The 230,686-nt window shown below is 60.8% G+C and carries 192 protein-coding genes, 21 pseudogenes and 2 riboswitches (1 of these 215 running past the window's edge); of the genes and pseudogenes, 84 read left to right on the plus strand and 129 right to left on the minus strand.

Going from position 1 to position 230,686, the window contains the following annotated elements; translation table 11 throughout:
* The 4 genes and pseudogenes from OMP38_RS31595 to OMP38_RS31610 all read left to right on the plus strand — a co-directional run.
* A pseudogene (locus OMP38_RS31595) lies at positions 1–12 on the plus strand (ThuA domain-containing protein) (it extends 727 nt beyond the left edge of the window).
* A gap of 6 nt (positions 13–18) precedes the next feature.
* A complete protein-coding gene (locus OMP38_RS31600; RefSeq protein ID WP_277568591.1) occupies positions 19–1,095 on the plus strand; it encodes a Gfo/Idh/MocA family protein in 1,077 nt (358 codons plus the stop codon).
* A gap of 39 nt (positions 1,096–1,134) precedes the next feature.
* The gene (locus tag OMP38_RS31605; RefSeq protein WP_277568592.1) at positions 1,135–2,313 is read left to right on the plus strand and encodes a glycerate kinase family protein; all 1,179 of its coding nucleotides are present in this window, start codon (positions 1,135–1,137) and stop codon (positions 2,311–2,313) included.
* 20 nt (positions 2,314–2,333) lie between these two features.
* Positions 2,334–3,485, plus strand: coding sequence for an NAD(P)-binding domain-containing protein (locus OMP38_RS31610; RefSeq protein WP_277568593.1), 1,152 nt, complete (start codon positions 2,334–2,336; stop codon positions 3,483–3,485).
* A gap of 285 nt (positions 3,486–3,770) precedes the next feature.
* Here the strand turns inward: OMP38_RS31610 and OMP38_RS31615 are convergent, their stop codons facing one another.
* The 4 genes from OMP38_RS31615 to OMP38_RS31630 all read right to left on the minus strand — a co-directional run bounded on the left by OMP38_RS31615 (position 3,771) and on the right by OMP38_RS31630 (position 10,485).
* The gene (locus OMP38_RS31615; RefSeq protein WP_277568594.1) at positions 3,771–5,048 is read right to left on the minus strand and encodes a family 43 glycosylhydrolase; all 1,278 of its coding nucleotides are present in this window, start codon (positions 5,046–5,048) and stop codon (positions 3,771–3,773) included.
* A gap of 172 nt (positions 5,049–5,220) precedes the next feature.
* Positions 5,221–6,483 carry a glycoside hydrolase family 99 protein gene (locus OMP38_RS31620; RefSeq protein ID WP_420869787.1) on the minus strand — a complete coding sequence of 421 codons (1,263 nt, stop codon included), beginning with the start codon at positions 6,481–6,483 and terminating at the stop codon, positions 5,221–5,223.
* A 34-nt stretch (positions 6,484–6,517) separates the two neighbouring features.
* A complete protein-coding gene (locus OMP38_RS31625) occupies positions 6,518–7,312 on the minus strand; it encodes a carbohydrate-binding protein (protein WP_277568595.1) in 795 nt (264 codons plus the stop codon).
* Positions 7,313–8,364: 1,052 nt separating this feature from the next.
* A complete protein-coding gene (locus OMP38_RS31630) occupies positions 8,365–10,485 on the minus strand; it encodes a catalase (protein WP_277568596.1) in 2,121 nt (706 codons plus the stop codon).
* 198 nt (positions 10,486–10,683) lie between these two features.
* Here OMP38_RS31630 and OMP38_RS31635 point away from each other — a divergent pair, with 198 nt between their 5' ends.
* The 4 genes and pseudogenes from OMP38_RS31635 (at position 10,684) to OMP38_RS31650 (ending at position 14,180) form a co-directional block, all read left to right on the plus strand.
* A complete protein-coding gene (locus OMP38_RS31635; protein ID WP_277568597.1) occupies positions 10,684–11,022 on the plus strand; it encodes an ArsR/SmtB family transcription factor in 339 nt (112 codons plus the stop codon).
* A 91-nt stretch (positions 11,023–11,113) separates the two neighbouring features.
* A pseudogene (locus OMP38_RS31640) lies at positions 11,114–12,225 on the plus strand (NADH:flavin oxidoreductase).
* A 179-nt stretch (positions 12,226–12,404) separates the two neighbouring features.
* A complete protein-coding gene (locus tag OMP38_RS31645; protein WP_277568598.1) occupies positions 12,405–13,310 on the plus strand; it encodes a nucleoside hydrolase in 906 nt (301 codons plus the stop codon).
* Positions 13,311–13,511: 201 nt separating this feature from the next.
* Positions 13,512–14,180 (plus strand): SDR family oxidoreductase, encoded by a 669-nt coding sequence (locus OMP38_RS31650; protein ID WP_277569015.1) that lies wholly within the window; start codon positions 13,512–13,514, stop codon positions 14,178–14,180.
* A gap of 19 nt (positions 14,181–14,199) precedes the next feature.
* Here OMP38_RS31650 and OMP38_RS31655 read toward each other — a convergent pair whose 3' ends face one another.
* Both OMP38_RS31655 and OMP38_RS31660 read right to left on the minus strand, forming a co-directional pair.
* Positions 14,200–14,793 (minus strand): HD-GYP domain-containing protein, encoded by a 594-nt coding sequence (locus OMP38_RS31655; protein WP_277568599.1) that lies wholly within the window; start codon positions 14,791–14,793, stop codon positions 14,200–14,202.
* Positions 14,691–15,212: an HD-GYP domain-containing protein gene (locus OMP38_RS31660; RefSeq protein ID WP_277568600.1), complete on the minus strand. Its 522-nt coding sequence runs from the start codon at positions 15,210–15,212 to the stop codon at positions 14,691–14,693. Before OMP38_RS31660 ends, OMP38_RS31655 begins: the two co-directional genes overlap by 103 nt.
* 187 nt (positions 15,213–15,399) lie before the next feature.
* Between OMP38_RS31660 and OMP38_RS31665 the strand changes: the two genes are divergently transcribed.
* Together OMP38_RS31665 and OMP38_RS31670 are read left to right on the plus strand one after the other, a co-directional pair.
* Positions 15,400–15,570: a hypothetical protein gene (locus OMP38_RS31665; protein ID WP_277568601.1), complete on the plus strand. Its 171-nt coding sequence runs from the start codon at positions 15,400–15,402 to the stop codon at positions 15,568–15,570.
* 23 nt (positions 15,571–15,593) lie between these two features.
* Entirely contained in the window at positions 15,594–15,755 is a 162-nt protein-coding gene (locus OMP38_RS31670; protein WP_277568602.1) for a hypothetical protein, read from the plus strand.
* A gap of 97 nt (positions 15,756–15,852) precedes the next feature.
* On the opposite strand, the gene OMP38_RS31675 is transcribed toward OMP38_RS31670, so the two are convergent.
* On the minus strand, positions 15,853–16,143 hold the full coding sequence (locus OMP38_RS31675) for a DUF6509 family protein (protein ID WP_277568603.1): 291 nt from the start codon (positions 16,141–16,143) through the stop codon (positions 15,853–15,855).
* A 131-nt stretch (positions 16,144–16,274) separates the two neighbouring features.
* Here OMP38_RS31675 and OMP38_RS31680 point away from each other — a divergent pair, with 131 nt between their 5' ends.
* Positions 16,275–16,499 (plus strand): hypothetical protein, encoded by a 225-nt coding sequence (locus tag OMP38_RS31680; RefSeq protein WP_277568604.1) that lies wholly within the window; start codon positions 16,275–16,277, stop codon positions 16,497–16,499.
* Here OMP38_RS31680 and OMP38_RS31685 read toward each other — a convergent pair.
* The 5 genes from OMP38_RS31685 to greA form a co-directional block, all read right to left on the minus strand.
* Positions 16,454–17,248, minus strand: a complete 795-nt coding sequence (locus OMP38_RS31685) for a hypothetical protein (protein ID WP_277568605.1) — start codon at positions 17,246–17,248, stop codon at positions 16,454–16,456. The two genes, OMP38_RS31680 and OMP38_RS31685, sit on opposite strands and share 46 nt — an antisense overlap.
* 68 nt (positions 17,249–17,316) lie before the next feature.
* On the minus strand, positions 17,317–17,457 hold the full coding sequence (locus OMP38_RS31690) for a paeninodin family lasso peptide (RefSeq protein ID WP_277568606.1): 141 nt from the start codon (positions 17,455–17,457) through the stop codon (positions 17,317–17,319).
* A gap of 200 nt (positions 17,458–17,657) precedes the next feature.
* Complete coding sequence (locus OMP38_RS31695; protein WP_277568607.1) at positions 17,658–18,200, minus strand: GNAT family N-acetyltransferase; 543 nt, start codon at positions 18,198–18,200, stop codon at positions 17,658–17,660.
* A gap of 87 nt (positions 18,201–18,287) precedes the next feature.
* On the minus strand, positions 18,288–18,545 hold the full coding sequence (locus OMP38_RS31700) for a hypothetical protein (protein WP_277568608.1): 258 nt from the start codon (positions 18,543–18,545) through the stop codon (positions 18,288–18,290).
* A 135-nt stretch (positions 18,546–18,680) separates the two neighbouring features.
* Positions 18,681–19,151, minus strand: coding sequence for a transcription elongation factor GreA (gene greA / locus OMP38_RS31705; RefSeq protein WP_277568609.1), 471 nt, complete (start codon positions 19,149–19,151; stop codon positions 18,681–18,683).
* Positions 19,152–19,296: 145 nt separating this feature from the next.
* Here greA and OMP38_RS31710 point away from each other — a divergent pair, with 145 nt between their 5' ends.
* The 3 genes from OMP38_RS31710 to OMP38_RS31720 all read left to right on the plus strand — a co-directional run bounded on the left by OMP38_RS31710 (position 19,297) and on the right by OMP38_RS31720 (position 21,426).
* On the plus strand, positions 19,297–19,443 hold the full coding sequence (locus OMP38_RS31710) for a hypothetical protein (protein ID WP_277568610.1): 147 nt from the start codon (positions 19,297–19,299) through the stop codon (positions 19,441–19,443).
* Positions 19,444–19,580: 137 nt separating this feature from the next.
* On the plus strand, positions 19,581–20,045 hold the full coding sequence (locus OMP38_RS31715; protein WP_277568611.1) for a MarR family winged helix-turn-helix transcriptional regulator: 465 nt from the start codon (positions 19,581–19,583) through the stop codon (positions 20,043–20,045).
* Entirely contained in the window at positions 20,029–21,426 is a 1,398-nt protein-coding gene (locus OMP38_RS31720) for an MFS transporter (RefSeq protein WP_277568612.1), read from the plus strand. The genes OMP38_RS31715 and OMP38_RS31720 overlap by 17 nt, the downstream gene beginning before the upstream one ends.
* A 329-nt stretch (positions 21,427–21,755) precedes the next feature.
* Here OMP38_RS31720 and OMP38_RS31725 read toward each other — a convergent pair whose 3' ends face one another.
* The 11 genes from OMP38_RS31725 to uxaC form a co-directional block, all read right to left on the minus strand.
* Positions 21,756–22,784: a glycoside hydrolase family 88/105 protein gene (locus OMP38_RS31725; protein ID WP_277568613.1), complete on the minus strand. Its 1,029-nt coding sequence runs from the start codon at positions 22,782–22,784 to the stop codon at positions 21,756–21,758.
* 26 nt (positions 22,785–22,810) lie between these two features.
* Complete coding sequence (locus OMP38_RS31730; RefSeq protein ID WP_420869804.1) at positions 22,811–23,584, minus strand: carbohydrate ABC transporter permease; 774 nt, start codon at positions 23,582–23,584, stop codon at positions 22,811–22,813.
* 124 nt (positions 23,585–23,708) lie between these two features.
* A complete protein-coding gene (locus OMP38_RS31735; protein WP_277568614.1) occupies positions 23,709–24,611 on the minus strand; it encodes a carbohydrate ABC transporter permease in 903 nt (300 codons plus the stop codon).
* Between the two features lie 450 nt (positions 24,612–25,061).
* Positions 25,062–26,408, minus strand: a complete 1,347-nt coding sequence (locus OMP38_RS31740) for an ABC transporter substrate-binding protein (RefSeq protein WP_277568615.1) — start codon at positions 26,406–26,408, stop codon at positions 25,062–25,064.
* A gap of 215 nt (positions 26,409–26,623) precedes the next feature.
* Complete coding sequence (locus tag OMP38_RS36730; RefSeq protein WP_477100088.1) at positions 26,624–28,189, minus strand: response regulator; 1,566 nt, start codon at positions 28,187–28,189, stop codon at positions 26,624–26,626.
* Positions 28,190–28,333: 144 nt separating this feature from the next.
* A complete protein-coding gene (locus tag OMP38_RS31750) occupies positions 28,334–29,983 on the minus strand; it encodes a sensor histidine kinase (protein ID WP_277568616.1) in 1,650 nt (549 codons plus the stop codon).
* Positions 29,984–30,493: 510 nt separating this feature from the next.
* Positions 30,494–30,928 carry a hypothetical protein gene (locus tag OMP38_RS31755; RefSeq protein ID WP_277568617.1) on the minus strand — a complete coding sequence of 145 codons (435 nt, stop codon included), beginning with the start codon at positions 30,926–30,928 and terminating at the stop codon, positions 30,494–30,496.
* A gap of 194 nt (positions 30,929–31,122) precedes the next feature.
* Positions 31,123–32,199: a glycoside hydrolase family 3 protein gene (locus tag OMP38_RS31760; protein ID WP_277568618.1), complete on the minus strand. Its 1,077-nt coding sequence runs from the start codon at positions 32,197–32,199 to the stop codon at positions 31,123–31,125.
* Between the two features lie 290 nt (positions 32,200–32,489).
* Complete coding sequence (locus OMP38_RS31765; protein ID WP_277568619.1) at positions 32,490–34,127, minus strand: UxaA family hydrolase; 1,638 nt, start codon at positions 34,125–34,127, stop codon at positions 32,490–32,492.
* A complete protein-coding gene (locus tag OMP38_RS31770; protein ID WP_277568620.1) occupies positions 34,124–35,677 on the minus strand; it encodes a tagaturonate reductase in 1,554 nt (517 codons plus the stop codon). The genes OMP38_RS31765 and OMP38_RS31770 overlap by 4 nt, the downstream gene beginning before the upstream one ends.
* Positions 35,674–37,128 (minus strand): glucuronate isomerase, encoded by a 1,455-nt coding sequence (uxaC, locus tag OMP38_RS31775; protein WP_277568621.1) that lies wholly within the window; start codon positions 37,126–37,128, stop codon positions 35,674–35,676. Before uxaC ends, OMP38_RS31770 begins: the two co-directional genes overlap by 4 nt.
* A 167-nt stretch (positions 37,129–37,295) precedes the next feature.
* Here uxaC and OMP38_RS31780 point away from each other — a divergent pair, with 167 nt between their 5' ends.
* A complete protein-coding gene (locus OMP38_RS31780) occupies positions 37,296–38,159 on the plus strand; it encodes a helix-turn-helix transcriptional regulator (RefSeq protein WP_277568622.1) in 864 nt (287 codons plus the stop codon).
* Between the two features lie 95 nt (positions 38,160–38,254).
* Here the strand turns inward: OMP38_RS31780 and OMP38_RS31785 are convergent, their stop codons facing one another.
* Complete coding sequence (locus tag OMP38_RS31785; protein ID WP_277568623.1) at positions 38,255–39,544, minus strand: Gfo/Idh/MocA family protein; 1,290 nt, start codon at positions 39,542–39,544, stop codon at positions 38,255–38,257.
* 130 nt (positions 39,545–39,674) lie between these two features.
* Between OMP38_RS31785 and OMP38_RS31790 the strand changes: the two genes are divergently transcribed.
* The 4 genes from OMP38_RS31790 (at position 39,675) to OMP38_RS31805 (ending at position 46,493) form a co-directional block, all read left to right on the plus strand.
* A complete protein-coding gene (locus tag OMP38_RS31790; RefSeq protein ID WP_277568624.1) occupies positions 39,675–40,538 on the plus strand; it encodes an AraC family transcriptional regulator in 864 nt (287 codons plus the stop codon).
* Positions 40,539–40,722: 184 nt separating this feature from the next.
* The gene (locus OMP38_RS31795; RefSeq protein ID WP_277568625.1) at positions 40,723–44,091 is read left to right on the plus strand and encodes a response regulator; all 3,369 of its coding nucleotides are present in this window, start codon (positions 40,723–40,725) and stop codon (positions 44,089–44,091) included.
* A 24-nt stretch (positions 44,092–44,115) separates the two neighbouring features.
* Positions 44,116–45,447, plus strand: a complete 1,332-nt coding sequence (locus OMP38_RS31800) for an ATP-binding protein (RefSeq protein WP_277568626.1) — start codon at positions 44,116–44,118, stop codon at positions 45,445–45,447.
* A 134-nt stretch (positions 45,448–45,581) separates the two neighbouring features.
* Positions 45,582–46,493, plus strand: a complete 912-nt coding sequence (locus OMP38_RS31805) for an Rpn family recombination-promoting nuclease/putative transposase (RefSeq protein ID WP_277568627.1) — start codon at positions 45,582–45,584, stop codon at positions 46,491–46,493.
* Between the two features lie 73 nt (positions 46,494–46,566).
* Here OMP38_RS31805 and OMP38_RS31810 read toward each other — a convergent pair whose 3' ends face one another.
* Positions 46,567–48,657, minus strand: a complete 2,091-nt coding sequence (locus tag OMP38_RS31810) for an S-layer homology domain-containing protein (protein WP_277568628.1) — start codon at positions 48,655–48,657, stop codon at positions 46,567–46,569.
* Positions 48,658–48,848: 191 nt separating this feature from the next.
* Positions 48,849–49,037, minus strand: a riboswitch (cobalamin riboswitch).
* 246 nt (positions 49,038–49,283) lie between these two features.
* On the opposite strand from OMP38_RS31810, the pseudogene OMP38_RS31815 reads away from it, so the two are divergent.
* The 4 genes and pseudogenes from OMP38_RS31815 to OMP38_RS31830 all read left to right on the plus strand — a co-directional run bounded on the left by OMP38_RS31815 (position 49,284) and on the right by OMP38_RS31830 (position 53,114).
* Positions 49,284–50,145 (plus strand): annotated as a pseudogene (locus tag OMP38_RS31815) (SDR family oxidoreductase).
* A gap of 463 nt (positions 50,146–50,608) precedes the next feature.
* Complete coding sequence (locus OMP38_RS31820; RefSeq protein ID WP_277569017.1) at positions 50,609–51,115, plus strand: hypothetical protein; 507 nt, start codon at positions 50,609–50,611, stop codon at positions 51,113–51,115.
* An 89-nt stretch (positions 51,116–51,204) separates the two neighbouring features.
* Positions 51,205–52,074 (plus strand): AraC family transcriptional regulator, encoded by an 870-nt coding sequence (locus OMP38_RS31825; protein ID WP_277568629.1) that lies wholly within the window; start codon positions 51,205–51,207, stop codon positions 52,072–52,074.
* Between the two features lie 176 nt (positions 52,075–52,250).
* Complete coding sequence (locus OMP38_RS31830; protein WP_277568630.1) at positions 52,251–53,114, plus strand: Rpn family recombination-promoting nuclease/putative transposase; 864 nt, start codon at positions 52,251–52,253, stop codon at positions 53,112–53,114.
* A 44-nt stretch (positions 53,115–53,158) separates the two neighbouring features.
* On the opposite strand, the pseudogene rlmN reads toward OMP38_RS31830, so the two are convergent.
* A pseudogene (gene rlmN / locus OMP38_RS31835) lies at positions 53,159–54,227 on the minus strand (dual-specificity RNA methyltransferase RlmN).
* Positions 54,228–54,244: 17 nt separating this feature from the next.
* A complete protein-coding gene (locus OMP38_RS31840) occupies positions 54,245–54,604 on the minus strand; it encodes a winged helix-turn-helix transcriptional regulator (protein WP_217593381.1) in 360 nt (119 codons plus the stop codon).
* Positions 54,605–54,745: 141 nt separating this feature from the next.
* Here OMP38_RS31840 and OMP38_RS31845 point away from each other — a divergent pair.
* Together OMP38_RS31845 and OMP38_RS31850 are read left to right on the plus strand one after the other, a co-directional pair.
* Positions 54,746–55,979: pseudogene (locus OMP38_RS31845) on the plus strand (MFS transporter).
* A gap of 26 nt (positions 55,980–56,005) precedes the next feature.
* Positions 56,006–56,863 (plus strand): aldo/keto reductase, encoded by an 858-nt coding sequence (locus tag OMP38_RS31850; RefSeq protein ID WP_277568631.1) that lies wholly within the window; start codon positions 56,006–56,008, stop codon positions 56,861–56,863.
* Between the two features lie 57 nt (positions 56,864–56,920).
* Here the strand turns inward: OMP38_RS31850 and OMP38_RS31855 are convergent, their stop codons facing one another.
* Positions 56,921–57,910 carry an HD-GYP domain-containing protein gene (locus OMP38_RS31855; protein WP_277568632.1) on the minus strand — a complete coding sequence of 330 codons (990 nt, stop codon included), beginning with the start codon at positions 57,908–57,910 and terminating at the stop codon, positions 56,921–56,923.
* A 68-nt stretch (positions 57,911–57,978) separates the two neighbouring features.
* Between OMP38_RS31855 and OMP38_RS31860 the strand changes: the two genes are divergently transcribed.
* Positions 57,979–58,242 carry a hypothetical protein gene (locus tag OMP38_RS31860; protein ID WP_277568633.1) on the plus strand — a complete coding sequence of 88 codons (264 nt, stop codon included), beginning with the start codon at positions 57,979–57,981 and terminating at the stop codon, positions 58,240–58,242.
* A gap of 221 nt (positions 58,243–58,463) precedes the next feature.
* Here the strand turns inward: OMP38_RS31860 and OMP38_RS35310 are convergent, their stop codons facing one another.
* Positions 58,464–58,877 (minus strand): methyl-accepting chemotaxis protein, encoded by a 414-nt coding sequence (locus OMP38_RS35310; protein WP_338130713.1) that lies wholly within the window; start codon positions 58,875–58,877, stop codon positions 58,464–58,466.
* Positions 58,831–59,319, minus strand: a complete 489-nt coding sequence (locus OMP38_RS35315) for a PAS domain-containing protein (protein WP_338130714.1) — start codon at positions 59,317–59,319, stop codon at positions 58,831–58,833. The genes OMP38_RS35310 and OMP38_RS35315 overlap by 47 nt, the downstream gene beginning before the upstream one ends.
* Before the next feature lie 250 nt (positions 59,320–59,569).
* Between OMP38_RS35315 and OMP38_RS31870 the strand changes: the two genes are divergently transcribed.
* The 3 genes from OMP38_RS31870 to OMP38_RS31880 all read left to right on the plus strand — a co-directional run bounded on the left by OMP38_RS31870 (position 59,570) and on the right by OMP38_RS31880 (position 62,582).
* A complete protein-coding gene (locus tag OMP38_RS31870; protein ID WP_277568634.1) occupies positions 59,570–60,505 on the plus strand; it encodes a MerR family transcriptional regulator in 936 nt (311 codons plus the stop codon).
* Between the two features lie 144 nt (positions 60,506–60,649).
* Positions 60,650–61,939 carry a hypothetical protein gene (locus OMP38_RS31875; protein WP_277568635.1) on the plus strand — a complete coding sequence of 430 codons (1,290 nt, stop codon included), beginning with the start codon at positions 60,650–60,652 and terminating at the stop codon, positions 61,937–61,939.
* Positions 61,827–62,582, plus strand: a complete 756-nt coding sequence (locus tag OMP38_RS31880) for a sensor histidine kinase (protein ID WP_277568636.1) — start codon at positions 61,827–61,829, stop codon at positions 62,580–62,582. The genes OMP38_RS31875 and OMP38_RS31880 overlap by 113 nt, the downstream gene beginning before the upstream one ends.
* A 38-nt stretch (positions 62,583–62,620) precedes the next feature.
* On the opposite strand, the pseudogene OMP38_RS31885 reads toward OMP38_RS31880, so the two are convergent.
* The 3 genes and pseudogenes from OMP38_RS31885 to OMP38_RS31895 form a co-directional block, all read right to left on the minus strand.
* Positions 62,621–62,845 (minus strand): annotated as a pseudogene (locus OMP38_RS31885) (NHLP leader peptide family RiPP precursor); the annotation flags it as partial.
* Between the two features lie 3 nt (positions 62,846–62,848).
* A complete protein-coding gene (locus OMP38_RS31890; RefSeq protein ID WP_277568637.1) occupies positions 62,849–63,838 on the minus strand; it encodes a hypothetical protein in 990 nt (329 codons plus the stop codon).
* 215 nt (positions 63,839–64,053) lie between these two features.
* Positions 64,054–64,824 (minus strand): spermidine synthase, encoded by a 771-nt coding sequence (locus OMP38_RS31895; protein WP_277568638.1) that lies wholly within the window; start codon positions 64,822–64,824, stop codon positions 64,054–64,056.
* A gap of 117 nt (positions 64,825–64,941) precedes the next feature.
* On the opposite strand from OMP38_RS31895, the gene OMP38_RS31900 reads away from it, so the two are divergent.
* Positions 64,942–65,505 (plus strand): GNAT family N-acetyltransferase, encoded by a 564-nt coding sequence (locus OMP38_RS31900; RefSeq protein WP_277568639.1) that lies wholly within the window; start codon positions 64,942–64,944, stop codon positions 65,503–65,505.
* Positions 65,506–65,536: 31 nt separating this feature from the next.
* Here the strand turns inward: OMP38_RS31900 and OMP38_RS31905 are convergent, their stop codons facing one another.
* Together OMP38_RS31905 and OMP38_RS31910 are read right to left on the minus strand one after the other, a co-directional pair.
* Positions 65,537–65,878 carry a YrdB family protein gene (locus tag OMP38_RS31905; protein ID WP_277568640.1) on the minus strand — a complete coding sequence of 114 codons (342 nt, stop codon included), beginning with the start codon at positions 65,876–65,878 and terminating at the stop codon, positions 65,537–65,539.
* 144 nt (positions 65,879–66,022) lie between these two features.
* The gene (locus OMP38_RS31910; protein ID WP_277568641.1) at positions 66,023–66,388 is read right to left on the minus strand and encodes a zinc ribbon domain-containing protein; all 366 of its coding nucleotides are present in this window, start codon (positions 66,386–66,388) and stop codon (positions 66,023–66,025) included.
* A gap of 241 nt (positions 66,389–66,629) precedes the next feature.
* On the opposite strand from OMP38_RS31910, the pseudogene OMP38_RS36485 reads away from it, so the two are divergent.
* Positions 66,630–66,923, plus strand: a pseudogene (locus tag OMP38_RS36485) (PAS domain-containing protein); the annotation flags it as partial.
* A gap of 31 nt (positions 66,924–66,954) precedes the next feature.
* A complete protein-coding gene (locus OMP38_RS31915) occupies positions 66,955–69,213 on the plus strand; it encodes a PAS domain-containing protein (protein WP_277568642.1) in 2,259 nt (752 codons plus the stop codon).
* Here the strand turns inward: OMP38_RS31915 and OMP38_RS31920 are convergent.
* Positions 69,176–70,042, minus strand: coding sequence for an ABC transporter permease (locus tag OMP38_RS31920; RefSeq protein WP_277568643.1), 867 nt, complete (start codon positions 70,040–70,042; stop codon positions 69,176–69,178). The genes OMP38_RS31915 and OMP38_RS31920 overlap by 38 nt on opposite strands.
* The gene (locus OMP38_RS31925) at positions 70,039–70,926 is read right to left on the minus strand and encodes an ABC transporter ATP-binding protein (RefSeq protein ID WP_277568644.1); all 888 of its coding nucleotides are present in this window, start codon (positions 70,924–70,926) and stop codon (positions 70,039–70,041) included. The genes OMP38_RS31920 and OMP38_RS31925 overlap by 4 nt, the downstream gene beginning before the upstream one ends.
* A 159-nt stretch (positions 70,927–71,085) precedes the next feature.
* On the opposite strand from OMP38_RS31925, the gene OMP38_RS31930 reads away from it, so the two are divergent.
* Positions 71,086–71,679 carry a TetR/AcrR family transcriptional regulator gene (locus tag OMP38_RS31930; RefSeq protein WP_277568645.1) on the plus strand — a complete coding sequence of 198 codons (594 nt, stop codon included), beginning with the start codon at positions 71,086–71,088 and terminating at the stop codon, positions 71,677–71,679.
* 43 nt (positions 71,680–71,722) lie between these two features.
* Here the strand turns inward: OMP38_RS31930 and OMP38_RS31935 are convergent, their stop codons facing one another.
* Positions 71,723–71,932 (minus strand): hypothetical protein, encoded by a 210-nt coding sequence (locus tag OMP38_RS31935; protein WP_277568646.1) that lies wholly within the window; start codon positions 71,930–71,932, stop codon positions 71,723–71,725.
* On the opposite strand from OMP38_RS31935, the pseudogene OMP38_RS36490 reads away from it, so the two are divergent.
* The 9 genes and pseudogenes from OMP38_RS36490 to OMP38_RS31975 all read left to right on the plus strand — a co-directional run.
* Positions 71,840–72,052: pseudogene (locus OMP38_RS36490) on the plus strand (response regulator); the annotation flags it as partial. The gene OMP38_RS31935 and the pseudogene OMP38_RS36490 overlap by 93 nt on opposite strands.
* 379 nt (positions 72,053–72,431) lie before the next feature.
* Positions 72,432–73,325 carry a helix-turn-helix transcriptional regulator gene (locus OMP38_RS31940; RefSeq protein WP_277568647.1) on the plus strand — a complete coding sequence of 298 codons (894 nt, stop codon included), beginning with the start codon at positions 72,432–72,434 and terminating at the stop codon, positions 73,323–73,325.
* Positions 73,326–73,332: 7 nt separating this feature from the next.
* Complete coding sequence (locus OMP38_RS31945) at positions 73,333–75,066, plus strand: sensor histidine kinase (protein WP_277568648.1); 1,734 nt, start codon at positions 73,333–73,335, stop codon at positions 75,064–75,066.
* A 791-nt stretch (positions 75,067–75,857) separates the two neighbouring features.
* The gene (locus OMP38_RS31950; protein WP_277564084.1) at positions 75,858–77,060 is read left to right on the plus strand and encodes an IS256 family transposase; all 1,203 of its coding nucleotides are present in this window, start codon (positions 75,858–75,860) and stop codon (positions 77,058–77,060) included.
* A 334-nt stretch (positions 77,061–77,394) separates the two neighbouring features.
* The gene (locus OMP38_RS31955) at positions 77,395–77,679 is read left to right on the plus strand and encodes a hypothetical protein (protein ID WP_277568649.1); all 285 of its coding nucleotides are present in this window, start codon (positions 77,395–77,397) and stop codon (positions 77,677–77,679) included.
* A 1-nt stretch (position 77,680) separates the two neighbouring features.
* A complete protein-coding gene (locus OMP38_RS31960; protein WP_277568650.1) occupies positions 77,681–78,787 on the plus strand; it encodes an ABC transporter substrate-binding protein in 1,107 nt (368 codons plus the stop codon).
* A gap of 22 nt (positions 78,788–78,809) precedes the next feature.
* Positions 78,810–79,772 (plus strand): carbohydrate ABC transporter permease, encoded by a 963-nt coding sequence (locus OMP38_RS31965; RefSeq protein ID WP_277568651.1) that lies wholly within the window; start codon positions 78,810–78,812, stop codon positions 79,770–79,772.
* A complete protein-coding gene (locus tag OMP38_RS31970) occupies positions 79,769–80,590 on the plus strand; it encodes a carbohydrate ABC transporter permease (RefSeq protein ID WP_277568652.1) in 822 nt (273 codons plus the stop codon). Before OMP38_RS31965 ends, OMP38_RS31970 begins: the two co-directional genes overlap by 4 nt.
* A gap of 278 nt (positions 80,591–80,868) precedes the next feature.
* Complete coding sequence (locus OMP38_RS31975) at positions 80,869–83,229, plus strand: glycoside hydrolase family 2 protein (RefSeq protein ID WP_277568653.1); 2,361 nt, start codon at positions 80,869–80,871, stop codon at positions 83,227–83,229.
* Positions 83,230–84,188: 959 nt separating this feature from the next.
* Here OMP38_RS31975 and OMP38_RS31980 read toward each other — a convergent pair.
* From OMP38_RS31980 to OMP38_RS32040, 14 genes and pseudogenes are all read right to left on the minus strand, one after another.
* A complete protein-coding gene (locus OMP38_RS31980) occupies positions 84,189–84,668 on the minus strand; it encodes a helix-turn-helix domain-containing protein (protein WP_277568654.1) in 480 nt (159 codons plus the stop codon).
* Entirely contained in the window at positions 84,568–86,442 is a 1,875-nt protein-coding gene (locus OMP38_RS31985; RefSeq protein WP_277568655.1) for a cache domain-containing protein, read from the minus strand. The genes OMP38_RS31980 and OMP38_RS31985 overlap by 101 nt, the downstream gene beginning before the upstream one ends.
* Before the next feature lie 124 nt (positions 86,443–86,566).
* Complete coding sequence (locus OMP38_RS36495; protein ID WP_420869788.1) at positions 86,567–86,788, minus strand: M20/M25/M40 family metallo-hydrolase; 222 nt, start codon at positions 86,786–86,788, stop codon at positions 86,567–86,569.
* A pseudogene (locus OMP38_RS31990) lies at positions 86,745–87,776 on the minus strand (amidohydrolase); the annotation flags it as partial. The pseudogene OMP38_RS31990 and the gene OMP38_RS36495, both read right to left, overlap by 44 nt.
* Positions 87,773–88,600, minus strand: a complete 828-nt coding sequence (locus OMP38_RS31995; protein ID WP_277568657.1) for a GNAT family N-acetyltransferase — start codon at positions 88,598–88,600, stop codon at positions 87,773–87,775. The gene OMP38_RS31995 and the pseudogene OMP38_RS31990, both read right to left, overlap by 4 nt.
* A gap of 50 nt (positions 88,601–88,650) precedes the next feature.
* Entirely contained in the window at positions 88,651–89,310 is a 660-nt protein-coding gene (locus tag OMP38_RS32000) for a nitrilase-related carbon-nitrogen hydrolase (RefSeq protein ID WP_277568658.1), read from the minus strand.
* A 52-nt stretch (positions 89,311–89,362) separates the two neighbouring features.
* Positions 89,363–89,605: a hypothetical protein gene (locus OMP38_RS32005; protein WP_277568659.1), complete on the minus strand. Its 243-nt coding sequence runs from the start codon at positions 89,603–89,605 to the stop codon at positions 89,363–89,365.
* A gap of 25 nt (positions 89,606–89,630) precedes the next feature.
* Positions 89,631–90,750 (minus strand): annotated as a pseudogene (gene menC, locus OMP38_RS32010) (o-succinylbenzoate synthase).
* A gap of 47 nt (positions 90,751–90,797) precedes the next feature.
* Positions 90,798–91,616: an ABC transporter permease gene (locus OMP38_RS32015; RefSeq protein WP_338130715.1), complete on the minus strand. Its 819-nt coding sequence runs from the start codon at positions 91,614–91,616 to the stop codon at positions 90,798–90,800.
* Positions 91,617–91,795: 179 nt separating this feature from the next.
* Complete coding sequence (locus tag OMP38_RS32020; RefSeq protein ID WP_277568660.1) at positions 91,796–93,388, minus strand: ABC transporter substrate-binding protein; 1,593 nt, start codon at positions 93,386–93,388, stop codon at positions 91,796–91,798.
* Between the two features lie 43 nt (positions 93,389–93,431).
* Positions 93,432–94,427: a carbohydrate ABC transporter permease gene (locus OMP38_RS32025; protein WP_338130716.1), complete on the minus strand. Its 996-nt coding sequence runs from the start codon at positions 94,425–94,427 to the stop codon at positions 93,432–93,434.
* A 131-nt stretch (positions 94,428–94,558) separates the two neighbouring features.
* The gene (locus OMP38_RS32030; protein WP_338130738.1) at positions 94,559–95,758 is read right to left on the minus strand and encodes a stalk domain-containing protein; all 1,200 of its coding nucleotides are present in this window, start codon (positions 95,756–95,758) and stop codon (positions 94,559–94,561) included.
* A 235-nt stretch (positions 95,759–95,993) separates the two neighbouring features.
* Positions 95,994–98,429 carry a heparinase II/III domain-containing protein gene (locus OMP38_RS32035; protein ID WP_277568661.1) on the minus strand — a complete coding sequence of 812 codons (2,436 nt, stop codon included), beginning with the start codon at positions 98,427–98,429 and terminating at the stop codon, positions 95,994–95,996.
* 252 nt (positions 98,430–98,681) lie between these two features.
* Entirely contained in the window at positions 98,682–102,809 is a 4,128-nt protein-coding gene (locus OMP38_RS32040) for a stalk domain-containing protein (protein ID WP_277568662.1), read from the minus strand.
* A gap of 446 nt (positions 102,810–103,255) precedes the next feature.
* Here OMP38_RS32040 and OMP38_RS32045 point away from each other — a divergent pair, with 446 nt between their 5' ends.
* The 3 genes from OMP38_RS32045 (at position 103,256) to OMP38_RS32055 (ending at position 111,041) form a co-directional block, all read left to right on the plus strand.
* On the plus strand, positions 103,256–104,497 hold the full coding sequence (locus tag OMP38_RS32045) for a DUF4962 domain-containing protein (RefSeq protein WP_277569019.1): 1,242 nt from the start codon (positions 103,256–103,258) through the stop codon (positions 104,495–104,497).
* Positions 104,498–104,770: 273 nt separating this feature from the next.
* Positions 104,771–109,945, plus strand: a complete 5,175-nt coding sequence (locus OMP38_RS32050) for a fibronectin type III domain-containing protein (RefSeq protein ID WP_277568663.1) — start codon at positions 104,771–104,773, stop codon at positions 109,943–109,945.
* Positions 109,946–110,123: 178 nt separating this feature from the next.
* Positions 110,124–111,041, plus strand: coding sequence for an aldo/keto reductase (locus OMP38_RS32055; protein ID WP_277568664.1), 918 nt, complete (start codon positions 110,124–110,126; stop codon positions 111,039–111,041).
* A 104-nt stretch (positions 111,042–111,145) separates the two neighbouring features.
* On the opposite strand, the pseudogene OMP38_RS32060 reads toward OMP38_RS32055, so the two are convergent.
* The 4 genes and pseudogenes from OMP38_RS32060 to OMP38_RS32075 form a co-directional block, all read right to left on the minus strand.
* Positions 111,146–111,662, minus strand: a pseudogene (locus OMP38_RS32060) (SRPBCC domain-containing protein).
* 41 nt (positions 111,663–111,703) lie between these two features.
* On the minus strand, positions 111,704–112,060 hold the full coding sequence (locus OMP38_RS32065; RefSeq protein WP_277568665.1) for an ArsR/SmtB family transcription factor: 357 nt from the start codon (positions 112,058–112,060) through the stop codon (positions 111,704–111,706).
* 191 nt (positions 112,061–112,251) lie between these two features.
* A complete protein-coding gene (locus OMP38_RS32070) occupies positions 112,252–112,635 on the minus strand; it encodes a RidA family protein (protein WP_090117270.1) in 384 nt (127 codons plus the stop codon).
* A 177-nt stretch (positions 112,636–112,812) separates the two neighbouring features.
* Positions 112,813–114,438: a copper amine oxidase N-terminal domain-containing protein gene (locus OMP38_RS32075; RefSeq protein ID WP_277568666.1), complete on the minus strand. Its 1,626-nt coding sequence runs from the start codon at positions 114,436–114,438 to the stop codon at positions 112,813–112,815.
* Between the two features lie 178 nt (positions 114,439–114,616).
* On the opposite strand from OMP38_RS32075, the gene OMP38_RS32080 reads away from it, so the two are divergent.
* Together OMP38_RS32080 and OMP38_RS32085 are read left to right on the plus strand one after the other, a co-directional pair.
* On the plus strand, positions 114,617–115,207 hold the full coding sequence (locus tag OMP38_RS32080; protein WP_277568667.1) for an RNA polymerase sigma factor: 591 nt from the start codon (positions 114,617–114,619) through the stop codon (positions 115,205–115,207).
* The gene (locus OMP38_RS32085) at positions 115,191–116,042 is read left to right on the plus strand and encodes an anti-sigma factor domain-containing protein (RefSeq protein WP_277568668.1); all 852 of its coding nucleotides are present in this window, start codon (positions 115,191–115,193) and stop codon (positions 116,040–116,042) included. The genes OMP38_RS32080 and OMP38_RS32085 overlap by 17 nt, the downstream gene beginning before the upstream one ends.
* A gap of 131 nt (positions 116,043–116,173) precedes the next feature.
* Here the strand turns inward: OMP38_RS32085 and OMP38_RS32090 are convergent, their stop codons facing one another.
* The 17 genes and pseudogenes from OMP38_RS32090 to OMP38_RS32170 all read right to left on the minus strand — a co-directional run bounded on the left by OMP38_RS32090 (position 116,174) and on the right by OMP38_RS32170 (position 131,856).
* A complete protein-coding gene (locus OMP38_RS32090) occupies positions 116,174–117,202 on the minus strand; it encodes a M14 family zinc carboxypeptidase (RefSeq protein WP_277568669.1) in 1,029 nt (342 codons plus the stop codon).
* A gap of 252 nt (positions 117,203–117,454) precedes the next feature.
* Positions 117,455–118,429, minus strand: a complete 975-nt coding sequence (locus tag OMP38_RS32095) for an iron-hydroxamate ABC transporter substrate-binding protein (RefSeq protein ID WP_277568670.1) — start codon at positions 118,427–118,429, stop codon at positions 117,455–117,457.
* Positions 118,430–118,535: 106 nt separating this feature from the next.
* On the minus strand, positions 118,536–119,159 hold the full coding sequence (locus OMP38_RS32100; RefSeq protein ID WP_277568671.1) for a GNAT family N-acetyltransferase: 624 nt from the start codon (positions 119,157–119,159) through the stop codon (positions 118,536–118,538).
* Positions 119,147–119,434 carry a hypothetical protein gene (locus OMP38_RS32105; RefSeq protein ID WP_277568672.1) on the minus strand — a complete coding sequence of 96 codons (288 nt, stop codon included), beginning with the start codon at positions 119,432–119,434 and terminating at the stop codon, positions 119,147–119,149. Before OMP38_RS32105 ends, OMP38_RS32100 begins: the two co-directional genes overlap by 13 nt.
* Positions 119,435–119,447: 13 nt before the next feature.
* Positions 119,448–119,978 carry a GNAT family N-acetyltransferase gene (locus OMP38_RS32110; RefSeq protein WP_277568673.1) on the minus strand — a complete coding sequence of 177 codons (531 nt, stop codon included), beginning with the start codon at positions 119,976–119,978 and terminating at the stop codon, positions 119,448–119,450.
* Positions 119,956–120,321 carry a GNAT family N-acetyltransferase gene (locus OMP38_RS32115; protein WP_277568674.1) on the minus strand — a complete coding sequence of 122 codons (366 nt, stop codon included), beginning with the start codon at positions 120,319–120,321 and terminating at the stop codon, positions 119,956–119,958. The genes OMP38_RS32110 and OMP38_RS32115 overlap by 23 nt, the downstream gene beginning before the upstream one ends.
* Positions 120,322–120,981 carry a hypothetical protein gene (locus OMP38_RS32120; RefSeq protein WP_277568675.1) on the minus strand — a complete coding sequence of 220 codons (660 nt, stop codon included), beginning with the start codon at positions 120,979–120,981 and terminating at the stop codon, positions 120,322–120,324.
* A 25-nt stretch (positions 120,982–121,006) separates the two neighbouring features.
* Positions 121,007–121,765, minus strand: a complete 759-nt coding sequence (locus tag OMP38_RS32125; RefSeq protein WP_277568676.1) for a hypothetical protein — start codon at positions 121,763–121,765, stop codon at positions 121,007–121,009.
* A 7-nt stretch (positions 121,766–121,772) separates the two neighbouring features.
* Positions 121,773–122,438, minus strand: coding sequence for an S-layer homology domain-containing protein (locus OMP38_RS32130; RefSeq protein ID WP_277568677.1), 666 nt, complete (start codon positions 122,436–122,438; stop codon positions 121,773–121,775).
* Positions 122,439–122,682: 244 nt separating this feature from the next.
* Positions 122,683–124,371 (minus strand): S-layer homology domain-containing protein, encoded by a 1,689-nt coding sequence (locus tag OMP38_RS32135; protein ID WP_277568678.1) that lies wholly within the window; start codon positions 124,369–124,371, stop codon positions 122,683–122,685.
* Between the two features lie 19 nt (positions 124,372–124,390).
* The gene (locus tag OMP38_RS32140) at positions 124,391–126,844 is read right to left on the minus strand and encodes a hemoblobin-interacting domain-containing protein (RefSeq protein WP_277568679.1); all 2,454 of its coding nucleotides are present in this window, start codon (positions 126,842–126,844) and stop codon (positions 124,391–124,393) included.
* 220 nt (positions 126,845–127,064) lie between these two features.
* Positions 127,065–127,325 (minus strand): bacterial transcriptional activator domain-containing protein, encoded by a 261-nt coding sequence (locus tag OMP38_RS32145; protein ID WP_277568680.1) that lies wholly within the window; start codon positions 127,323–127,325, stop codon positions 127,065–127,067.
* On the minus strand, positions 127,249–128,208 hold the full coding sequence (locus tag OMP38_RS32150) for a response regulator (RefSeq protein ID WP_277568681.1): 960 nt from the start codon (positions 128,206–128,208) through the stop codon (positions 127,249–127,251). Before OMP38_RS32150 ends, OMP38_RS32145 begins: the two co-directional genes overlap by 77 nt.
* Entirely contained in the window at positions 128,205–129,572 is a 1,368-nt protein-coding gene (locus tag OMP38_RS32155) for a sensor histidine kinase (RefSeq protein WP_477100089.1), read from the minus strand. Before OMP38_RS32155 ends, OMP38_RS32150 begins: the two co-directional genes overlap by 4 nt.
* 70 nt (positions 129,573–129,642) lie before the next feature.
* Positions 129,643–130,014: pseudogene (locus OMP38_RS32160) on the minus strand (histidine kinase N-terminal 7TM domain-containing protein); the annotation flags it as partial.
* A 208-nt stretch (positions 130,015–130,222) separates the two neighbouring features.
* Positions 130,223–130,672: an Rrf2 family transcriptional regulator gene (locus OMP38_RS32165; RefSeq protein ID WP_277568682.1), complete on the minus strand. Its 450-nt coding sequence runs from the start codon at positions 130,670–130,672 to the stop codon at positions 130,223–130,225.
* A 155-nt stretch (positions 130,673–130,827) separates the two neighbouring features.
* The gene (locus OMP38_RS32170; protein WP_277569021.1) at positions 130,828–131,856 is read right to left on the minus strand and encodes an SDR family oxidoreductase; all 1,029 of its coding nucleotides are present in this window, start codon (positions 131,854–131,856) and stop codon (positions 130,828–130,830) included.
* Positions 131,857–132,143: 287 nt separating this feature from the next.
* Between OMP38_RS32170 and OMP38_RS32175 the strand changes: the two genes are divergently transcribed.
* Both OMP38_RS32175 and OMP38_RS32180 read left to right on the plus strand, forming a co-directional pair.
* Entirely contained in the window at positions 132,144–132,608 is a 465-nt protein-coding gene (locus tag OMP38_RS32175; RefSeq protein ID WP_277568683.1) for a carboxymuconolactone decarboxylase family protein, read from the plus strand.
* Positions 132,609–132,886: 278 nt separating this feature from the next.
* Positions 132,887–133,786, plus strand: a complete 900-nt coding sequence (locus tag OMP38_RS32180) for a sigma-70 family RNA polymerase sigma factor (protein WP_277568684.1) — start codon at positions 132,887–132,889, stop codon at positions 133,784–133,786.
* A 100-nt stretch (positions 133,787–133,886) separates the two neighbouring features.
* Here OMP38_RS32180 and OMP38_RS32185 read toward each other — a convergent pair whose 3' ends face one another.
* Positions 133,887–134,378, minus strand: a complete 492-nt coding sequence (locus OMP38_RS32185) for a pyridoxamine 5'-phosphate oxidase family protein (protein ID WP_277568685.1) — start codon at positions 134,376–134,378, stop codon at positions 133,887–133,889.
* A gap of 346 nt (positions 134,379–134,724) precedes the next feature.
* Between OMP38_RS32185 and OMP38_RS32190 the strand changes: the two genes are divergently transcribed.
* Positions 134,725–135,033: a hypothetical protein gene (locus OMP38_RS32190; protein ID WP_277568686.1), complete on the plus strand. Its 309-nt coding sequence runs from the start codon at positions 134,725–134,727 to the stop codon at positions 135,031–135,033.
* A gap of 75 nt (positions 135,034–135,108) precedes the next feature.
* The gene (locus OMP38_RS32195) at positions 135,109–135,615 is read left to right on the plus strand and encodes a Crp/Fnr family transcriptional regulator (protein WP_277568687.1); all 507 of its coding nucleotides are present in this window, start codon (positions 135,109–135,111) and stop codon (positions 135,613–135,615) included.
* A gap of 18 nt (positions 135,616–135,633) precedes the next feature.
* Here the strand turns inward: OMP38_RS32195 and hmpA are convergent, their stop codons facing one another.
* The 5 genes from hmpA to OMP38_RS32220 all read right to left on the minus strand — a co-directional run bounded on the left by hmpA (position 135,634) and on the right by OMP38_RS32220 (position 141,534).
* Positions 135,634–136,884 (minus strand): NO-inducible flavohemoprotein, encoded by a 1,251-nt coding sequence (gene hmpA / locus OMP38_RS32200; protein WP_277568688.1) that lies wholly within the window; start codon positions 136,882–136,884, stop codon positions 135,634–135,636.
* A gap of 122 nt (positions 136,885–137,006) precedes the next feature.
* Positions 137,007–138,128: an MFS transporter gene (locus OMP38_RS32205; protein WP_420869789.1), complete on the minus strand. Its 1,122-nt coding sequence runs from the start codon at positions 138,126–138,128 to the stop codon at positions 137,007–137,009.
* 144 nt (positions 138,129–138,272) lie between these two features.
* Positions 138,273–139,301: an ROK family transcriptional regulator gene (locus OMP38_RS32210; RefSeq protein WP_277568689.1), complete on the minus strand. Its 1,029-nt coding sequence runs from the start codon at positions 139,299–139,301 to the stop codon at positions 138,273–138,275.
* 357 nt (positions 139,302–139,658) lie between these two features.
* The gene (locus OMP38_RS32215; RefSeq protein ID WP_477100090.1) at positions 139,659–140,912 is read right to left on the minus strand and encodes a multidrug efflux MFS transporter; all 1,254 of its coding nucleotides are present in this window, start codon (positions 140,910–140,912) and stop codon (positions 139,659–139,661) included.
* A 52-nt stretch (positions 140,913–140,964) separates the two neighbouring features.
* On the minus strand, positions 140,965–141,534 hold the full coding sequence (locus OMP38_RS32220) for a cysteine hydrolase family protein (protein ID WP_277568690.1): 570 nt from the start codon (positions 141,532–141,534) through the stop codon (positions 140,965–140,967).
* 125 nt (positions 141,535–141,659) lie between these two features.
* Between OMP38_RS32220 and OMP38_RS32225 the strand changes: the two genes are divergently transcribed.
* On the plus strand, positions 141,660–142,283 hold the full coding sequence (locus tag OMP38_RS32225; RefSeq protein ID WP_277568691.1) for a TetR/AcrR family transcriptional regulator: 624 nt from the start codon (positions 141,660–141,662) through the stop codon (positions 142,281–142,283).
* Positions 142,284–142,492: 209 nt separating this feature from the next.
* On the opposite strand, the pseudogene OMP38_RS32235 reads toward OMP38_RS32225, so the two are convergent.
* A pseudogene (locus tag OMP38_RS32235) lies at positions 142,493–144,200 on the minus strand (putative bifunctional diguanylate cyclase/phosphodiesterase).
* Positions 144,201–144,895: 695 nt separating this feature from the next.
* A riboswitch (cyclic di-GMP riboswitch) is annotated at positions 144,896–144,976 on the minus strand.
* Positions 144,977–145,134: 158 nt separating this feature from the next.
* Here OMP38_RS32235 and OMP38_RS32240 point away from each other — a divergent pair.
* Positions 145,135–145,836, plus strand: a complete 702-nt coding sequence (locus OMP38_RS32240) for a glycosyltransferase family 2 protein (RefSeq protein WP_277568692.1) — start codon at positions 145,135–145,137, stop codon at positions 145,834–145,836.
* Positions 145,837–145,962: 126 nt separating this feature from the next.
* Here OMP38_RS32240 and OMP38_RS32245 read toward each other — a convergent pair whose 3' ends face one another.
* On the minus strand, positions 145,963–147,135 hold the full coding sequence (locus OMP38_RS32245; RefSeq protein WP_277568693.1) for an MFS transporter: 1,173 nt from the start codon (positions 147,133–147,135) through the stop codon (positions 145,963–145,965).
* Between the two features lie 197 nt (positions 147,136–147,332).
* Here OMP38_RS32245 and OMP38_RS32250 point away from each other — a divergent pair.
* Both OMP38_RS32250 and tlp read left to right on the plus strand, forming a co-directional pair.
* Positions 147,333–148,218 (plus strand): annotated as a pseudogene (locus OMP38_RS32250) (LysR family transcriptional regulator).
* Positions 148,219–148,964: 746 nt separating this feature from the next.
* A complete protein-coding gene (gene tlp, locus OMP38_RS32255) occupies positions 148,965–149,189 on the plus strand; it encodes a small acid-soluble spore protein Tlp (RefSeq protein ID WP_277568694.1) in 225 nt (74 codons plus the stop codon).
* A gap of 99 nt (positions 149,190–149,288) precedes the next feature.
* Here tlp and OMP38_RS32260 read toward each other — a convergent pair whose 3' ends face one another.
* The gene (locus tag OMP38_RS32260) at positions 149,289–152,324 is read right to left on the minus strand and encodes an efflux RND transporter permease subunit (RefSeq protein WP_277568695.1); all 3,036 of its coding nucleotides are present in this window, start codon (positions 152,322–152,324) and stop codon (positions 149,289–149,291) included.
* 314 nt (positions 152,325–152,638) lie between these two features.
* Between OMP38_RS32260 and OMP38_RS32265 the strand changes: the two are divergent.
* Positions 152,639–153,910: pseudogene (locus OMP38_RS32265) on the plus strand (ABC transporter ATP-binding protein); the annotation flags it as partial.
* 532 nt (positions 153,911–154,442) lie between these two features.
* The gene (locus OMP38_RS32270) at positions 154,443–154,703 is read left to right on the plus strand and encodes a cyclic nucleotide-binding domain-containing protein (protein ID WP_277568697.1); all 261 of its coding nucleotides are present in this window, start codon (positions 154,443–154,445) and stop codon (positions 154,701–154,703) included.
* Here OMP38_RS32270 and OMP38_RS32275 read toward each other — a convergent pair.
* The 7 genes and pseudogenes from OMP38_RS32275 to OMP38_RS32300 all read right to left on the minus strand — a co-directional run bounded on the left by OMP38_RS32275 (position 154,667) and on the right by OMP38_RS32300 (position 163,361).
* Positions 154,667–155,275 carry an SET domain-containing protein gene (locus tag OMP38_RS32275; protein ID WP_277568698.1) on the minus strand — a complete coding sequence of 203 codons (609 nt, stop codon included), beginning with the start codon at positions 155,273–155,275 and terminating at the stop codon, positions 154,667–154,669. The genes OMP38_RS32270 and OMP38_RS32275 overlap by 37 nt on opposite strands.
* A gap of 174 nt (positions 155,276–155,449) precedes the next feature.
* Complete coding sequence (locus OMP38_RS32280; protein WP_338130742.1) at positions 155,450–156,547, minus strand: GerAB/ArcD/ProY family transporter; 1,098 nt, start codon at positions 156,545–156,547, stop codon at positions 155,450–155,452.
* A gap of 243 nt (positions 156,548–156,790) precedes the next feature.
* Positions 156,791–157,390 (minus strand): Ger(x)C family spore germination C-terminal domain-containing protein, encoded by a 600-nt coding sequence (locus OMP38_RS36735; protein WP_477100092.1) that lies wholly within the window; start codon positions 157,388–157,390, stop codon positions 156,791–156,793.
* 15 nt (positions 157,391–157,405) lie between these two features.
* A pseudogene (locus tag OMP38_RS36740) lies at positions 157,406–157,762 on the minus strand (Ger(x)C family spore germination protein); the annotation flags it as partial.
* Between the two features lie 253 nt (positions 157,763–158,015).
* Entirely contained in the window at positions 158,016–159,416 is a 1,401-nt protein-coding gene (locus OMP38_RS32290; protein WP_277568700.1) for a spore germination protein, read from the minus strand.
* A 164-nt stretch (positions 159,417–159,580) separates the two neighbouring features.
* A pseudogene (locus OMP38_RS32295) lies at positions 159,581–162,377 on the minus strand (glycoside hydrolase family 3 C-terminal domain-containing protein).
* Positions 162,374–163,361 (minus strand): annotated as a pseudogene (locus OMP38_RS32300) (LacI family DNA-binding transcriptional regulator). The pseudogenes OMP38_RS32295 and OMP38_RS32300 overlap by 4 nt, the downstream one beginning before the upstream one ends.
* A 363-nt stretch (positions 163,362–163,724) precedes the next feature.
* On the opposite strand from OMP38_RS32300, the gene bglX reads away from it, so the two are divergent.
* Complete coding sequence (bglX, locus tag OMP38_RS32305) at positions 163,725–165,860, plus strand: beta-glucosidase BglX (protein WP_277569025.1); 2,136 nt, start codon at positions 163,725–163,727, stop codon at positions 165,858–165,860.
* A gap of 637 nt (positions 165,861–166,497) precedes the next feature.
* Here bglX and OMP38_RS32310 read toward each other — a convergent pair.
* The 3 genes from OMP38_RS32310 to OMP38_RS32320 all read right to left on the minus strand — a co-directional run bounded on the left by OMP38_RS32310 (position 166,498) and on the right by OMP38_RS32320 (position 168,864).
* Positions 166,498–167,370 (minus strand): carbohydrate ABC transporter permease, encoded by an 873-nt coding sequence (locus tag OMP38_RS32310; protein WP_277568701.1) that lies wholly within the window; start codon positions 167,368–167,370, stop codon positions 166,498–166,500.
* A gap of 16 nt (positions 167,371–167,386) precedes the next feature.
* The gene (locus OMP38_RS32315) at positions 167,387–168,328 is read right to left on the minus strand and encodes an ABC transporter permease (RefSeq protein WP_277568702.1); all 942 of its coding nucleotides are present in this window, start codon (positions 168,326–168,328) and stop codon (positions 167,387–167,389) included.
* Positions 168,329–168,654: 326 nt separating this feature from the next.
* A complete protein-coding gene (locus OMP38_RS32320) occupies positions 168,655–168,864 on the minus strand; it encodes a glutathione S-transferase family protein (protein WP_277568703.1) in 210 nt (69 codons plus the stop codon).
* 203 nt (positions 168,865–169,067) lie between these two features.
* Here OMP38_RS32320 and OMP38_RS32325 point away from each other — a divergent pair, with 203 nt between their 5' ends.
* The 5 genes from OMP38_RS32325 (at position 169,068) to OMP38_RS32345 (ending at position 174,393) form a co-directional block, all read left to right on the plus strand.
* Positions 169,068–170,303, plus strand: a complete 1,236-nt coding sequence (locus tag OMP38_RS32325) for a sensor histidine kinase (RefSeq protein WP_277568704.1) — start codon at positions 169,068–169,070, stop codon at positions 170,301–170,303.
* A complete protein-coding gene (locus OMP38_RS32330) occupies positions 170,294–171,901 on the plus strand; it encodes a response regulator transcription factor (RefSeq protein WP_277568705.1) in 1,608 nt (535 codons plus the stop codon). Before OMP38_RS32325 ends, OMP38_RS32330 begins: the two co-directional genes overlap by 10 nt.
* 121 nt (positions 171,902–172,022) lie before the next feature.
* Positions 172,023–173,741 carry a type 2 periplasmic-binding domain-containing protein gene (locus OMP38_RS32335; protein WP_277568706.1) on the plus strand — a complete coding sequence of 573 codons (1,719 nt, stop codon included), beginning with the start codon at positions 172,023–172,025 and terminating at the stop codon, positions 173,739–173,741.
* Positions 173,742–173,897: 156 nt separating this feature from the next.
* Positions 173,898–174,155 (plus strand): hypothetical protein, encoded by a 258-nt coding sequence (locus OMP38_RS32340; RefSeq protein ID WP_277568707.1) that lies wholly within the window; start codon positions 173,898–173,900, stop codon positions 174,153–174,155.
* 1 nt (position 174,156) lies between these two features.
* Positions 174,157–174,393: an acetylxylan esterase gene (locus OMP38_RS32345; RefSeq protein WP_338130717.1), complete on the plus strand. Its 237-nt coding sequence runs from the start codon at positions 174,157–174,159 to the stop codon at positions 174,391–174,393.
* Here OMP38_RS32345 and OMP38_RS32350 read toward each other — a convergent pair whose 3' ends face one another.
* Together OMP38_RS32350 and OMP38_RS32355 are read right to left on the minus strand one after the other, a co-directional pair.
* Positions 174,394–174,969, minus strand: coding sequence for a CBO0543 family protein (locus OMP38_RS32350; RefSeq protein ID WP_277568708.1), 576 nt, complete (start codon positions 174,967–174,969; stop codon positions 174,394–174,396).
* A 365-nt stretch (positions 174,970–175,334) separates the two neighbouring features.
* Positions 175,335–176,180, minus strand: a complete 846-nt coding sequence (locus tag OMP38_RS32355) for an endonuclease/exonuclease/phosphatase family protein (RefSeq protein ID WP_277568709.1) — start codon at positions 176,178–176,180, stop codon at positions 175,335–175,337.
* 202 nt (positions 176,181–176,382) lie between these two features.
* Here OMP38_RS32355 and OMP38_RS32360 point away from each other — a divergent pair, with 202 nt between their 5' ends.
* From OMP38_RS32360 to OMP38_RS35330, 3 genes are all read left to right on the plus strand, one after another.
* Complete coding sequence (locus OMP38_RS32360; protein ID WP_277568710.1) at positions 176,383–176,808, plus strand: LysM peptidoglycan-binding domain-containing protein; 426 nt, start codon at positions 176,383–176,385, stop codon at positions 176,806–176,808.
* 375 nt (positions 176,809–177,183) lie between these two features.
* Entirely contained in the window at positions 177,184–177,561 is a 378-nt protein-coding gene (locus tag OMP38_RS35325; RefSeq protein WP_338130718.1) for a hypothetical protein, read from the plus strand.
* Positions 177,562–177,568: 7 nt separating this feature from the next.
* Positions 177,569–177,916 (plus strand): copper amine oxidase N-terminal domain-containing protein, encoded by a 348-nt coding sequence (locus OMP38_RS35330; RefSeq protein ID WP_338130719.1) that lies wholly within the window; start codon positions 177,569–177,571, stop codon positions 177,914–177,916.
* Between the two features lie 64 nt (positions 177,917–177,980).
* On the opposite strand, the gene OMP38_RS32370 is transcribed toward OMP38_RS35330, so the two are convergent.
* From OMP38_RS32370 to OMP38_RS32400, 7 genes are all read right to left on the minus strand, one after another.
* Positions 177,981–178,691 carry an SDR family oxidoreductase gene (locus OMP38_RS32370; RefSeq protein WP_338130743.1) on the minus strand — a complete coding sequence of 237 codons (711 nt, stop codon included), beginning with the start codon at positions 178,689–178,691 and terminating at the stop codon, positions 177,981–177,983.
* A 110-nt stretch (positions 178,692–178,801) separates the two neighbouring features.
* Positions 178,802–179,362, minus strand: coding sequence for an NAD(P)H-dependent oxidoreductase (locus tag OMP38_RS32375; RefSeq protein ID WP_277568712.1), 561 nt, complete (start codon positions 179,360–179,362; stop codon positions 178,802–178,804).
* Positions 179,363–179,430: 68 nt separating this feature from the next.
* Positions 179,431–180,009, minus strand: coding sequence for a TetR/AcrR family transcriptional regulator (locus tag OMP38_RS32380; RefSeq protein ID WP_277568713.1), 579 nt, complete (start codon positions 180,007–180,009; stop codon positions 179,431–179,433).
* A gap of 89 nt (positions 180,010–180,098) precedes the next feature.
* Positions 180,099–180,515, minus strand: a complete 417-nt coding sequence (locus OMP38_RS32385) for a hypothetical protein (protein WP_277568714.1) — start codon at positions 180,513–180,515, stop codon at positions 180,099–180,101.
* A gap of 444 nt (positions 180,516–180,959) precedes the next feature.
* Positions 180,960–181,460 (minus strand): sensor histidine kinase, encoded by a 501-nt coding sequence (locus OMP38_RS32390; RefSeq protein WP_277568715.1) that lies wholly within the window; start codon positions 181,458–181,460, stop codon positions 180,960–180,962.
* Between the two features lie 20 nt (positions 181,461–181,480).
* Positions 181,481–181,969, minus strand: coding sequence for a HAMP domain-containing protein (locus tag OMP38_RS32395; protein WP_277568716.1), 489 nt, complete (start codon positions 181,967–181,969; stop codon positions 181,481–181,483).
* Positions 181,970–182,026: 57 nt separating this feature from the next.
* Complete coding sequence (locus OMP38_RS32400; protein ID WP_277568717.1) at positions 182,027–182,545, minus strand: polysaccharide deacetylase family protein; 519 nt, start codon at positions 182,543–182,545, stop codon at positions 182,027–182,029.
* A gap of 188 nt (positions 182,546–182,733) precedes the next feature.
* On the opposite strand from OMP38_RS32400, the gene OMP38_RS32405 reads away from it, so the two are divergent.
* Positions 182,734–182,862: a hypothetical protein gene (locus tag OMP38_RS32405; protein WP_277568718.1), complete on the plus strand. Its 129-nt coding sequence runs from the start codon at positions 182,734–182,736 to the stop codon at positions 182,860–182,862.
* Positions 182,863–183,384: 522 nt separating this feature from the next.
* On the opposite strand, the gene OMP38_RS32410 is transcribed toward OMP38_RS32405, so the two are convergent.
* The 3 genes from OMP38_RS32410 to OMP38_RS32420 form a co-directional block, all read right to left on the minus strand.
* Positions 183,385–183,516 (minus strand): hypothetical protein, encoded by a 132-nt coding sequence (locus OMP38_RS32410; RefSeq protein ID WP_277568719.1) that lies wholly within the window; start codon positions 183,514–183,516, stop codon positions 183,385–183,387.
* A gap of 37 nt (positions 183,517–183,553) precedes the next feature.
* Positions 183,554–184,111 (minus strand): hypothetical protein, encoded by a 558-nt coding sequence (locus OMP38_RS32415; RefSeq protein ID WP_277568720.1) that lies wholly within the window; start codon positions 184,109–184,111, stop codon positions 183,554–183,556.
* Positions 184,112–184,738: 627 nt separating this feature from the next.
* Positions 184,739–185,086, minus strand: a complete 348-nt coding sequence (locus OMP38_RS32420) for a GNAT family N-acetyltransferase (RefSeq protein ID WP_277568721.1) — start codon at positions 185,084–185,086, stop codon at positions 184,739–184,741.
* Between the two features lie 187 nt (positions 185,087–185,273).
* On the opposite strand from OMP38_RS32420, the gene OMP38_RS32425 reads away from it, so the two are divergent.
* A complete protein-coding gene (locus tag OMP38_RS32425; protein WP_277568722.1) occupies positions 185,274–185,498 on the plus strand; it encodes a hypothetical protein in 225 nt (74 codons plus the stop codon).
* An 84-nt stretch (positions 185,499–185,582) separates the two neighbouring features.
* Here OMP38_RS32425 and OMP38_RS32430 read toward each other — a convergent pair whose 3' ends face one another.
* The 6 genes and pseudogenes from OMP38_RS32430 to helD form a co-directional block, all read right to left on the minus strand.
* Complete coding sequence (locus OMP38_RS32430) at positions 185,583–186,128, minus strand: DUF5666 domain-containing protein (RefSeq protein WP_277568723.1); 546 nt, start codon at positions 186,126–186,128, stop codon at positions 185,583–185,585.
* Positions 186,129–186,445: 317 nt separating this feature from the next.
* Entirely contained in the window at positions 186,446–186,643 is a 198-nt protein-coding gene (locus tag OMP38_RS32435) for an RNA polymerase sigma factor (protein ID WP_277568724.1), read from the minus strand.
* A 125-nt stretch (positions 186,644–186,768) separates the two neighbouring features.
* A pseudogene (locus OMP38_RS32440) lies at positions 186,769–186,849 on the minus strand (sigma-70 family RNA polymerase sigma factor); the annotation flags it as partial.
* Positions 186,850–187,152: 303 nt separating this feature from the next.
* Positions 187,153–188,838, minus strand: a complete 1,686-nt coding sequence (locus tag OMP38_RS32445; RefSeq protein WP_277568725.1) for a methyl-accepting chemotaxis protein — start codon at positions 188,836–188,838, stop codon at positions 187,153–187,155.
* A gap of 309 nt (positions 188,839–189,147) precedes the next feature.
* Positions 189,148–189,597 (minus strand): hypothetical protein, encoded by a 450-nt coding sequence (locus OMP38_RS32450; RefSeq protein ID WP_277568726.1) that lies wholly within the window; start codon positions 189,595–189,597, stop codon positions 189,148–189,150.
* Positions 189,598–189,798: 201 nt separating this feature from the next.
* The gene (gene helD, locus OMP38_RS32455) at positions 189,799–192,204 is read right to left on the minus strand and encodes an RNA polymerase recycling motor HelD (protein ID WP_338130720.1); all 2,406 of its coding nucleotides are present in this window, start codon (positions 192,202–192,204) and stop codon (positions 189,799–189,801) included.
* Between the two features lie 252 nt (positions 192,205–192,456).
* Here helD and OMP38_RS32460 point away from each other — a divergent pair, with 252 nt between their 5' ends.
* Positions 192,457–193,524, plus strand: a complete 1,068-nt coding sequence (locus OMP38_RS32460) for an NAD(P)H-dependent flavin oxidoreductase (RefSeq protein WP_277568727.1) — start codon at positions 192,457–192,459, stop codon at positions 193,522–193,524.
* Between the two features lie 119 nt (positions 193,525–193,643).
* Positions 193,644–194,063 carry an SRPBCC family protein gene (locus OMP38_RS32465; protein WP_277568728.1) on the plus strand — a complete coding sequence of 140 codons (420 nt, stop codon included), beginning with the start codon at positions 193,644–193,646 and terminating at the stop codon, positions 194,061–194,063.
* A 159-nt stretch (positions 194,064–194,222) separates the two neighbouring features.
* Here the strand turns inward: OMP38_RS32465 and OMP38_RS36500 are convergent, their stop codons facing one another.
* The 13 genes and pseudogenes from OMP38_RS36500 to OMP38_RS32520 form a co-directional block, all read right to left on the minus strand.
* Complete coding sequence (locus OMP38_RS36500) at positions 194,223–194,333, minus strand: AraC family transcriptional regulator (RefSeq protein WP_420869805.1); 111 nt, start codon at positions 194,331–194,333, stop codon at positions 194,223–194,225.
* Between the two features lie 275 nt (positions 194,334–194,608).
* Entirely contained in the window at positions 194,609–195,436 is an 828-nt protein-coding gene (locus OMP38_RS35335) for an ABC transporter substrate-binding protein (protein ID WP_338130744.1), read from the minus strand.
* Entirely contained in the window at positions 195,390–196,208 is an 819-nt protein-coding gene (locus OMP38_RS35340; protein ID WP_338130721.1) for a type 2 periplasmic-binding domain-containing protein, read from the minus strand. Before OMP38_RS35340 ends, OMP38_RS35335 begins: the two co-directional genes overlap by 47 nt.
* Before the next feature lie 74 nt (positions 196,209–196,282).
* Positions 196,283–197,215 carry a carbohydrate ABC transporter permease gene (locus OMP38_RS32475; protein WP_277568729.1) on the minus strand — a complete coding sequence of 311 codons (933 nt, stop codon included), beginning with the start codon at positions 197,213–197,215 and terminating at the stop codon, positions 196,283–196,285.
* 16 nt (positions 197,216–197,231) lie between these two features.
* The gene (locus OMP38_RS32480) at positions 197,232–198,152 is read right to left on the minus strand and encodes an ABC transporter permease (protein ID WP_277568730.1); all 921 of its coding nucleotides are present in this window, start codon (positions 198,150–198,152) and stop codon (positions 197,232–197,234) included.
* A 189-nt stretch (positions 198,153–198,341) separates the two neighbouring features.
* The gene (locus OMP38_RS32485) at positions 198,342–199,925 is read right to left on the minus strand and encodes a response regulator (protein WP_277568731.1); all 1,584 of its coding nucleotides are present in this window, start codon (positions 199,923–199,925) and stop codon (positions 198,342–198,344) included.
* Complete coding sequence (locus tag OMP38_RS32490; protein WP_277568732.1) at positions 199,922–200,545, minus strand: sensor histidine kinase; 624 nt, start codon at positions 200,543–200,545, stop codon at positions 199,922–199,924. The genes OMP38_RS32485 and OMP38_RS32490 overlap by 4 nt, the downstream gene beginning before the upstream one ends.
* A 115-nt stretch (positions 200,546–200,660) precedes the next feature.
* Positions 200,661–201,671, minus strand: a pseudogene (locus OMP38_RS35345) (sensor histidine kinase); the annotation flags it as partial.
* 446 nt (positions 201,672–202,117) lie between these two features.
* Positions 202,118–202,255 carry an S-layer homology domain-containing protein gene (locus tag OMP38_RS32500; protein WP_277568733.1) on the minus strand — a complete coding sequence of 46 codons (138 nt, stop codon included), beginning with the start codon at positions 202,253–202,255 and terminating at the stop codon, positions 202,118–202,120.
* Positions 202,252–203,055, minus strand: a complete 804-nt coding sequence (locus tag OMP38_RS35350) for an S-layer homology domain-containing protein (RefSeq protein WP_338130745.1) — start codon at positions 203,053–203,055, stop codon at positions 202,252–202,254. Before OMP38_RS35350 ends, OMP38_RS32500 begins: the two co-directional genes overlap by 4 nt.
* A 259-nt stretch (positions 203,056–203,314) precedes the next feature.
* Complete coding sequence (locus tag OMP38_RS32510) at positions 203,315–205,930, minus strand: Ig-like domain repeat protein (protein WP_277568734.1); 2,616 nt, start codon at positions 205,928–205,930, stop codon at positions 203,315–203,317.
* 205 nt (positions 205,931–206,135) lie between these two features.
* Complete coding sequence (locus OMP38_RS32515; RefSeq protein ID WP_277568735.1) at positions 206,136–206,285, minus strand: hypothetical protein; 150 nt, start codon at positions 206,283–206,285, stop codon at positions 206,136–206,138.
* Between the two features lie 77 nt (positions 206,286–206,362).
* Complete coding sequence (locus OMP38_RS32520) at positions 206,363–207,343, minus strand: hypothetical protein (protein WP_277568736.1); 981 nt, start codon at positions 207,341–207,343, stop codon at positions 206,363–206,365.
* 709 nt (positions 207,344–208,052) lie between these two features.
* Here OMP38_RS32520 and OMP38_RS32525 point away from each other — a divergent pair.
* The 8 genes from OMP38_RS32525 (at position 208,053) to OMP38_RS32560 (ending at position 220,751) form a co-directional block, all read left to right on the plus strand.
* On the plus strand, positions 208,053–209,558 hold the full coding sequence (locus OMP38_RS32525; RefSeq protein WP_277568737.1) for a sensor histidine kinase: 1,506 nt from the start codon (positions 208,053–208,055) through the stop codon (positions 209,556–209,558).
* Positions 209,555–211,168, plus strand: coding sequence for a helix-turn-helix domain-containing protein (locus OMP38_RS32530; RefSeq protein WP_277568738.1), 1,614 nt, complete (start codon positions 209,555–209,557; stop codon positions 211,166–211,168). Before OMP38_RS32525 ends, OMP38_RS32530 begins: the two co-directional genes overlap by 4 nt.
* Positions 211,169–211,312: 144 nt before the next feature.
* Positions 211,313–212,746 carry an ABC transporter substrate-binding protein gene (locus OMP38_RS32535; RefSeq protein WP_277568739.1) on the plus strand — a complete coding sequence of 478 codons (1,434 nt, stop codon included), beginning with the start codon at positions 211,313–211,315 and terminating at the stop codon, positions 212,744–212,746.
* Positions 212,747–212,823: 77 nt separating this feature from the next.
* The gene (locus OMP38_RS32540; RefSeq protein WP_277568740.1) at positions 212,824–213,717 is read left to right on the plus strand and encodes a carbohydrate ABC transporter permease; all 894 of its coding nucleotides are present in this window, start codon (positions 212,824–212,826) and stop codon (positions 213,715–213,717) included.
* Positions 213,718–213,732: 15 nt separating this feature from the next.
* Positions 213,733–214,578 (plus strand): carbohydrate ABC transporter permease, encoded by an 846-nt coding sequence (locus OMP38_RS32545; RefSeq protein WP_277568741.1) that lies wholly within the window; start codon positions 213,733–213,735, stop codon positions 214,576–214,578.
* Between the two features lie 13 nt (positions 214,579–214,591).
* Positions 214,592–216,691, plus strand: coding sequence for an alginate lyase family protein (locus tag OMP38_RS32550; protein WP_277568742.1), 2,100 nt, complete (start codon positions 214,592–214,594; stop codon positions 216,689–216,691).
* Positions 216,691–220,365, plus strand: a complete 3,675-nt coding sequence (locus OMP38_RS32555) for a 3-keto-alpha-glucoside-1,2-lyase-like domain-containing protein (protein ID WP_277568743.1) — start codon at positions 216,691–216,693, stop codon at positions 220,363–220,365. Before OMP38_RS32550 ends, OMP38_RS32555 begins: the two co-directional genes overlap by 1 nt.
* 50 nt (positions 220,366–220,415) lie before the next feature.
* Positions 220,416–220,751 carry a cupin domain-containing protein gene (locus tag OMP38_RS32560; RefSeq protein ID WP_277568744.1) on the plus strand — a complete coding sequence of 112 codons (336 nt, stop codon included), beginning with the start codon at positions 220,416–220,418 and terminating at the stop codon, positions 220,749–220,751.
* Positions 220,752–220,917: 166 nt separating this feature from the next.
* On the opposite strand, the gene OMP38_RS32565 is transcribed toward OMP38_RS32560, so the two are convergent.
* From OMP38_RS32565 to OMP38_RS32575, 3 genes are all read right to left on the minus strand, one after another.
* Positions 220,918–221,868 (minus strand): SGNH/GDSL hydrolase family protein, encoded by a 951-nt coding sequence (locus OMP38_RS32565; protein WP_277568745.1) that lies wholly within the window; start codon positions 221,866–221,868, stop codon positions 220,918–220,920.
* A 145-nt stretch (positions 221,869–222,013) separates the two neighbouring features.
* Positions 222,014–223,249, minus strand: coding sequence for an RNA polymerase sigma factor (locus OMP38_RS32570; RefSeq protein WP_277568746.1), 1,236 nt, complete (start codon positions 223,247–223,249; stop codon positions 222,014–222,016).
* 7 nt (positions 223,250–223,256) lie between these two features.
* On the minus strand, positions 223,257–223,604 hold the full coding sequence (locus OMP38_RS32575) for a YciI family protein (RefSeq protein ID WP_277568747.1): 348 nt from the start codon (positions 223,602–223,604) through the stop codon (positions 223,257–223,259).
* A gap of 489 nt (positions 223,605–224,093) precedes the next feature.
* Here OMP38_RS32575 and OMP38_RS32580 point away from each other — a divergent pair, with 489 nt between their 5' ends.
* The 6 genes and pseudogenes from OMP38_RS32580 (at position 224,094) to OMP38_RS32605 (ending at position 228,494) form a co-directional block, all read left to right on the plus strand.
* Positions 224,094–224,420, plus strand: a complete 327-nt coding sequence (locus tag OMP38_RS32580) for a MerR family transcriptional regulator (protein ID WP_277568748.1) — start codon at positions 224,094–224,096, stop codon at positions 224,418–224,420.
* A gap of 62 nt (positions 224,421–224,482) precedes the next feature.
* Positions 224,483–225,244 carry an SDR family oxidoreductase gene (locus OMP38_RS32585; protein ID WP_277568749.1) on the plus strand — a complete coding sequence of 254 codons (762 nt, stop codon included), beginning with the start codon at positions 224,483–224,485 and terminating at the stop codon, positions 225,242–225,244.
* Between the two features lie 163 nt (positions 225,245–225,407).
* Positions 225,408–225,882: pseudogene (locus tag OMP38_RS32590) on the plus strand (DUF2975 domain-containing protein).
* A gap of 10 nt (positions 225,883–225,892) precedes the next feature.
* Positions 225,893–226,114: a helix-turn-helix domain-containing protein gene (locus OMP38_RS32595; protein WP_277568750.1), complete on the plus strand. Its 222-nt coding sequence runs from the start codon at positions 225,893–225,895 to the stop codon at positions 226,112–226,114.
* Positions 226,111–226,923, plus strand: coding sequence for a DUF817 domain-containing protein (locus tag OMP38_RS32600; RefSeq protein WP_277568751.1), 813 nt, complete (start codon positions 226,111–226,113; stop codon positions 226,921–226,923). Before OMP38_RS32595 ends, OMP38_RS32600 begins: the two co-directional genes overlap by 4 nt.
* Before the next feature lie 539 nt (positions 226,924–227,462).
* Positions 227,463–228,494, plus strand: coding sequence for an HD-GYP domain-containing protein (locus tag OMP38_RS32605; protein ID WP_277568752.1), 1,032 nt, complete (start codon positions 227,463–227,465; stop codon positions 228,492–228,494).
* A 125-nt stretch (positions 228,495–228,619) separates the two neighbouring features.
* Here the strand turns inward: OMP38_RS32605 and OMP38_RS32610 are convergent, their stop codons facing one another.
* The 3 genes from OMP38_RS32610 to OMP38_RS32620 form a co-directional block, all read right to left on the minus strand.
* Positions 228,620–229,657 (minus strand): GNAT family N-acetyltransferase, encoded by a 1,038-nt coding sequence (locus tag OMP38_RS32610; protein ID WP_277568753.1) that lies wholly within the window; start codon positions 229,655–229,657, stop codon positions 228,620–228,622.
* Positions 229,658–229,689: 32 nt separating this feature from the next.
* On the minus strand, positions 229,690–230,154 hold the full coding sequence (locus tag OMP38_RS32615; protein ID WP_277568754.1) for a GyrI-like domain-containing protein: 465 nt from the start codon (positions 230,152–230,154) through the stop codon (positions 229,690–229,692).
* 73 nt (positions 230,155–230,227) lie between these two features.
* On the minus strand, positions 230,228–230,662 hold the full coding sequence (locus OMP38_RS32620) for an Lrp/AsnC family transcriptional regulator (RefSeq protein WP_277569027.1): 435 nt from the start codon (positions 230,660–230,662) through the stop codon (positions 230,228–230,230).
* Between the last annotated feature and the right edge of the window lie 24 nt (positions 230,663–230,686).

Raw genomic sequence — 230,686 nt, forward strand, 5'->3', positions numbered from 1 at the left:
CAGGAGGCGTAGGCGCGCATGACCGCAAACGGCGCGTTTCTAAACACCGATCGCAAATTCCGCCTCGTTCAGGTCGGCTGCGGCAATATGGCCCGGCGCTGGGTCAAATACGCGACGGGCCGTCCGGACATCGAGCTCGCCGCGCTCGTCGACATCCATCTGCCCGCAGCCGAAGCGCTGGCTCGGGAATTCGGCCTCGACTGTCCCTGCTATACCGACCTCGGGACGGCGATCCGCGAGACCGGCGCCGACCTCGTCTTCGACGTCACGATTCCGCAGGTGCACAAGACCGTCGTGACGACGGCCGTCGAGCTCGGCTGCGACGTCATCGGCGAGAAGCCGATGGCCGTCTCGATGGCGGACGCCTACGAGATCGAAGAGATCGTGCGGCGGCTGGGACGCCGCTACGCCGTCATGCAGAACCGCCGCTTCGCCCGGCAGATCCGCGAAGCGCGCGGCCTCATCGCGCAGGGGACGATCGGCAAGCCGTCGCATGCGACGGCGAACTTTTTCCTCGGCCCGCACTTCGGCGGCTTCCGGGAGACGATGGACCATCCGCTGCTGCTGGACATGGCGATCCACACGTTCGATCAGGCCCGCTTCCTGCTGCAGGCCGATCCCGTGTCGGTGTACTGCCATGAGTTCAACCCTTCCCATTCGTGGTACGCGGGCAACGCCTCCGCGGTATGCATCTTCGAGATGAGCGACGGCTCGGTGTTCACGTACAACGGCTCCTGGTGCGCCGAAGGCGAGCCCACCTCCTGGCAGGGCGACTGGCGCGTCGTCGGCTCCGAAGGCACCTTGATCTGGGACGGGACGAACGATTCGTATTGCAGCGTGGCGGAAGGCCATCTGGGGCCGGGAGCAAGGATGCATGCGTACAAGCGCGTCGAACCGTCCGCGCCGTGGGCCGGGCACGAGGGTCACGACGGCTGCTTCGACGAAATGCTGGCCGCGCTCGCCGAAGGCCGGCCGGCCGAGACGGACTGCTCGGACAATCTCAAGAGCATGGCGATGGTGTTCGCGGCGATCGAGAGCGCGCGGAGCGGAGAAAAGGTTCGCATCGGGCCCGGACAGGCGTATGATAGGGGTTAGCATCTCATATTGGCTGTAAATTTGGGAGGAGAACCTGAAATGCGCTTCGTCATTGCTCCGGATTCATACAAAGGCAGCCTGTCCTCGCGGGAGGTCGGCGCCGTCATGGCGGCTGCCATCCGACGCGAGATTCCGCACGCCGAGATCGACGTTTTCCCGATGGCGGATGGCGGCGAGGGCACCGTCGAGGCGCTCGTCGGCGCCTGCGGCGGCCGCAGCGAGGAAGTCGCCGTGCACGGCCCGCTCGAGCCCGGCGCCTCGGCCCTGATCGGCGTGATCGAGCTGGACGGCGAACCGGTCTACGTCATCGAGACGGCGAATATATGCGGTCTGCCGATGATTCCGGCGGATCGCCGCGACCCTTATGCCGCCACCTCGCGCGGACTCGGCGAAGCGATCGCGCACGCGCTGGACCGCGGCGCGAGGCGCCTGATCGTCGGGCTCGGCGGCAGCGCCGTCAACGACGGCGGCATGGGCATGCTCGCGGCGCTCGGCGCGCGCTTCGCGGATCGGGACGGCCGCCTGCTGGAGGGCAGGGGCGGCGATCTGCTGCGCGTGGCCGCGGTCGACTGGAGCGGCCTGGATGCGCGGCTCGCGGCTTGCGCGATCACGGCGGCCAGCGACGTGACGAGCCCGCTGACGGGGCCGTCTGGCGCCTCGCGCGTGTTCGGGCCGCAGAAGGGCGCGACGCCCGAGCAAGCCGCGGAGCTCGACGAGGCCATGCACGCGTATGCGGCGCTGCTGGAGCGGCCGGGCGGGCCTAGCGCGGGCGGAGCCGAGGCGAACTCAAGCGACGCGAATGGGCTGCGTCTGTCGGAGCAGCCCGGCGCGGGCGCCGCGGGCGGACTGGGCTTCGCGCTGCTGAGACTCGGCGCCCGGATCGAGTCCGGCGCCGAGGTGGCGGCCCGGGCGGCCGGGCTGAAGGCGAAGATCGCGGGCGCCGACTGGGTACTGACCGGCGAGGGGCGAACCGACGCGCAGACGCTGAGCGGCAAGCTGCCCTTCCGCGTCGCGGAATGGGCGGCGGCCGAAGGCGTCCCCGCGATTCTCATATCCGGCGGCCTTGGCCCGGACATCGACCCTCTCTACGAGACGTTCGCCGCCGTCTTCCCGATCGTCGGCCGGCCGTCGACGCTGGACGAGTGCCTGGCCGAGGCCGAGGATAATCTGGCGCGAACCGCGCGCAATGTCGCAAGACTGATCAAGACGAAGACATAACGCCGAGGAGCGTGAACGACTTGAAGAAGATCGGATTCATCGGGTTGGGGAATATGGGTTTGCCGATGACGGAAAACCTCATAAAGGCAGGCTACGAAGTTTATGGCTTGAATCGCAGCAAGCCGGCCGAGGAACGTCTGGCCGCATTAGGCGGCCGGGTAGGCGCAGGCCGCGCGCAGCTGGCGGGGGAGATGGACCTGATCGTCACCTGCCTGCCGATGCCAGCCGACGTGGAGGAGGTCTACCTTGGATCCGACGGACTCGTATCGAGCGGCAGGGAAGGACTTGTGCTAGTCGACTGCAGCACGGTCGGCCCTGCATTGTCGCGTAAAATCGGCGAGGCCGCGGCCGGGCGCGGCCTCCGGTTCCTCGACGCGCCGGTTAGCGGCGGAACGACCGGCGCCGTCGCGGGGACGCTCAGCATCATGGTCGGCGGCGACGAAGAGACGTTTGGCATGGCGCAGCCCGTGTTGGCCGCGATGGGCAAGCAGATCGACCTCGTCGGTCCCGTCGGCAGCGGCTCCGTCGTCAAGCTGGTCAACCAGCTCATGGTCGGCATCCATACGCAGGCCGTCAGCGAAGCGCTGGCCCTGGGCAGAAAAGCAGGCCTGGACGAGGAGCAGCTGGTGAACGTGCTGCTGTCCAGCTTCGCCAGCAGCCGAATCCTTGAACGGCATTACCGCAACCATATCGGACCGGGCCGCTTCGAAGCCGGCTTCGCCATCAAGCTGCTCGCCAAGGATCTGACGCTCGCGGCCGAGCTCGCCGCGCAGTCCGGCGTCGGCCTGTCCGCGGGACGCCGCGTTAAGGGCCTGCTCGACGGCGCCGTTCGCGACGGATTCGCCGAGCAGGACATGGCCGCGATGCTGAACTACCAGCTCCGGCGCGACGAACCAGAGGAGCCAATCAAGCACTTCGCCGTCTTCCTGCCGATGAAGGACCCCGAGCTCAGCGTGAAGTTCCGCGAGCAGCATCTGCAGTTCCTGGCCGATCGCCGCTCCGACGGCAAGCTTCATGCCAACGGCCGGTTCGTCGACGGCGCCGGAGGCCTCGTCATCTACAAGGCGCGTTCCCTGGAGGAAGCCGAATCCTGGGTGAAGCAGGATCCGTACGTCGTCCTGGGCGCCAGGGGCTATGAGATCCACGAGTGGGACATCGTGCTGGCGGAATAGGTTTCGCGCCACCCTTCCAATACGATCCGACGATCGTCAAGCGATGCGTTCCCCTTCGGCGGTTCGAGCACTTCCGCCTGAGGGGGACTCCTCCTTTTTAGCTTCGCCGCTGTCGCTTCCCACCGATGCAGAAGCATACTCGGGGCTATCGCGCAAAAATGCAGGATCAAGAGCCTCAGCCGTTCATCGTTCCGCCTATCGCGCAGAAGTGCAGGATTTTTACCTCAAACACATCCAGGCTCTCGCTTAAAGAGACGAACTACCGTGAACTTTTGCACGATAGCGCTAGTCCAGCCATTCGACGGACAAGCCTTCGATCCGCACGTCTCCATGACCGCCTTCGAGCTTGACTGAATTGACCGCTCCCGGCTCCAATCGTACGGTGAGCGAAGTATATCCGCCCTCCGCCTGCAGCGCGTTCAATAACGAATCGTCGGCGCCATTGACGAACAGCCGCACTTTGGCCAGCCGCTCGCGCGTCGTATAGCGCACCGCAAGGTTAGCCCGGCCTCCGCGGCCGCCGCCGACCTCGCGGAATTCGCAGCCGGACGAAGCCCCCGCCATGCCGACGACGGCAAAAGCGCCCTGTTCCGCAGCGACGATCGCCGCACCCCCGTATGTCCCGCAGCCGTCCGCCGGATAAAAGGCGCGCGCTTTTTCCGCTTTTTCCCCTGCGGCATCCGCCTGAACGGCACGAACGCCTTCCTCCGTCTGCCTTACCGTGCGAATGGCGCCGTCTGCGTCGAAGTGCAGCTCGTCGATGCAGACGCTGCGCAAGTTTCCCATGCCGGAGATCGCCTGATTGTGATAGAACAGATACCATTGTCCCTTATACTCGGCTACCGATCCGTGCGTCGTGGAGCAGCCCGTCGGCTCCAGGAAGATGCCCCGGTAAGTCCACGGACCGAGCGGATGCTCGCTCGTCGCGTAGCGCATCCGGTTGTTGTCGTGCAGATTGTCCGCATAGGTCAAGTAGTAGACGCCGTCGCGCTTGAACGTCCATGCCGCCTCGTGAAAATCTTCCAGGCCGATCATGTCGGCCATCTCGCCCTTGACGGAAATCATGTCGTCGTTCAGCTCGCCCCCGTGGCAAACGCCGCCCCCGCCGTAGTACATGTATGCGCGTCCGTCGTCGTCCATAAAGACGCACGGATCGATCATCGCGAAGCCGCCGAGTCCTTCGATATAGCCGCGGTCGACGAACCCGCTTGCGGGCTTGTCGCTCGTGGCGACGCCGATCTTCCACGTGTCGTTCCAGTCGGAGCCGCTCGGATGCGGATAGTAGAAGTAGTAGGTGCCGTTCCGATAGGCGCAGTCGGGCGCCCACATGAAGCCGCCTTCGGGTCGTCCCCACGGCACGTCGTCCGAACGCAGAATTTCCCCTTCGTCCACCCAGTTCACCATATCGTCCGACGAGAATACGTGATAGCGGTCCATCAGATCGCAGCCCCTCGGCGGGTCCATGTCGTGCGAGGCGTAAATGTAAATTTTGCCGTCCTGCCATACATGAGCCGAAGGGTCGGCCGTGTAAATCGAAGTAATTATCGGATTTTTACCTTTCATGCTGCACGCTCCCTAACCGCTCATCGCGCGTTTTCCTCCTCATTTTAAGGCAAGCGTCCGAGCGCTCCCATGAGGCGATCAAAAACGAAATCCGCCGATCTTGTCTTCTTTTCAGCCGCCCGCACGAAAAAACGGCTCCGGGAGACGTATCTCCCGAAAGCCGCCGCATGCTTTATTGATGGGTGGTCGGATGCGAGGCCGTGACTGGAATCTGCCCCTTGAACATCCGGTTGATATCGCCGGCCAGACGGAGATAGAAGTCGGAGGATACCGCTACGCCGTCCGCATTGAGCGTCAGGAAGTACTGGTTCGTCGGGATCATCGCGCTGTTCTCCGCCGCTTTGGCAATGGCCGTTCCTTCGTCGTACTCGTCGAACATGGCGATATAGCCGGTGTTGATGCCGAGCTGCTTCAGCCGATAGGCTTGCTGCCACATGAAGTCGCCATGGAGCCGGGGAATTTGATTCGTCGGCCCTCCGGTCATGTTGGACCAGGCGAAGCCTGGCCAGATGACGGGCTGATAGGCGATGTTCCGCTGCTGCGTGTACGTGAGATCGGGCCCGTATTGGTTCGTACTGTAGTTGTCGACGTCGGCAGCGCCAAAGCGCCCGACAAACCAAGGCGAGAGCATATCGAGCGATTCGTACACGCTCATAAAGCCGGACTTCGAATCATTGTTGCCCGTCCGCCAATAAGTCGGCACGCCTCCGATGACGTAGACGTTCTGCGCTTTGAACCAGTTGATCAGGCTCTGGTGCTCGGCAGCCGTGCCCGGACGGTCGGTGAATCCGATCCCCCATATACAAACGACGACTTTGCCGTTCTGCTTGGCGTAGGCGCTCGAAGACGTCAGATGCATATTGTTCACGACGTTCGTCGTCCAGTCGTGCTTGACCGCGTTCACCCAGTTGCTCGCGTCCATGCCCGTGATGTCGTACATGACGTAAAATTTGCGGCCGTACGTCTCGGCGGCGTTCTTCACCTTGACCGCCACGCTGTCGCGATTCGTCTTCCAGTTGTTCGGCGTATCGCTCTCGTCCGCCCCGAAGCGCTGAAGCGCCGCGCCGTCGATGTTGTACGTCTGCATCCATTCGAAGTGCTTGTTGACGGTTTCCTGATCGTAGGAGGAAAAAAGCTTTGCCTGCGTGCCGTTGGCGAGGTTCGCCAGACTCGTCTGATACAGCTTCGAATACTCGCGAATGTCCGGGTACAGCTCGAAGTTCACGTTCGAGCCGGCGCCCGGCGCGCTGCTGTTCTTGGACCAGTGAACCCACCCGCCGTTCGGCGAATTGTCGCCCTGCGCGTTGAACCAGCCTTGGTAGCCGGCGAACAGCTTGCCGACGACGTCGCCGCCCGACGTCGGGGTGCCCGTGCCGAACTTGAACCAGTTCAGGTTCATCAGATTGCCCGCCCCGCCCGTGAATTTCACGTACAAATTGTGGACTCCCGACGCGCCGGACGCCTGCCCGCTAGCCGTCGTCCAGCTCTGCCAGCCCCCCCGTGCCGCTCACCGCGACGGTCCCGATCAGCGTTCCCGTCAAGCTGTCCAGCCGGAATTCGATCGAACCGCCTCCGGCCGCGCTTGCGACGCGCGCCTGAACGCTGGAGGCTCCGCTGCCGAAGTCGACGCCGTTAAACAGCAAATAGTCGCCGTTGTCGATAAAGCCCACGTTCGATCCGCCGCCGGCATCGGATGTCGCCTCCGTTTGAATGCCGAATTGCCCGTTGTAGGCTTCCGCCTCGATCTGGTTAAAGGCCGACAGTCCCGACGCAAACTTGAACCACAGCAGGTTGAACAAATTGCCGCTGCCGCCCGTAAACTTCAAATACAGCGCGTGCACGCCGGTCGCGCCAGACGCATTCGCCGTCACCGTCGTCCAATTTTGCCATCCTCCCGTGCCCGGAACCTGCGCCGTGGCGACTAGCGTCCCGTTCACGCCGTCGAGCCGCGCCTCGATCGCGCCGCCGCTCGCATTGCTCGCGACGCGTACCTGGAACGTGCTCGCGCCGCTGCCGAAATCGACGTTCGAAAATGCGATATAGTCGCCATTGTCGATAAACGCGACGTTCTGTCCGCCTTCGCTCGAGCTCTCGAGCTGAATGCCGGACTGGCTGCTGTAGCCCGACGCCGCCGTCTGCACGAACGCGGAAGCGGCGGATGCGACCGACGGAGACCAGGCCCACTGGCCGAGCAGCAGCGCCGCGGTCAGCAGCGCCGCGCAGAAGCGCGGCCATGTCATGCGGAAACGTTGGTTGACGTTCATCAATGCATGCCTCCTCGTTTTTTCGAAATGAACTGGATGTAAACAGCCCTTTGCGCATCATGTCCGTATCGTGAAGCTCGCTTCGCCATCCTGCTGTCGTTTCGCTTGCCTTATACGGCTGCTGCGTCCCACCTCCCTCACGATCGGCATTTCGGGCTTGCAAGGGCTCTCCTGTTCGTTGAAGCCGATCTGACAAGAGCTTACATCCCGGAGAGGTCATTGATAAGGAGGCAATATTGAACTTAAACGGACGATCCGAGCCTTTTTGACGGCCGGCGCGCATGCAAAAATCCGCCAGGGCTCGCCCTGGCGTTATGAAATGTGCTTCGCCTGCTGCGGTGCCCTATTATCGTCCAAGGCGCCCGATCCACGACCCGGCGTTCGGGATGACGAGTTGTTCCTGTCCGAGACTTCCTGCCGCAATCCGCCATTCGAGCGTGCTAGTTTGTTCCTATCCGAGACTTCCTGCCGCAATCCGCCATTCGCGCATACATGTTTGTTCCTGTCCGAGACTTCCTGCCGCAATCTACCATGCGAGCGTGCTAGTTTGTTCCTATCCGAGACTTCCTGCCGCAATCCGCCATTCGAGCGTGCTAGTTTGTTCCTATCCGAGACTTCCTGCCGCAATCCGCCATTCGCGCATACATGTTTGTTCCTGTCCGAGACTCCCTGCCGCAATCCGCCATGCGCGCATACATGTTTGTTCCTGTCCGAGACTTCCTGCCGCAATCCGCCATACGAGCGTGCTAGTTTGTTCCTATCCGAGACTTCCTGCCGCAATCCGCCATACGAGAGTGCGAGTTTGTTCCTATCCGAGACTTCCTGCCGCAATCCGCCATACGAGCGTGCGAGTTTGTTCCTATCCGAGACTTCCTGCCGCAATCCGCCATGCGCGCATACATGTTTGTTCCTATCCGAGACTTCCTACAGCGTCCAAAACTAGTGATGAGGCAGCGGTGGATCGATGAGAACGTGGGAAGTCCGACTGTCTGCCTAAACGCAAAAAAAGAAGCAGCCCCTTCCGAGGCTGCTTCTTCGCGCGATCCGTGCGCCTACTGTACCTTCCGCGTCCAGTGCCGGTGCGCCGCGATCGCTTCGACGAACGACTTGGCGAAGGCCTCGTCCGGCGCAGCCGCGACGACGACGCCGGGCTCGTTCCACGCAGGCTGGTTGACCGAGCCCGTCGCTTTGGCGCCAACGGGAGTCGGCGCGCCAACGCCGGCCGGAGTCAGCAGGTCCGCGCCTTCGCCGATCGCGGCGATCGGCTTGTAGTGGCGGTACGCCTGGCGGACGAAGTCCACCGCCAGCGGCTGCGCCAGCAGCGCGTCGACGCTCTCGCGGCCGCCCGCGACATAGACGGCGTCGAAGAGAACGGAGTCCGCCGACTCCAGGTGGTGCATAACCTCGACCTGTCCGTCTGCATCCGTCGGCAGGAAGCCGAGCTTCGTGCTCACGAGCTCCGCCGTGACGCCCGCCGCGGCGAGCGGCGCGAGCACTTTCTTCAGCTCGGCGTCAGCGAACGTCTTGGCCGTCAGCACGGCGACCTTGCGCGTCTGGGCCGACTTGGCCTTGTTCATGATGCTGAGCGCGGGCGATCTCATCGTCACGGCGGGCGGCGCCGTATCGGCCGGCGGCAGCGCGCCGATCGCGTCGGCGAGCTGCGCCGCGAGCCCCGGGTCGACCTGCGCGAACACGTCGACCGTCCGCTGGCGCACGTCTTTGTTCATCACCTTGCTCAGCTCGAACTGGAACGCCTTGATGATGTGCAGCTGCTCGACCTCGGACAGGCTCTGATAGAACATCGCGGCCTGGCCGAAGTGATCCTTGAAGCTGTCGCTACGGGCGCGAACCTTGCGCCCTTCCACCTTTTCCTCGTAATGCTTGTAGCCGCCCTCCGACTCCGGTGCCGGCGCGGGATCATTTCCAGCGATGCCGTTCTTGTGATAGGCAACCTGCCCCGGATTGATCGTCATGCGCGCCATGCCGTCGCGCTGGTTGTTGTGAACCGGCGCTACGGGACGGTTGATCGGCAGCTCGTGGAAGTTCGGGCCGCCGACGCGCTTCAGCTGGGTGTCGGTGTAGGAGAACAAGCGTCCCTGCAGCAGCGGATCGTTCGAAAAGTCGATGCCGGGCACGACATGTCCCGGGTGGAACGCAACCTGCTCCGTTTCCGCGAAGAAATTGTCCGTGTTGCGGTTCAGCGTCATTTTTCCGATCAGCCGCACCGGCACGAGCTCCTCCGGCCACAGCTTGGTCGGATCGAGGATGTCGAAGTCGAAGTTGAACTCCTCATCCTCCTCGATCAATTGGACGCCGAGTTCCCACTCCGGGAAGTTGCCCTGCTCGATCGCGTCCCATAGGTCGCGGCGGTGGAAGTCAGGGTCCTTGCCCGCGATCTTCTGCGTCTCGTCCCAGACGGTCGAGTGAACGCCGAGCACCGGCTTCCAATGGAACTTCACGAAGCGCGCGACGCCATCCGCGTTGACGAGGCGGAACGTGTTGACGCCGAAGCCCTCCATCATGCGGAAACTCCGCGGCAGCGCGCGGTCGCTCATCGCCCACATGACCATGTGCGCCGCTTCGGTGTTCGTCGTGACGAAGTCCCAGAACGTATCGTGCGCCGATTGCGCCTGCGGCACCTCGTTGTGAGGCTCGGGCTTCACCGCGTGGACGAAGTCGGGGAACTTGATCGCATCCTGGATGAAGAACACCGGGATGTTGTTGCCGACCAGATCGTAGTTGCCTTCCTCGGTATAAAATTTAACGGCGAAGCCCCGCACGTCGCGCACCGTGTCGGCCGACCCGCGGGAGCCGGCGACGGTAGAGAAGCGGACGAACACCGGCGTCTTGACGGAAGGGTCCTGCAAAAAGCCGGCCTTCGTAATTTCCGCCTGCGGTTCGTATACTTGAAAGTAGCCGTGCGCCCCGAAGCCTCTGGCATGCACGACCCGCTCCGGGATGCGCTCATGGTCGAAATGGGTCATTTTTTCGCGGAAATGGAAGTCCTCGAGCAGCGTAGGGCCGCGCTCGCCCGCCTTGAGGGAGAATTCGTCCTCCGCCATCCGCAGGCCCTGGTTCGTCGTCAGCTTTTGCCCGGTCGCGTCCACCGTGAATTGCTTCAGCTGCTCGTCCTTGACTGTTTTCTTCGGCTTGCCGTTCTCCTTCTTGGCCATGCGATCGCTTCCTCCTCGGTTATGGTCGTATTCACCATCATTTCCTATGTAGCAGCAGTTAACCCGAACTCTTACCCGCGATCGGAACGGATTAAGCAGAAGTGCTGAGCGGGACGTGCGTATGGCTCGCAGCGCTTCGTTTTCGTCCAATGCGGACTTTGCTATACTTAAGATCACCCATCCAAAGGAGGTGCCCCCATGGCCCAGGACGACAAGCTCGCGGTGCTGAAGGCGCTGTCCAACGAGACGCGTCTCAATATCCTGTGCTGGCTGCGGGACCCCGAGAAGCAGTTCAGTCCCCAGCCTGCCGACGTGCAAACGGCGTTTCCCGGCGGCGTCTGCGTGGGCAGCATTCAGGAAAAGGCCGGGTTGACGCAGTCTGTCATCTCTTCCTACCTGGCCGCTATGCAAAAAGCCGGACTGCTCGAGTCGCGCCGCTGCGGACAATGGACATACTATAGGCGGAACGAGCAAGGAATCGCGTCGTTTCTGAACGAATTGGCGGCGCAGGTGCAGGCGAAGACGGACTTGCGGTAAAAGCTGCCGCTTGCGTTCGCCTACGCTTATCGATATATTCATATTTATAGATATATAAAAATAAGGGCAACTGCCCCAAGGAGAGAAACGCATGAGCGCATCCCAAACCGCAGCATCGTTGTTCGAACCGTTCGCCCAAGGAAAACTGGCGCTCGACAGCCGGATCGTCATGGCGCCGATGACCCGCAGCTTTTCGCCGAACGGCGTGCCGGGTCCTAACGTAGCCGGCTACTACCGCCGCAGGGCGGAAAATAACGTCGGCCTGATCATCACGGAAGGCACGGTGATCAATCACCCCGCCGCCGCTGCCGACCGCGACGTCCCTCACTTCTACGGCGAGGCGGCGCTCGAAGGCTGGGCGCGCGTCGTACGCGAGGTCCACGAGGCAGGCGGCAAGATCGCCCCGCAGATCTGGCACGTAGGCACCGCTCGTCAGCGCGACAAGTTCCCCGAATCGGACGCAGCGCCGATCGGCCCATCGGGCTTGGCGCTCACGGGCGAGAAGGTGTCCGAGCCGCTGACGAAGGAGGAGATCCGCGGCCTCGTCGCGGGGTACGCGCAGGCGGCGGCCGACGCGAAGCGGCTTGGCTTCGACGCCGTGGAGATCCACGGCGCGCACGGTTATCTGATCGACCAGTTTTTCTGGGAGAACACGAACAAGCGCGAAGACGAATACGGCGGCGACTTGGTCGGCCGCACGCGCTTCGCGGTCGAGGTCATCGAAGCGGTCCGCGCGGCCGTCGGTCCCGACTTCCCGGTTATCTTCCGCTTCTCCCAGTGGAAACCGGTGGACTACAACGCCAAGCTCGCGCCGACGCCGGAAGCGCTGGAGCGGTTCCTCGCCCCGCTGTCCGCGGCGGGCGTCGACATCTTCCACTGCTCCACGCGCCGCTTCTGGGAGCCTGAATTCGAGGGGTCGGACCTGAACCTGGCGGGCTGGACGAAGAAGCTGACCGGCAAGCCGACCATCACGGTCGGATCCGTCGGTCTCGACTCCGAGTTTACGAGCCTTTCGCCGAAGGCAAAGGCGCCGACAACGTGGGCCTGGACGCGCTCGTGGAGCGCCTGGAACGCGGAGAATTCGATCTCGTCGCCGTCGGCCGGGCGCTGCTGAACGATCCGTCGTGGGCGAGCAAGATCCGCGAGGGCCGTACGGAAGAGCTGCGGGCGTTCACGCGGGAAGCGCTTGGCTCGCTCAGCTAATACCGGCAATCGAAGGCGCCCGGAGCGATCCGCGCGCCTCTCGCATGCTTCCCGGACAAACCGCGTGTTATAATTCGAAGACGCGCGGCCATTCCCGCGGAACATCCGATGAACAAAGGAGCCTAACCCCTTGACCCAAGTCCGTAAAGTCATCATCGACGCCGACACCGGCATCGACGATGCGCTCGCCATTTTATACGCGCTCAAGTCCCCCCGCGCTCCGCGTCGAGGGCATCACGACCGTCTTCGGCAACGTGGACGTGCAGCAAGCGACGGAGAACACGCTGCGCATCATTAAGCTGGCTGGGCCCGCTTATGAAGTGCCCGTCGCGATCGGCGCCGACCGTCCGCTAAAGCGGCCGCCGACAGGCTTCTCCGCGCACGTGCACGGGCACAACGGCATCGGCGACGCCGAGCTTCCGCCGGCCGGGCAGCGGGCGCTCGCGGAACGCGCCGATGACTTCATCGTCCGCAAGGCCGACGAGCTGGACGGCGAGCTCGTCCTGATCACCCTCGGACGGCTGACGAACGTCGCGCTCGCCTTAGCCAAGGATCCCGGTCTGGCGCGCAAGATCAAGCAGGTCTACGTGATGGGCGGCGCCGTCCAGGTCGCCGGCAACGTGACGCCGGTGGCGGAGGCGAACATCTGGGGCGACCCCGAGGCCGCCGATATCGTCTTCGCTTCCGGACTCGACATCGTGATGATCGGCCTCGACGTCACGATGAAGACGCACCTCGCGCAGGAGCACCTGGACTTCCTGCAGCGGCGCTGCCGGCCGGAAAACCGCGAGATCGTCGACTTCCTGCGGACCTCGATGGCCTACTACTTCGAGTTCTACCGGCAGGCCAATCACTTCGTCGACGCGGCGCCGATGCACGACCCGCTCACGGTGCTCGCCGCCGAGGAGCCCGGGCTCGTCACCAACCGCACGATGCGCGTCACCGTCGAATGCGAGAGCGCGCTCTGCGCCGGCATGACGGTCGCGGACCTGCGGCCGAGTCCGAGCGTCGGCACGCCGATCCAGGTCAGCGTGGACGTCGACGCCAAGACGGCGGTCGGCAAGCTGCTGTCGGTCTTTATCTGAATAAGCTTGGAGCTCCGAGTCACCGCGTCTGTCAGGCTGTATGATGACAGATTCGGTGACTTGTCTCACTTCTGGGTGAATAAAGATGACAATTAGAATGGAGGGGAGGATAACAAGCCGAAGAGGAGAGCTTCTTCATGATCGACAATCATAAAAAAAATCGCGCTGATCACGGGCGGCAACCAGGGCATCGGGTTCGAGATCTGCCGCCAGCTCGGCCAAGCGGGCGTCCGCGTCCTCGTCGGCGCGCGAAACCCGGATCGCGGAGCCGAAGCGGCCCGCCTGCTGAACGCGGAAGGCGGCGAAGCCGCAAGCGTCCGGATGGACGTCACCGATGCCGCGCAAGTGACGGCCGCGGCGGAGGACGTCGCGCGAAGCTACGGAAGGCTGGACATCCTCGTCAACAACGCCGGCGTGCTCCTGCCCGAGTCGCGCCCGAGCGAATCCGGCGCGGAGCTCGTCCGGCAAGTTTACGAGACCAACGTGTTCGGGGTCGTCCGCGTCACGCAGGCCATGCTTCCCTTGCTCCGCAAGTCGGCCGGCGGCCGGATCGTCAATATGTCGAGCTCGCTCGCCTCGCTCCAACTGCACGGCGATCCGTCGTTCGAGCTGGGAGATTTCCTGATGCTCGGCTACAATTCGTCCAAGACGGCGCTCAACGCGCTGACCGTCATGTGGGCCAAGGATCTGGCCGAGGCCGGCATCAAGGTCAATGCGGCGGATCCCGGCTACTGCGCGACCGCCATGACGGGCTATGCCTCTCCCCGGTTCGCTGCCGAAGGCGCGCGGACGCCCGTCCGCCTCGCGCTGCTCCCGGACGACGGGCCCAGCGGCGGATTGTTCGGGGACAACGGTCCGATCCCTTGGTGAACGGGACGCGTCCCGCTTTTTAAATGATGATCTCCTCGATGTTCAAATGCCGCTCCCGCTTGAGGTCGATGAAGCCGTCGCCGACCTTCACGAGCGGATGCATGTCCTCCTGCGGGTCGAGGTAGACGACCTCTCCCCAGCGCCCGTCGCTCAGCTTGACCTGGCGACCCAGCAAGTGCCGGATGATCTGCTCGAGGAACACGCCGACGATGTGCGGATCCAGCTCCCCGAACGAGCCGTTGCGCATCTCGCTGACGACTCTGTAGAAGGGCATCGGCTCGTGATAGGGACGCCTGGAAGACATCGCGTGGAATATATCCGCGACCGCCACGACCCGGCTCATCGCGTCCATCTCGCTGTTGCGGATGCCATACGGATAGCCGCGTCCGTCGTTGCGTTCGTGGTGCTGCAGCGCGACCTGCGCCACCCGCGGATTGATTTTCGAATTCGCTTTCAAAATCTCGTAGCCGTAGACCGTATGCAGCTTCATCTGGGCGTACTCGTCCGCCGTCAGCCTGCCGGGCTTGAGCAGAATCTCGTCCGGGATCCTGACCTTCCCCACGTCGTGCAGCGACGCGGCGAGCGACAGCAGGGCGACTTCGTCGTCCCCCACCCCAGCCAGCGCCCGATCAGCGTAGAGAGCACGCTGACGCCGATGTTGTGCTGATGCGTATATTCATCCTTCGCTTTGACGGTATGGAACAGGCTGAACATGTCCTTGTTCTCCGAGATCTGCATGACCATCGGCGTCAGCGTGTGCTCGATCTCCTCCGGGTCGAGATGGCCGACCTCCCGGACCCGCTCGAACATCTCCTTCGTGAACTGCACGGCCTGCGACATCAACGCGGCGGACTCCGAGTCCTGCACCCCGTCTCCCTGCTCGGCCATACGAATCTCTTCGGGATCCATCCGGTAGTTCTCCAGCAAGTCGATATGCGCCTTCTCAAGTACGACTCCTGCCGGCACGAGCACCAACCCATTGTGGACGATATCGTGCTTGACCTTTTTGCCTAGGAGCTCCGCGTATCTCATCGGGCTTACCTCCTGTCGCCCATTTGATTTTATGGACGTCCTTTCCAGTTTAATCTTTTCCGCGCCGTACTTAAAGAGAACAAAAATGATACCTGCACGCGGCCGACGCCCCCGGTTGATTGGCCGGAACGGACCGCGGGTAATGGAGGATATCAAGCGGCGCATGAGCCGGAAGGAGGGTGCAGAGATGTCGATGCCCGAGCGATACCTGGGTCAATCGGAGCTGCTGGAGGAGGACTACGAGCGTTCGCGCGACGGCGAGCCCGTCGCCGTCTCGTTCATCGAGTATTCCGCTTACTTCGCCATACTGCTTGGTTTGTTTTATTTCCTCACCCAATACGTGCTCCCGAGTTTTTAATATTAGACTAGGAGGGTTCGATCATGTCCATCGAACAGCGCAACGTCGAGTACGAGCAACACAACGTAGAGAGAAAGTACGATTCGAGTCTCGTCGCCTCGACCTTCATCAAGTATGCCGCGTACGTCCTCATCATCTTCGGCGTTCTGTATTTCCTGGCCCGCTATATCATTCCGAAGTTTTAAGCAGGATTCCTTAGCTTGACGCAAAAAAAGCAGGCAAGGCCGAACGCCCCTTCGCCGTCAGGGACGCTTGGCCTTGCCTGCTTGCCGCGCAAACGGTCTAGTCGTCTTCCGGCAGGTGCGCCGCGCAAAAGGCGGCCAGCTCGGCGAGCTCTTCCGGCTCCGCATCCAGCGGCAGATAGCGGTTCGTCGTCTTTTCCGTCCAGTCGCACATCAAGATGCCCGAGGTCTCGCCCTCGTCCTTGTAGACGACGCGCGCATAAACGCCGTGCTCCGAATAGAGCTCGTCCTCTTCGTCCACCTCGACCTCCAGCTTGAACTCGTATCTCCGTCCGCTCAGGATGCCGAAGGGATCCTTGACTTGCTCGACCGTATATGCCGTTATGTTCATTTCTTGTCCTCCCTCGAATTGGCCGTGTTAACAGTATACAATGCCGGGACGCGAATACAACCGGCCGCAGCGGCGTCTATTCCTGGCAGGATCGGTCCATACTGACGTTAAAAGGGAGGTTGAGCGGCGTCATGGGAGATGCGAATGATCAGCGGCACGAAAACGAGCGGTTTTTCGAGGAAGTCAAACGCAAATACTTGGCCGACATGAAGACGCGGTTCGGCTTCACGGACCTGCAGGCGACGCAGGCCGAGAGTCTGGCGAACTGGGCGTTCGACAGCGGCTTCGGGAGCGGCGTCAGCTATGCCCGCTACGACGAAGCGATGTCCCGGCTTCGGCCCGGACGAATGGCATGACACGGCAAGAGAGTCTGGCGGGCGACCGTCAGACTCTCTTTTTTGACCAGGGAGCGGCCAGCGGGAAAAGCCCGTTCGCCCGGACCCGCTCGTACGCCCTTCGCCTCGTTCAGCAGGCGCGAGACCCTGTCCTCGTCCTGCATGATCCGTTCGATGTCGAACAGGACGGGGATCAGCGCGGACGTCGGCCCCTGCATGACCGGCCCCCGCTGCTCGACGCCGAGCCCGAAGACGATCCGGAGCATGCGGTACAGCCTGCGCTCGATGAGCGCGACATAATAGCGGGGAGCGAATCGCTCCGCGTGATCGTGAAAAATCTCGAAGAACGTGCCGAAGCGTCCCTGTCGTTGGTAAGCTTCCGCGATGCACAGCTTGTCGATCTCCCAAATCCGGTACGGGGATTCCCTAATCTCCGCCTCCTTCGAGAAGGGATGCTTGTACGGCCCTTCGACCGTGCTGCGCGGATTGCCCGGGCGATACGGAATGAACTCGATCGTCCCGATCGTTCGCCGGCGGACGAAGGGCATGCGCCCTCCGCGCAACAGTACGTATCGTATCCCTTCCATGGCGCAAGGATCGTTGCCCCACCCGTATTTGCTGCAGAAAAACGCCCAAGTCCGGCGGAACGACCGGTCCTGGCGCTTGCTTCCGACAAGCGCGTACATCGCGACTCCTCCTTCTGTCGGCACGCCGAGCGCGAAGCCGCTCGGGCTCGCTTCCCGATCCCCGAACGCCTCTTCGGCGATCATTGGACAAGTCCGCGCCGCGGCGCTTGGCTTAGGGCCAGGCTGCTGCGGCGCGGCGCGCTGCCCGGCTCCTAGCTGTCCAGGTCTGGCGGGCAGTCTTCGCCGCCACCTCCGCCAGGGCCGCCGCCCGGAGGATGCACCGGCGGGAAAAACTTCATCGTCATTTTGACATCCAGCACCTCGAGCACCGGATTCGCCCAATCCTTTTTCATAGAGACAACTCCCTTCCAAGCAGAATGTAGGTCTTCCTATTCAGATACATTATGTATCGTAATGGGCAAATTCAGATTAGCACCGCTCTATGAGACTGTCAACAGAAAATACCGACCCTAGCGAATCGGTATTCGGCGCTTTCATTCCTATTTTTCCCGATCCTTTATTCGAGGGTGCCATGCCCGAGTTCCCAGCCGGATTACGTCGATCGAACCAGGTGCTCCCGCGTCAGGCTGTAGATGCGGTGATGCTCCCAAACCCCGTGGATTTTCAAGTAGTATTCGGCCAAGCCCTCATATTTGAATCCGTTTTTCTCGATCACGCGGATCGAGGCCAGATTGCGCGGCATGACCGCCGCCTGGACGCGGTGAAGGCCCGCCTCGCCGAACGCGAAGCTCACCGCCTGCCCTAGCGCCTCCGTCATGCGCCCGCGTCCGTTCTCGTCCTGGTCCATATAGTAGCCCACCGTGCAGCTTTCCCATGCGCCGCGCACGACATTGCTCAGATTTACGCGTCCGACCAGCCGGTCCGCGTCCCGGAGGAAGATGCCGAAGGCGAAGCCGCTCCCTCGCTCCCAGTGCAGTTCGTCTTGATCGAGCATGTCGCGGATACCTGCCGGCGTGAACTCCCGCTCGGCCCGAACCGGCTCGAACGGCTCGAAAAACGAACGGTTGCGCCGTCGCAGCTCCAGCAGCGCCGCCGCGTCTCCCTTCTTCAGCCTGCGTAGATATACGTTAGCCATCGCTTGCCTCTCCCCTCGAGAATGCAAAATAAAAGCTTCGCCTCTCCGAAGAAAAGGCGAAGCCGTTCGGGCATTCCACCCGCCGCGTTAATCCAAAGTCGCTTCGTCGGGGCCCAGCTCGCCGGTCGGCCAGGTCTCCTGAAGACCGTGCACGACGATGTCCAGGCCGTCCGAGCCATGCTCTTGCGCGGACATCCGGATGCCGTCCGGCAGCGGCTCGCCGGTCAGCAGCCGGCAGGCCATCTCGGGATCGTTCAGCGCGAGCAGCCGGAATGCCTCGTCCTCCGCCGCGCGCTCCTTGATTTTATTCACGTAGGCGTACGCTTGCTCCAATGACCAGCTCATCGCCGTCACTCCTCGCTCATCGAATTTCCGGTACTGCTCATTATTTATCCAGAAATCCGCCTCGCATACCACCCGCCGTACCGAAGCGTCCGCGAAAAGCACGAAAAATCGGCGGCATTCGCGGCGGCAGCGCCTTTAAACCTTGATCTCCAGCAGCTCGTACTGGATCATCCCTACGGGCGCCTCGACGCTGACCGCGTCGCCTACGGACTTGCCCATCAGCGCCTTGCCGAGCGGGCTCTCGTAAGAGATCTTGGAGGCTAGGACGTCGGCTTCGGCGGGCCCAACGATCCGGTATTCGATAATCTCGTCGAATTCCTTGTCCTTGAGCACGACGGTCGCGCCGACGGATACCGAATCCGCGCCCGCGCTCTTCACGACGCGCGCCTTCTTCAGCATGCGGTCGATCGTCAAAATCCGCGTCTCCATGAAGGCTTGCTCTTCCTTGGCGGAGTGGTACTCGCTGTTCTCTTTCAAGTCGCCGTAGCTGATCGCCGTCTTGATCCGGGCCGCCAGCTCCCTGCGCTTCACCGTCTTCAATTCCTCCAACTCCTGCTCCAGCTGCGCTAATCCTTCCGCGGTCAAGATGACTTCATCGGATACCATCGGTCTGCCTCCATTATTCTTGATTTTAATTGCATAACGCCGCCCTGATCGGCAAAAAACGTTCGGTTTTGTATGCGCGGTTACAGAAATGACCGGCCCGCATCGCCGATAATGGAGAGCGAAGCCGTTCAAAGGAGAACCCTCTATGTACCGAACCCTCAAAAAAATGCTGCTCATCGGCATCTGCGGCGCGCTCGCGCTCGCCGGCACGTGGCATCTCGTCAACGAAGCCTTCTGGGACGGCCCTGCCGTGCGGCAGGTGTCTTCCTCCTCGCTCAAGGAAAGTCCCTGAGTCGTTCGAACAACTCATTATAGCATAGCCTATTCTTCGTTTCCCCGCTCAAGCGGACGCCGTCGGATCCGGCCATTGACAAACGGACCGACACGCTTTATTTTTGTTGTACATACAAACGAAGGATGGGATGCACGATGAGTGACGCTTCGCCCGACGAAGGCTTTTTGCAGAGCTGCCTGTTTTTCACCGCGAACCGGCTCGGCCGGGCGATCACGCGCATCGCCGAGGAGGAGTTCGCGCCGACCGGCTTGACGCCGATGTACGGCTACGCGATCCGGCTCGTCAACGGGAGGCCCGGCGTCACGCAGAAGGAGCTGGCGGAAAAGCTGAGCATCGCGCCGTCCACGCTGACGCGGTTCATCGACAAGCTCGAGACCAAGCAGCTCGTCCGCCGAAGCGTGCAAGGCAAGACGGTGCTGCTCTACCCTACGCCCAAGGGACAGGCGCTGGAGAGCGAGATCCGGCTTGCCTCGAAGCGACTGAAAGCCAGATACAAGGAGATTCTGGGCGATGCGGCCGCCGATGCGCTGTCCGACGGCATCTTGTCGGCCGGCACCCGGCTGGAGAAGGGAGTTGCCGCCGATGAACGCGACGCCTGACAAGAAGGATACGGCTGAAAAAGAAGGCGTGGCGAACGGAGATTTCGAAAACGGAGGTTTGGCGAACGGAGGTTTGGCGAACGGAGGGAATGCGCAAGACGCAGCGAACGGCGCAGCATCCCCCCGCCGCCGGAGATTTCACTACGGCTGGACCGTGATCGCCGTCACGTTCGCCACGCTGATCGTGTCCGCCGGCGTGCGCTCGATGCCCAGCATCTTCATGCTGCCTTTCGAGCAAGAGTACGGCTGGAGCCGCGGCGGCATCTCGAGCGTCATCTCCGTCGGCATTCTGCTGTACGGGCTGATGGGCCCTTTCTCCGCGGCGCTGCTGCTGCGCTTCGGGATCCGCTGCATGACCGCGCTCTCGCTCGCCGTGCTCGCGGCCGGCTTGCTGGCCACGCCGTACATGACGGCGCTGTGGCAGTTTGAGCTGCTGTGGGGCGTCGTGTCTGGCCTCGCCACCGGCATGATGGCCAACGTGCTCGGCGTCACGGTCGCGGGCCAATGGTTCGCGGAGCGCCGCGGCCTCGTCGTCGGCATCCTGACGGCTAGCGCGGCGACCGGCCAACTGCTGTTCCTGCCGTTGCTCGCCCGCATCACGGAGGAGGCCGGCTGGCGGAACGCCGTCTACGCGGCCGTCGTCGCGACACTCGTCGTGCTGGCCGCCGTCGCGATCTGGATGCGCAATCACCCCTACGACGTGGGCGCCGCGCCTTACGGCGAGACTGAGGTCGCGAAGCCGGCGCCGTTCCGCGGCAACCTGTTCCTCGCGCCGCTCGCAGCGCTGCGGGAAGGGGCGCGCACGAAGACGTTCTGGCTGCTCAGCGGCACGTTTTTCTTTTGCGGCTTCTCGACGAACGGCCTGATCGGCGCCCATCTGATCCCCGCCTGCGGCGACTTCGGCATCCCCGAAGTAACGGCGGCGAGCATGCTCGCCCTGATGGGCCTGTTCGACCTCGTCGGCACGACGCTCTCCGGCTGGCTGTCCGACCGCTTCGACAGCCGCAAGCTGCTGTTCTGGTACTACGGCCTGCGCGGCTTGTCCTTGCTCTTCCTGCCCTACGCCCTGGGCGCTGGTCAGCCGCAGCTCACGCTGTTCACCGTGTTCTACGGGCTCGACTGGATCGCGACCGTCCCGCCGACCGTCAAGCTGTCGCAGGATGCCTTCGGCAAAGAGCGGGCGGGTATGATCTTCGGCTGGGTCGTCGTTACCCATCAGCTCGGCGCCTCCGTCGCCGCCTATGCGGCCGGCACCGTCCGGGAGTGGCTCGGGAGCTACCAGGTGCCGTTTTTCGCGGCGGGCTTCGTCTGCCTGATCGCGGCGCTCATGGCGCTTCGCATCGCGAAGCAGCGCGCGGCCGTGCGCGGAGCGGCGGCCTGAAGGCGCAGGGCGCTTCGCAACCGAAGCAGCGTTTGGGTCGTGCGCCCAAGGGGCGGCCTGACTGCGTTTTGGTACAGGCAAAGGTCTTTGCAGCTCGCACCCCGGATTTCCGGGGACTGCGACTGCAAAGACCTTTTCTCATTTTGACGTGAATCGAATGGAATAACTGCAAACTTTTGCAGTTATTCATGCGATACGGGCCGAAGCAGCTATTCCTCTTCGGTAGCATCCACTCTTAAGAGCTCGCGACATGCGGACAAGCGCGATTCACGGTTCCAGACGCGCAAAATCATTCGCAACGATCCGCCGCACCTAACGCTATTTCCGCCCTACCACTCCTGCCGCGCGAGCAGCGACGACAGAAACACCAGCGCGAGCCCCTGGCCCCAGCCCTGAATGCGCTTCTCCGACGTGTCCTTGTAGCCCTGGACGTCGCGCATGACGGCGGTGCCCGCCGATACGCCCGAGACCATGCCGTCCTCGGTGATCCGGTCCAGAATGCCGCGAACGGAACGGTTGACGTATTTGTTGTAAAGACGCCCGCGCGACAGCAGCGCCGCGGCGATGCCGGCCGAACCCGACGTCTCGAAGTACGACGACGGATCGTCCAGCACGGTGTGCCACAGCCCCGTCTCCTCGTCCTGCAGCCGCACGAGCGCGCTGAGCTGATCGCGCAGCGAGCCCTCGATGATCATGAACGACGCATGGTGCACGTCGACGAGCTCGAGCGCGCGCGCCATCGTCAGCGCCGCCCAGGCGTTGCCCCGCGCCCAGAAGACGCCGGACATATGATTGCCCGCGATGTTGTCCCAGCCGTGGTAATACAGGTTCGTCTTCGGGTCCTGCAGGCAGTTCTCGTGACCGTGGTATTGACGAATGCCGTCCATGATGTAGTCCGGCCGGCCGAGCAAATGGCCGACTCGCAGCAGGAAGTAGCCCGCCATGAACATCGTGTCCACCCATGCCTGCTCCGGAAAATCGTACGTATGCGAATTGACCGTATGCTGGAAGATGCCTTCCCCGAAGCGAACCGCATCGTGCGAGAGGAACTCCGCCATCTCCGTCGCTTTGTCCAAGTAAAGCTGCTCGCCCGTCGCCTTGTGCAGCGTGAGCAGCGAGTGCCCCACCGAGACCGCGTTGACCGTCAGTTTCGGAATGCCGTCCTCCAGCTGTTCGTTGACCCACGCCTTTAACTTTTCCAAATATGCCTTGTTCCCTGTTGCTTCATAGGCTTCGCATACGCCGTAGAAGGCGACGCCCGCCGGCCAGTCCCAGTTGAAGTCCATGCGGAACGTGCGGTCGACCACCCGTTCGATTGCCGCGCGCACTTCCGCCTCGTCGAATTGCAATGCTGGCATATCCGTATCCTCCTTTGCGCGGATCATTATTTGAGACCGCTGGTGCTGATGCCTTCGACGATATAACGCTGGAAGACGAAAAAGATGATGAAGATCGGGACGAGCGACAGCGTGGCCATCGCGAACATGCCGCCCCAGTTGTTGACCGAATCGCCGTCGAGGAACATCTTGAGCGCCAGCGACACCGGATACAGCTTCGGATTGTTCAGGTACAGCAGCGGGTTGATGAAGTCGTCCCATCTCCAGTAGAAAGAGAAAATCGCCGCGGTGACGATCGACGGCACGATGAGCGGCAGAACGATGCGGAAAAAGATGCCGTACTTGCTGCAGCCGTCCATCTTGGCCGCTTCGTCGAGATCGTGAGGGATCGTGCGGATGAACTGCATGATCAGGAAGACGAAGAACGGCACGGCGAAAAACTGCGGCACGATGACCGGCTTGAACGACGACAGCCAGCCGATCTTGGAGAACATGACGTACTGGGGAATCATCGTGACGTCGTGCGGCAGCATCATCGTCATCATCATGCAGGCGAACCAGAAGCCTTTGCCGGCGAACGGGATGCGCGCGAAGCCGTAAGCGACGACCGCAGACGAGGCGACCGCGCCAATCGTCGAGATGACGACGATGAGGAACGAGTTTTTAAAGAACGTCGTGAACGTATTGCCAGCGAAGCCGGCCCAGCCGCTGCGATAGTTCTCCCAGGCGATCCGGCTCGGGATCAGGTTGTACGCCTGCGAGAAAATCTCGCCGTTGGGCTTCAGGGAACTGGAGATCATCCACAGGATCGGATAGATCATAACCAGCGCCAGGAGACCGACGATCAGGTGGAACAGAATCGGTTTCCATCTCTTACTCGGATTCGCCTTCAGCCTCGTTTGCGCGGGACTGGTCGTCAGCATCGCTTTTGCCGGCATCGCCATCTTAGCTCTCTCCCTTCGACTCGTAGTGGACCCAGTACTTGGACGTCTGGAACAGAATCAGCGCGATAATGCCGACCGTTAGCAGCATGACCCAGGCCATAGCGGAGGCGTAACCCATTTGGGTAAATTGGAAAGCGCGTTTGTACAGGTACAGCGAGTAGAGCAGGGTACTGTCGAGCGGGCCGCCTTCGCCGCGGGAGATGACGTAGGCCGGCGTGAAGGTCATGAACGCGGAGATCGTCTGCATGATCAGGTTGAACAGGATGATCGGGCTCAGCATCGGCAGCGTAATCTTGAAGAAGCGGCGCACCGCGCCGGCGCCGTCCACGTTCGCGGCTTCGTGCAGCGAAGCGGGGATGCTCTTGAGGCCGGCCAGAAAGATGAGCATCGAGGAGCCGAACTGCCATACGGACAGGGCGATCAGCGTCCAGATGGCGGTACCCGGCGAGCCGATCCAGGACGTCGTGGCGTGGGCGCCGAACAGGTTCAGGAACGAGTTAAGCAGGCCTTTGTCGCCGAACACTTGCGTCCACATGATCGATACGGCTACGCTGCCGCCGATGAGCGAGGGCAGATAATAGGCGGAGCGGTACAGGCCGATGCCGCCGACCGCCTTGTTGAGCAGCATCGCCACCGCCAGCGCGAACGCCAGCCGCAGCGGCACGCTCGCGACGACGTACGTGAACGTGACACTCACCGATTTCCAGTATTGGTCGTCGCCGGTGAACATCGTCTTGTAGTTGTCGAACCCGACCCAATTCGGCGCTTCGAACAGGTTGTAGTCGGTGAACGAATAGTACAGCGATGCCAGCATCGGGAACATCGTGAAGATCAGGAAGCCGATGATAAACGGCGCGGTGAACAAATATCCGACCAAATGGTTGTTTTCCCGGAACTTCGTCATCTCGATCACTCCAATCTAGGTCGCGTACGCGAATGTAAGCGTATACCTTATACTTCAATTATAAATTTCGGGGCCAAAACCAGAAGGCAAAAAACCGTTGTCTTTGTTCAAAAAACAGGCCTCCGGCTGGGGGGGAGGGTGCACCGGAGGAAGGAGTTTCTTCAACCTGTTGGTCTGCGTGCATACTTGAAATGCCGGAGGTCGGCTAGTCCGCGATCCGTTGATCGACGTGCATACGAAGAACCCCGTACGCCCGCTTTTCCGCAAACTGTTGATTGACGTTCACACTTCGGCTGTCGGCGGCGGTTCGTCCGCGAACTGTTGATCTACGTGCATACTTCAGAGGTCCAAACTTGAACGTTCACGCGCCGCAAAAAAAATGCCGGCCCCCGCGCGATTGCTCGCGCCGGAACCGGCATCTTGCCCGCCCGATGACCGGACGGTATTACGTCACTTGTTTTTCGCCAGGATGGCGTTCGCTTTCTCGCGGAATTCCGCGGCGCCCTTCTCGACGGTAACTTGCTTATACAAAATCTTCTCGACCTCGGCCTTGAGGAGCGCGTCGACTTCGACGGCGCCGACCGGGTTCGGCGGGTTCATCTCGCTGCTGTTCTTCTCCGCCCACGCGACGTAGTCGAATACTTTGGTCTGCTCCGGCGTCAGATTCGGACGGATTGCTTCCTGCACCTTGGACGACACGGGCACGCCGCGCTCGCCCAGGATGACCTTGTTCGCTTCGATGTCGTTGATGAAGTAGTTGATAAAGTCAATGGCCGCGTCCTTCACTTTGGAGGAGTTGGCTACCGTGAAGTACATGCTGGGCTTCAGGAAAAGCGCCTTATTCGTATCCCAGCCCGGAATCGGCAGCAGGTCGAGATCGCGCTTCGCCGCGGCGGAAAGGCCGATGAACTGGTTGGACCATTGGTTTGACGACAACGCGGTGCCAAGCGCCACGAGATCCTCCTCAGGCGTGCCCTTGCTCTGCGACAGCTTGTCGAGCGACAGCGTGTAGCCTTTGTCGTACCATTCCTGATATTTATTGTAGTAATCGATAAAGAGCTTGTCGTCGTCGTAACCGAGCTTCGTGCCGTCCGCCGCGTACATCAGCTTGCCCTGGCCGCGCAGATAGAACGGGAAGAAGACGTCGTGGCGCAGGTCGCTGAACAGCAGCTTTCCCTGTGCCTTGGCCTTGTCGCCGAGCGCGGCGAACTCGTCCCACGTCCAGCCCTTGTCGGCCGCCGGCTCTTCGATGCCCAGCGACTTCAGCATCGCCGGATCGACCATCATCGTGAGCGCGTTGGAGCCCGCGTTCATCGCGTACAGCTTGCCGTCGATCTTGCCGCCGGCGAGCGTCGTCTCGGCCACCGAGCTCACGTCGAGCTTGCCGCTCTCGGTGTAAGGCGTCAGATCGGCCAACTGGTTGCGGCCCGCGTACTGGTTAAGGTAGGAGATATCCATCTGGATGACGTCGGGCAGCTGGTTGGCGGCCGCTTGCGGGGCGAGCTTCTTCCAGTAATCGTCGAACGCCGCGTACTCAGGCTCGATCGTCACGTTCGGGTGCAGCTTTTCATACATGTCGATCACCTTGAGCGTGTAATCGTGGCGCGATTGTCCGCCCCACCAGGCTACGCGCACCGTGACCGGCTTGTCGTCGCTCTTGGCCGTCGCGCTCGCGCTGCTTCCGGCGCTGCCGGATGCGGCTGCGTTGCCCGCGTTGTTATCGTTGTTCCCGGAGCCGCAGGCGGCGAGGCCGATCATCAAGCTCGCGGCCACCAGCGTCGTCGTTAATTTTTTCATATTTCGTTCCTCCCCCAGGATCGATGGATTCCGTAATTGATAGTGCTTACATTTACTATTATTGCGTTTATGCGGGAGGATTTTAACTCAAAAAACAGAGGTGTTTGTATAAAAAAACAGAGTATTGGAAAGCGCTTTATCGGCGCGGCGTAAAGGCTCCACCATGCGCGATTCTTGTGCATGGTCGTGTTACGGCCGCCTCCACACACTCGCGCTCACGCCCGCGTCTTCATCCCAGGCTCTTGATATATTCCGAAGGCGTGCAGCCCGCGTATTTTTTGAATATCTGGCTGAAATACTGCGGATTGTCCCCGAAGCCCAGCCGCTCGGCCAGCTCGAAGATTTTCACGTCGGGCTCGGCGGCGATGTCCGCCATCGCTTGCTTGATGCGCGACTGGGTGACGAAAGCGGAAAATTTCTCTCCCGTTTCCTTTTTTGAAAAGCTTGCCCAGATAGTCCGCGTTCATATACAGCATTTCCTGCGCCACCCAGTTGAGCGACAGCTCCGGATTGCCGAGCTGCGTCTCCACGATCGCGATCACTTTCCGCACGATAGCGCTGTGCTTGTTCACGTTCTGCTCGTAGTTCCACCGTGCGATCTCCTTGGCCGCCTCTTCCAGGAAAGCCTGGATCGCATGAAGCGTCGTCAGCTCGACCAGCGCGGGGATCCGCTGATAGTAGTCGCCCATTCGGCCCGGCTCGCACAGCCGGATCAGCGCGACGAACTGCTGGAGCACGTATGACTTCGCAACGCCGATATCGAGCTGGGCTTCCTTCAAGCCGCCGATGAATTCGGCCAGCGCGGCCTCCGCCTCCTCGAGATGGCCCGAGCGTACGGCCATGCACAGCCGCTCCTCGTCGAACGCGAACGAATCGTCCCGGCTCGGCAGGAGCGTATCCTTGCGGGTGATCAGGCTGCCTTCCTCCACGTAGAAGCCGTAGTTCAGGCAGGACAACGTCTCCCTGTACAGGCCGCGGGCGTTGGTGATGTGATCCGGCTCGCTCAGCGCGACCGTCGCCTTTAGCTTGTAGTAGTCTTGGAAAATGTCGCGGATGCGCCCCAGCTTATGCTGGAGCCCTTCGCCTTCGCCGTCTTCCTCCTCGCGGATGACGAGCAGCACATGGTCGCCGATGGTCGTGCTGAGCAGCGGCTGCGCGAGCACGTCGCCCGCGATGTTGCGGATCGCGAACAGATGCTCGAACTCGAACGGCGCTTGCAGTTGGAACAGGATCAGCCGCACCCGGTAATCGTAGTCGAGCTTGAACAGCTGCCGGTACCGCTCCCAGTCCCGGATGCCGAACGTCTTGTTCGTCACGAATTCCTTCAGGAATTGCTCCTTGACGTGCGGCATGACGGCGTCCATCTCCGTCTTCATCTGCTGCAGAAACGCTTCGCGCCGCTCCTCCTGGCCGAGCTCCGCGATCAGTTCGGCGAGCGCGCCCGCGATCTTGTGCTCGTTGGTCGGCTTGAGCAGGTAATGCTTCACGCCGTACTGCATCGCGCGGCTCGCATACTCGAATTCGCCGAAGCCGGACAGCACGATAAACCGGATATGCGGGTAGGCTTCGCTCGCTTTCTCCACCAACTGCAGGCCGTCCATGACCGGCATCTTGACGTCCGTGATGACGATATCCGGCGCCAGCTCCGCGAGGCGCTCGAACGCCTCCGCGCCGTTGCGCGCCGTGCCGGCGAGCGCGGTGCCCGCCGACGCCCAGTCGACGATGCGCGAGATGCCGTCCAAAATGAGCCGTTCGTCGTCCACTAACAGTACCTTGTACATGATCCGTCCTCCTTCGTTCGGTTCGGCTTAGGTCCGCGCATCTTCGGCGGGCAGCGCCAGCGTCACGCGGGTGCCTCCCCCGGCTCGCTCTCCACGCGGACGCCGTAGGCTTCGCCGAACGCGATCTTGATGCGGTCGTCGATGTTAAGCAATCCGATGCCTCTGCCCTGGCCGCGGGCTTCCCCGCTGCGGAGCCGCTCCAGCATGCGGGGGGTCCATCCCCGGTCCCGAATCCTCGACGGTGAGCAGGAGCAGTCCTTCCGCGGACGATTCCCTGGCGCGTATGACGATCCGGCAAGGCGACATCGAAGGCTCCACCGCGTAGTTGACGGCGTTCTCGAGGAGCGGCTGCAGCGTCAGCTTCGGAATCGTGCGCCCCATGAGCGCTTCCGGAATGTCCGTATCGAAATCCAGGCGTTCCTCGAATCGGTACTTCTGGATCGTGACGTAGCTTTCTACCAGCCCCAGCTCCTCACGCAGCGGGATGAGCGGGTCGCCGAGCGAGATCGAATTGCGCAGCAGGAAGCCGAGCGCCTCGACCATCTGCGAGATCTGCGGCTGACGGTTGATCTTGGCCATCCAGTTGATCGACTCGAGCGTATTGTACAGGAAGTGCGGGTTGATCTGCGCTTGCAGCGCCTTGAATTCCGTTTCCTTCACCAGCAGCCGGCTCTTGAAATTTTCCGTGATCAGCGCGTTGATGCGCTCGATCATGATGCGGAACGAACGGTGCAGCAGGCCGACCTCGTCGCGCGGCACGCTGGCCGTATCGATCGACAGCAGGTTCGCCTCCTCGAAGTTCCCGCGCTCGGCGAGCCGCATGCGCGCGATCAAATCGTCGATCGGACGCGTCATGCTGCGCGAGAACCGGAAGCCCCACGCCATCACGACGATGAGGAGACCGACGAATACGAAAACGACGAGCTCCTTAATGAAGATGATGCGCTCGAAAATCTGGTTGAACGGCGTCAGGTTGAAGTACATCCAGCCCGAATTCCCCGATTCGATATGCGACACGAAGTACCGCTCGCCGCCGAAGTTGCCGACGAAATATCCGCTGCCGTTGCGGCTTTCCTCCTCGTCCAGTCCGACGTCGGCAAACGCGGGATGAACGGGGTAGACGATATCCGAGCCGGAACGGATGAGCAGTTCGCCCTCGGCAGGGGCGTTCTCGCGCACGATCCGCTCAATGTTGATGCGGATGACGAGCATGCCGAGCCGTTTGAGGCTGAAGTCGGTACCCTCGTACGCCCGCACTTTCCTTGCCGTGACCAGCGCGCTGTCGTTCTCGTCCGGATACAGCAGCACCTGCTCGCCCTCCGCCAGGTCGGACCGGCTCAGCAGATCCGCGACCTTCGCGTCGTTCAGCGCCTTGACGTTGCCCGCGGCATTCTCGTGCCCGAGCGCGTCGTACAGCTGGATCGATAGCAGGTACGGTTCCGTGCCGGTATAGTTGAGCAGCCGGTCGACGAGATCGCGACGTAGCAGCAGCCGGTCGTAATCGCTGGTGTCCGGATTGGCGATCTTTTTCAGCAGCGACTGGACCTGCCCGTCCGCCGTCACGTTGTAGGAGATCTGCCGGATGCGTTTCAGCTCCGCCTCGATGGCGGAGGAGGACAGGTTCAGCACCTGCGACGATTTGCTGTAGATCTGGCTGTCGTAAATGGAAAACGCGTACTGCTGCACGAGCAGCGTCGCGGAAAAGGAAAGCGCCACGATGAGCGCGATCAGCAAAGACAGCTTGTTGCGTATCCGCATGTTGCGGTAAAAATCGAATCCGAACCGTTTGCGCATCGGGATACGCTCCTTCGCGGGAGGACCGGCCCGGAAGCGCCGGCAAGCGATCGGACTAGCCGGCGCTGCGCGGCGGCCGGGCCGGCCGTTAGCCTCATTTTACTACAAAGCGGATCGGGCGGCCCGACCCGCAGGGATCGGGATATTGGCCATCCCGCCCCCGCTTACGCCTCTATCGTACCAGAATGGGCGAACGGCCCCATCGCATAATTCCGGGAGAAATGTTCAAAATTCAGAGGAATGCGGTTAAGCGACATACATGGGGATTGACGCAAATGGCGCGAGGTTAGCCGAATGTATTTCTAGCTAGGAACTCTTGGGGGTGCCGGGCGCAAAGTTGGCCGAATGTGTTTCTAGCTAGGAACTCTTGGAGGTGCCGGGCGCGACGCTAGCCGAATGTGTTTCTAACTGGGAACTCTTGGGGTGCTGGGGCGCAACGCTATCGTCCGACATGCAAAATGGGACGAAGCAGGAAAATGAACCCGCTTCATCCCGTCTTTCTAGTTATACTTACAGATTGTCGACCGGCGCGACGCCATTGAACGGAATCTCGCCGAACAAGGCGCGCACGAACGCTTCGTGGGACGCCGGCACGTTGCTGTAGGCATTGATGGCGACCGGAGCCATGTCGAAGTAGTCGGCGATGAGGTATGGCGAGCCGAATGAAGCCACGACCGTCTTATCCCTGCCGGCCGTCAAGGCGCTCCAGCAAGCGGAGGCTTCCTCTGCGCTGAAGGCGAGCGGTCCCATCGGGTGATGGTGGCGCAGGATCGGCGCATAGACGATCAGGTCGACCTCCCGCTCCCGCGCGATCAGATCCTCGTACCAGACGTTGCGAATGAGCTCCGTCTCGATGCCGCGCCGCTCGAATGCTTCCTTGAGCGTGATCAGGTCGTCATAGTCGGCCGTCGACGGGCTGATGCCGACGATGAGCGCCTTGCGCACCGCGCCCGACGCCAGCGGCAGCAGGCCCTCCTCGTCGCGGACGAGCGTCAGCGCACCCTCCGCTACGCTTTGCGCCGTACGTTCCGCGAAGGCGGCGATGCCGGCCTGACCCGCGGGGGATCTCCGTCGCCTTCACCACGTAAGCAGGCTGGCTCGCTGCTGAAGCTTCGCTGATCGCCTTTGCCTCGGGCGCGTTATCGCAGGCCGCCAGCACGCCGAAGCGCCGCTTCATCTGCAGTACGCGCTCCACCGCATCGTCCAGCCGCTCCATCGTCAGCGCCCCCCGTTTCGAGCGCTTTTTCCGCCTCCTCGAAGTACGTAAGCTCCGGCCACAGCAGCATGTCGGTGCCTGCGTTCAGCGTGTGAAGGTAAGCCTCGTTGCGCTCGTACCATTTCAGATAGCCGCCCATGATCAGCGCGTCGCTGACAATGGCGCCCTTGAAGCCCATCTGCCGCTTCAGCAGTCCGTCGCTCAGCTCCGCGGACAGCGTCGCCGGCAGGTACCGGCCGCCAAGGGCCGTCTGCGACTGGAAGGCGGGCAGCGCGATATGGCCCGTCATGATAGACGCGAGACCGTCATCGACGAGCGCCTGGAACACCGCGCCATGCTGAGCGAGCCATTCCTCGCGGGACAGCGAGTTGGTCGTCGTGGTCATATGCTGGTCGCGATAGTCGACGCCGTCGCCGGGGAAGTGCTTCGCGGTCGCGGCCAGTCCGTGATCCTGCATGCCCCGCACGATCGCCTTCAGCAGCGGGATCGCCCAGGAGGGCTTGTCGGAGATCGCCCGGATGGCCGTGATCGGATTAAAACGGTTGACGTTCAGGTCGGCGACCGGCGAGAACGTCCAGTTCACGCCCGCAAGACCCGCCTCAAGCGCCGTCGCCTTGCCGTAATCGTACGCGAGCTGCTCGCTGCGCGTCGCGCCCAGCGCCATCGGGAACGGCAGCTTCGTGAGGCCGGGAATCATGCTGCCGCAGCCGTTTTCCAAGTCCGATGCGAAAATGAGCGGGATGCGCGTCGCCGCCCGGTACTGCTCGGTCGCTTCCTTCACCTGCTCGAAGCCGTTGCTCGTCATGACGTCCTTAATAATCTCCGCGCCGACGAAAAAGCCGCCGACCGGGTAGCGGTCCAAAAAGGCCTCCAGGCTGCCGTGCTTCTCGATCTCCTGCGCCCGGCCGGACAGCAGGACGACGGTCTGGCCGATTTTCTCCCTGACGGTCAAGTCCGCGAGCTTGACGTCGCGAAGCTTATGGTTGTCGTTCGTAAGCATGTAACTCTCCCCTTCCAAGCCTGCATGCCGGTCGAGCCGGCCACCTGCGTTTTGAGTGCGTTCATCGACCAGTATGAGGTCGCGGACGGGGCGCGCCTACTGTAAAATATCCATTTTGTTGCCTTCCCGACTGTCCATATTTAACTTTACTGTACGGAGGCGGACGGGACGAAAAAAAGAGCGCTCAGCGTCATGCATACGACGACAGAAGCGCCCCTTCGGCGGTCGGCACTGCCGACGCCATGAACGATGGGTCCCGATATTCAGCGATACTGGGAACGGTAGTCGTATTAAAGAATGACCCCGTCCTTGAAAATGGCGATCTCGCGGAAGCCGTTCCGCTCGTTGTTGGTCTGCTTCTCGCCCGAGGCGAGCGAGACGATCTGCGCGAGCAGTTCATCCCGCAGCGCGTCCATGCCCATGCCTTCGATCAGCCGGCCCGCGTTGAAGTCGATCCAGTTTTTCTTGCGGTCCGCGAGCTGGGAGTTGGTGGCGATCTTCACGGTCGGCACCGGACCGCCGAACGGCGTGCCGCGCCCGGTCGTGAACAGCACGACGTGCGCGCCCGCGGCGGACAGGGCGGTGACCGAGACGAGATCGTTGCCCGGCGCCTGCACGAGATTGAGTCCCGGCTTGCGCGAAGGCTCGCCGTAGGCCAGCACGTCGGTGACCGTCGCGTGGCCGCCCTTTTGCGTGCAGCCGAGCGACTTCTCCTCGAGCGTCGTGATGCCGCCGTCTTTGTTGCCCGGGGACGGATTCTCGTAGATCTCCTGTCCGTGGCGGATGAAGTAGTCCTTGAAGTCGTTGACCAGCTTCACGATGTCCCCGAACACGCCCTCGTCGGCCGCGCGCTCCATGAGGATCGTCTCCGCGCCGAACATCTCCGGCACCTCGGTCAGCAGCGCCGTGCCGGCGACCGACGTGATGGCGTCGGCTACGCGGCCGACGAGCGGGTTCGCGGTGATGCCTGAGAAGCCGTCGGAGCCGCCGCATTTAAGGCCGATGCGCAGCTTCGACAGCGGTACGTCCGTCCGAACGAAGCGCTCCGCGTAATCGACCAGCTCGCCGATGAGCGACAGCCCTTCCTCCAGCTCGTCTTCGACCTCCTGCGACTTCATGAACTTCACGCGCTCGGGGTTGTAATCGCCGATGACCTTCTTGAACGCGTCGACCTGGTTGTTCTCGCAGCCGAGACCGACGACGAGCACGCCGGCGGCGTTGCCGTGGCGCACGAGCGCGGCCAGCAGCTTCTGCGTCGCGGTCAGGTCGTCGCCGAGCTGGGAGCAGCCGTACGGATGCGGGAAGTGGAACACGCCGTCGATGCCGCGCCCTTCGAACTGCCGCGAGGCCAGGCGAGCGAGCGTCTCGCACGTCTTGTTGATGCAGCCGACGGTATTCACGATCCAGATCTCGTTGCGGATGCCGACCTCGCCGTCGTCGCGCACATAGCCCCTGAAGCTGGTCTGCCCGGCGGGGAAAGACGCCGTCGATGCCGCCTCCGCGCCCGATTCGGCGGATTGCGGCTTGTACGTATAGTCCAGCACCGCGCCGAGGCCGGTCTTGAGATTATGCGTATGCACCCAGTCGCCGACCGCGATGTCTTCCTTCGCGATGCCGATCGAATAGCCGAATTTGTTCACGTGCTGTCCGGCGGCGACCGGCCGGATCAGCAGCTTGTGTCCGCGCGGCACGTCCCGCAGCACGAGCGCTGCGCCTTCGCCGCCCGCGCCGTCCGACCAGTCCACGGTCTCGCCGGCGCGGATGTCGCGCAGCGCGATGGCCACCTGGTCGCGCGGATTCAGCACGACGGTGTCGCTCGCAGCGGCAGCCGCGACTGCAGCAACCGCAGATCCGGACGCCGCCGTGCCGGCTGCCCCGGCACCGTCGACGCCAACCGATGCGTCCTGCGTCTTATCCGTCTCGCTCATGATGCGCTCGCCTCCATTTTCGTCAGCGCGCCGGCCAACGCCGCGCGCAGTCCTTCGATCTCGTCCAGGTCCCGTCCCCACCAGCCGGCGCGGCCGAGGATGTCCGCGACGAGACCTTCAAGCGTCAGCTCTCCCCGGTCCAGCCGCGCCCACAGCCCGGCCAGCTCCGTCAGCGCGGCCGCATCGTCTCGCAGCGCGATCGGCCCACCGTCCAGCCGGCTTCCCGCGAATCCGCCGTTCTCCGTCTCCCGCGCGCGATACAGCCGCAGCAGCGAGGCGAACGCCTCCACGATTCGCGGCGGCAGCTCGCCGGTCCGCTCCGCGTAAGCTTCAAGCGTCGGCAGCAGCCGCACCTTGAACTTGGACAGGCTGTTCAGCGCGATGTCGGCCAGCTTGTGCCGGACGTGCGGGTTCGCGAAGCGCTCCAGTACTTCGCCGGCGTAGCGGCGCATCTCGTCCTCAGGCAGCGGCACCGACGGCACGATCTCGTTCATGATCGCGTCGCGGATAAGCTCGCCGTAGACGGGATGCCCCACCGCTTCGCCGACCGTTTCCAGCCCGTTCAGCAGTCCGACGCTCGCCATCAGCGTGTGCGCGCCGTTCAGGATGCGCACCTTGCGAAGCTGGTACGGCTTCAGGTCGTCCGTCCACAGCACGTTCAGCCCGGCGCGCGCCAGCGGCAGCCGCGCATCCAGCGCGGCCTCTCCCTCGATCGCCCACAGATGATACGGCTCCGCGGCATTTAGCAGCCGGTCTTCGACGCCCTGCGCCGAAAAGACGCCCCCGGCCTCCTCGGCCGGATAGCCGGTCACGATCCGGTCGACGAGATTGTTGAGGAAGCGGTTGTGCTCGCCGATCCAGGACTTGAACGCCTCGGGCAGCCCCCAGTCCTCCGCGTGCCGCAGCACGATTTCCCGCAGCTTGTCGCCGTTGTGCTCGACCAGCTCGCACGGCAGCAGCAGCAATCCCTTCGCCGGATCGCCGCCGAACGTCTCGAATCGCCGGTGCAGCAACGCCGTCAGCTTGCCCGGATACGACAAGATCGGCCGCTCCGGTTCCCATTCGGACGTCTGGTAGACGAGCCCCGCCTCCGTCGTATTCGAAATGACGACTTCAAGCGCCGGCTCCTCCCCCAGCGACAGGAATCGCTCCCACTCCGCATACGGGTCGACCGTCAGCGCGAACGCCGACACCAGGTCCAGCTCGTCGACCGGACGGCCGTCCTGCAAACCGCGAATCCATTGGTAATACAAGCCTTGCTGCTCCCGCAGCTCGGCCAGCTTGGCCGCGCCCGAAGGACGGGGCTGGCAGACGGCCACGCCGCCTTCGAACAGCCCCTGCCGGTTGCACCGGTCGATCATCCAGTCGGCGAAGCCCCGCAGGAAGTTGCCTTCCCCGATCTGCAGCACCTTGACCGGATAGGCCTTCATCCGGTCGTATCGCGCCGCCAATTCTCCCTGGAGCGTCGCCCGGCTCAGCCGGGGCAGCGCCGTCCCGTCCGCAGCCGCTGCGTTAGCGTTAGCGCGCTCCGCGCCCGCGCCCCCGCTCATACGCCGCCCGCCGTCCGCGCGATCTCGATCCGCGCGGAGTCGGCGCCGAAGCGGAAGTAAGCTTCCGCGTTGCGATAGCATACGCCTTCGACGATCTCGCCGAGCAGCGCCGTATCGGCGGGCACGAGGCCCGACTCGACCCAGTCGCCGAGCAGATTGCACAGGATGCGGCGGAAATACTCATGCCGCGGATACGACAAGAAGCTGCGGGAATCCGTCAGCATGCCGACGAACCGGCTCAGGAGCCCCATGTTCGCGAGCGACTTCATCTGCGCGAGCATGCCGTCGATCGTATCGTTGAACCACCAGGCGGAGCCGAGCTGGATTTTGCCCGGAATGCCGTCGCCCTGGAAGCTCCCGATGATCGAGGCCAATACGTCGTTGTCGCCGGCGTTCAGCGAATACAGGATCGTGCGCGGCAGGCCGCCCTGACGCTCGATCCCGTCGAGCAGCTTGACGAGCGGACTCGCAAGCGCGCCCGCGTTGATCGAGTCGAAGCCGGTATCCGGGCCGAGACGTTCGAACATCGCCGTGTTGTTATTGCGGTGCGCATGGATGTGCAGCTGCATCGTCCAGCCGCGCTCGGCGTATAGACGCCCGAGGAACAGCAGCGTAAACGTCTTGTACTGCGCCTCTTCGTGCGGAGACACGGCCTCGCCGCGAAGCGCCTTGGCATAGATCGCCGCGGCCTGCTCTTGCGTCGCCTCCGCATGCATGACGGTATCGATCGCATGGTCGGACAGCAGACAGCCGGTCTCGTGGAAAAATTGCACGCGCTCGCCCAGCGCCTTCAGGAGCAGGCCGTAATCGGACAGCTCGTAGCCGCAAGCCTCGCGAAGGCGCGCCAGCCAAGGGAGGAACGTCGCACGATTGATCTCCAGCGCCTTGTCCGGACGAAACGAAGGACGCACCTGGAAGCCGTGGCGGTCCTCTTCGATCAGCTTGCGGTGGTATTCGAGCGAATCCGCCGGATCGTCCGTCGTGCAGACGACGCGGACGTTCGAGCCGCGCACCAGATCCTGCGGCGTGAAGCCGCCGCCTCTGATCTTGGCGTTCGCTTTTTCCCAAATAACGGGCGCGTTCTTCTCGTTGATCAGCTCGTCGATGCCGAACAGGCGGCGCAGCTCGAGATGCGACCAGTGGTACAGCGGATTGCCGATCGTCATCGGCACCGTCTTCGCGTAGGCCAGAAACCGGTCATAGTCGGAGATGCCTTCGCCGCCGGTGACGTACTGCTCCGGAATGCCGTTGGCGCGCATCGCCCGCCACTTGTAATGATCCCCGTACAGCCACACCTCGGTCAGGTTCGCGAACGGTTTATTGTCGTAGATCGCCTTCGGATCGAGATGGCAATGGTAGTCGATGATCGGCATCGGCGCGGCGAACCGCTCGTAAAGCATCGCGGCCGTGTCGTTATTCAGCAGGAAGCGGTCGTCCATGAACGCTCTCACAGGTAATCAACCTCCGTATCGTAATGTGCAATCGCTTACTGTTTCACAGATTATCGCAAAAAAAGGTTGGAAGTCTCCGCGATTTTTGCTTATATTATAAAAAATCAACTTATTTTGTCCAGAAGTCGACGATCGAACCCAGGTTGGCGCGGAAAGGAGCGGCGGGGATGTACGACGAGACGGACGCTTTGACCTACGGCGACGAAGAAGCGGACTTTTACTACCACCGCATCCGCCGCACCCGCCCCTTCGAGCGGACGAACCACTATCATCGCACGTACGAGATTTATTACCTCGTCTCGGGCGAGCGGCTCTATTTCATTAAAGAAGAGACGCACCATATCGCCGCCGGCTCGCTCGTCTTCATCGACAAGCAGCTGGTGCACAAATCGTCGATGAAGGACTCGCACGCGCACGAGCGCGTCGTAATCAACTTCAGCGACGCCTTTCTCGGCATGGAGCGGCTGCCGCACTACGACGAGCTGTTCCGCGTATTCCGCGGCGGCTCGCGCGTATTCCGCCTGTCGCCTTACGAGCAGGCCGGCGTGCTCGCGCTGCTGAACCGGATGGGCGCCGAGATCGCGGGCCGCCAGCCGGGCTTCGAGACCGGCCTGCGCCTGCTCCTCGCGGAGCTGCTGCTCCTGGCATCCCGGCTGCCGGATTCCGGCGGCGAGGGAGCGCAGGCGGCGGCCCATCCGCTCCACAGCAAGATCGCGGACGTCGTCAGGCATCTGAACGCGCGCTATTCGGACCTTGTGACGCTGCCGGATCTGGCCGCCCGCTTTTACATGAGCCCCTCCCACCTTAGCCGCACCTTCAAGGCTGTGACCGGCTTTACGCTGGTCGGCTATCTGAACCTGATCCGCGTCCGGGAGGCGCAGGCCTTGCTGCGCGAGACGAACCGCAAGATCATCGACGTCGCGGCCGCCTGCGGCTTCGAGAGCGTCACGCATTTCGAGCGTACGTTCAAAAAGACGGCCAAGCTCACGCCGATGCAGTACCGCAAGCTGCACGATCGACCGAATGGCTAGCGGGTCCGATAAGTTCGATCGTCCTGCCGTTCCGGCAAACGGCGAAGGCGCCTCCCCGTTCCGTCCGGAGAAGCGCCCGCCAATTACGGTCCCTATTAATAAAACTTCACGAGCTCGTCGACCTTGACCGCCTGTCCCGTACGGATCGACTTGTTCGCCGCGATGCCCGTCAAAATGGAGCGCGCGCCGTCGACGTGGTTCGCCGCGCGATGGAATTCATCCTCCACCGGCACGCCGAAGATGTCGTTCAGCAGCACCGGGTCGCCGCCGCCGTGTCCGCCTTCGCCGACTTCGAAGTCGGCCTTGTACGGCTCGCCGAACATCGGGAAGACGAGAATCGTGACGCCCTTCACCGCGCCCTCGAGCGCCTTGTCCCCGCCCGAATTCACGTACGATTGCTCGACGATCTTCATCTCGATGCGGCCTTTCGTGCCGTTAAACGCGATCTGGTAGCCCTCCCAGGGCAGGTAGGCATTCAACGAATAAGTGAGCTGCGCCTTGTTCTTGTACTTCACGAGCACGCTCATCGTGTCCTCGATCGAGATGCCGTCGCCGAACACGCTCTGGTCGCGCCGGTAGCCGTCCTCCGGCTCGGCGTCGAGGTACATCGCCTTCAGATGCGGATTGTCGTCGAGCGGCAGGGCGAACGGATCGCCGGCGGCGTTCGGATTGCCCGTCGCGCGCTCGTAGAACTTGGTGACGCCGCGCTTCTCCGCGTTTTCCCGGCCGTAAAAGAGCAGGTCGCCCATCGCGAACACGGTATCCGGCTGCGAGCCGATCCAGAAGTTCACCAGGTCGAAGTGGTGCGTCGACTTGTGCACGAGCAGGCCGCCGCTGTTGCGCTTGTCCCGGTGCCAGCGGCGGAAATAGTCCGCGCCGTGCTGCGTATTCAGCAACCATTCGAAGTGGATCGACGTGACGTCGCCGATGACGCCGCTCGCGATCAGCTCGCGCGCCTTCGTATGATGCGGCGCGTAGCGATAGTTGAACGTCACGCGCACGCTTCGTCCCGTCCGTTCGACCGCGTCCAGAATCTCCTGGCACTTCTCCTCGTCGACCGTCATCGGCTTCTCGGTAATGACGTCGCAGCCGAGCTCAAGCGCCCGGATAATATACGTATGGTGCGTCCGGTCCACGCTCGTCACGATGACGGCATCCGGCTTTTCGGTCTCGATCATCCGGTCGAACTCGTCGCTCTTATAGGTACGTACCGCCGGATAGTCGTACTTTTCCGTCAACAGCTTGTTCGCGTAGTCCATGCGGGTCTGATTGATATCGCAAAAGGCGAGCAACTCGCTCGTCCCGCGGTAAGACGTCGCAATCGCCGAATAAAAAAACTCCGCTCTTCCTCCTGCGCCTATCTGTACGTAAGTCTTTTTTGCCATCTTTGCCATCTCTCCTCTTCTTTAACGATCCAATGAGGAAAATGTACCGCAAAATGTGCTTATTCGCTCCGCAATTTATGTTATTATTTTTGAAAACCCGCTTTTTTTTGTCCTCATGGAGGCGATTGCCTTGAACTTGAACAGCACGCTTCGATATGGAGACCCGCACGATCCTTTTTACGTAGAATACAATCGCAGGAAAGGCCACTATTCGATGGCAGCCGACCATATGCACGGACAGCACGAGCTTTATTATCTGTTCGGCGGCGAGCGGTTTTACTTCATCAAAGACCGCGCGTACCAGGTCCAATCCGGCGATCTCGTGATCGTGCCCGGCGACGAGGTGCACAAGACAAGCGATACCGGCGTGCCCAACCACGAGCGCATCGTGCTCTACTATGACGAGCGATACTTCGCGCAATTCGGCGAGACGGAGGCCGAGCTGCTGCGCTCGCCGTTCCGCGGCACCCGGCGCCTGCTGCGGCTGGACGCCCCCGGGCGCCTGCGGGTCGAACAGCTGCTGTACGGCATGCTTCGCGAGATCCAGGATCGCCCGCCCGGGAGCGAGCTGCCCATCCGGCATGCGGCCGCGGAGATGCTGTTGTTCGCGGCCCGGCACGCGCTCGGCGCGGAGGCCGAAGCCGCCGAAGAGGCGACGTCGCCTACCGCGGCCAAGATGACCGAGGTCGCGCGGCATATCGCCGCAACCTTTCGCGAGCCCATCACGCTGGACAAGCTGAGCGGCCGCTTTTACTTGAGCCCCAGCTATCTGAGCCGCGCATTCAAGCGGTGCACCGGCTTCGGCATTGCCGAGTACGTTGGCATCACGCGGGTCAAGGAGGCGCAGCGGCTGCTTCGGGAAACGGACGCGAGAATCACCGAGGTGTCCGAAGAAGCCGGATTCGAAAACTTTTCGCATTTCGAAAAAGTGTTCAAGGCCTTTACCCGCATGACGCCGCGGAGCTACAGGGCCCAGTTCAGGCGTTCGTTATAAAACGCAAGACAATTGCGCACGCGATCTATATCTATCTCCTTGCAAGAAAGCTATAATTGTATGTGGCATTTATCGTTCGCGTATATCATCCCGATCTAACATCCCGACGCGAAGGCGGTTCTTATGAATATTACCAAAAAAGATTTGGGGCCTCGGCCTTGTTTTTCTTTTGCTGCTCGGAGGCATGACGGCGATCGCTTCCGTCTATACGAGCGGATGGATATTAGCCCTCTCGATCGCGCTCGGCGCCCTCGGCGTTGCCGCCGGCGCCTATCTGATCGCCACCGTGCATCGGAGCATCTTCGCGGGCATGCGCCGCATCTCCCGGATCGTGGACGATATGGCGGCCGGCAGGACGGACGCGGACGCGCACGCGCACGACGATTCGGCCGAAGACGAGTTCGGCCAGCTCGCGCGCCGATTCCGGGAGCTGGCCGTGTCGTTGCATCGCAAGACAGAGCAAGAACGGCAGCTTCGCGAAGACGCCGAAACCGAAATCTGGATCAACGCCAACGTATCCGAGATGGCGATCCTGCTTCAGGGCTCCGTGCAGGTGCAGGAAGCCTCCCGTATCTTCATGGCAAAGCTGGCCGGCGCGCTCGGCGCGAGCTGCGGGGCGCTGTACGTGAAGCGCGGCGACGCGCTGCACTTTGCCGCGGGCTATGCCTACGACGATGCCGGCGAAAACCGAAAGCCCATCCCGCTCGGCGTCGGACTGGTCGGACAGGTCGCGCTGGACAAGCATCCCGTCGTCATGCGCGATCTGCCGGCGGATTATATCAAGATCCGTTCCGGGCTAGGCGAGACGCCGCCCGCCTGCCTCACGCTGGTGCCGATCCGTTACGAGGAAAAGACCGTCGGCGTCGTAGAGCTGGCCTCTCTCCGCGAGTTTCCGCCGCGCGAGCGGCAATTGATCGACCGGGTGTCCGCGAATATGGGCATCCTGTTCAACACGCTGGCCGATATCGCGCGGATCGACGAGCTGCTGCGCCATACCCAGTACCAGAAGGAGGAGCTAGAGGCGCAGACGGAGGAACTGCGGACGCAGACCGAAGAGCTGACCACGCAGACCGAGGAGCTCCGGGCGCAGACCGAAGAACTCGATGCGCAGGCCAGACAGATCAGCGAGGCCAACGAGACGCTTCGCACGGAAGTGCTGCTGACCGCGCGCCAGAAGGAAGAGATCGCGCAGCAAGCCGAGTCGCTCGCGCGGCAAAAGGAAGAGATCGCGCAGCAAGCGAATTCGCTCGCCGATCAGGCGGAGGAGCTGCGGGTGCAAGCGGACGAGCTGCGCGCCTCCAACGAGCAGCTGCAGACGGAGATGGCGCTTACCGCGCGGCAGAAGGACGAGATCCAGCAGCAGGCCGAAGAGATTTTTATGGCCGCCCAATACAAGTCCGAATTTCTCGCCAACGTCTCCCACGAGCTGCGCACGCCCCTCAACAGCCTGCTGATCCTCTCTCAGATTCTCGCGGAGAACCGGACGGGCAACCTGCAGCCCAAGCAGCTCGAATACGTCCATACGATCTTCTCGGCAGGCAGGGACCTGCTTCGTCTGATCGACGAGATTCTCGACCTGGCCAAGCTGGAGGCCGGCAAAATGACGGCCGTCTTCGAGACGGTTCAAGTCCAGGACGTCGTCGACCACGCGTATCGCACATTCGATCAGGTCGCCCGCGGCAAAGGTGTCGAGCTTCGCATCCGAGTGGATTCCAGACTCCCCGCCTCCCTCAAGACCGACGGCCATCGGCTTCAGCAGATTTTGGCGAATCTGCTTTCCAACGCGTTCAAATTCACCGAAAAGGGCGAGGTCTCGCTCACGGTCGGGCGAAGCGATTCGCATCCGGAAGGCATTTTCTTCGAAGTAAAGGATACTGGCATCGGCATCCCCAAAGAGAAGCTCGAAGGCATCTTCGAGGCGTTCCAGCAGGCGGACGGCACGACCAGCCGCAAATACGGCGGCACGGGGCTGGGCCTCAGCATCTGCCGCCAGCTCGCCTCGCTCTTGGGAGGACGAATCGAAGTCGCTTCGGAGCCCGGCAAAGGCAGCGCCTTCACTCTCCTCCTGTCCGAAACGGCAGAGACGGGGACTTTTGCTCCCGAAGCGGAGCAGCCCTTCGAGCCGAAGACGTCTGCGGCCGCTTCCGCCCGAGAGGAACCTGCCGCCCCGACGCCGCGGCCCGAGGCTGCGGCGCCCCCGGAACCTGTACAGGAAACGGCATTCCCGAAAACGGAACCCGTCGCGTTCAAGACTTCTCAGCGACCCGGCGCCGACATGGCCGATTTTTACGAATCGTTCGTGCCCGACATCTCGATCTCCAATCCGAAGCTGCTCCAGCAAGCCGTCATGGACGACGACCGGAACGACCTGCAGCCGGGAGATACGACGCTGCTCATCATCGAAGAGGAAGAATCGTTCGCGGCCATCCTGCTCGAGCTTGCGCGCAAGCGCGGCTTCAAGGCGATCGTCTCGCTGCAGGGCGACCAGGGGCTCGCGCTCGCCCACGCCTACAAGCCGAACGCGATCATCGTCGACGCGGACCTGCCCGTCCTTAACGGCTGGGCGATCATCAGCAGGCTCAAGAGCCGGCCCGAGCTGCGCCACATCCCCGTGCACGTCGTGTCCACGGCCGACGACAGCAAGCAGGGGCTCTCGATGGGCGCGCTGGACTTCTGGAAAAAGCCGACGGACCGCTCGGAGCTCGAGGCCGCGTTTCTCCGGATCGAATCGTACATTCGGCGTCCGGTCAAAAACCTGCTGATCGTCGAAGACAATGACGCGCTGCGTGCCAGCCTCGTCGCTTTTATCGCGCACCCCGACGTAAACGTGACCGCGGCCGCTTCCGGCAAGGAGGCGCTTGACCAGCTTAACGCCCAGCACTACGACTGCATGGTGCTCGATCTCGGCCTCGCCGATATCTCGGGCTTCGAGCTGCTGGAGCAGGTCAAGACGAACCGCAAGCTGCAGACGCTGCCGGTCATCATTTATACGGGCCGCGATCTGAGCAAGGAGGAAGAGCAGCGGCTGCGCCACTACGCGGAGAGCATCGTGCTCAAGAACGTCCAGTCGATGGAGCGTCTGTACGACGAGACCGCGCTTTATTTGCACCGCAAGCATGCCGACCTTCCGCCGGACAAGCAGCTGCTCATCGAGAAGCTGCACAACCCGGAAGCCGCCTTCGAAGGCAAACAGATTCTGCTTGTGGACGACGACATGCGCAACATTTATGCGCTCTCCAGCGTGCTCGAGGGTTACAATATGGAGATCAGCTTCGCGCAAAACGGCAAGGAAGCGCTGCAGCATCTCAGCGTCCATCCCGGCGTCGACCTTGTCTTTATGGATATTATGATGCCCGAGATGGACGGCTACGAAACGATGCGTCACATTCGCCAGATGCCGCAGTTCGAGAATCTGGTCATCATCGCCTTGACGGCCAGAGCGATGGAGGGCGACCGCGTGAAGTGCCTTCGCGCAGGCGCGTCCGATTACATCGCCAAGCCGATCAACACGACCCAGCTCGTCACGCTGCTCAAAGCTTGGCTCATCAAGTAGACCGCCGGGAGGAATGATTGCTGCATGGGACCTGACGTTCATATCCTTCTTGTCGACGACCGGCCGGACGAGTTTTTGTCCGCGCAAGCGATTTTGGCCGACTCGCCCTATACGCTCGTGTCCGCTTCTTCGGGTGCGGAAGCGCTCAAGTGCCTGCTCAAAAACGACTTCGCCCTCATCATCATGGACGTGCTGATGCCGGACATGGACGGCTTCGAGACGGCACGCCGCATCAAAACGCGGAAAAAATCGCAGGATATCCCGATTATTTTCCTCACTTCGCTGACGTCCGAGCTGGACAACTATATGCAGGCCTATTCGTCGGGCGCGATCGACTTCATGACGAAGCCTGTGCATCCCGAGGTGCTGAAGAGAAAGATCGACGGCTTCGTGCGTCTTTACCTGACGCGGCTCGATCTGGAACGCCAGACCAAGGAATTAGCCGCCAAGACCCAGGAGCTCGAAGCGAAAACGAAAGAGCTGGAAGCGAAGACGAGCGAGCTCGAATCCCAGGCGCGCCAGATGGAGGAAGCGAACCGCGAGTTGACGCAGATGAAGGAAACGGCGGAAACCGCCTCCCGGATCAAGTCGGGCTTCCTCGCCACGATGAGCCACGAGCTGCGCACGCCGCTGAACGGCATCATCGCGATGTCGGAACTGCTGATGGAGTCGGAGCTTCCGCCGGAGGACCGCGACATGGTCGATATCATCCGCACGAGCGGCAACGCGCTCCTTTCGATCATCAGCCACATTCTCGATTTTTCCAAGATCGAGTCCGGCAAAATGGATCTGGAGCTCACGCCGTTCAACTTGGCAAACTGCATGAAGGAGACGGCTGACCTGTTCATCGCGCTGCTCCGCGAGAAAGGGCTGGCGCTGACGATGGAGATCGATCCCGATATTCCTTCACTGCTGCTCGGGGATCCCAACCGGCTGCGCCAGGTGCTCAACAACTTGATCGGCAATGCCGTCAAGTTCACCGGCCGCGGCGGCGTCCGCGTTGATGCACGGCTGCTGCGCCGGCAGGGCGAAGAGCTGGAGCTCGAATTCACGGTAAAGGATACCGGCGAGGGGATCCCTGAAGGGCAGTATCACAGGCTGTTCCAGCCTTTTTCCCAGCTCGAAGGAACGCTGGGCGGCAAGACCGGCGGCACGGGCCTCGGCCTGTCGATCTGCAAGACGCTGGTGGAGCTGATGGGCGGCCGGATCTACGCGAAAAAGGAAGTGGACCTCGGGGCGGCATTCGTATTTACGATTAAAACGATCGCCGTCGAGGGGGGAAGCGGCCGATCGGCAGACCGCGCTCCATTGACAAAATCTCCGGCTCGGCGGAAAATGATTTTAAGTAGATTCTAGGCGCGAAGCACGCGCCCTGCGTCGATCCTGTGTTTTCGCACAGGACGGCGAAGGGCGCGTTTTTTGCGTTTCCCCGGCGCGCAGCGCCGTTCGGAAAATCGAGCGATTATGATATACTGGAGGCAAAAAAAGCGTTGAAAAAGCGATTGAATCCGAAGAACGACTACCTGTTCAAGCGTCTGTTCGGCGAGGCCGACAGCAAGCCGCTGCTGATCGGGCTGCTGAACGCGGTTCTGCGCAGAGGCGAACGCGACGCGATCGCGGACCTTGTCGTGCTGGACGGCAAGCTGCTCACCAAGCGCCTCGTCGAAGACAAAGAGGGCGTGCTCGATATCCGCTGCGAGACGGCGAACCGGGAGCAGATCAACGTGGAGATGCAGGTGGGACGCTATCGGCACATGGAAAAGCGAAGCCTGTTTTATATGGGGCGGCTGCTCGCGGATTCGATTCGCGAAGGCGAGGATTACGGCCAGCTCAAAAGAACGATTTGTATCAATATGCTGGATTTTCCCTTTCTTCCCCTGGAAGGCTTCCATCGCTCGTTTCACTTATACGAGGATGCCGAACGGCAATTTAGATTGACCGATCTGATCGAACTGCACTTTATCGAGTTCCCGAAGTTTCGCTCGGCACCATACGCCGTGGCGGATCCGCTGCATCGCTGGCTGAGGTTTTTGGACGAACGCACGACCCAAGAACAATTGGAGGAGCTGATCGCCATGGATCCGACGATTCGGACGGCCGAAGAACGGCTGAGTCATCTCAGCGAAGACGATATGACCCGCATGCTTTACGAGGCCAGGGAAAAGGCTAACCGGGATCGGATTAGCTTTTTGAAGGACGCGCGGGAGCAGGGACTGGAGGAAGGCAGGGAGCTGGGCATTGCGCAAGGCAAGGAGCTGGGCATTGTGCAGGGCAGGGAACTGGGCAGAGTGGCCGTAGCGATCAATCTGCTGAAAGCCGGAAACGATATCGTCGCCGTCAGCCGCTTGTCCGAGCTGCCCGAAGAACAGGTACGACGTCTGGCCGCACAGCTGAAAGAATAAACGAACAACAAATAGACGTCGCAAGCTTTTGGCCTGCGACGTCTATTTTATTGCGTTTGTGCTGCGTTTCCTTTTACTTGGAGATCAATCCCTGCTTCAGCAGGTTCGACGCGATGACCGCCGCCATCTCGCGGGTCACCTTGGCCTTCGGATCGAAAGCGGTGCCGGAGGTGCCCTTCAGCAATCCCTTGTCGTAAACCGCGCGAACCGACGCCAGGGCGTAGCCGGAGATCTGGCCTTGGTCGGAGAACGCGGTCTTCGATCCCGAGCCGTCTAGCTTGAAGGCGCGGGCCAGTACCACCGCCAGATCCTGGCGGGAGATCGCGTCGTTCGGCTTGAACGATGTCGTCGTAACGCCGCCGATCAGTCCTTTGGACTTCGCCGTCATGACCGCATCGAAGTACCAGACGCCCGGCGCGACGTCAGCGAACGTCTGCTTGGCGCCCGAAGCCGGCGTCTCGCCGAGCAGGCGCAGGATCAGCGCAGCGAACTGAACGCGGGTCAGCTGCTGCTTCGGCGCGAACTTCAGCTCCGTCGTGCTTATGCCCTGAAGCCAGCCGGCCGCGTACGCTTCGTTCACGGCCTCGCTCGCCCATGAAGAGATGTCTGCCGCGTCGGCGAACGACTCGCCGTCTGCCTGTCCCGCGCCCACGGCTACCGTGCCCGAATACTTAAGCACGCGCGGCGCGGCGCCGGCGCGATATCCCGTCACCGTGTAGGCAAGCTCGCCTGCGGACAGCCCCTTGAAGGTTGCCGTGCCGCTCGCGTCCGTCGTCGCCGTCTGGCCGCCGATCGCGACCTGCACGCCTGCCGCCGGTCCCGTCACTTCCTTAAAGCTGCTGTCGTAATAGGTGTATTGCACGTTCACTGCCGTAGCGCCGCCCGCCGCAGCCTTCGCCGTGACCGACTTCACGAGTCCGCTATCTGCCCCGGACAGATACAGGTACAGCTCGTCGCCAGCTTGCAGACGGAACTTCTCCAGCGAAGCGTCGATCGGCGCATAGGCGCCGCCGCGCTTGACCGCATACAACCAGTAGACGCTCTGGTCGCCCTTGGCGTCGCCGATCGCGGACAGGAACTTGCCGTACTGCGGATCGTCCGTATAGCCGAGCTTCAGCTTGTTGCGATCGGCGATCTCGACCAGCGCGTCCCACGCGTACACCGCCTGCGTAGCGCTAAGCGCCGCGAGAGGACCGTTCAGCCCTTCGATGGCGACGCCCGTCGCGACCCACTGGCTGGCAGCGTTGACGTACACGGAGCGGTGCGATGTGCCGAACAGCCCGTAAGCGGCCAACGCGCGCAGCGCCTGCTCGGTGGCGAACGCCTTGTCCGACGCGGCGTCGGACAGCTGGTGCTTGAAGCCGCCGTCCGTATTTTTGAACGCCAGCAAGCGCTGGATCAGGTTCGATCCGCCCTTGGCGAACTTCGCGTCCGCCGGATCGATACCGTAAGCGGCGAGGCCGACGATCGTCTGCGCGATCGCCTCGCTGTTGTCGTCGGCGAGATTGGCGGACAGCCAAGCGACGGCTTTATCCGCCGCGGCAGCAACCTCGGGGCGTTCCTTGTACTTGCCCAGCGCGCTGAGCGCCATGCCGTACAAATCCGGGACCGTGGAGCCGTCGATGCCGGAGACGATGGCCGCGACCAAGTCTCCGCGCGTCCACGCGGTGCCGGCTGGCAGCTCGTAATTGCCCGAATCGAGCGCGAGCAGCACGAAAATGTCGGCATACACGTTGGCGAAGGACGGATAGCTCGCCAGCTTCGCGATCAGGTCGCGGCCGCCGATGCTGCGGGCGTCCAAGCCGACCGCGTTCGCGACCAGCGCGAAGCGCGCAAGCGCCGTTGGATCCGGCGACGCCTTGGCCCACTCGGTCTCTACGCCGGCAGCCAGCTTCGTTTTATAATCCGCAGATACCGCTTGTCCCGCGCGCGCGAAGCTGAACGCCAGCCAGTCCGAAGAGACCCCGCCGTTCGCGTTGACGTAGCCGATCGCGGCTTGAATGTCCGCCTGCACGTTGACGGAAGCGGCCGCGGCAACCGTCGCGGCGCTAGCGCCCTCCGCGTAGCTCTTGCCCGCAGGCAGCGCAGCCGACAGCCCGGCGACCGCGAGCGATACCGACAGCGCGAGCGATGCCAGCGATTTGAAACGTTTGAAGCCCAACATGAGTCATACCCCTTTTCCCAAAAAATAATGAGTCCTCTCGACCGCGCCGCGTGTCCGTACCGCATTAAAAAAAACCACTCCGCAGGGGAGTGGTTCAAGATCGCAGCATGACGCCGCGCCACAGGTCGCGTCCGCCGAAGGGCGGCTTAGCTGGCACAGCCGGTCCCGCCGCTCACTCCGCGAAGCGGGCGGGATACAGTCGTATCGAGGCAGGTCTCCTGGCTCTGCTTCATCGCGGCTCCGACGCCTTCCCATTCGGCTGAACAGTGGCATCGCTCGGAGCGCTCGGCATATACAGTGGCGGGACCGCGCCGGACTCTCACCGGACTTCCCTATTAAGCGGCATGGCAGCATGCGCGCGCCTGGTACGAGGATATGCAGTTATGCCCTAATGATAGCGGGTCGTCCGGCCTTTGTCTATGAAAAGGGTCACACATCGTCGGAGAAATCCGCTTCCGTACGCAGCACCCGCCCGGAAAGCCTATAGGCCTGGCTCGGAGCCTTGACTCGCGCCCTCGTTGTAGCTATTATGGTTACAACAGATGCCAGATGCCGACGCATTCCCCCATTTCCCGCGCCCAGGTGTCGAGGTTATCGAATACCAATTCCCAGGAGGTTGATTTTCCATGAAAATACTAGTAACCGGCGCAACGGGCCATCTCGGCTCCCTTGTCGTAAAGGCGCTGCTCGACCGCGTATCCGCGGCGCAGATCGCCGTCAGCGTTCGAGACCCGCAAAAGGCGGCTGCGCTATCCGAGCGCGGCGTAGACGTCCGGCGCGGCGACTTCGACGATCCGGCTTCGCTGGAGCAAGCTTTTGCCGGCGTCGATCGCCTGTTGATCGTGTCGACCGACGGAGACACGGAAACCCGCATTCGCCAGCACGCGAACGCCGTGGAGGCAGCCCGCATCGCCGGCGTCGGCTTCATCGCCTATACCAGCGCCCCGAACGCGCAAGAGAGCGAGCTGTTCCTGGCGGAAGTACACCGCGAGACGGAAAACGCGATTCGCGCGACGGGCATCCCGTATGCCTTTTTGCGCAACAATTGGTACATCGAAAATGAGGCCGGCGCGATCCATGGCATCGTCGCGGGCGCCCCGCTCGTCACGTCCGCCGGCGACGGCAAGGTCGGCTGGGCCGCGCGCGCCGATTATGCCGAGGCTGCCGCGGCTGTCCTCGCGGGGGGACGGACACGAGAATAAGGTGTACGAGCTCGGCGGGCCGCTGCGTACGTACGCGGAGCTGGCCAGCATGGCGGCCGAGGCGCTTGGACGCGACGTTCCGTTGCAGCAGGTCGACGACGATACGTACGCAGGCATTATGAAGAGCGCCGGCGTGCCGGAGTTCGCCCTGCCGATCGTCACCGCGATCCAGCAGGCGATCCGCGCAGGCACGCTCGCCGTGGAGAGCGGCGATCTGGAAAAGCTGCTCGTCCGCCCCGTGACACCGCTTGTTCAAGCCGTGTCCGCGCTGGCGGCGGCAAAATAAAAAGAGCGGCCGACAACGGGATGGATTGTCCGTTATCGGCCGTTTTCGTTTTGTCAAAGCCGCCAGGCATTATGACGAGGGCGCCTCCAAGTATAAATGAGCGAGGGCAACGGCCAGAGCTGGTAGAAGGAAGCCGCCGGTTTTCCGATGCGAGCGCTTCATGAATCACCCGTCGATACTTCGAGACATCACTCATGGCTGCCCCCACTCCCGTATGCGAAATAACGATCCATTTTCGGCATGATACGGACATTTCGAAGCCGTGACGAGCAGCTTTTGCCGCCTGACGCTTTGACTTCGGCAAGCCGCGCGCCCGCTCGCTTCTTTTACCATAACGCCCGGCCCCGCGCCTCCGTCTGCAGTCCGATCTTGCGCTATGCGCGGGTTGGACGACAGCAGCCAGCTCCAAGTGTTAAGCTATAAGCAACCAAGCTTTGCTTATAAGGAGCGATCACTTATGAAAATCCATCGCGGCACGCTGCTCGGTCCTCTCCTGCTTCTCGCCGGCCTTTTTCTGCTGTTCCGCGGCGATCTGCATCTGGGCACGGGCTCGATTTTCGCCTATTTCTGGCCCACGCTGTTCGTGCTCCCGCTAGGTATTTTTTTCCACTGGCTGTACTTTTCGGTGCTCGGCGGCAAAGGCGTCGGCGTGCTCGTCCCCGGCGGCGTGCTGCTCACGGTGTACGGCGTCTGTCAGATCGCCATGCTGCTGGACAACTGGTCGATGATGTGGCCCGGCTTCATTCTGGCTCCTGCAGTCGGCCTGTTCGAGCTTTACTGGTTCGGCGGCCGGAACAAGTGGCTGCTCATCCCGATCAACATTCTGACCTTCCTTTCCCTGATTTTCTTCGCGATCTTCTCGATCGGCTACCTGCTTGGCAAGCTGACGGGCGGCTCTTCCATCGTGGCCATTCTGTTGATCGGGGCTGGCGCATTCGCCCTGATGTCCCGCCGGCGTGAATCGATCTAACCGGCGAAACGGGGCTGTTCGCGAAGAGCACGCCAAGACAGGCGAATCCCGCCCGCGGATGATAGAGTGAAGTCAGAGAGGGGATGCGCATGGAGTGGCTTGAGCGAATGCGGCACGCGCTGGACCGGATGGAACGGATGGTGGAGGAGCCCTTCGATATGGCGGAGATCGCGCATGCGGCGTGCACCTCGCCCTATCATTTCCAACGGATGTTCCACATGCTGACGGGCATGACGGTCGCGGAATACATGCGCAAGCGCAAGCTGACGCTGGCGGCTCAGGAGCTCGCGATGGGCGCGGCCAAAGTGCTGGACGTCTCGCTGAAGTACGGCTACGAATCGCCCGAGTCGTTCGCGAAGGCGTTTCGCAAAGCGCACGGCATTGCGCCCTCGGAGGCCAAGTCCCAAGGCGCCTCGCTCAAGGCTTACCCGCGCATTTCCTTCCATCTGTCGTTGAAGGGAGACAAGGAAATGGATTATCGGATCGTCAAAAAAGAAGCGTTCAAGGTCATCGGCAAAATGATCAAGGTCGGCACCGAAAACGGGGAGAACAACCGGAGGATCCCGGCTTATTGGGGAGAATGCGCGGCCGACGGCACGCTCGCCAGATTAGCGGAGCTCTCCCCTGGCAACCCTTTGCTAGGCATCTGCTCGATGCCGCCCGGCGAAGAACTGCTGACCTACTTGGTCGCGGTGGAATGCGACGCGAAGGCGGAGACGCCTGAAGGCTGCGTCTCGTGGACGGTACCGCAGGCCACCTGGGCGGTGTTCACCTCGGTCGGTCCCGTGACGCCTTCGATTCAGCGGCTATGGGAACGGATCTATAGCGAATGGTTCCCGTCCTGCGGCTATGAGCATGCCCCGGCACCCGAGCTAGAGGTGTACCCGGAGGGAGACACGAACGCGGAGGATTATCGCTGCGAGGTATGGATTCCCGTCGTCGTCGCGAGTCAGTCGTAGTTCCTTCGGATTGACAAACCCTCCCGCTCCGGCGAAGATAGATTCAAGCAAGGCAAACGGACGCGAAGCACGCGCCGCCGTTAACCCCGATTTTGCGGGTTTAACGGACGGCGCGTGCTTTTTTGCGTCCTCCAAGCGCGCACAAGGCTATGGTATACTGAGGGGAGAACGGGAACATGAAGAAGCGATTGAATCCGAAAAACGATTACTTGTTCAAACGGCTGTTCGGGGAAACCGACAGCAAACCGCTGCTGATCGGGCTGCTTAACGCGATCCTGCGAAGGACGGACCGGGCGGCGATCGCCGATCTGACCATCCTGGACGGCAAGCTGCTTACCAAGCGCCTCGTCGAAGACAAAGAAGGCGTGCTGGATATACGCTGCGAGACGGCGGACCGGGAACAAATCAACGTCGAGATGCAGGTCGGACGCTACCGGCATATGGAAAAGCGCAGCTTGTTCTACATGGGACGCTTGCTCGCCGACTCTATCCGCGAAGGCGAAGACTACAGCCAGCTCAAGAAGACGATCTGTATCAATATTTTGGATTTTGCCTTTCTGCCGCTAACCCATTTTCACCATTCGTTTCAGCTATACGAAGATATGGAGAGACAATACAGGCTCACTGACCTGATCGAGCTGCACTTTATCGAGTGCCCGAAGTTTCGGGCCGGGCCGTATCGCCGCGAGGATCCGCTGCATCGCTGGCTGCGGTTTTTGGACGAACGGACGACCCCAGAACAGTTGGAGGAGTTGATCGAGATGGATCCGACGATTCGAAACGCCGAAGAGCGCCTGTCCCACCTGAGCGAGGACGACATGACCAGAATGCTGTACGAAGCGCGGGAAAAGGCGCAGCGGGATCGGATCAGCTTCATCAAAGACGCTCGGGAGGAAGGATGGGAAGAAGGACGCGAAGCCGGAATCGTCGAAGTTGCTCGCCGTATGCTAAATGAGGGCGCCGACGTCGCGCTCGTTAGTCGGCTAACGGGAATGCCGACGGAAAGCGTTCGGACGCTCGCAGAACAGAACGAACGCTAAATAAAGCGAAAGGGGCCGCTCACCGCGGCCCCTTTCGCTTTATTCTAATTCGCCGCCGCGATCTGCTTGCTCCGCAGCTGCCCGCACGCCGCATCGATGTCGGCGCCGTGCTCCAGCCGTACGCTGACGCTCACGCCGCGCTTCTTGAGCGCGTCGTAGAAGCCCCGTACCGCTTCCTGCTCGCTGCGCTGGTATTGGCCGTGCTCGTCTACCGGATTGTACGGGATGAGGTTCACGTTCACCTGGCTCCGCCGCGCCTCGCCGATCAGATCCGCCAGCTCCTCCGCATGTTCCCTGCGGTCGTTCACGTCGCGCAGCAAGATATACTCCAGCGTAAGCCGCCGGTTCGTCCGCTCCAGGTAATAATCGATCGCCGCCATCAGCTTCGCGATCGGAATCGCGCGATTGATCTTCATGATGCGCGTGCGCAGCTCGTCGTTCGGCGCGTGAAGCGACACGGCCAGGTTCGTCTGCAAGTCCGAATCCGCGAATTCCCGCAGCTTGTTCGCCAGCCCGCTCGTGGAGACGGTGATGTGGCGAGGCCCGATGGCCAGCCCCTTGTGATCCTTCATTACGCGGATGAAATCCGCCATGTTGTCGTAGTTGTCGAAGGGCTCTCCGATGCCCATCACGACGATATGGCTGACGCGCTCTCCGCCGCCTGCGGCGTCGAGATGCGCCTGAACCTGCATGATCTGCTCGGCGATCTCGCCCCCGGACAGATCCCGGCTCTTGGCGAGCAGCCCGCTCGCGCAGAAGCTGCAGCCGATATTGCAGCCGACCTGCGTCGTCACGCAGACGGACAGGCCGAACTTGTGGCGCATGAGCACCGTCTCGATGAGATTGCCGTCGGACAGCCGAAAGAGGAACTTCACGGTTCCGTCCGCGGACTGCTGCTTGACGTGCTCCGTCATGGTCCGCAGCGCGAAGTTCTCTTCGAGCAGCGCGGCCGCCGCAGGTTCGAGCGCGGGGGCCATTCCCGCGAAATCCGCGACGCGGCTCCGGTACAACTGCTCCCACACCCGGTCCGCGCGGGACTTTTTTGAAGCCCCGCTCCGCCAGCCAAGCGGCCAGCTTATCGTAAGGCAAGCCGTATATCGATGGCTTGGTCATTTGCAAATACCTCTCTTCTAGCGGTTCAGCACATTGTCTTCGAGCACCGCGTATTTGTCCCCGTATTCCTTGATAATATGCTGCTCGCCCCAGTTGCACAAGGAGTCGAGTATGGACTTCAGGCTCCACCCGTAAGCGCTGAGCTCGTACTCGACGCGGGGCGGCACTTCGTTATATACGATCCGGTTGACGATGCCGTCGTCCTCCAGCTCGCGCAGCTGCTGCGTGAGCATCTTCTGCGTGATGGCGGGCATGAGCCGCTTGAGCTCGCTCGTGCGCTTCTTGCCGTGCGTCAGATGGCACAGAATGACGCACTTCCATTTGCCGCCGATGACTTCGAGCGTCGCTTCCACGGAGATATTGTATTTTTTGGCCAATGCGATCGATCTCCTTCCGCGTGCCGCAACGGGTACTTTTTAGTACCTATATCACAAAAAAGTACGTACTGTCCATTCGGGCGCCATTCATCCATAATAGCATTCACCGGCCGGGATATCTACTACGGGAGTGATGATCCAATGACGTTAGCCGCCAAGAAAAGCACGGCTGCCCTGCTCGCGCTCGCGGTGAGCGCGTTCGCCATCGGCACGACCGAATTCATCAGCGTCGGGCTGCTGCCCCTCATCGCGGATGATCTTCATATATCCGAATCCATGGCGGGCCTTACGGTCACGCTATACGCACTGGGCGTTATGGCGGGCGCGCCGATCCTGACCTCGCTCGCCGCAGGCGTGCCGCGCAAGACGCTGCTCCTCTGGATCATGGTCGTCTTTATCGCGGGCAACGTCCTCGCCGCCGCTTCCGGAAGCGTCGTCCTGCTGCTCGCCGCCCGCGTACTGTCCGCCTTCGCCCACGGCGTCTTCATGTCCGTCGGCTCGACGATCGCGGCGGATCTCGTGCCGCGGGACCGCAGGGCCAGCGCGATTTCCACGATGTTTTCGGGTCTTACGATCGCGACCGTCACCGGCGTTCCCCTAGGCACGCTGCTCGGGCAGCACCTCGGCTGGCGGGCCGCCTTCGCGGCCATCGCTGCCGTCGGCATCTTAGCTTTCGCCGCCAATCTCGCCCTTGTCCCCTCCGGGCTGCGCGGCGCCGCCCGGACCAAACTGCGCCATCAGCTGCCCCTCCTGGGCAACCGCCGGCTGCTGCTCGCCTTTTCCATCACGGCGCTCGGCTATGGAGGCACGTTCGTCGTCTTTACTTATTTGTCTCCGCTTCTGCGGGATATAACCGGATTCGGCGAATCGTCGATCGCGCTGATCCTGCTCTTCTACGGTATCGCCATCGCGATCGGCAACGTCGTCGGCGGCAAGGCCGCCAACAAACGGCCCGTCCCGGCGCTGCTCGTCATGTTCGCTCTTCAGGCGATCGTGCTGCTCGCGCTGAACTTCGCCGCGCCCTACCGCGCGGCCGGGCTGGCAGTCGTCCTGCTCATGGGCCTCCTCGCCTTCATGAACGTGCCCGGGCTCCAGCTCTTCGTCGTGATGCTGGCGGAGCGGTACGCCAAAAACGCCGTCGACTTCGCTTCGTCGCTCAACATCGCGGCTTTTAACGGGGGGGATCGCGATCGGCGCCTTCTTGGGCGGTATCGTCGTCGACCGGCTTGACGTCGCGCATACGCCTTGGGTCGGCGCCGTCATGGTCGCAGCCGCCGTGCTGCTGACGGCAGTAAGCCTGCGCCTCGAAAAGGCGGAAATCCGCGCCAACAACGACCGTCGAACGCCGGCGGCACCAGTCTCAAACCCATTTTAATCCGCATAGGGGGGATCATTCAGATCATGACGACGCATAATGAGATACAAAATCTTCAAAGCGCATTTCCGCTCGCGAACGGCGTCCGCATGCCGTGGCTCGGCCTCGGCGTGTTCAAGGTGCCGGAGGGCGCCGAGGCGGGGAATGCCGTCAAGGAAGCCATTCGCCAGGGCTACCGCAGCATCGATACGGCCGCGATCTACGATAACGAGACGAGCGTCGGCGTCGGCATTCGCGAGGCGCTCGCCGAGACGGGACTCGCCCGCGAAGCGCTGTTCGTGACGTCGAAGGCGTGGAACGCCGACCTCGGATACGAGGAGACGCTGGCCGCTTACGAAACGAGCCTGCGCAAGCTGGGACTGGACTACTTGGATCTCTATCTGATCCATTGGCCGGTCGCGGGGAAATACAAGGACGCTTGGCGCGCCCTCGAAAGGCTGTACGCGGACGGCCGAGTCAGGGCGATCGGCGTGAGCAACTTCCACGTTCATCATCTTGACGACCTGCTGCAAACCGCGACCGTCGTACCGATGGTCGATCAGGTCGAGCTGCATCCGCGGCTGCAGCAGCCGGAGCTGCGGGCCTATGCCGCCGAGCGCGGCATTCGGATCGAGGCCTGGTCCCCGCTCATGCAAGGCGGATTGCTGGACGATCCCACGCTGACCGCGATTGCGGGCCGGCACGGCAAATCCGTCGCCCAGGTGATCCTTCGCTGGGATCTCGAGATCGGCGTGGCGACCATCCCCAAGTCGACCCGCGCGCAGCGGATCGCCGAGAACGCCGACGTCTTCGGCTTCTCGCTGACCAAGGAGGATCATCGCCTGATCGCCGCGATGGATCTCGGCCGGCGGGTCGGCCCAGATCCCGACAACTTCGATTTTTAAGCAAACAAACGGCGCCGCTTCCCTTCCGGGAGCGGCGCCGTCTTCGATTTGCCTCGGTCAGGCGAGCGCCGATCTGCCCAATCCCCGCTCCCACAACGCCGAGCCCTCCCGGGTCATATCCGGTTCGGCCTGGCAGGCCCGTTCCCAGGCTTCGACGCAGGCGGGCTCGAAGTGCGTCCCCTTGCTCGCGTTCAGGATCGCCATCGCGTCCTCATGCGACATCGCAGGCCGGTAAGCCCGGTTGCTCGTCAGCGCGTCGTATACATCCGCGACCGCCACGATTCGCGCCATCCGGGGAATCTCTTCGCCGGCCAGGCGATCGGGATAGCCTTCTCCGTTCCACTTTTCGTGATGCGAACGGATGATGCCCAGCTCCTCTTCCATGAACCCTAGGTTTCTGCACATCTCGTATCCTCTCGCCGGATGCTCCTCGATGATCGCCCGCTCCTCCGGCGTCAGCCTTCCCGGCTTGTTCAGCACCGCATCGGGCGTCTCGATCTTGCCGACGTCGTGCACGATCGTACCGCCTACAAGGGCGCGCAGCTGCTCCGGGCGAAGCTGCATTTGCTCGGCGATCTTGAGCGCGTACAAGGTCACGCGGAAATTGTGGCCCGCCGTATATGGATCCTTGCTCTCCGTGGCGAGCATGAGCGCGCGGACGCTCGGCTGCAGCGCATTCGTGATGCGCTCGACCGGGTCGGTCGTGAACAGCCCTTTGATGGCGCCGGCGAGCGAACGCCTGGAAGCGTATTGACGGTAGAGCCCGAACAGGACGACCAGCATCGCCGCCAGCAGCAGGAAGTGATACAGCCACCAGCTGCTGCGCCATACATCGCCCTGCGTCATGATGAGCTGGGCGGCGATCAGCCAAGCCGTGCCGTAAACGATCGCCAGTTCCAGCGGAAAACGCGAATATAGATAAGACCTGTAGTACCGGTAGCCGGTGACGATATTGACGGCGATGACGAACAGCGTCGCCGAGGTGTTCAGCGGATGGACGTCGAGACGGATGAAGTCGACGATCTCGGGGCGCAGCAGGCCGATCAAGCCGACGAGCGCCAGCAGTACGGTCCATAACGGTAAAAGCAGCCGTTCGCGGCAGGACAAAAAAATGGATGAAAGGGTGGTCGGAGCGCCAGGAAGACAGCCAGAGCCAGACGGTGGCGAAGATAACGCTGAGCGGAGCGCTGATCTTCGGCAAAGGCGTGACGCCTATAAGAAAATTAGGCGTAGACAATCCGTGCACCATGAAGAACACGGCCAGCGAAACGAAGGACAACGCGAGGAAGCTGACTTTGATGTTGCGCACGCGCCTGCCGGCGACGGCGACGAACCCGGCCACGACGAGCGCCAGCAGCGCGACCGAGCTGACGATGTAGAAGTGCGCGCCGGGCAGGACGAATATCCCATCCCAGCCGGGATTCCTGCTCAATACGACGAACGCGGCATAAGGAAGAATCGAGGCGGCGAGCGGACCAAGCAGAGAGCGTGCGTTCATCGGTATTTTCTCCATTTCTCCGATCTGGGACATTAGGCCTGTCTCTCTCCATCTTAAATCACGGCGTTCAAAATGAAAATACTAGAAATCGCCGCCGGCGCATTAACCGCCGACGGGGGTCTCCGACCGTTCGTCCAGCCGGCGCGCCGATTCCTCGATCCGGCGAAACGCCTCGACCGCGTCCTGAAGCCTGCGCAAGCTCTCTCCCGCCGAGGACTGCGCCCTTTTCGTCCCGCTGCCGATCTCCGCCATGCGGGCGACGACCGCCTCGACCTCGCTATTCGCCTTTTTGGCGGCTTCCTGGACTTGGCTCGAGAGCTTCCGCACCTCCGAGGCGACGACTTCGAATCCCCGCCCGAACTCGCCCGCGTGAGCCGCCTCGATCGCCGCGTTCAAGGAGAGCAGCTGCGTTTGCCCCGCGATCTCCCGGATGGCGCGTACGATGCCCCGGATCGCGTCGGCCTGGCGTTCAAGCTGGTTCAGCCGCTCGAGATTGTCGAGCGAATCCGCGCGCATGCGTTCGATGGCGGCTTCGATCTCCCCCGCTCTTCGTTACGCCTTCGTCCGCCCGGCCCGACAGATCCTGCGCCATGCGTTTCAGCTCTTCAGCGTGCCGGATCGCCGCTTGCTCGCGAGACGTGATGTCCGTCGCGACCTTGATCACGGCTTCGTAGCGGCCATCCGCCCCCCGTACCGGCATGTACGTCGCCTCCAGCCAAAGCAGGCTCCCGTCTTTGGCCACCCGCTGGATTTTTTCCTGAAAAGTCTTGCCGCTGCGCAGATTCGACCACAGTGCGCGATAAGCGTCGCTCGCCGCGTACGCGGGCGTGCAAAAGCGCCGGTGCGGCATTCCCCGCATCTCCGCCTGGCCGTATCCCAGCGCGTCCGCGAAGTTGCGGTTCGCCCACAGCACAGTGCCTTCCATATCGAATTCGACCATCGCCAAAGACCGTTCCATCGCCCCCAATACAGCCTCCGCGTTTAATACCTGCGTATGGTCCTCGCATTGCGTCCGTTCGCCCATAATGTCCCCTACCGTCCTTTATCGTTTTGTTGTATACTTTTTGTATAGATATTGCTTTTAATTGTACACAACCTATACAAATCAAGCAACAAATAATAGCCTATGTTATACAGATAACGTTCTTTTCCGGATATACTAAAGAATTTTTGTATCATTTATGTATAATGTTGGGTGGAGGTGTGCCATGTACAGCATTCAGAAGGTATCGGACATGCTCGGCATCCCTGGCGTCACGCTTCGCGCCTGGGAAACACGCCACCGCATCGTTAATCCGCTCCGGAGCGCCGGCGGGCATCGTCTGTACAGCGAAGAGGATGTCGCCACGCTCAGAAGCGTCAAGCGTCTGATGGAGGAGCAAGGTCTGAAGATCGGGGAGATCGCATACCAGCTCAAACAAGAAAAACAATTAGATACGGCGGACCCCCATTCCGGCGCAACCCGCCCCTCTTTCTTTAGCACGCCCGAGGAGGCGCGATCCGTCCGGATCGATACGCATATCGCGGAGCGCTTGTATCCCGCGCTGGTCGCCTTCAATACCGAGGAGGCCAATCAGGCCATCGACCTCGCCATGTCCCTTTACGGCTACGAAAAAACGTTCCATCGCATTCTCGCTCCGCTCCTCGTCCGGATCGGAACCGACTGGGAAGCGGGCAAAATCGCCGTGGCCCAGGAGCATTTCGCCTCGCAGCTCATCTTGCAGCGATTCATGCAAGTGTTCCGGTCGCTGCCGGTCGACCCCAACATGCCCAGCGCAGTCGCCTTCTGCCCGCCCGGCGAGCACCATCAACTCGGGCTGCTGCTGTTCAGCCTCTTTCTGCGCAAGCGGGGCGTCGACGTCATCTATCTGGGCCCGGATACGCCCTATGAGGGGCTCGGCCAGCTAATCGAAATGAAGGATGTGCGGGCGGCGGCGATATCCGTCACCGATCCGGCGCATATCGCACCGCTCTCCGATTGGCTGGATCGGACGACCAGCCAGTATCCAGGGCTTCGCGTCCTGCTCGGCGGCCCCGGCTTCGGTCCGCAGAGCGCCGACAGACGGCAGTGGGACCGCGTCAGCTACGAAGACGGCGTCGACTGGGAGACATGGTGCCTCGCCGCTTTCACACCTAGGCAATAAGGCCCAACCGCGCATGAACTTTTGCCCTGCAATTGACGGATCATACAGGAGTTTGAATCATACTGTCGAATTTTAGTTGGTAACAGGCAATTTTTCCCGCGGCGGCTCTTTCCAGCGAATGCGGCATGTAAAATGAGGTGCAATATGAAAGCGGTTCGCTTAATCGCAGCGTTGGCGTATGCAGTCGCCATCGCCGCGCTGTTTATTATAGGGCCGAATACGAGTTGGGCGGCGGCGCCGGAAGCGAAAATCGACCATTGGCAGGTCATGTGGATCCCCGACGGCACGCAGCCGGGCGTCTCGCCGCCCGAAGGCGGACGATGGATCGATGCGGAGGCGGGTACGCCGCTGGTCGATCTGCCGGCCGATGCCCAAGGCGCATGGATTCGCCTGCGGGTGCCGCCGACGGACGGCTGGCAGCAGCCCGGATTGCTGATTCCGCGATTGTACGGACTGGAGCTGGCCGCGTTCAAAGAGGGCGATCTGCTCTTCGAGTCCAAGCGCGATTTCGATTTTCAGCTGAACCGGCTGCTGCTGCCTCTCGGCTCCTACGACCAAGCGTCGAACATCGACGTCCGCATCCTCACGACGGGGACGCGCGCGGGGTTCATCACGAACGCCCGCGTCGGCGAGTTCGCTCCGCTTGAGGAGAGCTATATCCGGAGAGAGCTGCCCGATCTGATGCTGGGAGGCTCGATCTCCTTCCTGGCGTTGATTATGCTGATCTGCTCGAGCTATCTGAATCGCCGGCAGCGAAGCTCCTGGATCTCCCTTTGCCTGATCGCGCTGACCATCGGCACGCTGATATCGGTCTATTCTCCGATGCTGTATATCTATTACAAGTCGTATGCCAATCTCTTTTTATCGCTATTCGACCTGTCGATGTTCGTACTCTTCCCCGCGCTTAGCTATTACGTCGACGAGGTGCTGGGAAGTCGTTTCCGCTTCTTTACGAGATTCCGCAAAGGGCAGGCGGCCTTTTCCATCTTCGGCATCGCCGCGTTTATCGTCTACAAGCTGACCGACGGACGCTTCTATGACCAATACTATGTGATCTCCATCGTGGTGCAAGGATCTATCATCCTCGTGCAGATGCTTCTGATCGCGGGATTGTCCGTCGCGTACGGCATCAAGGGAGACAGGAATGCGCTTTTCCTGTCTGCAGGGCTCTTTTTTGCTGGCATTGTCGGGCGCGGTAGATCTGACGCTCTATTATTCGAGCGGGAAGAGCTACGTGCTGTTTCTCTGGAAAATCGGCGTCATCCTTTTCATCGTCACGCTCGTCATCATTCTCGCCCGTCGAATATCGGCGGATTACAGGATGCTGCTCTCTTATTCCAAGCGGCTCGAGCTGTTCAACCACCGACTGGAGCGTACGGAGAAACTGAAGATTATCAGCGATTTGGCGGCATCGGTCGCACACGAGGTTCGTAATCCGCTTCAGGTTACGCGAGGCTTCCTGCAGCTATTGGCGGGGCGAGGGGACAACGAAAGCAAAAAGCACTTCAATATCGCCGTCAGCGAGCTCGACCGCGCCTCGGGCATCATCACCGACTTCCTGACGTTCGCCAAGCCGGAGCTCGAAACCGTGTCTCGCTTGAATCTGGCGGACGAGCTGGGACAGCTGGAGGTCATCATCGCACCGCATGCGGCCATGCATGGCGGGAGGCTACAGATCAACGCAGATCCGGAACTGAACGTCATCGGCAGCTCGTCCAAGTTCAAACAGGCGCTCATCAATCTGCTGAAAAACAGCATCGAGGCATTCAAAGGCGATGGGAATATCGAGATCAACGCCTATGAGGAAGAGGGCGAAGCGATCGTATGGATCAAGGATAACGGCGAAGGGATGGACGAGGCGCAGATCGCGAAGCTGGGCGTTCCCTATTTTTCAACGAAATCCAAAGGGACCGGGCTCGGCACGATGGTGACGTTCAGAATCATCGAGGTCATGAAGGGAACGATCGAGTTCAAGAGCAAGAAGGGCGAGGGAACCGAGGTAATCATCCGGCTCCCTCTTGCTGACGAGACCGCCTCGCTCGAGACGGCTGCCGCAGCCTCACCACACGAGTTGTAAGTTATTAGGTCCGTCCGCAACGTCTTCGGGATTCGGGGGGGGATGACCAGATAGTAGTGCGAAGCGGTCTCTTCGACGGTCGTCACTTGGATCTCCTGAGGCAGATCGACGCCGAACGCGTCCTTGACCGCGGCCTTAGGGTCGGCCAGCAGCCGTTGCTTGAACGCGGGATCTTCCCATGCTTTTTTGATGACCTGAACTTTGAGCGATTCGAGGGACATGCGATTCACGACCTTTTCATATGTTTGGGTCCATTCACCCATATCCTACCATACGAATAGGCGATTCGTCCCTATAATTCTTTCATTTTTGATAAAAAAATATGAGAATCCGCCACCGCTAGCCAATTTATCCGTCGTATCCCGGGTCGCTTGGACGTCGTTCAAAATGCCCGCCACGATCTCCTGCTGGAACCGAACCAGTCCGGGCGCGACGTTCGGCAGCGCGGACAACCGTTCGCCGTGACCGAGCAAGATGGATGCGAGCTGCTCCAGCGCGCCTTTGCGGTAGATCGCCTGCAGAACCAGCCGCTCTTGCAGCGGTTGATCCTCCGGCAGGGCGAGGCTCTCGCGCCTGACCAAGGTCAGGAAAGCGTTGCTCCGCTCCTCTCCGGGCAGGTCGTCCCGCCAGTCGGCCCAGTCGTCCGCCAGCTGCAAAGACGCGAGCGCCACCTCGACGGCCTCCTCCGCATCGGCAATCTGGTCCTGAAGTCCTGCGGACAGCAGAGTCGCCGCGGCCCCGAGCTTCACCGGGGCCGACTTGCGCGCCAGCGCGCGGAAGTCGCGCGGATCCGCCCGCCGCAGCCCTTCGCCGGAGACGGCGGTTGCCCATTCGGCCAGATACGTCCGGTAGTAAGCCCAAAGGGGGGAATCCGGCGCATAATGACGGCCGTAACGCTCCATAAACAGCGCATGCAGCAGCTGGCCGGCCGCTAAGGCGCGCTTGTCTTCCAGGCCGGCCTCCCCGCCGTCCATCACGTCGTCGAGCAGAAAAAAATGCAGCATCGCATAGACGTTGCCTACCGCCAGATCGCGGCACAACGCGGGGTTGGCTCCCGTCCGCTCGCCGATCCACGACGGCAGCAAAAAAGCGATAAAGTTGGATTTGCGGTCCCGCCCCGTCGGATCGGCCCGCATAACGAGCCCGCGGACCAAAGCACCCAGCGGCTCGGGGTATGCAACCGCTCCCGCCGCGGCTTCCGCGAAGACGCCGGCGATCTCGCGAGCGGCATCCTGCGCGGCTTGTACGGTATTCATGAAGAGGCCTCCAATATTGTAGGACACCCCTCCTCCGCAATCGCGTCTGCAGGCATGCGGGACGGGGCGCATATGCTTCTATCATACCGTACGGTAGATTAAAATTCTGTAACCGCGCTCACAAAATTCAGAAATCGTAAGCCGTTTTTCCCATGCCGATCGCCCCTTCGCGCAGGACTGACGACGCACCTGCAAACGAACGACGAAGAAGCCGTTCATCCCCGCCCGTCCTGCTCTTCAAGGCTGCCGACGCGATCCCGGCGCACGTATCCCGGCTCGAGCTCCGCCGGCTCGCAGCCCGGGGGCATCTCGACGCGCGCAAGCGTCAGGGGCCCGGCGATCAGGATCAGATTGTCCCCCGCCTCGCCGCCCGGCGCTGCGGCCGATATCGCGGCCGCGTAAGGGAAAACCGCCTGCAGCGTCGCCAGCATCGAGGCGACCCGCCTGTCCCCCTTGCCGCGGTCGATGACGTTCAGCAGCATCGCGCCTCCGTCCCGCAGCCGATCCCGCGCCAAGCCGTAAAACTCCAACGTCGCCAAATGCGGCGGCGTTCCTTCGGCGGTAAAGGCGTCGACGACCACATAGTCGAAGCTGCCCGCCTCCGTCCCGGCGAGCAGCGCGCGCCCGTCGCCGATGGCGACGTTCCCGTGCCGGCAGCCGAAGTAGACGCGGCTCCATTCCGCGACCAGGGCGTCGAGCTCCGCCGCCTGGATTTTCTCGCTTCCGTAATGCCTCGCGATCGTCCCCGCCCCGTGCCCGATGACGAACGCCCGCCCGAAGGACGGACGGATCGCGTCCATGAGACGGATTAATGCACGCTGATAGGCCAGCACGACGCGCGAAGGATCTCTCAGGTCGATCGCTCCCTGGACGGCCCCGTCCGCGAATTGCAGGATGCGGAATCGGCCGAGTTCGCCGTATAGCGCGGTCGTATCGTAGATCCTCAGCTCTCCGTGCGTTCCCTTCTCATGCGCGATCAATTGCATGGCCGACTGCCTCCCTCTCGTTCTCTTGCAGCCTAAGCGGCGTGTTATTCATTTTATTTTAAGGCTGGCGGCTTATAATAACCGGCATACATCCGACAATCGAAGGTCAGTGACATCATGAGCTGGTATTCGCAATTCCCGCCGCTCCGTACGGAGCGCCTGCTGCTGCGCCAGGTAACGTCCGAGGACGCGGAGGATCTGTACGCGCTGAGCGCGGATCCGCTGGTCACCAGCCTGCAGGATTGGCACGGCCCCGCCTCCGTAAACGAGACGGAGGCGATCATCGAGGGCTGGCGCCAGGGCTTCGCGGACAAACGCGTGATCGCTTGGGGCGTCACGCTGCTGGGACGCCGGCCGCTGATCGGCACGGTGACCCTGATGCCGATGCGGGGCAGCTTCGAGGACGTGCCGCGGTTTCCGCTGGCGCTGGGGTACGATCTGAAGCCGCGCTTCTGGAATCGCGGCATCGCGTCCGAGGCGGTGCGCGCCGTACTCGACTTCAGCCGCGCGCGCATCGGCCCGCACCGGATCCAGGCAGAGGTGCATCCGGACAATGCCGCGTCCTTGAAGGTGCTTACAAAGCTCGGCTTCCAGGAGGAAGGCCTGCTGAGACACTATCTGATGCATGAGGCGACACGGCAATTCATGGACGTCCTGATGCTCGCCTTGCTGTTCAACTGAAGTCGAGGGAAACCGCGGGAGGCCACTGCGCCTACTGGTCCCAGACTGCGATCAGGATGCGGTTGACGGCCCAGACGCCGAGCAGCGCGGCCGCGCTTGCCGGGCGCCCGGACGCATGCAAGGCAGCCGCGGCAACGCCGAACACCGCTAGCTCGATCGCCAGCTTCAAGCCGGCGTTCAGCACAACCGAAGCCTTGGGCGACAGGAATGCGCCCCAGACGACGGCCGCCGCGGCCGGCGCGCCGATGCCGAGCGTCCAGCAAAGCGCGGGTGCCGCGTCCGTTTTGAATCCCCAATAGCCCAATGCGGCGAGCATCGCCAGTTCGAGCGCGAACCGGAGTCCCAGGTTCGCCGCCTTCATCGCTTCCATCATACCGTCGCCGCCCCCTTCACCACAATTACTAATATCATTAGTTTTAATTTTACTAATGTTATTAGTTAAGTCAACCGCTAAATAATAAAGCCCGGCGGCAAGAGACGATTCGCTCATCGCCGGGCTTTGGCGCTGTCCGTTAGCTCACAAGCCAGGGGTCGCGTCGAACGTTCTGCCGCAGGAGGAGCAGAACTTCGCCTCGAGCGGCGCCGTCTTGCCGCAGACGCATTCCTTTTCGTCGGAGAGGGCGTTGATCTGCGCCTTGTTCTCCTGGATCTCATGCTCGAGCGCGAGGATCCGATCGTACTTGGGCTGCAGCTCGTGAATCCCGACCTCTGCGCGCCGGCCGACGGCAGCCTCGAACACCAACTGGCCGATCTGCTGCTGGAGCTCTTCGATTTCTTTTCTTTTCGAGCTGTTTTGAAGCTTGAGGCGATTTACGTCGACCAGAACCTTGGCTTTGTTGCCCGCGTCGTTCAGCCCGGATTTGACTTTGTCCAGAAATCCCATCGTCACGGCCTCCTTTAATCTCGCTCGGACTTTTGTCCACTGGTGCCAGTATACTATATTTATGGGACGACGAGACGACATATGCCTCGCGGAGCATGCGCGATAACGACGATTCCCGCGCGGCTTCGCGGCCCGGGGACATCGTTCGCCGATTCCGCTAGGCCTCCGGCGTTCTTCCTGATAAACTCAGTATAAAGAGGGAGGAGGAACTTCTTTGGAGCATGCATTCGCGAACCCGTCCTTGCCTTATGAACAACTTTATTATCATTCGCCGATCGGCACGGCGTTCCTCTCCCCGGACGCGGCCGCCTGGGTAGGCGCCAATCCGTCGTTTTGCGGGATGCTCGGGTACGGCGAAGAAGAGCTGAGGAGCTTGCCTTATTCGCAATTGGCGGTTTCCGCCGCCAGCGAGCGCGCGGAGCGCCTCGCGCCCCTGCTGGCCGGCAGCCTGCCGAGCCTGGCGTTAACCGAGACCTTCGCGCGCAAAGACGGATCGCCCGTCGCCGCCCGCCTCCATTTGATTCCGATTCGAAGCGGGGGGTATCGTTCAAGTCATCGCGGTCCAGGTGACGGAGCTCATCCCGGCCGCGCCCGCCGATTCGCTGTCCGAGGAGACGATCCTGCGGCTCGTGCTCGATCACGCGCAGGACCTGATCACCGTCTCTACGCCCGACGGCATCACCCGTTACGTGTCGCCGGCGATTCAATCGATACTGGGCTACGAACCGGCCGAGCTCATCGGACGCAACAATATGGCGCTGTACCATCCGGACGACGTCAGGAAGCTGCAGACGCAGACCTTCCGCGACGTCGACGTGTTCGAATGCCGGGTGCGCCACCGTGACGGACATTTTCTCTGGTTCGAGACGACGTTCGAGGTGCTGCGGACCGCAAACGGCGAGTTGGACAAGATCGTCGGCATCGGGCGCGACGTCACCGCGCGCAAGAAGTTCGAGGAAAATCTGGCCGAGGCGCAGCGTCTCGCGCGCATCGGCTCGTGGGACTGGGAGGTCGCAGGCGGCCGGTTCTCTTGCTCCGACGAGATGCATCGCATGTTCGAGGGCCGGATCGACCGGCATCGAATCGATTTAGAGGCTTTTTTCGCCTGCCTGCACGCGGGCGACCGAGACCGCATTCAGGCGAACTTGCAGGAAGCGCTTAAAGGCGGCTTTCGCGAGGCGGACTTCCGCATCGTGACCGAGGGCGGGGAGACGCGTCTGATCCATGCCCGGATCCAGTCGATTCTTATGCCGGATACCGGCGAAGTCGAACGCTTGCTCGGCACGGTGCAGGACATCACCGAGCGCAGGCAGATGGAAGAGCAGCTCCGGGAGAGCGAACAGCGCTACAAGTCTCTGTTCGACTACAATCCGTCGAGCGTGTATTCGTTCGACCTGGAGGGCAACTTCACTTCGCTCAACGGGAGCCTGGAGAAAATGCTCGGGTACACGCGCGAGGAACTGATGCCGGGTTCGTTCGTCCACCTCGTGTACCCGCCGGACCTGCCGCGCACGCAAGCCAACTTCAATCGCGCCGCGCAGGGCGTGCCGCATAGCTACGAAGCCGTCGTCCTTCATAAGAACGGCTCGCTGCTCGACCTGAGCGTCACGAACGTGCCGATCTTCGTGGACGACCGCGTAGTAGGCGTCTTCGGCATCGCCTCCGACATCACCGAGCGCAAGCGCCACATGGAGCAGATCCAGAAGCTCAGCGACGAGCACGCGCTCATCCTGAGCTCGGTATCCGAAGGCATCTTCGGCGTCGACCGGGAAGGCCGGGGGGATCTTCTCAATCCGCCCGGCGCCCGCATGCTGGGCTGCGAGCCCGGGCTGTTCGCAGGACGACCGTACCAGGAATCGGTCCACCATACCCGCGCGGACGGCAGCCGCTATGCCGAGGGCAAGTCCCTCATCCACCAGACGATTGAGGACGGGCAGCCGCGCGCGGCGCGGGAGGAAGTGTTTTGGCGGACGGACGGTTCGAGCTTCCTCGCCGATTACCGCGTGACGCCGATCGCGGACGGCGGCGAGATCCGCGGCGCCGTCGTCGTGTGGCGGGATATCACGAGCGAGGTCGAGGTGCTGAAGGCCAAAGAATCCGCCGAGCGCGCGGACCACGCCAAGTCGGAGTTTCTGGCGATCATGAGCCATGAGCTGCGGACGCCGATGAACGGCATCATGGGCATGACCGACCTGCTGCTCGACACCCCGCTCTCGGAGACGCAGCGCGAATACGCGGACATCGTCATGCAGAGCAGCCGCAACCTGCTGCGCATCCTGAACGACATTCTGGACTTCAGCAAGATCGAGGCCGGCAAGCTCGATCTCGAATGCGAGCCCGTCAACCCCGCCCAGTTGCTCGATTCCGTGCGCGAGCTGTTCGCGGTCAAAGCCGACGCGAAAGGCATTGCGCTCGACATGCGCATAGAAGATGGGGTCCCGGACACCTTCGGCGGCGACGCCGCCCGCATCCGGCAGGTGCTCGTCAATCTGGTCGGCAACGCGATCAAATTCACCGACGCGGGCAGCGTCACCGTCAGGCTGCTCCGGGCGCCGAACGAGCCCGTCGCGTCGGACATGCTCGCGTTCGAGGTGTCGGATACGGGGATCGGCATCCCGGCGGACAAGCTGGACCGCTTATTCCAATCCTTCTCGCAGCTTCACCCGGGAATCAACCGCAAGTACGGCGGCACCGGCCTCGGCCTTGCCATCTGCAAGCGTCTTGTCGAACTGATGGGCGGCCGCATCGAAGCCCGCAGCGAGGAAGGCGCCGGCTCCCTCTTCCGGTTCACGCTGCTCGCTTCGTGCAATTCCGAGCAGCGCTAGGCGCAGGCGAAGATCGGATTAAAGCGGCAGATCCCTCCGTTTGAATACCAGTATGGCGGCCCCGAAGGAGACTAACCCGATCGCCGCGAGCAGCGCGAAGCCGAGCGCGGGGGAATGCCTCGCCGCCGACGATGTCGCCCGGCCGGTAAAGGGAGAAGATCGAGAGGCCGCGCATCCAGGCGATGCCGTCGCCGAGCTTGCCCAGCAGGTCGAGGCTGTAAAATCCGAAGACGATCGCGCCCGAGAGGCCGAGCGCCCGCTTCTCGTCGCTTGACGCGGCAGAGACGAGAAACGCGATGCCTGCGACTGCGAAGAACATCAAGAAGGCGGCGGCGTTGAGCAGGACGAAGCGACCGCCGTCGAACGCGTAGCGATCTCCAAGCAGCCATGCCTTGCCGGCAAAACCCGCGAGCGTCGTCGCGCCCAGGATGAGCAGCAGGCCGGAGACCAGCACGCAGGCCTGGGTAAGCGCGATCCGGACCCGCGTCGTCGGCGTCGACAGCAGATAGGCCATAGAGCCCCGGTCGATCATCCGCGCCATGAGCTGCGTCGAGAGCTGCACGCTGACGATCGCGAGGATGAGCACGAGAATGAGGCCGTAATATTCGCCGGAGATGAAGGCCTCGGCGCTGTCGAACCCGTTCAAGCTGAAGGCTCTGCCCACGCCCTCCGGCATCGTCGCGACGATGTCGTCGAGGGCTTCCGTGTTTTTGGCGATGCCCGGGTACAGCCAGAACATGAGGAAAATGTAGAAAGCGGAGCCGAAGGCATAGTTCAGGAATCCCTTCAGGTTGACCCGCATCATCTGTTTGTACAATGCCGCGCTCATGCCCCCGCCCCCTTTCGGTCATAGTAATCCATGAAGATATCCTCGAGATTTTGCGTGAAAAGGTCGATATTGCGGACGCGCCGCTTCGACGTCTCCTCCGCGAACCGCCCGTAGTCCCCCTTCACCGCCACGCGCACGCGATTGCCGTCCATCCACTCCACGCTTAAGCCCGACGCCGCGAAGGCAGCCGCCTCGTCCGCGGTGTCGAAGGTCACCTCGAACAGCTTGCGCTGCATGCGCTGCAGCTCGTGAATATCCGCGATCGTCACGATCGCGCCGTCTTTGATGATCGCCGCCCGGTCGCACGTACGCTCGATCTCGGGAAAGCTGTGCGAAGACATGAGGAGCGTCTTGCCCCTGGCCTTCTCCTCCAGCACGAGCTCGACGAACGCCTTCTGCATGAGCGGATCGAGTCCCGACGTCGGCTCGTCCAGGATGACCACCTCGGGGTCGTGCATGAACGCCGCGACGATGCCCACCTTCTGCTTCATGCCCTTGGACATCTTGCGGATGGGCGTATCCGCGTCGAATTGCAGCCGCTCGATCAGCCGCTCCCTTCTCTCCCGGTCTCGCACCCGCTGCATGCCGGACAGAAATTCGAGGAACTCGCGCCCGGTCATCCCTTCGATGAAGGCGATCTCTCCCGGCAAATAACCGACTCCCGACTGCACCTCGCCCTGCCGCTTCCAAGTGTCCATGCCGTTTAGGATCGCGCGTCCGCGATCCGGCTTCATGAAGCCCATGATATGCCGGATCGTCGTCGATTTGCCCGCGCCGTTCGGTCCCAGAAACCCGAACACCTCTCCCCGCCGAACCGAGAAGGATACGTCCCGGATGCCTTTCCCGCTCTTAAAGGTCTTCGTCAGATGCTCCAACGTCAGCATAACGGCGCCTCCAGTCGATAGTTATGAAATTTTTATATAATTATATTTCATATGTTATACTAGAGCCCGAAGATGACTGCGTCAACAATTTTATGAAATATATTATATATTTTATTTCACCATTTTGTCCGAGTCTGCGGAAAAGGGAGCGGCATTCGCATGAACGGGTTCGAGAAAAGAGCGCAGCAGATCAAAGAAAGAATTCGCGTCGCGACGCTGGAAATATTGCGGGAAGCGGGTCCCGGCAAGCTGCGCATCGCCGATCTGTCCAAGCGGGCGGGCGTATCGCAGGTTACGATCTACAACTACTTCGGCAGCAAGGAAGGGCTGGTCCGCGACGCGTTCAAATCGTACATGGACCGCGCGGTCGAGTCGTTCGAGGCTTATATGCGCGAAGGTCATTCGATGCGCGAGCAGATTGCCCATATCCTGCAGTTGGAGAAGGATTCGTACCGCGACTTCCCGCCGGGCCTGATCAAGGAGATGCTGGCGGAGGACGCGGAACTGGCCGCCTATATCGAGACGGTGTACAAGGAAAAGACGGTCCCTTGGACCGTCCGCATGATCGAAGAAGGCAAAGCCTCCGGCGAGATCTCGGCGCGCGTCAGCGCGGAGCACGTACTGGCCTTTATTCAGCTGTACATGAACCAGTATCGAACGCTGCTCGAGATGGCGGAACGCAGCGCGGACAAGGACGGATTTCTGGAGGGCATGGTCCATATGTTCTTCTACGGAATTTGCGGGAAGGAATAGCGCGCGTCGCCAGGGACAGGACCGATTGACGAATCGCCCTCCGTTAACGGATGATACTCCTATTGATCCATTCGGTTGACGCAAGGTTAGGAAGGAGCCGGTCGGGATGAATCCCGTGAAAGTTATGATCGTGGACGACGAAGTGCTGGCGATCGAGCATCTGAAAAGCCTCGTCTCCTGGGAAGCGCTCGGCTACGAGATCGTCTGCACGGCGACGCGCCCGGCGCAGGTGCCCGAGCTGGCCCGCAAGCATCGCCCCGACCTCGTCCTCATGGACATCGTCATGCCCGGCCAAGACGGACTGGCGCTCAGCAAGACGCTGCTCGCGGAAGGTACGGCGCTGAAAATCGTGCTGCTGACCTCATACAAGGAATTCGAGTACGCGAAGGAGGCCGTCCGGCTCGGCGTCGCCAGCTATTGGGTGAAGCACGAGATGGACGCCGATACCTTCAGCCGCGAGCTGGGCGGTATGCGCGAGGAGATCGTTCAAGCCCGCAGCGCGCTGCGCAGCGGACGGGATCGGCTGCTGGTCGACTGGCTCGGCGGGCGGGAGCTGTCCGACGCCGGCTGGCGGACGGCGACCGACGGGCGGTGCGACGGCTTCGACCGCTGGCAGCTCGTCGTCCTCCGCCCCGACCGGCCGCCGTTCTCGCTGCCCGGGATGCCGGCGCCTCCGCCGCTGCCCGACGCCTGGCCCGCTTCGGACGAACCCGGCCTGCTGGCGGCCCTCCCCCTTCCTGGAGGAGTACTTCGTGCTCCTCTACGGGGACGTCGCCGCCCGCGGCGAAGGACGCCTTCGCGAGACGGCCGAAGCGCGGGCGGCCGAGGCGGCGGCCGCCCTGACGCGCCTCGCCGGCGGCACGGTCTCGGCCGCGAGCGCCTACGGGCTGGCAGACCGCGACGCGGTGCCCGGCCGGCTCGCCGAAGGCATGAGACGGCTTGGGCTTGCCGTTTATCACGGGCCGCGGCAGCTGTTCAGGCTGAACGAGCCGCCGCCCGAGGCGGCTGCGGCCGCTGCCGGCCCCTTCGACTGGAGCGCGGGGCTTGCCGCCGTGCGGGGAAGGCTGCAGGAGGGGCGGTATGCGGAGGCTGCGCTCGGACTGCCCGGCCTGTTCGCGCAGGCGCGCGCCGCGATGGACGTCCCCGGCCTGTCCGAGCTGTGCCGCCAGCTCGCATCCGCGATCGCCGGCTGTCGCGCGCAGCTCGGCCTATCCGACTCGGCCGAGCCGCAGGATGCCGGGGGCTGGACGTCGCTGGCCGCGATCGAGGCCGCGTTCGCGGAGCGGATCGCCGCGCTCGAAGCGGCGGCCGGCGCGCCGGCCGCCTCGCGCAAAGTTCGCGCGGCCATCGCTTACCTGGAGCGGCACTACGCCGATCCGGATATCGGCGCCGATGCCGTGGCCGGCCATCTGGGCATCAGCCGCGACCATCTCCGCCACGTCTTCAAGGAGGAGACCGGCCATACGGTGCTCGACCGCCTGACCGAGATCCGCATGGCGCAGGCGAAGCGGCTACTAGCGGATGGCACGCTTAAGATCTACGAGATCGCGGAGCGCGTCGGCTACCGCAACGGCCAGTATTTCAGTCAGGTCTTCCGCAAGCAGACGGGCATGAATCCGAACGAATACACGGAGAAACGCAGGTGAGCGCCGCATGCGCATGAAGATCCGCACCAAGATCATGGCGAGCGCCGCGCTTGTCGTCTCGTTGTCGCTCGCCGTGAGCGGCTTCTTTATTTACGACTATGCCCGGGATATCATCCGCGATCAATCGATTAAGGACAGCCGGACGAAGCTCGCGCAGATTTCTTTCCAGCTGGGCAAGATCCAGGAGCAGGTCGCCAAGACGGCCGAATACATCGTGTCCGACGAGGAGATCACGGACCAGATCTACGGGCAGCCGGGCGACAGCATCGAATCCGAATATTTCCGCAAGCAGGCGGTTCAGGAGAAGCTGGGCCGGTTCGTCGCGCTCGGCAACTTCATCCTGAACGTGCTGATCGTGCCGCCAAGCGGAGAGACGTACTCCAACTTCAGCGGCTACGAGGACTATTTCGCCGACTATCTGAAGCAGGACTGGTTCGTAAAGCTGAAGGACGAGCGAAGCGCCTACAGCGAGCCGCATTCGTTTTTTTACATCAGCGGGAAGCGGCAGGTCGTCAGCTACGTGCTGAAGTACCGGCCGATCGGCGTCAACGCGTCCGCGGACAGCTACCTCGTCGTCGACGTCGCCTACTCGGAGCTGTCCAACGTCTTCCTCCAGACCGCGCGGGACTTCGAGCAGATCGAGCTGTACTCCGGCCAGGGCGCGCTGCTGTATGCCGCGAACGAGGAGCTGCCGGCGGCGGACCGCGCATTCATGGCGCGCGCGCTCGGCCCGGATGCAGACTACGCCGAGGACGACAATCGCATTGCGCTCGCCGACGACGGCATGAACTACGGCTGGCGCCAGACGGCGCTGCTCTCCAAGCAGACGCTTTTCGAAAAAATCAACCGGATCTTCTACTTCTACGTCCTCATCATCCTCTGCGGCATCGTCGCGTCGACGGTCGTCATGCTCCCGATCATCGTGGGTCTCACCCGCCCGCTCATCCGCCTGACGAACGCGATGAAGCGCGTAGCCGTCGGCGATCTCGGTACGACGGTCGACATCCGCAGCGGCGACGAGCTGGAGATTCTGGGCGGCGGCTTCAACCGGATGGTCGGCGACCTGAAGGAGACGATCCAGGCCTCGGTCCGCAGCGAAGCCGACAAAAGGCAGATGCAGATCGACCTGCTCATGGCGCAAATCAATCCCCACTTTTTGTACAATGCGCTCAATACGGTCATCTATCTGTCCCATGCCGGGCGAAGCGCGGAAGCCGCGGAGGTGACCCAGGCGCTCATCGCCATTTTGCAGGATACGATCAAGACGGGCGAAGGCGCGGTGCGGGCGCCGCTCGCAGACGAGAAGCGCATCGTGGACAAATACGCGGTGATCCAGCAGACCCGCTATCCCGGCCGCTTCCGACTGGTCTGGGAAGTCGAAGACGGCCTGCTCTCCCGCTCGGTCCCCCGGATGGCGCTGCAGCCGCTCGTAGAAAACGCGATTTTGCACGGCATCGTCCCCTCCGACGCGGACACCGGCACGATCGCGCTGCGCGCTTACCGGGACGGTCCCGACCTCTGCCTCGAGGTGGAGGACGACGGCCTCGGGATGACGCTGCCGGCTGCCGGCTGGCTGCCGCGCGGCGGCGCCGGCCATGAGCGGACGCGCGGCATCGGCCTGTCCAACATCCAGGAGCGGCTTCGCTCGCACTTCGGCGCGCGGGCGCGGCTCGAGGTCGAGAGCGAGCCGGGTCGCGGCACGCTCGCCCGCATCCGGCTGCCCTGGACGGAGCCGGGCTGACGGGATGCGGTGCGGTGCGATACGATGAGATGCAGCGCCGGGCCATTTTGCGCTTATCGGCACCTTTCCGAGCGTCGCAGATGCGGCGTTAGTGCCCATTTGCGTTCATCGGCATGGGGTTACGCGGTTTTCCCGGGCAACTCCACTGCCCGTTGGCGGTTCCACAGGAGTTGCACGGTTTTTCCGGGTAACTCCGCATCCAGATGGCGGTTCCACAGGAGTTGCACGGTTTTTCCGGGTAACTCCGCATCCAGAGGGCGGTTCCACAGGAATTACGCGGTTTTTCCGTGTAACTCCGCATCCAGATGGCGGTTCCACAGGAGTTGCACGGTTTTTCCGGGTAACTCCGCATCCAGATGGCGGTTCCACAGGAGTTGCACGGTTTTTCCGGGTAACTCCGCATCCAGATGGCGGTTCCACAGGAATTACGCGGTTTTTCCGGGTAACTCCGCATCCAGATGGCGGTTCCACAGGAGTTGCACGGTTTTTCCGGGTAACTCCGCATCCAGAGGGCGGTTCCACAGGAGTTGCACGGTTTTTCCGGGTAACTCCGCATCCAGAGGGCAGTTCCACAGGAGTTGCACGGTTTTTCCGTGTAACTCCGCACCCAGAGGGCGGTTCAACAGGAGTTGCACGGTTTTTCCGTGCAACTCCGCTCCAGTCTGCGGTTTCTAAGTTGAGTCCATATAATTGTGTAAAATGGATGGCCTCTTGAAAATAAGGAGAGCCATGAAATAGAACCTCGTCTAGAATGGAGTTGTCGAGACAACATTCAAGGGAGAGGGCTATTCATGGCTCAGTATCAGATTACACTAGACGAGGCACTATTGCATCAATTGTTTATTGGACAGGCACGTGACGAGGGAGTGGCCAAGCTGCTGGAGACGGTGCTCAACCAGGTGTTGAAGGCGCAAGCAACAGATCAACTGGAGGCCGAACCTTACGAGCGTACGCAAACCCGTCAAGGCCAGCGAAACGGCAGTTATGCGCGAGGATTAACGACACGGGTAGGCAAGCTGCAGCTGGAGGTTCCGAGGTTTCGAGACGGCCAGTTCTCCACAGAGCTATTCGCCCGGTATCAACGTAGTGAGCAGGCGCTGGTGACATCCCTTATGGAGATGGTCGTGAACGGCGTCTCGACGCGGAAGGTTCAGCGGATTACAGAGGAACTTTGCGGTACAACGTTTTCGAAATCCACAGTGAGCGAGCTGTGTAAGCAGTTGGATCCGCTGGTGGAGTCTTGGCGCACGCGTTCCTTGGAGGAAAAGAGCTACCCGTTTGTCATTGTGGACGCCATGTATGTCAAAGTTAGAGAGAACGGTCGGGTGCGCTCCCGTGGCGTGTTAACCGGCTACGGCATCAACGAGCACGGTAACCGTGAGGTGCTTGGAATTTCCATCGACGATACCGAGTCCGAAGCGAGCTGGAGTGCATTCTTTGAGGGCTTGAAGCAGCGTGGACTCCATGGCGTAGACCTGGTCATCAGCGACACGCATGGCGGCCTTGTCCAAGCGATTAAGCATCACTTTCAAGGGGCGACATGGCAAAGGTGTCAGACGCATTTTACGCGAAATATTCTAGATGTCACGCCGAAGGCACTACAATCCGAAATAAAGGCGGCTCTGCGCTCGATATTCGAAGCGCAGAACCTGGAGAGCGCGAGAAGGCTGCTGGAAGAAACGCAAGAGATGTACCAGGAGAAAGCGCCAAAGGCCATGGAGACGCTGGAGCGAGGATTTGACGACGCCACAGCGGTACTGGCATACCCGGAAGAGTACCGGGTAAGAATCCGGACCTCGAACGGCATGGAGCGAGTCAACCGGGAGATCCGTCGGCGAGAATCGGTTATACAGATTTTTCCGAACCGTGAATCGGTTATCCGATTAATCGGTGCCGTGCTCATGGAGCTCGAAGAATTATGGAGCAACAAGCGCTTCATGGACATGACAAGGTACCATGCGTGGCAGAAAGAGCGTGCGAAGAATCAAAAGTAAGCAACAAAATTCGTCGACGAGGATTTTACACATAAATATGGACTTGACCGGTTTCTACTGGAGTTGCACGGTTTTTCCGTGCCACTCCGCTCCAGTCTGCGGTTTCTACTGGCGTTGCACGGTTTTTCCGCGTAACTCCGCTCCAGGCTGCGGTTTCTGCTGGCGTTACGCGGTTTTTCCGTATACACACTGCTCCCCCCGGTGCCCTGCTCCCCCGAACCTCCGGATTTTATACAAAATCGCCGGTTTCCCGCATTATCCGGACAGGCTCCCCCCGGGTTACGATATTCATGCAAGCACTTACAACGAAGTTCTATCGGGGGGTCCATCCAAAGTGAATCACTTGCTCACGAAAAGCCGTACAGCCGGCGCGCTCTCGCTGCTCCTGCTCTCCGGCGCGCTCGCGGCGTGCGGCGGCAACAACAATGAAAACGGCGGCGCCTCGCCGTCCGCTTCGTCTCCAGCGGCCAGCAGCGCTGGCGCCTCGTCTTCCGCGCCCGCGGCGAGCGCCGATCCGACGCAGCTCAGCGGCACGGTCAAGGTATGGGATTGGGACGAAGCGTTCCAGAAAGGCATGATCGCGGAATTCAATAAAAAAGTACCCGAATATCAAGGTTGAAGTGACCGTCGTCAACCCGAACGACTACCTGCAGAAGCTGCAGAGCGGCATCGCCTCCGGCTCGGACGTGCCGGACGTCATCCTCGGCGAATCCGCCTACCGCGGCAAGCTGTTCGATCTCGGCGTGCTCGACAACCTCGAAGGCGCGCCGTACAACTTCGACAAGAGCTCGGTGCTCGACTTCACCGTGCCGTACATCTCCAACGGCAAGGGCGAGGTCATCGCGGTCGACCAGGCGATCACGCCGGCCGGCTTCGCCTACCGCCGCGACCTCGCCAAGCAATACTGGGGAACCGACGACCCTGCCGAGCTGGAAAAGCTGATCTCCTCCTGGGACGACTTCATCGCCAAGGGCAAAGAGCTGAAGGACAAGAGCGGCGGCAAGGTGCTCATGATGCCCGGCCTCGGCGACGCCTTCATCGCATTGAAGGGCCAGAACTTCGCGCCGTACGTGAACGGCACCGAAGTCGACCTGACCGCCAAGGTCAAGGAGCCGCTGAACAAGCTGTTCGAGATGCGCGACGCGGGCATCCTCGGCAAAAACGAGCTGTGGACGCCGGCCTGGTCGGCCTCGATGGCCAAGGGCGAGTTCATGTTCTACCCGATGGCGCCGTGGGGACCGAAGTGGCACATCTCCGCCAACGATCCGGACGGCAAGGGACGCTGGGGTCTCGTCAAGGCGCCGGAGGGCGGCTTCACGCGAGGCGGCACCGCCGTCGGCATTTATAAAGACAGCAAAAACAAGGAAGCGGCCTGGGCGTTCGTGCAGTACGCGTACCTGTCGGACGAAGGCTCGGCTTACAACTTCAAGACGTTCGGCAACATGACCGGCTCCAAGTCGTTCTACGAGACGCACAAGGATCTGATCGAAGCCCCGGGACCGTACGACGAATTCTTCGGCGGCCAAAACCTGGCAAAGTATTTCATGGAGAAGATCGTTCCCGACATGAAGGGCGAGCCGCAGTCGAAGTATGACTCGGTCGTGGACGGCGTGTTCAACGCGCTGTACCCGCTCTGGACGAAGGATACGTCGGTCACCGCGGACGCCGCGCTGCAGAAGTTCATCGCAGAAACGAAAAACAAGGCGTCCGACGCGACCGTCAAGTAACCTACAGAATAGAGGGATGAACGTGAACGCGGAACAAAGCCTCGCACCGGCCGCCGCCACCTCCGCCGCATCCCGCAAACGCAGATGGGGGCCACATTTGTGGCCCTATCTTTTCGCGCTGCCGTTTGTGCTGGCTTATGCGGCTTTTCAGCTGTACCCCGTCGTCTACTCCTTCGTGCTGAGCCTGCATGACTGGAACGGCATTAGCGAGAAAACGTATATCGGCTTCAAAAACTACGTCCAGCTATGGACGAACGACCCCTTGTTCATCAAGTCGCTGTGGAACACGCTGATCATGATGCTCATGTTCATTCCCCTTACGCTGATCCTCGGCCTCGTGCTCGCTTACTGGACGTTCCAGCTTACGCGGGGCAAGCGCCTGTTCCAGACGATCAACGTGCTGCCGTACATCACGACGCCCGTCGCGATCGGCTTCATCTTTTCCTACCTGTTCGACTGGCAGACCGGGCTCGTCAACCTGCTGCTGACGAAGTTCGGCTGGCTGCAGGAAGGCTTCTACTGGCTGCAGGACCCTTGGGGCTCGCGCGCGATCATCGCCTTGATGGTCATTTGGCGCAATCTCGGCTACTTCATGATCATCTTCATGGCCGGCATGACGGTCATTCCGCAGGACGTGTACGAGGCGGCCAAAATGGACGGTTCGACGGGCCTGCATACATTTCGCAAGATCACGATGCCGCTGCTTCGCAACATCACCGTATTCCTCGTCGTGACCTCGGTCATCGGCGGGCTGCAGCTGTTCGACGAACCGAAGCTGCTGTACGGCGGCTGGTCGGGTTCCGCGCAGGTCGGCGGACCGGACAACACGGCGCTTACCGTCATTTGGAAATTCGTGGACGAGTCGTTCATTTCCAATACGCGTTTCGGGTACGCCTCTTCGATCGCCTACTCGCTGTTCGTCATCATCGTGTTTTTCTCGATCTTGAGCTACCGCCTGACGGCGCCGAAGGAGGACAAGCGATGAACGCGGCGAAAACGGCCAAAACGCTCATGTGGATCTGTCTCGTCGTCATCTCGGCGCTGTCCCTATTTCCGTTTTACATCATGATCGTCATGGGCACGCACTACAACGAGGACCTGTTCAAGGGTATCCCGATCGCGCCCGGCGGCTATCTGGCCGACAACCTGAAGACGGTCATGTCCGCCGACTTCATGGGCGTTTACCTCAACAGCCTGATCGTGTCCGTCGTGTCCGTCGTCCTGGCGACGCTGACGAGCACGCTCATCGGCTACGCGCTCGCGAAGTTCGAATTCCGCGGACGCAAGGCGCTGCAGACGTTCGTCGTCCTCACGATGATGGTCCCGACGCAGGTCGGCCTGATCGGCTACATCATCGAAATGCGCAACCTCGGCGTCGGCAACACGCTGTGGCCGGTCATCCTCGTGTGGGCGGCGTTCCCGTTCGGCGCGTTTTTCATGGTCCAGTTCATCCGCGACTCGATCCCTAACGACTTGCTGGAGTGCGCGCGCATCGACGGCTGCTCGGAGCCGGGCATCTTCGCCCGCATCGTACTGCCGATCATGAAGCCGGGTCTCGCGACGCTCGCTACGCTCGTCTTCCTGTGGTCGTGGAACAACTACCTGCTCCCGCTCGTGACGATCAACAAGTCGGAGTGGTACACGCTGCCGATCTTCATCTCGAACCTCGGTATCGTCCACCGCACCGACTACGCGGCGCGCATGCTCGCGCTGTCGCTGACGACCGTGCCGGTGCTGATCCTGTTCATTCTGGGGTCGAAAACGTTCATGAAGGGATTGACCGCGGGGGCGGTCAAGGGTTAGGGCAGGCGTCTGCCGCTACACACGTACCGAGTACCTGCGCTATGGCGGCCGGCCGACCGTACTGCGCCGCTTTGCCCGCATGAGGACCCTACCGCTCGACTTCACGCGAAAGGTCGAGGCTGGCCGGCGATAACTGCATTCATGCCGTTATTCGCGCCGGACGGCCTCTTCTTGCGGGCGTACCGGATCGATTATCTGCACATTTGCAGTTATTCTGACCGAGTTTACTTGAAGTTACTTGAAGTTACTGGATGGAACTGAGTGAAGGAGCGATGCAGATGCACGAACGACAGATGAAGCTGGACGGGGAATGGCGGTTCCTGCTCGATCGGGACGGTCGGTACGCGGATGCGCCGCCGCCGGACGCCGCCTTCGGCGAAGGCGTCATCCGGGTGCCCGGCTCCTGGGAGGAGCAGGGCTACGGAGACGAGCCGCCGTACGGCCAGATCGATACGTGGACCAAGGTCCGCGATTACGAAGGCGCGGCGTGGTATCGGACGACGTTTAGCGTCGGGGACGAGGAGCCGGCGGACGTGGTCGGAACTGCGATGGAAGGCGTTGGGAAAGCGAGTGCCGCGGAGGCGGGCGGCCAGGCGAACGCGATGGTCGGCGGAGCGGACGATGGCGCGGATCGATTGTCCGCGGCAGTCTGGATGCTGACGATCGCCGGGGCGCGCTGGACGACGGAGGTGTGGGTTAACGGCGCCTATGCGGGCAGGCAAGACAGCCTGTCCGCACCGCATACGCACCTGTTGGAAGGCCTTATCCGGCAGGGCGACAACGCGCTCGCCATCCGCGTGGACAACCGGATGCGGCTGCCGCTCGCGGACAGCCATATCCATACGCGCCATACGGCCACGGCCTGGGGCGGCATTACGGGTGGCGTGAAGCTCGCGCGCCTCTCCCCCGCGCGGATCGAGGATGTCTCGATCGCGCCCGATCCGGAGGCGGGCCTCTTCCGCTGCCGCGTGTCGGCCGGCGGCGAGATCGCGGCGGGCGACGCCGTCGTCGCGACATTTCGCGCGCCGGACGGGGGGACGTTCCGCGCGGCGGCGACGTTCGTCTCTGCCGGCGACGCAAACGCCGGGCCGGGCGAGAACGGCAGCGCCCGCGAATCGCATGCCTCCGCATCGGCGGAATTCGTCGCCGAGCTGACCTGCGCGCTAGGCGACGCGCCTGCGCTGTGGAGCGACGCCCGGCCGCAGTTGTACGACGCCGAGTTCGTGCTCGTGCGAGACGGCCGGATGCTGGACGGGACGACAAGGCGGCCCGGACTGCGGCGACTCGCTGCCGACGGCAAGCGGCTGCTGTTGAACGGCCGCCCTGTCTGGCTGCGCGGTTACGTCGATTGCTGTATCTTCCCTCTTACGGGCTATCCCGTATGGGACAAGGCGCATTACGTGCGCCAATTCCGCATCGCCAAGTCGTATGGCTTTAATCACGTGCGCCTGCACGGCTGGACAGCCCCGGAGCCTTTCTGGGAAGCCGCCGACGAGGCGGGCATGCTCGTGCAGTCGGAGCTGCCGCATTGGTCGGCGCACTATCAGCCGCGCGGGGCCGAACCGCCCGCCGACGTCGACGCCTTCCTCGAGGCGGAGCTTAGGCGCATCTATGCGCAGTTGAACGCGCATCCGTCCTTCGTCCTGTTCGCGATGGGCAACGAGCTCGTCGAAGACAACGGCCATCCGCGCCTGAACGAACTGGTGAGGCTGGCGCGCGAGCTCGATCAGACGCGGCTGGTCACGGACAACACCGGCTTCGGGCAGCTCCCGGAGCAGGACCGCGAGGGCGACTTCTTCATCCCCTCATTCAACTGGCACGCGCCGCTCAAGACCGAGGAGATCGCGATGCCCGCCACGGACCGCGACTTTTCCGCAGTCGCCAGCCTCAGCGCCAAGCCGGTCATCGGGCATGAGCATGCGCAGTTCGCGATGTACGCTCGCCCAGAGGAGAAGTTCAAGTACACCGGCGTCCTCCGGCCGACTTGGCTCGAGACGATCGAGGAGACGTTAGCGGGCAAAGGACTCGCGGCGCGCATACCCGCGTTCATTGAGGCGACCGGCAGCCATCAGGCTCGGGCGCTTAAGGAAGCGATGGAGCGCGCACGTCGAACGCCGGACGCTGCAGGCGTGCAGCTGCTCGACATCCGCGATTTTCCCGGTCAGGGCCACGCGACGACGGGGCTGCTCGACGTATTTTGGGATAGCAAGGGGACGATCGAGCCGGAGCGCGTGCTGGATTTCAACGGACCGACCGTGCTGCTGATGTCCTGTCGCGGGCGTACGTTGTTCGCCGGGGGAGCGCATGCCCGTCCGCCTCCTCGTCTCCCACTATGGCGAAGCGCCCTTGCTGAAAGGGCGCGTGGCCTGGCGGCTCTCGGCAGGCGACGAGACAATCGGCGCCGGACAGCTGGAAGTCGCGGGATTGCGCGCCGGCGAAGTCGCCGGGATTGGGACGGTGCAGGTCGGATGCGGACCGGATCGCGCTGCCGCCCGCATCGTGCTCGAAGTCCGTTGGGAGAGCGACGATGCAGCATCCGAAGAAGGAACGATCCGCAACGCCTGGTCGTTCTGGTCGTTCCCGCGAACGAAGCCTTCGGACGCCGAAGGGACCGTATGGACCAGCGCGCCGGCACTTAAGACCGTGCTGTACGGCGCGATCCACGAGCCGAACGCGCGCTTCGATCCCCGCCTCGATCCCGCGCGGCGCGGCGTCCGTCTCGCGATCGTCGAACGGCTGACGACCAACGTGCTGCAGCATCTCGTCGCAGGCGGAAGCGTACTGCTGCTCGCCGGCGAGTCGGAGCTGTACGACGCCGTCATGACCAAGTACCTGCCCGTCTTCTGGAACTATCTGATGTTCTCCGAGCAGGCGGGCGGCACGATGGGCGCGATCGTGCGGGACCATCCGGCGCTCGGCCGATTCCCGCACGACGGAAGATCCGACTGGCAATGGTATCATCTGCTGAACGGCACGCCGGCCATCTGCCTGGACGCGGCGCCGGGCATCCGTCCGGTCGTGGAGATCGTGGACAACTTCAACCGCGTCAAGCGGCTCGCGGCCGTCTTCGAGGCGCGCGTCGGAGCGGGCCGCCTGCTCGTGTCCACGCTGGCTTGGCGAACGCCGGCCGACTTCAAGCGGCCCGAGTCCGCGTATTTGTTTGGCGAGCTGTTGAACTATGCCTTAGGCGACCGCTTCGAGCCCGAAGCGACGCTGACCGTCGGACAGCTGCTCGGCATGGTGCGCCTGCGCGGCATCCATTCGTTCTTGTAACAATCGCGGCGCAGTTGTTGTCCCGTCTCGAAGCAGCGGAGACAATGACTGCGTTTCTATTTGTCGACGTCCCGATCGTATCGCGCAATTGTGCATGGTCCGGCAATAGCGGAGTGTTCGCAGAAGGCTATCAAGTAAAAACGCATCATGCAGCGCCTGATATTTGCGCGAACGTCCATTTCCCGAGGGTGCATCAGGCAGATTTGCGGTAGACGCGGCCCCCCCCTTGTCGCCTGCCTATCGCGCACGCTTGCGCGATACGAGAGGCCACTTATGGCCAACCGCCCTCGGCGACTAGCCGCCCCCGACGATTCGTTCCCTTCTCCTAGCTCCCCGTTTGCCGATACTCCGCCGGCGTCAGCCCGGTATATTTCTTGAACACCTTGTAGAAATAAGTGCTGTTGTTGTACCCGGTCTTTTGCGAGATCTCCTCGATCGAGCAAGGCGTGGACGCGAGCAGATCCTTGGCCCGCTCGACGCGGTACTCGTTCACGTAATCGGGAACCGACTTCAGCGTGAGCTTCTTGAAGATGCGTCCCAGGTACGCAGGCGACATGTCGAGCAGCTCCGCGAGCTTGTACAGCGACAGCTCCCGGTCCGCATACTGCTGCCGGACGATCTCGTCGATCATGGCGACCAGGTTGTCATGCTTCGCGTTGTTCTTCTTTTCCCTAACGCCCTGGCAGAGTTGGTCGATCAGCTCGCTAAAATGATCGCGGACATCCTGCAGCGTCTCCAGCTGATGCATCCGTTGGACGAAGGCGCCGAAGTCGTACTCGGCGGCCAGTCCCGAGCCTTTGTCCATATAGGCCGCGGTCGAGCTGATCGAGAAGGCGAGCTGGTTGAACAGCATGTTGTAGACGATGTAAACGGGCGGATCGACGCTGCGGACAATGTCGGCGAACCACTTTTTTAGCCTCCTCCGCTTTGCCCAGCTTGAGCGTCTCCAGCATGTTGTGCTCGAGCGCCGCGGGATAGATGAAGGCCGCGGTCGCCTGCGGCCTGTGCTGCCGGCCATGCAGGATGCAGCGGTAGCCCTCCGTAAACTTGAATTCCAGCTGCAGTCGCGCCTCCTCGTACAAGTCGGACACGCCCGCCAGACCGTCGCCGATGCGGCTGACGGAGGCGGACAGCGACAGGCGCAGGTATCGCTCGGCCGAGTCCTGGACGCTCTTAACGACATTGCGGATCGACGTCTCCGTCAGCGCGCCGCCGCTCGCCAGCACGGCGATCGTCTTCTCGTCGAGATCGACGCATTCGCGGGCCCCGCCAATCCCATCGAAGCATTCGGAGGCGATATTCATGACGCCGTACTTCAACAGCATCCGGTCGTTGAACGGATATTGGCCGGCGAACGCATCGTACCGGTCGATCACGAACAAGACGACGACATAATCGCCGGCGGGGTCCAACGCGATATCGAGCGCCTTCATCTCCGCTTCAAGATTCGGCTGCCACCGATGCCCGCTATGAAGCAGCAGCTGGCGCAGAAAGTTCTGCTTCAACTGATAATCGTTGTTGCGCTTTTCCTTCATGAGCGCGTTAAGCCGGGCCAGAACCTTCTCGATGGGTTTGTAAAGCGACCTGGACAGAAAAAAGGAGACGCTCAGTCCGAGCAGCAGGATGACAAAGCAGACGATCAGCACCGTTTTCTTCATCGAATCGATCTTGCCCATGATCGTGTCGTACGGAAGCACCCGCATGAACACCCAGCCGGTCGCCTCGTGCTTCGAATAGACGACAAGCGAGCGATCACCCTCCACGTCGCCGACGAAATAACCGGTCTCATGCATCGCGGACCCGCTCAACGCTTCCTTTACGTAAGGCTTGCCGCTCAAATTCTCGAGAAACGGAAACGATTGGGTGCTGGTCACGAGCATACCCTTGCCGTCGACGACGAACGTCGATCCGTCCTGATTGCGGTCCAGGCTGGCGATCGCGTCCTTCATCCAGCTCTCCGGCACGTTGAGCACGACCATGTTGTCGATGTCGCGCGACGCGCCCGGCAGATCGTAGAAGACGAACGTATAGACGTTGGCCGTCTTTGGGTCGTGGAGGGGCGTCGAGACGGGTAGGATCCGCGGGATCGGGGCGAGCCGCTTGTAGTCGCCGAACCGCTCGACCAGCCTCCGCGCATCCGCGTCGTAAAAGTCCCGATAAGCCTGTACCGCGTTGACGGGGGACATCGAGGCGGTATAGAACGTCTTCGAGCTTTTGCTATAAATATAGATCGAATGAAAGGAGTAATTGACGTTCAAGTATGTGTTCAGCCGATTGATCGCCATGTTCATCTCCGTGACGGTGCCGGGAGACGCATAATGAAGCAGCTTGTCTAATTGGGGATCGGCATAGATCTGCAGCGCGTAATTGGTCGAGTAGTCGATCATCGATTTGGCGCCGTAGCTCGTCTGGGACAAGCTGCTTTTCTCCGAAGCGTAGATGTTCGAGAGCGCGATCTTTTCAAAGCCCGTATACAACGCGGCGGACAAAGCCGCGATCGTGAGGACGATGCAAACGCAAAAAGAGAGAAAAATCTTGGCATAGAGCTTGTCGGAGGTGCGGGCCTCGGCGGGATTCATCGGAAGTCCAGGCTCCTTCGTCGGGCGGGTTATGTGCTCATTATTATAATGAATAACGCGGCGACAGGTAAGGGAATGTGCAAAAAGTGTAACGCGAATGCAAATCGTATAGCGACGGCTCCGCTCAGCGCCCCGCTTCTTCAAGCGCGCCGCTGATCCGCGCAACGGACAATGCCAAGACCGCCGCCCCGACCTCCAAGGCATCCAGATTGAACTGCATATCGGGGTGATGCAGTCCCGGCAGCAAGTCGCAGCCGAGCCCGACCATGGTGGCGTGCAGCCCGGGCTTGCGCAGGGCATAAAAATGAAAATCCTCCCCCGCCGGGCGACACCGGCGGCTCGGCATGCCCGGCGTCTCCGAGCAGGTCAGATATGACCGCTCCGACCAGCGCCTCCAGATAAGGATCCGGACGCGCCGCCGCCATGCGGGACTTCAAACGCAGCTCCGCCGGACTGCCGTAATCCACGCCGATCGAATGAACGGCCCGCTCCAGCTCGGGAAGCAAGGCATCCATCGCTTCGTTCGTCTGCGCGCGTACGTCGATCGTAAAAGCGCCATAGTCCGGGATGACATTGCTGCTCTCGTTCGGCACGCGAAGCTTGGTGACCTTGCAGGAGGCGGGCACGGCGGCAAAAGCGTTCGACACCGCGCGCACGGCCGATACCAGATCGGCCAGCGCTTCGATCGCGTTGATGCCGTCGTTCGGTCTGGAAGCGTGCGCCTGAAGGCCAGTCACGCTCCCTTCCAATACGGCGCAAGCGCCGTGATAAATGGCGCTCGACACCCGGCCGTATGCCAGCTCCTTTGCCGGACGCAGATGGATGCCTAACAAGTAATCTACATCCGTCAGGCAACCGGCCTCGATCAGCTTGAGCGCGCCTTCCCCGACTTCTTCCGCGGGCTGGAACAGCACCCGCAGCTCGCGGACCGGCTGGAATCCCGCCGCCTGCAAGGCCCCCAGCGCATAGAGCACCATGGTCATATGCGCATCGTGACCGCAGGAATGGTTCGCCCGATCGACCCCGTCCACCCGCTGCCACAACGCATCGATGTCCGCGCGCAGCGCGACGACGGCGCCTTTCCGTTTCGGATCGACGGCTTTGCCCGCTCCTCCCTTCCAACGAACGACGAGCCCGGTATGCGCAGGGAAGCGGTCATAAGCGATGCCGATCTTCTCCAGTTCCCGCTGCAGATACTGCGTCGTCCGATGCTCCTGCCAGCTCGCTTCCGCGATCGCATGCAATTCCGCGTAGGTACTCTTCATCGCCTGCCGGTTCGCGCGAAGCCATGCCGCGATGGCTTCCTTCGCAGGTTCCTTCATCGCTTCCGTCATCTCTTCATTTCAAGAATATAATCTTGAACCTCGGGCTCCGACGAATGGCAGCACACGACTTGGTAGCCCCGCGCAAAAGCGGCCGTGGCCAGCTCGCGCAAGCCTCTCTGCCAATTCCTATATACTTCAGGCCGAGCTTGCTTCAGCTTGGACGCGGATCGCGGGATCGGCAGTCTGACGCGCTCCGCCGTCCCGATCCGGTGCGTCTCGCCGGCATCGCCAACGCCTGCCAACGCCCCGTCCGCCATCGCGACGGTCAACAAGCGCGGACAGTCGGGTACGTCCTCCGTTCGCTCCTGCTGCCCCCCGATCGCGCGAACGACGCGCTCCGACGACAAGTCCCACGTCACGACGAAGCGATCCGTCGGAAAGCCGGCGCCATCCGTCCCATAGAACTCGGGAATATAAGCGGACACCGTCCCGCCAAGCTTGACGATATTCAAATAGCCGTTCCGTGACTCAAAGGGATCGAAGGTCCATACGATCTTGCCGTACCCGGCCTCCATCGCCCACAGCCGCTGCTCCAGCTTGAGGCGCATGCCGATTCCCCGGTCGCGGTATTCAGGCCCGATCGCCATCATATGCGAGCCGACATAGGGCTCCCTGCCGTCATAGCCGACGAAGCCGTAACAAAATCCGACGAGCGCCTCGCCGCAGAAAGCCCCGATGACCGATCCCCCATGCAGGATCGCGGCGCGCATCTGCTGCATGGAGGTGATCGTGTCGGGCCCCCACACTTGCTTCTGCAGCTTCACGCATGCATGGAGCTCGCTCACGTTTGTAATTAACCGATAATGAATGCTGCCGTCATCCATTGTCGCCATCCTTCTCTACCCGTCCTTCCCCTTGCCAAACTTCTCTCAACCGTCTGTCATTAAGGCTCCAGGTGTCCCGGCTTGGCACGGTCCGCCCGGCATCTGACCCAATAATCGTCCAACAGCTCCAGCTCGAACTCCCGCACGACGTCCTGAACCGTGAATTCTACGGTCTCGCTCGAGATCAGGAAAGCATTCAACCGCCCGGGATCGCTGATCTTTACTTTAGCGCCATACTTCCGCTTCACCGCATCCAGCTTCGCCTTGTTGAAGTCGTAGTGAACGACCGCGCAATCCAGGTTGATCGTTCTGGTCACAAAGGGATAGAAATGCGTGCTCTCTCCGACGACTTCCCCTACGGGATTCACGATCGAGCACGGTTCCGGCAGCCAGATCGCGCCCGCGAAATGCGCCCTGCACGTATACGCTCGATAGGCCTGCATCAGGCCTCCGTGATAAGCGGAAGAAAACACGATCACGTCGGGCTTTTGCCTCGCATACGCATCCAACAATTCATCGAAGTTGATATCGAAGCAGATCAGGCAAGCCACGCGGCCAAAGTCCGTCTGAATCACATTCGCTTCTTTCCCGTACAGCGTGTCGGACGTCGACTTCTGCCGGATCGTAATATGATTTTTGTGATAAACGCCGCATAGCTCTCCGTCGCGGTCGATAAACTGCGTCGCATTGCGGAAGGTGCCGTCCGGCATCTCGATCATCGCGGAGTAGGCGATATAGCACCGGTGCGCGCTCGCGATTCCCGAGAAGAAGTCACGAACCCGATTCCCCCCGATAGCGATAGTAATCGTCCAACCATTCCGCCCGCATCCCGTCGTAGGCCGGATCGTCGCAGCACTCGGGCAGTACGATGAGATCCGGCCGTTCGGGCAGCACCTGCTGCAGCCGCTCTTCCCACCTTGCTATCATTTGCAGCACGATATCTTCCAGACCCAGCCCGGCATCCACCTCTTTATTAGGCGGCGCCATACAGCTTATTTTCACGTATCGGGACATGCAGGCACTCCCTTTCCCCCAGCGCTTAAGCGCTCCTGATTTGAGTCATCTTCTTGACGGTCAGTCGCTCCAGGGACTGCTCGCACACTTCGTGACCGATCCCCGCTCCCGCAGGAACGGCAATGACGCCCGGCCGAACCATCTCGATGCCCGGCGAGACGATGTCCTGCTGCCAGAATCGGCTCGAGGCCGAGACATCCCCCCGGGATGGAGAAATTGGACAACGAGGACAGCGCGATATTATGAAGCCGGCCGATGCCAAGCTCGAGCATTCCGCCGCACCAAACCGGTATGCCCCGCTCCTGGCAAAGATCGTGAATGCGCTTGGCATTCGCCAACCCGCCGACCCGGCCGATCTTGACGTTCATGATCCGGCAGCTGCCGAGGTCGATGGCATGACGGGCATCCGTCAAGGTATGAATGCTCTCGTCCAGACATACGGGCGTCCGCAGCTCCCGCTGCAGCGCGGCATGCGCGATGATGTCGTCATGCGCAAGCGGCTGCTCGATCATCGTTAGCTTGTAATTGTCCAGTTCTTTCAAAATAGGCAGATCACCCGGCGTATAGGCGGAGTTCGCGTCCGCCATCAGCGGCAGCTCGTCGCCGAACCGCTTGCGGATCGCCTCGACCAAGCGGATATCGAACCCCGGCTTGATCTTCACCTTGATTCGCTTGTAGCCTTGCTCCACGAATCGCTCGACGTTCCGGACGACCTGGTCGACCGTAGGTTCGATTCCGATGCTGACGCCCACCTCGATCTCCCGCTTGTCGCCTCCCAATGCATGCGCCAACGAGATTCCTTTCTGTTTCGCATGCAAATCCCATACGGCCGTCTCGATCGCCGCGATCGCCATATGGTTGCGGCGGACGGGCGCGAACAATGCCGAGACATCCTCCGGACCCTTCACTCCCTTGCTCAGCAAATCCGGGACCAGAAAATGTTCGAGCATGTGCCAGACCGTATCCGTCGTTTCTTCGTTATAGTAGGGCGCCGCGAAAGCGACGCTTTCTCCGTATCCGGTCGCCCCGTCGCCATGTACGCTGACGATGACGCAATCCTTCCGGTCCATCCGCCCGAAGCTGGTCTCGAACGGCGCTTGCAGCGGGACTTGAATTCGTCTTAACGTGACTTGCTCGATTTTCATCGGCAACCTGCTCCTTTGATCCTGCATTCGCGACGATCAACCGCCGCTTAGAACAATGCGCTCTCGTTCCTGACCTTCTTCACCGTTACGTTGGTCATCATAATAATCGCGAAGCACAGCACGGACTGGTACAACCCGACAGCCGCGGCCATGCCGAATTCCTGCAGATCCAGGAGCGCACGGAAAGAGAACGTGTCGATGACGTCGGTCTTGTCGTAGAGCAGCCCGTTGCTGCCGATCAGCTGATAGAACATGCCGAAGTCGCCTCTGGCGATCTGGCTCACTTTGAGCAGCAGCAGAATGATCATCGTCGGCATAACGGAAGGCACCGTGATATGGATAATCCGCTGCATGAGGCTGGCGCCGTCGATCTTCGCGGCCTCGTACATTTCCGTGTCGATGCCGGCGATGCTCGCCAGATAGACGACGGTTCCGTAGCCGACCGTTTTCCAAGCGCTGAAGTACACTAATATATAAGGCCACAGGCCCGGGGTATTGTAGAAGTTCACCGGAGAGAGCCCGATCGATTCAAGGAGCGTGTTGACGGCGCCGAACTCGAAGTTGAACAGGTTGTAGGCGATCGCCCCGGCCACCACCCAGGAGATGAAGTACGGCAAAAAGATGACGGACTGCAAAAATCGTTTAAAATACTTTCCTGCCAGCTCGAACAGCACGATCGCGAACGTCAATTCGAGCACGTTGTTGACGATCATAAAGATGAAGTTGTACATGACCGTATTTTTCGTGACGAGCCAGGCCTTGCCGGATTCGAAGAAAAACCGGAAGTTTTCCAGACCGACCCACGGACTTCCTACAATACCGTCTCTGTAAGAGTAAGACTTGAACGCAACGATAATTCCCGCCATCGGCACATAGCAGAAGACAAGGAAAAAAAACGAATGCCGGCAAAATCATCAAATAGAGCGTGCGATTCCTGAGCAGATCGCCAAGAAAGCCTTTGGCGCGCATGGTAATCCCCTCCGTTAACCGAAAAGGAGAGAGGCGGCTCGCCATCGACCGGGGTCTCTCTCGCTTCTCGCCCGCCTTACTGGTTATTTTTCAAAAATTCGTCGATCTGCTTCTGCGCCTCGGCCTTGACCTTATCGAGGCCCGCCTCCTTAAACTTGGCGTTCAGCGTTTTGATCGCCTCTGCCGGATCGCTCACGTCGCCGAACGTAATCGGGAGCATGTATTGATCTCTAACGTTCTTGATCGCCGCCAGCTCGTTTTTCACATTCGTCGTATCGAATACGAAGTTAAGGAGCGGATTCGTGACCGCCGTTTTTTCCCACGTCGCTCTGATCGCAGCCACTTCTGCGGGCTCATCGACGAGCGGTTTGACCATCGCCGGCGTTCTCCAACCCCATGGCGACGCCGAATCGATCTTGAAGCCGGACTCCGCGCCTCCGAGCTCCCGAATCCGGTTGTCATCCGTCAGCTCGTAGTGCTTGCCCGCGATGCCGTAGGTCGTCAGGTTGAAATATTCCTCGTCGTTGCGCAGCAGCTCCAGCGCCATCAGCGCCCGCTCCGGATTTTTCGAATTGGCGTTGATCGACATGCCGCCGCCGACGTACGGGTTGACGTAGGTCGGCGCTCCGTTGTACAGGTCGAACATCTCGACCTTCCATTCCGGGTGCGTCTGATTCGCCGTCGTGACGGCTTGGCTCATATTCGTTATATTGCTGGCCATGGATGCGCTCTTGCCGGCCAGGAACGCGTCTTTGATCAGCGTCTTGTTGACCATCGCGTTTTTGGACCAGTACCCCTTTTTGTTCCAGTCGACCATCTTTTGGGCGAACGCCAGATACTCCGGCGTCTGCGCAATGTCGACCAGCTTGCCCGAGGGGTCCTTGAGGTCGACGGTGACGAGCGAGTTGCTGATGATGAACTTAGGCGTTAACTTGGTGTAGACCAGCTGGTCGAACAACGCATAACCGTTCACGCCTTCGTCGAACGGCACCAGACCCGGCTCGTTCTTCGCGATCGCGTCGAGATACTTCTCGAAGTCGTCCATCGTCTTGAGCGGCGGAATATTGTACTTCTCCCGCAGATCCCCTCTAACCCCGACGACCGTATGGGAGAACTCCTTTGTAGAAGCCGGCACCATATAGATCTTGTTCTTCACCTTCACCTGATCCCAGGCGTCCTTCGGCATTTCTTGAACCGTCTTCGGCATGTAGGTTTCGAGCATCTCCTGCGTAAGCTCGAGGTACGCGCCTTTGTCCGCTTGCGCGCCGTACTTGACCCAGTCGGCGGAGAATACCAGATCGAAGTCCTCGCCCGTCGCGAAAAGAAGCGGGTACTTCTGCAAGTAATCGCCCCAGGAAAGGAAGATCGGTTCAATCGTCGCGTTAATATCGCTCTTCATCTTTTTGTTGATCTCGTCGTATACGAGACCGAGATCCTTCGGCGGGTCGCCGATCAGATACATCTTCAGCGCGACCGCCTTGGACGTATCCGGCTTGTGTTCCGCCGATGGCGCCGCGGTTGCGCTCGCAGTCGCGCTGGCCGTCGAATCCGCGCTTGCGCCAGGCGAAGCCGGCTCGTTGGACGCGTTGGAAGAATTGGACGAGCAGCCCGCCATGACGGCCATCGTGGCCGCCAAGCCGATCGCCATGAGTCCCCTTACGTTTTTCATCGATAAATCCTCCCCCCAGTGATGGTTAACAAAGCTTATATGGTCATCCGGCGGCAGCCGGTGTCACCCTTTGACGGCGCCGATCGTGAGGCCCTGGATGAAGTACTTCTGGACGAACGGATAGAGCAGCACGATCGGTCCCGTTGCGATGACCGTCATAGCCAGCTTGAACGATTCCTTCGGCGTATCGATCGCGACCGAGCTCTGCGAGACCGAGGAGCTCGCGAACGCGATGCTGCTTAATATTTTGTATAAAAAAGTATTGCAGCGGAAATAAAGGCTCCTTGTTCACGAACAGCATCGCGTGATACCAGTCGTTCCAATAGTTCAGCGCGATGAAGAGGCCAATGGTAGCCAGCGCCGGCTTGACCAGCGGCAGGATAATAGCGAGGAAGATCCGAAAGTCGCCTGCGCCGTCCATCTTGGCGGATTCGCCGATCGCGTCGGGAATCGTGGAGCTGATGAAGCTTCGCAGGATGATGATATAGAACACGTTGAGAAGCGGCGGCAGCAGCAGCGCGAGCATCGATTCCTTCAATCCCAGATACTTCACGATCAGGATATACCAAGGGACGAGACCGCCGGAAAACAACGTGGTGAAGAAGAAGTAGAAGGCGAATACGTTCCGGTGCGCGAAGTCTTTGCGCTGGAGCACGTACGCCGTCATCGCGGATACGAACAGGCCGAGCAGCGTGCCGGAGGCCGTGACCAGGATGGTGACCCGGTACGCGGAGACGATCTGCGCCGGGTTATCGAAGATGAACCGGTAGGCGTCCCAGGACAAGGCGCCGGGAAAGAGGCTGTATCCGTTCTTTACGATGCGGGATTCCTCCGTAAAGGAGCCGACGACGATCATTAGAAACGGAATCAGGCACAAGGCCGCGAAGATGGACACCCACGCATAGCCGACGATATTAAAGACGTATTTTTCAGTAGCGGGCTTAAGCGCCATCGAACTCCTCCAGCTTGCGACGTTAGGCAGGATGACCGGTTCCTGAATCTTATCGTAGCCGCCGGAATCGTCCGCTGTATACTTCACAAACCGGTAAAAACCTTACACTTTTTTGCGAAATGCCTCTCAACGGATTGGTTTGACCCTGCACTTTTTTATAAAAAAAGAGAAAATGCCGCGCCGGAGCAAGGGCTCCAAGTACGGCATTTTCCGCGTTTCTACTTCTCCACGAAGAACTTCAGCTCGGAGAACGATACGAAATCCGGGTTCACGGTCGCGTCCGGCGAACCGAATACGGCCACTCTGACGTATCTGGCGCTCACTGACGGGAAATTGAATGTATCCGTATGGCCGTCGCCGCTTGGCGCGGTAACGCCGCCATACACGTTCGTCCAGGCGTCGCCGTCCTGCGAGACGGAGATCATGAGCTTGTTGGATCGCGTCTGTCCCCAGTTGAATACGGTCGCGTCCAACCGCTCGAGCTGAATGGCGCTTCCAAAGTCAAAGATAACATGGGCAGCCTTGTCGCCGGACCAACGCGAAGGATCAGACGGGATGTCGTCAAACATTTTCCACACATTTTGCGCCGATTGCGTCGCTCTGAAGCTTTTGTACTTGATTTCCTTCAAATCGGCGATCGGAATCGGGTTCACGGGGGCGAGCGCCTGCTCCTGGAATTGCAGCTTCGCGGACGGCCCCGTCCAGGTGATGCCGACGACTTGGTCTACGGCATCCCAGGCGACTGCAAATCGCAAGCCGCTTTGCGGAATGAACGTATGCGGAATCAGCATTTGATTGTCCAAGCCTGTCGCGGGCGCGTCCATCGTCTTGTTCGCGCCGTTTACCTTCGCGATATTGCTGCCCGCGGTAAACTGGACCGTCGACGTGCCTTTGGTCGCCGTCGCCGTTTGGGTGGCAGCGTTCCAACTCACCGTCATGCCCATCGCTTCGTACACGTTTTTCATCGGCACCATCACGACATTGTTGTTCAGCACGGGCGGGACATCCAGATCCAGCCCCTGCGCGTCGATCCGGACGCGGATCTTTCTCCCCGCCGGTTCCGACGGCACCTCGCCAGCGAGCGGAAGCGGACTGGCATCTGCTTTCTGTAGCGTGTAGGTGCCGGGCGTGCCCTCGAAGTAAATCGAGTTGCCCTCCTGTACGGCTTGGTATTTCGCTGTAGCGGTCTCGCCCTGTTTCACGGCCGTCCAGTATCCGTCCTCGAGGTCGGTCACCAGAATCTTGTAAGTCTGGTTCGCCTCGCCCGTGAAGGCGATCGTCGCCTGTTGATCGGTCAGTTCGAAGTCCTTCGCGAAAAAGACGACGCGGTCTTGAATTCTGGCGCCCGCATAATCGTCGGTCTCGGAATAATGCACATCTTGCGGCGCGGGACCGTCCACGGCATCCATCACTTGCATCACGTTCAAAAACCGCGTTTGGTTCGTGGCCGTCTCGCTGGAAACCTCAAGCCGCCACTTTCCGGCGTCGACGACGGCGATGTTGGATGCATTGTATGGCTTAATCGGCTTGTTGACGCCGTCGACCTCGAATTCGCATTTACCGTCGATCTCGTTTACGCATCCCGGGCCGCCGATTTTCTCGACGTTCAGATCGTCGATCTTGGGCAGCAGCGTATCGGTGACCAGCTTGCCGTCATAACCGCGCTCCGTCACTTCGCTGGTGTAGCGATTGCCGTCGACCGCAGGCTCGAAGGCCGAGTGAAGCAGCCATCTTTTCTCCGCGTTCGCGTTCGGCGTGTCGATATTGTCGTACACGACCATCGCGGCCGGACGCGCGTCGTCCTTGAAGTTCAGGAAGGCCATGCTTCGCGTGTACTTGTCGGTCCTCGACTTGCCGTAGGCCTCGCTCAGCTCCCCTTTGATGTAAGAGTAATCCGGATACATCTCGTCGTCCCCGATGGCGTGGGAAAGGACCGTGCCTCTTTGGTAGCGGGGGATCCGTATTCCACTCTTCGACCGACTTGGGGATGCGGTCCAGATAGAGCTGATTGGACGGGGAATAGGTTCCCTGCTCCAGGGCGGCCGGATCTTCGATCTGCACGACGTTGTGCGCGATGGACTGCTTGTGATATTCCAGGTCATGTACGCTGCCGTATTCCATTGCCGCGCCGTTTACCGGGTTTAATCCGGAATAAATGCCGGAGTCGACCGCCAGATAGCCTTTATAATACATCGAGAAGGCGCCGGCGTCGGCATGCTGGTGGTTGGTCTGGGTGCGCTCGCCGATATTCATGACGGCGACGACCGCCTTGGAGTCCTGCCCTTCGTCCCAGCCCGTCCTCGCCACGATGGAGCCGTACGGCGCGGGAAAGTATCGGGACAGCGGCGTGTCGTATACGGATTGCGACGCGGCGTTCGGATCGTAGAACAGAAGGTAGTACAGCTCGTTCTCCTTAACGCCTTGCTTTAAAAACTCGTACTGCGCTCTCGGATTGTTATAAACGCTGCCTGCGATCATGCTCGTGATATTCCCGTGGACCGTTCTCGTCCATGGCGTTTTGTAAATGGTATTGAAGTCGTCGCCTTCCGTCATGATATAGCCGTCCGGTCGGCGGGTATATACTTCCCGGTCGAGCGCGAGCCCCGCCTTCTCCGTGAGCGGATGGACGCCGATCGCCTTCCACAGCTCGTTGCCCAGCATAATATACTTGAGCCTGTTGTCTCCGTAGGCTGGGCCTTCGAACGGCATCTCCGCGTCCAGCATGACGTTAAACCCCGGCATTGTCTTGTTTAGGAGAAAGTCTGCGATATCCTCGTAGTACTCGGGATTCGTATCGTAGAGCGCGATCGCCATCGCGAGCTTGAACTGATGGTGCACCTCGCCGTTCGCATGTCCGGCGATGATCACCTTTTGATTGTTATCCAGCGGATAGTTGTACTCCAGGCCGTTCCTGACCCAAGTATCGAGCCCTAGGCGGATGGCCGCCTTTTGCGTCTCATCCATGAGCGAGTTGCACCAGTCATAGACGATGGATTCGATGAAGATCAAGTCTCCAATCTCTCTGGCTACGTTAAAAACGGTCGTCGAATTGCTGCGGTCCGGGTTGAATTGCACCGTGTTCGCCATATTCACGGCGATCTGAACCGCTTTTTGACCCGCCGCCGCATCGTCGTAGATCAGATAGCGGATCGCGTTCGCCTTCATGACGTCCACCGTGCTTGCGTCGATATTGGTGTTTGCCGTGCTGCTTCTGGGCGGAAAGTTGCCCGACTTTTGAATTTGCGCTTTGGCGTTGATGGTTGTCCATACCGCATTGAACGCCGGATTGGCGAGCTTCGCCTTCAGCGCCGGCAGCGTTTGGTTGTTGACCAGCACGCGCGGGCGATCGCTCGGCGGCACCGGGATCGGATCGTACTGGCCGGATTGCTTAGGGGCTACGACGCCTGACGTCTGCACCTGGAACAGTACGATCGGGCTGGCGGCGAGATCGCCTGCCTTCTGCGTCGTCGTGCCGTCGTAATTCATGGCGAAGGTGTACGAGCCCGGCAGCAGCTGCTTGCTCGCTTCGCCGTTCACGGTCGTGCCGAATGTCCGCCAGCCGGTCGCATAATAGGACACGACGCCTCCGCTCAACGGATTATTTTGGCTGTTCTTAAGTTGCACGCGGGCGTTCACCGTCTGAAAGACGACGACCGGATCCGCGCCGGTATCCTGCGCCTTATCCATGCGCGTTCCTTCATAATCCATATGGAACGTATAATTTCCTGGGAGAAGCTCTTTGCCGACTTCGCCGCCGGTAGCGTTGCCGAAGGTTTTCCACCCGCCCGCGCCATAATAAGAAACGACGCCGTCCTCCAACGGGTTACCTTGGCTGTCCTTCAACTGCGCGCGCACGTTCACCGTCTGGAAGGCGACGAGCGGATCGGCGCCGGTATCCTGTGCCTTTTCTAGATAGGTTCCCTCATACTCGATATGAAACGTATACGTTTTTTCCGTCAAAGACTTCGTGGCAGCCCCCGTCGCGTCGGTCGTGCCGAACGTTTGCCAGCCTGCGTCGTAATAACTGACGGTCGCGCCCGCAAGCGGGTCCCCATCGCTGTCCGTCAATTGCACGGTGACGTCCGACACCGCCGCTTCCGCCTTCTGCGGAGCGAATCCGAATAAGAGGCCTCCTAACATGGCCCAAGCTAAAAGCGTCGAGATCCACTTCTTCAGGAGTCCCGGTCGACGAATCGATCATGCGCTTCATCCTCTCCCCTATGGACTTAATGGGCGCTCGCGTAAAAAAAGCGGCAGCCTCGGACGGGAATTACATGTCTGAGCTGCCGCTGCTTCACGAAGCGATGCGATATACAGTTACGCCAATCTATTGACTATGGGCTACTTCTTCACGAAGAACTTTAGCTCGGAGATCGATACCCATTCCGGAAACGTCGTTCCGTCCGTCGAACCGAAGACAGCCACTCTCACGTATCTGCAGTTCAAGGACGGGAAGTTAAACGGAATAAAGTCGCTTGTGTCGCCTACGGTGTCTCCGCCGTACACGTTCGTCCAGTTTTCGCCGTCGTCCGAGACGGAGAACATCAGCCTGCTGGACCGGGTATGACCGTTATAGATCGCGGCGTCGAGTCTCTCCAGCTGAATCTGCGAGCCGAAGTCGAATACGACGTTCGCTCCGATATCGCCCGCCCAGCGCGATCCGATGGCTTGGACGTTGTCGAACATCTTCGGCACCAGATCCGGATTGACGGTTGCCGTAAAGCTCTGATACTGGACTTCCTTTAGGTCCGCGATCGGGATCGGGGTGACGGGAGCCAGCGGCTTTCTCTCGTACTGAAGCTTCTCGACCGGCGGCAGGGTGTAAATCTCGGCTACCAGGTTTTCGGCATCCCAGGCCGTTTTATAACCCGTGCTCTGCGTAATAAAGCCGAGCGGAATCAGCATTCGGCCATCAACCATCGTTGCCGGCGCATCGAGGGTCTTGCTCTCGCCGTTGACCGTAGCCGTAGCGCTGCCCGCCGCAAGCTCGATGGTCAGCCCCGCTTTGGTCGCCGTTGCCGTTTGAGCGGTCTCGTTCCATTCCACCTGCAGGCCCAGGGCTTCAAGCGTATCCTGCATCGGGATCATCGCGACGTCGCCCGCCAGCTCGGACGATGCGCCGAACGATTGCCCTTGTCCGTCGATTCTGACGCGGATCTTCCTTTCCACCGGCTCCGAAGCCACCTTGCCTGCGAGCGGAAGCGCGCTGGAATCCGCCTTTTGCAAGACGTAGGTACCCGGGGTCCCTACAAAGTAGAGCGTATTGCCTTCTTTGATTACCTTGTACTTCACAGATGCCGTCTCGCCTTCCTTCACCGCTGTCCAATAGCCGTCCGCGAGGTCGGCTACCAGAATCTTGTAAGTCTGATTCGCCTCGCCCGTGAAGGTGACGGTAGCGTGGTCGGCCGTCAGGTCGAAGCCCTTGGCGAAAAAGACGACGCGATCGGAGATCCTAGCGCCCGCATAATCGTCCGTCTCGGAATAATAGACATCCTGCGGCACAGAGCCGTTTGAGGCATCCATCACCTGCATCGCGTTCAAAAATTGCGTGCGGTTCGCAGGCGTCTTGTCGGAGAGTTCAAGTCTCCATTCGCCTGCTTCCAAGGCGGCGATGTTGGTCGGCGTGGAGGCCTTGATCGCCTTGTTCACGCCATTGACTTCAAACTCATGGCCGGGGCCGCCGATCTTTTGTACGTTCAGTTCATCGCTCTTCGGCAGCAGCGTGTCGGTGACCAGCTTGCCGTCGTAGCCCTGCTTCGTCATGACGCTCGTATATCGGTTGCCCTCGACGGTCGGCTCGCCGATCGTATGAAGCAGCCATTTCTTTTCGGTGCCCGCATTGGGCGTGTCGATATTGTCGTAGACGAGCATGGCGGCCGGATGTTCGTCGTCCTTGAAGTTCAGGAAGGCCATGCTTCTCGTATAATGATCAGGCGTCGCCGTGCTATATGCCGCGCTGAGCTCGCCCTTGATGTATGAGTAGTCGGGATACATCCCGTCGTCTCCGATGGCGTGGGAGATGATCTTGCCCCGCTGATAGATCGCCTCGGTATTCCACTGCTCGACCGACTTCGGATATCGGTCAACATATAAATCGGTGGCGTCTCCGATCTGCACGACATTGTGCGCGGTCGACTCCTTATGGTAGTCCAGATCGTGAACGCTGTTATATTCCATCGCTTTTCCGGTGACCGGATCCACGCCCGAATACATCCCGGAGTCGATCGCCAGATAGCCTTTGTAGTAGAGCGAGAATGCGCCCGGGTCGACATGCTGATGGTTGGACTGGGTTCTCTCTCCGATGTTCATGACGGCGACGACCGCATTCGAATCCCGTCCTTCATCCCAACCCGTTCTGGCGACGATGGAGCCGTACGGGGCGGGGAAGTACCGGGACAGCGGCGTGTCGTACACGGACTGCGCCGGCGCGTCCGGATTGAAGAACAGCAGGTAATACAACTCGTCCTGACTGGTATTCTGCTTTAAAAATTCATACTGCGCCCTCGGATTGTTGTACACGCTGCCTGCGATCATCGAAGTGATATTGCCGTGCACATACCGCTTCCATGGCTGTTGATACTCGGTATTGAAGTCGTCTCCCTCCGTCATGATGTGACCGTCCGGCCTGCGGGTATAGATCAGCCTGTCGAGCGCCAAGCCGACCTTCTCCGTGAGCGGCTCGATGCCGATAGTCTTCCACAGCTGGTTGCCCATCATGATCGTCTTCAGCCGGTTATCTCCGTAGGCTTGGCCTTCGAGCGGCATCTCCGCGTCCAGAAATACGTTGAAGCCGGGCATGGTGATATTCAAGAGGTAGTCCGCGATGTCGTTGTAATACTCGGGATTCGTATCGTAGAGCGCGATGCCCATGGCGAGCTTGAACGAATGATGAACCTCGCCGTTGGCGTGCCCGGCAATGATCACCTTTTGCCGCTCATCCAGGGGATAGGGATACTCCAGCCCCGTCCTCACCCAAGTTCCGAGCGCTTGCCGGATCGCGGTCCGCTGCTCCTCGGTCATCAGATCGTAGCACCAGTCGTAGGCGATCGATTCGAAGAAGATCAGGCTGCCGATATCTCTGGCCACGTTGAACACGGTGGTCGAGTTGCTGCGATCCGTGATATATTGCACCGAATTCGCCATATTCACGGCGATCTTAGCCGCTTTTTGACCGGCCGCCTCGTCTCCATAGATCAGATAGCGCACCGCATTGGCCTTCATGACCTCCACCGTTCTGGGGTCCACATTTGTGTAAGCGGTTCCAGTTCTCGGCGGCAAGTTGCCGTCTACATTCCTTTGCGCCTTCGTATTGATGCTCGCCCAGACGTCGTCGAAGGCCGCATCGGTCACTCTCGCCTTCAGCGCCGGAAGGGTACTCTTGTTGACCAGCACCCGCGGACGCTCATTCGGCGGCTGCGGGATCGGATCGTACATATGCGATTGCTTAGGCGCGACGACCACGCTTGACGACGTGTTCACCTGGAAAACGACGGTCGGGTCCGCCGCCAGATCGCCTACCTTCTCGGTCGTCTTTCCGCCATAATTCATCGCGAAGGTATACGAACCGGGAAGCAGCTGCTTGCTCGCCTCGCCGCTTACGGTCGTACCGAATGTCCGCCAGCCGGTCGCATAATAGGACACGGCGCCGCCGCTGAGCGGATACCCCGTTTGGTTCGTCAATCGCACCTTGGCATTAACCGTCCGGAAGACGACGACCGGATCCACGCCCGTGTCCTGCGCTTTATCCATCCGGGTTCCTTCGTAGTCTACGTGGAACGTGTAATTGCCCGGCAGCAGTTCTTTGCTCGCTTCGCCGCCGTTCACGCTCCCGAATGTTTTCCAGCCTGTCGCATAGTAGGATGCCTCACCCCCGCTCAGCGGGTTCCCCTGGCTATCCTTCAGCTGCAGCTTCACGTTCACGGTTTGAAAAGTGACCACCGGGTCGACGCCGGTATCCTGCGCCTTGTCCAAGCGGGTGCCTTCATAATCGACGTGGTACGTGTAGTTGCCCGGCAGCAGCTCCTTCGCCACCTCGCCGTCCGTCACGTTGCCGAACGTTTTCCAGCCTGCCGCATAGTAGGACGCCACGCCCCCGCCGAGCGGGTTCCCCTGACTGTCCTTCAGCTGCAGCTTCACGTTCACGGTTTGAAAGACGACAACCGGATCGACGCCGGTGTCCTGCGCCAGATTCAGGCCGGTGCCTTCGTAGTTAACGTGGAACGTATACGATTTATCCGGCAGCGCCTTGCTCGCCGTTCCCGTCTCGTCCGTCGTACCGAACGTTTTCCACCCCGCGTCGTAATAATCGACGCTTGCGCCCGCGAGCGGATTGCCCTGGCTGTCTATTAACCGAACTTCAACTTTAGGTTCCGCCGCCTCCGTCGCTTGCGCCTTCGGCGGGGCGAATCCAAATACGACGCCCGCCAACATGACCAGACTCAGCATGACGGAGATCCATTTTCTATTCATCCCGGTTAACGCAACAATCATTACCTTCACCCTTTCTTTATGAGCCGATTTGCTCGGTACAGGCTCTGTAGTAATAAAATACGCGGCGCTCCTCTCTTCTCTGTTCCTTCACCTCCTTTCGGCAAACGGCGAATCTCGAAGTGAATCGATCGCTAAATACGATACCGATACCTATCGTAGCCACTGGCGACGTCCGCTGTATACTTTACAAATTCGTAAAAACCTTATACTTTTCCGATAAATCTCTCTCCATAAATTTGTACGGCTCTGCATTTTTTGTATATCGCCTTGCGTGTCCGAAAGCTCGCGAATAAGATCGGCGTATAGCAAGCCGAAAGCGATTTCAAAGAAAGGGGGTGCTGCACAGGTCAGAAGATTGAAGTTGGCAAGGAATGGCTGGCTGCAAGAAACCGCAATAAAATCGACAAGGGAGCTGATCGTTGAAGATGATGGGCCAAGCGATGAAAAGAAAACTCGCGTTAACGATGGCATTCGTATGGGTGCTCGGCTGCTTCGCCAGCTTCCCGTTTGCCAAGCTGCCGGAGGCGTCAGCCGCCACGGCTTGGCCGGCAAGCGTATTTTCCGGCAACAATCTGCCTTTCCGGCCCGCCGACGGACTCGTCACGACGCAGAATCCGCCAGACTTCAGCTGGCCGGCAGTCCCCGGATCGGATCAATACCAGCTGCAGGTCGGACGCGGCGCGTCCGTCGCAGACGCGGTCTACGAGCAGACGCTGGAAGACAACTTTTACAACTTCCCTCATATCTTCGATACAGGCACGTGGTACTGGCATGTTCGCTATCATTCGACCGCGGACGGCTGGTCCGAATGGAGCGACGCGCGGAGATTCCGGATCGAAGAAGATTACGTTCCCTTTCCCGTCCCCGCCGTCGATCAGTTGATCCAAAACGTCGGCACCGCGCACCCGCGCATCTGGACGAATGCAGCGACGCTGGACGATTTCAAGGCGCTCGGCGCGTCGCCGGGACAGTCGCAGGACTTTTATCAGAAAATCAACAATAGCGTAATCGCTAATCTTTGCATGCCGACGACGGCGGAACCGAATAAATGCAAATTCGCCGAACCGGTCTTCAACTCGACCACCGAGGACCGGACGGCCAAGGAATTCATCGACGCGGCGAGCCAGATTCGCCGGGATATCGAGCCGTTGCTGAGCAAAATGCTGAACGCCGCCTTTATCTACCTGCTGACAGGCAACGCCGAAGTCGGGCAGTACGCGAAGGCGAGGCTGCTGGATATCTCCGCCTGGGATCCGAACGGCGCGTCCAGTTACGAGCACCAAGATCAGATGTACCGGCTGATCGCGCTCGACGGCGCGATGGCCTATGATTGGCTGTACGGCATCCTCAGCCCTTCCGAGAAGCAGACGATCCTGAATATGGTGAACGTGCGTACCTCCAAATTGGTCACCGAGCTGATCGACAAGTATCCGATTCAGACCAGCCCATACAATTCCCACGGCTGGACGGCGTTCGGATTCATCGGCGTCATCGCCACCGCGATGCTGGGCGATATCGACGCGGCTGACGATTGGTTCCGCAAGGTCGTGCCCGCCTTTATCAACATCCTGCCCCCTACGGCGGCGAGGATGGCGGCTGGTCCCAAGGCACCGGGTATTGGCAATATTCGACCTTGCTATCCAAGCAGTTCACCGACGTGCTCCTGAGCGCCAGCGGATTTAACCTGTACGACAAAGCCTTTTCGCGCAACGAAGGCTTGTATCCGCTGTACGCGTTTCCTAAAGGCTCGCCGAAGGGTATCTTCGGACACGACAGCGAGTCCGCGCCGGGCACGTTCAGCGTGACCGCCTACAATCGTCTCGCGCAGCTGTACCAAGATCCCCGTCTGCAATGGGCGGCCCAAACGGTCGGCACTGGCATGGACGGGCAGCTCTATAACTATTTCTACGGAGACGGAGACCTGGCTGCGAGACCCCCCCGTGGACTTGCCGGACGCGAGATGGTTCCAGGACATCGGACTCGTGACGATGCACTCCGAGCTGTACAACCCGGATCGCGTGTCTCTTTACTTCAAGTCCAGTCCTTACGGCACCTACAACCATGGTTTCGCGGATCAGAACGGCATCATCGTCAACGCCTTCGGCGAATCGCTCGCCGTCGAAGCCGGCTTCTACGATTACTACGGCAGTCCTCACGATGCAAACTTTGCGAAACAGACGCTAGCCGCGAACGCTATCACGATCGACGGCAAGAAGGGGCAAGCTTACGACAATCTCGATGCGGACGGCAAGATCGTGAGCTTCGTCACGCACCCGGACTTCGACGCCACGAGCGGAGATGCCGTCCCCGCTTATGCGGGCAAGCTAACCGAAGCGAACCGGAGCATCGTGTACGTCCGCCCGGACGCCTTCATCGTGATCGACAAGCTGAAGACGGCGAACCCGGCGGGTTCGAAGTTCGAATGGCGGCTGCACGCCGACCAAGAACTCACGATCGACGACGACCAAGCCGGCGCGACGATCGTGAAGAATGACGCCGCGCTTAAACTTCGCTTCTATACGCCGTCCGGCCTGACTGCGACGCTGGAGGATCAATACCTGGACGCGGACGGCATCGTGCGGAATCCGGACAAGGATTCGGCCTACGCGAACAAAAGACAGCTGCATGCGGCTTTTATCACGCCTCAGACGCCCGCAACGACCTTTGTCTCCACGATGGAGGCGTACAAGCAGGGCACGGCGCCTTCGGAGGTCGCGTCCGAAAATCACGGCGCCTACGAAAAGCTGACGTTCGAAGACGGCTCCGTCGTCTACGTCCGGCTCGCGGCGAGCGGCGAGATCGACGCCGGCAGCATCAAGTTCAACGGCACGGCCGCCGCGGTGAAAGGCGACACCATCCTGCTCGTGGACGGCACGAAGCTGATCAAGGACGGCGTCACGGTCATCCAGAACGATCATCCGGCGACAGTCGTCTACGGCGACGGCCAACTGTCCGTATCCGGCCCGTCGGATACGCAGGTGAGCCTTCACGCGCCGGACGTCGCGCGGCTGCGCGAAGCGGACACCGGCACGGACATTCCGCAGGGCGGCGTCCTCGCGGAGGCGTTCGGTCTGCGCGGCGTGCAATGGGATAAGTCTGGCGACACGATCATCCTTCATGTAGAGAAGGGCCAGCGCGCCTTCAAGCTGGACGACGCGCCGATGCCGCAGCCGATGGCCCCCGTGACCCTGTCTACCGAGATCGACGGGGTACAGGGACAAACGGTACTGCAGGTATACGCCGATACGGAGGGCGTTCCCGTTGCGTATGGCAAACTCGGCAACGCGGCCGGCTTATACCATGTGACGGAAGCGCCGCAGGGATTCGTTTTCGATCGGCACGGCGCGCCTAAAGACATCTACTTGGAGGCGAACGCGTCCATCATTATTCGCGGGGCGCTCGGGCCTTTGAAGCTGACTAAGGTTGGCGGCGGCGACTTCGCGCCTTCTGAAGTATGGTCGGACCCGGATGCGAAGCGAAGCAAATTGTCTATCGATTGGGTCGAAGCGGAAACGTATACGCATGCCGATTCGGGCGTGATCACGTACGCGACCCGCCCGTTTCTGTCAGGCGGCAAGGGCGTTGGCACCTGGACTACGGTGGGACAACGGATCGATTGGACGCTGAACGTACCGAAGACGGGTACCTACGACCTGGTGCTCAAATACGTGGCGGGCTTTAATCTAAGCGCCGGACAGGTTACGAGCCGCAGCATGATGATCGGCGGCGAAGCCACGGCGTTCGAAGCCCCGACGACGCTGGACGTCAACGGACAGCCGGACTATGGCACGCAGCCGCAGTATTGGCGAGGGCTGCGGGTCAATATCGGCAAGCAGCTCTCGGCCGGTCCCGTCGATCTCTCGATGTGGTACGACGTCGGCGCCATGAACCTGGACTGGATCGGCCTCATCGAACGCAAGGACGACGAGGAACGTCCGACGACGCCAGGCAACCTCCATCTCGTCTCGCAGACGGATACATCGGCGACGGTTGGATGGAGTGCCTCGACGGACAATGTTGCCGTGGACGGGTATGCCGTATACGTGAACGGCGTCAAGAAGAAAAACGTGTCCGGCGGGACGCTGAAGGCGACGATCGACGGACTCGCTGCCGGCGAGACGTATGCCGTCACGGTCGAAGCGACGGACGCGAGCGGCAACCATTCGCAGCCCGGCGAAGCGCTGAACGTGGAGACGGTAGACGAGACGGCTCCAGTATGGGGTGAAGGCGCCGCTCTGCGGCCCGTTCACCTATTCCCAAACGCGGCCCGGCTGGCCTGGGATCCGGCGACGGATAATTCAGGCGCAGTGAAGACGTACGCGATCTATCGACAGGACGCGGGGCAGTCAAACTTCGCGAAAATCGCTACGGTAAGCGGCAGTACCTACGGCTATGACGCGTCCGGACTGTCGGCCGGCGCCGCTTATACGTTCAAGGTGCAAGCGCTGGACGCGCAAAATAACGAAACGACCGACGGCCCGAGCTTGACGGTCACGCTGCCGAACGCTGGCAGCTCCGGCGATTACTACGAATCGTTCGACGACAAGCCGACGGGCAATATGGCAAGCGGCAGCGGCTGGACGGTGAGCACGAGAGCCGGGACGTCGGTCGGAATCGAAGCGCTGCCGAACGCGGGCGGCCAGGCGCTGGCGCTGACGGATCAATACGCGCCTTCTGCGACCGATACGACAGAGAGTCCGGTCGTGCTGCGATCGAACGCAGGGCTGGACGGAAAGGTGACGTTCGAGACCAAGTTCATGTATAAAAAGATCGACGGCGCCAGCATCGGCAACTTCGAGATGTGGCTGCGCGGCGGAGGCAAGGACGTCGTGCGATTCAACGGTTTCTCGGACGGCACGGTCGGCTATTGGACGATGGCCGGCGGTACGAATACGAATGTCAGGATCCCGGGTCCCGCCGGCATCCAGCTGCCGAGCGATCAGTGGATCACGCTCCGGCTCGATCTGGATACGGCGGCCAAGAAGTTCGACGTCTCGTTCCAGACGGAAGCGCTCAAGAACTACTCGGGATCGTCCCCTGCCGCTCCGGCGCAGTTGGACAGAACGACCGGCACCTACACGGTCAGCGGCGTTCCTTATTACAATAACAACACGACGACGACCGCCATCGATGCGTTTCGCTTCAGCACGTTCAGATCGACGAGCAAGTTCCTGTTCGATTACGTGACGTTGTACAAAAACGTACCGGTCGACTCCTCGGCGCCTGTATGGGGCGAGGCGGCGGAACTCCGCGCGAATCAGCTGTTCCCTTCGACGGCCAGACTCGACTGGGATCCGGCAACGGACGATTCGGGCAGCGTGTACGCCTATGCAATCTATCGGAAGACAGCCGGACAGTCTTCCTTCACGAAGGTCGCATCGGTGAGCGGCAGCACGCTCGGTTACGATATGACCGGTCTCCAGCCGGGAAGCACTTATACGTTCCGGGTGCAGGCGGCCGACGCGATGGGCAACGTATCGAGCGACGGCCCTGCCGTAACCGCGACGCTGCCCGCAGCGGCGGCGGGCGGCGACTACTATGAATCGTTCGACGACATGACCGTCGGCAGCATGGCCGGCGGAGGCGGCTGGACAGTGAACGCGAGCAACGGCACCTCGGCCGCGATCGTATCGCTGCCTGACGCCGGTGGCAACGGACTCCGGTTGACCGACAATTATTCGCTGTCGGACACGGACTACACGGAGAGTCCGATCGTACTTCGGGCGAACGCGGCGCTGAGCGGAAAGCTGACGTTCGAGACGAAGTTCATGTTCGGCAAAGTGAGCACCGACATCGGCACCTTCGAGTTGTGGCTGCGCGGCGGCGGCAAGGATGTCGTAAGGTTCAACGCCTTTTCGGACGGGACGTTCGGGTATTGGAAACCGAACGGCACGACGACGGCCGCCGTCAAGATCCCCAAAGCCGCCGGCCTGATGCTGCCGCGCGATCAGTGGATCACGCTGCGGTTCGATCTCGACACGGAGACCAAGACATACGACGTGACCCTAGCGGCGGAAGCGCTCAAGGGCTACGCGGGCACGGTGGACGCCCCGGCTTCTGTAGACCCTGCGGCCGGCGTCTATCGGGTGACGGGGGTGCCGTTCTACAACGGCACGGCGTCCTCGGTCGACGCGTTCCGATTCAGCGCCTCCAGGTTCACAGGCATGTATACGTTCGACTACGTGACGCTGTACAAGAAAGCCGAAATGCTGGCGGACGCCGTCAACGTCTCGCTGAAGGACAGCGGAGGCAATCCGCTCAGCGGGGCCGTCGTGTCGTACTATGACGGCGGCTGGAAGGACTTCGGCGTCACCGGCGCCTCGGGTTCGGTCACCAAGTCGCTGCCGGACAAGAGCTATTCCTTCGCGGTCTCCTACGAGGGCACCCGCAGCCAGAAGGAGCAGAACACCGGGGACAACGCAAACGTCGTCTTCCAGACGTCGAAGGTCAATGTGCAGCTGAAGGACAGCGCGGGCAACCCGCTCGAGAGCAGCGGACCGATCACCTACTACGCGGACGGCTGGCGGACGTTCGGCGCGACGAGCGGCGGCAAGGTCAGCAAGGAGCTGCTGCCTGGCAACTATACGTTCAGCCTGTCGTACGCTGGCGCGTACCAGAACAAAGCGCAGGATGTCGGCGGCGATCCGACCGTCGTCTTCCAGACGAAGCGCGTCAAGGTACGGCTGGAAGACAGCGAGAGCAAGCCGCTGGACGGCGGCGAAGCGAGCTACTACATGGACGGCTGGCATACGTTCGGCGCCTTGACCGGCGGTGAAGCGACCAAGGAGCTGCTGCCCGTGAACTACACGTTCAATGTATCGTACGAAGGTGCGAACTTGAGCAAGCAGCAGGACGTCGGTACGGATGCGACCGTGGTCTTCCGGACGGCGGATATCGCGGTCCATTTCAAGGACGGCCAGGGAAATCCGGTCGAAGGCGGCAAGGTCAGCTTCTACGCAGGCAGTTGGCGGACATTTGGCACGACGGACGCAGGCGGCGAGGCTCGCAAGAAGCTGCTGCCTGGCAATTACACATTCGCGATGACCTACGACGGCAAGATCACATCGCTCACGCAGGATACGTCGGTCTTTCCTGCGGTCGACTTTCAGATTTAACTTCGTTTAATAACGCGCGCCTGGCATTCGCGGATGCCAGGCGCGTTATTTCGCTTCGCAACGCGGCTTTCGCAGACCGGCTATTTTTGTAAACGCGTGTTCGTCTGGCGCTATTCGCGTGAAAGCGTTATGATAGTGCCGTAAACGATACCTAAACCACAGGCAGGAGGCATTCGAAGTGAGAACGATTCAATTAGGGACAAGCTCGCTCGAGGTACCCGTAATCGCGGTCGGCTGCATGCGCATCAATTCGCTGGAGAAAGCGGAGGCCGAGCGTTTCGTTCAAACGTCGCTCGAGGCGGGCGCGAACTTTTTCGATCATGCCGACATCTATGGCGGAGGCGCCTGCGAAGAGATTTTCGCCGACGCCATTCATATGAACGACGATATTCGGGAGAAGATCGTCCTGCAGTCCAAATGCGGCATCCGCAAGGGCGCGTTCGACTTTTCCAAGGATCATATCCTGAACTCGGTCGACGGCATCCTGAAGCGCCTGAAGACCGACTACCTGGACATTCTGCTGCTTCACCGTCCGGACGCGCTGGTCGAGCCCGAGGAAGTCGCCGAAGCGTTCGACAAGCTGGAGAGCGCCGGCAAGGTCCGTCACTTCGGCGTCTCCAACCAGAAGCCGATGCAGATCGAGCTGCTGAAGAAGCACGTCAAGCAGCCGCTCGTAGCGAATCAGCTGCAGCTGAGCATCACGAACGCCAACATGATCTCGAACGGCATCAACGTGAACATGGAAAACGAGTCCGCGATCGACCGCGACGGCAGCATTCTGGACTATTGCCGCCTGAACGACATCACCGTTCAACCGTGGTCGCCGTTCCAGTACGGGTTCTTCAAGGGCGTGTTCCTGGACAACGAAGAATTCCCCGAGCTGAACGCCAAGATCGACGAGGTCGCCAAGAAGTACGAGGTCAGCAACACGACGATCGCGATCGCCTGGCTGCTCCGCCATCCGGCGCGCATGCAGCCGGTCACCGGCACGATGAACGTCGCGCGCCTCCTCGACTGCGTCAAGGCCGGCGACATTCACCTGACGCGCGAAGAGTGGTACGAGATCTACCGCGCGGCGGGCAACATCCTGCCTTAAGCGCTGTTTTGCGTACGGCCCCGGTCCTGACGGATCGGGGCTTTTTTCAGCACGCGCAAAAAGAAACGGCCGCCAGGCTCTTGAGCCGGCGGCCGTAATCGGACTTACTTGACTGCGTTCAGGCGCTCCTCGAGACGATCCCACGTCTCGGTGATGCCTTGCAGCATGCCCATGTCCATGACGGTCTTGAGCGCTTCGGCGGACGCGTACAGGCTGCTGCTGACCAGCTTCGTCTTGCCGCCGGCATCGACGAATTCCAGCGTGACCTCGGTCGACGGCATCTCCGCATTGACGTTTCCTTCGGCATCGGAGAAGTAGTCGACGTACACGATTTTTTCCCCTTCGACGATCTCCTTGTATACGCCCTTCCCCCCAAGACTCCATGCCGTAGAACTGGCCTTGGTTCGGATCCTCGCACTTCATGCAATAATGCCACACGCCGCCCGGACGGAATTCGACGTTGCACACCGGCACTTCCCAGCCACGCGGTCCCCACCAGCGCTTCAGATGCTCGGCTTCCTTGAACATTTTGAACACGAGCTCGCGGGGCGCATCGAATACGCGCTCCAGCACCAGTACCCGATCTCCTTCTACTCTCGAAACCATCGCATTGTTAGACATTGTTAATTCCTCCTCGGTTAAATTCATTATTTATTCGGATCTTATTGGGGCCCTTCCGTTGGTTCCTTCTCCTGCAATTCCCGCAAGTAGTCGTCCAGCTTGTCGTACCGCTCTTCCATCATGCGGCGGAAGGTGCCCAGCCACGTATCCATCGCTTGGAACGGTTCGGGCCGCAGCTTGTAAATCCGCCGGTTCGCGTCAGCCTTCACTTCTACGACTCCGGCCTCCCCCAGTACCTTCAGATGCTTGGAGGCTTGGGGCTGCCGCATGCCCAGCCGGTCGGCGATCTCCCCTACGGTGAGGGGGCCGTCGCGCAGCAGCTCGACGATCTGCATGCGGTTCGGCTCGGCCAGCGCGCCGAGCGCCGCCATGTCCATGCCCGGTCGATGTCCCGACATGTCGTTCACCTCTTCTACGTGTAATCTCCCGGGGATCTCATCTCCTTCGTCTTCAGGTTATCTTCCTGATGAACTAAATATACATCATTAGGAATATTCCTGTAAAGGAATATTTAAAAGAAATTGAAAGCCGCCCTGAGCGGCGGCTTCGTGCGCGGCAAGGCGCGGGGGTTGCGGGCCCTGGACGGCGCTTAACCGCGGTGCGCGACGCAGTCGATCTCGACGAGCGCGTTTTTCGGCAGCTTGCCGACCTGAACCGTCGCGCGGGCAGGCAGCACGCCGCCGTCGAAGTAGCTCGCGTAGATCTCGTTGACCTTCGCGAAGTCGTCCATGCTGTCCAGGAAGATCGTCGTCTTCACGACGTCGCCGAGCGAGAGGCCGGCTTCTTCGACGACAGCCTTCAAGTTTTGCAGCACGCGATGGGTCTGCGCTTCGATGCCGCCCTCTACGATCGCGCCGGTAGCCGGGTCGAGCGGGATCTGGCCGGAAGCGAACAGGAAACCTCCTGCGAGCACGGCTTGGGAATACGGCCCGATCGCGGCCGGCGCCTGGGCGGTGGATACAGCTTGGTTCATTGGTAGAATGCCTCCTCGATACCTCGTTAAGGGAGCGCTCTCTACTGCCTGCGGGCTTTCCGCCCCGGAAGCGGCGCATCCTCTCCCTCTCATCCTATATGCCCGTCTAACTTCATGCAACCCGGCCCGTCATGCAAAAAAAAGAAGCGGGCAAACGCTGCCCGCTTTCGTCATGTCTCAGTGATGCATGCCCGCCATATCGGCCGGCGCTTCCGTCTCCGTCTCCATGGCCTTCGTCAGCGTGATCGACCAGTCCTTGGCGTTCCAGGCGACATCCCAGCCGAACAGCTCGGCGATAAAGCGTACTGGCACCTGCACGCGATTGTCCTTCAGCATGACCGGATACCCGATCTCCATGCGTTTGCCGTTCATCTCCATGTACTTTTTGCCGACCCAGAACTGCGCTTTGGCGGCGCCCGCGTCGATCCATACCGATTGAGCCGCGCGGTCCCAAGTCACCTTGGCGCCGATGCCTTCGGCGAGATAGCGCAGCGGGATGTAGTTGGTTCCGTTGTCCATGTAGGGCTTCGTGTTCATCGTCGTTGCCTTGCCGTCGATGATCAGTCGATCGGAGCCGACCTTGAACCAGACCTTCATGACTTCCGGAGCTGGTGCGGCCGTGTGGAACTTCTCGGGGAATTGAGCTGCAATGCCCGCGGCGAGAACGGCGCCCGTCGGGAACATATGGGCGTACGCCGTGCGGGCATCGGCGTAGACGGCCGCGTAGTCTTTGGCGACGTAAGCGTCAAACGCGTTCAGCAGATGATCGATATGCATCTTCAGACTGTCGGCGATCGCCTGCCGGCTGAAGTTCGCGGGATTCGCGTCCGCGAAAAACTTGGCTTGCGCCATCCGGTATTCTTCCAGCTCTGCGATGGCTTTCTTCTTGCCGGCTTCGTCCTTCGCGCCGGTGGCTTTCACATAGTCCACGAAGTAACCGATGTGCGAGGACCAGACTTTCTTGAAGGCTTCGCCTGCATCCGCGCCATAGACGGAAGCGACTGCGGCGGACAGCTCGTCGGTGTTGCGGCCGAGGGAAGCGGCTGCCGCCGCGAAGTCAGGCGCGCCGTCGATGCCCTTCTGCATCGTGAAGATCGCCAGCAGGGCGTGCTCGCCCAGCTTCTGCTCCAGCGCCGAGCGCAGGTCGGACGCGGGATTGGAGGCGGCGGCATCCGTGAACTTCGCCGGGAACTGCGCCGCGATGCCTCCAGCCAGCGCATCGCCGGTCATGTACATGTGCGCGTAGGCCGTCTTGGCGTCGTCATATGCAGCCGCGTAGTTTTTGCCCACATAATCGTTGAATGCGGCGAGCAGATGGTCGATGTGCATCTTCAGGCCATCCGCGATCGCCTTCTCGTCGAAGTACTTCGGATTGGCGTCCGCGAAAAACTTGGCTTGCGCCATCCGGTACGATTCCAGGTCGGCGACGGCTTTGGCGCGGCCCGCTTCATCCTTGGCTGCCGTCGCCTTCACGTAGTCGACGAAGTAGCCGATGTGCGAGGACCAGATCTTCTTAAAGGCCGCGCCGGCGTCATCGCCGTATACGGAAGCCACCGCGCCCGACAGGTCGTCCGTATTCTGGCTCAGCGCGCCTGCTGCCTGCGCGAAGTCCGGGGCGCCGTCGTAGCCTTTCTGCATCGCGACGATCGCGAGCAGCGCGTGCTCGCCGAGCAGCTGGCCGAGCGCCGAGCGCAAGTCGGGCGTCGGCCCCTTCGTGCTAACCGTATGAGCGCTCGCGAATGCCGGCACCAACAACACTAGCGATAAGAGCAAACCTGTGATTTTGACGCGCAGTCCTTTCATGGGGAACACTCCTTTTACAGTGGGTGGCCGTCCTCTTGCTTGACGGTTCTGCAAGGTGTAACGGACGCCGCGATCATTCGGATCACCGCCTCGGCCATTTTTTTTAAAAAAAGTGATCCGCTGTAATTTCAATTACGAACCTTTATAATGAATGGGAGTTCAGGAAAGGAGCTCCTCGATGAACGATATCGCGTCAGATATAGAGATGATGCGGCGCATCGCCGGACGGGACGCCATGGCGCTCGAAGCGCTCTACGACAGGTACGAGAAGGCGGTATACGCCTTCGCCTACCGGTTCGCCCAAGACGCGATGCTGGCCGAAGAGATCGTACAGGAATTATTCATGCGAATATGGAATCAACCGGAGCGCTACGACGCTTCGCTGGGCAAGCTGACGACCTGGATCTTCGCGGTGACCCGCAACATCGCGATCGATCAGCTCCGCAAGCGGCAAAATCGCACGACAAGCCAGACGGCTGATACCGAACGATTCGCGCGGCTGCCCGATCCGGCAAGCGGTCCCGAGGAAGAATACGACATCAAGTGGACGGGCGAGCAGTTAAAGGGAGCCTTGGCGGCACTGAACCCGGACCAGCGGCAGGTGTTGGATCTCATCTATTATCAAGGTTATACGCAGCACGAGGTGTCCGAGCGGCAAGGCATCCCGCTGGGCACGGTCAAGAGCCGCGTGCGCCTGGCGATGAAGCAGCTCAAGGAGCGGCTCGGAGATCTGGAAAGGAGGCGAACCCCCTATGACACAACCTCATGACGAGACATGCGATCTGCTGGAGTTGTACATGCTGGGCGGTCTCGACGAAGCGGAAGCCCTGCGCTTCGAAGCGCACCTGTCCTCGTGCGAGTCCTGCCAGGAGCAGCGCCTGGCGCTCGCGGACATCGTCGGTCTGCTGCCGGCGACGGCGGAGCCGCAGCCGGTTCCGGAAGGAATGAAGAAAAGAATTCTCGCGAACGTGCTCGCGGAAGCCGTTCCCGCCGGCTCCGAAGCCAAGACGCCGCCGACCGCGTCGCCATCCGAATCGCAGCCTTCGATCCAACCTTCGATCCAACCTGCGCCGAAGCCTGCGACGCCGGCATCGGGCGCATCGATCTTGCAGACAACGACGAGACGCACGCCGGCCTACATGAAGCTTGTCACGGCCGGACTCGCCGCTGCGCTGATTGCGCTGGCGCTGTACGCCGCCCAGCTGCGGGGACAGGTCGGCGACCTGCGGGGCGAGCTTGCGGAGGCCGGAAGCGCGCCGGTTCAAGAGCTGAAGGTGAACCAGGCCGTCAAGCTCAATCCGGCGGCGGCGGATATCGTCGCCACGGGCCTCGCCACCATCGTCATCGATAAAAACGGCACCCACCTGCTCGTGCAGGCAGAACAGCTGCCGAAGCTGCAGGGCAACGAAGCTTACCAAGTTTGGCTGATCAAAGGCCAGGAGAAGTTCAGCGCGGGCACCTTCCTCTCCGATCAAGGAACCGGCGCCATCTACTACACGCTGAAAAACGGCGGCTACGACACGGTCGCGATCACCCTCGAGCCGGACGCGTTCGGCGACCAGCCGCGCGGCAAGATCGTACTGGCGGCTGCGCTTGACGCTTAAGCCGGCCGCTCGTTCAAATCAGCGGACAGCGCCGAACGAAGCACAAAACGGGATGAAGCAGAATGGTTATCTGCCTCATCCCGTTTGCGTTTTCGGTCGGCTCGCCTTGGTTAAGCCGCTGATCGGAAGCTCTATGCCCGTACCCGCCCCTCGAGCGCAAACCGGAACATTTGCTCGAACAGCAGGAAGTGACAGTCGAGAATCTCGTCCGGCGTGAAGCGCAGCCCCGATCCGTCGATGCCCATGTTGGACTCGTACGTCATGCTGAGACCTCCGCATACTTGATGGACCGCGGTGGTCAGGTTGAACGACGGATACGGGTACGTCTCCCCGTCCTGCACCATCTGTTCGACCACATCGAAGGGCAGTCCTCGCACGCGGTGCGCCTCCGCCATCCGGAGGTTGAACGCCTGCTGCCTGCGCTTGACGTCGACCGGCAGATACGGGATCCATGGGAAATGCACCGCCGTGTCGGCGCCCCCGTGAAGCGACATGTGAAAATCGACCGCCTCGCGGTCCGCCAGCCCGAGCAGCGCGGCCGTCTCCTTCGCCATCGGCGCGAAGAAGTTGTCGTGCATCATGTTGACGCCGTCGTCGTTGAAGTAGGAGCCGAGAAACGCCGAGGCTTCCTTGATCGGATGAACCGCCTTGCAATCCGGCCATCGGCAGAGGGTGCCGTCCTTCCAAGAACCTTGCATATAGTAAACGAACTGCTCGTAAGGCACGCCGATGAGCGAATCGACCGGCAGACGCGCCCGTCCGTCGGGATTCATGCACGGAATGAGCAAGAGACGGAAGCGGCTCGCGTTTTCATAAATATAATCGTGCCGCCGTCCCCGGTAATCCTCGCCGGTCTCGAGCAGCCGGATGAGGTTCATGACGCCGACGATACCCTCGAGCTCCCCGCCGTGCACGCCGCCGACGATGAGGAGCACGGGCCTCGCGTCCTCTCCCTTGTTCGCGTACTTCGAAGGATCGCGCGCGCCGCAAGCCGAGCTGTAGTTCGCCTGCCGGCCGAAATCCTGCTTGTCTCCGTACTCGGCCAGATAGACGCTGCGGCCGCCCGCGGACGCGGTCAGCACGCTCGCTTGGCCAAGGCTCAGATTCGCCATCGCGTCCTCGATATCCGTCAGCTTGCCTCTCCAGAACGATGCCTGCAAGTTCTATTCCTCCTGCGACCGTTGTCGTAAGCGCTGTTTGGGTCTCCTGTATTATGCAGGCGCGCCGAGGAAGACGCTTTCCCTTTTCCGCTTCATTTTTGAACTTTTCGGCGATGGCCGTTTTTCTGACGGTACAGGCCGACCTGGTACGCGTCGATGAACTTCTGCGCGCCCATGCGCACGATTCGCGTATTCGTTGCCGTACGGCAAAAAGAGGACGCTCTCGCGTCCCCCTTCGTCGTGCATGGGCGTTCAGGCCTTGTCCAGGATTCCTTCTTTGAAAATGTTCAACAGATATTCGAGCGTAATCGGATCGCTGTAGCTGGAAGCTTCGGTATCGATCTCGATGACATGGCCCGCCTTGACGGCCGGCATGTTCTTCCAGGTGTCCGTGTTCAGGGCGCCATTGTCGCCGGTCGCGCTTCGGCTGAGGATGATATAATCGCCGGCGTACTCCGGCAGCACTTCGGTCGACAGCGTGTAATAGCCCGGGCCGAGCGCATCCTTCTTGACCTTCTCCGGCATGCCGAGGCCCATCGCCTGGTACACGATCTCCGTGCCGCGGGCCCAGTTGTTGCCGAAAACGTAGAACTGCTTGTCGAACAATTCGAACACCGTCACGGTGACGTCCGCGCCGGCCTTCGCCTTGATCTCGGCGCCGATATCGGCCGCGCGCTTCGAGAAGTCGTCGGCCCAAGCCTGCGCTTCCCGCTCCTTGTTCAAGAGCTTGCCGATCTCGATCTGCTGCTTCAGGTAGTCGAGCTTGCCCCACGTGTAGACGACGGTCGGCGCGATCTCCTTGAGCTTGTCGATGTTTTTCTCGGTGCTGCCGACGATGATGAGGTCGGGATTTAGCTCGATGATCTTCTCCAGATCTTCGGTGGAGACGACTTCGACGCCCTGCACCTTATCTTTGAAAAGCGGGTTGCCTGCCGTCCATTGGTCGACGCCGACGAGCGTGCCGCCCAGCGAGAGGACATTGGGCGCGCTGTTTAGCGCGATAATGCGCTTGGGCGCGGCGGGGACTTCGACCGGTCCGTTCTCGGATTCGTAAGCGATCTTGCCGGAAGCGCCGGCGCTCGCGGAAGGACTCGCGGCCGACGAAGCGCTAGCGGATGCGCTCGCGCTCTGCGACGAGCCGGTATTATTATTGCTTGCATTGTTGCCGCATGCGCTCACGACCAGCGCGAGCAGCAGAAACAACGGGGTCCACATTCTCTTTTTCATCGTTGATTCGACTCTCCCTTTTCCGTGTATACGATAATGATTATCAATATCATTGATTTAACTATAGAGTCGCATTCCCGCGATGTCAATACAGATTGCGCGCCATCTACTCGCTCCAAATGCTGCGCGTCTCAAAATAGACATAATCTTGCCCGTCGGATAGCGTCCGACGGTCGACCCGCCGGAATCCGGCCTTCAGCAGCACGCTGCGGGAAGCGACATTCATGGGTTTCACGATGGCCGCCACCCGTTCAAGTTCGGTCTGCCGGAATATAAATGCGATCATCGTTTGGACCGCCTTCGTGGCATAGCCGCGGTCGCGGTAGTCTTTGGAGACGGCATGCGCCACCTCGCGGTTCGCCGGATCCAGAAGATCGTTCGGGAATACGCCGCACCAGCCAATCAGCCGTTCGTCCGCCTTGTGCTCGATCGCGAGCAGGATGCGCACGTCCGCCGGATCGAAGCGGTCGTAGCTGCCGATGACGAACGACAGGAAATCTGTCAGCTGCGCCTCGGTCATCTCCCAGTCGGGCAGGAGATCGGTAATCTCGGTCTGCATGGTGAGCGCGCGCAGCGCGTCAAGATCCCGCGGCGCGAACGCGCGTAGGCGGATCGAATCGGTTTCTATCGTAAAGGAATAGGTCTTAGAGGAAGCACTTTGTCGGTTTATTGGTGGTCGGTATTCGGAATTCGGAGCAAAACAAAAAGCGGAGCGCCTCAATAAAGGCACTCCGCAATCGCCATCGCCGGCATTCCGATCCAATTGAGCAGCGCGGATTGGATCATGTAGAAGGCTGCGCCGGCGAGCCAAAGAAACAGCCAAGTGTGCGTCGCGGCGGCCAGCTCCATGCCGTACCAGGCGGTCGCTTCCCAGACGAGGAAGGCGGAAGCGAGCCCGGCGAGCAGGACGCCCGCGACGGGCTGCCAGACGACCGCGACGGGATAGCAATGTGACCTTTCATGCTCTGAGCGCGAACGGGCACCAGGATCGATGATGCTCGCCACAACAAAAGAACGGTCAAAGTCGCTTGACCGTTCTCCACATCACTTCTTTTCGAACCCCCGGACGGGAGACATGCCTTCGCAAGAAACGGACCATGACCTCGTTGCGCCCCTCCACGAATAGAAGCCATTCCGAGAAAGCCGGGTCGCCGGTCAAGCGCCGCCCTGCCTCGGCTGCTAGTGCGAGGCCCCGGCCCATTCGCTGGTGCCGGGCGTGTACGAACATCGTTTTGAAAAGGATCGTGCGGGCGTCGAACCGCTCCATGATCATCCATCCGACGACGGCGCCGCCAGTGCGTAGCACCAGGCTGCGCTCTTGGTCGACAAGCTCCTCGTCCGCAAACGGCGACAAGTCCGGCGGATACCAGACGCCCTCTCCTTGACGAATTTCATTGAATTCTTGAGCTGTCAAGCTTGAAAAGGGGCCAACGGCAAAAGCGTCCGGCAGCCGAAGACGATGAACCCACGGCAGCTCCGGGTGAAGCTCGATCGAGCCGCCCCAAATATGGATGCCGGCCCAAGGCTCATCGAATCCGCAAGCCTTCAAAAAAGGCCGCTTCCGAAGTATCCGGATCGATACCGCCGAGAAAATCGGCGCCTACGAGCTGCGTTCCCGTTTGCCGCAAAATCGCCTCCGTCTCGCCGTAAAGAATGCGTCCAATGCCTTGGCGACGTTCGTGCTCCGCCACGGTCAAGGCGAGCAGACCGGCCGCGCCGGCCGCCCGCCGCTCGGCGATCGCCAGTCCGACGGGCTCACCCCCTCTGCGGACGCCAAGTATCAGGAACGACGCCGGAATCCGCTGCAGGGCATGGCGCAATTCAGGCGGGACGAATCGTTCATAAACGCCGGGCAGCGCGCTCTTCATTTCCTCGATCATTAAAGGCTTCATTCACGCTTGCGGCATACTTAACGTCGAATTGAGATTACTCGAATTATCCGCATAGTCCGATATGGCCACATTTACTTTGAACTTGCTGTTTGGCTGCAGCGTATACCTTCCTCTAATGGCTTCCTCATTGAGGGATATAATGGCTTGATTCCCCACAATCGCAACCGAATAGATGGCGTTGGTATTGTCGACAACCGTATAATCGCTATCGTCCCCGCTTTGCGAGAACATCATGCTGGTGGAATACCCGAATGGAGACAGCGGTTCGCTTGCCGTTATCGTGAATTTGCCGTTTTCATAGACACTGCCGCTTAGCGTCGGCGCCGTCTCGTCCATGATAATCGGCAGCGTCCACTTGCCGACCTCCTTGTCGCCCTCTTTGACGTGGAAAACAAGAGAAGCTTCCGTGCTTTCCGTGGCTTCTTCTAACGGGTGAACGGTAATCCCGGTAGGCCCGGAAGCGAGTTCCACAAGCTCGGACGTGGATTCGACGTAGACCGCTCCCACTACGCTGCTACCCTCGAGCACGTTGAACTTGTAGTTGGCGCTGTCGGAACCGTCATATTCCAACGTTTCCAGCTCCGCGCCCCGCTTGATTTGCAGGTAGCTTTTAATATTGCGCTTACTGTATGTCTCGACGGATCCCGTTCCTACGACCACGTCGCCGTCCGTGCCGGTTTTGCCGCTATTGAGGTAAAAAAGGCCGGTTTTCGATCAGCGAGCCTTCCAGCGTCGGTACTTGAGCCGCCTTAAACGTATCGATCGCGTCCTGCAAGGCCGACGCCGCATCGTCGATCTCCGCTTGCTTGACCTCGGCGTCGCCATATACGTCGCTCGCGGCTTTGGCAGCGACTTTCAGCGCGTCGATCGCGCTCTGCGGATACTGCCCCCCTTGGCTTCCCGCAACCGCCGCATCGGCAAGGCCGGAGGCGTCGGCGATCGCCGCATCGAGCGCGCTCTTGTCTAAGACGGTCGGAGCGCTGTAATAGACGGGCGATGCCGGCAAGGACAACGTCGCTCCGCTCGCAGAAACCATGCTGCCGATCTGCGACTGAACCTGACTCAGGTTGGTTACGATGTCCGTCAGCGAGACGCCGTCTGGCAAGACCAGGCGAGCGATCCGCAAGTCGGTGCCGACAGTCAGCTTGGCCTTGGGATTGGTAATCTGGATCTCGCGAAATAAGCCTTTGCCGGACAGCGCAACCGGCTGGTCGCCCGATATCTTCAACGTCCCGTCGGCAGGCATCCCTGTCGTATCAAGCTTAACGGGCGCCTTTGCCGTACCTGAGGCGGCGATCTCCAGCTCCGATAACACGTTCACGCTCCGAACGGCTGATTTGTACCGAAGCTTCGCGCCTAGAAGCGCCTCTCCGTTGCCTTCGGCCAGCAGAAGCTGTTTCAGCTCGTCCGATACGAGCAGCGGCGTCCCATCGACCATGATCACGTCGCCGTCAATCTTCGTGACGGTTGCGGTTTGCTCTTTTTTCCGGAAAAATGTCCACCAGAAGCTGCGCGATATCCGCTCTCGCGACCTCTTCCCGAGGCGCAAAGCCGTTTTCCTTCGCAGTCATCAAGCCGAGCCGGAGCGCGGCTTGCACGGACGCGGCCGCCCAACCGCTGGCGCCGTCGGCGAGCGCGGGATCCGCATCGCGTCCGCCGGTCGTGTTCAGGCCGTTGACCGCGCGTACAAATACGGAAGCCAGCTCTTGTCGGGTCACGTTGCGATTCGGATCGAAGCCTGCATCCGTTCCGTTCATCAGACCGGCCTTGCGAACCGCCTCGATGTAGCCGGCGCTCCAGCTCCCGGCGGCTACATCCTTGTAGCTCGATCCGGCGTTCGCGCTCACCGGCAGGTGCAGCGCCTTGACCAGAAGCACGGCGAGCTGCGTCCGCGTCAGCGGCTCGTTCGGCTTGAACGCTCCGTCCGGATAGCCGGCGATCAGTCCCAGCGAGACCGCCTCGCGAATGGCTGCCTGCGTGTCGTTCGACATCGCGTCAATATCTTTGAACGTCGTTTGCTCCGCGGATACGGCAGGAGCGGCGATTACGTTCCTCGCACCGAAAGCCGTCGTCGCGATCATGCTTGCCAGGAGCAGTGCTTTCCAATTCGTTGCCAATATGATCCCATCCCTCATGGTGAAATTGCCGCTTGCAGCGAATGCGATTAGTGTCGCAGTTTTTCGTCAGTCTTTTTTAGGCCTACGTGTAAGTATAATCTTTTTCAATGACTGTAGAATGACAAATTTCGACACGATTCCAACTTCGTGTGCCGTTAACGATTAACGGCGATCGTGTCCTTATAAAAGCGGAAGAACCGTCAGGTACGTCCTGACGGCTTTCCTTTTCGTATGCTGCCGGCGATCAGTCGATCAGGTCCGTGTATTGCATAAACCGCTTCAGCATAACGGCCGCTTGCGCGCGGCTCGCCTTCGCCGAAGGCACGAACGTGTCGTTCGTCATGCCGGTGATGATGCCGGCATCGACGGCTTGCGCCACGGATGCGCGGGCCCAACTCCCGATCGCGGACTTGTCCTTGAAGGCATTAAGCGAGGCTTCCGAAGACGCCGCCGTCGAAGCGGAGCCTTGCGCGTACGCGACGGCTCTCGTGATCATGACCGCCATCTGCTCGCGGGTGATCGTAGCGCCTGGCTTGAAGCTGCCGTCCTCGAAGCCTTCGACCAGCTTCGCCTTTACGGCTGCGCCAGTCGCGCCTGCGTACCATGCGCCGGATGCGACATCCTTGAAGCCTGCAGCGCCGGAAGCGTCAGGCGTGAGGCCCAGCGCACGGACGAGCAGCGCCGCGAACTCGGCCCGCGTGATGCTGCTGTTCGGCGCGAACTTCGTGTCGGACACGCCGTTCACGACGAGCTTGGAAGCGAGCAGCTCGATGTCTGCCTTTGCCCAATGCGTGCTCAGATCTGCAAAAGCCTTGCTTGCTGTCAGCACCGTATAGATACTGTTGCCGTTACGCTTGAACGAGATTTTGAGGGTGCCGTCCGACTGCTTCGTGAACTGCGCGGGTACGAAGGTCAGCGCGCCTGTCTGCGGATCGTACAGCGCGACGGTCGAATGCGAAGCGTCAATCGTGCCGGATGCGACGACCGTACGCGACACATAAGTCGAGCCGAATTCATTCAGCTCGGAAGTCTTGCCGCCGCCGGACGCGACGATCGAAAACTCGATCGCGCCGCCCTGCTGCGAGGCGCCGATGCCAGCCGCGCTAGCCTTAATCTTGGCGTTGATGTCATCAGCGGACGGGACGATGTTGATCTGAATCGTGATGTCCGATGCCGACACGCCGAGACTCGCCGCGATCGCGTCGAAGTTCAGTACGCTGAGCGGCAGCGAATACTCGCCTTCGCCGGTTTGCAGCGATACGATCGCGCCTGACGAGGCGGCGTCTTTCAAGACGGAGAACGGCAGGTTAAACTGCACGGCATCGCCCTGCTTGCCCTCATAGGCAATGTATACGACAGGAGCCGCGCCCTTGTTGTCCTGCTGCGCAGCCTTCTTCAACGCGTCGGCGAGCGAAGCGCCGTCTTGCGTGATGACGGTCGTCGAGCGGCCGCCTACGTCTACCGTCGAAGTCTTGTTCTTGCTCGTGTCGACCACGACCGGTACAGCGCCGCCTACCGGCGTGATGACCTTGTCCGGCGTAGGTGGAGGCGTCGGCGTCGACACCGACCCGCTCGGAGGCGGCGTTACCGTCTTCGCCGTTACTTTAAAGGTCTTGCTGGAGACCTCGCTGCCTTGCCCCGCAACCACGGTATAGGTACCAGCGGGTTCGCCAGATCCGATCGTGAACGGCGCCGCGAACTGACCTGCGGTCACTGGCACGATATCGAAGTACACGACGCTGGTGTCCGGCCGCAGCACCTTGACGATGACCTTATCCAGCGTGGAAGCACCCTTGATGTCCACCTTGTCTCCGACCGTTACGTCCGCTACGTTCTGCAGCGATACGGTCGAGCTTTCAGCATAAGCAGCAGCCGGGACGAACGCCAGGCACAGCGTCAGTATCATGAAAATACGCAGTATACTAGATTTCACTGCTTGTTTCCCCGCTCCCTTAATTTTCATAGTTGTTATTGTTATTTTGCGACAGCATGATGGCTTCATCGATCTCCGACTGTGTCTTTACCGTACCTAGACTCAGCCCCACATCGCCAGTCTCTCCGTCAAAGCTGCTTACGATGAATGCCTTGACCGTATAGTTCCTGGAAGCCGATGTTGCATCCGGTACGTTAAACTTGGCTGTATACGTACCCGTTCCCACTGCCAGCTCTGCCGCAGCGATGCTGACCGGCGTATCGCCATCGAACAGCTCGAACACAACGTCTTGCGTACCTGCGCTGCTGCTGCGGGATTCGGATACCTTGAGTGCCGGATTATAATTCGGGTTCGATTCGATTGCCCGGTTATAGATGAAAACACTGGCGGTTATGCCATTGGATTTCGTTACCGACGGAGAAGTCATGTAGAAAATGTCGGAAGACTTCCGAGCAATGCCGGAAAATCCTTGACTGCTATAACCCTCCGCTTCGACATCAATGTAATACTCACGGTCCCTAAGGAAAATCCCTTTATTGAGGGTAATCTTGCCACCCGAAATTGTGTATTCTGCGGCTGTCAACGTTCTTGTAGTCTCATTCTCGCGATCCCTAATTTTAATGCCGGTAACATGTTTGCTCCATTCGGTGTTATCCTCGTACTTCAGCACGGTATTCGCGTCGCTGAACAAATAACCCGTAATTTGAGGTCTGTTGTACGCGATTGTCTGCTGGATAGCACCGTTCACCTGATAATGATGTGAATCCATTAGAACATCTGCCTCAAGCTTGACTTGAACAGTCCCGCCCACGATCGGATTTTGCAGAAAAATGGCGATCTGGGATCCGTTGAAAATGACCTTATCCTCATCGGACAATGGCTTGAACGTAACTCCATTATCCGTTGAGATCATAATCTTTTCTTTTAAATGGGATCCCTTCTCGTCTGCGGTCAAATCCACGAATTCATCGGAATAAGAGCTTATTAGGTTAAGGCTTAAAAATCTGCCGTTTAAATCGAAATAGCCAGACAGACGCATGGGCTGCACATTGTCAGAATTAAACCAAGCAGTGTTAAATTCGCTATAGTTATTCCTTCTGTTGCCGTTTAAGTCCGTGAAGTATCCCAGTTCGGAGTACAAATATAGCACCGTGCCTGACAACGTTTCAAAATGAATCTTAACCGTATTCTCCGACACTGTCACCGTTGCGTCCGACGGGAGCCCGTATCTGTATCCGAAATTAGAATCGAACCAACGCAAATTATTTCTAAACTGCGCTAGATCCGAAACGGAGATTTTTACTGGTTCATTGAAAAGGAGAGTCACATCTTTTAGATCTTGCGACACGAGATAATCGACATACTCAGGGCCGGTCGTGTCCGATAGATCCCCGTCTGCGTGCGCCTTTAGGTACGGAGAAACCGTGTAATCTGAAGTATAATTACCATCCGCATCCCGCAGGGTGTTTTCACTGATCCCGATTTGATTCGAGTCGCCGTTCAACGCAATGCTGAAGTGGATTTTCAACTGGTCCTCGACGATCTCTGCGGTATCGGCTTCAATCAGTCCCCTGCTGCGATTGCCATCTTCCTGCAGCCAGATCCTTGACATGAAATCTTCCGGTGATTCAATAAACGACGTGGGGTAGATATTCCGGTCGAATTTAACCGTGACGTCATGGTTATCGTCGCTGAGCTCGGCGCTCAAAATAGAAGGCGAACTCACGGCTAGGGCCAGCTCTTGTGTAACATTGCCTGCCGTATCCTTGAGCAAACCGGCTGCGAGCTTAATCTTGGTTTTCGGACCGGATACAAGTCTTACATCTTGCTCGGAGTCGATTTGCAAGTAGTTGCTTCCCCAAGACAAACTTACTAAGCCGTCAACCAAAGGAGAGAAATGCTCGCCGTCGGACGCGATTTGAATCTGGCTTTGCAGATAAGCGAGAGCCGCCGATTCATCCTCAATGCTGTCCGGGAATACGAGGGAGAAATTTTCGTCGAAGTACAGCGTAACTCCGTTATCGTAGCTCTCTGCCCCTTCATATGCCGGCGGGGTGATGTCCTTGCCCACGATCGAATCTACCTCAATCGGGGAAGCGTATGGATCATCGAAGCCGTCTATCCGCAGTGTATCCGCCGCGATATGTATAGTGTTCGAATCCCCGACGAGTTCCGCATTCAGTGTCAAAACGAGCTTCTTCGGCTCATCAAAAATAACCGAATCCGAACCACCGAGCGGTGCAAATAGATCGGTTCCCGTCTTCTTAATCGTAATGGCGTTCTTCAAGTCCACGCCGTCAGCCGGATCGAAGCTGCTGTCAAAAGTAAGGGTGATCGTCTTGAAATCCCCGCTGACGGAAGCTGTCGCGTTAAGCTCCGCAGGCGGAACTGGATTTGCACTCGCCGCAGGCGCGTACGAGAATGCTGCGAAGACCAACATCGCCAGCATCAAAAACACTGAAACTTTTTTCATTCTTCTTTTGTCACTCCTATATGTTTTTAGTGATTCTTTTTTTACTAGATTTTAGTATAAATGTCGCCAATGACGGCAAAATGACAAACTTCGACGAGAATCCATTTCTGCCTCCGCATGCGAAAAAAGACTCATTCCGCGCGGAAACGAGTCTTCCGGTCAGCTTCCTCTATGGGCAGCCTCTTCTATTAAGTAAGCTTGCTCTATTGGTCTATCTCTTCTACTCGGTGGCTTCCAACTGTGTCAGCAGTTGTCCGTACAGCTTGGTCACCTCGATCGAAGGCCGGACGCCCAGCTCTTCCTGAAGCGTGTCCGAATACTTCGCGTACAGCCGGATCAGCGCTTCTCGATTGTGCTGCAAGGCCAGCGCCTTCATATAAAGCTTGACCGTATCCTCGTCGAGTTCATTGTGCGCCGTGAGCTTGGCGAGCAGACGGATCGCGGCCTGGATATCCCCCCCGGTCCAACAACGCCTGGCCAAGACGAAGGGTGAACGACGCGTACATTTGGGAAATTCGCTCGACCTCGCTCCACGCCCACGGATAGGCGAGATCCCCGAACAGCTGGCCTACATAGGCACGCTCCAGCTCGATCGCCCCGTCCAGGTTGGACGCATCCACCCCCGCCATTTCCCGACAGCCCTCTTCGAAGCGATGGAAGTCGACCTCCGCCAGCGTCAGATTCAGCGCATAGTGATTGGCGTCCGAATGCAGGCTTCCCTTCATGCCGATCGCTTCGAGCACCTTGCGGAGCTGGTAGGCCGTCGTGTTCAGGTAGACCTCCGCGTTTTTGCGAGGCATGCCGCCGAAGATGTCCTCGATTAGCCGCGCCCTGGAGACGAGGCTCCCGCGCTGCAGCACCAGGTAGGCGCACAGCTCCGCGCTCTTGCTGGATCTCCACTTGACGAGCTCGCCCTGCGCGCCGCGGATCTCCATGCGCCCGAGACAGTTCACCCGCACTTGCGGCTCGGGTATTGCCGGGCGTACCGCGCTTCCTTTGCCGTCGCTCGATTCTGCCATCGCCCTTCGGACCGTATGCTGCAGCCGCTCTTGTATGACAGGCTTCACCATGAAGTCGTAGGCGTAGACGTCGAACGCAGCCAGCGCGAACTCGGTATGCGAGGTCACGAAGACGAGCTTGACCTCGCTCCCGCTCTCTCGAAGCCGCTGGGCGAAGGCCATGCCGCTCTCCTTGGGCATGTTGATGTCGATAAAGATCAGGTCCACCGCGACGGTCTTCAAATAGGCTTCGGCCGATGCGGTATCCGCGAAGCTGCCGACGACTTCGACGCCGTCGATTTTCGCCAGCATCCGCTTCATGATCAGGTGCATCGCTTTTTCGTCGTCCACGACCAGGATCTTCATCCGCTCTCCCTCTCCGCCGTCAGATCGTCGTGGGAAGCGGTATCCGCCTGCGCGGCCGGCAAGGTGAAGTAAAAGATGCTGCCCTGCCCGGGCGCGCTGTCGAACCAGAGCTCTCCGCCGTTCAGCCGCACGAACTCCTTGCAGAGCGCGAGTCCCAGCCCAACGCCCCGCTCGCCCGCCGTCCCATCGGTAGAGACGACGTTGTCTTCCCGCAGCAGCGAATACAGCCGCTCCTCGGGCACGCCTATGCCCGAATCGCTGACGCTGACGGTGAACGCGTCTCCCGACCGCGATGCCCGCACCTGGATGTCGCCGCCAAGCTCGGTGAATTTGATGGCATTGGACAGCAGATTGCGCAGCACCAGGTCAAGCATCTCCTTGTCCGCGTACACGAACGCGTCCGACTGGACGTCGGATGCGATCCGGATGCCTTTGCCGTCGCTGCGGCCTTGCAGAAGCCGGACATTCCGCTGCACGGAGTGGGACAGGCTCTGGACGATCGGTACGAACACCATGCCGCTTCGCTGACTGCGGAACCATTCGAGCAAGCTCTCGACGAGCGCAAAGGTGCTGTATACCTGCCGGCTCATCTCCTGCACGATCTCTTCATGGTCCTCTCCGCAGGCGGACGCCTCCTCCTCCAGCAGCTCGGTCAGATTCAGCAGCACCGCCATCGGATCCCGGATATCGTGCGCGATCACGTTGAACATCTGATCCTTGAAGGCGTTCAGCTCGCGAAGCTGCCTGGCGTTCTCGAGCAGCCGCTCCTCGGATCGCACCGCGTCCGTCACGTCGCGCAGCAGCAGCATCTTGCCCGTCGGTCTGGAGCGAAAATCGGCGATGAGCGAGAGCTGGACTTTGTAATAACGGTCCGCGGCTTCGTCCTTAAGAAGCTCGTGATCCTCGGAGCCTGACGCACGGTCGATTCGCCGGAGAAGCTCGGGATGGGCCGCGAAAACGGCCGATGCCGGCTGGCCGATTCCGTTTTTGCGGCTCAAGCCTTGAATCGTGCGTCCGGCCGATTGATTGAAGCCGGTGATGTTGCACTCCAGATCCAGCAGTACGACGGCGTCCTGCATGGATTCGAACACCTTCTGCAGCGCCATCGGCGCGAGCCTGAGCAGGTTGAACTGGTAGATGCCGAACAGGAAAAAGACGCCCGAGAGGACGAAGCCGAACGGAGAAATATCGAACGGCGTGGGCAGCACTTCGCTGAGATAGACGAGCGTAAAGCTATACGGGGCCAGCGAGCCTACCAGCATGAGCGCGACATGCTTTTTCATGGACGGCGCGGACTTGAAGTACATGCGCAGGAGGAGGACGGTCCCGACGAGGATGAGCGCGTATGCGTACACCGCGTGCAAGTAATACAGCGGACCCCTGACGATCCGAGCCAGCGGGAAGCCCTCGGAGTCGTCGAGCGTGAGGCTTTTGTAAAAAAAGATGATGCCATTCGTTCGTATTGTGGGCGATGAACGTCACGACGGGAATAACCATCGCGGCGGCGACGGTCCATTTGCGTATGTAAGCCTGCTTGCCCGTATATTGGAGCACCATGACGATCCAGAACACGGTGCCGAACGGGATGCCGATATACTCGATGCGCAGCCAGAAGCGTATGGTCTCCAGCGACGTACTGACGAGCTCGAACGCGTAGCCGAACGTGTAGAACGCGGTGCTCAAAATGCACAAGCCATAGCTGACCGCGATCGGCAGCTCTCTTCTTTTCCAACACAAATAGACGACCACTGCGGAGCAGCCGGTAGCCGCCATCAGCAAGGCCGACAAATATAAATTGAGGTTCATAAAAGAGGAGGCTCCTCATGCAAGTGGTAGGCTGGAAATGCGTTCACGGTGCGCGAGACCCATTTACCCGCAGCAGACGGCCGCAGCTTCCGCTTTCTTCAGTATACACCCCTTTAACGATGGAGAAATGACAAATTTCGACGCAAACAGACGGCGCCGGATGTTTTATTGTAACCATATTAGTTACAACTCGGACAAAGAAAAGCGTTTAGCCGTTCGCGGCACGCTTTTCTTCGATCTCCCGAGCCAGCACGTCGACGAGCTCTCTCATCGTCACGGCAGCCAGCACGCCCTCCATCGCCGCTTGCGCCTTGAACATCATCAGGCGCAGCACCTTCTCGATGTTGGCCCCCACCGGACAAGCCGGATTCGGCTGCTCGTGCACATGGAACAGATTGCCTTCCTCCACCACGTCGACCGCGCGATAGACGTCGAGCAGCGTGATCTCGTCAAGCTCCCGCGCCAGCGTGGCGCCGCCGCTCCCGGCCTTGACGTTGGCCAGTCCCGCCTTCTTCAGATGGCCGAGCACACGGCGGATGACGACGGGATTCGTCCCGACGCTGCCGGCCAGCCATTCCGACGTATGATGATCCTGCGGCCGGATCGCCAGCAGGGACAAGATGTGCACGCCGATGGAAAATCTGCTGCTGATTTGCATAAGCAACACCCTTTCGTTGTAAAAAGTATAGTTACAACTAGTGCGGGATGTCAAGGCAAGCATTTCGAAGCCGAATAAACATGGCTATACGATTCCTTTAAAAAAGGGAAGCCTATTCCCCGCTTGGCCTCCCTTTCGTTTCATTCCAGCACTCGCTAGTCCGCGAGCGACCGTTTAACGGCCGAAGCCGCTTCGTCCAGCGCCTCGATAACCCTGTCGCACCAGCGGTCGAAGTCGGGGTCTTCCCGCTGCAGCTCTGGATGCGCCAGGATATGCGCCACGGTCCGCTTGATTCCTTGGTCGAAACGCGTTTCGGCCGCGAAGCCGGGCACGAGCCGCTTCAGCTTCGCATTGTCGAAGACGACGGTGTTGGCCTTGTCTCCGATCAGCCCGCCCGTAAAATCCTCCCGGCTGCACGCCGCCAGAAATTCAGAAGTCGCGTGCACCGCCCGCAGCGGTACGTCGAGCGCGTCGGCGATGGCCGCGTAAATCTGGTTCCAGGTCAGCGATTCGTCCGAGGTGATCTGGACTGATTCACCGATCGCGTGCAGATTGCCCATCAGGCCGATGAAGCCTTTCGCGAAATCTTCGTTATGCGTCATCGTCCACAGCGAGGTGCCGTCGCCATGGATCAGAACGGGCTTGCCTTCGAGCATCCGCTTGGCCACCTGCCATGAGCCCTTGCTGCCGTGCACGCCCAGCGGTATCGAACGCTCGTCGTACGTGTGGCTCGGCCGCACGATCGTGACCGGGAAGCGCTGCTCGCGATACTGCTTCATCAAATATTCCTCGCAGGCAATCTTGTTCCTCGAATACTCCCAGTACGGATTGGCGAGCGGCGTGCTCTCCGTGATCCGGTAGTCGGACAGCGGCTTTTGGTAGGCGGAGGCGGAGCTGATGAAAATGAACTGCTTGGTTTTCCCCGCGAAAAGACGGTAATCCCGCTCCAGTTGGGCAGGCACGAAGGCGATAAAATCCGCCACTACGTCGAACGACAAATCGCGGATCACCTCCGCCACGCGCGCTTCGTCGTTAATGTCCGCCTCGAGCGTCTTGACGTTCGCGGGCAGATCCGCGTTGCGCGTGCCTCGGTTCAGCAAATACAGGTCGCAGCCTTGCGCAGCCAGCTGTCGCGTGATCGCCGCGCTGATCGTACCCGTGCCGCCGATAAATAACGCCTTCATCAAAAAAGCACCTCCGCAAAGTGAATTGGAGCAAGCGATAACACGCCTCCCTACTTATATTCGCTGCCGGGAAGGCCGGTCCTGTCGCCGGATGCCCGAAACTCTTCGGGCAAATCCCTGAAGGCGTCGTCCCGATTCACGGTACCGGGTTCGGGGAACAACTAGCAGGAAGAAGGCGGGCTCTCGGCTGCCCTTTATAAAGAAAGTTCAGTCCTGTCACAAACAAGGCAGTCTCGTTGTCTTCAGATAGCAGAAACGACAAATACGAGCCAAATGGAGGAATCGACATGCAATTGCGAATGAACTATATGACGGCGAACCAGGCCGCTTTCCAGGCGATGCTGAAGCTGGAGGACTCGGTCAAAAAACTGGGCCTCGATCCCGTGCTCTACGAGCTGATCAAGATTCGGTCGTCGCAGATCAACGGTTGCGCCTACTGCGTCGACATGCATACGGCCGACCTGCGCAAAATGGGCGAATCCGAACGGCGCATCAACCTGATCGCCGTATGGCGCGAAGCCCCGCAGTTCACCGCGAAGGAACGGGCCGCGCTCGCCCTGGCGGAAGCGGTCGTGCGCATCGCCGACGCCGGCGTGCCGCAGGATGTCTACGACGAAGCGCGCCGGCACTTCAGCGAGGGCGAGTACATCGCTATCGTGATGGCGGTCAACGCGATCGGCAGTTGGAACCGCATCGCGATCTCGACGGGCATGTTCCCAGGCTGCTTCGACAAGGAGACGGCGCAGGCGTGAAGTTCTGTTCCGGGAAGCGGTCTGCGGATATTCACCGACCATCCAGGCGGCGGGTGTCCGGTCGAGCGGACCCTTTCGCGAAATAGCGGATTTATGGTACGCATCGCCTCCCCCGCAGCTCCCGCAGCTCGTTCAATCCGTCAGAGGAAGGCATAGCTTTCTCATTCAATAAAGCCACCCGGCCGGGTGGCTTTGTTGGCGTCGCAGGAGGAAGTTGGATAAAATGAAGGCAACTTATAAGGATAAGGGAAGGCAATTCAGAAACGGAGGCGGGCTCCTTGAATACCAGCGACGCGACGCAAGACGTCGATCGGCTCTACCGCGAATACAAGCCTCTGCTGACCTCGATCGCTTACCGGATGCTCGGCTCGATGAGCGAAGCCGAGGATGCCGTGCAGGATGTGTTCGTCGCCCTCAGCCGGCTGAACGGCGGCGAGGAGATCGAGCACCCGAAAGCCTATCTCGTTAAAATGACGACGAACCGCGCGCTCAACATGATGAAAGCCGCGCCGCGCCGGCGGGAGAGCTACCCGGGACCATGGCTCCCCGAGCCGATCATTGAGCTGGACGACAAGGAGCAGCCCCTGGCGCAGATGCTTCTGCAAGAAAGGCTCGGCTACGCGATGCTCGTTCTGCTGCAGACATGCACGCCGCCCGAGCGGGCCGTGTTCGTGCTGCGCGAGTCGTTCGGCTACGACTACGCCGAGATCGCGGCCATGCTCGACAAGAGCGAGGCTGCCTGCCGCAAAATCTTCAGCCGCGCCTCCGCCAAGATCGGCCACCTGCAACTGACGGAGCAGGAAGACACGCCCGAACCCCAGATGGACCGCTTTGTCCGTTCGTTCGAGGAGGCGCTTGCGTCCGGACGCCCGGATGCGTTCGTTCATCTGCTCGCCGAGGACGCCGTGCTGCTGAGCGACGGCGGCGGCATCGTGCGCGCGGCGGTCAACCCGATCGAAGGCCCGGCGCGTATCGTCGCTTTTTTCGCCGGCATTGCCAACAAAGGCTCGCTCGACGGCAAATGGCGGCGCGTGCGAATCAGCGGGCAGCCCGGTCTCCTGCTGGAGCGGGATCGCCTGACGCCGGTCGCCTACACGCTGGAACCCGACGGCCGCGGCGGAATTCGGGCCATCTATATGGTGTCAAATCCGGAGAAGCTGACGCGCATCTCGTATTAATGCGGGGCGTTATCGCCCTGCCCTTATGCGTGCGGCTACTCTCCGACCTCCGCTCGCTTCCGGCGATGCGGCTGCGGGCTTGCGGCCTCGGCGCGCCCGCTCAATGCAAATCCACGGTCTTGTTCAGATCCGAATCCGGCCTATCGTGACCGGTCAGCCGCTGGAACAGATGCGTGACCATCTTGATCTTGCTGCCCGTTTCCCAATACTCGGCCGTCTCCGCCCTGACCTTGATCAACACCAGATTCGGATCGTCGTACGTCGTGTCGAGCAGCTTCTCGTAGGCGACGTTCCAGAACTCCCGAACCTTGGCCGGGTCGCTGACCAGCTCGGCCTCGCCTCGCACGGACACGTACGATTTGCCGACATAAGCGACGTTCACGCGCGGATCCTCCAGCAGCTCCTCGTACTTGTCCGTATCCTTGGACGTCAGGAACCACAGGTCCCCGTCGAACTCCACCTCCTGCGTCTTGAGCGGGCGCGATACCAGACCTTCGGGCGTCACCGTCGTGAGCATGGCGGTATCGATTCCCTTGATCAGGTCTCTCACCTTGTCGATCGCTTCCTGGCTGGCCGTATGCATATTTGGCATGTCCTCACCTCGTCGTTTGGAATGGCCTTTCGGCGCTCTCCGTATTATTTAAACCGGATCGGCGTTGCTTCAACCAATCGGCCAACCTCGTGCAGTTAACCATTGACGCGCGGAAAGGAAGAGGCGTAAAATAATGTCGGTAAGTCCATGGGAATAGATCAGGTATGAACTGGGAAGAGGTTGAACCGTTTGAATTTCAAGGCTATCGCTATTTGCTTGTATATCGTGGGCATCTACTGGATCTCGTCGCGCATGCCCTCGATGCACGCTTTATTCTTCCCCACGCTCGGCGCGTTTAGCCTTCTTTTTTATCGCGCATCCTTTTTCTCCGGGCAAACTAGGCAAGGTGGCCTTCGGCGCCGTCGTCGCGGTCCTCATCGGCACGACGTTATCCTACGTATACCCGGGCGCGGTCTCCTTGCTGGTCAACATGCTCATCGTGATTTACTTGATCAACCGGTTTAAATGGAACGCCCCGCCGATCCTCGCGGTGTCGCTGATTCCGTTTTTCGTGCATACCGACTTCGTTTGGGTCATTCCGGCGTCCGTCTGCGTCTCCCTGATCGGGCTGGTGCTCACGCTGTGGATCGCCCATCACGTAGAACGCATCATCCCCATGCAGACCCGGCGCGCCAGCCAGGCGGAGTCCGGCTAAATACAAAAAAGCGAATCGCCCTATACCGCGGCGCATTCGCTTTTTTTATATCCCCCGAGAGCGGAGGCGGCATCCTTGATTTTGCATAAAGGCGAGATTTTATTCCGGCAAGGAGAAACGGGGCCCTTGTACCACCTGAGGAGCGGCCTGCTCAAGATCGTGCGCCTTCATCCGGACGGCTCGCAGTATCTCGTCAACATCATCGTGCCCGGAGAAACGATCCCCCATCACTCGCTCATCAGCCCCAAGCCGTACTTCGGCACGGCCGTCGCGCTCTCCACCAGCGAGATCGACGTGCTCCCGGCCGCGGAGTGGTACGAGGAATTGGCGCAGGACCCCGCTCGTTATCGGAACGTGGCGCTGCTCTTGCAGGACAGGCTGAGTCTGCTGCAGCAGCGGTTCGACCAATTGACGGAGACGTCTCCCGCGGAAAAGCTCAGAAAGCTCGAAATCTGGTTCAAGACTTATATCGGGCCGGCGCCGCTCGCCGACGTGCTGACCCAGGAAGAGATCGGCCAGTTCGTCGGGCTGCGCCGCGAAACGGTCAACCGGCTGCTGCGCAAGCAGCAGCCGCCGCAGTAAGTCCGCGGGGCGCCCGCCTCAGACTTGAACCGTCTCCGCCTCCGATTGCCCCTCCTGCAAGCTGCCGGATGGTCCGAAAAACTCGAAGCGAATCCGCTCCTCCTCAATCCCCCACGCCCGCAGCGCGGCATACACCGTCTTCATAAACGGGGTCGGTCCGCAGAAGTAGAAGCTCGCCTCCGTCGTCGGAACGACCTGCTGGAGCCAGGACAGATCGACGTAGCCCTCCTTGTGAAAAGCCCCCGTCTCCCGGTCCGATGCCGACGGACGGCTGTAGCACCAGTGCGCGGACACGCGCGCGTTGCTAGCCGCGACTTCCTCCGCTTCCTGACGCAGCGCATGCGCGTCCCCGCTTCGCGCCGCATGAATGAACGCGATCTCGCGATCGGGCTGGGCGGCCGCCGCGGCCTTCAGCATGCTCACCATCGGCGTCAGTCCCACGCCGCCGCTAATGAGCACGAGTGGCCGGGTGTCCGCCCGGTCGAGGACGAACTCGCCCGCCGGCGCCGACAGATGCAGCACATCCCCTTCCCCCACTTGCGCGTGCAGGTAAGACGACACTTTGCCGGCCGGCTTGCCGGGAAGCGCATCTTCCCTTTTCACCGAGATTCGGTAATACGGCTTGCCGGGCGCATCCGACAGGCTGTACTGGCGGATATGCGTATTCGTCTCGCCCGGAATGTCCAGCCGCACGCTGATATACTGCCCGGGCTCGAAGGACGCGACCGCTCCGCCGTCCGCCGGCACCAGGTAGAACGACGTGACGACGTCGCTCTCCGCCGCCTTGCGCGCGACGCGGAACGCCCTGAAGCCCGCCCAGCCGCCGTCCTGCTTTTCCGCCTCCTCATACATGCCTTCCTCGACGCCGATGAAGACCTTCGCGATGATGCCGTAAGCCTCCGCCCACGCCTGCAAAATGTCGTCCGTCGCCGCGTCGCCGAGCACGTCCTTGATCGCGCCCAGCAGATACTTGCCGACGATCGGATACTGATCGGCCGTCACGCCGAGGCTGCGGTGCTTGTGCGCGATCTGCTTCACGACCGGCAGGATCGACTCCAGCTTGTCGATGTGCAGCGCCGCCGCATATACGACGTTGGCAAGCGCCGTCTGCTGCCTGCCCTGGCTCTGGTTGGCATGGTTGAACAGATTGAGCAGCTCCGGATGGGCGGCGAACATCGTCTGGTAGAAGCGCTTCGTGATCGCGGTGCCGTGCTGCTCGAGCACGGGCACCGTGGATTTGATGATCTCTATCGTTCGGGAACTTAGCATATCAGTTCTCCTCGCTTTCATGGACTTGGGATGAACCAAGTATATAAAAGCCGGGGGCCGCGCGAATGTGATCTCGATCACACCAAATCGCAAGGATGTGTGAAGAATAGGCCGAAGACGGATCAGGCTTTACTCAGGTAAGCGTTCAATCGTTCTGAAAATAAAAGCATCGCCGCGGTCGAGAGCGCGAGGTACGACGGGAAGATGCCGATGGTCGAATGCGAGGCGAGAAAGCCGAGCAGCGGCGGCATCAGCGTGCTGCCGGTATAGGCGACGGCCATCTGGTAGCCCATGATGGACGGGGCATGCCGCTTGCCGAACCGAACCGGCGTCTCGTGCAGCATGCACGGATAGATCGGGGCGAGACCCAAACCGACGATCATCAAGCCCGCGAACGAGAAGCCCGCCGGCAGCGGGAGGACGAGCAGCGCGGCGCCTGCCAGCGCCGTGGCCTGCCCGCAGCGGATGAGCGCGCGGTTGCCGACCTTGAAGGTGACGAAGCCCGTGATCAGCCGGCCGATCGTGATACCCATATAGTACATCGACACCCATTGCGCCGCGGTCGAGGCGGACAGGCCTTTAACGCCGACGAGATAGCTGCTGCCCCACAAGCCGGCGGTCGATTCGACGCTGCAATAGAACAAAAAGGAGACGAGCGCCAGCTTGACGCCCTTGACCCGCAGGGGCTTGGTCGGCCCGGCGGCCCCGGCGTCTTCTGCCCGCAGCGCCGCCTCCTCCGCCGCCAGACCGGCGGACGTGCGCTCGCGGCTACGCGCCACCCGGTCCCATAAGGGCAGAGAAGCGAACAAAATGACCACGAGGACGAATTGGATCCCCGCCACGGCGAGATATCCGTCTCGCCAGGAGCCCGAGCCCGCATCCGCGATATAGCTCGCCATGATCATAGGCCCCAACGTGGCGCCCACGCCCCAGAAGCAGTGCAGCCAGCTCATGTGCCGGGCTTCGTAATGCTCGGCCACGTAGTTGTTGAGCCCGGCATCCACGGAGCCGCCGCCGAGTCCGAGCGGGATGGCGAAGAGGACGAGCCAGATCAGCGAGGGCGACTGCGAAAAGCCAAGCAGCGCGCCCGCGGTCATCACGCAGCTGACCGCAGCGGCTTTTCCCGTGCCGAACCGCTTGAGTACGGCTCCGCTCGCCAGGCTGGACACGATCGTGCCCGCCGCGACGATCATGTAGAGAACGCCCGCGGTGCCGAGCGGCGCGTCCATGTCCGCATGCATCACGGGCCAGGAGGCGCCCAACAGCGAATCGGGCAAGCCCAGGCTGATAAACGCCAGATAAATAAGCAGTAAAAAAGAAGGTTGCCATCGCTTGCTTGCTCCTTTAAATCTTTAGGTCTATAACTTTGAAAGCCGATGTGCCGGAAATCATACGCTCGCGCCAGAGATCATACGATGAAGCCCAAGGCTCCGCAGACCGTCCAGATAATCCTGCCGCCAGTCGCTCGCGGTCAGGCGCGGCAAATGCGCCGGAGGCACGTAGGCGGCGCTTCGCTCCGCGATCCGGCCCAGCAGCTTCTCGCTCACCTCGTCCCGGCAAAACACGATCGTATGCGGATTCAAAATCGCCGTGCAGGAGGCGACCATCCGGCTGACGGCGTCCAGTTCCCTTTCGTTCATCTGCCCCGGCGGGGACGCTTGGGCGCGATCCAGCGCCTGGGTGAAGTTGCGGTCTTCGTATTGGGGCAGGAAGGATACCTCTCCGGCGAAAAAGGTGCTGCCGCGCACGATGTCCCCGTTCACGAGGATGCCGGCGCCCGGACCGTTCTGGCCGAAGTACAGGTAGACGATCGACGGATTGACGTGCTCGCTCTTCTTTTCGTTGAAGCCCAGGACGGCGGCGTTCATGTCGTTTTCAATGACGACCGGGATCCGGAACCGCGCCTCCAGGTATCCCTTCAGATCGAAGTCTTGGTACGCCTCGTAGCACGGAATGAAAATAATCCGTCCGTTGTTGACCGACCCGGGGATGCCGACGGCCACGGCGCGGATTCTGGGCTGTCGGGCGAGGATCTGCGCGATGAACGCCGCCAAAGTCTCTGCGTCGCCTTCAAGCAGGCTCGACGTCGAGCCCTGTTCCTTGGCTTCGCCCAGGCAATTGAAGATCGAGTAATGGGTCTCGTGCTTCTCCAAAAACAGGGCGAGCCCCAGCATATGCTCCGGATTGTACGCGTAACGCTGCGCCCGCCGTCCGCCGCTGGACGCGTCGAGCCCCGCCGTGAACAGCTCTCCCTCGCTCTCCATGTCGGCCAGAAACTTGCTGATCGTCGGGAAGCTGATGCCCAGCATGCGGCTGAGCTCGGCCTTGGTCATGCCGCCGTGCGTGAGCAGCGCGGCGCGTATGCCGCTGTAGATCAATCTGCTGCGATCCTTCGGCGTCGCAATTCGTTGTTTCACGGGGGGTTACCGCCTTTCGCAGCATCGACTTATTAAAACACTTTAATAAGTGGTTGTCGCAAGTTTAACAGATGCGGCGCGCTTTGAACAGCACAAAAGAGAGGGGCGGTCCCCCCCTCTCCGTGTGAGCATCTATTCCGGAGCAACGCCGCAGCGAGGCCCGATAGCGATATGCCGCATCCTTATTTCGGCGCTGACTGCTGATTCGGGCCAAATAACGCTGTGTGACATCACTATTTCGGCGCAGTTCCGATTCTAGGCCGCAATAGCGATATGCCGCATCTTTATTTAGGCACTGACGCATGTTACAGGCAAAATAATGATGCGCGACATCCTTATTTCGGCGCAATACCGTTCTCAATTCTCGATAGCGATAGTCCGCATCCTTATTTCGACGCAGCGACCGCCGCAGCGCTTGGCCGGGCTGCCAGCTTCCGGTACACCTTCGCGTACACCCAGACGGCGTTGATCAGCAGCAGCACGCCGGTCAAGCCGAACACGTACCGGAGGCCGAACCAAGCGGCGACCTGGCCGCCAAGCACGGATCCAGCGAACACGCCCAGATAGCCCGCGGACATGGAGAATCCGAACACCCTGCCCGTGATCTGCTGCGGCGTGATCTTTTTTGAGCAAGATATTGACCGCCGGCGTGAGGCCGGCTGACGTCAGTCCCAGCAAAAAGCGCAGGACCATGAGCTGCCACGGGGCGGTCACGAACGCTTGGGGAATGAACAGCAAGCCCGCGGCGGTTATCGATGCCAGCATGACCTTGTGCGCGCCGATCCGGTCGGAAAGCTTGCCGAGCCGCGGCGCGGCGAAGATGTTGGCGAGGCCCGACGCCGAGAACGTAATGCCGGCGATCAGCGCGACATGGCCTGCGCCGCCGGATAGATGCGTGATATAGACGGTGAGGATCGGCTCTACCGAGTACAAGGCGACCGTGAGCACGAAAAACGTCGCGAACAGGATCAGCGTGAGGCTCTTGTCCGGCACGGAATCCCATACCTCCCTGAACCGACGCACCTGCATCTTGTTCCCGCGGACGAACGACTCCCGTACGAATAGCGCGGTCGCGACGAAGGCGACGAACAGCAGCGCGCCCGTTAAAAAGAACACGTCGCGCATCCCGAGGTTCTCGCCGATGAAGCCGCCGACCGTCGGACCGAGCAGCGATCCGGCGATGCTCGCCGTAGAGAGGGTAGCGAGCGCGTAGCCCGCATGCTCCTTGTCCGTCTGCGTCGCGATCATGGTCGTGCAGGCCGTCCCGTATCCCGTGATGACGCCTTGCAGCAGCCGGAGCCCGATCAGCGCGTACACGTTGTGCGCGAAGCCCATGCAGCCGATGACGATCGCCATGCCAAGGCTCGCGCGCAGCAGCATCGGCTTGCGTCCGAACCGGTCGGCCGCGTGCCCCCAGATCGGCGAGAAGATCGCCGACACGATAAACGTAATGCCGAACGCGAGACCGGACAGCTGGGAGACGTACGCTTTATCTTCAATGCCCAGATGCTGGATAAACAGCGGCAGCACCGGGGCGAGCTGGCTCATGCCGATGCCCGTGACGAACATCCCGAACCAGCATACGATCAGGTTTCTTTTCCATATCGGCATAGCCGACAAGCCTTCTTTCAGCCGCGGGAACGGTAGCCGGCCCCGCGATTCGTTAAAACAGCCTGCTCGCCCATTCCTTCGCGGTAAGCACGTCCGCCTGGCGCGGGAAAACTTTCTCGGTGAGCACGCGATGAACCTCGGGATCGGCGTCGATACAGGCGTCCGACAGTACCGTCAGCGTAAAATCGCGGTCCGCCGCTTCCCGCAGCGTCGACAGCACGACGCCGCTCGTGGAGACGCCGCAGAGGACGAGCGAATCGATCCCGCGCGCACGGAGCAGGACGTCGAGCCCGCTGCCCGCGAACGCGCTGACCCGGACTTTGGTGACCACCGGCTCGCCCGGCTCGGGCTTCACCTCGTCGAGAATCTGCGTACCCGCGTCCGCGACCGTCGCGCCGCCGTATTGGGCCAGCCCGGCGAACATTTTATTGCCGGGATGAACCTCGGGATACCCTTCGCGGAAGGCGAGCCGGACATATATGACCTGAACGCCGTGCTCTCGCGCCGCGGTAACGGCGGTCTGAAATGGCAGCCAACGCGCCTCGTCCATCGCGTATCTCGCGACGATCGACTGCTGCATATCCATGACGAGCAGCGCCGTCTTGCCGGATTGTCGTTCCATATTGAACACTCCCCCTGCACCGTGATAATATTAACCGGAGAACTCTCCACTTGATATTAAGCGGAGACCTCTCCGCTGTCAAGCGCGCTCCTATTCGCAAGCCGATTGAAGGGGGGAAAGCCCGCATGGACGATAAAGAAGAAGCCGCCCCGCGCCCGGAGCGGCGCGACGCCGCCGAGAACCGCCAGCGCATTCTGGGCGCGGCGCTCCGGCTGTTCGACCGGCACGGTGCCGGCCAGGTCAGCATGAACCAGATCGCGACCGAGGCGCAGATCGGCCCGGGCACGCTCTATCGCAGGTACCGCAACAAAAGCGAGCTCTGCCTCGATCTGATGAAGGACAACATCGTCCTGCTTTTCGACGATATCGAAGCTTATCTCGAGACGCATCGCGACGGCTCGCCAAGCTTGCGGCTGCGCGGGATCGTGAGCCTGTTCGTCGGCTTCCGCGAGAAAAAGAACCAGCTGCTGGCGGGCGTCGAGGAATCCCCTCCCGCCAACCGAACCAGGCCGAGAGCGCTCAGTCCGCTGTACGGGCAGCTGCACGAGATCCTGGTCGCGCAGTTCGAGGAGATGTCTGGATCCGCGCAGGACAACGCCGCCGTGCAAGCGAACGCCGTATTCAAGGCGGACATGCTGCTCGTGGCGCTCAGCAGCGAGTCCTACGCCGCGCAGCGGGACGTTCGCGGGCTGTCCCCGGAAGAGATCGTCGAACAGCTCGGACTGACCTTTTTCCCGGAGCGGGACTGACGGCTGCGCCGACAAAAAAAGCGCTCCTCCGGACGATCGGAGAGCGCTCTTAATCGGGTTTACATGGGCCTCGAGAGTTTATCCAGGTTTTTCATCCAGTTATCGTAATACGATTCGGGCGTTATGGCGTCGACGAAGGAACAACGCCCTCACCTCCGGTATATAAATCGACGCGTATTCATGGATACGCTATTGAGCGCAGCTTGCGTCTATCCCAACAACAGCGCCGTCCCCGACTCCCCCGCGGCCGACAGCATCTCCTCGAACGCTTCCGGGCTCACCGGCCTGGAATAGAGATAACCCTGCCCCACCGGGCAGCCGTGCGCGACGAGCACCTGCCGTTGATGCTCGGACTCGATTCCTTCCGCGACGACGCCCAAGTTAAGGCTCAGCCCCAGATCGATGATCGTCTTGAGCATGGACAGCTGAACGCGGTCGTCGATATCGTCGATGAAGGACTTGTCGATCTTGATCGTATCGATGGGCAGCTTCGGGATGATGAACAGCGACGAGTAACCCGTCCCGAAATCGTCGATCGAGATGCTGATGCCCATCCGTCTGAGCGCCCGCAGCACGTCCGTGCTCTCCTTCACGTTTTGCATGATGCTCTCCGTAATCTCGAGCTCCAGGTAGGCGGGGGGGCAGGCCCGTGCGCTGCAGTACGCTGCGGACCGACATGAGGAACTCGCGGTGCTGGAACTGGCGGACCGACACGTTGACCGATACGCATAGCGGCGGATAGCCCTTGTCCTGCCAAGACTTGTTCTGCTCGCAGGCCCGTTCGAGCACCCAGTCCCCGATCGCGACGATCTGGCCCGACTCCTCGGCGACGGGAATGAACTCCGCAGGGGAGACGACCCCGAGCTCCGGATGCTCCCAGCGAAGCAGCGCCTCCATGCCGATGATCCCCTTCGTCCTCAACTCGAACTTCGGCTGGTAGTGAAGCTTGAACTGGCGGCGCTCGATCGCCCGTCTGAGCTCGTGCTCCAGCTTCATTTTCCGAGCCATGATCGCGTGCAGCTCCGTGTCGTAGAACCGGAAGCTGTTTTTGCCGCTCTCCTTCGCCAGGTACATTGCCGCATCCGCGTATTTTAACAGGTCGTTGCTCGTACATCCGTTATCCGGGTAGATGCTGATGCCGATGCTCGGCGTCACGATGATCTCGATCTCCTCGCAACGGAACGGCTCCCGGAACTGTCCCAAAATCCGGTCTGCCGCGGCCGCGCACCAGGAGTTCTCCGCGTCGGTCAGGATGACGACGAATTCGTCGCCGCCCAGCCTGTAGAGAAGCGAACGGGTACCGACGGAGCGCCTCAGCCGTTCGGCGGTCTGAACCAGGACGTGGTCTCCTGCATGATGCCCGAGCGTATCGTTGATCACCTTGAAGCGGTCGAGGTCGATCAGCAGCAGGCCGGCCCGCTCGCCCGTTTTGCCGACGATACGTTCCAGATCCTGCTGGAAGCGGATCCGGTTTTTCAAGCCCGTGAGCGGATCGTGATAAGCCAGGTAGCGGTACTCGCCCATCAGCTTGTTCAAGATGCGCGTCGTATGCAGCTGGCGTACGATAATTAACAGGACAAGCGCTAGCAGGCCAAGAATTAATGCGTTCAATTGCCAATGATAGCTGGCGGTGACGAGCACGCTGATCACGACGACGCTGACGTACGGAAAATAGGTTTCCTTGATGATCGCGTCCGGATTGGCCGCCGGCGTCCATTCCGTCCCGGGCTTCCAGGCGTAAAAACCGCCTAGACCGATCAACAGCTGCGCCAGCATCCAGAGCAAATCGACCGCATCGCCTGAACGGTGCAGCCCTTGCAGGGTTAAATAAGCGTAACTCGAATCCGCCGCAACCTGGCACAGCATGCCCCAAATGATAAACTGCATGCAGCGATTGAGGGTTCCCTGCTGCTTCATGAAATAGTACAGGACAAGGGTAACGAGCAAGATGCTTAATGTCGCGAACGGATAGGCAACCGAGATAAGATTCGCTAATATAAAGGGGCTTGGGGCATTGAGGACCGGATTGATCAAAAAAGTGCGCGCTGATGCTCGCTGCCGCCACCATGAAAATAATAATATTGAAGGAATTGACGCCTTTGGTCGCGCTTCGATCCATCGCCCTGACTCTGTTCATGAGTGCCGCGAAGAAAAATGTGTAAGCCAGCAGTCCGCAAATCAACGAAAATTCGTTATACCCGACCACCGAGCCGCGAATCTGGCGATACAAATATTCGAGCTCGGAAAACAAATAAAATAAAGTTCCGGCACACAGCCAAGCGAAAAAGGCCCGGAGTCTGTCAGCGCCCTGTCTGCACGCACGCCAAACCGCGTACACGGTCAGTAAGCTGGCTGCTAGCTGAAGCGCGTTCGCATTCAGGGCTCTCATCCATTCGTCCCCCCCGGAAGAGGAAATCCCAGCCGCATTGATACGCCGTGAATCCGATCAAAATAGACAGGGGCAAACGCCTGGACTTAAACATAGTAATCCCTCACGATGACTAGAGAATGTGCAGCGACGCAATCGAGGAAATACATGGTAAAACCGCGTTTATCACGATTAAAACGAAAGGCTATTTCCCGAGGAAATAACCTGTTTTCTACAGCGATTCCTTGGCAGCCCGGCGACCGTAGTTTCCCGTAGGCCCGTAGCTTTGCGTCCTCGCCTTTCGGCGAGTTTGCCTTTCACATGACTCTTCAATTGGTTATATACTATCATTTTTCAATCCAAATACATAGAACTATTTTCCTATAAAAGAAAAGATTTCGCTATCATTACCGATAGGCGGATGGCGATACGCATGGACGGCTTCCGCACATATGATGAGATAAGAACGGAGGGTGGGCAGTCTTGAGCAAACCAGGCGTATCCATCGTCGCTTGCACGAACCGTCCCGAATTTTTCGCCAACATGATCGACAACTACGCGCGCCAACGCTATCCGCGCAAGCAACTGATCGTGATCGTCAACAAAGACGGCATCGATCTGAAAGCCCTGCGCAGGCAGGCGGCCCGATGTCCGGACGTATCCGTCTACCGGGTGCCGGAGCGGATCTCTCTCGGCCAATGCCTCAACTGCGGCATCTCCCGCGCCACATACCCGCTCATCGCCAAGTTCGATCACGACGACTACTATTCGCCGTATTACCTGAACGAACAGGTCAGGGCGCTCCTGCGAACCGGCAGCTCCGTCGTCGGCAAGCATGCCTGCCTCGTCTACCTGGCCGCGAGCCGCCGGTTGATCGTCCGTTCGCCCGGCGAGCGGCAGCGCTTTATGAATTTCGTGCAGGGAGGCACGATCCTGTTCCGCCGAAAGGTGCTGAAGGACGTACGGTTCGCCGACATCTCCCTGGGCGAGGACGTACGCTTCCTGCGAAGCTGCCGGAGCAAAGGGCATCGGGTGTACGCCACCTCGCCTTACAACTACGTCTACGTCCGCCGCAAAGACAAAAGCACGCATACGTGGAAGGTGAACGACCGCTATTACTTGAAGGGCAGCCAGCCCGTCGCGGTCACGGACCGGTACCGTCCGTACGCGATCCGGAGGGCTTGAGCGTCATTGGGGGAAGGCAGTCGCGAGGTTATAGCAATACGGCGCATTCTTATTTTGAGCGGACGACAAATCAGGCCATCCCGGGAGATATGGCCTGATTCCTTGCCGGCAGCCGGCGCATCTTGATTATGCCGTCTTCGCCCGCGCTTCCGGTACCGGGAGCGCCGCGCGGCGCCGGTGGTGGAGCAAGACGTAGAACAGCACGGACAACAACGCGATCGATCCCGCTCCCGCGTACATCACGCGGTAGTCCGAGAAGGAGGCGATCATGCCCATGAAGTAGGAGCCCACGCCGTAACCCAGGTCGAACATCAGGAAAAACGTGCCGGTCGCGCTGCCTCTCCGGTGCTCAGGCGCGAGCTTGATCGCCAGCGTCTGGAAGCAGGGCAGAAGCGCCCCGTAACCGATGCCCATCGCGGCGCCGGTCAACAGCACGGCGACGGCGGAGTGCGCCTGGCCGAGCACGATCATGCCGATCGCGAACAGGGCGATGCCGGGATAGTACAAGTAATGCTCCTTGTACCGGTCGAACACCCGCCCGATGACGGGACGGGAAGCGACGATCATCACCGCGAACACGACAAAAAACAGCGCCGTAACATGCGTCTGATGAATCTCCTCGGTAAAGGCCGCGAAAAAGCCGGACAGCGAGCTATAAGCGAATGAGACGACAAACCCGACGATCGAGATGGGCAGCGCCTTCGGCTCGATCACGTCGCTCCAATGCAGGCGCCCCTTCTTCGATCCGGCATTCGCCGCGACGTTCTCTTCCGGCTGCGCCAGCTCCGGCTTGGACCCGGTCACCCGCATGCCCAGCGCGAACGCGAGCGACAACGCCGCGATGACGCATACCGCGAGCAGCAGCACGTCGACGTTCTTGTCCTTCCACAGCCATAGGCCGAGCGCCGGTCCGATCGCCATCGCGATGCTCATGAACATGCTATAATAGCCGACGCCCTCCCCCTGGCGGGTACGGGGAATGAGCGAAGCGGCGGCCGCGCTCGAAGCGGTCGAGGCCACGGCATAGCTGATTCCGTGGACAAGGCGCACAGCGAGGAACAGCGCCATCCCTTTCGCACCAAAATAAGCGATGCAAGCGATCAGGAAAACGGCCAAGCCGATCGCCGTCATCCGTTTTTTGCCGAACCGGTCCGCCCACATCCCGGACAGCGGCCTGCCGAGCACGCCCCCGACGACGTAGATCGTGATCGCGAGGCCCATCTGCTGCTGATTGCCGTGCATGCTGTCCTTCACGTAGAGCGGAAAGGCCGTGGCCAATATATAAAACGTCAAAAACATAAAAAAAGCTGCTCAAACAAACGACGACGAAATCCCTCGTCCATATTTTTTCTTTGATCACAGCGGTTTGCGCTCCATTCTCCTGATCAAGCTTCTCTAGTGTGCAAACATTATAAGCCTCGCGGATTCATCATGTATAATACTAATTTTATGATAAATTGATCATATGAACGTAATATAAGGAGCGCGATGCTGCCGTGGAATTTTTGCAGCTCAAGTATTTCCAGGCGGTGGCGAGGCTCGAGCATATGACGAAGGCCGCCAAGGAGCTGAACGTGTCCCAGCCTTCGCTCAGCAATGCGATCGGGCGGCTTGAGAAGCGGCTCGGCGTGCCGCTTTTCGTGCGCCAAGGCCGGCAGGTCAAGCTCAATGCATTCGGCAAAACGTACCTGAGACGCGTCGAGCAAGCGTTCCTCGAACTCGAGGAGGGGGGAGCGCGAGCTGGCGGACATGGCGGGGCCCGACCATGGCGTCGTCTCGATCTCGGTGACGCTCCCTTACGTGCTGCCGACGCTGCTCAAGGACTTTCTGACCGCGCATCCGCATGTCCGGATCATCCAGCATCAGCTCGGCTCTATCCTCGAGATGAAAACGAAGCTGGCGAACGCCGACATCGACTTCTGCGTCTCCTCGACGCCGATCGCAGGTCCCGACATCGAGTGGCTGACACTGGCGGAGGAGGAGCTGTGCCTGACCGTGCCCAAGCGGCACCGGTTCGCCGGGCGGGAGCGCATCTCGCTCGCCGAGGCGGCGGACGAGCCCTTCATCGCGCTGTCTCCAAGATCCAACTTCCGGGAGATTACGGACGGCTTCTGCCGTCAGGCCGGCTTCGAGCCGCGCGTCGCCTTCGAGCTCGAAGAGGTTAGCGCGATCCAGACGCTCGTCGAGATGGGACTCGGCATCACCTTCACCCTGCCGCTCTCGCTCGGCAACCGGGCCTCGAACCCGGACACCGTCCAGGTGAAAATCGCGGAGCCGGTCTGCCGGCGGACGTTCGGCATCGCCTGGAACAGGAAGCACTACCTGTCCGAGGCCGCGGTGCATTTCCGGCAGTTCGCGATCCAGTTTTTCGGGAAGCTGTAGGCGATCGAAAAAACGACCGCTCCGGCGAGGGTGAGCGTCTGCTGGTCGGGTTTGTTCCTACCTGGGAACAACGAGGCGACTCGGGAGTCTGGCCCGTCGGGTTTGTTCCTACCTGGGAACAACAGCGCGACTCGGGCGTCTGGCCGGTCGAGTTTGTTCCTAGCTGGGAACAACAGCGCGCCCCGGGCGTCTGGCCGGTCGAGTTTGTTCCTAGCTGGGAACAACAGCGCGCCCCGGGCGTCTGGCTGGTCGGGTTTGTTCCTAGCTGGGAACAAGAGCGCGACTCGGGCGTCTGGCCGGTCGGGTTTGTTCTTAGCTGGGAACAACAGCGCGACTCGGGCGTCTGGCCGGTCGGGTTTGTTCCTACCCGGGAACAACGAGGCGACTCGGGCGTCTGGCCCGTCGGGTTTGTTCCTAGCTGGGAACAACGAGGCGACTCGGGAGTCGGGTTGGTCGGGTTTGTTCCTGAGCTGGGAACAACAGCGCGACTCGGGCGTCTGGCTGGTCGGGTTTGTTCCTACCTGGGAACAACGAGGCGACTCGGGAGTCTGGCCCGTCGGGTTTGTTCCTACCTGGGAACAACAGCGCGCCCCGGGCGTCTGGCCGGTCGGGTTTGTTCGAGGCGAGGCGGGGTGTGAACGCGCCAGCAGCCGACAAGGCACGCCGGTATGCATAAACAGTCCCGCGGCCGCCCATTCTAATGTACGGCGCCATCAGAGAGGCGCGACGAGCGGGAGGGATTCGCCATGGCTAAACCGGACAATCGCGCGGACAACGTTGAACATCTGCAGCAAGCAACCGAGAATACGCTTAAAAACCTCGGCGAAGCCGAAGACTATCTGAACGAATTCTCCTCCGAGATCGGCAGCGAGGAGCGCGAGCGCATCGAGGAAAAAAACGAACGCCGCCGCCACAGCATCGAAGGCTTCCGCGAAGAGATCAAGGACGAAGCCGCCTATTCCCAAGAATAGCGGGCTCCAAGCAAAGCGATCCCAGGCATCAAAACGAATAGACCGTTCAGCCCCATCAGGGCCGAACGGTCTATTCGTTTTCCTATCGCGCACTCGAACTTAGGCGGCGGCTTCCGCCCGCTCGGCCCCGGTGGACATGCGTTCCCGGCGGGAGCGCCTGAAGTAGAGCAGCTCGTACATGACCGGCACCACGACCAGCGTGAGCAGGGTCGAACTGGCGAGACCGCCGATGACGACGACGGCCAGGCCGCTCGAGATGATGCTGCCGCCGCCCATGCCGATCGCGAGCGGGATCAAGGCGCAGATCGTCGCGATCGCGGTCATCAGGATCGGACGGAGGCGCGTGCCGCCTGCCTCGATCAGCGCGTCGCGGATCGTCAGGCCGCGCTCGATCTGCTGATGGACGCGTTCGAGCAGCACGATCGCGTTAGTGACGACGATGCCGATTAACATCAGGAAGCCGATCATGCTCGATACCGACATCGGCTCGCCGCCGATCAGCGTGCCGACCAGGCCGCCGATGAGCGCGAACGGCAGGGAGAACAGCACGGCCAGCGGCGCGCGGCCCTCGCGGAACGCGATGACCATGACGATGTACACCATGCCGACCGCGACCAGCATCGCCATCATCATGTCGCTCATCATCTGCTGAATGTCGGCGTTGCTGCCGCCGAAGTCATATTCTACGCCGGCGGGAAGCTTTAAGTTCTTCAGCGCGTTCTCGATCTCCGTATTGACCTTGCCTGCGTTCTTGTCCGCGATCTTGCCCGAGACGGTCGCGAACTCCGCGCCGTTCTTGTACAGCAGCGTGCTCGGCAGCTGCACTTCCTTCACGTCCGCGATGTCTTTGACTTGGATCGCGGCGCCGTTCGGGGTCTGCAGCTTGAGGCTCGCAATGTCGTCCCTCGAGGCAAGCGACACCCCGCTCAGCGTCACGTGCAGGTCGCTCGCTCCAGAGCCGTCGCCGATCTTGCCGGCGTCGCTCTCGGACAGGAACGGGCGAAGCTGCATCGAGGCCTGCGCGGCGGACAAGCCGTACTTCTGCGCGTCCGCCTGGCGCACTTCGATCGCGATGCCTTTGGTGCCGTCCTGCAGATTGTTCGCGACGTTCTCGGTGCCGGCAATCTTGCCGATCGCATCCGTGATCATCTCGGTGCCCGTCCGGATATCGCCCGTCGAAGGGCCCGTGACCGTCACGTCGATCGCGCCGCCGCCGGCCATGTCGTCCTGCGTCAGGCTGAACTCGGCGCCTTCCGGCACCTTGACCTTCGCGGCGATCTCTTCGCTGAATTTGTCGAGATCGGTGCCGTTTTCGAGTCCGATGAACCAGCCGGCGGCATTCGCGCTCTCGTCACCGAAGAAGGTGCCGCCCATCGTGACGCTCGAATTTTTGACGGCCGGATGCTCGGCGATCAACTTGTCGAGCTTGGCGGCCTCCGTCCGCACGGCGCTCGCGGTCGCGCCTTTCGGCATTTTCAGATCGGCGAAAATGTACTTGTAGTCGGATTCGGGCAGCAGCGTGACGCCGATCTTGCCGGCGAAGATGGGCGCCAGGCTGCCGAGGAAGATGAGCGTGGCGAGCACGAGCACGGTCCCCTTGTGGGCCAGCGACCAGCCAAGCACCCGCTTGTAGCCCCGGCTCATCGCCGATTCGCCGGTTTCCTTCGGCACCTTGTTCTTCATCAGTCCCCAGGCCATCAGCGGCACGACCGTCAGCGCGACGAGCAGCGAGGACAGGAGCGCGAAGCCGACGGTCAGCGCGAACGGGCGGAAGTAGCCGCCGATCATGCCCTGCAGCAGACCGAGCGGCGCGAACACGGCGACCGTCGTGATCGTGGACGACGTGATCGCCCTGCCCACTTCGGCCGTCGCGGCGGCGATCAGCTCCCTGTCCGCCTTTTCCCCGCGAATCCGGCGAATGATATTTTCGATGACAACGATGCTGTCGTCCACCACCCGCCCCGTGGCGACGGCCAGGCCGCCGAGCGTCATAATGTTCAGCGTGACGTCCGTGAACGTCTTGAGGCAGATCATCGCGATCAGCATGGACAGCGGGATCGAGACGATCGCGATGAGCGTCGCGCGGAAGTTGCGCAGGAAGAACAGGATCAGGATCGAGGCGAACAAGGCGCCCAGTCCGCCCTCGCGAGCCAGCGTGCCGACCGATTCCTTGATGTCGACCGCTCTGTCGTACATGATGAGCGTATCGACCTGCCCACCTTTTTCCGCTTCGTCGTAAGCTTCAAGCACTTGCTTGGATACGTCCACCGTGTTGGCCGAGCCGGTCTTGACGATATTCAGCGTGACGCTCGGCTTGCCGTTCGTCTGATTGATGACCGCCTGGTCCCTACCCTGCTCGATTGCGGCGACGTCGGTCAGCTTGACCGTGCCGTCCGCCGTCAGCGGCCATGCCTTCAGCTGTTCGATCGAACGCAGGTCGCCTTGGACAAATACCGGCAGCGTCGACTGCCCCATCGTCGCTTCGCCGAGCGGCACGCTCAGGTTGTTGGCCTGCAGCGCGCTCGTGATCTGATCGAAGGCGATGCCGCGCTCGTTCATCTTGGCGGCGTCGAGACGGATATAGACGCCGTCGTCCTTCAGCCCGACGGTCTTTACCTCGCTGACGCCTTCGATCGCCTCGAGCTTCGGCCGCAGCGTGTTTTTAACGTAATCGCTCAGCTGCGCCTCCGTCATGCCGTCCTTGGCGATGACCGTCGAATACATGATCGGCTGGTTGGTCGTAGAGTAATACAAGACTTGGGGTTTGTCGACGCCCTCCGGCAGCCGGACCTCGTCGACCGCCTGCTTGACGAGCTCCTGCTTTTTCTTCATATCGTCGTTGTAGCTGAATTCGAGCTGCAGCCCGGATACGCTGTTGGCGGATTGGGACGTCACGTTTTTGACGCCTTCCACGTTTTTGAGCGCCTTCTCGAGCGGCAGGGTCACTTGATTGAGCACTTCGCCCGGCGCCGCTCCCGGATAGACCGCCTGAACCATGATGCCCGGAAATTGAATCTCCGGCTGCTGCTCTTGCTGGAACTTCGTCGAAGCGTAGACGCCTCCGACCGCCACCAGAAGGACCAGCAGTACGATCGCTACCGGATTGCGCAGCGAAAAATTCGTGAAAAACTTCATGTTTTCTTCCACTCTTCTCTTTGGTTAATTTACGGCTTGCCTGACTTTATCGCCCAACTGCAAGTCGCCGATGGAACTTATTGTATTTCACCATTTTCAAAACGAACATAGTCTGCGGATGGTGTTCGCGCCTGGACTTAAGTCCGGAATGGGAAACCGCTTCAAAATGACTAAACGCTTCGCGACCGACCGGTGATACAATGGAGAAAACGACCGCGTCCCGCCCGGAGGCTCCCATGTACGCTTTTATCCGCCGGCTCCTCTCATCGTTCCTTCATTACAAGCTGGAATCCGCTTTTCTTCTGGCTGCGGTCATGGTCGAGCTGGCCTTCGAGACCTTCATGCCGCTGAGCTTCAAGTTCATCATCGACTATGCCATCGTGCCGAAGCGGTACGAGATGCTGCTGACCCTGCTGATCCTGATGGCAGGTGCCGCGGTCGCGTCCGTCGCCATCGGATTTTATCGCGACCGGATATTCGCCGGCCTGAGCGCGCGCATCCTGTCGGACGACTACAAGCGGCTTTTCAACAAGCTGCAGACGCTGGGCACCGACTTTTTCCATCGGACGCCGGGCGGCGACATCGTGTCCCGGTTCAACGGGGATCTCGTCTCGGTCGATGCCTTCGTCAAGCTGATCCCCTACACGCTGTTGTCCGTGCTGGGATTGGCCGCGAACGTGACCGTGCTGTTTTTCCTGCAGTGGAAGCTGGCGCTGCTGGCCGTCATCGGGATGCCGCTGTGCCTGATCGGTCCCAAGCTGTTCGGCAAAAAGGCGTACGAGGCGAGCTACGAACTCAAAGAAGCCCAGGCGCAGCTCGCGTCGGCGGTTCAAGAAAATATCGGCGCGCAGCCCGTCATCAAGGCTTTCGGGCTCCAGCGGACATTCGTCCGACGATTCGCCGACCGCATGGACGGCTACCGCGCGGCGTCTTCGCGGTCGAGCTTCCTCGGCTTCGCGATCGACCGCGCCACCAATCTTGGCACGATGCTGCTGAACCTGGCGACGATCGCCGTAGGCTCCATGCTGGCTTATTACGGCATGCTATCGATCGGCTCCTTGCTCGCGTTCAGCACGATTCTGATCAGCCTTGGCTATTTGGTCGCCGCCGTGACCTGGGTCGCGCCGATGTTCATCGAAGCCGTCTCCGGCACGCAGCGCATTCAGGAGATATTGGACGAAGCGCCTTCCGTCGCGGACGACGAATCCGCCCCCCCGGCTGCCGCCCCTCGAGCGCGGCGTCGCGCTGCGCGACGTCACGTTCGGATACGACGTCAGGCAGCGCAGCCTGAGCGACGTCAGCCTGTTCATCCCCAAGGACAGCTACGCCGCCTTCGTCGGCGCCAGCGGCTCGGGGAAAGCACGATCGTCAACCTGCTGATGCGGCTGTACGATCCGCTTCAAGGCGCGGTCCTCTTCGACGATTGCGACATTCGGACGATGAATCTCCAATCGGTCCGCTCGCACATCGGAATCGTCTTCCAGGAAAGCTTCCTGTTCCATACGTCGATCATGGAAAACATTCGTCTCGGCGCGCCCGAAGCGACCGACGAAGAAGTGGTCGAGGCCGCGCGCGCCGCCGAGATTCACGACTTTATCATGGGGCTGCCCGACGGATACGCGACGAACGTCGGCGAGCGGGGGAGGCCGGCTGTCGGGCGGGCAACGGCAGCGCGTCGCGATCGCGCGGGCCATCGTGCGCGACCCGGCTATCCTCATCTTGGACGAGGCGACCTCGGCGCTCGATCCCGCGACGGAAGCGGCGATCAATCTGACCCTCCGGCGCATCTCCGCGAACCGGACGGTCATCTCCGTCACGCACCGCCTGGCTTCGGCCGAACATGCGGACTGCATCTACGTTCTTCACCAGGGACGGATCGCGGAGCAGGGCACGCACCGGGAGCTGCTGCAACTGACCGACGGACGCTACAAGCAATCTTGGCAGAAGCAATCCGGGTTCGAGCTCAGCGACAACGGGCATCACGTCGGCGTCCATGTGGACCGCCTCAAGCTGTTCCCTCTTTTTTCGGAACTCGACGACGGGCTGCTGCAGGAGATCTCCCATTTTTTCGTCACCGAGTCGTACGCTTCGGGAAGAACGCTCATTCATGAAGGCGACATGGGAGATAAGTTCTACGTCATCGTGCACGGCAAAGTCGAGGTGCTAAAAAAAGACGACGACGGCGAGGATCGGCCCGTCGCCGTCCTGACGGATGGGGATTTCTTCGGAGAGGTGGCGCTGCTGCGCAGCGTGCCGCGGACGGCGACCGTCAACACGCTGACGCCGGTCGTCTGCGTGACGCTGCAGCGCGAGTTTTTCCAGAGCTTCGTTCAAAGGTCGCCTCACGTGGCCGCCTTCATGAACCTCCGGTCCAAATGAATGGCGCGGATCGAATCCAGCAGCACGCCCTCGCGCGCGGCATGCGCGATCTTGCCGGCGAATTCGGGCCTGACGAGGTGAGCGAGCGGCTGTTCTACCTGCTCGTAGCGGCCGAAAGCGTCAAGCGCCTGCGCGTCCCAAATATCGGCGTATAGCAGCAGGTCGTCCGGCATCACCCGCTTCCGGTCCGTGCCCGGCTCCGGCAGGCAATCGAACGGTACGTCCACGTTGAGCGAGCCGTAGTCATCGGTCAGCTGTTCGTCGGGGCGGATATCCCGGACGGCGATCTCCACTTCGTATGCCGTGCCGATGCAGTTCGCGTGGAAGCTGTGGTTGACGTAGCGGCCGATGTCCCAGCAAAGGATGAATTGCCCCAGCTGATTGCGGTACGAATACTTTAGCACCTGCTTTTTGCGGTCCGCGTCCAGCGCGTACACGACCTCCGGCTCCAGGATCTGGTCCAGATCGTCGAGCGCCCAAGTGAGCGTCCCCTTTGGGATCAGCCGCGTCGCGAATACGCCGTAACCCATTTTCTCGTCGATGTAACGCAGTTCCGTGTGCGGATGCATCATCCCGGATAGACCCCTGTCCATTGGATATTCATTCCTATCTAATTAATTATCCATGGATTTGTCGAATCCTGCTCGGTCCGCCTATAAATCTAACGGTCGAAAGCCCCGGACGGCGTTCTAGCGAACACTCCGCGAAGGAGGGCGTATGAGCGGCGGGATGCGGGTAGTCGCTATTTACTCGCTGCGCCGCCGGCCGCCCCTGAGCCGCGAGACGATCGGATACACGAAGACGAGGCACTCGACGAACAGGGCGAAGGTCGCCCAGCTCCTGTCGAAAGATCGGGCCAGCTCGGCCGGATAGCGGGCCAGGACGACCGACAGCGCCACGACGAATGCCGCAAGCGGAAAAGTGATCGGCTTATAATGGCTGAGCCCCAGCGCTTGGGAGACCAGCAGCGTCCCGACGGCGAAGACGATGCTGAGCTTGATGAACAGACCTGCAAACCAGATGGAGACGATAATCGCGTCCATATTATGCACGAAGTCGCCCAGATGCAGGAAGCCGCTCAGTTCCAGCGCCGGATACATGAGGGCGCCCGAGAGCTGCGGACCGAGGAAGACGATCATGAGCAGAAATTCCGATACGAGAATATAGGTTCCCGCCATCGATCCGATCCACACCGCCTTGCGCACCTGCTGAAGGCCGTCGAACAGCGGCACGATGTATGCGAGCAGCACCAGCTCCCCGTACCAGGGAATCAGCGAATAAGTCTGGCTCCACAGCGCCTTCCAATCGTGAATACGCGTAAATTCATGCCACATCGGCGTGCTTATTTCGGGAATAAAAAACAACGGCTTGATGAAAAAGAGAAATCCGATGAGGAAAAAGCAGCCCTGCGCGAACCGAAAGGCGACCGGCACGCCGGATTGAGCCATGGACGCCGCAGCCGACATGACCAGCACGGCGACCGCGACCGACGGCGTCTCCTTCAGATAGGTCGGCACGAAAAAATCGGTAAATTCGCGGAGAATATGCGCGGACAAGTGGAGGAAGAAAAAAGCCGAGAGCAGCAAAATCGCGGCGTTTCCGGCCTTGCCGACTACTTTTGCGCCTTCGATGCCGACATAAGCGGAGGGACGGCGCAGCGCGTAGCGCAAGCTGAAAACCGTAAGCGCCGTCCCGGCCACGGCGGCAATCCCGATGCTGTATACGCCGTCAAAGGGAGCATTCTTGGCCAGCGGACCGAGCAAGAAAGCGATCGTCGTCGAGAAAACGTAAACGAAGATGAGCGAGCCGATCTGGAGCCCCGTTATCGTCCCCTGGTTTTTCAGGACAGCCCCTCCTCCCTTTTTCCTTCACTTGCGTGTTATCCAGCTCTGCACCGGCCCGAAGACGAAGTCGATCGCCCGGTTGGGATTCACCCATTCGGGCACATAGTGCGCGAGCGCCGCGAAGACGAACGCGAATCCGGTCACGGCGAAGGCAACGACCCGGTCGCGCTTGCACGCCGATCCGCGCCGCAGCAAAAAAGATCTGGTACGCGATGACGGCCGCCATCCCCAATGCCAACATGATCATGAGACGCCGCCTCCTTCCGAGGATAGCCTGGGCGAGTGGCTGATGCCGGGCGTTCGCAGGATGATGCGGGCGTGGATCACCGGCTTCATGTACAAGAACAGATTCTCCCGCGGCTGGTCCGCCCACCTCCGCCATAGCGACGGATACTTGTACTTCACGTATTCGCTCCATTGAAAGGCGTCCGCCTCCTCCTCCTGCGCCTTGTCGGCGGCGGATTGCGCCAGGTTACGAATCCGTACGTTCAGCGCTCGCTCGACCTTTCGCATGCTCGCGGGGTCGTAAAGATCGATGTTCGACTGGATGGAGACGAGATCCGCCTTGCCGTCGATAAAGACGTGGACGAACACCTTGCCGCCGCGCCGTTCGGCTCTCGTCGCCTGCTTAATGTCGACCAGCCTGACGCTGAAGAGCCCCTTGGGATCCGGGAGCGTGGCCGTCAGCATCATTTCCGGCGTGCGGCTTTTCATGAAAGAGATCCCCATGGTCTCATCCTCCGTGAACGTGCCGATGACCCTATTGTTTTTCATGAGCGCCGCGCCTCCGATACCGGACCATTGCACGGTTTTGTCCTCGGTCAACAGCTTAAGCTCCCGCATGTTCAGCTCGGGGATATAGGCATCCCCCAGGTTGTTCCATTGCGAGTACAGCAAGTCCCGGATATTGACCGGCGGCAGTCGCCTGGAATGCGCCGACTCGCGCCAGGTCTCGGCGGGGAATCGCTCGAATACGGGCGTCAGCCTCGCGATGTTACGGGCTTCGCCGTTGAAGTAAAACACGTAAACGCGAAAGCGGAAGTCCGTCGCGCGGATGAGGAAATCGAACAAGGGCGCCATCCCCGCCCGCGCGTAACGGTCTCCGACGATGATCGTGCGCATTTGTCCCCAAGCGACGTTGCGCGGCAGATCCTTCTGAATCTGCTGGAAGGCTTCCGTGATGTCCCGTCCTTTGCCGGTGACCAATACGTACGGCTTCTCGGCGCTCGGGGGAAGCGTTCACGCCGATGGAGATGCGGTTCGGGAGAAGGAACATCGTCGAGATCTCAGTCCGGCCCTGCTCATCCCTGTCAACGATCATCGTCGACACGAAGGTGCGGTCGTTGAGCTCTTGCTTGGACCAGCACCCGGTTAACCCCGTCAGCGAGACGACAATCATCAGCTTCAGGGCGACCGCATGGGCTCCTGGACGCTTTCGCATCGTTTCTCCCCGTTTCGTTCGCTTTTTTTAAGACCGATTGGCGCCCATCCGCTTGCTCCAAGTGAATCGACCCGCGGCATCCTTCATCCGCTCCGACTTGTAAGGGATGAACGGAGACAGGTACGGCGTGCCGAACGAATCCATCGACAGCAGGTGAATGTAGACGAAAAAGACGCCGACGATCAAGCCCAGCAGGCCGAAAACCGCCGAGGTGAACAACAGCATGAACCGGAGAAAGCGAACCGTCAGCGTCAGCGAGAAATGCGGCACGATAAACGAAGAGATGCCCGTCAGGGCGACGATGATGACCATCGGGGCGCTCACGATGCCGGCCGTCACCGCGGCGTCCCCGATCACGATCGCGCCGACGATCGAGATCGTCTGTCCGATGACCGACGGGATACGCTGTCCCGCCTCGCGCATGACCTCGAACGTCACTTCCATGATGAGCGCCTCCACGATCGCGGGGAACGGCACGATATCCCGGCTCGACGCGACGGAGATCAGCAGATTGTAGGGCATCATTTCCGGGTGGAACGTCGTGATCGCGACGTAGGCCGAAGGCAGAACCAAGCTTAAGCCGAAAAAGACATACCGCAGGATACGGACCCAACTGCTGTAGAAATACCGCTGGTAGTAGTCTTCCGCGGACTGCATGAACGACAGCAAGGTCGCGGGCGCGATCAGGTTGCTCGGACTTCCGTCCGTCAGCAGCGCGACCCGCCCTTCGAACAGCGAGGAAGCCACCACGTCGGGTCTTTCCGTATTCAGCATTTTCGGGAACGGGGACGCCAGACGGTCGTCAAGCGCTTCCTCCAGGAAGCTGCTGCCCGGCACCCGGTTCGTGCGGATCGCTTGCAGCTTCGTCTTGATCGTCTTCACCAGCTCGTCATCGGAGCTCCCCTTCATGTAGAGCAGCAAGACGGTCGTGCGGGATTCACTGCCGATGACGAACTCCTCGACGACCAGCTTGTCGCTCTTGACGCGCTGGCGGACGAGCGAGAGATTCGTCCAGACGTCCTCGACGAACGACTCTTTGGGCCCGCGGATCGTCTTCTCGTTCTCCGAGACCGATACCGAGCGCGCCGCCTTTTGTTGAAAAGGAAACAGCGCGCCCGTCTCCTGCCCGTCGATGCATAGCAAGGCCTGTCCGTTCAGCAGTCCGTCCAGTGCCGCCTCCGGCGAACGCGTCAGCGAATAAGGGGCAGGAAAATAAGACCTGCGCTCCAGAATGTCCCCGAGCCGCTCCTCTTCGCTGCCCTTGTACGGCGCGAGCAGCGTGCGAAGCACATGCGTCTGCAGCATTTCCAGATCGATCGCATCCGTCATGTAGTAGACCGTGCAGGAAAAGCCGCCCTGTTCGATCTTCTGGGAGACGACATCGGGACGGGTCTTCAGACGATCGTTCAACCACTGAGCCAGTTCCATAGGAGGTCTTCCTTTTTTTGGTAATAGCATCCGCCAGGCCGCCTTTTTTTATGCATAAAATAGGAAAAAGGCACCCGTTCGGGTGCCTGAAAGCGTGCTTGAAAGCGTGCTTGAAAGAGGGCTGGGTCAGGGGAAATCGTGCATGGCGGGTGAACCCGCCTCCGTCAGAGCGGCCTGAATTCGATCCAGCCGAGCTCAAGGCCCGGCTTGACGGCTTCCAGCCGCAGCTCGTGCAGGCCGGCCGCAAGCTCGACCTTCGCCAGCTTGTGCAGCATCCACGCGCCGCCGGTCCCGTTGGTCTGGACGGTCGCGAGCGGCTTGCCGTTCAGCGTCAGGTTGCTCGCGCTCTGCGCGAGCTCGGACTCGGCCGACATGGCGCTCGCGAACAGCCGGTAGACGCCGGCTTGCTCTACCTGGATGTAGGTCGCGCCTGCGGCATCCGGCACGATCCGCGCGCCGTCCGCCAGCGCCTGGGCGCTTTGCGCTTGCTCCGCGGCAGGGGCGGTCAACGCCTGGAAGGCTTCGACCGTCTCCTGTGTCGCCTTGTCCCGGGCGCCGACCGGCGCGCGCAGGATGAAGCCGAGGATGTTCGACGCGGACCGCTGGAGCTCGCCCCTCGTGAGCGTGCCGTCTGCCAGCGCCTCGATCGTGTTGTCTCCGTAGGCGTTGGTCTCCGCCCCGTAGTTGCTGACGACCATATACAGATCGTTCTGCGCGCGCACCATCCAATTCGTGTATTTGCGGTCCGGGGCGCCGCCGTTCGCGGCGTCGTTCATGACGGCCCACCAGTCCGTCATGACGATGCCCTTGAAGCCCCACTCGCCGCGCAGGATCGTCGTGTTCAGGTCGTAGTTCGAAGCCGCCCAATGCCCGTTGATCGGATTGTACGACGTCATGACCGAATTGGCGCCGCCCTCCCTGACCGCGATCTCGAAGCCCTTGAGATAAATCTCGCGCAGCGCGCGCTCCGATACGACGGCGTCCACCTTGCTCCGGTGCTGCTCCTGGTTATTGCAAGCGAAGTGCTTGAGCGTGGCGTTCGAGCCGCCCTTCATGATCCCCCGCACGCAGGCCGCTGCGAAGGCGCCCGAGATGAGCGAATCTTCGGAAAAGTATTCGAAGTTGCGCCCGTTAAGCGGGCTCCGCCGGATGTTGAGTCCCGGTCCGAGGAGCGTGTCGATCTCGTTGCGGACGAGCTCTTGGCCCTCCAGGACGTACAGCTCCTCGACGAGCGCCGCGTTCCAGGTCGCCGCGAGCAGCGTCCCGATCGACACCTGCGTCGCCTTGTGGCCGCTGTCCATGCGGATGCCGGACGGCCCGTCCGACGTGCAGGCGACCGGGATGCCATAGCCGAGCAGGCTGTCGGTCACCCCGCCGAAGGCCGAAGCCGTCCCCGGCGTGACCAGCGGGCTGCTCATGCCTTCGCCGCGGACGAGCGCGGCCAGATCTTCGTCGCCGAGCTGCGCGACGAAGGCTTCCAAGCCGACCTTGCCGTCGCGGACGTCCCTCAGCTTGTAGCCGCGGTCCCCGGTCTGCGCGAGCGCCTGAGGCAGGCGGCTCTCGATGCGGTCCGCCAGCGAGATCTTGCGCTGCGGCGCGTCCTCGAAGACGAGCTCGTAAGCGCCGTCCGCCCGGCGCGCGCCAGGCTTCATCCGCGAGAGGCTCGCGGTCGGGGCCATCGCCTCCTCGAGCTGCTGCACGACGCGCAGCGCGTCGACGACGTAGCCGGCTTCCCCCCTCGAAGCGGATGACCGCGGCCTTCTTCACGCTGGTTCCCACATGGAAGAGATAGGTTCCCGCCTCCAGCACGTAGGCGGAAGCATGACCCGTGGCGCCGGCGTCGTCGTAGGCGGCCATCGCGCGGACGGGGAAGCGGACGGTCAGGCGCTGCGATTCGCCGGGCTGAAGCAGATCGGTCTTGGCGAAGGCGGCGAGCGCTCGGGCCGGTCGGCCCAGTAAGCCTTGCGGCGCCTCGACGTACAGCTGCACGACCTCTTTGCCGGCGTAGACCGCGCCCGTGTTCGTCACGACGACATCGACGGCGATGGCGGCTTCGCCCTCGGCCTCGATCAGACGGGCGTCTTCCGCCGCGAGGCCGAACGTCGTGTACGACAGTCCGTAGCCGAACTCGAACTGCACGCGGTCCGGGCAGAACGTCTCGAAGTACCGGTAGCCGACGTAGATGTCTTCCTGGTACAGGTTGGCGAGCTCGTTGCCGTAGTTGCGGGTGGACGGATAATCCGCCAACGCGTAGGCGATCGTGTCGGTCAGCTTGCCGCTCGGCGTCACGTCGCCGGCCAGCACGTCGGCGATCGCGTTGCCTCCCTCCATGCCGCCGTGCCAAGCATAGACGACGCCGGCGATCGGATGGGCGTACGCTTCGTCGTCCAGCCAGCTCATGTCGACGATATTGGACACGTTCAGCACGACGATCGTCTGCTCGAAGCGCGCCGTCACCTGCCGGAGCATCGACCGTTCCTCGTCCGTTAGCAGGTAGCTGCCCGGTTTGTCCGCATTGTCCTGATCCTCGCCCGCCGTGCGGCCGATGACGACGATCGCCTTGTTCGAGACGCGCCTAGCTTCGGCCACAAGCTCGGCCGTCAATGGCATCTCGCGCTGATGCCAAGGCTCGGCCGCCCAGCCGCCCCCGCCGTTGTCGAACGGGTTCTGCTCGATCCACCGCTCGTAGGCGGCCGCGAGCGTCTCATTGACCGCGACGTTTTCCTTGCCGCGGAGGCCGTCCAGCAGGTTCGTCGTATAGGACACATGGACGCTGCCGCCCGAGCCCGTGCCGCTGCGGTAGTAGTTCACTTGGATTCTCCCGAATACGGAGACGTGGTCCCCTTGGCGCAGGGGCAGCGCCTGGCCCTCATTCTTTAGCAGTACCGCGCCTTCCGTCGCTACCGTGCGGCTGAACGCCGCGAAGCCCTCCAATGGAACGCCGATCATCGATGTCGTCATTTCGTATCCTCCTTAAGTTGTCCGACTGATTCGCCTTCAACCAACCGTACGTAGATCCGCTCCTGCTCCACGGGCCTCCCCCTCGATCATCTTCAGCAGCTGTTCGGCGGCAAGCGCGCCCCACTTGCGCTTCGAGTAGTCGATCGTGGCCAGCCTCGGCTGCATGTATTGCGCGAGCTCGATATTGTCGTAGCCGACTACGTGGACGTCCCGTCCGATCTGAAGCGAGGTCTGCGTCCTTAAGTAATCGCACAGGCCGATCGCCATCTCGTCGTTCAGGCAGAACACGCCGACCGGCCCCTCCCGCGCGGCCTCCGCGATCCGCGGACCCGCGGCGTAGCCGGACGCCTTGTCGAAGGCGCCCGGGAGCTCCTCGAGGCTCGCCTCCGGCGCGCGCTCGACCGCCTGCCTGACCGCGCGCATCCGCTGCCGCGCGTCGAAGGCCGACTCCGGCCCGCCCACGGCGCAGATTCGGCTGAGCCCCTGCCCTAGCAGATGCTCCACGGCCAGCGTCGCCCCCGCTTTGTTGTCGAGCAGCACCTGGTTGACGTTGGCATGCTCGAGCTCGCGGTCGAGTACGACCAGCTTGTGCCCGCGATCCGCATAGCCGAGCAGCTCCTCGTCGGCGAACGTCGCGTCGAGGATGATCGCCCCGTCGAACGCCCGCTCGGGGATCATCCGGTGAGACCGGCGTCCGCTGCAGACGATGAGATCATAGTCTCTGCGGTTCAGCTCCTCCTTAAGTCCGAACAGCAGATCACCGTAGAAGTGGCCGCTGAAGTCCGTGAGAAAGACGCCGACAAGCATCGTCTCCCGCTTCTTCAGCATGCGGGCCGCCCGGTTGGGCACGTAGCCCAGCTCGTTCGCGATGGACTGGATCCGGTCCGCGGTCTCCTTCGTGATCCGGTCGCTGCCGTTCAGCGCGTACGATACCGTGGAGATCGAGACCTTCGCCGCGCTGGCGATATCCTTGATGCTGACCAAGCTTTCCCACTCCTTTTCTCGAAGCCCCGATTAGCGATATTAGAAAATTAGCGAACGATGATAGTCATAGTTGCGGATAAGCGTAGTTGCGAAACGTTTCAATTTACTCGAAACGAGGTCAAAACATCAAAGAATGCGCCCTACGTCAGATGCCATTCTTTAAATTTATCCGAAACGCACACCGTAATCAACAGAAAATATAGGTTTGACGCCTGCCGAAAGCAGAATTATACTATCCGTAGAAACGTTTCGATAAACCGTTATCATCCTAGAAAGAGGGTTATATCAGTCATGTCCGATTCTAAAGCCCCTTCGTCTTCTTCGTCTCAAGAAAAGCTGCCTCTGCACGTCTACCTCGAACGGATGACCCTGGACGAAAAGATCGCCCAGCTGATCCAACTGGCCGTTCCCTTCTTCGAAGGCGCGTCGGATGCCGGCTTGATCACCGGTCCGATGGCCTCGCTCGGCATCGGCGAGGATACGGTGCGGGGCGCAGGCTCCGTGCTCGGCATGGCCGGCGCGCAGGAGACGATCAACGTCCAGCGCAAGCATCTCGAGCACAATCGCCTGGGCATCCCCCTCCTCATGATGGCCGACATCGTGCATGGCTTCAAGACGATCTTCCCCGTGCCGCTGGCCATCGGCTGCTCGTGGGATCTCGCGCTCGCGGAGCGCAGCGCGGAGATCGCCGCCAAGGAAGCGTCCGTGTCCGGCGTCCACGTCACGTACGCCCCGATGGTCGACCTCGTACGCGATCCCCGCTGGGGCCGGGTCATGGAGTCGACGGGCGAGGATCCGTATTTGAACGCGCTGTTCGCGAGAGCGTTCGTCCGCGGCTTCCAGGGCGACGACTTGTCGGGCGACCTCGATCGGGTGGCGGCCTGCGTCAAGCACTTCGCCGCCTACGGCGCGGCCGAAGCCGGACGCGACTACAACACCGTCGACCTGTCGGCGCGCCAACTTCGCGAGTTCTACCTGCCGGCGTACAAAGCCGCGCTCGACGAAGGCTGCGAGATGGTGATGACGTCGTTCAACACGGTCGACGGCGTCCCGGCCACGGGCAATGTACCGCTCATGCGCAAGCTGCTGCGGGAGGAATGGGGATTCGACGGCGTGCTCATCTCCGACTGGGGCGCGGTCAAGGAGCTGATCGCCCACGGCATCGCCGAGGACGAGCGCGAGGCCGCGCTGAAGGCGATGAAGGCCGGCGTCGACATCGAGATGATGACGTCGTGCTACGCGAAGCATCTATCCGAGCTGATCGAGGCCGGCGAAGTGGACATTGCGCTCATCGACGAAGCGGTCATGCGCATCCTGCAGCTCAAGGACAAGCTCGGCCTGTTCGAAAATCCGTACCGCGCGGCCGATCCCGAACGGGAGAAGGAGATCGTGTTCAGCGACGCGCACCGCGCGGCCGCGCTGGAGCTGGCGCGCAAGTCGTGCGTGCTGCTGAAAAACGACGGCGTCCTGCCGCTGTCGCCCGCGCTTAAAGTGGCGGTCGTCGGTCCGTTCGCCCGCAGCGGCGACCTGCTGGGACCGTGGTCGTGGACCGGGTCGCAGGACGCGGTCGTCCGCGTGTCCGAAGCGATCCGCGCCAAGGCGTCGACGCCTGGCGCGGTGACCGTCGCCGAAGGCTGCGGCATCGAGACCGAATCGACCGAGGCGCAGCTGCTTGAACTCGAGGCCGCCGCGCAGGGCGCCGACGTCATCGTGCTCGCGCTCGGCGAGCACTCCGACATGAGCGGCGAAGCCGGCTGCCGGGCGGACATCCGGCTGCCCGAGGCGCAGCTCGCGCTGATTCGCCGCATCAAGACGTTCGGCAAGCCGGTCGTGGCCGTGCTGTTCAACGGCCGGCCGCTCGACTTGAACGGCGTGCTGGACAAGGCCGATGCCGTGCTGGAAGCTTGGTTCCCCGGATCGGAAGGCGGCACGGCGGTGGCCGACCTGCTCTACGGCGACGCCAATCCGTCGGGCCGCCTGACGATGTCCTTCCCGTACAGCGTCGGCCAGGTGCCGGTGTACTACAACGCCTTTAACACCGGGCGGCCTCAAGGCGCGCCGGACGCGCAGGTTCGCTACGTATCCCAATACCTGGACATCCCGAACGAGCCGCTGCTGCCGTTCGGCTATGGATTGGGCTACGCCGCTTTCGAATACGGCGAAGCCGCGCTGTCCGCGGACGTGATGACGCCGGATGCGCCGATCAGGCTCACCGTGCGCGTCGCCAACGTCGGCCAGGTGGCCGGCGTCGAGACCGTCCAGCTCTATGTCCGCGACATCGCGGGCGAGGTCGTCCGGCCGGTCAAGGAGCTCAAGGGCTTCCGCCAGGTCGAGCTGCAGCCGGGCGAGAGCGCCGAGGTCGCGTTCGAGCTGAGCGAGAGCCAGCTCCGGTACTATCACCCGGACCTGACGCACGCGAGCGACGCCGGCGCGTTCCTCGCGATGGTCGGCCCGAACAGCCGGGACGTCGCGTCGCTGCCGTTCAAGCTCGTCAAGTAAATAAAGGAAAGCCCTCGGAGCGCGCTCCTGAGGGCTTTCCTTTGCAGGGGTTATGGGCTACGCTGGAGTTTCTGGCCGGGAATGCATGCCGGGTGCAACTGACGGCCGATTCGTCGAACCTCGAAGCAGGCATTACGCAAGCATGATGCCGCCAACCGTCTGTCCCCAATACAACGGGCAGTCGGCGTCACGCCGCAGCATACGTCCGCTTCTCGGCTTTCGACTAACATTGCCCTTTATATTGTGCATAAGTGCGAACGGTTACTTAAAAGCAGCAGCGTAGACGTGGATACGGCGCGGACGGCGTACTTTGCGGGAGGAGAGGCTTTTCGGCAGGCACATACTTCTGTGCTACGGGTGATTAAAGCGCCGCTTTTGGCAGCTATCGGCCCACTGCAGCGGGGCTGCGCGCCTTTTAGCGGAACCTTCTTCCGCTATCGGCACACTTCGGCGGGGCTGCGTACCTTTTAGCGGAACTTTCTTCCGCTATCGGCATACAGCAGCGGGGCTGCGCACCATTTCGCCATCGCACCTCGCTCTACCTGCTCGCCGCCCGCTGGCACAGCTCCGCCGCCAGCTCCCGCAGCAAACAAAGCGCGCCCGGCTCGGCCGGACGCGCCTCTCTCGCGCAAACTGTTTATTCTTTCACCGCGCCGATGACGATGCCTTTGACGAAGTAGCGCTGCAGGAACGGGTACACGATCAGGATCGGCAGCGCGCCGATGAAGATCTGGGACGCCCGCAGCGTGCGCTGGGACAAGCCTACGATCGCGGCCGGGTCGAACTTGGTCATGTCCGCCTGGACGATGATCGTCTGCATGAAGCTGGCGAGCGGCAGCTTGGCGGCGTCCTTCATGTAGATGAGGCCGTCGAAGTACGCGTTCCAGTGGCCGACCATCGTGAAGAGGGACACGGTCGCGAGCGACGGCAGGGAGACCGGCAGGTACACGGACCAGAAGGTCCGCACGTGGCCTGCGCCGTCGATGAACGCCGCCTCCTCAAGCTCCTTCGGCACGGAACGGAAGAAGTTGAGGAGCAGGATGATGTTGTAGACGGCGACCAGGCCCGGCAGGATGAGGGCGAACAGGTTGTTGATCAGGTGCAGCTTCAGGATCAAAATGTAGCTTGGAATAAGCCCGCCCGGGAACAGCATCGTGACGACGAAAAACCATAGATATACGTTGCGCGCCCGGAACACCCGCGTGTCCTTGGACAGCGCGTACGCGGCGATCGCGTTCACGAGCATGCCGAGCGCCGTGCCGAGCACCGTCCGCTCGATGGAGATCCAGAGCGATCTGAGGAAGTTGGCGTTGCGGAACGTCTTCTCGTACGCCTCGAACGTCAGTCCCTTGGGCCAGAGCGTGACCAGCCCCGCATTGGCCGCGGCGCTGGAGCTGAGCGACACCATCAGCAGGTGGAACATCGGCAGGAGGCAGAGGATCGCGATCGCGAGCAGCACCGTATTGTTGAATGCGCTGAACACGCGGTAAGATAGCGTTTTATGATACACGAGGCTTCGCCCCTTTCTAGAAAATCCGGTATCCTGCGAACTTGTAGGCGAGCCGGTACGAGAACACGATCAGGATGAGGCTGATCACCGATTTGAAAAAGCCGACGGCCGTCGCGAAGCTGAATTGTCCGCCCAGAAGGCCTTCGCGGTAAACGAACGTGTCGATGATGTCGCCTTGCTGGTAGATCATCGGGCTGTACAGGTTGAACACCTGGTCGAAGTTGGCGTTCAGGACGTTGCCCATCGCGAGCGTCGCGACGACGATGAGGATCGGCAGCAGCGACGGCACGGTGATGTTCAGCGTCTGCCTCCAGCGGGATGCGCCGTCGACCTCGGCTGCCTCGTACAGCGCCGGGCTGATGCTGGACAGCGCCGCGAGGAAGATGATCGTGTTGAAGCCGAACTCTTTCCACACGTCGCTCACGATGATCGTGATGCGGAACCAGGTGCCGTCCCCAAGGAAGAAGATCGGCTTGATGCCGAAAACGTTCGTCAGCAGTTGATTGACGATGCCCGTCTGGCCGAGCACGTCGATCAGAATGCCGGACAGCGTGACCCAGGACAGGAAGTGAGGCAGGTAAACGAACGTCTGGATCGAACGCTTGAGCCCCATTTTGCGCACCTCGTTCAGCAGCAGCGCGAACAGGAACGGCACGATCAGGTTCAAGACGACCTTCGAGCAGGCGAACAGCAGCGTATTGCCGATGATCTTGACGAAGTAATCGTTGGTGAACATATAGTGGAAATGCTTGAACCCGACCCACGGCGAGTGGGCGAACCCGAGCCTGGCCTTGTAGTCCTGGAATGCCATGACGTTCCCCAACATGGGGACGTAGGAAAAAACAAGCACGAGCAGGGCGGCCGGCAGCACCATGAGGTGCAGCGTCCACGGTTGCTTGTAGCCGCGTTTCTTGTCCTTAAGCTCGCGCGCCGCGGACTTGGATGTATTTGCTTCCATAGCTCTCCCCCGTTTGCGGATCGATTGATGGGCACAGAGCGAACCCTTGTTAAGCCATAGTAGCAACCGGAAAGGCCTTACAACTATAAGACATTGTTAGGATCGATAGGGTTTTGTTAAGCAATTGAGCGGGGGAGGAACGCGCGTATGCGCTGGAATATGGATGTCGGGCCTGCGATGAAGGGCGGGCCGCTGAAAATGAGCATGTTCGCCAAATACACGGGACTGATCGTCGCTCTGTTTATTCCGATCGGCATCGTGTTCGCCTACGCCAACAACGTCGCGAACCGCGTCATCGGCACGGAGATGCGGGCGTCGAACATCAGTCAGCTGTCGTTCCTCTCGAGCCAGATCGACTCGCGAATCAACCAGACGATGGACTTCGTCTTCACCTTCTCCAAAGATCCGAACGTCCAGAAGTTCAACGGGCTCGGCGTCTGGGACGACCAGTACGACCGGATGCAGACGAAGTACATGCTGCAAGAGAAAATGGAGCTGCAGTCCGGCATCGTGACGATCTGGCCGGTCGAGTTCACCGTCTACTCGCAGGTGCACAAGGAAGCCGTAACCAACTCGAGCACGGACGCCCCGTACGACGAGGACTATCTGGCGCGCAACCTGTCGGGCAACTGGATCTACGACGACCAGGCGCCGGGCTCGGGGGGGAGCCAAGGCGTTCCGCTGGCTCTACACCGATTCGTTCGGGCACCAGAACAAGCTGACGGGGAGCAATCTGGTCGTGCAGGCCAGCTTCGGCCGGGAGAACATCCAGAACATGCTGGACACGTACAAGGAAGGCGGCCAAGGGGACCCGCTGTTCTACTACAAGGGCCGCGCCCCGATCCCCAACCGCTCGTCGTCCGCGAAGCTCGTCACGGAGGTCCGGTCGTACCTGGACGGGCTCGACCTCGGCGATACGATGCAGCAGACGATCCGCCTGAACGGAGACAGCTATCTGGTCAGCCTCGTGAAGTCCCCGCTGCTCGGCGGCTATCTCGTGGACATCGCGCCGCTCGACCAGATCCTGGGGCCGATCTCGTCGAGCCGCAACCTCTTTTACCTGTCGATGCTGCTGCTGTTCCTGTTCGGCACCTTCATCTCCGTCCTGCTCTACCGGGACGTGCAGCGTCCGATCGCGAAGCTCATCGGCGGCCTCAAGCAGGTGCAGCGGGGCGACTTCTCGGCGCGCATCGACGCCAAGGCGAACGGCGAGTTCACGTTCCTGTTCTACCGGTTCAACGACATGTCGCGGCAGATCGAGAGCCTGATCGAGAACGTGCTGAACGAGCGGATGCGCGCTCAGGAGGCGACGATGAAGCAGCTGCAGGCGCAGATCAATCCGCATTTTCTGTACAACTGCCTCGGCTACATGATCAACATGGCGCAGATGAAGGAGAACGATGCCGTCGTCGCGATGGGGTACAATCTCAGCGCCTATTATCGGTACATCACGCGAATGGAAAAAGAGACGGCGAGCCTGGCGGAGGAAATGAAGCTGATCGTGAACTACCTGGACATCCAGAAGCTGCGCAACGGCAGGATCCATTACACGATCGACGTGCCCGAGGAGATGCTGGCCCAGCAGGTGCCGCGCCTGATGCTGCAGCCCCTCGTCGAGAACGCCGTCATCCACGGCGTCGGCAAGTCGTTCGCCGCGGGCGAGATCCGCATCCGCGGGGGAGATGTCGGACGGCCTCTGCCGGATCTTCGTCGACGACGACGGACCGGGCATGGATCCCGAGAAGCAATCCCTGTTGAATCAACGGCTGACCGGCCCGCTCGAAGAAGACATGGGCGCCGGCCTGTGGAATACGAACCAGCGCATTATTCACTGCTTCGGCAAGCGTTCCAGCCTCCGTTTCTCCCGATCCGAACTCGGCGGCGTCCGCTCGGAGATCGTCTGGGAAATGCCGAAGCCGGCGCCATGACCCATAACCTACGGAACCCGACAAGGAGTGCTTTCATATGCAAATGATCATCGTAGACGACGAAGCGCACTGGGTGGACAATCTGTCCATGCACAAGCCTTGGCATACGCTCGGCATCGAGCAGGTTCACAAGGCGTACTCCGCCCGCGAGGCGCTGCAGATCATCGATGCGCATCCGATCGACATCGTCATCTCCGATATCATCATGCCCGAGATGACCGGCGTCGAGCTCATCGGCAAGATCAGGGAGTACGACAAGCGGATCAAGTGCATCATTCTGTCCGGCCACGCGGACTTCGACTATGCCAAGGAAGCCGTCCGCAACCATGCGGTCGACTACCTGCTCAAGCCGCCGACCGACGAGGAGCTGTTCGGGGCGGTACGGGCGGCGATCGAGCAGCTGAACGCGGAGTGGGAACGCGTCAGCTCGCTGGAGCGCACGCAGTTCGCCCTGCGCGAGAACTTGCCGATGCTGCGCGGCCAGCTCCTGCTGGGCGCCATCCGGGGCGAGCGCATGTCTGCCGAGGAGTGGACGCGCAAGCTGGACACCTACGGACTGCCGTTCCGCGACGGGAACTGCGCGCTCGCGCTCGTGCGCCTGGAGGACGAGTTCGACCCGTACCGGAACAACGGCCAGCATCTGCTCGAGTATGCGATCACCAATATCGCGGAGGAAATTTTCGGCGAGTTCATGGAGGTTTGGAGCGTTAAGGAGGAGCACGGCTATCTGGCGTTTCTGCTGCAGTTGAAGCAGGGCGCGGCCGTGGACCGGCCCGACCTGCTGCTGGAGAACCTGGCCATGCAGGTGCAGGCCAAGGTGAAGCAGTATCTCAAGGGCTCGCTGTCCGTCGTCATCACGGAGCCCTTCCGCTTCCCCGGCGAACTGGCGGAGCAATACCGCCAGGCCGCTTCGTACTTCCGCCGGATCGTCGGCGACGAGCGCGAGTTCGTCATGAAGGTCGACCCGGCGGAGCGGCCGGCCTCGCTAGGGGCGCTCGAGGTGCTGCATCGGCCGCCGGTCCTCCTTCATCTCCTCGAAGCCGGGAGATGGGACGCCGCGGAGGAGAAGCTGGCCGCCGTATTCTCGGAGCTGGAGGACAAAGGCTCCGAGTCTTGGGAACACTGCATGGAAGTCGGCTTCGCGATCTCGTCCGCGTTCATGCATCTGGCGCACCGCGGCGGCAAGACGCTGGCCGGCCTGCTCGGCGGAGAAGAAGAACTGGCGCAGCTGGGCGAGACGTTCGCCTCGATCGGCAAGCTGCGCAAGTGGGCGCTCGCGGCGCTCGCCCGGCTGCGCGAAGGCGCGGTCGACGACGCCCAGGACGCGCGCTCGCATTACGTGCAGAAGATTCAGGCCTACGTGGACGCGAACTTGCATCTCGACGTGTCGCTGCGCGCGCTCGCGGACCACGTTAATTTGCATCCGACGCACCTGTCCAAGATCTACAAGCTCGAGACCGGCGAGGGCATCAGCGATTACGTCGCCGCGCTGCGCATGAGCCGCGCCTGTCACCTGCTCAAGTCCACGGACAAGAAGATCTACGAGATCAGCACGGAGATCGGCTATCTGGATCCCGCTTACTTCATCAAGGTGTTCAAGCGTCAATTCGACGTTACGCCGCAGGAGTACAGGGAGCGTCATTGAAACGTTTCGACCAACAGCCTAACAGAGTCCTACGAAAACTAATATCGCCATATGGATGCCCTCCCCGAACGGTTGGTACAGTTAACACAGGCAGTCATCATGCGACAGTGGGGGATAAAATATGGGTAAATTCAAGAAGTCCTGGCTCGTGCCCGCGGCCATGTCGGTCGCCATGCTGGCCGGCTGCGCGGACAACGGCAACGGCAACGGCGCGGCAAGTCCGTCCGGCGCGGCGTCCGGCGCGGCGTCGGGCGCCAGCGCGTCCGCATCCGCTTCGTCCGAGCAATCCGTAGCGGACAAGGCATTCGCGGCAGGCAAGTACGATCCGCCGATCGAGATCAGCACGATCCTCATGCCGACGACGTACACGAACGGCGACACCAAGGAAAACAACGTTCACGACCGCTGGATGCTCGACACGCTCGGCATCAAGCTGAGCAAGGATACGTGGTATCCGGCCGGCAGCGACCAATACAAGCAGCAGCTGCAGCTCGCCCTGACCTCCGGGGAGAAGCTGCCGGACTTCATCCAGGTGCCGACCGACTCGGTGCTGACCAACCAGCTGATCGACTCCGGCGAGTTCATGCCGATCGACGAGCTTTTCGACAAGTACGCTACCAAGGTCTGGAAGGACCACGCCGCTCAGCATCCGGAGCTGTGGTATCCGTTCACCAAGGACGGCAAGCATTGGAACCTGCCGATCATGGAGTACACGGACAACGACGACACGCTGCTCTGGCTGCGCGAGGACTGGATGGAGAAGCTTAACCTTCAGGCGCCGAAGACGATCGCGGACCTCGAGAACATCATGGACAAATTCAAGAACCAGAATCCCGACGGCCTGGCGCCGAAGGACGTCTACCCGCTCGCCATCTCGCTGAAGAACAACACGAACACGTGGATGGGCGGCCTCGACTGGCTGTTCGGCGCGTACGGCACGATCGAAGAGCAGTGGAACAAGGACGCGGACGGCAACCTCGAGTACGGCTCCGTGAACCCGGGCGCCAAGCAAGCGCTCGCGAAGCTGCAGGAGTGGATGAAGAAGGGCTACATCCACCCGGACACCGCGCTGTGGGACGAAGGCAAGTCCGCCGAGATCTGGACCAAGGGCAACGCCGGCGTGCTGCCCGGCGCGAACTGGGTACCGGACTGGCCGGCGCCGGACCTGCTCAAGAACGTCGCAGGCGCGAAGTACAAGGCGTATCCGGTACCGGCAGGTCCGGACGGCAAGATCGGCACGAAGTGGCAGAACTCCGGCGTCAACAGCAGCTTCATGGTCAACAAGAACGCCGCGCATCCGGAAGCGATTCTGCTTTACTACAACTACATGCTGGACAATCTGGCCAACCCGGCCGCGGGCAGCCCGTACGAGCACGGCTTCGCCAAAGGCTACGACTGGGATATCGTCGACGGGCAGCCGACGAGCGATTCGGCCAAGATCAAGAACTACAACGACAAGTTCCCGTTCATCACCGGCCCGGCGCGCATTCCGGACCTGTACATGAAGACGCTCGTCAAGCTCGCCGACGGCGGCAAGCCCGAGACGCCTTACGAGAAGCAGCAAGCCGAATCCCGCAAGCCGGAGAACTGGTACGCCGCGAAGGTCGTCATGTCGCAGATCGACGTGCGCAAGCAGAACTACTTCACCGGCGCCGCGACGCCGACCATGATCTCCAAGTGGAACCTCCTGCGTCAATCCGAGCTGGAGACGTTCAACAAGATCATCTACGGCAAGCTGCCGGTCGACGCGTTCGACACGTTCGTCGCCAGCTGGAAGGCGAACGGCGGCGATCAGGTCACCAAGGAAGTCAACGATTGGTTCAAGTCGGTGCAGCAATAAGGCTGGTCGGCGAAAAAGGGGCGGCCGCGAGAGTGATCTCGCGGCCGTCTTTTTGCGTTCGGCGGGGCGGCGTGTGCGGACGGGCGGCGGGCTGGTGGCGTTTGCGGTCGAATTTGAGGGTCGAGTGTGCGGGCTAGCGGGGAAGTCCGCAGATGGATGCGGCGAAGCGCTGCCGACGGGTGGTTCTTCGGCATCTCAGGTACTGTCGCAGAGCAGTACTTCGGCGCGACCGCGCGGCTTCGGCGTTCAAGTACTGTCGTGGAGCAGTACTTCGGCGCATCCGCGCGGCTTCGGCGTCCAAGTACTGTCGTAGAGCAATACTTCGGCGCCACATCGCGGCTTCGGCGTCCAAGTGCTGTCGTAGAGCAGTACTTCGGCGCGACCGCGCGACTTCGGCGTTCAAGTACTGCATGACGTGCTCCGAACGCTCGGCTACTTCGACATCGTGAATCTGGCGCACCGCTTCACGCCGCCCGTACACGTCAAGGTCGGTCTGAAGGACACGACGTGCCTGCTCGAGACGATTTTCGCCGCCTACAACCGGATCGCCTCCGCGAACAAATCGATCGAGATTCATCCTTTTATGGGACACGCGATGACGCCCGGATATTACGCGGCCGCTCACGCCTTTTACTCGCGGCTGATGCGATAGTTACCCGTTCTTCGGGAGCTTGCAGACGATCGCCCCCCCCCTGCGGAGCAGTCCCTCCAACGCGCCTTTGACGAGCGCGGATTTGGCGACATAAATAGGGAACGAGTAGACGTGGCGCCAATTGAGCATCTCGTATAGATCGATCCATACGCTGAGGGGCTCCAAAACGAACGCGAACACCGCTCCCATGATCGTTTCCGCGATCAAAAACGAACGCCACTTGGTGAAGTATTGATAGACCAGCATATGCAAGACGGGCAGCATCGCGAAGTCGACCGCCGACAGCTCGGGAATGAATCGAAGAAGCTTATGCGGATATGTCCATAAATTCAGCTCATAGCCGAAATGATCCAACAGGAAAATGAGGTAACCGATCGAGACGCCGTATAACATCATATCCTTCAGTCTCGCTTTATCGACGAGCTTCCACCAGACGATCCACGGCAGGACGAGAGCCGCCAGCATCAGCCACCATTGAGGCGAAAACAGATCATAGTGCAGCCAATAATCTTGTCTGAGCTCGGTCAGCTTCCGATGGACATCCTCCATTTCGCCGAGCAGGGACTCCTCCGACATGCTTGTTCGACCTCCGATCCGATTCGCCGACTGCGGAACCCCGGATACTCGCAGCCTCCGACGGCAATCGCAGCCGCGGGTACAACCGCCGGCGCCCAGGCACGACTCTGGTTATTGTTGCCTGCAACGGCATAACTATGCGAGCGGCAGAGTAGTCGCGTGTTGAACCGTGCAGGATACCGCCGAAAACGATAGCTTTCCGCCGTCGTCCCCGCCGCCCGGCCGATGCTATAATGCCGATTAACGCGGACGGATTGCGGATATCGTTTGCCTGAGCGAGGGCGTCTACAACTTTTTTTCAGTTTGGCGCACATTTCGGGCGTAATAAATGCCTTTTTGGACACTCTTTGATTCACGCTCCACATTCATCGCAATAAAACGGAGGCCGGCAAGCTGCCGGCCTCCGTCTTATCTCTTGCTATCTCGTCGTCAGCACCGCGCACACGGGATAGTGGTCCGAAGGGTACCGCCCCTCGGTACTTGCCCCGGTCCACCTCGATTCGCTCCACGGCGACGCCGGGCGAGGCGAAGATATAGTCAATCGGCTCCCCTGTCTCACCGCCCCTGAAGTCGTGGAACGTCGCGCCCGCCGCCGCGACCCCGCCAGGCAGCGCCGAATAACCATTCACATAGCCCTCCTGCTCCAGCCCGCGTACGGCCGCATGCGCCGGACCGACGTTGAAGTCGCCCGTCAGTACGACGGATGCCCCCGTCCGCGCCCGCAGATCGCCGATCCGATCCACGATCAGCCGCATCCCGTTCACCTGCGCCGGCTCGCTGACATGGTCGAGATGCGTGTTGAACACCGTTAACCCGTCTCCGTCCCCGCCTCCATCCGCAGTGCCGTTCAGCCTGACCCACGTGCACATCCGCGGATAGTCCGCGCCCCAGCCCAGTTCGCCGAGCCGTTCGGGCGCCTCCGACAGCCCGAAGCTACCGTATTCCGCGACGCTCGCCTTGCTCCTCTTGTACCAGACGGCGCAGAACTCGTCCGCTTGTCCGCCGCGCCGCCCTTCTCCCACCCATGCGTATGCCGGGAGCAGCGGCGCCAGATCGAGCAGCATCGCATAGAGCGCCTCCTGCACGCACACGATGTCCGGATCGTGGCGCAATATCGCCTTTGCGACGGCTTGCGGGCGCTGCGGCCACGCATTGTCCCCGTCCGACGGGACGTTCGTTCGCAGATTAAACGTCATGACTTTCCATGCCAAGCGTATCACCCCCGGTTCGAATTGCGACAAGCAACTTGAGACCAGTTTACCTCTAGGGTCCAGTTCGGTCTATACCAACCGTACGCTCCGCGGCGGGCCGGATTCGGCCATGAGCGCATCATTTCTAGCCAACGCTGTCACCCTTTTCGCCCAACGCGATACTCTATATAGACAAATGACTACTTTCAACGGAGGGCTTTTAATGAATCGTGGATTTTTCCCCGGCGGCGGCGTTGGCGGAGGTTTTGGTGGAGGCTTTGGCGGTGGGTTCGGTCGTCCTTTCTTTCGCCCCTTCCCCCACCCCTTCTTCCCCGGCCGCGCCTTGTTTCCGGTTTTCTTCTTTTCTCCGTTTTTATTCCCCTTCTTCCGGGACGGACAATCGGACGACATGCTGTTCGCGCAGCATCAAGCCCAACCTGGCGATACGTTAGCCTCGGTAGGCCACAAATACAATATCCCTCATGCGATCCTGGAAGAAGCCAACCCGCAGCTGTCTAACCCGAGCCGTCTTCAGGCCGGCGAGACGGTTTACATCCCCCCGCATTTCCAATATGATGTGTCAAAAGTCTTACACGGAGATGCAGGCAACGGAGCAGCAGGTACAACCGGCGATGCAAGGCCATTATAAATAACCGAATAACGACCCCGCGCCTGTCAAGACCTATCCTTATGCGACATAATCCGACAAAACGACCATATCGTTTTGATTCGGGCATGTGGTAATATAAACCTCAAATCGGTTGCCGGCGGGAACCGATTTGAGGGACCGAGCCCTGTCGCTCCGACAGCCGTCGAAGCCCGCGCCAACCAACCCAGTACAAACTTCAAGGAGGCTTAACGGAAATGATGAAAATGAAATGGACGGCGATCCTCTCCTGCGTCCTGGCCGCAAGTTTGATGTCCGGAACGGCGGCATTCGCCAAGTCGGCCGAGCAGCACGGCAACAAAGGCGGCAACTCGGCCGTCGTCAAAACGCAGGTCGAAGAGAAGAAGAACGATTCCGATGCCAACGATAAAAAAGGAAAGCGCCTCATCCGCTACATACGGCAATTCGGAAAGCGTCACGTCCGCTACCTACGGGGGATCGAACGGCTACAAAGGACTGCTCCACGCCATCGAGAACGTCAAGGACAAGCCCGCCGGCGCCGTTCTGGCTAACCTCCTGCTCACGAAGTACGAGATGAAGCTAACGGATCAGCAGAAGGCTGATCTGGAGGCCATTCAAGAACAAGACAAGGCCCTGTCCGCGATCGCCGACTTGCTCGACGAAAAGGGCAGCGTCGCCGACGCCGTGTACGTGCAAAAAGAAGCCATCAAAGCCAATGCCAAAAACCTGGATGGCTACCAGAAGCTCGGCAAGCTGTACAAAAAAGTCGGGTAAAACCGGCGTGAACCTGTTCATCAACGGGGACGAGACGATTCCCGCAGTAGCGCCGATCATCCGCGACGGCAGCACGCTAGTGCCTTTCCGCGCCATTGCCGAGGCGCTGCGGGCTGAAGTCGTCTATAACGCCGCCGACCACACCGTCACCGTGACCCGCGACGGCATATCCGTCAAGCTCGTCTTGAACAGCAAGACGGCGTACGTAAACGGAAAAACCGTTAAGCTGGAGGTCAGCGCGACCGTCGTGAAGGGCAGTACCGTCGTTCCCGTGCGGTTCGTCAGCGAAGCGCTGGACTCGACCGTCAAGTGGGAGCCGGTATCCCAATCCGTCGTGATCTACGACAATCCGTAAAGACCGGATAAAGAAACTGCGCTGCAAGTCCGAGATGGACCTGCAGCGCAGTTTTTGATTTCCGTTACCAAGGGAGCTCGCTGTCCATGTAGTAGAACCCGCCGGTCGGCCCGTCCTGGGGCAGCGTCGCCAGACGAACGGCCGTGATCGCGCCGTCCTCCGCCGTCAGCTCCGCCTTATCGCCGCCCATGCGCGTCTTGACCAGGCCGGGGTGGACGGAGTTGACCTTCAGGTTCGTCCCCTTCGAACGCTGCGCCCAGTAGGCCGTCAGCATGTTGAGCGCCGCCTTGGACGCCGCGTAGGCCGGGGTGGCGATCCGCTGCGCGAGTTCATTGTTCAGCATAAAATGAATCGACCCGAGCGCGCTGCTCTGGTTCACGATGCGGCCCGCATCGCTCTGGAGCAGCAGCGGCATGAGCGTCTCCGTGATAAGGAACGGCGCGAACGTGTTCACCTCGAACGTATCCCGGAACGCGTCTCCTTCGTACGCGCCGCTCTCCGCCCAGATGCCCGCGTTGTTCACCAGAATGTCCAAGCGGCCGTACTGCTGCGCGATATACCGTGCCAGCTCCGCGATATGCGACGCATTGGTCACCTCGAGCTCGACCCCTTCGGCCTGGATGCCTTCCCGGCGCAGCTCGGACGCGGCCTTCTCCGCGGCGCCGATCGTGCGCGCCGACACCAGCACCGTGATGCCCTGGCGACCCAACTGCCGGGCCACCTCCAGTCCGATTCCGCCGCTTGCGCCGGTTATTAATGCGATTTTGTCGTTGATTGTCATGATGAAATGCCTCCTCGTTTAAGTTCGATTTCTCTTTTATTCGGGTGCCTCGTTAAAGGTCGTTGCCTCGTTCGTTGCGTTGCCTCGTTCGTTCTGTTGCCTCGTTATCCGTTGCTTGCGACGAGATCCGCTGCATGAACGTGACGCACGGTCGCCAGGTGATGGACGTATGCGGCTTCGCTCTCGGCTAGCTGTTCATCCGTCACGTGCCTGGCGTTGTGCGTCGCGAAGGGCGGCAGATAGTGCGCGCCGACGTAGTTCGCGAGCGCCTCGACGGGTTTGGCGATATCCCGGATCGTGAACAGATTGTATCCGCCGGGCTGATACGAAGCCGCCGACCCCGCCGTCGAGATCGCGATGCCGATCTCCTTGCCCTTTAAGTGCTCGCCGCCCGGACCGAACGCCCAGCCTGGCTCCAGCACCTCGTCGAACCACTGCTTGAGCAGCGGAGGCGTACTGTACCAGAAGAGCGGATATTGGAAAATGACGCGGTCATGGCCGTCCAGCAATGCCTGCTCGCGGCGGACGTCGATCCGATAATCGGGATAGGTCCGATACAGCTCGTGCACGGTCGTATCGGGCAACTGCTTCATGCGTTCGGTCCAGGCTCGGTTGATTTTGGACTGCTGTAGATCCGGATGCGCGACGACAATCAACGTTTTCATAGTCATGCTCCCTTTGATCAAAGTATTGAGAACGATCATTCTCGAATGTTGAAAAAAAGGCGATGCGCTCAAGGCTCCAAAATACGCATCGTCAGTTCGGCGGTTCGCTCGAGCTTCTCCTTCGCGACCGTCGTCCGCGTCATGACGCGAAGTCCGGTCAACGCGTTATGCAGGTATTCGGCCAGCTCCGCGGTGCCGTATCGCTGGGCGAATTCCCCGCTCTCCTGCCCCCATGCGACGATCTCCGCCAGCAGCCGCTCCGTGCTCGCGAACGCTTCGCGAGCCTTGGCATCCACCTCCGCGTCCCGCAGCGCCAGTTCGGCGGCCGAATTCACCAGCATGCAGCCGGCGGGCGCGTCCTCCTCGCCGTGGATGATAAACCCGAAGACGAACCGCAGCGCTTCTCCGGCAGACCGGGACTGCTTGACGCCGGCCGTCAGCCTGCCGCTGATCCGGTCCTCGAACCGCTCCAGCGCCTTGAGGAATAAGGTGTGCTTGTCGGTAAACGTATCGTAAAGGCTTCTGCGGTGGATGCCCATATGCTCGACGAGATCGTTCAGCGACGTCTTCTCGTAGCCCTGCTCCCAGAATAGCTTCATCGCTTTTTCCAGGACCGCGGCTTCTTCGAACTCTTTGCTTCTGGCCATGGTTATTCCCTCCCGACCTCCATCATATCATTATGAGAACGACCGGTAAAGAATGAGCGCGCCGAAACGAGGATGCAGTCATCCGATGGTCAGCCGATCGCCCGCAGCTCCCGCCCCTGCGCGGACAACCATGCCACGGCTTCGCTCCGGTCCTCGAAGCTCTCATGGCGGTAAGGCAGCGTGCCCAGGCCGTCCACCGTGCGGTTGACGCTCATCTTGGCGATCAAGCTGCGGGGTTCGAGCATCGCCAGATGGCGTAGGCCGCTCTCGTACGCGCGCCGGATAAAAAACTCGCCGATCCACGCCTTGTCCTCGGCCTTGATCGCCGAGCCTTCGCGCATATCCATCAGCACCTTGCTGCCATACCGCAGCTTCAGCAGGTCGGCGCCCTTGAGCAGAATCGTCTGGAATTCCTCGCCGTAAGCGAATCCCTTCCACTCGATGATGACACTTCGCAGTTCGTCGTCCCAAGAGACCTTGCCGTGCTTCGATTCAAAATAACGCATACCGTCCAGCTCCTTCAATGATTGTTATTACGGGAACGATCGTTCTCAAAAAAGGATACCTTGTCGTTCCTCGTTCTTGCCTGTGAATACAGATTAGCACATTGAGAACGATCAGTAAAGAATTATTTTTACCGATCGTTCTCAATCGAGCGATGAGACATACAAGGGCTATCGCGCAAAAGTACGCGATCGAGAGCCGCACCCGTTCGTCGTTCCGCCTATCACGCAAAAGTGCAGGATTTTTACCCGAAACAACCGGGTTCTTGCTTAAACAGATGAGCTATCGTGCACTTTTGCGCGATAGATCGCAAAAACCCTCCATATCAGCCTTGGATGATGCACTTTTGCAGGATAGCACTAGACATCTTGACGACCTAGTCGACTTAGACGCCTTGACGATCTAGACGACCTAAACGCCTAGACGACTTAGACGACCCAAACGACCTAAACACGCGAGCTCGGAATCCAGCCTCGCAGCTCCGCCCCGCCCTCCGTCCGGTTGGCCGCGGTCAGGTCGCCGCCATGCGCCCGGAAGATGCGCCGCGCGATGGCCAGGCCCAGACCTGCTCCGCCCGTGTCCCGGCTGCGGGACGACTCGCCCCGATACAAAGGCTCGAAGATCCGGGGAAGGTCCTCGGGGGCGAACCCCGAACCCGTGTCCCGGACGATCACGATGACGCGGTCGCCCTCCGGCCAGCATCGCACCACGATGCTCCCTTTTGGCGGCGTGTGCCTCAGCGCGTTTTCCAGCAAGTTGCCGAACGCGCGCGAGAGATGATGGGCATCGCCGCTGATGAGGTTCGGCTCGTCGCCCGGAGGCGCCGCCACGATTGATATTCCCTTGGCCTGCGCGGCTCCGCGAGCGCCCTCGGCGGCGCGACGAACCTCTTCCGTCAGGTCCAGCGTCTCTCCCGCCTGGGCAGTCCGGGGATACTCCGTCTTCACGAACGCGAACAAGTCCGATATCAGGCAGTCCAGCTGGCCGGCCTTGTCCTGACATACGGCGACGTATTTTTCGCCTGCTCCGGAGAAGCGGCGATCCCTTGCTCGAGCCCTTCTAGATACCCGCGCAGCGCGAACAAGGGCGTCCGCAAGTCGTGGGCGATCGCCCCGATGAAAAACCGCCGTTCCTCCTCAAACGCTTCCCGTTCCGCCAGGGATTGCCGGAGTCCGGCGAGCATCGCCTCGAACCCGTCCCGCACCTCCGCGATCTCGCGGATGCGGGAGTCGGGCAGGGCGACGTCCAGGTCCCCGCCGGCGATCTCCCGGGCGCTCCGCCCCATCGCTTCGAGCGGCCTCGCGATCCACCGGCGCAGACCGCATCCCAGGAATACGGCTGCCAGAAGCGCGCCGGCCAGCGCGGCGATCCAGACGCCGGCCCGGCTCGTCGCGGCGATCGCGGAGATCGTCGTCCGGCGAGCCGGCCCGAATCCGCAGAAGACCGGAACGATCACGCTCCAGTAGCGGCAGAGCGATCAAAAAAACGGCTTCCGCGAGGAAGCCGTTAGCCCTTATTTAAAAATCACGAATTTTAGTTCCTTCTCTTTTAGATACTTGATGATGGCAGGCAAGGCTTCTACCGTGTGCTGGTCCTCGTGCATGACGTACACGCCGCCGGCAGCCTCGACCTCTCGGAAGTACCGGATGATGTCCTCGGCGCTTTTGGCGTTCCAGTCCTCCGGGTCCCGGTTCCACAGGAGCGTCTTCATATGCTGCTTCGCGGCGGCCGAGACGAGCGCGTCGTTGACGGCGCCGTACGGGGGCCGGAACAGCGTCACCCTGTCATGGGTCAAGGAATCCAGCAGGCTGCTCGTCATGGACAGATTTTTGCTCTGCTCCTTCGCCGAGGATTTGGTCAGCACGCCGTGATCCCAGGAGTGATTCCCGATCGACATGCCGTGCTCGTGCGCGTAGACCACGCCTTCCGGATGACGCTCCGCGTTTTTCCCGACGAACAGGAACGTCGCCGCGATCTTGTGTTCGGTTAAAATATCCACGATCTTCTTCGTGAGCGGGGGAAGGTCCGTCATCGAAGGTCAAGGCGACCTCGTCTTTGGGCAGTCCGAAAAATTTCTTTTTCGCTTCGATGTCGACGACCACGTATCCTGTCTCCTCGGCGTCCTGCTGAAGCGAGGCTTGCGCCGGCGCCTTCTGCACGACGGGATCCGCGGCGGCGTCCTCATGGTCCGCATGAACGGCCGCATGGACAGCCGCTTCCTTGACGTTGTCCCGGACGGCGGCCGGCTCGATCGGGGCGATCGGCTCCGCAGCGCCGACCGTCCTCATCTCCGCGCTGCGCGCCTCTCCGCCGGGCAGCGCATCCGCCCTGCCGCCGGCCGAGACATAGAGAACGGCCGCCGCCCCGCACAGCAGCAGCAGAAGCAGCGCCGACAGCCTCGGACCGTATGGCGCAAGCTTGCGCAGCAGCGGCCCCCGGCTCCGGGCAGGCCGCTCTCGCCTGCTCTCCGGCCCCTCCCCACCAGGCGCGAGGAGCGGGAGCTCGCCCTGCCGGATTCGGCGGATCTGCGCCAGATACGCCTCGCTGCAAGCGAAATACTGCGTGTCCTGCAGCGCGCTCGTCATCCTGACCAGCGCGCTATAATAAGTTTGCCTGTACGGATCCCACTTGGGGTAAGGCGAGAGCCTCGCCCTGCCGCCGTCCAGCGGACGCAAGGCTTCCAGTTCCGAATAAGTAAGCGCGTCGATATCGATCGCGTATGTATGCTGCCCGTCCTCGCGGGACACGGCGATTTCCATGCGATTCCTGCCGTCCTCGGTACGCCCGAGCGACAGCAGCTCCATTACCTGTATGCTGTAAGTATTCATGCCGCCTTCGCCCTTCTACTCCCGGTTCCGATTGTAAAAAGCCTTAGTCGGCGGAGACGCCGTCCGTCCGGCCCGCGTTCGAACCGAAAGGAGACGTCAGCCGGCTGGTGAAGTCGTTCACGATCGTCAGCAGATGCGTCTTCTCCTGACGCAGGGCGTCGAATTTCTGCTTCATCTGGGCGAGCTCCGACTCGAGCCGCTCGTTTTTTTCTTCAAGCTCGCCGATCTTTTTTGTTTTTCTCCGCGGAGGTGCCGTTGTACTTCTGGAGCAGGCCCGCATAGTTCTGGCGTTCGAGCTCGAGCATGCCCTTAAGCTCCTCGATCTCGCCGGTAAGCGCGGCCTGCAGCTCCCGGTAATCCTCCATCATCTGATCGACCTTCAGGTTCTTGTCGCCCAACCGCCGCTCAAGCTCCTGAATGCTTTTCTCGCGCTCCTCGATGACCTTGCCCAGGTTTTTAAGGTCCCGGTTCAGCCGGTCGGTCTGGCCGTTCGCATGGCCGAGCCGATCCTGCAGGTCGCGGTGGCTCATCTCGACATGCTGCTTTTCCTTGATCATCTGTTCGACGGCGAAAATCAGATCGAGCGACTTCTTGTCCATATGGCTCTTAGGGACTAGTACGGCGTCCGTCGCCGCTTCGCTCTCCCCGGTTTCCGCCGCAAAGGCCGTTCCCTCGGCCTCCATTTTCTGCGCGTCCTTCCTCAAGCCTATCTCTTCGCGCGAAGGCTGCTGCTCCGCGCCGTTCTTCTTTTTAAGGAAGGGAGAAAACATCGATGAATTCACCTTTTCTGAATAAATGTTGATTCGTGTCGAATAATGTTAGTTTCATTATAGATGAATTTTCCAATTAATTTGCGGGGCCGAAGTACCTATTTGTATACCAATAATTAGGCTAAAAGGAGGGGGGACGAGATGATAGCGCAATCATCGAGACAGGTGTATTTCAGGGAAAGGCTGGCGAGGCGAGGCCGTTTGTTATGGGTTGAGCTGCCTTTCGCCGGCGGCATTGCGAACGGGTTGGATTTGTTTCTGTTGGGGACTCCCTGAACGTGATGAACGGTGTAAAAATGCAGTTCGTTTCCGGATCAGATCGATTTCGCCAGCGGGATTGCGCGCGCAGGATTTGTTTCCGGCCGGGACTTCGTGCGTGAACCAACTGCGAACGTCATAAAAAAAGCCCGCCGCCGGAATCGGCGGCGGGCAAGTAAGCGTTCGACTTAAGGCCTCAGCCGTCCGTCTCGCGGATTTCTTTTTCCATGACAAAGTCGTCCATCACGTAGCCGCTGCCGATGTCCGCGACCTGCTCGCGCACTTTTTTGAAGCCTTTCTTTTTCGTACACCGCGATCGAGGCGTCGTTGTGCCGGTTGACGGTCAGCCAGATGGCGCCAAGGCCGCGCTCACGGCACAGACGCGTCAAAAAAAGCCATCGCGCGGCTCGCGTAGCCGTGTCCTCGCTGCGCCTTCAGGACGTACAGCTTGCTTAGGAACAGCTTCCCGCCCTCTGCCTTGACGGCCAAGTAACCGACGTTGTCCCCGCCGGCCTGCATCAGATAATATTCGTACCCCTGCTGCGCGATCTGATCCGCGATGGCGGTCGGCGACTGGAACTTCTCCACCATATAGACAATCTGTCGATGGGATAGCAGCGCCCCGTAATATTCGTGCCAGATCTCCAAGGCGAGTCCGGCTACGCCAGCCGAATCTTCCGCCAGCACCGGGCGACAAGCCCATGCCTCTTGCGCCATTCCCTGCCAACCTCCCGCTTGCCTGCTGCGCGCCGTTCCAGGCCGTTCTCTTCCGCGTTCTGAACAATGGCGCTTTTATACATCTTATTCTATCTCTAATACTGGGAGTGAACAACAATGTCCGTCGACACCTGCGACGCAATCTCAACGCGCGCACCTTGCGCCAATCTTTGCTTGGCTGCGCTCAGTGCGATGGCGCAAGCTGCGCAACCGGCGGCGGCTTCGGTATGCCCAGGGCGAGACTAGCGAACGTGATGACCCAGCCACGACGTACGCCGGCGCCAGCATGGCTGCGGGAACGATATCGCCCGCGGTCATGAGCTGGAACGGGATCAGACCGGTATTCACGAGCGCCCCCAGGCCGCCGATTAAAGCGAATGTCAGCTGCGTCAGGCAGATCGCCGCGGCATAGACAAGCCAAAAGGCTTCCGCCTTGCGGCGGAAGCTTTTGGTTCGAACGGGACTCAGGCGCGTATCCTGATCGCTCAGTTCATTTTTACTGCTGCGGCGCCATGTTGTTGTAAATGCGCGTCGCGTTCACCTTGCCCGTGCTCACGTCCTCGCTCGTGTAGCCCGACACGATGTTGCCGACTTTGAACTCCTTTTGCAGCAGCTCATCGGACGGTTCGGCGGCCGTCGGGCCGTCGATGCCCATGGCGGTATCCGGCGTGACCGTCACCCAGAGGTCGCCGACCTTGAAGCTCTTGCCGTCCGCGCTCACTTCGGAGATGACGCCGTCGATATTGACCATCGCTTTGCCTTTGATCGGGGCTTCCTCCTTTGCCGGTGCCATGTTGTTGTAGATGACGTCAGCCGTCACGCGGCCCGAAGAGACATCTTGGGAGGTGAAGCCGGACACGATGTTGCCGACTTTGAACTCCTTTTGCAGCAGTTCTTCGGAAGGCGCGGTCGCCGTCGGTTCGTTGCTGCCCAGCTTCGTCTGGTCCGTGATTTCTACCCACAGGTCGCCGACCTTGAAGCTCTTGCCGTCCGCGCTCACCTCGGAGATGACGCCGTCGATGTTGACCTGCACCTTGCCCATGATCGGAGGCTTCTCGGACACCACCTGCGAAGGCTGCGCCGTCGCCGACGGGGGAGACTGTCGGGGAAGCGACCGAATCCTTCGTCGGGCCGTTCTGATTGATTGCAAAAATGCCGACCGCCAGTACCGCGCACGCCGCTGCTCCAACCGTCCAACCTGTCAACGTCTTTTTCTTCGCCTTTTCCATTTTAGCCATCTCCTTGGATTGGATTTGATGAACCGAGCCGTTCGACTCCGTTTTTTCCAGTTCGCGCATAAGCTTTTCGTACGTGGCCTCGTTAAAGTCCTCGCTCGTTTTCAAATGAGACATCGCGGATTTATATACTGAACGCTTCATCCTCTGCGCCTCCGATCTTCTCTTTTAACAGCATCCGTCCTCTGGCGAGCCACGTCCCGACCGTAGCGGGCTTAGCCTGCAAAATGTCCGCGATCTCCTGGATCGAATAGCCTTCGTAATAGTGCAGGTGAATCGGGATCCGGTACTTCTTGTCCAGCGCCAGCACGGCCTGCAGCACCTCGTTCTCTTCCCGGGGGGGAGGTAGCTCAGGTTTTCGGGAACCGGATTGCGGCTCCTGAACCAGCCGGCCTTGAGCATATTTTTGCTTTTATTGATCGTCGTGCGGATCAACCACGCTTTTTCGTGTTCGTTATTTTCGAAAACCGGGCGTTTCTGCAGATAGGCGAGGAAGACGTCCTGCGCCACCTCTTCCGCATCGGCCATATTTTTCAGGTATGCGAAGGCGATTTTGATCAGACTTTGCGAATAACGATCCAAGGCCCGTCGCACAGATTCATTGAGCTCAAATGAATTGTACACCTCAGCACCTCCTTTCCCTTTGAATACAACCGAGCGGGCGGATATTTTTCATGGCGGACGGTTTTTTTAAAAATATTTTGCGCTTCCTCGTTGGTTTACACGCAATAGACGCTGCGAGAGCCGGAAATGCGTGCAGCATGCGCGGCGAGCGGCAGCGGCGAGCGCAAAAAAACCCGCAGCGCATGCGGGCCTGTCTGTTCCATTCAATTAAGCTTTAAAATGGCCGATCGCTTCTTGCAGTTCCTCCGCCGTTCTGCTCAGCGCTTCAGCCGAAGCGGATACTTCTTCCATGGCTGCGTTTTGCTCCTCCGACGAAGCGGCCACGTTCTGCATGTTGGCTGCGGATTGCTCGGCGATATGGGCTACGTTTTCCATCATCTGCAGCATGTTCTGCGCGCTTGCGCTCACTTGTTCCGCGATGGAGGCGACTTCTTGGGATTCGACGGCCGCTTGGCCGACGGCGCCCGCGATAAGCGAGAACGATTCGCCCGACCGATTCACAAGCTCGATGCCCGTTTGAACGACGGACGCCCCGGCATCCATCGCATACACCGCTTTGTCCGCTTCCTTCTGAATCTCCTGAATCAGTTCCCGAACTTGACCGGCAGCCTCGCTGGACTGCTCGGCCAGCCGCCTCACCTCGCGGGCTACGACAGCAAAGCCGAGTCCATGCTCGCCCGCCCGCGTCGCCTCGATGGCGGCATTTAAGGAAAGGATGTTCGTTTGAGCTGAAATGTCCGTGATCATCTCCGCGATCTGATTGATTTCTTTGGACTTCTCGCTCAAGGCATACACGACCTCCGACGTCTCGCCGACGGAAGCGCGCACGAGGTTCATCTGCTCGATCGCCTGAGCCACGACTTGATTGCCGGCGTCGGCTTTGTCGTTCGCATCCGTGTTGCGCGCCGCGACCCGTTGGATCGAAGATGCGGCCAGTTCCATGCCCTTCGTGATCTCCTCGGCCGCCTGAGCCGCCGCCGCCACGCTGGACACTTGCAAAGCCGATCCCTCTGCCACCTCTTGAATGGCCGCCGAGATTTGCTCGGTCGCCCTGCTCGTCTGTTCGGCGCTGGCCGCCAGCTCTTCGGAGGTTGCCGCGACTTGCTCGGTGTTCATCCCGACTTCGCCGATCAATCGACGCAGATTCGACTTCATCAAGTTGAAGGAAGAAGCCAGCTTGGCCATTTCGTCTTTATTTTTCACCCGAATGTCCGGCAGCGTCAGATCGCCCGACGCGATCTTCTCCGCACCGTCCGCCAGCGCCAGAATCGGCCTGGCGATGACCCGGGAGATCAGCAGCGCGATTCCGATCGCCAGAACCAGGGAGATCAAGCTGAGCGTAAGCACGGTCTGGATGACGGAGTCCACCAGCCGCGAATTGGTTTTGCTCCCTTCATCCATGAGCGAGGTCTGGAGCTTGGCGATCTGATCCGCCAAGTCGCGGATTTTGATCGCGATCGGCGAAGCCTTTTCAACGAAATACGCCTTTGCTGCCGCCGGGTCGGTGCGCAATAGCGCGAGAACCTGATCCGACTCCGTCTTGAACCCGGCGTTCAGATCTGAAAGCTGGCGCAGCGTGTCCTTCACTTGCTGAAGCTGGGCCAAGCCGCTCGTCGTTGCGATGACGCCGTCAAGACCGGAGATCATCTCGGCCAGCGTGTCGGAGGAACCTTCCTCCCGGAGCAATGCGCCGCGCAAGCTGCTGTTCTCTCTGGATGCATAATTTTGCATTTCCTTCGCCTGAATCAGAATCTCGGTCCGCCGTCCGACAAGGTCCGAGTAGGAATTGTCTATATGCCGCAATTGCAGATAGGAAATCGCGCTGATCAAACCGAGAAGAATAATAACGCCCAAAAAGCCTGCCATCAGCTTTTTCCGTATCGTAAAATTCATGTTCTGCCTCCTACACTGTTGTGATCGCTACAAGCTAATTCAATAGTAAAGACGAAGTGTAAAAAGACCTAAACAAATTGTTCCAAAGGATCGAAAACCCTCCAAATTTGTGTCGAAATTTGGCATAAGTATAGACATTCATATGTCAAAAGTCGCAAGAAGGACTCATTTAAAGGTGAGGGGGGCTATGGGCGGCCAATTGCTCCGTATCGAGCTGCCTTCTCGAGATACGTGGAGACGAGCCCAGACAAAAGGGAAATAAAAAAAGCGCCCGAGGGCGCTTTTCTGCAAACGATAGGCGAACTGCAATCAGGAGATCGCGAGATGGTAGCCGTACAGCGCGGCCGAGCCTGTCGGCTTAATGAGGACGACATGATAGGTGTGGCCAGCAGTCTTGCTGAACGAGATCGTCCGCTGCGGGCTCGCCGGCGAGATGCTGCCGGTTGCGAGCGTGGTAGAGGTCGTCGCGTCGATGATCGAGATATACTGGTTGACGACCTCGCTCGTCCCCCCGTCGGACGAGAACGTAACGGACACGGTGCCGCCCGATGCCGCCGAAAACGCAAAATAGTCGTTGTCCGCCCCGCCCCCGGCCCGTTCAACGATCCGATCACGGTGTCGCCGATGCTGACGGCGTCCGCCGTAGACGCCGAGTTGTTGCTCTCGCTCTCGTACACGGTTGCCGCAGACGCGGCGTTCGCACCGGCGAGCAGCATGCCCAACACAGTTAGGGAGGCCAGCGCTTTGCGAGGTTGCCATACAGCTTGCATCATATCAATTCGCTCCTTTGGATTAGAGCGGGCTTGCCCGCTCGGATGGGTGGTGCGCTATCTAATTTAGCACCACGTCCGGCGGGCGGATACGGTAGGAATTGTACATTGCTGTATATTTCGGACATATCCTTCCTGGCGGGATGAGTTTGCAGCCGCGCGCTTGGCTTAAATGCGATTCGCCGCCGTCTCATACAACGACGCATCCACCCCCTGCACGAACGGCGTCCACTCCCCCCGCAGCGTAGAGCAGCAGCCGATGCATCGCGCGCGTGCAGGCCGTGTAGAACAGCTTGCGCTCGCTCTCCCGCCCGTATGTCTGAGCGGAAGCGTCGCAGATCAGCACGGCGTCGAATTCGACGCCCTTCGCGAGGTACGCAGGCAGCACCAGCGTTCCCTTCTCGAAGGTCGGCGTCTCCTTCGTGACGAGCCGCAGCGAAGGGCTACCCTGCGCGCGCAGCGCCTCGTAGGCTTCGGCGCTCTCGGCCGCCGTCTTCGCGATGACGGCGATGGAGGCGAAGCCTTCGGCCCGCAGCGCCGCGACGTCCGCCGCCATCTTCGCCGCGGACTGCTCGCGGCTCGCCGTCTTCGCGAGCAGCGGCTTCGGCCCGCTCCGCTCGAAGGGCACGATCTCCCGGCCGTCCGGCAGCAGCTCCCGCGCGAACGACACGATCTCGCGCGTCGACCGGTAGCTTCGGACCAGCCGGATGAGCCTCGTGTCCGACTCGCCGTACAGCCGGATCAGCGGCGAATCCGCGCCGTGCAGCTCCGTCGCCTGCGTGAAGATCGCCTGCCCGAAGTCGCCGAGCACCGTCATGCGAGCCCGGGGGAACAACCGTTTCAAAAACTCATATTGAAACACCGAATAGTCCTGCCCCTCGTCGACGAAAACATGCCGGATCTCCGTGTTCGTCCGAACGCCCTCGACGAGCTCCTTCAAATACAAGTACGGCGTCGCATCTTCGTAGAACAGCTCGAGCTTGCCGAGCTTCTCCTTGGTCTGCTCGCAGATGTCGTCCCAGAGCGCCGGCGCCTCGGTCTCGCCGGTCATCGCGAGGTACGCTTCTCTGCCGCCGAACAGCTGGGCATATAGCCCGTTCGTGTCGATGAACCGCATCCGCTTGACGATCCGACGCAGCGGCTTGAACCGTTCCTTCACGACCTGTTTGCGCAGCAACTGCTCCTCGCGCTCGGCATAGTCGAAGTCGCTCTCGTCCCGCCGGCTCCGCCCCTGCAGACGCTCTTGAACTTGTTCATACCGCTCGGCGAAGTCGAACACGCCCCGATCCTGATGCAGCTCGCGGAATGCGGCGGCATAATCGTCCTTGTCGAGATAATCAAGCTCCTCCTGCACCCACAGCGCCTCCCGCTCCTCGCGCTCGAGCGCGGCGAGCTCCTGCAGCAGCCACTCCTGCAGCATGGCGACGCGGTTCGCTACGTTAACGGCGGGATCGTAGCCATAGAACTGCGCCTCCATGCGTTCCGCGGGGATCAGGTCGCGATCGCGGAACCGGATGCCGACAAACCGCATGCCCGCCCTTCCCAGCCAGTTCGCATAGCCTCGCAGCGCATGAAGAAAAGCAGCGGACGCTTTGTAAGCGATCCCCTCCAGCCGGGCTTCGTACGCGCGCGAAGCCGACTCTGACAGCACGTATTCGATCTGATCGAACGGGTCCTCCGGACGCAGCCCCGTGCCCAGCCCGATCTCCAGATATTCCTGGAACGTCGTCTGCTGCATGTTCTCTTCGCCGAGCTCGGGGAGCACGGTAGACACGTAGCTGTTGAACATCGGATTGGGCGAGAAAAGGACGATCTGGTCCGCCTTCAGCCGCTCGCGATGACTGTAGAGCAAGTACGCGACCCGCTGCAGCGCCGCCGACGTCTTGCCGCTGCCTGCCGCCCCCTGCACGATGAGCATCCGGCTCTTGTCGTCGCGGATGATGGCGTTCTGCTCCTTCTGGATCGTCGCCACGATGGTCTTCATCTGCGCGTCCGCGCCGTGGCCGAGCACCTGCTGCAGCAGCTCGTCGCCGATCGTCAGGCTCGTATCGAACACGTTCTGCAGACGGCCCTCGCGGATCTGATACTGCCGCTTAAGCTCCATCGTCCCGCTCACGAGTCCGCCCGGCGTATCGTAAAAGGCAGGTCCCGGGGCGTGATCGTAGTACATGCTCGCGATCGGCGTGCGCCAGTCGTACACCAGAAACCGCAAGCCGTCCGATTCGACGAAGGACGACACGCCGATGTACACCTGCTCGCTTGCGTCCAGCCCGTCTTCGATGAAGTCGATTCGACCGAAGTAAGGCGAGGGTAGCAGCCGGCTCAACCCCTTCCATTGCTGCTGTCGCAGCCGGTAGCTGCGTTCCCGCTCCGACAGCAGCGCCTCCTGCTGCTTGATGCTGTAGAAGGTCTCCTCGAAGTCCTCGTCGGTGGCCGTGTTCACCGTCACCTCTTCCCAAAACCGCTTGCGAAGGTCTCCCGCCTGATCCCGCAAGCCCGACGCCTCCGGCTCCAGTTCGGCGATCCTCGTCCGCAGCTTTTCCGTTACCTCGTCCAGACGCGCCTGCTCTTGCTTCCAATCCCGTTCGTTCATCATTTTGCCGATCCCGCTCCCTTCCGTTAATGGGTAGAAAAAGAACGTTTGACAATCCATAAACCCACGTGGTATGATTAATGTGAAGATAACATGCAACAACCATAAATTTATGAGAAATATAGTCAGTGGTTTCTTATCGTACCACGGCTCTGCTTGCGATGCAATCGAATATTTACATACACCGGCCGATGCCGGTTTTTTTTTGTTTTAACGCTCGTACAAGGGAACGACCTACCGGAGGGGGGCACCCAAATGAACACTTCATTCACCCGCAAACTCGGCATCGCCTATCCCATCGTTCAAGCGCCGATGGCGGGCGGCCCCGCCACGCCCGAACTGGCCGCCGCGGTGTCCAACGCCGGCGGGCTGGGCAGCCTGGGCGCTGGCTACTGGCCGCCTGCGCAGATTCGCGACGCGATCCGGGAGGTCAGGCGGCGGACGGATCGACCCTTCGCCGTCAATCTGTTCGTTCCGGAGCGGACGGGGTCGACGGACGACGAGATATCGGCCATGAATGCGCATCTGAACGCTTATCGGGAGAGGCTTGGCATCGAGCCGAACCCCGCGATTGCCGCGTATGCGCCCTCGTTCGAGGATCAGGTGCAGGTCTTGCTGGATGAAAAGGTGCCGGTATTCAGCTTCACCTTCGGCATTCCGCCTGCGGAAACCATTCAGTCGATGAGACGGCGCGGTATCGTTATCGTCGGCACGGCGACGACCGTCGAAGAAGGCATAACCCTTGAAGCGGCCGGGGCTGACGCGATCGTGGCCCAAGGCAGCGAGGCCGGCGGACATCGCGGCACCTTCCTTAGCGAAGCAGCGGACGCGCTGATCGGGACCCTGGCGCTCGTGCCCCAGCTCGCGGACCGGGTGTCGGTACCGGTCATCGCATCGGGCGGCATCATGGACGGACGCGGGCTCGCGGCCAGCCTTGCGCTCGGGGCGTCGGCCGTGCAGATGGGCACCGCGTTTCTGGCGAGCCCGGAGAGCGGCGCCCACGCGGCGCACAAGCGGCTGGTCTTGTCGTCTGCCGAAGACGCCACGGCGATCACGGATGCGTATTCGGGCAAAGCGGCGCGCGGCATTCGCACCGACTTCATGCGGGACATGCGCGCATACCAAGGCGCCATTCCCGACTATCCGATTCAAAACGCATTGACGAAAGACATTCGCCAGGCGGCCGCCCGGGCGGACGATCCGTCGCTCATGTCCCTCTGGGCGGGCCAAGGACTCCGGCTAGCAACAGAGCAGGCGGCAGCCGACATCGTCAAACGAACGATCGCGGAAGCGCAGGCCGCCATCGGAAAGTTGAGCGGGTGATCTCAGTATGGCAGCGAGAGGATTGGAGATGACATAATCGATTTACGTATTTGGTTGTTCCGTATTTGGTTGAAATGTTTACCGTCTGCTATATAATGGGACGCAAGGAGCGTGATCATTTGCCAACGATTCGCAAGGAAATCCTCATTGAAGCTTCGCCCGAACAAGTATGGGACGCCGTCCGCGACGTCGGAGCCGTCCATCGCCGCCTTGTTCCCAGGTACACCGAGGATACGCGAATGAACGGTCATGAGCGGACGCTGACGATGCTTGGCGGCAACGTCGTGCGCGAGTACATCGTGTCCGTCGACGATCAGGCGCGCCGCATGGCCTATGCCGTCGTCGAGAGCCAGACCCCGCTGCTGCATCACCACGCTTCGTTCCAAGTCTTCCCGCACGAAGACGGCGTCGCCAAGCTCGTATGGACGACGGACTTTCTGCCGGACGGCCTCGCTGCCGAGATTCAGGCGCGCGTCGACCGCGGGTCGCAGGTGATGAAGGCAGCGATCGAAGCCGAGGCAAAAGGAAGCGTTCGATAAACGTTCCCGGTAAAGAACCAACCAGCGCAGATTTGCGCTGGTTGGCGAGATGACAAGGGTCTCCGATCGAATCACGAACGCTGACCGTTTGCGCGGCGTTGCTCTCAACTGGATCCCCCCCTTCCTTCCATTTTATATCTCATACGGCGTCTTTTCCGCTCAGCTCTTGCGATAGAACTCCGGCGTCACGCCGTAATAGCTCTTGAACCTCCGAATGAAATGCTGCGCGCTCTGGTAGCAGACATGCTGCGTGATCTCGTATACGCGCAGCGCAGTTCAAGTAAACGAAGTCCCCGATCGACTGCAGCGTGATCGCCTTTCGCTCCGCGCGAAACATCCGCCAAGCCCGCCAAATGCGCTCCAGCGTTTCTAAATAGAAACACCATCGGCCTCCTACTACTAAACGCGACCATCCACTAAACAAAAACGGGATGAAGCAGAAAAGCTCTGCTTCATCCCGTTTGCTTCTGCCTCGGCTGGCGCCGCGATCCCGCGCCTAGCCCAACTTCCGAGGCGGCTGCGCCGCAGCCGCCCTATCTACTGCCTTACTGCTTCGCCAAAAACGCGTCGATCTGCGATTGCAGCTCGGTCTGGATCTTGGCGATGCCGGCCGCGTCCAGCTGCTTGTTCAGATCGGCCAGGCCTTTGTCGATGTCTTTGACCAGGCCGTATTCGAGCGGAATGCCGTAGCGCAGCATGACGTTGCCGACGTTGGCGATCTCCGTCTTGACCTTGCTGTTGTCGAACACGAAAGTCTCGAGCGGGTAATGGTAGACGTTCTTTTCCCAGCTCTTGACCAGGTCCGACGCTTCCTGCGGGAACGCTTCGTTGTCGCGGTTGAGCGGCGAGTTGAAGCTCCAGTTGGAGAAGCCCGTGAAGTTCGGGTTCTTGTCGAGCGCCTTGTACTTGTCGTCGCCGACCGGCTCGTAGTGGACGCCGTTGATGCCGTACATGATCAGGTCGTGCAGCTCTTTGTCGTTCTGGAACAGGTCGATCGCCATTAGCGCGCGCTCCGGGTTTTTGGAGGACGCGTGCACCGACGTACCGTTTTGCGTCGAGATCGCCACCGACTTCTTCTTGCCTTGGTTAATATCCGCCAGCGCCACTTCGTACGGCGAATTTTCCTGGCGCATGAGCGCCATCAGCGAGCCGAGCGTGCCGTTGTTATGCGTGATCGAAGCCGTCTTGCCCGCCTTGAAGTCCGCCTGGTGGTCGTTTTTGCTGTTCAGCACGTTTTTCGACCAGGCGTTGTGGTCCGCGAGATCCTTGTAATACGTCGCCAATTGCTTGAACTCCGGCGTGTTGTAGACGTTGAACACTTGCCCCTTATCGTCCGTCAGCTTGAAGGCGAACGGCATATCCAGGTCGAACATGTTCCACTCGTTCTGCTGTTTGAGCAGCACGCGGTCGAGGTTGTGGAACTTCCAGTCGCCCGTCTCCGGCGTGAACGGCACGATGCCCTTCTCCTTCTCGGCAATCGTTTTCAAATATGTGGCATACGCTTCCGGGCTGTTGATCTCGGGCAGGTTGTACTTTTTTGCGCAGATCTTCGCGGTACAGGATCAGCTTCTCTACGGATTCCCCGCGGTTCTGCGGCACCATGTAGAGCTTGCCGTTGACCTTCGCCTGGTCCCAGCTGACCTTGGACATGTTCTTCCATGCCTGCGGCGCGTACTTAGCCAGCATATCGTCGGTGAGTTCAAGAAATCCGCCCTTCAGCGCCTGGTCGTTGTAGCCCGCCCAGTTGGCCGAGTAGATCAGGTCGAAGTTCTCGTCCGCGGCCAGCTTCAGCGGATACTTCTGCGCCCAGTCGGACCAGTCGAGGAATTCGCCTTCGATCGTCGCGTTGATCTTCTCCTTAAGCTTCTTGTTGATCTCGGCGAAAACGGAATCGTAATCAACCGGCTTCGGTCCGACGAAGATCATCTTCAGCTTCACTTCTTTGGACGTGTCGACGGCCCCTTCGGCCGGCGCGGCGGCGCTGCTGCTCGCAGACGAGGCCGAGGCCGACGCGCTCTTGGACGGCTCCGCGCTTGAACTTGCCGACGATCCGGAATTTTTGTTGTCGTTGCCGCCGCATGCGCTCATGATCATCACGAAAGCGAACAACAGCGTGAACATCGTCCATCTGCTTTTTCTCAACATGCCGATCTTCCCCCTAATGATAGTCTTAACCCTTGTCTGATGAAGCTATATCGATAAACCGGGTCGCCCCGTATTCATCCCTTTACCGCGCCGATCGTGAGACCTTGAACGAAGTAGCGCTGCACGAACGGATAGGCCAGCAGGATCGGGCCCGTCGCGACGACCGTCATCGCCATCTTCAAACTTTCTGTCGGAATGGCCGTCGTCACGACAGCCCCCGCGCCCATCATCGCCTTGCGCATGCCGTCCATGTTGCCCAGCATTTTGTACAAATAGTACTGAAGCGGCATGAGCTTCTCGTCCGACACGAACAGCAGGGCGTTGTACCAATCGTTCCAATAGGCCAGCGCCAGGAACAGCCCGATCGTCGCGAGCGCCGGCTTGGAGAGCGGCAGAATCAGCTGCGCATAGATGCGGAAGTCGCCTGCGCCGTCGATCTTGGCCGACTCGACGATCGCCTCCGGGATGCCGCCGAGGAACGACTTCATGACGATGATGTAGAAGACGTTGAGCACGAGCGGCACGATCAGCGCGAGCACCGTATCCTTCATGTGCAAGTAGTTCACGATGAGCAGGTACCACGGGACGAGCCCGCCGCTGAACAAGGTGGTGAAGAAAAAGAAGAAGGAAAAGCCGTTGCGCCACTTGAAGTCCCTGCGGGACAGCGCGTAGGACGTCATCGAAGTCAGGAACAGCCCCAGCAGCGTGCCGCCGATCGTCACCCCGATCGTCACCAGGTAGGCCTGGATCATCTCGGTCGGGTATTTAAACAAAATGCTGTACGCCTCGACCGAAAAGTCCGTCGGGATAAACTGATAACCCGCCGTAATGATCCGGTTCTCGCTCGTCAGCGACGAAGACACGACCAGCAGGAACGGCAGCAGGCAAAGCAGCGCCATGATCGTCAGCGATACGTACCCGATAGCGGCGAATACTTTCTGATCCGTCTTTTTGACGCCCGAGGTTTTGGCGAACGACTTGTCCGCATTCAGCTCCGTTGCGCTCATGTCACCAGCCTCCTCTTTAGAATAGCGCGCGGTCTTTGTCGTACCGCCGTACCGCATAGTTGACCGCCATGATCGTAGCGAAGCCGAGCACCGATTGGAAGACGCCGGCCGCGGCCGACATGCCGATGTCGTTGGACGTGATGAGCGACCGGAAGACAAAGGTGTCGATGACGTCCGTCGCGGAGAACAGCATCCCGTTGTTGCCGACCATGTTGTAGAACATCCCGAAGTCCCCGCGGAAAATGTTGCCGACCGCCAGCAGCACCAGGATGATGATCGTCGGGTACAGATTCGGGATCGTCACCTTCAGGATGCGCTGGAAGATGTTCGCCCCGTCGATCTCCGCCGCCTCGTACATCTCGGTGTCGATGCTCGTGATGGCGGCCAGATACATGACCGTACCGTACCCGAGCCCCTTCCAGGCGGACACCAGCACCAGCAGAAACGGCCAGTAGGCGGGCGTGTTGTAAATATCGACCGGCTCAAGCCCGAGTCCTCTGAGCATGGCGTTCACGGTGCCAATGTCGTAGTTCAGCAGGTTGTAGGCGATGGCGCCGACCACGACCCAGGAAATGAAGTACGGAAGGAACAGCGACGACTGAATGATTTTGCGAAACCACTTGCCCCCGACTTCAAAAAGCAGGATCGCGGCGAAAATTTGCAGGACGTTGTTCACCGCGATAAAGGCCACGTTGTACAGCGCCGTATTGCGCGTCACCTGCCAGGCGTTGCCCGAGTCGAAGAAAAAGCGGAAGTTGTCCAGTCCGTTCCATGCGCTGCCGAAAATGCCGCCGGCATAATCGTAGCGCTTGAACGCGATGACGATGCCCGCCATCGGGATATAAGCGAACAAAAGGTAGAAGACGACCGCAGGGGTCAGCATCAACAAGAACATTTTGTATTTTTTCACATCGTGCCAGAAGCTGCGCAGCCGCATATCCGCTCCCCCCTCTCTCCTCTGTAGCTCTCATTATAGAAGGCGGGACGAAGCGGCATAATTCAGCGGAACAACTAAACTTAATACAAATTCAACGATCGAGGTGAAAAGTTTAAGTTCCGATTCGTCCGAAAAAAAAGGAGGCCCCTGTTCCCGCGGGAACCGGAGTCTCGTGAAGGGGGCGTCGATTCAGATGTTGTGCTTCTTGCGGTATTCGCCGGGGGACATGCCCATGTGCTGCTTGAACTGGCGGTTGAAGTAGATGATGTTTTTATAGCCGACCTGCTCCGCGATCTCGTACACCTTCTTGGTCGGCTCCTGCAGCAGCTCGCATACCCGCTTCATGCGCAGGTCGTTCAGAAAGTCGCTGAACAGGCTGTTGGTCTCGGCCTTGAATAGCTGGCCCAGGTAGTTCGGCGTAAAGTTAAAATGCGCGGCCACTTCGTTGAGCGTGATTTTCTGCTCCAGCCTGTCCTTCACGTACGCCGTAATGTCGTCGATCAGCTTGCGCTTCTGTCGCTGCCGCTTCAGGTAGAGCAGCTCGGACAGCTCGAAAAAACGCCTTCTGAGCCAGGACAATATGTCGTGCACCGTCTCGAACTGAAACAGGATGAGCGGCTGGTGAGCGTCCCAATTCAGAATCTCGTACAGATGCTCGTTGAGCTGCCGCAGATCCGCGTGAAGCTTGGACGTGATTCGGATGATTAGATCGTAAATCTCGTGCTTCTGGGAGAGCGGATGGTCGCCGTCGAACAGCTGCAGCAGGCAGTCGTCGATCGTCGTCAGGTCGTACTCGAGCATCGCCTTCAGCATCCGGTCGACGATCTCCTCCAGGTTCGGGGCGATCCGCTCCTTCGGGCGCCACTGCGAGGCGTCCTTGATGAGCCGGTTTTTGCCGACGATCCACTTGATGCTGAGCGCGGCTTGCGCCTGCCGGTAGGAGTCGTGCAGCTGGTCGAACGCGGTCGTGTACATCCCGGTTCCGATCGTGACGGAGAAGGCGAACTCGGCGTAAAAAGCGCGGATCAGCTCTTCGAGCAGGGCGGAAAAAGAAGGCTCGGGCACGGCGGCCAGCAGGACGAAGCGGCTGTCGTAGGCGTCGATGACGAGGCCCATGTTGCGCTCCTGCGCGAACCGGCGGATGAACCCGGCGGCGCCGGCGAGCCATGCGCGGCGCTCCTCCGCGGTCGAGCTGCTGGTCTTCCACGCGATATCGTCGATCTCGACGATGGCGACCGCGGTGCCGCCCTGGAGCATCGGCGCCAGGAAGCTGCGGACGTGCGCCTCGACATCGCCAGGCGCGGACTCGTTGAACCAGCGCAGCAGCAGCTCCTGGTTGACGAGCGACAGCGTCTCGGTCAGCGACGTATGCTGCCGTCTCTCCCGCTCGATCTTGCCGCATAGCTCCGTCAAAGTCGCATTCAGCTCGCCGTCCTCGACGGGCTTGAGCAGATAGCCGTAAGCGTTCAGTTGGATGGCCTGCTTCGCGTAGCCAAAGTCCTCGTGTCCGCTGATGAACACGATGGACACCTGCGGATTGATCTCCTTGGCCTGCCGCGCGAATTCGGTGCCGGACATGATCGGCATACGAATGTCGGACAGGATGATGTCGATCCGCTGCTGCTTCATCAGGTTAAGCGCAGCGAATCCGCTCGAGGCCGTCCGCACGCTTGCGCCCGACAGCTGCTCGTGCCCGGCGACCCGGCGCCTCAGCCATTCCAGGTCGACCGCCTCGTCGTCCACCAACAAGACGTTGATTCCGTTATCCGTCATTGATCACCGCGCTCCTTGTCTTCCCGAATCTCTGCGTTGTCCATCGGCAGGATCAGCTCGACGGTCGTGCCCGCGCCGTAGTAGCTCCCGATGCGAATGCCGAAGTCGCTGCCGTACCTCATCTTGATTCGTTCCTCCACGTTCTTCAGGCCGTAGCCGCCGGAGCGCGCTTCGCTCGAACGCATTCTCTTAAGCGTGTCCGGCCGCATCCCGATGCCGTTGTCGATGACCTTCAGCTCGATTCGGTCGCCGCCGAGCCGCCTGCCCGTGATCCGGATGGCGATCGACTCCCCGAACCAGGCGTGCTTGAATATATTTTCCACGAACGGCTGCAGGACGAGCTTGATGATCGGCACCCGCAAAATATCCGGGTCGATATCGACATACACCTGGAAGGTGTCCGCGTACTTGACCCGTTGGATGTCGAGATACGCCTTGACCTGCTCCACTTCTTCTTCAAGAGAAATATAGACTTGCCCCTCGTTCAGCGTCAGCCTGTAAAATTTGGAAAGCTCCTGAACCATCTTCGTCACCTTGTCGGCCTCGCCGAGATTTGCCAGGCTGCCGATCGTCGAGAGCGTGTTGTACAGGAAATGCGGACTGATCTGCGCTTGCAGCACGTCCAGCTCCGCCTGCTTTTTTTTGCATACCCTGCTCGTAGACGTCCCGGATCAGCTCCTGGATGCTCTGGGCCATCTGGTTGAAGGCGTCGGCGATGTAGACGAACTCGTCGTTGCCGGCGAACCCGATCCGCTTGTAGAAGTTGCCCTCCTGGAACGACCGTACGAGCGACACGATCCGCTTCATCTTCTTGCCGGACAGCCGCGCGACGAGGAAGCCGATAAGCGCCATGACCGCGAAGCTGATCGCGCAGACGGCGCCGATCACCCTGCGCATCTTGCTCGCGTCTTTGTTCAAGTACCGGTGAGGCACCCAAGTCTCGATCGCATAGTCGGAATCGGGGATATCTTCGCTGATGATCAGGTAGGAGCTCGCGTCGGCATTCGCCGCCATCGTCCCGCGCTCGTACAGATTCGCGGCCGTTGCCTTATCCTTCAGCCGGAGGACGATGCCCTGCTCGATCGGAAACGTATCGAAGTTGCCGAGCAGCTCGTCGAACCTCGCCGTTACGCGAATGTAGCCGATGAGCGACTGTGTGCCGTTCGCGGCGAACAGCTTGCGAAAATAGGAGATGTTCCCGAGCTCGCGGTCGGTGTCGATTTGCAGCCACAGCTTGTCCCTGCTCGACGGGGAGACGGACTTGAGCCAATCCGTCTGCGCGACGCCCTGCGCGGACAGCACGTAATAATCGCTCCGGACGATCGGCTGCGACATGTCGTCGCCCCCGATCTCCAGCATCGTCTCGTTGACCGCGTACAGGACGAGCCTCAGCTTGTTGCCGTACAGCTGGAGCGGCGCCTTCATGTACGGCACGATATCGTCTTTCATCTTCAGCATGTTTTCCCGGAGATCGCCCCTGAACTGCAGCGCGTTCTGGAACGTCGTATTGAGAAAAAGCGAATTCGTCATGCGCGTAATCTCGTCCATCTGGTATTCGATATTGTTGCTCGTCTGCCGCATCGCGGTCCGGATGTTCGTCTCCGCCATCTCGGTCCGGGACTCCACGAGCATGGTGTACGAGATGTAGCCCACCAGAATATCCGTCAGCAGAACCAGCACCAGATAGGGCAGCATCGTTTTATAGGTAAACGGGATGTATTTGCGGTTCAGCCGGAAAATCCCCATGCGCGCGCTCCCTTTCCGTTTCGAATCACCCCCGGAGAAGCGGGTTGACCCATTTTACAATGAAATGTGAGCGGTTACTAGATGTTCGGCATCGTCTCTTGGACCGTCTGCGGATCGCCGGCGTCTCGCGTACCGGCCATGCGTATCGCGAAAAAACCGGTCTATCGCGCAAAAGTGCAGGATAGCGAGCCGGCACCACGCGGGGAAGCGTCATTTGCGCTGTATCGTGTACATTTGCAGGATACGCGTAGCCGGGGCGATTTTCGGCGCAACTGGTTCTCTGCGTTCGCGCCTATACAGCGCGTCAACGTTATGTTCCAGTATGCGCCGTCCATCGGCATTGGGTCCGGACGGGACGGGCGGCATGGAAAAAGAGGGGCCGGCGGCCCCTCCCGATATCATTCTATGAAGTTGAGATTCATGGCCGCGTTCGAACGGTCCGCCCCTCAGGCATCGAGGAAGCCGACCGCGCGCAGCATACGCAGGAGCATCGCCGCGGTCTCCGCGCGCGTAATCTGCTGCTGCGGGCGAAGGCGTCCAGACGGATCGCCCTGGATCAAGCCGCTATGGACGGCGGCCGTCATCGCTTCCCGGGCCCAGGCCGAGACCTGTCCTGCATCGGCGAAGCCGGCGAGCGCCGCTGGCGAGCCTGACGCGGGGGGGAATGACCCGCCGTCGTCATCGCTCGCATGAGCACGGCCGCGGCTTCCTGTCGGCTGATGGGCGCATCCGGACGGAATCGTCCGCTTGCTTCGCCCTGCACGATGCCCGCTTGCGCCGCGGCCGCCACAGCCTCTGCATACCAGCTGCCGCTGGCGACATCGCCGAAGGCCGGACTCGTCGCGGCTGCATCCTGCAAGCCGAGGGCGCGTACGACCATGGCCGTCATTTCCGCGCGGGTGACCGGAGCGCCGGGCGCGAAGCTGCCCTCGTCGACCCCGTTAATGACGAGCAAGGAAGCAAGCGTGTGAACGTCTTCTTCCGCCCACGAGCCTTGAACGTCGGCAAACCGCTTGTCGTAGGTCAGCAAGGCATAGAGGCCGCCCGTTTGCGTCTTCCACTGCACGTCCGCATCCCCAAGCATGGTCGGCACCGGCGCAAACGTCTGCTGCGAAGCTGCGTAAACCGCGCTGAACAGCCGACCTTGAATCCCGGTTGCCGGCCGCGGGACCGTGACCGTGACGTAATGTCCGTAAGCGGACAACGGCCGCTCGGTCCCTCCGGCGAGCAGCGTCAGCTCCAGCTGGAGCGGCTGTCCGTGCATGACTGCGCCGAGCCGCTCCGCCGCGCGCGCGACCTCGCTCCGCTCGGCATCGCCCGCAAGGGACAGCCGCACGCGGAGCTCGTCGAACGATCGGTCGGACAGCTCGCGTAGCATCGCCATGGGCAGCTCGTAATCCGCCAAGCCCGTACGGACCTGCAGCGCGCCGTTCGGATTGACCTGCCGGAGCAGGTCGACGGTGTCCGAAGGCAGCGTCAGCGTCAAGGAGCCGGCAGCATTCGCGAACAGCGCCCGGCCGTCCAGCTGGATCGCGCCGGCTGCGAGCTCCTCCTGCGTCCACTTCGTATCGCGACTGGCCTTGTCGGCCGTCCATCGAATGATGTATTTGCGCAACGGATCATCTACTTGTGCCTGATCCGGGTCAGACGGCGCGGCGATCGCGCTGACAGTGACGGCCTTCACCGCTTCGTTGCCCGCCGCATCGCGGGCGTAGACGGTATAGGCGCCGTTGGCGTCGACCGTAAATGCGCGCGCCGCCAGAATGTCCGTGCCCACTTCTCCTCCCTCGAAGTCCGCGAGCGTTCGATTCCCCCGGGAGCCAGCGCAGCTTGGCAAGCGCATTGCCCGCCGAGGCCTCGCCATAGACGCTGCCCGTCACCGTAACGACCGCCGTAGCGCCCGGAGCCGTAGCCGCGCTCAGTTCAAGCGCAGGCGGGATCGACACGACGCGTACAGCGTTCGTATCAGGCACGGCATAGCTCAACAAAGCCGTCCCGACGCCGGATGCCGGCTCGATATCCGCGCCGTCCGGCAAGTCGACAAGCGAAGAGACCGCGATGCCGTCTGTATCCGCCAGTCCCGCCTGTACCTCGTAGGCAAACGAGAGCCGGGTGACGGGCGTGCCGCGGGCGCCCGTATACGCCGCATATACGACCTCGGCCACCGAGCCGCCGTCGAGCGCGACGGCGATGCGCGGCGCACCCGTCACGACGACTGCGTCCCGGTAGGTCAGCGTAAACCCAAGCTTATCGCCCGCGCCGTACAAGCCGGCGTCCGGCGTCGTCAGGACGATGCCGACGACGGCCGCCCGGAAGGTCGCAATCGCCGCCTCCAACGTCGTCTGCGCGGCATCCAGCTGCGCCTGCGTCCGATTCGCGGCGTCGTCGGCAACCGCCTGCGCGGCCCCGATCGCTTCGCTCAGCGTGCTCCGCGCACCAGCCGGAGCCTGCCCGACATCCGTGCCCGCCGGATGATCGTCCAGCGCCTGCTGCGCATCCGCGATCGCCGCCTCCAGCGCGGCTGGATCGCCCGCCGTCAAAATATTGGAGATACTGATCGTTTTCAATGCCTCATTGCCCGCCGTGTCTTTGGCGTAGACCGTATAGGTGCCGTTACTTGCGACATCCAGGCTTTGCGCAACGGTAATATCCGTGCCTGCGCTCGCAAAGTCCGACGCGACGCGGTTCCCGGCAAGCCACTTCAGCACGCTCAACCCGTTGCCGGCGCCGTCGATCTGCACGCTGACGGACACGGTCACCGGATCGAACGTATCGCCCGTCGTGGAGGGCGTCAGCGCGATCGCCGGCGCAGCCGGCATGACGACCGTATGCATTAGAACATCCGATGCGCCCGACGCATAATTGCCGTCGCCCTCATAATAAGCGACGATGGAATGCGGCCCGACCGACAGGTTCGACAGATCGAGCTCCGCGGTCCCGCCCGTCAACGCCACCGTCCCCAGCACAGTCGCGCCTTCCCTGAACGCGACCGACCCGGTCGGCATATCCAGATCGCCGGTGGCCGCGGCAGTCAGCGTGATTTCCTCCAGGTAGGTGGAAGAGGACTTCGAGGCGGACAAGTCGACTTTCGGCTGGAACGCCAGCTTTGCAGGGATCTTCTGTCCGCCGCCCCAGGCCCATATTCGTCCGGCGTCGTCAAGCGCGAACGAACGCTCGTAGCTGGCGGTTACCGATTTTATGGAGACCGGCGTTCCGCCGTCCGCGAAGGCAATTTTAAGAGGGAGCCCCCCGCTTGTCGTCGTGCCGTCCCCCAACTGCCCGTAGTCGTTTTTGCCCCACGCCCATACGTTGCCGCTCGTATCCAGCGCCAGCGCATAATGATTGCCGCCCGACACTTGCTTGAACTTGACCGGACTGCCGCCGTCCATGATCGTCTGCTTCACCGGCGACCAACTCGTGTCCGAATCCGGCGCGCCATCGCCCAGCTGACCGTAATTGTTGGTCCCCCAGGTCCATATATCTCCGTCGCTCTCGAGCGCCACCGCGAGATGTCCCCCGTCTCCGTACCCGCTTCCGGCGGCGACGGACTTGAACTGAGGCGCCGTGCCCCCATCGTCCAATACGAACTTGTGAACGTTGATGCCCGATTCTTGAATCTGCCACAGCTGTCCGTTCGAATCGATGCCGACGAGATGCTGCTCCTGTCCGGATATCGTCTTCCATACGACAGGAGTAGCGCCATCCGTTATCGGGAATAAAGTCGGCACTTGATCGGCACTCCCGCCATTGATGTACAATCCCCATGCCCATAAGCGGCCGCTGTTATCCAGCGCATAACTTGTAGTCCGGTTGGCTGCAACCTGCTTGAAGGCAACTGGGCTGCCTGCGTCCATGACGGTCAGCTTCTTCCAGGACGAAGACGAAGGAGACGTACCGTTTCCGAGATTGCCGTAATCGTCTTGCCCGGCGGTCCAGATCCGCCCTGCGGTATCCAATGCGATCGCGTGGGTGAATCCGGGCTCCACCTGCTTAAAAGCAACCAGCGCGCCTCCGCTGTCCCTGACTTCGATTCGAGCGGGCAATCGCTCGGCGGTGGACGTGGTGCCGTCCCCAAACTGACCGGATAGATTGTATCCCCAAGCCCAAATCGCTCCGTCTTGATCTAAAGCGAACGAGGTCCATTGTTGGCTTGAGATGGAAGTAAACGCAACGCCGGCTGCACTTGCCTTAGACGGCGGCACGAGCAGCGGCCCGAAGATCAGCGACAGCGCGATGAACACGAGAAAGCTCTTTTTCAAACTTAAACATCCTTTCTTTGCGGCAATTCTAGTGGAAACCATTTCTATTATTCTATCACACCGTAATGAAAGAGAGTGCCCATCGTCCGCCTATTTCTCGCATCCTAACCATAGCCTTCGACGGAGGTCGTTGACTTGTACCGGCGGCTGGTATGACGCGTAACAAAAGTCGGCCCCCTTCGTCTCGTTGAAGGAGGCCGTTGCTTTATGGCGCCGGCGTGTAAGTGACGGTATAGATTATATCCGTCGACTTGCCGTACTTGTTCGTTGCGGTAATCTTGAACCTGTTCTCTCCCGGCTGCAAAGAAACCGTGTAGTCCGCGTTATTGAAGGTTGTCTCCAGCGCGTGAAGCAACGTATCCTTCGTCGCGGGCGGCTCGAACGCGATCGTTTTCGTGACGGTCGTTTCTTTGCCCAGATTGAGACTTGACCTTATCCCCGGTCCCAGTTATAAGTCATCGTCTGCTTCTCCTGCCCCATAAGCGCTTGATGCGTGAAGGTAAAGGTATTCCCTTCTCTCTTGACCAGTGTCAGCCGGTCCGTCGGATAGTCGCCGTCGGCTTTCCCCCAACTCTCCAGCAGCTTCTGTTCATCGTCCGACAGGAGCTGCTTGTAAAGCGGCACGGCTTTATTATTCTTCAAATCGACCAGCAGCAGCATGCCCGCTTGGTAAGGACGGACGAGGGCTATCCCTTCGTCTACAGCGGCATATTCCAGCGTAAAATTGCCCTCGCCGCCGAGAAAAGCCGCCATATCATAAGCGGATGCCTGGTTGCCTTTCCGATCCAGGAACACGGCCTTTGTGCCGTTCAGCAGAGCATAGTAGCCGTCCGAGGACTTATCTATGCTTTTGGTCGGGTGAAAGCCGTAATAGCGTTCGGCCGTCTGGCTCGCCAGCTTGCCGTTCCGAATGACGAGCGCATAAAGATCGGTGCCCAGGCTCGGCTCTCCATGGCCGTGCGCGATCTTCAACAGCACGCCGCCTTCTTCCAGCTTGATAACGCCCATTCCATAGTATTGGTACGCCTGCACATTCGACCAGCCGATGGAGTGAGGCAGCTCGCCGCCCTTGGACGTGTATACGATACCGTTGTCCCTGCGTACCCAATACCAGCCTGCAGGATCGCCTGCAACCATGCTCAGTGGCGTGTACTCGATACCGATCTCCTTGCCTGGATAGGCGACGATCTTCCCTCCGGCCCAAGCCGACAGCGACTTGAGCGGATAGAACCATTCTCCGTTTTTCTTCATGGGGGCGGCCGCCATCGGAAGCTTGCCTCCGTTCGTGTAGGCATACTTCGAGGCCGGTCCCCATGACAATTTATGATTCGGACCCGTGACGTTCAGTAAGCCGTTTTTGTCTACAGTCCATACATAATCGCTGAATATGACCGACAGTTCTTTCAGCGACATATACGCCACGCCGTTGCGAACAAATAACTGATCCTCTTGTTTCCGTAGATCATAGACTCTCCCGACGGGATATAGCGCGATATCGGATTTCGGAGGCTGGGCATTCGATACCGCGCCAATCGCAGATTGGGCGCCCGCTACGCCTTGTCCCGGCAGGGCAGCCAGGGATGAGCCAATCATAAGCGCGAGCATACCGGGAACCATCCGCTTGAGTCCCTTTTTCATGGATAAGACCTCCACCATTCTTAATAAATGTTAATTTCTACTAAAATAGACGCTCGAAACCCGCTTAAGTTGCATTTCTCACTCCTCCGGACTTCCTATAAAGTCTTTGCGCATCGTTTACAAAATTCTCCTTCCCCGCTAGTCTAAGAGCATAAAGACATCGACATCCATCGCGCCAAGCGCAAGGAGTTATCCCGCATGGAAACCGTCCGCATGCTGCTGTACAAGCTATCCTTCCGGAGCCGCATGACGATCTCTTTCATCCTGGTCATCGCAGCGGCCATTCTGGTCACGAGCGTCATGTCTTACGTGATCGCGACCCGGGAGCTCGAGGGCAACGCCACGAGTCAAAGTCAGGAGACGCTCAGCAAGACGGCCCAGCTGCTGGACGAGCAGCTCAAAGGCCTGCTCGTATCGAGCCTCACGCTCATGATCAGCGCGCCGTTCACCGAGATGGTCAATCACGCGAACCGCGGCCAGAGCGATGCCTACTACGCGGACCTCAGCGCGCTCCAGACCCCCCTTCACGCAGCTGAAAATGACGAATCCGGCCGTACAATCGATTTTAATCAGCACGCCGATCGGCGAGTTTTTTCCCACCAGCTACTATCGCAATCCGTCCTTTTCCTTCGCGGGCTCGCCCATGCGGCAGGCGATCGACGCCAGACCCGGCATCTCGATGTGGGTCGCGGGGCACGAGGACGCGATTTTTACCGGCAAAGACCGGGTCGTCTCCCTCGTGTTGAGAGCGTTCTCCCAAACCAACAGCGACATCTATCTGGTCATCAACGTCAGCGAATCGGCGATCAAGCGCGTCGTCACGAGCAACCTCGGGAGCGACAGCAAGCATTATTTTCTCGTCACCGACGAGGGACGCTACGGCTTCGATCCCGGCACGGCGCCGCTGATTCCCGAAGCCGGCCTGAACGAATGGGCGCTCGCGTCGAAGGACAAGCCATCGGCGATCTACAAGCAAGACGGCAGCGAGTACCTGGTCAACCGCGCCGCGCTCAAGGTGGCGGAAAATTGGACGCTGTACAGCGTCCAGTCCAAGGACAAGCTGTTCAGGCAGGTCGAGCGGATCAAGTGGCTGACGATCGTCATCATCGGGAGCGGCATCGCCGTCGCGATCCTGATCTCCCACGTGCTGACCGCGCTCCTGCTCCGTCCGCTCCGCGCGCTGCAGCGTACGATCAAGCAGGTCGGGCTCAGCAATCTCGACGTGCGGTACAGCTCGGGCTATCGGGACGAAGTCTCGCAGGTCGGCTACAAATTCAATGCCATGCTCGACCAGATCGGCATCCTCATCTCGGAGCTCGGCGAGCGGGAGAAGGAGAAGCGGATCGCGGAGGCCAAAGCCCTGCAAGCCCAAATCGACCCCCACTTTCTGTACAACACGCTCAACACGATCGTCTGGGTGTCGGAGTCGGGGGCGGCGGACGAGACGCGCCGGCTCATCATCTCGCTGTCCCGGCTGTTCAAGCTGGGGCTTAACCAAGGGTTGGAGCTGACGACGCTCGGCCTGGAGCTGGAGCATGTCGAGCACTACCTGCGGCTCCAGCAGGTGAGCTACGAGGGCTTGTTCGACTATGAGATCCGACGCAGCTTCGACGCTTCGCTGCTAGACATGCCGATGGTAAAAATCATGCTGCAGCCGCTCGTCGAGAACAGCATCCTGCACGGCTTCAGGGATTTTACGGAAGGCGGCCGGATCGTCATCGACGTCGCGGATGAAGGCGATTCGATCCGGATCGCGGTGACGGACAACGGCGCCGGCATGAACGCCGAGGAAGCGACGAGAGCGACCATGCAGGAGCCGCAGGAAGGCGAAGCGATCGAAGCCGGCAGAAAAGGGTACGCGATGCGCAACGTGTACCGCCGCATTTTGCTGCACTACGGCGAACGGGCCGAATTCCTGCTGGAGAGCGAGCCGTTCGTTCAAACGAGGATCACCATTCTACTGCCGCTATCGGGAGGGAACGAGAGATGAAGCCGAAGCTCTGCGTCATCGACGACAGCCGAATCGTATGCAACGGGATCATGAACCATATCCGCTGGGAGGAACACGGGATCGAGCCGGCGGGCGCCGCCATGGACGGCGAGGCGGGGCTTGCGCTGGTGCGGCGCGAGAGGCCCGATATCCTGATCACCGATATCCGGATGCCCCGCAAGAACGGCATCGAGCTGTTCCGGGACGTACTGGACCTCGGCTGGCCCTGCAAGGTCATATTGATCAGCGGCTACACCGACTTCGAGTACGCGCAGGAGGCGGTGCGGCTCGGCGCCTTCGACTTCGTCAGCAAGCCGTTTCTGGCGGAGGAGATCGTGGCGGTCGTGAACAAGGCCAAGGCTCGGATCGAGGCCGAACGCGAGGAAACCGCGCGCGTGCGCGGCCTGGAGAGCCGCGTGCGCGAGAGCCTGCCGCTGCTCCGGCAGGAATTCGTGCAGCTGCTGCTCCGTGTCGCCTCGACGCCCGAGCAGACGGCCAAGCGCTGGGACTTCCTGCAGCTGCCGCCGGCGATGGCGGACTTCGTCGTCCTGGCCGTCGAGATCGACGGCGCGGAGCCGTCCGTCGCATCGGGCGGCATCCTGGACATCGAGCTCGCCCGCTTCTCGCTGTCCAACATCCTGGAGGAGACGGTCGCCCAAGCGACCCGGGGCGTCGTCGTCCGCGACGGGCTGAGCCGGTTCGCGCTTGTCTTGAACGCAGGTCAGGATGCCGATGCCACGAGCCAGCTGGCCGAGCTGTGCAGAGAGCACGTCGAACGCTACTCGCGCCATACCGTCTCGATCGGCGTCGGCTCCCCGGCGCCGACGGTGAGAGAGCTGCCCGAATCGTACCGCCATGCGCTTGCCGCGCTGTCCTACAGCTTCTTCTCCGGCGGCAACAGCGTGTTCCGCTACGCGGACCTGGCCGACCGCCCGGCGGAGACCGAGCCCTACTCTCCGGACAGCGAAAAGGAGCTGCTGCTGTACGCCCGCGCCGGCAACAAGACCCGCGCCCTGGAGGCGTTAAGCGCGATCTACGCCGGATTCGACGACAAGCGGACGCAGGTCGCGCCGGACGGAACGGCGTCCGCCTTCCTCAAGCTGGCGGAGGCGCTGTACGGCGTCCTCGCGGCGGCCGCCGGCAAGGACGCGGACGCGCGCGGCCGGGCGGCGGGCGAGCTCCGGGCGCTGCGCGCCGAGGCGCCGCGGACGCTGGCCGCCTGGAAGGAGACAATAGACCGCGTATGCGCGGACGTCTGCGACCGGATCGCCGCGGAGCGGACGCACGAGTCGGAAGCCGATATCCAGCGTTCGGTCGCCTATATCAGAGCGCATCTGCAGGAGTCGCTCACCGTGCAGTCGCTCGCGCGGCTGGCCTGCCTTAGCACGAGCTATTTCGCCAACCTGTTCAAAAAGCAGACCGGCGTCACCGTCGCGCAGTTTATCATCGCGGAACGGATGAACCGGGCCAAGGAGCTGCTCGCCGAAGGCAAGCAGGTGCAGGAGATCGCCGCCATGCTGGGCTACGAGGACCGCGTGTACTTCAGCGACGCGTTCAAGAAGCATACCGGCCTCACGCCTTCCGAGTACAGACAGCGCATCTCCGGTTAATCGTCGTTTTCCCCCCTCTCGATTCGCGTTTACCCCTCCTCCCCGATTCCCCGCGCGCTGTTATTGTTTGTATCAGAGGGGCGGCGAGTGACCCGCGGATGCTCGCGCCCCTACCAACGGATGATCCAAGAAGGGGAGAACAGTATGGCTAGAAAATGGTTAGGAATCGCGCTCACGGGAATCCTCGCGTCGAGCCTGGCCGCCTGCGGCGGCAACAACGAAGGGAACGCGTCGCCTTCCGCCTCGAGCGCGCCGTCCGGAACCGGCGCGGCGTCCAGCTCGCCGGCAGCTTCGCCTGCGGCGTCGCAAGCCGAACCGGTCAAGCTGAACTTTTGGACGCCGGACCGCGGCGCGACCGACCACATCAAGGCGGAGATCGCCCGGTACAACGAGACGAACAAAGACAATATCCAGGTCGAAGTCAACATCATGGCCGAAAACTACGATCAGCAGCTGGACATCGCCTTCGCGTCGAACCAGGCGCCGGACATCGTGCGCGTCAACGGCCTGCCGAGCCTGAGCGTATTCGTGAAAAAAGGGTATCTCGCGCCGCTCGACGATTTGCTGACGCCCGACATGAAGGAACGCTTCGGCTCCCTGCTCCGCGAAGGCGTGAACCAGATCGGCGGCAAGACGTATACGCTGCCGAACTACGGCACGACCCAGCGTCTGATCTACAACGTCGAGCTGTTCGAAAAAGCCGGCATCAAAGAGCCGCCGAAGACGCTGCAGGAGATGATCGACGTCGCGAAGAAGCTGACCGCGGCGGGCAAAGCCGACGGCGCCTACGGCATCGCCGGCAACCTGAAGAGCACCGGCTCCGGCCTTCGCTTCGCCGACCCGATCGGGATGCTGAGCGGCATGGGCAGCAGCGGCTACGATTACAAGAAGGGCGCCTTCGACTTCGCGCAGTTGAAGCCGATCATCGAAGCCTACCGCCAGATGAAGCTGGACGGCAGCTTCATCCCCGGCGTCGAGCAGCTGGATATCGATCCGCTGCGCGCGCAATTCGCGGAGGGCAAGATCGGGATGTACGTCTCGACCGCTTCCGAGCCGCTCGTGTACAAGAACCAGTTCCCCGCGAAGATCAAATGGGCGTCGGCGCTGCCGCCGACGATCGACGGCCAGCAGCGAGGCATCGTGCCCGTCGGCAACGCAGGCATCTTCATCGGACTCAGCCCCAAATCCGAGCATAAGGAAGAAGCCTGGAAGTTCATCGAGTGGATGTACAGCGACGAAGTGCTCAAATCGTATCAAGAGGACGGCGTCGGCCTCTCCGTCGTGCCTTCCGTAATCGCGAAGGCGGGCAAACCGGAGATCAACGGCATCGACGGCTTCATGCCGACCAAGTTCGACGCGATCATCCCGCCGGTGCCGATCATCGCGATCGAAGGCATGGGCTACCAAGAGGCGCTCATCAAGTATATTCTCGTCGGCGGCGATCTGGATGCCGTCATCAAGGATCTGAACGCGAGATACAACGCCGCGCTCGACAAGGCCAAGGCGTCCGGCGAAGTGAAGGCCGAGCCGATGCCCGACTTCGATCTTAGCCAGCTGCAAGGCACGCTCGCGAAGTAATCCGGCATTGCCGCAAGAGGGGCCTTTCAGCCAACGACTGAGGGCCCCTTTCTTTTCCACCGGAAGGAGATACCCGCATGCACCGCACCCGAATCAAACTGGAGGCCGTCGCCTTCACCCTCCCGAGCCTGCTGCTCACGCTCGCGCTCGGCATCTATCCGATCTTCTGGGCGATCCGCTACATGTTCTACGAGTACGCGGGCTACGGCACGCCCAAGTTCGTCGGGCTTTACAATTTTGAAAGGCTGTACCACGACGAGCGATTCTGGAACGCCGTGACCAACACGCTGGTATATGCCGGCGGCAAGCTTCTCGTGACGCTGCCGCTGTCGCTGCTGCTGGCCGTCCTGCTGAACCGCCGCATGCGGGGCGCGGGACTGTTCAAGACGATCTTCTTCATGCCGACGGTGCTGAGCGCATCCGTCATGTCCATCGTTTTCTACGTCATCTTCAACTCCTACAACGGCATGCTCAACCAGCTGCTGCAGCAGATCGGCTTGTCGCGCGGCGTCGAATGGCTGGGCGCGAACTACGCGATGCTGACCATGATTCTGATCGCGATCTGGGGCGCGGTGGGCAACTACATGCTGCTGTTCCTCGCCGGCCTGCAGGGCATCCCCCGCGACATCTACGAGAGCGCGTCCATCGACGGCGCCCGGCCCGTCCAGCAATTTTTCTACATTACGATTCCGATGCTGGGACCGGTACTGCAGATGGTCATGCTGCTCGCCATCACCGTCTCCCTCAAGGGCTACGAGAGCATCATGGTGCTCACGCAGGGCGGGCCGTTCGGCAAGACCGACGTCATGTTCCTGTACGTGTACAAAATGTTTTTTCCCGTCGCCTCGACCACCGCGGAGGTTCAGCAGTACGGCTACGGCAGCGCCGTGGGCTTCGCCGCGGCCTTGCTGATCGGCGCCGTCACGCTGATCTACTTCTATGCGTCCAAAAAACTCAATTCGCTTTATTAGAAAGGGCGTATCGCCATGAACAGATGGTCCAAGCGGCCTTCGGGGGCGAACGTGCTGGCCGGGGCATTTCTCCTGCTCGTGGCCGCCGTCATCCTCTATCCGGTCCTCATGGCCGTGCTCGGCTCGTTCAAGACCAACGCGGAGCTAAGCGGCGGCGGCTCGTTCTGGCCGGCCCACTGGCAGTTCGCGAATTATTCCAAGGCGTGGAAAGGCGCCAACTTCGCGCGCTTCTCCTGGAACAGCTTGTTCGTCAGCGTAGCGGCGACCGTCGGCACCCTGATCGTCGCGGCCATGGCGGCGTATGCCGCGGACCGGCGCGATTTTCCCGGCAAAAGGCTGGCGATCGCCGTCCAGGCCTCGACGATGTTCATCTCCATCGGCGCCGTCGTGCTCAAGCCGCAGTTCGACCTGATGGTCGCCGTCGGCCTGCACCGCACGCTGTGGGGCGTCGTGCTCATCCTGATCGCGGGGCATGCCGGCACGTACTTCATGCTCGCGAGCTTCATGCGCTCGATCCCGCGCGATCTCGACGAGGCGGCCATGATCGACGGCAGCGGCTTCTTCCGCACCTTCCGCTCGGTCATCCTGCCGCTCCTGAAGCCTGGACTTGGCGTCGCCGGCCTGTTCGTCTTCCGCAGCGCCTGGAACGAGTACATCCTCCCCTCCGTCTTCACGATGACGAATCCCAAGCTGCAGACGCTGACGGTCGGGCTCGCGAACCTGCGGTACGGCGTATCCGCCGCCATGCAGACCGATCTGATGCTGGCTGGCGCCTGCATCTCGCTGCTGCCGCTGCTGCTGGTCTATTTGCTCGCCAACAAATCCTTCGTTCAGGTTACGGCCGGTTCGGTAAAGGGGTAGGAGCGTGACGAACATGCCGACGACGAGAAGCCGGGCGAACGGCTACTATTTGACTTTCGAGGAATTGAAGCAAGCGGCCGCCGCCTATGCGGCAGGCCATCCGGCAGGCGCGGCGGAAGCGCTGGAAACCGCGGAGCGCGCGAGACGGGGGCATTTCCGCGTCCCCTTCTCGATGATGGCCGGCGAATGGGTCGACCTCGGGACGCCGATCGACTGGCTATACAACCCTTCGCGCGACCCCGAGTTCACCTGGGTGCTGAACCGGCACGGCCACCTGCGGGCGATGGGAAAAGCGTATCTGCTGACGGGCGACGAATCGTATGCGCAGGACGCCGCGGCGCAGCTGACGGATTGGATCCGAAGCTGCCCCGTCCCGGAGGGAGAGGCGTACGAGGAAGCCGCTTATTTTCAGAAGCCGGGTCCGTGGCGCCTGCTCGAGACCGGCGTGCGCCCGCTCTCGTGGATTTTCGCCTATGCCTGCATGGAGCCGGTCTGGCAGCGGGATGCGGCATGGCTGGCGCAGTTCGAGGATGCGCTCGCCGCGCATGCCGCTTATCTTGCAGCATATCTGGGCGATCCCGCGATCAACCACGCCATCATGCATATGCAGGGGCTGCACGCGATCTCCGCGCTGCTCGGCGACCATCCGCGCGCCGCCTTCTGGCGGCAGCTGGCGCTGGAGCGCCTGGAGCTGTGCATCCTGCGCCAGGTCGGCGAGGACGGCGTCCAGACGGAGCTTGCCGTCCACTATCACAATGCCGCGATCGAATGCTTCGCGCTCCCTTATCTGTTGGCCCGCAAGACGGGCGACCGCTTCCCGGACGCCTATCGCGCGCGATTGGCCGCCATGGCGGACTTCGCGGCCGCGACGGTCCGGCCGGACGGCAGCTCGAGCCCGCTGTCGGACTCGGACCGCAACCGCTGGGGAGCGCGCATGCTGGCGTTGCTCGGCGAGGTGCTGGAGGACGACGCGCTGCGGGCGCGCGGCGAGCCGGATTGGGAGGATGTCTGGATCGCGGGCCAGGCGATTGTCGCGGGATGGGCGGCGCGCGAAGGCGAGGACGGTGTGGGTGCCGACGGTTCGGGTGCCAACGGCATCGGCGCTAGCGGCGCGGGTATCGGCGGCGCCGGTGCTGGCGGCTTGGAAGTCGGCGGATCGGGTGCACGCGATGCGGATACCGCCCCCTCGTATCTTGTCTTCCCGCATGCCGGCTATCACGTCTTGCGCGATCCGCGGCACTACCTGCTGTTCGACGCCGCGCCGCTGGGCGGCGCGCACGGACATGCCGACGCGCTGCAGTTCGAATGGTTTTACCGGGGGCGCGCCGTTTTCCTGGATAACGGCAGGTACACGTACGAAGAGGGCGCCGACAGGCGCTATTTTAAAGGAACGGCGGCGCACAACACGATCGCGGTCGACGGTCTCGACCAGACGGAATACGTGTCCAGCCAGCGCTGGTCCGACCGAGAAGCGGCGGTCACGCTTCACCGGTCCGTGCATCAAGCCGACTACACCTTGCTGGACGCCTCCCACGACGGCTACTCGCGCCTGCCGGATCCCGTGACGCATCGCCGGTGGCTGATCGTCGACCGGCAGCTGAACTTGCTCATCCTCGTCGATTGGCTGATCGCGTCGGGCGGCCACCGCTTGTCGCAGCATTTCTACCTGCATCGGGATACGACGGTCAGCGAAGCGGAGGGTGGGTTTGCCTATTGCATACAGCCTGAAGGGGGGGGGGGATGCAAGACTTCGAATGAGCTGGCATTTCGGCGGCGCTTGCGAGGCGCCTGCCGTTTCGGACCTGACCGGGTACCGTTCGGACAGCTACGGGACCAAATACGAAGTGCCGGCGCTTCGGGCGGATGCCGCATTCAGAGGCACCGCCGGCATCGTCGCCGTCGTCGCGCCGCACGACGATTCGGATCCCGGCTGGCGATGCATCGCTTGCCGGATCGACGAGGAGACGCTGGACGTCCGGATCGAACTGGAGAACGCAAGCGGCGGCCGGTACCGGCTGGACGCGAACCCGGAAAGCTACGAAAGAATCCTGATTTAAGCGCAATCTCGATTTCTCGCTTGAAGGAACCGCTACTAATTCAGGAGGTTCGATAATGGGAATTTCGACGAGCAAAAACGCTTATGCAAGGCTGATCCAGGTTCTAATCTGCTGCAGTCTGCTGATCGCCTTCGCGGCCGTGGCACCGAAGCCGGCAGCGGCGGCCGGGGAACGGGAGTCCGCGTCGCTGAACGGCATCTGGGACTTCTATCCGAACGGCGGCACGACCCGGTACGACATCGTCGTCCCCTCCTATTGGGACGAAGCCGAGAACTTCGGTTATCCGTCCAGCTGGGCGACGCTTAATTACGGCGTATACAAGCGCAATTTCACCATTCCCTCTTCCATGTCGGGCAAAGAAATCTTCCTCGACTTCGATCAGATCGCGCCGCTCGCGAAGGTATTCGTCAACGGCACGCCAATCGCGACCGACACGAACGGCTACCTGATGACCCGCCTGCCGTACAAGCTGGACATCACGTCCGTCGCGAACGCGGGCGCCTCCAACACGCTCGAGGTTCGCGTCTGGGGCCTGCAGTCCTTCCCGGCCGACGCGATCGAATCCGGCACCGGCAAGCCGATGTACCCGATCGGGCTGGACAACATGCCCTGGGGACAAGGACGGGGCATCAAGGACGACGTGCATCTCGTCGCCTATCCCAAGCTCTACATCGCGGATACGCAGGTCGTGACGAACCTGCAGAACAACGCCGACCCGTCCGACGACGTCATCCAGATCGTGACGACCGTCGTCAATAAGACGGCGACTTCCCAGACGGCGACCGTCAAGAGCGCGGCGACGCTTGTCGGGGGCGCGCTGGAGAAGAGCTTCGCCGACCAGAGCGTCACCGTCCCCGCGGGCGGCACCCAGACGGTGGTCTGGAACAATATCTCCTGGACCAACGCCAAGTATTGGTGGACGCACGATCCGAAGCTTTACAACCTCGGCGTCAGCCTCGTTCAGTCCGGCGTCACGGTCGACAGCAGCACGACCCGGTTCGGCTTCCGGGAGTTCACGAAGACCTCGAATTACTTTCAGCTGAACGGCATCAAGACGAACCTTCGCGGAGACGCGCTTCAGTTCAACTGGCGCGCAGGCAGCGCGCACGGCTCGATCCCGAGCGCTTCCCAGAGCTTTAAGGATTCGAACATCGCCCAGGTCAAGAAGCTGATGGACGAGTGGGTCAAAACGTACAACGTCGCGCGCACCCACGTGGGCGGAGCGATTGACGAGCTGTACGACTATGCGGACGAGATCGGACTTCTGATCATCGACGAGACGCCTTTTTGGCAATACCAGGTCACCCAGGGCTTCGGTACGACGGCGATGAGCAATGTGTCCAAGTGGACCAGTCAGTGGGTAACGGCGCGCCGCAACCATCCGAGCATCGTGATGTGGAGCGGAGGCAACGAGAATTGGGGAACCGAGAGCTCGCTGCTGCCCGTCGTGACGACCGCTATCCAGAGCGCGGATACGAGCCGTCCGATTATGCAGGACGACTTGGAGACCGACTGGGAATTTAACGATCACTATACGGGCGGCTATCCGATCGGATATATGAATCACGCGAACTTGTACGGGCTGTATACGAACAACGCGACGAAGCCACGCGGCGAGGGCGAGGCCTACACGCCGTCGCAGGGCTGGCCGACCCTGAACGCGGACGGGAGCTATAACGGCGCGACGCTCACGAAAGACCATCTGAACGACAATATCGTCTCGCAGGCCGTCTGGCACCGGGCGACCGACCGGATGGTCCGGGCCATGCGATACGCCGGCTTCGCGGACATCCGTTATTACGCCGACTGGATCTATGCGTATGAACCGATCGAGGCAACGCTCTATCCGACGTGGTCCGATATGACCGCGCCGGGCGTGAAGCCGGTCAAGATCGACCGTCCGGTCGTCAACGTCTTCTCTTCGGCGTACCCGACGGTCATCCCGTCCGATTCTTACGAATACACGAAAAATTCGTTCTCGCCCGTCGCCGCGTTCGACAAGGTCGGGGACCAGAACAACCGGATCGGCGTGGCGCCGACCGTATTCGCCGGCGGCAGCGCCGCGTCCCGGACGATCATCGTCTACAACGACGAGCAAAGAGACGGCACGGCCGTCAACGTCAACTGGGAAGCCGGGTATGTGGATCCCGCTACGAATGCCTATACATCGTTCCAGACCGGCTCCTTCGCCGCGACGGTGGCGTACGGCTCGAAAACGGAACAGGCGATCAGCTTCACCGTGCCGACCGGCGTCTCGGCCAAGTGGCTGACGCTCAAGCTCACGGCGAGCAAAGGCGGCGTGCAGAAGTTCCAGGAGACCAATCAGCTCGGCGCCATCGGCAGCGTTCCCGCGCCCAAGATCAGCGTGACGCCCGCCATCAACGTCGGCGTCAAAAACCCGGCGAACGCCTCGCAGCTGCACAAGATCAAGCTGGTCAACAAAGGCGGCGGCCTCAGCACGAACTGGACGGTCGCCGGACAAGGCGGCTTCCTCACGCTGACGCAAACCTCGGGCAACCTGCGCGGCGAACACGAGCTTTATTTCACCATCAACACGAACGGATTGTCGCCGAACACGGCTTATACGCGGACCTTGACCTTTACCGAGGCAAGCGGCTCTTCCGCTTCGGTCGTCATCTCGTTCACGACGGACGCCAATCCGGGCGGCGGCGCAAGCGGGAATTTCACGGACGACTTCGAGGACGGCAGCGCGGCGGACTGGACGACGAACGGCGGCACGTGGAGCGTCGCGACCGACGGCTCGAAGGTGCTCCGGCAGACCGACGCCGCGGCTACCAACGTATCCGCGCTGAACGGCTCGGGCACGTTGACGGACTATGAGCTCTCAGCTAAGGTAAAGGCGACTTCGCTCGGAAGTCTGGCGGGAATCGGACTTAACGCGAGGTTCCAGGATACGAGCAACACCTACAATTTCCAATACTACACCGTGGGCAATCTGATTAAGATTCAGAAGGCCGTCGGCGGCACGTGGACCACGCTTGCCTCGAAGGCTTTCACGTTCAACACCGGCACCTGGTACACCTTCAAGGCGGTCGCCGTCGGCAGCACGCTGGAATTCTGGGTCAACGGCGTCAAGGAGTTGACCGCCACGGACAGCACCTTCGCGTCGGGACAATTCGGGCTGAACGCCCACCGCGCCGACGCCAGCTTCGACGACGTCGTCGTCTCGCCGGTGCTGCTGACGGACGACTTCGAAGACGGCAATGCGAACGGATGGACGACCACGGGCGGCACTTGGGCGACGGCGACGGACGGCACTTACGTGTACCGGCAGTCCGACAACACGGCGGCCAACGTCCATGCGCTCGCCGGCACCGCAAGCTGGGATAACTACGCGGTGACCGCGCGCGTGAAGGCCGGTTCCTTCAATGGCACCTACTCCGGGATCGGCCTCGATGCCCGGTACCAGGACGCGAACAACCAGTACAACTTCACCTATTACAGCGGCGGGTCGGGGACCGTCAGCACGCTGAAAATTTCGAAATGCATCGGCGGCACATGGTCGGACATCGTTACGGTGCCCTTTACGATGACGACGGGTACCTGGTACACCTTCCAGGCCGTCGCGAACGGCAGCAGCTTGTCGTTCTGGGTGAACGGCACGCAGATGCTGTCCGTCACGGACACGAGTCTGGCGACCGGCAAAGCGGGTCTGAGCTCGCACCGGGCGCAGTCGAGCTTCGACGATGTGCGGGTGCTTGATCTGTAAGCAGGGAGCATGAGAAACGGAGCCGGGAAAACGGAGAATGGAGAGGACCTATGAAACGGAATGAAGAATGGCAGCCCGCCGAACCTGGCGTGCGACGCAGAATCGTAGCCGCCGGCACCGCCATCATGGGGATGCTCGTCGAGTTCGAAGAAGGCGCCGAAGGCGCGGTGCACGCGCATCCCCACGAGCAGCTGACGTACGTCGCGAAGGGCGAGCTGATCTTCAAGATCGGCGATGCGGAGCGCCATGTGTCAGAGGGGGATGCGGTGTATATCCCCTCCAATGCGCTTCACGGCGTCCGGGCGCTGACGCCCGCCGCGCTGTTCGACACGTTCACGCCGCTGCGGGAGGATCTGCTAGCGACGATGAACGTGTCGGGCGAATGACGTTAACCGGCCAATGTAGCTGACGGACACCTCTTCCGGCACCTTGGCTCGCTAACCCGCTAAAGTAACACTGACGGAGGTCTCTGTCGGCACATCGGCTCGCTAACCGGCCATGTAACGCTGATGGAGGCCTCTTTCAGCACCCATCGGACACTAAAATAGGATGCTACGAAGTAGGCGACGCATTTGAATCCGCCGCCAGCTCCCGAATGCGCGCTTCCAGCGCCTGCGCCTCGGCCTTCGCTTCCGCCAAGGGCAGCGCCCCTTCCGCTTTGTTCGGGTTCGTGTGCCCGACGTGCTCTTTCCAGGCCGCGCTGACCAACCGGTGCCGCTGCAGGACCAGCTCAAAGTACGCCGACCCTTCCATCGCCGCCGCGAACGCCTCGGCGCTCTCCGGCGCGACGCCGAACAGCGTGCGCAAGATCGACTGCGCCATGACGGCATGGCCCGGCGCGAACGGATGGATGCCGTCTCCGGACAAATAAGCCGGATCGGCCGCCCGCTCCGCCGCGACGTGCGCCAGCAGCTCGTCGTGGATGCTCACCGTCGCGTCCGCGGCCTCTTCGCTAAGCGACAGCACCCAGTCCGCGTATCGCTTCAGCACCTGCTCGTAATCGGCGTAAGGCGTCTCGTAGCTGTACGCCGACTCCGGCCGGCCTTCGGGCAGCAGCCGGTTCGCGCCGTCCGGCAGCGAGGCCGGATCGAACGGCGGCGGCGTCATGGCGATCGCCTTGGCGCCCGCCTGCCGAATCTGACCGAGCAGCCGAAGCAGGCCGTCCTTATAGGCGTCAAAGCGCTCCTCGGACAGCGGATGGTAGATGGCGTCGTTCATGCCGTAGCAGACGACGACCCAGTCGGGCCGCGTCTCGGCGAGCGCCCGCGCCAGCCGGTCGTGCACGCACGGCCGCGGGAACGGATGGAAGGGCTCGCTAAGGCCCGACGCCGTCTCGCTGCTGACGCCCAGGTTAATCAGCTCGATCCGGGAAGCCGGGGCGTGCTGGCGGAAATAAGCGTCCAAGTAAGCGATGTACGTGCCGTCGTCGGTAATGCTGTCTCCCAGAAATACGATTCTGAGCGACTCCGGAAGCGGCTTGTCTTTTCCGTAAAATGGCTCCATGGCAAACTCCCAACTCTCGCAAGGAATGATATCGTCAACGCCATTATACACGCGAACGGACGGATGAACGAGAGCGGCGCGCAAAGAACCCAAAGAACCCTTAAGAGACACTTGCCTTTCCGTGTCCTGCTTAAGGGTTCTGCTTTTAAGGCCGCATTCGCAGCCCGTCAGATTGGCGGGTTAAAAACCGCCGGACGGCCCCGTCCGCGCTGAGTCCGATCGCCCGGCTGTACGCGGAACGCGCTTCGGCATACCGGTGCATCCGCTTGTACAAGTGACCGGCCAGCGCCCAATAGGGCTGATAATTCGCAACCTCCGCGGACGGGATCGACGCCAGCAGCGCCATGCCGCGGTCCGCGCCATAGGCCTCCGCGACCGCCGCGGAACGGCTGACAAAAGCGCCTAGCGTGGGCTGCATCCGGACAAGCCCCTCGTATAATTGCGCGATCGCGTCCCATTCGGTGCGTCCCGTCCTCAGACGCTGGGCATGCACCGATTGAATCGCGGCCATCAGTTGAAAACGCCCGATGCGGCCGGCTTGCGAAGCGGCATGCAAATGGCGCTCCGCCTCCGCGATCAAGCCCCGGTCCCACTTCGTGCCATCCTGCCCGGAAAGCGGGACATAATTGCCTTCCCCATCGTGGCGAGCCGCGCGGCGGGCTTCGCAGTGCAGCATCAGCGCGAGCAGGCCGAGTACCTCCGGCTCGCGGGGCACGAATCGGAGCAGCAGCCTGCCGAGCTCGATCGCTTCCTCGGCCAAGCTCCCGCCAGACGAGCCGGCGGCCGCTTCGTCCCACCCGCTCCCGTAGGCGGCGTAGACGGCCTCCAGGACCGAGTCGAGACGCGCCGGCAGCGCTTCTGCATCCGCCGGTTCGAACGTGAGGCGCTCGGCGCGAATCTTCGCCTTCGCCCGGGTCAGCCGCTGGCTCATCGTCGAAGGCTTGACGATGAACGCGGACGCGATGCGGGCCGCGTCCAACCCGAGCACCGTCTGCAGCATGAGCGGCGTACGCATCGCGGGATCGATCGCCGGATGCGCGCACAGCAGCATCATGGCGAGCCGCTCGTCCGGCCATTCGGCGCCGGACGGCGCACTCGGATGCCCGGCCTCCTCGGCCATGGCCAGAAGCGTCGGCAGCGCTTCGGCGGAGACGCGGACGCGGCGGGCGCGGTCGATCAGCCGCCTGCGGGCAATCGTAAGCAGCCAAGCTTCGGGCTTATCGGGAATGCCCGTCTTAGGCCACGCTTCCAGGGCTGACAGAAAGGCATCTCCGAGCGCATCCTCCACGTCCTGCGGATCGCGCCAACGGACCGTCAGATAGGAGAGCAGCCTGCCGTAAGCCTCGCGCGCCGTCCGTTCGACGATTCGATGCGATTCCATCCGGCGGCTACTTCAGCGCAGGAAGGTTCTGCCTGACCTCCACCGTATCGACCGGCCCCCGTGCCGCCCATTCCAACGCGGCGTCCATATCCGGCACGTCGATCACGAAGATCCCGCCGAGCTGCTCCTTCGTCTCGGGGAAAGGTCCGTCCTGCACGGCCACGTCGCCGCCGCGGCGCTTCAACGTTGCGGCCGTCTCCGGCGCATAAAGCCCAGAGCCGAACACGACGATTCCCGCTTCCCGCAGCGCGTGCACATAATGCGTCCAGCCAGCCAAATAAGCTTCTTGGCGTTCCGGATCCGTTCTGGCCGCGAAGTCCTCCTGCGATTCATAAAACAGCAGCGTGTAGCTCATACGAAGCGCCTCCTATAGACCGTTGAATTTTAGTTACGTCAATCTGTCGTTTCGGCTTGCGCGATTTCTACATCTCCGAAAAAAATATCAAAAAAAGATGTTGGACGAGTCGTCCTTTATCCGCCATCGAGTTTGCCCTAAGTATAGCAAAACGCCGTTAAAAGAACGCGCCCGATCCGTGCCGGGCCGCTGCGGCGCTCTGCACTTTGCGTTAGGCGGGAACTTTTGCGATCTATCGCGCAAAAATGCATGGTAGCTCGCCTTTTTTAGGCGAGATTAGTGAGTTTCGGGAGAAAATGCTGCACTTTTTCGCGTTGGGCGGCAGCCGCGCCAAGGCTTCGGCAACCATACGCGGCATAGCGCTCGCCGCGCGAGGCAGGCCGGCAGCCGTCGCCTTTTTCCATGCGCTTCCCGAGGCTTGACTTAAACCATGGTTCAAGTCGTATCCTATAGTTGTCGACCTAATCGATTGAATTTGGAGGCCTCCAAATGAAATACCTTTCCATCGGCGAAGCGGCGGCCGAACTCGATATTCCCGACTCCACGATCCGTTATTACGAGAAGATGGGGCTGCTGCCCTTAATCGAGCGCGACAATGCCGGAAGACGAATTTTTTCGGAAGATCAGATGACGCTCCTCGGCACCGTGATGTGCTTGAAGAACACGCATATGCCCATCAGCGACATCAAGCAATACGTGGACTGGATCGTGGAGGGGGGAGCGCACGCTCGAGCGCCGGCTCGAGATGATGAACAGCCACAAGCAAGCGGTGCTGGACGAAATCGCGTTGATGACGGAAAGCCTGAAAGGCATTGACTATAAGATCGACCGGTACGCCAGGCAGCTCGGAAAAAAATAAACGGAGAAGAGGAACGCGCATGAAACTTACGGGCAATACGATCCTGATCACGGGCGGCGGCGCCGGCATCGGCCTCGCTTTTGCGGAGCGGTTCCTGAAGGCGGGCAACCGCGTCATCGTCTGCGGCAGACGCGAACTAGTCCTGCAGCAAGCCAAGGGGAAGCACCCGGACCTCGTCACTCGCGTTTGCGATCTGGCGGTCGAGTCCGAGCGAACGGCCTTGTTCGAATGGATCGCCGCGAACCATCCGGACGTCAACATGCTGGTGAACAACGCAGGGATTCAACGGCGCTTCAACGTGCTGAAGGCGGACGCGAAAAACGACTGGGCCGCGCTAAGCCAGGAGATCGCCACCAATATCGAGGCGCCCTTCCATCTCTCGATGCTGTTCGCCCCGTTTTTTGCGGCCAAGGAAGCGTCGGCGATCATCAACGTGACGTCGGGCTTGGCCTTCACGCCGTTTGCGATCGCGCCGATCTACTCGGCTTCCAAGGCGGCGCTTCATTCCTTCACCGTGAGCCTCAGGCTTCAGCTGTCCGACACCGCCGTCGAGGTGATCGAAGTCGCGCCGCCTGCCGTTCATACGGATCTGGGCGGTACGGGGCTGCATGTCCACGGCGAACCGCTGGACGCCTTCGCGGACGGCATTTTCCAGGGGCTTGAAGCGGGGCAAACGGAGATCGGCTACGGCACCTCGGTCGGCCGCCTGCGCATGTCGCGGGACGAGATCGACCAATACGCGGAAAAGATGTACGAAGCGACGAAAAGCGCGATTGAATAAGTCAGATCGGCGGCAGTTAAAGCCCCCGACCCTCCGGCATGCGCCGCGACGGTCGGGATTTTTATTTTCGGCAAAAAAAATGTCCTGAATCGGCAATTATTTATTGTAATTCAATAAATAAACTGCTAAGATCACCTCACCATACTTAAGCGGGGTGCTCGAAATGAAACGAAAAACGCTCATGCTGAGAGCGGTCGTCTTCCTGATCGGAATCGCCATTCTTGCCTTGTGCGTCATCGGACTGCCTTCGATCTTCGATGAAGCGGCCGCGAACTATCCGAAGTCGACTTACTTGCCCCTATTCATATGCATGTACGCCTCTGCGATTCCTTTTTTTTGCCGCGCTGGTTCAGGCGCTGCGCCTTTTACGCTATATCGATGAAAATAAAGCGTTCTCTGCGTTTTCCGTCCAAGCGCTCCACAGCATCAAATACTGCGCGTGCGCGATCAGCCTCCTGTATGTCGCATGCCTGCCGTTCCTCTACCGGATCGCCGAAAAAGACGACGCCCCGGGCGTCATGGCCCTCGGCCTTGTCGTTGCGTTCGCTTCCTTCGTGATCGCCGTCTTCGCCGCCGTGCTTCAGAAGCTGCTTCAGAATGCCATCGATATTAAAATGGAAAACGACTTAACGATTTGAGGTGAATCTCTTGGCGATTGTCATCAATATCGATGTCATGCTGGCGAAGCGGAAAATGAGCGTGACCGAGCTGTCGGAGCGGGTCGGGATCACGATGGCGAACCTCTCGATCCTCAAAAACGGGAAGGCGAAGGCGATCCGCATCTCGACGCTGGAAGCGATCTGTAAAGCGTTGAAGTGCCAGCCCGGCGATATTCTTGAATATACGGACGAAGAGGAGGACGGGCAATGATTCTATTCGGCCTGCGGAGAGCCGCCGACACGGTGGGATTCCCCCGCGCGCTGCGCCAGCTCGTGCGCTTCGGTTGGGTGCAGTCCATGTCCTGCGTGTTTCCTGTCGTCATCTTCGTCGCCCTCGCCGCGACGCAGCAACTCTCCTTACCTTGGCTGTCCCGCTACGACTGGCTGCTCGTCATCTGCCTGGCCATGCAGGCATGGATGCTGCTTGCCGGGCTCGAGACGCGCGACGAGCTGAAGGTGATCACCGTGTTCCATCTGATCGGCCTGGCGCTGGAGCTGTTCAAGGTGCATATGGGCTCCTGGTCGTACCCCGAGGCGGGCTGGGCGAAGGTTGGCGGCGTTCCGCTCTACAGCGGCTTCATGTACGCCAGCGTGGCGAGCTACCTCTGCCAAGCCTGGCGGCGCATGAAGGTCGAGCTCGTGGGCTGGCCGCCGCTCCGGCTGGTCGTCCCGCTGGCCGCTTCCATTTACCTGAACTTTTTTACGCACCATTATTGGATCGATCTTCGCTGGTGGCTGTCGGCCCTGGTGCTGATCGTATTTCGGCGAGCCTGGGTGACTTATCAGGTCGGACGCCGCCGCTACCGAATGCCGATCGTCCTCTCCTTCGCGCTCATCGGCTTCTTTATCTGGGTCGCCGAGAACGTCGCCACCTTCTTCAACGCCTGGCAATATCCGAATCAATCCGACGCCTGGCATCTCGTCTCGTTCGGCAAGATCAGCTCCTGGCTGCTGCTCGTGATCATCAGCTACCTCATCGTCGCTTCGCTGAAACAAGTCAAGGAGCGGCGGCTTCCCTAAGCCCTTGCTTCCCGCGTTCCTCCTCCCGATTTATACGCTAAACGACGTTGCCGCCGGCAGGATTCAACACGGTTTGTGTCGAATTTTGGCTAGAGACGAAGCAAGTTAGCTTAAATTTGGGAAGGTTGGAACGATCATGCCACGTTCACCTCGCGTTTTAATCAGCAGCATGTCGATAACGTCTGTCGTTCTTCTCCTGGCGTATGCGTACCTGGCCTCATTCCCTGGCCACGATACGATGTTTGACCTGCCTCGATTCCACTTTTATGTCATCTCCCCGACGCTTCTGGCATTGGCCATCAGCGCGGTCATCCTGGGCTGGACGGGGATTCGGCTGCGGGATATGAGCGTGCTCATGCTGGCGCTGGCCATCTTTTCATTAAACGGATTTTTTTCTGATTCATGCGCTGTCTACCCCGGGATTCATCGTAAATGACCAATACCATCTGGCCGGCGTTGCCTCTCAAGTCGCGTTGACGACCTGCGCGGCCTGGATCTTTCTCTCCACCCTGTCTGCGGATAACCCTATTATTCGTCTCTTGTCCAAGCATCGGAGGCGTATCGTCGTCGGCTGGGTGACGCTGATCGTCCTGTTGAATGTCGCTGCGCTGGTGAACCCCGACCTGTCCGAGTTCATTCCGATCGATATCGAGCCGCTGAATTACCTCATGGCGGCGATTACCGTCCTCCTGTTTATTTTCGCAGCCATCCGGTATTACCAGCAGTTCCGCATCGTCCAATTTCCTTTGCATGCGGCCATCGTATTCGGCTCCGTGCTGCTCGCGATCACCGAATGCTTCATGATCAGCACCATGATGTGGACATTGGCCTGGTGGCTCTACCATGTCGTCCTCGCCGCGTCGGCCTTGCTGCTGTTGTACGGCATCATCGCCCAATATCGGTCGAACGTCGCGGTGACGCAGACCGTTCAACAGGGCGACCGGCAATCGTCGCAAGGCCGGCTGCGCATCAGCATCTCCGGGAGCATGCAAGAGTTGATCGCGGCTACGGAAACGAAGGACGCCTATACCGCGGGCCACAACTACCGCGTCGCCATGTACGGCGTGCAGCTGGCCCAGGCCATGAAGCTGGATCCCGAGCTGCTGCTGGCGCTCGCCCGCGGCGGGCTCATTCACGACGTCGGAAAAATCCAGACCCCGGGCGAGATTCTGAATAAGCCGGGAAAACTGGATGCGGACGAGCGGCTCGTCATCGAGCAGCACCCGGTGGTCGGCTACGAGATGTGCAAGTATATCGGCTTCATGACCGAAGAGCTATACGTTATCCGGCACCATCACGAAAAGTGGGACGGGACGGGCTATCCGGACAAGCTGAAGGGCACCGAGATCTCGCTGCCCGCGCGAATCCTTGCCATCGCGGACGTGTACGACGCTTTGACGTCGCGAAGATCTTATCGCGAGCCGTGGCCGCAGGAGCGCGCGCTGCAGGTCATCGTCGAGGGCAGCGGCACGCATTTCGATCCCGATTGCGTCTCGGCCTTCGTCAAGCTTTGCGAGAGCGGCGAATTGTTCGTTCCGGAGGGAAGCGGCGTCAAGCATGGGGGGCTTTAATCGCGTATCGCGTATACGGCATAAGCGAGCTAGCGCAATTGCCGGCGCGATTCGGATAAGCCGGTTAACGAAAAACGGCACTTCGGGCGAACGCCTTAACGCGTATCGCCCGAAAAGCCGTTTTTTTATTTCTTGCGATTCGCGATCTCTTCTTTGACCGCTTGAAGATCGCCGGCGATGCGATAGGAGCCCCGCTGCGGCACATAGCCGAGGCTTTGGTTCACCTTCAGGATCGCGGCGTTCAAAGAATCGTTGTCCGTCTTCAAGTAGACGGCCCCTTGCCGCTTGGCCAGCTGAACGGCGCGGATCTTGAGCGCTTGCGCGATCTTGCGGCCCCGGTATTCCCGGCAGACGCCGGTATATTCGTGATACATGCCGCCGGTCGCTTCCTTGTAAGGAATATTCGATACGGCGACGTACCGGCCGTCCTTGCCGTCCACGGCCAGCAGCACCCGTTCAGGGGCATAGCCTTCAACCCGCAAGTGCCACTTCGACCATTCTCCCCGATCGGGTACCTCGCCCATGAATCCCGGAATATCGGTCAGCGTCTCCAGGTAGACCTGGTAGATCCTCGCTTCGTTTTCTTCCGTCTCGCCTTCTTCCGCGAAGGTTCGGATGCGGATGCCTTCCGCTTCGAGCCGCTCGAACAACCCGGTTTCATTCAGAATCTCCGGCTTCGCGGTCTCCAGCTCCAGCACCGATTGGAAGGCATGCCGATCCACCGCGAATCCTCTGTTCTCGGCGAACCGCCTCGCAGCAGGATCGTCGTCCCAGATCTCCGCGACGAGCTTGGCCGCGCCCAGGCCTTCGCCCCACTGCACCAAGTGGCGCACAAGCCGACCGCCGATGCCTTGTCCGCGATATTCTTTTTGCACGACGACGGTATTGTTGAGATAGCCCGGCTCGGTCCAGGGCGCCCGCCACGACCAGACATACCCGACGATCCGATCCTCATCGGCTACGGCGACATAACGCGTGCGGTCATAGCCCGCCAGCAGCCCGTTGTCGTCCATGTACGTATGTCCCACCTCGAACAGACGCGTATCGTCTTCCCGCAGCCGCTCGGCGGTGATCGGTTCCGAGAAAAAGGTGTTCAAAAGCGTCGCCAATCCCTCATAGTCCTCTGGCACCTTCAAGGGACGCAACTTGTATGACTCTCCCATGCGCTTTCCGCCTTTTATCCAGTTTCCTTTCTCTAACGAGGGACGTAAATATCGATTTGATTATCCTCGTTCTCCAGCGTATGAATGTCGTTCCAATACTCGATATCGATCGGTCTTACGCCGTAAGTTTGATTGATAAAGTCATACGTATCGCCAATCTGCGATTCCGCGCCCTTATGCACGACTTTGATGAAACGCCCGGCGGGCAGCGTGTAGCTGACCATATCGCCGGGAATCCGGGCGAATGATTCGACCTCGTAAGCGAAGATGTGCCGGTACGGTACATCGGGCGTCCAATGGCCGTCTTGCGGATAAATCTGAATGAGATACATGCCGGAGCCTGTCCTGTTCTCCACTTCGGATTGGCGGCGCTCTAGTTCCTTCCGCAATTTCCCGCCGATCTTCGTCTCCATCACCTTGTTCAGGCTCTCCTTGATGGCTAGCCCTACCAGATGGACCTCTTTTCTTTCCACAACGTCGACCAGGTATGAACTCATGACAAGGCCTCCTCCATTGGAAAATTCATACATTAATGATAATCGAATGTATGAACCGCCGTAAAGACCTATCCTACTTCACCTTCTCGACGGAGATGCTCAATTTATAATTGCCGAACTTCAGCACGTCCTCCAGCAGCTTGTTGAGCGCCGCGACGGTGCTTATTCGTACGCGGAGCCAATAGCAGCCTTCGCCGCCTACGCGATGCACCTCCGTCACGGCCTCGGTCGACCTTACGAATTCCCTGAACGCTTGATGCGTATGATTGGCATTCATGAATACGATCAGGAAGGCATGCACATGCAAGCCGACGAGCTCGGGGTTCCAGCGAAGCGTGTAGCCTTCGATCACGCCGAGGTCTTGCAGCTTGCGCACCCGCGCGCCGACCGCCTGTCCGCTCAGATGGACCGTCTCCCCGATCTCCTTGTTGGAGAGGAGCGCATTATTCAACAGCGCATTGAGAATGCGCAGATCGATATCGTCGATCGCTTGGTTAACCACTGGCAGGCCACACCTTTCAGCGTGAAAGTA

The sequence above is a fragment of the Cohnella ginsengisoli genome, assembly GCF_029525555.1.
Classification (GTDB): domain Bacteria; phylum Bacillota; class Bacilli; order Paenibacillales; family Paenibacillaceae; genus Cohnella; species Cohnella ginsengisoli.

Bases quoted from the DNA above. Each gene is read 5' to 3' on its own strand.
- OMP38_RS32385 (WP_277568714.1), bottom strand. From the start codon at position 180,515: ATGCGTTATTTTGAATCGAAGCACGGCAAGGTCTCTTGGGACGACGAA.
- OMP38_RS32065 (WP_277568665.1), bottom strand. From the start codon at position 112,060: ATGTCGGGACATCGACCGGGCATGGACATGGCGGCGCTCGGCGCGCTG.
- OMP38_RS32520 (WP_277568736.1), bottom strand. From the start codon at position 207,343: ATGTCGCTGAAAGAACTGTCGGTCATATTCAGCGATTATGTATGGACT.
- OMP38_RS31950 (WP_277564084.1), top strand. From the start codon at position 75,858: ATGGCTCAGTATCAGATTACACTAGACGAGGCACTATTGCATCAATTG.
- OMP38_RS31605 (WP_277568592.1), top strand. From the start codon at position 1,135: ATGCGCTTCGTCATTGCTCCGGATTCATACAAAGGCAGCCTGTCCTCG.
- OMP38_RS31635 (WP_277568597.1), top strand. From the start codon at position 10,684: ATGGCCCAGGACGACAAGCTCGCGGTGCTGAAGGCGCTGTCCAACGAG.
- hmpA (WP_277568688.1), bottom strand. From the start codon at position 136,884: ATGCTAAGTTCCCGAACGATAGAGATCATCAAATCCACGGTGCCCGTG.
- OMP38_RS31935 (WP_277568646.1), bottom strand. From the start codon at position 71,932: ATGCTTGCGGGCCAGCTCGGGCACCTGCGCCGGGCGCGTCGCCGTGCA.
- OMP38_RS32215 (WP_477100090.1), bottom strand. From the start codon at position 140,912: ATGCCGATATGGAAAAGAAACCTGATCGTATGCTGGTTCGGGATGTTC.
- OMP38_RS32030 (WP_338130738.1), bottom strand. From the start codon at position 95,758: ATGCAAGTGATGGATGCCGTGGACGGTCCCGCGCCGCAAGATGTGCAT.
- OMP38_RS32185 (WP_277568685.1), bottom strand. From the start codon at position 134,378: ATGCCAAATATGCATACGGCCAGCCAGGAAGCGATCGACAAGGTGAGA.
- OMP38_RS31980 (WP_277568654.1), bottom strand. From the start codon at position 84,668: ATGGACAAAGGCTCGGGACTGGCCGCCGAGTACGACTTCGGCGCCTTC.
- OMP38_RS32005 (WP_277568659.1), bottom strand. From the start codon at position 89,605: ATGTCCCGATACGTGAAAATAAGCTGTATGGCGCCGCCTAATAAAGAG.
- OMP38_RS32375 (WP_277568712.1), bottom strand. From the start codon at position 179,362: ATGAAAACGTTGATTGTCGTCGCGCATCCGGATCTACAGCAGTCCAAA.
- OMP38_RS32615 (WP_277568754.1), bottom strand. From the start codon at position 230,154: ATGAGTTCATACCTGGTCGACGTTGTGGAAAGAAAAGAGGTCCATCTG.
- OMP38_RS31870 (WP_277568634.1), top strand. From the start codon at position 59,570: ATGTACAGCATTCAGAAGGTATCGGACATGCTCGGCATCCCTGGCGTC.
- OMP38_RS31760 (WP_277568618.1), bottom strand. From the start codon at position 32,199: ATGCTTACGAACGACAACCATAAGCTTCGCGACGTCAAGCTCGCGGAC.
- OMP38_RS32525 (WP_277568737.1), top strand. From the start codon at position 208,053: ATGCCTACTACGCGGACCTCAGCGCGCTCCAGACCCCCCTTCACGCAG.
- OMP38_RS31765 (WP_277568619.1), bottom strand. From the start codon at position 34,127: ATGAGCGAGACGGATAAGACGCAGGACGCATCGGTTGGCGTCGACGGT.
- OMP38_RS31910 (WP_277568641.1), bottom strand. From the start codon at position 66,388: ATGGGATTTCTGGACAAAGTCAAATCCGGGCTGAACGACGCGGGCAAC.
- OMP38_RS31600 (WP_277568591.1), top strand. From the start codon at position 19: ATGACCGCAAACGGCGCGTTTCTAAACACCGATCGCAAATTCCGCCTC.
- OMP38_RS31825 (WP_277568629.1), top strand. From the start codon at position 51,205: ATGGAGTGGCTTGAGCGAATGCGGCACGCGCTGGACCGGATGGAACGG.
- OMP38_RS32340 (WP_277568707.1), top strand. From the start codon at position 173,898: ATGCGGCGAAGCGCTGCCGACGGGTGGTTCTTCGGCATCTCAGGTACT.
- OMP38_RS31930 (WP_277568645.1), top strand. From the start codon at position 71,086: ATGAACGGGTTCGAGAAAAGAGCGCAGCAGATCAAAGAAAGAATTCGC.
- OMP38_RS31730 (WP_420869804.1), bottom strand. From the start codon at position 23,584: ATGATCTATCCGATCCTGTGGATGATCTCCAGTTCCCTGAAGCCCAAC.
- OMP38_RS31830 (WP_277568630.1), top strand. From the start codon at position 52,251: ATGAAGAAGCGATTGAATCCGAAAAACGATTACTTGTTCAAACGGCTG.
- OMP38_RS32335 (WP_277568706.1), top strand. From the start codon at position 172,023: ATGGGTAAATTCAAGAAGTCCTGGCTCGTGCCCGCGGCCATGTCGGTC.
- OMP38_RS31895 (WP_277568638.1), bottom strand. From the start codon at position 64,824: ATGCAATTGATCGCGCATGAGAAGGGAACGCACGGAGAGCTGAGGATC.
- tlp (WP_277568694.1), top strand. From the start codon at position 148,965: ATGGCTAAACCGGACAATCGCGCGGACAACGTTGAACATCTGCAGCAA.
- OMP38_RS32165 (WP_277568682.1), bottom strand. From the start codon at position 130,672: ATGCAAATCAGCAGCAGATTTTCCATCGGCGTGCACATCTTGTCCCTG.
- OMP38_RS31685 (WP_277568605.1), bottom strand. From the start codon at position 17,248: ATGATCGCCGAAGAGGCGTTCGGGGATCGGGAAGCGAGCCCGAGCGGC.
- OMP38_RS35350 (WP_338130745.1), bottom strand. From the start codon at position 203,055: ATGGCGATGCTACGCGAGCTGTCCGACCGATCGTTCGACGAGCTCCGC.
- OMP38_RS35315 (WP_338130714.1), bottom strand. From the start codon at position 59,319: ATGGAACGGTCTTTGGCGATGGTCGAATTCGATATGGAAGGCACTGTG.
- OMP38_RS31920 (WP_277568643.1), bottom strand. From the start codon at position 70,042: ATGAGCGCGGCATTGTACAAACAGATGATGCGGGTCAACCTGAAGGGA.
- OMP38_RS31770 (WP_277568620.1), bottom strand. From the start codon at position 35,677: ATGAGCGGGGGCGCGGGCGCGGAGCGCGCTAACGCTAACGCAGCGGCT.
- OMP38_RS31970 (WP_277568652.1), top strand. From the start codon at position 79,769: ATGAACGCGGCGAAAACGGCCAAAACGCTCATGTGGATCTGTCTCGTC.
- OMP38_RS31750 (WP_277568616.1), bottom strand. From the start codon at position 29,983: ATGCGCAAACGGTTCGGATTCGATTTTTACCGCAACATGCGGATACGC.
- OMP38_RS32080 (WP_277568667.1), top strand. From the start codon at position 114,617: ATGAACGATATCGCGTCAGATATAGAGATGATGCGGCGCATCGCCGGA.
- OMP38_RS31690 (WP_277568606.1), bottom strand. From the start codon at position 17,457: ATGAAAAAGGATTGGGCGAATCCGGTGCTCGAGGTGCTGGATGTCAAA.
- OMP38_RS32600 (WP_277568751.1), top strand. From the start codon at position 226,111: ATGATTCTATTCGGCCTGCGGAGAGCCGCCGACACGGTGGGATTCCCC.
- OMP38_RS32245 (WP_277568693.1), bottom strand. From the start codon at position 147,135: ATGTTTTTGACGTTTTATATATTGGCCACGGCCTTTCCGCTCTACGTG.
- OMP38_RS36730 (WP_477100088.1), bottom strand. From the start codon at position 28,189: ATGTACAAGGTACTGTTAGTGGACGACGAACGGCTCATTTTGGACGGC.
- OMP38_RS32410 (WP_277568719.1), bottom strand. From the start codon at position 183,516: ATGAAGCAGAAATTCGACGCCCTGCGTCAGGAGAAGACGCATCTGCTG.
- OMP38_RS31670 (WP_277568602.1), top strand. From the start codon at position 15,594: ATGTCCATCGAACAGCGCAACGTCGAGTACGAGCAACACAACGTAGAG.
- OMP38_RS31695 (WP_277568607.1), bottom strand. From the start codon at position 18,200: ATGGCTAACGTATATCTACGCAGGCTGAAGAAGGGAGACGCGGCGGCG.
- OMP38_RS32415 (WP_277568720.1), bottom strand. From the start codon at position 184,111: ATGTTTTCTCCCTTCCTTAAAAAGAAGAACGGCGCGGAGCAGCAGCCT.
- OMP38_RS35325 (WP_338130718.1), top strand. From the start codon at position 177,184: ATGCCAACGATAAAAAAGGAAAGCGCCTCATCCGCTACATACGGCAAT.
- OMP38_RS31710 (WP_277568610.1), top strand. From the start codon at position 19,297: ATGTACCGAACCCTCAAAAAAATGCTGCTCATCGGCATCTGCGGCGCG.
- OMP38_RS32040 (WP_277568662.1), bottom strand. From the start codon at position 102,809: ATGAATAGAAAATGGATCTCCGTCATGCTGAGTCTGGTCATGTTGGCG.
- OMP38_RS32175 (WP_277568683.1), top strand. From the start codon at position 132,144: ATGCAATTGCGAATGAACTATATGACGGCGAACCAGGCCGCTTTCCAG.
- OMP38_RS31700 (WP_277568608.1), bottom strand. From the start codon at position 18,545: ATGAGCTGGTCATTGGAGCAAGCGTACGCCTACGTGAATAAAATCAAG.
- OMP38_RS32020 (WP_277568660.1), bottom strand. From the start codon at position 93,388: ATGAAAAACGTAAGGGGACTCATGGCGATCGGCTTGGCGGCCACGATG.
- OMP38_RS32330 (WP_277568705.1), top strand. From the start codon at position 170,294: ATGCAAATGATCATCGTAGACGACGAAGCGCACTGGGTGGACAATCTG.
- OMP38_RS32225 (WP_277568691.1), top strand. From the start codon at position 141,660: ATGGACGATAAAGAAGAAGCCGCCCCGCGCCCGGAGCGGCGCGACGCC.
- OMP38_RS32540 (WP_277568740.1), top strand. From the start codon at position 212,824: ATGCACCGCACCCGAATCAAACTGGAGGCCGTCGCCTTCACCCTCCCG.
- OMP38_RS31875 (WP_277568635.1), top strand. From the start codon at position 60,650: ATGAAAGCGGTTCGCTTAATCGCAGCGTTGGCGTATGCAGTCGCCATC.
- OMP38_RS32075 (WP_277568666.1), bottom strand. From the start codon at position 114,438: ATGAAAGGACTGCGCGTCAAAATCACAGGTTTGCTCTTATCGCTAGTG.
- OMP38_RS32270 (WP_277568697.1), top strand. From the start codon at position 154,443: ATGGGAGATAAGTTCTACGTCATCGTGCACGGCAAAGTCGAGGTGCTA.
- OMP38_RS31880 (WP_277568636.1), top strand. From the start codon at position 61,827: ATGCTGCTCTCTTATTCCAAGCGGCTCGAGCTGTTCAACCACCGACTG.
- OMP38_RS31645 (WP_277568598.1), top strand. From the start codon at position 12,405: ATGCGCTCGCCATTTTATACGCGCTCAAGTCCCCCCGCGCTCCGCGTC.
- OMP38_RS32220 (WP_277568690.1), bottom strand. From the start codon at position 141,534: ATGGAACGACAATCCGGCAAGACGGCGCTGCTCGTCATGGATATGCAG.
- OMP38_RS32570 (WP_277568746.1), bottom strand. From the start codon at position 223,249: ATGGAATCGCATCGAATCGTCGAACGGACGGCGCGCGAGGCTTACGGC.
- OMP38_RS31975 (WP_277568653.1), top strand. From the start codon at position 80,869: ATGCACGAACGACAGATGAAGCTGGACGGGGAATGGCGGTTCCTGCTC.
- OMP38_RS31740 (WP_277568615.1), bottom strand. From the start codon at position 26,408: ATGAAAAAATTAACGACGACGCTGGTGGCCGCGAGCTTGATGATCGGC.
- OMP38_RS31850 (WP_277568631.1), top strand. From the start codon at position 56,006: ATGACGACGCATAATGAGATACAAAATCTTCAAAGCGCATTTCCGCTC.
- OMP38_RS31665 (WP_277568601.1), top strand. From the start codon at position 15,400: ATGTCGATGCCCGAGCGATACCTGGGTCAATCGGAGCTGCTGGAGGAG.
- OMP38_RS32095 (WP_277568670.1), bottom strand. From the start codon at position 118,429: ATGAAAAAGAGAATGTGGACCCCGTTGTTTCTGCTGCTCGCGCTGGTC.
- helD (WP_338130720.1), bottom strand. From the start codon at position 192,204: ATGATGAACGAACGGGATTGGAAGCAAGAGCAGGCGCGTCTGGACGAG.
- OMP38_RS32290 (WP_277568700.1), bottom strand. From the start codon at position 159,416: ATGGAACTGGCTCAGTGGTTGAACGATCGTCTGAAGACCCGTCCCGAT.
- OMP38_RS31715 (WP_277568611.1), top strand. From the start codon at position 19,581: ATGAGTGACGCTTCGCCCGACGAAGGCTTTTTGCAGAGCTGCCTGTTT.
- OMP38_RS32460 (WP_277568727.1), top strand. From the start codon at position 192,457: ATGAACACTTCATTCACCCGCAAACTCGGCATCGCCTATCCCATCGTT.
- OMP38_RS32115 (WP_277568674.1), bottom strand. From the start codon at position 120,321: ATGAAGCCTTTAATGATCGAGGAAATGAAGAGCGCGCTGCCCGGCGTT.
- OMP38_RS31795 (WP_277568625.1), top strand. From the start codon at position 40,723: ATGACGGCGATCGCTTCCGTCTATACGAGCGGATGGATATTAGCCCTC.
- OMP38_RS32350 (WP_277568708.1), bottom strand. From the start codon at position 174,969: ATGTCGGAGGAGTCCCTGCTCGGCGAAATGGAGGATGTCCATCGGAAG.
- OMP38_RS32015 (WP_338130715.1), bottom strand. From the start codon at position 91,616: ATGGCGGGAATTATCGTTGCGTTCAAGTCTTACTCTTACAGAGACGGT.
- OMP38_RS32430 (WP_277568723.1), bottom strand. From the start codon at position 186,128: ATGGGCAAGGTGCAGGTCAACATCGACGGCGTCATCTCCGAGGTGAGC.
- OMP38_RS31660 (WP_277568600.1), bottom strand. From the start codon at position 15,212: ATGAGATACGCGGAGCTCCTAGGCAAAAAGGTCAAGCACGATATCGTC.
- OMP38_RS31785 (WP_277568623.1), bottom strand. From the start codon at position 39,544: ATGGCAAAAAAGACTTACGTACAGATAGGCGCAGGAGGAAGAGCGGAG.
- OMP38_RS31800 (WP_277568626.1), top strand. From the start codon at position 44,116: ATGGGACCTGACGTTCATATCCTTCTTGTCGACGACCGGCCGGACGAG.
- OMP38_RS32575 (WP_277568747.1), bottom strand. From the start codon at position 223,604: ATGAGCTACACGCTGCTGTTTTATGAATCGCAGGAGGACTTCGCGGCC.
- OMP38_RS31925 (WP_277568644.1), bottom strand. From the start codon at position 70,926: ATGCTGACGTTGGAGCATCTGACGAAGACCTTTAAGAGCGGGAAAGGC.
- OMP38_RS32150 (WP_277568681.1), bottom strand. From the start codon at position 128,208: ATGAAGATCCTGGTCGTGGACGACGAAAAAGCGATGCACCTGATCATG.
- OMP38_RS32450 (WP_277568726.1), bottom strand. From the start codon at position 189,597: ATGGCAACCTCGCAAAGCGCTGGCCTCCCTAACTGTGTTGGGCATGCT.
- OMP38_RS32565 (WP_277568745.1), bottom strand. From the start codon at position 221,868: ATGGAGCCATTTTACGGAAAAGACAAGCCGCTTCCGGAGTCGCTCAGA.
- OMP38_RS32475 (WP_277568729.1), bottom strand. From the start codon at position 197,215: ATGAGCGCAACGGAGCTGAATGCGGACAAGTCGTTCGCCAAAACCTCG.
- OMP38_RS31890 (WP_277568637.1), bottom strand. From the start codon at position 63,838: ATGAATACCGTACAAGCCGCGCAGGATGCCGCTCGCGAGATCGCCGGC.
- OMP38_RS32380 (WP_277568713.1), bottom strand. From the start codon at position 180,009: ATGGCCAGAAGCAAAGAGTTCGAAGAAGCCGCGGTCCTGGAAAAAGCG.
- OMP38_RS32445 (WP_277568725.1), bottom strand. From the start codon at position 188,838: ATGAATTTTACGATACGGAAAAAGCTGATGGCAGGCTTTTTGGGCGTT.
- OMP38_RS31780 (WP_277568622.1), top strand. From the start codon at position 37,296: ATGTACGACGAGACGGACGCTTTGACCTACGGCGACGAAGAAGCGGAC.
- OMP38_RS32275 (WP_277568698.1), bottom strand. From the start codon at position 155,275: ATGATGCATCCGCACACGGAACTGCGTTACATCGACGAGAAAATGGGT.
- OMP38_RS31945 (WP_277568648.1), top strand. From the start codon at position 73,333: ATGCGCATGAAGATCCGCACCAAGATCATGGCGAGCGCCGCGCTTGTC.
- OMP38_RS32140 (WP_277568679.1), bottom strand. From the start codon at position 126,844: ATGAAAAAAGTTTCAGTGTTTTTGATGCTGGCGATGTTGGTCTTCGCA.
- OMP38_RS35340 (WP_338130721.1), bottom strand. From the start codon at position 196,208: ATGTTGAGAAAAAGCAGATGGACGATGTTCACGCTGTTGTTCGCTTTC.
- OMP38_RS31675 (WP_277568603.1), bottom strand. From the start codon at position 16,143: ATGAACATAACGGCATATACGGTCGAGCAAGTCAAGGATCCCTTCGGC.
- OMP38_RS31680 (WP_277568604.1), top strand. From the start codon at position 16,275: ATGGGAGATGCGAATGATCAGCGGCACGAAAACGAGCGGTTTTTCGAG.
- OMP38_RS32555 (WP_277568743.1), top strand. From the start codon at position 216,691: ATGGGAATTTCGACGAGCAAAAACGCTTATGCAAGGCTGATCCAGGTT.
- OMP38_RS32500 (WP_277568733.1), bottom strand. From the start codon at position 202,255: ATGACGGCCGCCGTCCATAGCGGCTTGATCCAGGGCGATCCGTCTGGA.
- OMP38_RS32400 (WP_277568717.1), bottom strand. From the start codon at position 182,545: ATGACGGACCTTCCCCCGCTCACGAAGAAGATCGTGGATATTTTAACC.
- OMP38_RS32530 (WP_277568738.1), top strand. From the start codon at position 209,555: ATGAAGCCGAAGCTCTGCGTCATCGACGACAGCCGAATCGTATGCAAC.
- OMP38_RS32085 (WP_277568668.1), top strand. From the start codon at position 115,191: ATGACACAACCTCATGACGAGACATGCGATCTGCTGGAGTTGTACATG.
- OMP38_RS32560 (WP_277568744.1), top strand. From the start codon at position 220,416: ATGAAACGGAATGAAGAATGGCAGCCCGCCGAACCTGGCGTGCGACGC.
- OMP38_RS32535 (WP_277568739.1), top strand. From the start codon at position 211,313: ATGGCTAGAAAATGGTTAGGAATCGCGCTCACGGGAATCCTCGCGTCG.
- OMP38_RS31900 (WP_277568639.1), top strand. From the start codon at position 64,942: ATGAGCTGGTATTCGCAATTCCCGCCGCTCCGTACGGAGCGCCTGCTG.
- OMP38_RS32315 (WP_277568702.1), bottom strand. From the start codon at position 168,328: ATGGAAGCAAATACATCCAAGTCCGCGGCGCGCGAGCTTAAGGACAAG.
- OMP38_RS31625 (WP_277568595.1), bottom strand. From the start codon at position 7,312: ATGAACGTCAACCAACGTTTCCGCATGACATGGCCGCGCTTCTGCGCG.
- OMP38_RS32000 (WP_277568658.1), bottom strand. From the start codon at position 89,310: ATGATCGAGATGCCGGACGGCACCTTCCGCAATGCGACGCAGTTTATC.
- OMP38_RS36735 (WP_477100092.1), bottom strand. From the start codon at position 157,390: ATGCGGGAGCTTAAGCTGTTGACCGAGGACAAAACCGTGCAATGGTCC.
- OMP38_RS32360 (WP_277568710.1), top strand. From the start codon at position 176,383: ATGAATCGTGGATTTTTCCCCGGCGGCGGCGTTGGCGGAGGTTTTGGT.
- OMP38_RS31630 (WP_277568596.1), bottom strand. From the start codon at position 10,485: ATGGCCAAGAAGGAGAACGGCAAGCCGAAGAAAACAGTCAAGGACGAG.
- OMP38_RS31720 (WP_277568612.1), top strand. From the start codon at position 20,029: ATGAACGCGACGCCTGACAAGAAGGATACGGCTGAAAAAGAAGGCGTG.
- OMP38_RS32585 (WP_277568749.1), top strand. From the start codon at position 224,483: ATGAAACTTACGGGCAATACGATCCTGATCACGGGCGGCGGCGCCGGC.
- OMP38_RS32485 (WP_277568731.1), bottom strand. From the start codon at position 199,925: ATGACGGATAACGGAATCAACGTCTTGTTGGTGGACGACGAGGCGGTC.
- OMP38_RS31615 (WP_277568594.1), bottom strand. From the start codon at position 5,048: ATGAAAGGTAAAAATCCGATAATTACTTCGATTTACACGGCCGACCCT.
- bglX (WP_277569025.1), top strand. From the start codon at position 163,725: ATGACCCTGGACGAAAAGATCGCCCAGCTGATCCAACTGGCCGTTCCC.
- OMP38_RS32045 (WP_277569019.1), top strand. From the start codon at position 103,256: ATGATGGGCCAAGCGATGAAAAGAAAACTCGCGTTAACGATGGCATTC.
- OMP38_RS32480 (WP_277568730.1), bottom strand. From the start codon at position 198,152: ATGCGGCTGCGCAGCTTCTGGCACGATGTGAAAAAATACAAAATGTTC.
- OMP38_RS31995 (WP_277568657.1), bottom strand. From the start codon at position 88,600: ATGGCGACAATGGATGACGGCAGCATTCATTATCGGTTAATTACAAAC.
- OMP38_RS32170 (WP_277569021.1), bottom strand. From the start codon at position 131,856: ATGAAGGCGTTATTTATCGGCGGCACGGGTACGATCAGCGCGGCGATC.
- OMP38_RS35335 (WP_338130744.1), bottom strand. From the start codon at position 195,436: ATGTTCGACCTGGATATGCCGTTCGCCTTCAAGCTGACGGACGATAAG.
- greA (WP_277568609.1), bottom strand. From the start codon at position 19,151: ATGGTATCCGATGAAGTCATCTTGACCGCGGAAGGATTAGCGCAGCTG.
- OMP38_RS32610 (WP_277568753.1), bottom strand. From the start codon at position 229,657: ATGGGAGAGTCATACAAGTTGCGTCCCTTGAAGGTGCCAGAGGACTAT.
- OMP38_RS36495 (WP_420869788.1), bottom strand. From the start codon at position 86,788: ATGCCGAGCCGCCGGTGTCGCCCGGCGGGGGAGGATTTTCATTTTTAT.
- OMP38_RS32070 (WP_090117270.1), bottom strand. From the start codon at position 112,635: ATGAACCAAGCTGTATCCACCGCCCAGGCGCCGGCCGCGATCGGGCCG.
- OMP38_RS31735 (WP_277568614.1), bottom strand. From the start codon at position 24,611: ATGACGAAGTTCCGGGAAAACAACCATTTGGTCGGATATTTGTTCACC.
- OMP38_RS32545 (WP_277568741.1), top strand. From the start codon at position 213,733: ATGAACAGATGGTCCAAGCGGCCTTCGGGGGCGAACGTGCTGGCCGGG.
- OMP38_RS32550 (WP_277568742.1), top strand. From the start codon at position 214,592: ATGCCGACGACGAGAAGCCGGGCGAACGGCTACTATTTGACTTTCGAG.
- OMP38_RS35310 (WP_338130713.1), bottom strand. From the start codon at position 58,877: ATGCGCGCGGATTCGCTCGACAATCTCGAGCGGCTGAACCAGCTTGAA.
- OMP38_RS32420 (WP_277568721.1), bottom strand. From the start codon at position 185,086: ATGGCGCAAGAGGCATGGGCTTGTCGCCCGGTGCTGGCGGAAGATTCG.
- OMP38_RS31725 (WP_277568613.1), bottom strand. From the start codon at position 22,784: ATGCCAGCATTGCAATTCGACGAGGCGGAAGTGCGCGCGGCAATCGAA.
- OMP38_RS31860 (WP_277568633.1), top strand. From the start codon at position 57,979: ATGAAAGGGTGGTCGGAGCGCCAGGAAGACAGCCAGAGCCAGACGGTG.
- OMP38_RS32580 (WP_277568748.1), top strand. From the start codon at position 224,094: ATGAAATACCTTTCCATCGGCGAAGCGGCGGCCGAACTCGATATTCCC.
- OMP38_RS31905 (WP_277568640.1), bottom strand. From the start codon at position 65,878: ATGATGGAAGCGATGAAGGCGGCGAACCTGGGACTCCGGTTCGCGCTC.
- OMP38_RS31985 (WP_277568655.1), bottom strand. From the start codon at position 86,442: ATGAATCCCGCCGAGGCCCGCACCTCCGACAAGCTCTATGCCAAGATT.
- OMP38_RS32260 (WP_277568695.1), bottom strand. From the start codon at position 152,324: ATGAAGTTTTTCACGAATTTTTCGCTGCGCAATCCGGTAGCGATCGTA.
- OMP38_RS31810 (WP_277568628.1), bottom strand. From the start codon at position 48,657: ATGTTGGGCTTCAAACGTTTCAAATCGCTGGCATCGCTCGCGCTGTCG.